The following is a 230,686-nucleotide window of genomic DNA, read 5'->3' on the forward strand; positions in this document are numbered from 1 at the left end:
CTACCCCCGGGTGACCAAGGCCGCCTTCAATGCAGACAGGACCCGCTACACCATTAGCGAGGTGGTTGAAGACGGGTCCGGCCTCCGGGATGTCTACATCCAAGTCGGCGACAAGACCTTACTGCCGGAAAAAGACGGCAATGCCTATGTCTTTGACCTGGCCGGGCTGGACCAAGACAAGGCGGAAGTGGTCGTGCGCGACCATGCCTATAACACCGTCAAGATGCCCCTGGATAAGGCCGGCCGGACCGGGAATGAACGGAGCCTGATCGTCAACGGGACCGCCGGCGACAAGGCCCTCCCCCAAGGTGCCTTCAAGTGGCAGGTCCAGACCCCGGACGGGCAGCCGGAAGACACCCAAAACCTCCCTGTGGGCCAGCATATCCTGGTCATCACAGACATTGACGCCCAGTACCGCTTGATTGGCAGCGCGCAGATTCCCTTTGAAATCACAGAGGCGGACCTGCAAAAGACCCTGACCGTTGCCTTTGAAGCGGTCAAAACCAACGATGTCATCATTGATGTGGATAACGCCACCCCGTCGGCAGTCAGCCTGGTCATTGAAGACCTTGACCACGACCGGACCTTCGAGCCCCGGGCCATCAACAGCACCCAGTACCGGATTGGCCTGCCCGAAGGACGCTACCGGATTAGCCTGAACGGCTTGGATGATAAGTACATGGCCCTGGTCCCGGATGGGGAAACATTCGAAGTCCGGGGTAGCCGCGGGGTGACCAAGACCCTGAAAATCAGCGAGAAAAAGGTCAAGACCCTGCCTGTAACCATTAAACGGAAGGGGTATGAAGGTTCCTTTACCTTGAAGATGGTTGGCCAGGACCTGATGAAGACCGAGCAGCGGATTGATTTTGCTGCCGGCGAAAGTGAAAAAGAGGTCCGCTTGAGCTTCGTGCCTTCAGACCTCTCCCTGACCCTGATGGAAGATGGTCACTACACGATCGGTCGACCGACCCAGTGGAAGGCCCTGCCGTCCGCTACCCAGCTGGAAGTGACCCTGAGTCCCATTGAGGGCCTTGCCCCCGGTTATATTGACCGGACCGCCCTCCGCCAGGCCGTTGAAAAGGCCCGGGAAGTGTCGGCCAACCGCCAGGCCTATGAGCCGGATCCCACCCCCTGGAAATACATTGATATGTACCTGCCCATGGCAGAACAAGTGTTGATTAAAGAAGACACAACCCAGGAAGAAGTGGATAAGGTTTGCAAGAACCTCTTAGAGGGGCTCAATAACCTGCGCAAGCTTGGCGCCTCCCACTATGACCTTTCTGGTCTCCAGGCCCTCGTTGACCGCTGTGACAGCCTGACCCCGGCAGACTATACCGCCGACAGCTGGCAAGCCCTGGAAGGGCCCCTGACAGAAGCCAAGGCCATGCTGGCCAAGGGCGACGGTGAAAGAAACCAAGGGGATATCGACTTGTGCAAGGATGCCCTTGAACAAGCCCTCGGTAACCTGGTCCGCCAGGATGGAAAAGCCCTGGCCGATACCTCTGCCTTGGAAGAGGTCGTAGCGGCTTGTGCGGACCTGGATGAATTTGCCTATACCGCCGAGAGCTGGGCCAACCTGCAGAAGGCCCTGGACCGGGCCCAAGACCTTCTGGACCAAGGCTTCCCAGATGCCCAAGCCATGGCAGAGGCTGTTGAAGCCATTACCCGGGCCCGGGAAGGGCTGGTGTCCACAGATGAGGCAGAAAAACCTGTTCAAAAAGAGGCCCTGAAAGCAGCCGTCGAGAGCGGGCAGGCTAGGGTAGAAGGGGATTACACCCCGGAAAGCTGGGAACCCTTTGCCCAGGCCCTGGCAAGAGCGAAAGCCGTCCTAGCCGATGACAAAGCCGACCAGGGGCAGGTGGATGTGGCCTGGGCCCAATTAAAGGCCGCTGCCGACCATCTCCAGGCCAAGTCTGTCGATTCGGACCGGAGCCAGGCCATCCGGGCCCTGACCGACCTTCTGGCCCGGGCAGACCAGTACCGGGAAGAGGGGTATAGCCCGGAGACCTGGCAGCCCTTTGCTGAAAAACGCCAGGCCGCCAAGGCCCTCCTGGCAGACTCTGAGGCCACTAGCGAGGCCCTCGAGGCCATGACTCAAGACCTGGATGGAGCCATCAAGACCCTGGTGCCCCTGGCCGATGAGCCGCCGGCACCGAGTCCGGCTGACCTTTGGGATGCCATGGTCCGTCAGCTGCCGGCTGCCGACCAGGTGACCCTGGCCGATGGGGACCGGGTCAAGGCTGTCCAGGAGGCCTATGACCAACTAGGAGAAGAAGACCGGGCAGCGGTCAAGGAAGAAGCGGCCTTTAAGGCCTGCCAGGCGGCCTACCAGGCCCTGGTCGACCGGCAGGCTGTTGACCGGGTCCTTAAGGCCGTCAGCCAGTTGCCGGCCAGCGATAAAATCACTAAGGCTGACCGTCAGCAGGTGGCCCAAGCCCGGGCAGCCTACCAGGCCCTGACTGCGGCCCAAAAGGCCTTGGTCAGCGATGAGCAGCTGGCCCCCCTGATCCAGGCAGAAAAGGCCCTGAAAGCTCCGGAAGCAGCACCGACGGTTGATAAAAAGGCCCTCAAGCGAGCCCTGGATGCCTACCAAACCATCGATCCTGACCGGTACACCCCGGCCAGCTTTGACCGTTACCTGGATGCCTACCTGGCCGCCAAGGCCGTCTTTAACCGGTCAGATGCCGACCAGGCCGCCGTAGACCGGGCCCTGGCCGACCTGGAGGCCGCCAAGGATAAGCTGGTCCGCCAACGCCTGATCCAATCCGGCGGGTCCGGTGGCGGCGGTGGCACCATCTATGCCCCGCCAAAACCGGCCACCAAACCCCTGGCGCAAGCCAAGACTGAACCGGAAAAGAAAAGGGACCAGACGCCTAGCCAGGCAAGTCGCCCGGCAAAAGTCCAGTCGGCCTTAAAAATGGCCGGCTATCCGGATGGCAGCTTCCGGCCGGATGCGACGATGAGCCGGGCTGAAGTGGCTGCCCTCCTGGCCCGCCTCCTACCGGCCGGCGGCCAGCCCAGCTTTAAGGATGTACCGGCTGACGCCTGGTATGCCCAGGCCGTTGCCAGCCTGCAAGGGGCCCAGCTCCTGGGTGGTTACTCTGACGGGACCTTCCGGGGTGACCGGCAGATGACCCGGGCGGAATTTGTGGCCCTGGTTGCCAAGTGGCAAAAACTGGCCCCGGTCACCGACCAGCAGTTCCAGGACGTACCTGCAACCCATTGGGCAAGCCCCGCCATTGGGGCCGCCGTCAAAGCCGGTTGGATTACCGGTGTAGCTGCCGACCAGTTCGCCCCGGAGGCCCCCCTGACCCGGGCCGAAGCGGTGACGATTCTCAACCGTGTCTTAAAGGTTTCCACCCAAGAGGCCCGGCTGGCTCAACCGGTCTTTACCGATGTCCAGCCCGGCCATTGGGCCTATGCCGAGATCATGTCTGCCCACGCTTAAGAGAAAGGAAAATGAGAAATGAAGCTTAGCAAACAAATCACTGCCCTTACCCTCAGTCTGGCCCTCCTGGCCGCCCCGGCAGCGGCCTTCGCCGACACCGCCTACCAAGTGCCGGTCCAGCTGCACAAGGCAGACGGGTCCGGTAAGACCTCCATGGCCGCTGCGGCCCTGGACCCGACGGCTGAAGCCACTGTTAAGGACAATGGGACCACGGACTACACCATTTTTCTCCGGCCCATTAACCTCCAGGGTCTGACCGGGAATCTGACCAAGCTCTTTGTTTACAAGGGCAGCGATAAGGTGGAAGCCGTTCGCGCCGCCCATACCGGCGAATACAACACCGCCATGTCCTTCTCCCGGGATACTGCCAAAGAAGGGGAGGTCAAGGCGGCTGTCTGGGTAGATGCCATGGACCAACTGGCCGGTGGCACCCCAGGCGCCGGTGAACAGGACGCCATCCTCCACTTTGACTGGGCCCAGGCCAAGGCTGTCCAAGAGACAGCCGCCCCCGGGGCCGGCAAGGTCCAACCCATCGGCCAGGACCCCATCCAGGTCTTTGTCAAGGGGCAAAAGCTCAACTTTGACAGCCAGCCGGTCATCCAAAACGGCCGGACCCTGGTCCCCCTCCGGGCCATCTTCGAGGCCCTGGGCGCTGATGTTCAATGGGACAATGCCACGCGGACAGTGACCGCCAGCAAAGACGGCCACACCATCCAGCTGACCATTGACCGGACCGAGGTTACCGTTGATGGGGCCAAGAAGACCCTGGACGTCCCGGCCTCCATCCAAAACAGCCGGACCCTGGTCCCCCTCCGCTTTATCGGGGAAGCCTTCGGCAACCAGGTCGACTACAGCAAGACCGGGGACATTGCCCTCATTGCCATCCAATAGCCTTGAGCCTTGTCCACCAAGCATAGAAGAAGTCACCCTGTCAAGGGGTGACTTTCTTTTATTTGAAAGATAACAAAAAACAAGGTGCAAAATGAGCGGCTGGGGTATATAGTTAATATGAGTCGCTAAGGCAGTCTGGTTGGCGGCTTATTTGTATGATACATATTGTGGGAGGGTTACTTTGAATATAACGAAACGAACGGGCCATGTAGAGCCTTATCGCCGGGAAAAGATTTCCCGGGTGATTGAGCTGGCCTTTGCCAGTGTGGATAGTCCTCTGAGTAATGAAGACCGGGACGCCATGACCCAGGCCATTGAGGAAGAACTCCTCAAGGAAAAAGGGGCCGGCCAGTCCTTACATGTGGAAGATATTCAAGATTTAGTCGAAAAGACTTTAATTGAACGCAATTATTATAAGGAAGTTAAGAGTTTTATCCTCTACCGGGAGGACCGGAAGCAGAAGCGCCGGGTCCGGAACCGGATTGCAGCAGATTTTGCAGAAATCGAGGGCTTTGAGCAGGCCCTGAAGGAAATCCAACGGGACTTCCCGGACCCGCCCTATGGTCTGGACTACCTGGATATGAAGTTCCGGTCCTTTTATAAAGAGGGGATGACCCTGGCAGACCGGCTCCACTTCCTCACCAAGGCCGCGGTAGAGCTGGCTACCAGTGAGGCCCCCCGCTGGGAGTTTATTGCTGCCCGGATTTACTTCATTGACTTTGACCGCCAGCTGGTCCAACGGATGAAGGGCTTCGGGGTGGACTCCTTTTATGAAAAGCTGGAGTACCTGACAGACCAGGGCCTCTATGGCAGCTACATCCTCCAGCAGTACAGCCGGGAGGAAATTGAAAAGGCCTACAGCTTTATCGATAATAGCCGGAACAAGTACATCAACTACTCCGGTCTGGACCTCCTCATTAAACGGTATGTCATCCGGACCCATAGCGGGGACCCGGTGGAAAGCGTCCAGGAAATGTTCTTAGGGATTGCCCTCCACCTGGCCATGAATGAAGCGCCGGCCGTCCGCCTGGACTGGGTTCGTCGCTTTTACGATATGCTGTCCCAGCTCCAGGTGACCATGGCCACGCCGACCATGGCCAATGCCCGTAAGCCCCACCACCAGCTGTCCAGCTGCTTTATTGATACGGTGCCGGACTCCCTGGACGGGATTTACCGGTCCATTGACAACTTCGCCAAGGTGTCCAAGTTTGGCGGCGGCATGGGCCTTTACTTCGGTAAGGTCCGGGCCCGGGGGTCTTCTATCCGGGGCTTTGAAGGGGCCGCCGGCGGGGTGATCCGCTGGATCCGCCTGGCCAATGACACCGCTGTGGCTGTCGACCAGCTGGGGGTCCGCCAGGGAGCGGTGGCCGTTTACCTGGACGTCTGGCATAAGGACCTGCCTGAGTTCCTCGGTCTCCGGACCAATAACGGGGACGACCGGCTCAAGGCCCACGATGTCTTCCCAGCGGTCTGCTATCCGGATTACTTCTGGCAACAGGCCCGGGACAACATCGAAGGGGACTGGTACCTCATGTGCCCCCATGAAATCCAATCGGTCAAGGGCTATGCCCTGGAAGACTCTTATGGGGACGAGTGGCGGGAAAAATACCTGGACTGCGTAGCAGACCACCGGATTTCCAAGCGGGTCCTGCCCATTAAGGAAATCATCCGCCTGATCATCAAGAGCAGCGTGGAAACCGGGACCCCCTTCGCCTTTAACCGGGATACGGTCAACGCCGCCAACCCCAACAAGCACAAGGGGATGATTTATTGCTCCAACCTTTGTACGGAAATCGCCCAGAATATGAGCGCCATCTCCCTCCAGGACCAACGAATTGAGACCATCGACGGGGAAGACGTGGTGGTGACCGTCACCCGGCCCGGGGAATTTGTCGTCTGTAACCTGGCCAGCCTATCCCTGGGTCATATCAATGTCGACGATGACGCCGCTCTGCGGACCGTCACCGAAAGCGCCGTCCGGGCCTTAGATAATATCATTGACCTCAACTTCTTCCCCCTGCCCTATGCCAAGCTCAATAACCGGAAGTACCGGCCGGTGGGCCTGGGGGTCAGCGGCTACCACCATATGCTGGCCAAGCACCAGATTGCCTGGGAAAGTGAGGCCCACCTGTCCTTCGTGGATGATGTCTTTGAGCGGATCAACTACGCAGCTGTGGCCGCCAGCGCCAAAATCGCCGAAGAAAAAGGGGCCTACAGCTACTTTGAAGGCAGTGACTGGCAGACCGGCGACTACTTTAGCCAGAGGGGCTACACCAGCGACCGCTGGCAGGCCCTGGCGGCCAAGGTCGCCCAAACCGGTATGCGGAATGGCTACCTCATGGCCATTGCGCCCACCTCCAGCACCTCCATTATTGCCGCTACCTCTCCGGGGGTAGACCCGATTATGAACCGGTTTTTCCTGGAAGAGAAAAAAGACGGGCTCATGCCCCGGGTGGCACCGGAATTATCGGAGGCGACTTTCTGGTTTTACAAGAGTGCCCACCTGCTGGACCAGACCTACAGTGTCAAGGCCTCGGGTATTCGCCAGCGGCACATCGACCAGGCCCAGAGCATGAACCTCTACATCACCAATGACTACACCTTCCGTAAGGTCCTGAACCTTTACATATTGGCTTGGGAATGCGGCGTTAAAACCATTTACTATATCCGGTCCAAGAGTCTGGAAGTGGAAGAGTGCGAGGCCTGTTCCTCGTAAGCGCGTGTGTATGATTTAAGGAGGCTCTTATGAGAATCGAAAAACGCCCCATCTTTAATCCGGCCGGGGATACCAATGTGGCCAACCGGCGGATCATCGGGGGCAGCACCACCAATATCAACGACTTCAACAATATGCGGTATGACTGGGTCAGCGGCTGGTACCGCCAGGCCATGAATAACTTCTGGGTGCCGGAGGAAATCAACCTGGCCCAGGACGTCAAGGACTACCCCCACCTGCCGGCGGCAGAACGGCGGGCCTATGACAAGATCCTGTCCTTCCTGATTTTCCTGGACTCGGTCCAGACCTCCAACCTGCCCAATATCACCGCCTACATCACCGCCAATGAGGTCAACCTCTGCCTGTCTATCCAGATTTTCCAGGAAGCCCTCCACAGCCAGAGCTATTCCTATATGCTGGATACCATCTGTGAACCCCAGGAAAGAAACGACATCCTCTACCAGTGGAAGGATGACGAACACCTCCTGCGGCGGAACCAGTTCATCGGGGACATTTACAATGACTTCCAGGAAAACCCCAATGACCTCAACTTCATGCGGGCTGTTATGGGCAACTATATCCTGGAAGGGATTTACTTCTACAGCGGCTTTATGTTCTTCTACAACCTGGGCCGGAATAACCGGATGCCCGGGTCTGTCCAGGAAATCCGCTACATCAACCGGGATGAGAACACCCACCTCTGGCTCTTCCGCAACATCATCAAGGCCCTGCGGGAAGAAGAGCCCCAGCTCTTCACCGAAGAGAAGGAGGCCCTCTACCATGACATGCTCAAGGAGGGCTGTGAACAGGAAATCGCCTGGGGCCAATACGTCATCGGGGATGAGGTGGAAGGCCTGACCGGGGAAATGGTCACCGACTACATCCGTTTCCTGGGCAACCAACGGGCCGACAACCTGGGCCTGCCCCGGCTCTATGAGGGCTATGACGTCGAGCCGCCCTCTATGAGCTGGGTCAGCCAGTACTCCAATGCCAACCTCATTAAAACGGACTTCTTTGAAGCCCGGTCCACGGCCTATGCCAAGTCCTCTGCCCTGGTGGATGACCTATAAGCCGGCAGTTGCCAAGCCCCCTGCGGGGCTTTTTTTATTTGAGCAATCTTATGGTATAATAAAGTGATGGCCACTTGGCTAGTCAGGAAATTTAATAAGTGAAGAGGGATCATTTGAGTAAGAAAACAAAAGTATTATTGGGGCTGGGGATCTTAATCACCGCCCTGTCCATGCGGATGCCGATTACCGCCTCCGGGGCCCTGACGGGGATTGTCCGGGCGGACCTGGGCCTGAGTGGGGCCCAGGCCGGTTTTTTGACCACCCTGGTGGTCCTGGTCTTTGCGGTGGCCTCGCCCTTTATCGGGGGCTTTAGCGACCGCTTTGGCATGAACCGGGTCCTCTTAGTGGGTCTGGCCTTTATCGTGACCGGCCAGCTGGTCCGGGTCAGTGGCGCCTGGCAGATGCTTTTTTTAGGCACCGGGATTTTAGCCCTGGGGATTACAGCGGCAAATGTCCTCATGCCGCCCTTGGTCCGCTATGCCTTCCCCCGGGCGGTAGGCCTCTGGACCAGTGCCTACCTGTCCCTGATGAACTTTGCCAATAGTATTGCAGCGGGCCTAACCCTGCCCTTAGCCAACCGGCCGGGCTGGTCCTGGCGGCCGGCCATGCTGGTCTGGGTCTCCTTTGGCCTAGTGGCCCTGGTTATCTGGCTGCTCTTGGCCAAAAAGCCCATGGCTGCCAGACGGCCTTCAACCGACCTGGCGGCAAGCAAGCAGGGTAAGGGGGGAGGCAGCCTGGCAAAAGAGCCCATTGTTTGGGCCATTATGGCCTTTATGGGCTTCCAGTCGATGATTTTTTATTCCTACATCACCTGGATGCCGACCCTGCTCTTGGACCGGGGGCTCAGCTCTGAACAGGTTGGTCTCCTGGTCTTCCTGTTCCAATTTTTCAGCATTCCTACCTCTTTTGTGACCCCGATGATTGCTGAACGTTTGTCTGACCAGCGTATTTTGGGCATGTTCTCCGGCCTTTTCTATGCCTTTGGCTTTGGGGTGATGTTCTTCTTTCCCCAGGCCTCTATGCCCCTCCTGGTTGCAGTGATGATTTCCATGGGCTTTGGCAGCGGGACTACGATTTCCATCGCGATGCTGCTCTTTAATGTCCGGACCCCGGATGTGTCGACGGCTGCCCGCCTGTCGGGCCTGGCCCAGTCGGCCGGCTACCTAATGGCCGGGGTTGGGCCGGTGGCCATTGGCCGGGCCTATGATAGCTTTGGCGATTGGCGCTGGCCCCTGGCCTTCCTGACCTTTGCCGCCCTGGTGGTGGCCCTCACCGGTTATCTGGGTGGCCGGGACCGGCTGGTGGCCTCTGTCCAGGGGCCGACTGATAAATGAAATGAGGATGATTCATGAAAAACTTTTCTTTGCCGATTAAAATTCTGCTTTTTATTGCCCTAATTGGGGTGAGCTGGTATGTTTGGCTGCCGCCCCTCCACCTCCAGTCCACCCAGTTTTGGATCTATGTCTTTGCTCTGGCTGCCATTGGGGCCCTGTTTTTTGTCGGGGGGACCAGGGTGGTGGAGAAAACCGTTCACTACATGGGCTTTGAACGGACCATCAAGTCCCGGGTGCCCTCTAAGCGGCTCTTCCAGGTTCTCCTGGTGATTGGCATGGGGGTGGCCCTGGTGGTGGTCGTGGGCTTTGTCAGCTCGACCCAGGTTTTCCACGCCGGCAAGTATGCCCATATCCTGGACAAGGAAAACGAAGAATTTACGGAAAAGGTCCAGCAGTTGCCGCCGGACCGGCTGCCGACCGTTGACCGGGATACGGCCATCCGCCTGGGCAACCGGAAGATGGGGGAAGTGGTCGACCTGGTCAGCCAGTTCACCGTCAGCGACCAGTACACCCAGATCAACTACCAGGATGACCCGGTCCGAGTTTCGCCCCTGCGGTATGCCAGCCTGGTCAAGTGGCTGATGAATACCGGGGAGGGGATTCCCTATTATATGCGGGTCAATATGATTGACGGGAAAACCGATCTGGTCAAAAGTGAAAAGCCCCTGCGCTATAGCAAGAGTGAGCACTTTAACCGGCACATTACCCGCCACCTCCGTCTCCAATACCCCTTGAAGCTCTTCTATAACTCCAACTTTGAAGTGGATGAGAAGGGGGTTCCCTACTGGATTACCCCGGTCTATCGGATGAGCGTGGGCCTCTTTGGCGGGCCGGACGTGAAGGAAGTCATCGTGACCAATGCCCAGGACGGGGCATCCAAGCTCTACAAGGTGGAAGATGCTCCCACCTGGATTGACTGTGTCTACGAGGCCCCCCTGATCCTGAACCAAATCAACTGGAACGGAAAGTACCAACGGGGCTTTATCAACTCGATTATCGGTCAAAAGGGGGTCCTGCGGGCCACCGACGGCTATAACTACCTGGCCTTGAAGGATGACGTCTTTTTATACACCGGGATTACCTCCGTCAGTGCCGATGACTCCAACATCGGCTTTGTCCTGGTCAATATGCGGACCAAGGAATGTGTCTTTTACAGCGTGGCCTCGGCAGAAGAATTTTCCGCCATGGGGTCGGCTGAAGGGGCCGTCCAGGAGAAACAGTACAAGGCCACCTTCCCCCTCCTGATCAACATGGGGGACCGGCCGACCTACTTCCTCTCCCTCAAGGACGAGGCCGGGCTCATCAAGATGTACGCCTTTATCGATGCGGAGAACTACCAGCATGTGGTCACCTCCAGCAATGTGGCGGAAGCCTACAAGACCTATGCCAGCCAGCAGAATGTCCAGGTTGATCCCGGGAGTGCCGGTAAGAGTAAGCCGGTGGCCGGCAAGCTGGTAGACATCCAGAGCGTGGTCATTGAAGGCAATAGCGTCTTCTACATGCTCCTGGAAGGGGATAGCACCGTCTACATGGCCCAGGCTACTATTTCAGAACAACTGCCCTTTATCCATCCCGGTGATGAGGTTACCTTGAAGGTAGCCGGCGATGGCCAGGCCCTCCGGGTCACCAGCCTGGAAAGGGGCCTTATCCCTGAAGATGAAACACTTGAAAAGACCGACAAAAAGGTCGATAAAAAGACCGAAGCAGCTGAGCAAAAGGCCGTCAAGGCGGCCTGAAGCTCTGGTATCCATCCAAGTCAACGCCCTGTCGCTTTTTTAGCGGCAGGGCGTTTAATATTGTGGTTGTGTTGGGTAAGTGATACAATAAAGCTAAGAAAATACCTGCTCAACGCCATTTTAAGGAGGAAGCACTATGCTTATCTTAACAACCCCCCTACCGGCCGGTCTTGGCCGGGACGTGACAGAAGTCCTCGGCCCCGTCATCGGTGAAGCCGTTGTCGGGATGCACATCGGTAAGGACATTACCGCCGGTATCCGGGATATTTTCGGTGGCCGGTCAGCCAGCTACGAGAAGGAACTCAAGGGTGCCTATGAGGATGTTTTAGCAGAAATCGAAAAACGGGCTGAAGCCCTGGGGGCCGATGCCGTCATCGGCCTGGACTTTTCCCTGACCACCCTGGGCACCGGGAGCATGCTGGCCGTGGCGGCCTGTGGGACGGCCGTTAAACTCAGCTAGGTGATTTAAGAAGGGAGGCTTACCTTATGGTTCAATTCGATCAAGTAACCAAGCGCTACGGGTCCACCGTGGCCCTGGATCGGCTGTCCCTGGATATCCGTGATGGGGAAATCTTCGGCCTGATCGGCCACAATGGGGCCGGGAAGTCGACGACCATTAAGTGCCTGACCAGTATTATTGCCCCGGACGAGGGCAAGATTACCGTTGGCGGCCTGGACCTGGCCAGCCACCGCAACGAAGTCAAGCAGATGATCGGCTATGTGCCCGATTCGCCGGATATGTTCTTAAAGTCGACCGCCATGGTCTACTGGGCCTTTATCGCCAAGGTCTTCGGCGTCCCGGATGACCTCCGGGACCGGCGGATTGAGGACCTTTGCCGGCTCTTTGAGCTGGGTGAGGCCCGTTACCAGACCATTGAAGGCTTTTCCCATGGGATGCGGCAGAAGGTCTTCGTCATCGGGGCCCTCCTGCCGGAGCCGGCCCTCTGGGTCCTGGACGAGCCCCTAACGGGCCTGGACCCCCAGAGCGCCTACAACTTAAAGGAGATGATGCGCCGGCATACAGCCGAAGGCCATACCGTCCTTTTTTCCACCCACGTCCTGTCGGTGGCTGAAGAGCTCTGCGACCGGATTGGAATCTTACGCCATGGCCGGCTAATCTTTGTCGGCACCATGGATGACCTGCGGGCGGCCCACCCCGGTGACAGCCTGGAGGATATCTACCTCCGCCTGGTGGCTTCTGCAGAAGAAGGGACCGATGCCCCATGACCTTCCGACCGGCCTTATTCAAAGAACTCCTCCGCTTTAACCTGATTTTTACCAATACCGCAGTGACCGATAAGCTCCGACAAAAACATGCCGCCAAGCTCAAAGAGCGGCCCGAGGCCCTGTCCGACCTGATCTTACGCAAGAACTACCTTTGGCCGGGGATTACGGTTTTCCTGATTTATTCCCTGCTCTTTGCAGCGGTGGACTTTGCCGCCCTGCCCATGTACCTGGACTTCCTGGTCCTTATGATGACCCTGGTTCCGATTATGCAGAGCTTTACGGCCTTTTACAACATTTTCTATGAAAGCGCCGATACCACCGCCTATATGCCCCTGCCGGTCTACCCCCAGGAGCTTTTCCTGGCCCGGTTGGCTGTGGTGGGCCTGGCCGGTTGTGCCTTCCTGGCCCCGGTGGTCAGTTTCTTTGCCCTCTTCTTTTGGCGGAATGGCTTTGGCTGGCCGACCCTTATCCTGGGGACAATCCTGTGGTCTCTGGTGGTCTTTTTCGTCTACACCTACCTGAATATCTTCATCCTCCAGCTCTTGGCCAAGACCGCTGCCTTCAGCCGGATGAATAGCCAGGTCCTGACGGTGGTCAATGTCCTGGGCCAGCTGCTGGCGGTAGTGGTCCTGGTCTTTGCCATTTGGACGGTCCAGGGGGTCATCGACATCGGGGCAAACGGTCTGGTATCCTCACCGGGCCCCCTGTCCGGCCTCATCCTGTCCCGTTGGCACTGGCCGGTCCTTATTGGCATTTTGCTGGTCTTTGCCGGCCTGGCGGTCCTGGTTTACCGGCGACTGGCGGTCCACTACTACGATACGGTTTTCACCGTTGAAACAGCCCGGCATGGGAAAAAGCAGGCTGTCCGGTCAGACAGGGCCCGACAGGCAGCCGACGGGAGCCTGCGGAAGATCCTCTGGCAGTACAACTGGCGCCGGCTGGATGACGTGACCCTCGTCAGCCAAACCCTCCTGTCACCAATCCTCCTACCAGCCTGTCTGATTCTCCCCCAGGTCTTCCTGGGTAACCAGCTGTCGGCCGCCTTTTATGAGGACCCCCTCATGGGGATTTTAGCCGGCCTCCTCTTCGGCCTTGGCATGGCCCTGGTCACCAATGCCATGGGAGTACCCCTGGCGGGGAACATCGTTTCCATGGACCGGGGAGACTTCAGCTATATCTGCACCCTGCCCCTGGATATGGGAACCTATATCCGGGAAAAATGGCTCTTCGCCACGGTTATTTCCGGCCTCTTGGCCTCCCTGGCCATTATCCTGGGTGGCCTGGCCTTAAAGCTATGGCTGGGCATCCTGCCGGCCCTCCTGGTCTACTGGCTCCTCCATGCCATCATATCGGCCAATTGGATCATCTTCGACCTGCGCAACCTCCACCTGACCTGGCAGAGTGCTACAGACCTCCTGAACCGGGTCCCCCGGGCCCTGATGGCCCTCGGTATCTTCCTGGGTATGGGCCTGGTGTCGGCGGTGGTCATTGGCCTGGGGGCCCTGGCCTTCTTTAAGGGGCCCCTCCTGGGCCTGGTCCTGACCCTGGCCTTTATCACCCTCCTGGTCCTGGGCCTGGCGCTGATGGCCCGGGTGCGGCGGCAGGCGGTTCGGTTTTAGAAAGGACGATTATGGGACTAACGACTTTGTGCTATCTCAAGTATGAGGATGATGTTCTCATGCTCTACCGGAATAAAAAAGACCATGATGTCAACCGGGGCAAGTGGATCGGGGTCGGGGGGAAGTTCCTCCCCGGCGAAAGCCCCGATGAGTGTGCCCGGCGGGAAATCCGGGAAGAAACCGGCCTGGTACCGGAGACCCTGGCCTACCGGGGCATCGTCACCTTCTGCTATGATGAGGCCCCGCCCGAGTATATGCACGTCTACCTGGGGACGGTCGACAGCCGGGACCTGACCCCCTGTGATGAGGGGACCCTCCGTTGGGTGCCCGAAGAGGAGGTCCCGGCCCTGGCCCTCTGGCCCGGCGACCGGCTCTTTCTGCCCCTGGCCCTGGATGAAGAGGGGCCGGCCTTTTCCATGAAACTGGTCTATAAGGATGATATCCTGGTCCAGGCGGCCTTAAATGGCGAGCCGATGAAGGTATCGGTGGTCCAGAGCCTCTTTCAGTAAAAAAGCCCGATGGCTGTTGAACTTTTCAACAGCCATCGGGCTTTTCTTATTGGTCCTTGTTTTTTAAGGCAGCGGCCCAGGCATCGGCGAAGGCATTGGCGCCAATGTCTTTTTCCTTGGCTTGTTTTTTCTGGTAGGCGGCCACGTCCCGGCGGGTGGACTTTTGCCCGCCCTTGTGCCTGTCGTTAAAGCGGTCAAACCGGTCCCGGAAGCCGCAGCTGTTGCAGGCGTAGAGTTTGTGGCCGTCTTTTTGAATGATGACCAGGGGCTTGCGGCACTGGGGACACCGGGCCCCGGTTTTTTGGCTGACGGTTTCCCGGTAGCCGCAGGCCGGGTCCGGGCAGACCCGGAGCTTGCCCCGTTTGCCCTCTACAGCTAAGAGGAGCTTGCCACAGTCCGGACAGGGGGTGGCGGTTTCATTGTCGTGCTTGAAGATGGCCTCGCTCTTTTTGACGGCCTGGACTAAGTCGCTGGCGAAGTGGCGCATATCGGCATCAAAGGCGGCCGGGTCTTCCTGGCCCTTGGCGATGGCGGCCAGGCGTTCTTCCCACTGGGCGGTCAGGAGGGGGGACCGGAGGTCGGCCGGGACTAGGTCAATGAGCTGGCGGCCCTTGGCGGTGGGCAGGATGCTCTTGCCTTCTTTCGTGATATAGAAGTTCTTGAAGAGCTTCTCAATGATGTCTGCCCGGGTGGCCGGGGTTCCGATGCCGCCGCTTTCCTTGAGGATCTTATTGGCATGGGCATCGTCCACGAAGGCCTGGGGGTTTTCCATGGCGGCCAGGAGGGTCCCCTCGCTAAAGCGGTGGGGGGGCCGGGTCCGACGTTCGTTCTTGCTGGAGGTCAGGCCCTTTAGGGCCTGGCCCTTGGCCAGCCGGGGAAGGGCTTGGACCGGGGCCTCGTCTTCGTCGCTTTCCACGGTGGCCGCTTCGGCCTGGGCCACCGCCCGCCAGCCGGCGTTGAGGGTGACTTCGCCCTTGGCGGTAAAGCGTTCGCCGGCGACCTCTGCTTCAAAGCTGGTGTCCTGGACTTCAGCCGGGCCCAGGAAGGCCCCTAAAAAGCGTTCGACGATGAGCTTGTAGATAAAGTGTTCATGCTGGTTGAGGTCTGCCGACCCGGGCCGGACTTCTGTAGGCAGGAGGGCGTGGTGGTTGCTGACCTTGGCATTGTTGTAAAAGCCGGCCGGGAGCTGGGCCTTTTGGCTGATAATTTCCTTGACGACAGCCCCGTAGGGGCCGCTCCGTAAGGCGGCCAGGCGGTCGGGCATGCTGGCGGCTAGGTCCTCGGTCAGGTGACGGCTGTCGGTCCGGGGGTAGGTGACCAGCTTGTGGACCTCGTAGAGCCGTTGGAGGTGGTGGAGGGTGTCCTTGGGGCTCATGCCCTGGCGGGCATTGGCGTCCCGTTGGAGGGTGGTCAGGTCATAGAGGAGGGGCGGGTTGACCTTCCGCTTTTTCTCCTTTATGCCGGTAATCCGGCCGGTCTGGTCCCGGAGTTTATTGATGAGGGCCTGGGCGGCGTCTTCACTGTAAATCCGATTGCCGTCCTTGCCCTGCCACTCCCAGCGGACGCCGGCGCCGTTGGCGGTAATGACGTAGTAGGGGGTAGCCTTAAAGCGGGCAATGGCCTCTTCCCGGGCCACAATCATGGCCAGGGTGGGGGTTTGGACCCGGCCGGCGGAGAGTTGGGCGTTAAAGCGGGTGGTCAGGGCCCGGGTGATGTTTAGGCCCACCAGCCAGTCGGCTTCGGCCCGGGCCAGGGCAGAGGCGGCCAGGTTATCATACTTGGCCGCCGGTTGGAGCTGGGCCATGCCGTCTCGGATGGCCTTGTCGGTTTGGGCGGAAATCCAGAGCCGGTACATGGGCTTTTTGGCCCCGGACTTGTCAATAATCCAGCGGGCGACCAACTCCCCTTCCCGGCCGGCATCGGTGGCGATGATGATCTTATCGACATCCTTGCGCAGGAGCTGCTTTTTAACGGTGGAAAACTGCTTGCGGGCGCCGGGCAGGATGACCGTTTTCATTTTTTCGGGCATCATGGGCAGGGTATTGAGCCGCCACTTGCTGTATTTTTCATCGTACTTTTCCGGGTCAGCCAGGCCGACCAGGTGGCCCAGGGCCCAGGTGATGATATACTTGTCGCCTTCGATATAGCCTTCCCGGCGGTTTTTAGCGCCCAGGTGGCGGGCCAGGTCCCGGCCGACAGAGGGCTTTTCAGCGAGTATCAGGGTTTTGGACAAGGGACTTCCTCCTCAATAAAAGATGCACCGCTCTAATCGGCTGGGCCGACCGGATGGTGCATGGATGGACAGGCTTATGCTATGATAGGGCTACCGGTCCCGGTTGGCCTTGCCGCTGACGGCTTCAATATCAAAGCGGACAATGGCCGTCCGGGGCAGGCTGCCGGCGATGACTTCGTCCCGCCGGGCTTCACCGGCGGCCAGCTGGTCGCAAAGGGCGGTAATGGCCATGAGCCGTTCGTCCTCGTCTTCAACGACCCGGACCGTCCCTTCCAGCATGAGGGCGTCATAGTTGGTCACAAAAAATTCCGGCATGACGGATTCATTTAAGACCACCGTAAAGTGGGCCCGGTTATGGGCCCGGATGGCGTCAATTTTCCGGCCGCTTTTGGCAGCATGGAAGTAGAGGGCCTGGCGGCCGGCGACATAGACATAGTTCAGGGGGACCCCGTAGGGCCGGCCCTGGGCATCGATTAGAGATAGGATGCCGTAACTGGCGGTCGGTAGCCGCTCAAAGACCCTTGCTTCCGTATATTTAATCCGATGGTACTTAGCCATAGGCACCTCCGTGTGGATGAGGAGAGATAGAATGATTACATTTATTTACGCATTAGCCCTTATTTTTTGGCTGGTCGCCCTGGTGATGATGGGGCGGGTGGCCTATCAGTTGATTCAAATTTTTCGCCGGCGCCGCCGGGGCTAGGGACAGCGGATGAGGTCCTTTAAGAGGGCCTGGACCTGGCTATAGGCCGCCTCCCGGGTGCTTTCCTGGAGGTCTTCATAGACCTTGAGGGCCCGGTCTAGGTCGTGGTCTTCCCGGTCCCCGCGGAGGTCTTCCATGACCTGCTGGTTGAAGAAGGTATCCGTATAGGTCCCGATGGCCTTCTGGAGCCGGGTTAAGAGCCGGTAGCGTTGGGCGGTGCCATAGTGGGCCATGCAGGCCATCCGTTCGTAGAGGTAGCGGTGGTGCTTGACCTCTACCCGGAAGCGGTGGATTTTTTGGGGATCCTGGACATCGGCCAGCTTTTTGGCCTTTTTCTGGACCTGTTTAAAGCGCTTGGGCATGGTCTTTTCGGCGACCACTGAAAAGATGCGGTTGTCTTCAATGGTGGCCAGGGCCTCCATGGCGCTGGCGTAGGCCTCGGCATAGTCCCGGTCGCTATCGGCCTGGGAAAAGTGCATGTCCAGGGCCAGGGCCTCGGCGTTTCGCTCTGCTTGAACGGAGGCGACGGCCGGGGCCAGTTCCCAGCGTTTGGCCTCATGGATGGAGGCCAGGACGACATCCAGTTCCCGGAGGTGGTTGAGCTCTTTTAAGAGCTTACTGTAGGCCTTTTGGGCCTTGCGGTAGCTGGTCTTGTCGGTAAAGGGCTTGGCAAAGGCCAGGTAGCTCTTTTGCCGGCGGAGGGCCACCCGGAGGTCGTGGACTGCCTCTTCACTTTCGATATCGGTGAGCACGCGATCCTTTTCTTTTAGGATTTCCTTTTGGTTGTCCAGTAAAATGGACTGGAGGGCCACCGGCAGGGGGAGGTCGACGGGGCTCAAGCGGCTTAATTCGTTGAGCCGCATGGTGGTCATCCGGACGGCGTTATAGGGGTCTTCAGCGTCCAGTAAGAGGACCGCTGACTCCCCTTTTTTGAAGTGGTCCCGCCGCCGGGCCAGGTCTTCCAGCCAGGTGGACAGGTGGGGCTCATGGCCGATGATGACCAGGGTCGTTTCCTGGTCCACTGTTTTCAGGGCCTGGACCAGGGCCGCTTCATCGCCGCTGGCGATGAAGTCATAGACCTCCAGAGCCTGGCCCGGCATATAGCGGATCAGGACCTCTGCCGTTTCCCGGCTCCGTACCAAGGGCGAATGCCAAATCCGGCACTTGTCTGTATGCCGTAAATATCGGGCCAAATAAGGTAGGTCTTCATTTAAAGCCAGGCGACCCTCTAAGCTCAAGGGCCGGTCCGCATCGGATGCGGCTTCCTGGACACTAACGGCCTTACCGTGGCGCATGAATATTAAACGCATTATGACTCCTTTCAAAAGGGGCGGTATGTTAGTTAAAATATACCCTTATTGACGGTTTTTTTCAAGTTAGGAAGGATGATATCCATGGACTATATATCTTGTTGCGAGGCCTTGTTTGACTTTATTGACCGGACGCCGACTGCCCGGCCGGTCCAGGCCGTTGCCGAGGACCTGGTGGCGGCCGGTTTTGACGAAGTGACCGCCGGGCCCCTGGACCAGACCGCCCGGGGCTTTACCCGGGCCGGTGGTTTTCTCTGCGCCTGGCGCCGGGGGCAGGCGGACGGTTTCCGCCTGGTCAGCTCCCATAGCGATGCCCCGGCCCTGCGGCTCAAAGACCGGGCTGACCTGGGTACAGACCCGGTCCACCGGCTCAATGTGGCCCCTTATGGGGGTGCCATCTGGTCTTCCTGGATGGATCGGCCCCTCCGGGTGGCCGGAGAGGTCTACCTGGCCGGCGAGGACCCCTTTAAGCCAGACCGCCGCCTGGTGGACTCCGGCCGGGCGGTCTGTACCACGGCTAACTTATGTATCCATATGAATGGTGAGCTCCGGACCGGTTATACCTTTAAGCTGCAAAAGGACCTCCAGCCTCTTGTCACCGGCAGTGGGGCGGAGGGCTTTGTGGCAGACTTCCTGACCGGCTGGGGTTTGGACCCGGCCCAGGTCCTGGGCTATGAGCTGGACCTCCTGCCGGCGGAACGGGGGACCTTTGTCAGTCCGGATAAGCGCCTGATGAGTGTTCCCCGACTGGATAACGGGGCCATGGTCTACGCCTCCCTCCAGGCCTTCCTGGCTGCCGGAGCAGGGGCCCAGACCCAGGTCCTGGTCATCTTTGACCATGAAGAAGTCGGAAGCGGGTCAGCGACCGGGGCGGCCGCCCTCCGCCTGCGGGATATCCTGGAGGACCTCCACCAGGCCTTTGATACCCCCTGGCGGGATGCCCTGGCCGCCTCCTTTATGGTATCGGCCGACCAGGCCCATGGCAACCACCCCAATTACCCGGAAAAAATGGATCCCGGCAATGCCCCGGCCCTCAATGGGGGCCCGGTCGTCAAGTGTGCGGCCAACCAAAGCTACGCCACCGATGGGGCCACGGCAGTGGTCTTTGAAAACCTCTGCCGGCAGGCCGGGGTCCCGGTCCAGCGCTTTTACCTCCATTCCGACCTCCGGGGCGGGGCGACCCTGGGCCCGATCTTAGCCCAGAGCCTGCCCATGCCGGTGGTGGATGTGGGCAATGCCCTCCTGGCCATGCATGCCCCCAGGGAAGTGGGCGGCTGCCAGGACCAGGTCTGGATGCAGGACGCTTTACAGGCTTTTTATGAAAGCTAGGCTGGCCGAAGGCCATCAGGCGTATAAAAGCTGGAGCCAGCTGGGTATAATATATAAAAAGCATGAATAAGGAGGGTGGATATGGTTGATTTAAAGCGCCAATTGAGCGCCATTTTACGGGATAAGTACTTGGCAACGGCCCTGGGCTGTTCGGCGGAGGACCTGGCCAACCTGGCCGACCGGGATGAGTGGTATGACCGGGTCAGGACCCTTTTAGAGCGGTCGCCTATTTCAGCTGAGGCAGTTGTGGCCTTGGCCGGCGATTATGTAACGGCCCTGGGCCTAAGCCTGCCGGAGAACTGGCCCCTGACCGTGTATAACCTGGGAAGCAAGAACCTCTTTCATAACCGGCCGGCAGTCGTCTATTCTGACCGAATCCGGGCAGCAGCCTTTTTCAGCCTGGACCTCTTGGCCTTTTGCCTGGATGCCCACCGGCAGGTCAATGGCCTGGACAAGCGGCTGGACTTCCTGCCCCTGCCGGAGGAAGAAAGAGATGCCAGTCCCTATGCAGAAGAATTTGCCCGCCTCCTGAATGTCTGGGAGGTTGACTATATTGATGAAATCTTACGCCTGGGGCGGGAGGTAACCCCCTATGACCTCCTGGCCCATATTGTCGGGGTCCAGCGGGTGGCCTTAACCGTTGGCCTCCAGCTCAAGGCCGGCGGGGTGCCTGTGGACCCGGTCCGCCTGTCCGGGGCGGCCATGGTCCATGATATTGGGAAGTTCGGCCCGAAAAATGCCGAAGAAACCAAGCGGATGGCCTACCTCCATTACTACTATACCGAGCAATGGTGCAACCGCCACGGCCTGCCCGGCATTGGCCATATTGCCGCCAACCATTCCACCTGGGACCTGGAATTGGAAAACCTGGCGGTGGAATCCATGCTCCTCATTTACGGGGACTTTCGGAGTAAGGCCAAGGAAGGGAAGCGGGGGCCCCATGAAGAAATCGTTATCTATAGCCTGTCCGATGCCTACCAGGTCATCCTGAACAAGCTGGATAATGTTGACGAGGCCAAAAAACACCGCTATGAACGGGTCTACCAGCGGCTGGCAGACTTTGAAGCCTTTATGACCGGCTACGGGGTAGATGTGACCCTGGGCGACCGGCAGCCGCCCAGCCGGCGGCCGGCCTGGATTGGCATGCTCGATGCCCAGGCCACCCCGCGGATCTTTAAAGACCTGGCTTTCCGTCATAATATTGATATTATGCACCGGCTCGGCCAACCGGCCTACCTCCGTAATATGCTGGAGGCCCTCCGGGCGGCAGACGATGCCGTCACCGTCCGTGCCTATCTGACGGTCTTTGAAGAATACATGACCTACATGACCCGGCCTCAAAAGGAACTGATTTTTAACTATCTCCTGGAAATGCTCATCTACCCCGAAGGGGATATCCGCCGCCAGGCCGCCCACCTGATTGGGACCCTCCTGGCCGGCTTTGATGAACGCTATAGCAAATGGCTGCCGGAAAATGCCGTCCGCGAGCGGGAGGGGCGGTCAGCCCTCTCCCTTTGGCACGATGTTCTGGACCAGGTCTTTTCGCCGGACCACAAGCTGGGCGACCGCTACCGGCGCTTCCAAGGATACGCTTTTCACCAAATTTTAAACAGCCTTCTGGCCAACTTGCCGGATGATGACCGGCCCCAGTTTTTAGCCCAGCTCTTTCACTACTACCGGAAACCGGATTGTGATGACCTGACGGCCTTCATCCTCCTGGATGCCCTGGCTGAGGTCCCCATGAAGCTCATTTCCGACCGGGACGGCCAGATGCTCCTGCGGACCGCCGAAACCCTGGCCAAGCGGGATAATGTGGAAGTTCGCCTGGCCATCCTGCAATTTTTCGAAAAATTCATAGCAGAAGGAAACCTGGCGGCAGAGGTCATTGCCCCCTACTGGGACCGGGTCCGGGCCCTGCCCATGATCTGGGCCGGAGAAGGGTACCAGCAGGCCCATATCGACGCCCTGCTGAGCGGGGGCCACTGCCAGCTGCCGGACCTGCGGAGCTCGGAGCTTTTCCTGGAAAATCTGAAGTCATCGACCCCCTGGCAGGTCAAGCGGGTCAATATCCGCCGCCTGGCCGAGGCCTTGGTCGATGACTCCCAGATGAACCGACTCCACGTGGCCCTGCACTTTTCCAACCTGCTCAAGGTCAGCGAGCAAATCAACGTCCGCCACGAGGCCGGCACCATGCTGGTTAACCTGGCCGCCCACTTAAGCGATGAAGAGGTCAATGAAGTGGCCGTTGAGCTCTGTCGGGGCCTGGAGATGGACTCTTTTGAGTTCACCAAGTATATTCCCACCTACCTGGCCCGGCTCTGCAACCACCTCCAGCCCCGGGAGTATGATGAAATCCTCGTCACCCTGGCCAGCCTGGTCGATGCCAAAAATGAAACGACGGCCCAGCTGGCGGTGGATACGGTGGCCCATATGGTGGCGGGCTTTGAAAATCGGGATATGGACGAATCGGCAGCAACCCGTCGCCAGCGCCTGTCCCGGCTGGTCGGCCTGCTCATGAAGGGCCTGGCCGGTTTCCATGACCCGGTAAAACTGGAAACCTTGGGGGCCCTGGGCCGTTTTGTCTTTGGCAATGCCCAGCTGCCCCTGGCCTACCGGCGGGATATTTTCGACATCGCCTACAAGCGGCTCCTTATGCTGGTGGTTTCCGAAGAGGAGGCTGACGCCCTGGACTTCTATGCCCGCTGCGCCCTGCTCAACCACCTCTACCGCTTCCTCAGTGACTACTTCCTCAGTGGGGAGAGCTGGCACCTGTTTGAAAACAAGCAGGTGGCTTTCTTTCCGGGCACCTTTGACCCCTTTACCCTGGGGCACAAGGCCATTGTCCAGAAAATCCGGGACCAGGGCTTTGAGGTTTACCTGGGCCTGGACGAATTCAGCTGGAGTAAGAATACCCAGCCGACCCTGATCCGGCGGGCCATCTTAAAGATGAGCGTGGCTGAGGAAGAAAACGTCTTCCTCTTTCCGCCCATCTTCCCGGTCAATATCGCCGCAGCGGAAGACCTGGCCCGACTCAAGGAGGTCTTCCACAACAAGGACCTCTTCCTGGTGGTCGGTAGCGATGTCCTGGCCAATGCTTCGGCCTACCGGCAGCCGCCGACCTCGGATTCGGTCCACCAGATCAACCACATTGTGGTCCACCGGCCCGGCGACGGGATGGACGCGGAAACCAGGGCAGAGGCCCTGGCCCGGCTGGAGGCCAAGGTGCTGGAAATGGACCTGCCCGACCTGCCGGAGGGCGTATCGTCCACGACCATCCGGAAGAACATCGAGAAGAACCGGGATATTTCCCACCTGATTGATACCATGGCCCAAAACTATATCTACACCCACAACCTTTACCTGGGTGAGCGGAAGACCAAGGCGGTCCAGACCCTGAAACCCTATACGGTCCGGCGGGTGCCGGCGGAAGATGGGCGGCTTTGGCATGACATAGAGGCCCTTTTTGAAAAGGAAAAACTGGAAACCCAGGCCCTGGGCTTTTTAGGCCATGCCTTGCCGCCGGATAGTATTTTGGTGAATATCCGCCGGGAGGGGGCGCTGGAGAGCTTTGTCCTGGCCCAGGTCGTATCCTCCCGCCACCTCTTTGATGTCGTTGGCCGGCGGGATATCTGCCGCTACCTGCGGGAGAAGGGGTCCGGCCACATCGCCTTCCTGTCCCGGCTGGCCTTTAGTGATGAGGCCCTGGACGGGGGCCAGCGGGCCCTGTCGGAAGCCCTCCTATGGGCCCTGGAAGCCTCGGCGACCCTGGCGGTATACGTCGGCCATGGTCGGGAAGAAAAGGACCGGCTGACAGGCCTCTTGACCCGGCATGGCTTTCAATTTTTACCGGCTGCCTTTGATTCAGAGGGAGAGGATTGGTATGCGGTCGTCCACATGCGGGCGCCTCTGCTCCTGTCCAACAATGTCTCCACCCTGCTCAAGGCCCCCTATGCCCAATTACCGGCGGTAGACCGGGTCCTGGCCCAGACCCACCAACGGCTCATGGCCGCCATGACGGCCTTCCACCCGGGTGAACTGGTCCTTTCCTATGAGAGTGCCGCCCTGGAAACGGAACTGGCCCACCTGGTCAGCGCTGAAAACGGGGTCCCGGCCCAGGAAGGGGAGGAGCGGGAGCTGGGCCCGGCCATGTGTGTGCCCTTCGGCCACCTCCTGCGCCGGTCCCTGGTGGCCAATACAGTCACCCGGCCCCTTTATGTCCAACGGCTATACCCCGGCGACATGCGCCAGTTATCGGTAGGGCCTCTGCCCTACCAGCCGGACCTCAAGACCCAGGCCCAGGTCCTGTCCTCCTTCCACAGGCCGGTCATCCTGGCCGATGAAGTCCTCAACCGGGGCCGGACCCTGGAAGGGCTCCTGCCCCTCCTGGAAGCGGAAGGGGTCCCCATTCAAAGCATTGTCTGCGGGATTATCACCGGGAGCGGCCGGGACATTCAGGAGGACCTGGGCCTGTCTTTCCGGGCCCTCCACTACCTGCCCAATATCCGCTACTGGATGGTGGACAGCAAGGCCTATCCCTTTATTGACGGCTATGCCCGGGCCGACCGGCCGGTCAGTATCTTTTCCGGCCTGGCCCGGGTGGTTAACCCGGTCTTGCCCTTTGCCGCCTCACCCCTCTTCCGGGATGCAGACAGTGGGGCCGTCTGGCGGTATTCACAAACGGCCCTGGAGAATGCCTTGGCCATTATGCAGGTCTTGGAAGAAAGTTACCAGGCTGAAAATGAGCGGAACCTGACCCTGAGACGGATGGCCGAGGTCTTTAACCGGCCCATGATTCCGGAATACGGGGCCGGTCCGATTTACGATATGACCCGGAGCCCGTCTTACTATATCAAGCAGAACCTATCGCAACTGGCCTACTTTGAAAACCTCATTCCAAAGGAGCGATAACCAATGAAAGCATACCTCTACAAGGGCTACACCGTACTGGCTGACCAGGCGCCGGAAGGGGCAGAGGAGATAGCCTTTGGCAAGACCGCCCAGGCGGATACCATCCTGCGTCTCTATGAAGGGGGCTATGATGACCCCAGCGCCTACATTGTCAACCGACCCCAGTTTATCGAAGAACCCCACTTTGGTATCCGGGGGCTGATGGATGACGGCCAGGGCCTGACGGAGCCCTATACCCCCTTTAGGGACGCCCTGACCGAGCACCGGATCATTGCAGTGAATACCTCCTGGGCGGGCTGGGAATACCGGCTCCACCACCCGGGCGTCCCCGCCCGCCTACCGGCCCGGGTCCAGATTATCGGCCTGGGGGATGTGGGCCATACCTGCCTCATGGCCTTGAAACTTTTGGGTGGGGACCTCATTGGGGATATCGGCATTTACGATGTCCAGGAGGCGGCGATGGAACGGTGGGCCTTTGAAATGGAACAATGCGTCTGGCCCTTTTCCGGCGAGCCCATGCCCAGGGTCCACCGGTTGGAAAAAGAAGACCTCTTCCGTCATACCGATATCGTTATCTTTGCGGCCACCCGGGGCATCGCCCAACCGGGGGAAGAAGTGGATGATGTCCGCCGAGAGCAGTACTTGAAGAACGCCCCCATGGTGGCCGAGTACGCTAGCCTGGCCCGGGACCGGGACTATGCCGGTATGTTTATCATGCTTTCTGATCCGGTGGAACGGTTGGCCCAGGTAGCCTGGCGCCAGTCCAACTTAAATGAAGCCGGTGTTTTTGATGGCCAGGGGCTCCGGCCGGAACAGGTCGAAGGCTATGGCCTGGGGGTCATGCATGCCCGGGCCGGGTCCGTCATGCCCGCCTATATCAAACATGGCCGGGCCTATGGCCGCCATGGCGAGGGCTTAATCCTGGCCAATGACATCACCGCCTATGATGACCGGGTCTCCCAGGACCTGAGCCGGCGGGTGGCCACTCTTAATATGGAACTCCGCCGGATTGGCTACAAGCCCTTTGTCGGCCCGGCTGTCTCCAGCGGGGCCCTGAGTCTTCTGAGCCGGCTCCGGGGCGAAAGACACTACAGTGCGGTCTTTATGGACGGGGTCTATTACGGGGCCCCCCTGCGGACCCGGAACGGCCTGCCGGCCTTAGAATACCTGCACCTGGACAAGCAGCTGTGCGACCGGCTCATTGACGGTGTAGCCCAGCTGCAAGCGGAAATTAAAGCAGATGAGGGCTTATGAACCCCCTAGCCATTGTGGCCCCACCGGCGGCCAAGCGGCAGGATAACAAGCGGCTGGATGCCCTCTTGAGAAAGCACCTGCCCCCGGATGCTCTTCTGATTGAACAGGCAGAGGACCTGGACAAGGCCCGTGGCAGGCATATCCTTTTTGCAGTCAGCCTGGATGAAAGTGGGATGAATGCCGAGCTGGACGCCATGAAACGGCGGTTGGCCAGAGACCCATCCCTCCTGCATGGGTCGACCGGGGCCCTCTTAGTCGATGGCCCCGGCGACCTTTTCACCAAGAGCGTGGCCCGGGAAATCGTCTTTTATACCAACCGGGCCGGCTGCGCCTTTATCCCCAAGGCCCTGGTTGAGGGGATTGGGGACCTGTATAACTTTGAACTCCGGGCCCAACTCCTGGATACGGACCTGGCCAGTGCCTACGGCTACCACTTGGCTGAACTGGTGGACCGGCTCCAGGAAGACCGGCCCCCCCTGCTGGTGCCCCCGGCCCGGCTCCTGGCCGTTGCCGCCACCAGCCGGATGAAGGTGGCCAATACGGTCTGCTTTTGGGAATTGGTCCGGGAGGCCCTGCCGGCGCCCCTGGAAACAGACTTTATGAACCTGGGTAAGGGACAAATTGCCGACTGCCGGGGCTGCTCCTATGCCGCCTGTACCGAAAGAGGGTGTCCGGACCGGGACCTCATGGTCGAAAGCGGCTTTGACCGGGTGGCCCAGGCAGATGCCCTCCTGGTCCTGGCCCCGAACTTAAATGACGGCTTAGGCCCGGACCTGGTGGCCTTTATCAACCGGCTGACCCACCTGGCCAACACCGACCGTATCACCGGCCAGTGGCTCTATGCCATTATTGTCAGCGGCTATTCCGGCAGTGACCTCCTGGCCCGGCAGCTGCTCAATGCCTTCTGCCTCAATAAGGGTTTCCGCCTGCCGCCTTACTTTGCAGCCATGGTCACAGCCAACCGGCCCAGGGCCATTCTGGAGCGGGACCACATCAAAGAAAGGGCCCGGCTTTTTGCCCGGCAAATTGCCGCCACCCTAGCCCCCGTTGATTGAACAAAAGCCTGGAGCCATGAGCGTACACTCATGGCTCCAGGCTTTTTGCACTAAAAAAGCCGCCCGTAGGCGGCTTTGGATTTGACTAGTCGTTTAAGATGATGTAGGTGAGGTTGATCGGGCCATGGACGCCGACCACCCGAACCAATTCAATATCAACGGTTGAAGAAGGGCCGGAGATATGAATGACAGAAGAGGGGAAGTTGGCCGGGTCTTCCCGGAATTGTTCGGTGAGCTTGGCCATAGACTGGGTCATCCGGGGTACAATGGTGGACCGGCGGACAACAGCGATATGGGTGATGGGCAGGAGGCCTACAGACCGGCCGGTGCCCCGGCTCATCGGTTGGACCAGGGTGCCTGTTTCAGCAATGGCCATGGTGGGGAAGGTTAAGCCCAGGTTGGCATCTTCCGCATTGGTGATGTTTTCTTCCCGGCTCTTTTCAGGGTCCCACTGAACGAAGGAAAGGTCATCCTTGCCATTGGCTTCGTCAAACTTAGCCTGGATGCCGAATTCTTCCATTTCCGGTGCCTGGGGGTAAACCAGTTTGCCACCGCCCCAGTCCTTGATGGATTCCATGACCACATCGGCCAGGTTGTCCGGGGTGGCTTCCCGATAACGGATGGACAGGGCGTCACATTCGGCTTTGAACATATCCAGGACTTCGTCTTGGCTCAGGTCTTGGTACATGGTGGCTTGGGGGCCCTTGGAAAGGTCGGGTGCATCTACATGGGCCGGAATGGCTTCACGGCCGAGCGCCCGAGATACGTTTTTTAAGAAAGCTTCTCTGTTTTGTTGGGTTAACATCTATTTGCGCCCGCCTTTCTGTTTTTGGTGGTCTTTAAACCAGTCACGGAATTTGTAGCTCTTCAAGAGGTCCATGTCGCGGCTGGAGGTCCAATCGCGGAGAATCGGAATTTGGACATTGTCTTTGAGACGGTCGCCGTCACCTAAGACCTTCATGACCGGAGCGGCCACCTTGGTCCCTAAGTCATAGATGGTACTGTTACCCAGACCGATACCGGCCCCGCGGAAGATACCGCCTTCGATGGGGCTCATGAGCTTCATCTCTTCAACGATGACCTGGCGTTGGCGCAGGAGCATTTCGTGGAGGGGGATCTTAACCGGGCAGTGGTCCGTACAAGCGCCGCACAGGGTGGAGGCGAAGGGCAGGTACTTGGCATTTTCAAAGCCAACCAAAAGCGGGGTTAAAACAGCGCCCATCGGTCCCGGGTAGATAGAACCGTAACCGTGACCGGTGATGTGGCGGTAAACCGGGCAGATGTTTAAGCAGGCACCACAGCGGATGCAGCGGAGCATTTCGCGGAATTCGCCTTTTAAGATATCGGTCCGGCCATTGTCGATAATGATGATGTGCTGTTCTTCAGGCCCGTCGACTTCGTCAGCCTTTTTGGGGCCGGTGGACAGGGAGAAGTAGGAGGTAATCTTAGACCCGACAGAAGCCCGGACAAAGAGTTCCATAATGGCATCCAGGCATTCGAAGTTGGGTAAAATCCGTTCCATGCCCATGAAGATGACCTGGGTTTTCGGCAGGGCGGTAACCATCCGGCCGTTCCCTTCATTGGTGACCAGGGTGGTGGTCCCGGTTTCGGCAATCCCGTAGTTACAGCCGGTGACACCGACGTCAGCAGCCAGGAACTTATCCCGCATGTAGCGACGGGCGAAGTGGGTCAGTTCCATGGGGTCTTCAGACCCTTCATAGCCGGAATCGGCGAAGAGGTCTTTAATGATGTAGCGGTCTCTGTGCAGGGCCGGTACAACGATGTGGGAAGGGGGGTTCCAGTCGTTTAACTGGAGGATCATTTCAGCCAGGTCCGTTTCATAAACGGTGACGCCGTCATCGATGAGGGCGTGGTTGAGGCCGATTTCTTCCGTCATCATGGACTTACTTTTTACGCAGGATTTGGCATTGACCTGGCGGAAAATCTCAATGGCCTGGTCAACGGCTTCCTTATCATCTTTGGCAAAGTAGACCTTGGCCCCGGCCTTTTCAGCATTGGTGGCGAATTGGTCCAGGTAGTAGTCTAAGTTTGATAAAACGTGGTCACGAATTTCAGCGGCCTGGGTCCGGAATTCTTCCCAAGCTGGTACACCGGCAACGATATTGACGCGTTTGCCTTGGAACATGTCCTGGGCAGCTTCAATGGCCTGGTGTTTAAAATCATCAGCCAAGGCGCCTTCAACCCGTTCCTTGAAGGGCTTGGAATCATAAATAATAGCCATAATATCCTCCTCTATCGTGGCGTTAAGGGGTTAGCTTAACGGCAGTTCAACACCTCTGCAATGTGCATTACCTTGACCGGGTGCGGCATTTGCCCCTGGTCTTTCATCCGGTCCAGACGGCCGGCGATGTTCAGCAGGCAGGCTTGGTCAGCGCCGCAAAGGACATCGGCCCCGCTGTCAACGATGTACTGGGCTTTTTCAGCAACGATTTGTTCGGAAATCTCCGGCTGTTTGACGGAGAAGGTCCCGCCGAAGCCGCAGCAGCGGTCTGCTTTTTCCAGTTCAATGTATTCTAAGCCTTCGACATTTTTCAGCAGGGTCAGGGGCGGTTCGGATACCCCTAACAGGCGGGTCGCATGGCAGCTCTTGTGGAATGTTACTTTTTTATTTAAACGTGCGCCAACATCGGTTACCCCTAAAACGTTTACGATAAAATCGGTGAATTCGTAGATCTTATCGGCCATCTGGGCGGCGCGGAGCTGCCAGGAGGGCTCGTCGGCAAAAAGGCGTTCGTATTCGTGCTTCATAGCAAAGGCGCAGGAACCAGACAGGCTGACGATGGTTTCTGCCCCTTCAAAGGCTTTAATGGTATTTTTCATAGCTGCCTTAGAGGCCTGAACATAGCCGGAGTTGATCATCGGCTGGCCACAGCAGGCTTGTTTTTCTGGAACAACAATTTCACAGCCGAGGCGTTCCAAGACCTCGACAGCGGCAACGCCTACTTGAGGGTAGAACATGTCTACCATGCATTGCGTAAACAAATGAATTTTCATATTTACACCTTCCTCAATGTTGTATGCTCACCTCAGGGGGAGACAGTCAAAAGTTTAACTATATTATAACAAGGGGCAGTATGAACTGCAAAAGAATTATCCCAGGAAGGGGGCTTTTAGCGGCTTAAGTTGATAAGTAATTCTTATGCCAAATAACGAATAAACTGATTTTTCCGTCGCAGGCCCGGCCAGGCCATAAAAAACAGCACGGGAAGGCTATCCCGTGCTGTTTTTTAAAGGTCGCTGAGTACTTGCTGGTTATCCTGGATGTCAGCCAGGGTAATGCTCTTTAACCGTTTATCCAGGTCAACCTGGATTTGGGCAAAGGCCTTGTGGACGGCACAATGGCCGGCAGCATTCCGGCCGCAGGCGACCGGGTCCATTAAACATTCGTTAATAATAAGGGTATCATCCATGGCTGCAATAATATCGTAGAGGGTAATGTCTTCAGGATTGCGTATGAGGGCAAAACCGCCATTTTTCCCTTGAAAAGACTCAATAAAACCGGCCTCTTTCAGGTGAGGGACAATTTTAAGGAAGTAATTGTAGGGAATGCGCATATTTTCGGCAATCACCTTACCGGTCACGCTAACGCCTACGGGTGCGTTTCCAGATAAGTAAAGCATAATGCGGATGGCGTAATCAGTTGTTACATTTAATGCCATTTCTAACCTCCTCTGGAAATTTTAAAACATGCCTGAAGAGTTGTAAAGAAAACTTTTTAAGCATAGGAAACGCTTAGGGTAAAATAATAACCCCACCGCACAAAGGTACAGTTGGGGTACAAGCGGATGAAGGGAATCGAACCCTCGTTTTCAGCTTGGGAAGCTGATGTTCTACCATTGAACCACATCCGCACAATCTGCTTTTCGAAAAGCCTTGAGACAGTATAAGGAAAATTGGCGGCTTTGTCAATCTATTTTTACCAAATTTTAGAGGGATCTTTTTAAGGCCCGGCGGTAAAGCGGATAAAGGCGGTCAGGTCGCCAGTTGGCGCCGGCGGATTTGGGGGGTGAAAACCGGTGAAGTCGTTGACCTCATTTCCCTTTTCAAGTAGAATAAAGAGGTAAGTGTAAAAGAAAGAGTGGGAGGTGGAGGCTCGGCATAGGCCGAGACGATCATTTGGAAAAAATTATCGTATCCGGTCAGCAGACCTTATCAGGAGAAGTGGCAATCAGTGGTGCCAAAAATGCTGTTCTGCCGATTATCGTGGCAACCCTTCTAACAGAGGACCGGTGTACCTTATATGATGTGCCCCGCTTAGCAGATGTTCAAACCATCTCCGAAGTGCTCCAGTCTTTAGGGGCCAAGGTAGACTACCAGGGCCACACCATGGTGATAGAGGGGGCCGAGGTATCCAAGACGGAAGCCCCTTATGAATATGTGCAAAAAATGCGAGCCTCAGTGCTGATTATGGGGCCGCTTTTGGCGCGCTTTGGCCGCGTAAACCTATCTATGCCGGGTGGGTGTGCCATTGGCACCCGGCCCATTGACCTCCACCTCAAGGGCTTGGAGCTTTTAGGGGCGACCATCCACATTGATGAGGACGGTGTCCATGCGGAAAGCAATGGTCGTTTGCATGGCAACGATATTTTCCTGCGGGTCCCTTCCGTCGGGGCGACGGAAAACCTCATGATGGCAGCGACCCTGGCTGATGGGGTCACCCGGATTGAAAACGCCGCTGAAGAGCCGGAAATTGTGGACCTGGCCAACATGCTCAATGCCATGGGGGCTGACGTCCGCGGGGCCGGCACCTCAATGATTCGGATTACCGGGGTCGACCGCCTGCACGGGGCCAGCCATACCATTATCCCGGACCGGATTGAGGCCGGCAGCTACCTCCTGGCCGGGGCCATTACCAAGAGCCGGATTAAGGTGACCAACTGCATTGCAGACCACCTGCGGCCGGTCCTGGACAAGTTGGAGGAAAGCGGGGCTAAGGTCATCGTTGATGCCGAAGCCATGACGGTTGAAGTCATTGGTGGCGACCGCATCCGCCCGGTCAACATCAAGACCCTACCCTATCCCGGGTTCCCGACCGACATGCAGTCCCAATTCATGGCCTATATGTGCCTGGCTGAAGGGACGGCCAACTTTACGGAAACGATTTTCGAGAACCGCTTTATGCACGTCGATGAATTACGGAAGATGGGGGCCAATATCCAAATTGACGGGAAGAACGCCTTTGTCACCGGTACGCCGGTCCTCTACGGGGCCGATGTCAAGGCCACCGACCTCCGGGCCGGGGCTGCCCTTATCATCGCCGCCCTCGCCGCTGAAGGAGAGACGACCATCGGCCAGCTCCACCACCTGGACCGGGGCTATGAAGACCTGATCGGTAAATTTAAGCAGCTCGGCGCTAAAATTGAGCGGGTTGACCAATAAACTTGTGTTTGTGACCTGTGAAAGCGGGTATAATACAAATAGAAACCATAACAATTAGCTTGTGGGAAAAACCTTAATTATGGAGAGGAGATTTTAATAATGGAAAAATATGTTTGCGATTTATGTGGTTATGTCTATGATCCGGCTCAAGGTGATGCAGACGGCGGCATCGAACCCGGCACTGCTTTCGCTGATCTTCCGGAAGATTGGGTTTGCCCGCTTTGCGGCGCTGACAAGAGCCAATTCAGCGTAGAAGAATAATCTTAAACCATAAAAAAGCGCCTGCTTAGGGCGCTTTTTTTCTTGCTTTTTTGCGCCTTGACCATGGGGGGCTTTTTTGATAAAATATTTACTTGTTGGAACGCTCTGGAGAGGTGGCCGAGCGGTTGAAGGCGGCGGTCTTGAAAACCGTTGAACTGAAAGGTTCCGTGGGTTCGAATCCCACCCTCTCCGTTGCCCGGCTGGCGTAGCGGGCATAAAAAATCAGGGAATTTGTTAGCGGAGTATGGACAAAGTGTAAATCGTTTGTTATAATAATTCTTGCGTTCGCTGGAGAGATGACCGAGAGGCCGAAGGTGCTCCCCTGCTAAGGGAGTATACGGGGAACCGTATCGAGGGTTCGAATCCCTCTCTCTCCGTGAGAGGGAAAACCATGCTTCCGTAGCGTATGGTTGCAGACCCCCTCTTTAAAAAATTTGATATGTGCGCCGCTAGCTCAGCTGGATAGAGTGTCTGGCTACGGACCAGAAGGTCAGGGGTTCGAATCCCTTGCGGCGCGGCCTTGCCCTTGCAAAAGCAGGGGCTTTTTTTATGCCCTTTAGCGGGCCGGCACCGGCAATATATAATGAAAGAAAGAGACCAGAAAGGACCGAGCAACCTGTTGCAGTACAGGTGCCGGCCCGGACAAGAGATTGCCGGTTTGAGGGGATTTTTCTAGCTAAACTGTTATATACAGCCGCTATGATTTTCTCCTCCGGCCCGGGATTACATTGACGGTTTTTACCGCAAACCGTATAATAAGGCCAATACTGATACGCAATATGCGGAAAGAGGAGGATATCCTATGAAAGACCAATATCTCGCAAGTGATATTGAACAAAAATGGCAAGCCCGCTGGGAAGAATCCGGCATTTATAAAACCGATGATGCAGCAGATAAGCCCTCTTACTACTGCCTGGAAATGTTCCCCTACCCCAGTGGTAAACTCCACATGGGCCACGTGCGGAACTATTCGATTGGGGATGTGGTGGCGCGTTTTAAGACCATGCGGGGCTACAATGTCCTCCATCCCATGGGTTGGGATGCCTTCGGCCTGCCGGCAGAAAATGCGGCCATTAAAAACGGCGTCCCCCCGGCCAAGTGGACCCGGGAAAATATCGCAACCATGAAGCGGCAGTTTAAGCAACTGGGCCTATCCTTTGACTGGGACCGGGAAGTGACCACCTGCCAGCCGGACTACTACCGCTGGACCCAGTGGCTCTTTTTGCAATTTTACAAGGCCGGCCTGGCCTATAAAAAAGAAGGGCGGGTCAACTGGTGCCCCTCCTGCCAAACAGTGCTGGCCAATGAACAGGTGGTTGACGGGGCCTGCGAACGGTGCGGGACCGAGGTCCATAAAAAGGCCCTGGAGCAGTGGTACTTCCGGATCACCGACTATGCCGACCGCCTTTTAAAAGACCTGGACGAACTGGATGGCTGGCCAAAAAAGGTTCGGACCATGCAGGAAAACTGGATTGGCCGGTCTGAAGGGGCGATGATCACCTTTGAACTGGAAACCGGGGACACCATTGATGTCTACACCACCCGGCCGGATACCCTTTTTGGGGCCTCCTACCTGGTCTTTGCCCCGGAACACCAGCTGGTTGAAAAACTAATTGAAGGCAAGGAGGAGGGAGAGACTGTCCGGGCCTTTGCCGACCGGATGAGCCACCTGACAGACCTGGAACGGACCGGGGATGCAGCGGAAAAAGAAGGGCTCCCCACCGGGGCCTATGCCATTAACCCCATCAATGGGGCCAAGATTCCCGTTTGGGTCGGGAACTATGTCATCGCTGACTACGGGACCGGTGCCGTCATGGGGGTTCCCGCCGGCGATGATCGGGACTTTGCCTTTGCTAAAAAATATGACCTGCCGATTATCCCGGTGGTCAGCCCGGAAGGGGAGGACCTCCAGGCAGCGAATATGACTGAGGCCTATACCGCACCGGGTAAGTTGATCAACTCCGGAGACTATACCGGCATGGATAATGTGGCAGCCATGGACGCCATTGTCGAGGCCCTGGCCAAAAAGGATGCCGGCAAGAAGACCGTCAACTACCGCCTGCGGGACTGGCTCATTTCCCGCCAACGCTTCTGGGGCGCCCCCATTCCCATTGTCTACTGTGACAAGTGCGGGGCTGTCCCGGTGCCGGAAGACCAACTGCCGGTCCGCCTGCCGGAAGACGTGGACTTTAAGCCGACCGGGGAATCACCCTTAAATGACGCCCCGGACTTCGTCCATACCACCTGTCCCTCTTGTGGCGGGCCGGCCCGGCGGGAAACGGATACCATGGATACCTTTGTCTGCTCCAGCTGGTACTTCCTCCGCTATACCGACGCTCAAAACACCGACCTCCCCTTTGCTAAAGACAAGGCCGACAAGTGGATGCCGGTTGACCAATACATCGGTGGGGTGGAACACGCCATTCTCCACCTGCTCTACGCCCGCTTTTTCACCAAGGTTCTCAAGGATGGGGGCCTGGTTTCCGCCAATGAACCCTTTAAGAACCTCCTCACCCAGGGGATGGTCCTAAAAGATGGGGCTAAAATGAGCAAGTCTAAGGGGAATATTGTCAGCCCTGAAGACATCATGAAGACCTACGGGGCCGATACCGCCCGGCTCTTTATCCTCTTTGCGGCCCCGCCGGAAAGAGACCTGGAATGGAATGACCGGGCTGTGGAAGGCTGCTACCGCTTCCTGGGCCGGGTCTACCGGTATATCCAGCGCTACCTGGCCCTGCCGGCCGGTGAAGGGACCCCGGCTGAAGAAAAAGACCTCCGCTACCTGGCCCACAGCTCCCTGGCCCGGATCACTGATGACATTGAAGACCGCTTTAACTTCAATACCGCTGTCAGCGCCATCATGGAACTGGTCAACGGCCTCTACAGCATCCTGGATAGCTACCAGGACCACCGGTCCCCGGCCATTGATGAAGCCACCGATATCCTCATCCACGTCCTGGCCCCCTTCGTGCCTCACCTGGCCGAAGAACTCTGGGAAGCCCTGGGCCATGAGGACAGCATCCACGCCCAGCCCTGGCCGGCCCACGACCCTTCGGCCCTGGAAAAAGACGAAGTGGAAATCGTCATCCAGGTCAATGGTAAGGTTCGGGCCCACCTCATGGTAGCGGCCGGCCTGACCAAGGAAGAAACTGAGGAAAAAGTCCTGGCTGACGACCATGTCCAAGAGCTGATCAGCGGGAAGACCATTCGGAAGACCATTGTGGTGCCACAAAAACTGGTTAACCTCGTGGTCGGTTAGGGGGGCATATGGCAACTGAATTTCCCCGGCTGATGATTGCCGCCATTCAGGGCATGAGTGGGAAAACAACGGTAACCATTGGCCTCTTAAAGGCCCTGCGGGACCGGGGCCTCCGGGTCCAGCCCTATAAAAAAGGCCCGGACTATATCGACCCCAGCTGGGCCACCATTGCCTCCGGCGTCCCTTGCCGGAACCTGGATGCCATTATGATGAAGGATGACCAGCTCATCCACAGCCTGTGCAGCCAAAGCGACCGGGCGGACCTGGCCATTGTCGAAGGGGCCATGGGGATCTTTGACGGCTTTGACATCGACGGGTCCAACTCAAGTGCCGAACTGGCCCACCTCCTGGATATCCCCATTATCCTGGTGGTCAGCGGCCAGCGGATTACCAGGAGCGTTGCCGCCCTCATCAATGGGGTGGTCCAGTTTGATGACCGGATTAATATTGCCGGGGTGGTCTTAAACCGGGTCGCCCGGCCCCGCCACCAGCGGATTATGACCGGGGCCATTGAAAAGTACTGCCAGGTCCCCATCCTGGGGACCCTCCCCAAGGGCGACGACATCAAGATTCCCGACCGCCACCTGGGCCTGGTTCCGGCCGGCGAAGAGGCCGAGCTCCTGTCCCGGGTGGACCGACTCGGTGAACTCGTTGAAGAACACCTGGATATTGACCGGCTCCTGGCCATCGCCAAAAGTGCCCCGCCTATTGAAGACCCCGGTGGCGGCACCATTCAGGTGGACCTGCCCCGGCGGCCCAGGATTGGCGTTTTTCAGGACCGGGCCTTCAGCTTTTACTACCCGGAAAACCTGGAAGCCCTGGAAGAGGCCGGCGCTGACCTGGTGACCGTCAATGCCTTTACAACAGCGGATGTTGACGACCTGGATGGCCTTTACATTGGAGGGGGTTTTCCGGAAGTCATGGCCGCTGACCTGGCTGCCAACGAAAGCCTCAAGGCCTCGGTTAAAAAAGCCGCCGATAAGGGCCTGCCCATCTACGCCGAGTGCGGGGGCCTTATGTATCTGAGCCAGGGCATCCGGACCGCTGAGGGCTACTTCCCCATGTGCGGCGTCTTTCCCTGCGAAATCGAAATGACCAGCAAGCCCCAGGGCCATGGCTACGCCTTCCAGCGCATCCGCACCAATAACCCCTACTTTACCCCGGGCGACCTCATTCCCGGCCATGAGTTCCACCATTCAAGGGCTGTCTGGCCTGAAGGTGTCGACCCGGCCGAGCAGGCCTTCGCCTTTGAAACCGAGCGGGGGAAGGGGTTAGCGGTTGTGAACGGCATCACATACGATGGCCTCATCTACCGGCAGACCCTGGCCACCTATCACCACTATCACGCCGCAGCCCAGGCTTTGTGGGCGGAAAACTTTGCAAAAATGGCCGCTAAGGGGTAACATAAGCCGGGATTATTGCTGGCATAAGAAAAACATTTCATCAACTTTGTGCAATTGGTTGCAAAATACTGATATTTGTGGGAAACTATAACCAGTAGATGGATACATTAGGTTTTTGTCACAAGCTATCAACATGGAGAGGTACTTCAGTATCCCCAAGCTTATTACTATTATTTATGACAGCTGACTAGACCTGACCCAAGGGAAAAGGTCGAACCCAATCACATGGAGGTGTATGGATTTGTCAACTAACAACAGACCAATGATGGATGAATTGAAAAATGGCCGTTGGCCTTCTTTCATCACCGAAATTGAGAAGAGCGAAAGCAATGAAATGTCTCACGAGCTTCTCGAGCTGCTTGAAGAATCCTATGAACGTAAAGTGCCCCTTTGGAAACACGGCGGTATCGTAGGCGTTCGTGGTTACGGCGGCGGTGTCGTCGGTCGTTATACGTTGGAACCGGAAAAATTCCCTGCAGTTAAGGAATTCCATACCATGCGTATCAACCAACCGTCCGGCTTCTTCTACACTTCAGATGACATTCGCACCCTTTGCGACATCTGGGAAAAACACGGCTCCGGCTTAACCAACATGCACGGGACCACCGGGGACGCCATCTTCTTAGGAACGACCACCGAACACTTACAACCCTGCTTCAACGACCTGTCTGACGCTGGTTGGGACTTAGGTGGTTCCGGTTCTAACTTAAGAACCCCCTGCTGCTGCGTAGGCCCTGGCCGTTGCGAATACGCCTGCATCGACACCTTGGACTTAACTTATAATATTACCATGGAATACCAAATGGAATTGCACCGCCCGATGTGGCCCTACAAGTCCAAAATTAAAATCTCCGGGTGCCCGAACGACTGCGTATCTTCTACTGCCCGTTCCGACATTGCTATTATCGGTACTTGGCGCGACGCTATCCAAGTGGATCAAGCTGAAGTGGCTAAGTATGTTGACAATGGCATGCCGATCGAAGCTGCTATCGTTAAACCCTGCCCGACCCAATGCATCAAATACGATGCTGATAAGAAAGAACTCAACATCGACAATGCTAACTGCAGCCGTTGCATGCACTGCATCAACTTAATGCCGAAAGCACTCAAAGTCGGTAAAGAAAAAGGCGCCAGCATCCTGCTCGGCGGTAAAGCAACCATCGTTCAGTCCGCTTTCATCGGCTGGGTTGTCGCTCCTTTCATGAAACTCGACAAAGAAGACGACTATGCCAACCTCAAAGAATTCCTCGAAGGCGTATGGGAATGGTGGGATGAAAACGCTAAAACCCGTGAACGTCTTGGTGAGTTAATTTATCGTTTAGGGATGAACAGCCTGCTCAAAGCCATCGACATGAAACCGGTTCCGCAAATGGTTCATCACCCGCGTGAAAACCCGTACATCTACTGGTATGGCGATGACTTTGAAAATGATACGGAGGTGGCAGAATAATGACGCAACAATTCGCAGCTACTGACATTGGACCTCCTCATTATTTTGAGAGAATGCCCCAAATCTGTCAGGATAACTATTTCAAATGGGAATATCACGAAAGACTGAAACCGGGCGTTTACATGCACCACGGCCCGGCTGGTGATGTTTACACCGTACGTGTAGGCTCCCCGCGTCTGCTTTCTATCGAATCTCTGCGCTGGTTTGCTGAACTGGCTGACAAGTATTGTGACGGCCACTTCCGCTTTACCACCCGTAGTTCCATCGAATTCCTGACCCCCAACAAAGATAATGTTGATAAAATTATCGAAGAAGTTGAAGAATACGGCTTCCCCGTTGGCGGTACCGGGAACTCCTTAAAAACCCTGTTGCACACCCAAGGTTGGGTACACTGCCACAGTGCTGCAACAGATGCTTCCGGGACCACTAAAGTCGTCATGGACGAACTCTATGACTACTTCAAACGTGATGACCTCCCGGCTCAGCTTAAAATTTCTATGGCTTGCTGCCTGAACATGTGCGGTGCGGTTCACTGCTCCGACATTTCCTTCGTTGGTATTCACAGAACCCTGCCCCGCGTCATTGACGAAGAAGTGGCTAACAGCTGTGAAATTCCGAACCTGGTAGCCAGCTGCCCGGTTGGCGCTATTCGTCCGAACCCGAGAAAGAAATCCGTTACCATTAACGAAGAAAAATGCATGTACTGCGGGAACTGCTTCTCCGTTTGCCCGGCACTGCCGATCGCAAACCCGGATGATGACGGTATCGCTATCTTCGTCGGCGGTAAAGTATCCAACACCCGTAAAGGGCCTTCTTTCTCCAAACTGGTTGTTCCTTACGTTCCGAACGAACCGCCCCGTTGGCCGACCCTGGTCAAAACCATCAAAATGCTTGTTGAAGTGTGGGTAGAAAACGCACGTCCGGGTGAACGTTATGGTGAATGGGTTGAACGTATTGGTTGGGAAAAATTCTTTGAAATCACCGGCCTTGAATTCACCGACAAACACATTGACGACTTCACCTTCTCCGTGAAGACTTTCCGTACCACCTCTAACTTTAAATTCACCGACGCTGTCGAAACGATGTAAAGCCTTCGCTTTCGTGCGCGTTGCCGAAAGGAGATGTCTTTATGGCTGAATTCACCCAAGAGGAATTGTCGGCAAAAATCCTTGAATTCCTGGGTACCGTGGAAAAAGCGAAAAACAAAGAAGTCGCTGCTGCTATCGGCGTGAAGAAACGTGACGTTGACAAGGCAGTAAACGATCTCGCCAAAGAAGGTAAAATCGAATTCTTGTACCTGGGTACCAGTTACATCTGCCTGCCCGGTTCCAAAGGAACTGCCGGCGCAGAATAAAACTGTGTGTAGTATAAGCAAGACTGATAGTTAGCACTTTGCTATTAGACAGACAATTTGCTATAATACTCTTGTTGGAAGGGATATACCATGGCGATTATGGAAGACTGTATGGAATGGCTGAATTACGTGGAGGATTTAATCCGTGAACTCGGTGATTCCAAACCGTCGGAGTTTAGACAGGGGCAGGTCGACGGCCTGAGAATGGCTGCCGATATGCTGAAAGATTACCTGGCGGACTATCCGGGCTATGAGGATCCACTTCGTAAATTCGATCAATTCAAAATGTGAGGAGAAGATACCATGCCAGAAATCGATGTAAATGGTCAAAAAATTGAAGTCGATGAAGACGGTTTCTTAGTAAACCTTGACGACTGGAACGAAGACGTTGCTAAATATTTAGCAGAACAAGAAGGCATCAGTGAGCTCAATGAAGATCATTGGAAACTCATTGAATACCTCAAAAACTACTTCAAAGAATACGGGATTGCTCCGATGGTCCGTAAAATGACCAAAGAATCCGGTTACAGCCTGAAACAGATTTATGATCTGTTCCCGTCCGGCCCGGCTAAAGGCGCTTGTAAAATCGCTGGTCTGCCGAAACCGACCGGTTGCGTATAATCTTATACGATCAAGAACTCAGCTTCGGCTGAGTTCTTTTTTTGTTCCGTAAAAGGCCTCGGAAAAGGGGGAGCGCATCGGCCCGCCACCAGCCCTTACAATTGACTTTACCGAGATTGCTTGCTATTATGAAGCATATGACACTTGACCGTCGAGGAGGGCAAAGGATGCGAAAATTTATTAATATAGGTGTTGCAGGCGTGGAAAGACGCTTACCTTTGTATCAAGTGGATGAAGACACTTTTGAAGCGGTATTTACCGTTTTTAATGATGTAGAACTCACCAAGGCTGCGGCCACAGAGCTCTTGGACCGGGTGCCAGCCTTTGACTGTATCCTGACAGAGGAAACCCAGGGGGTCCCCCTGGCCTATGAAATGACCCGCCAGGCCGGCTTACCCCGCTATATCGTGGCGCGGAAACAGGCCAAGGCCCATATGGATGATGTGGTCGCCATGCAGATGGAAGGGACAGAAGACGTCCCCCTGGATGTCCGTAAGCTCTACCTCAGCCAGGAAGATGCGGCCTTTATCAAGGGTAAACGGGTCCTCCTGGTTGATGACTGCGTCTTATATGGCAGTACCATGTATGCCTTGAATGAGTTGGTTGAGGCCCTGGGGGGGTATACCACCGGGAAGGCAACCATTATGGTCCAGGAAGATGCCAGCCTATTCCCGGATCTGGTTTCCCTGGTCTCCCTGCCGGTTTATACTGCTGACCAGGTGGCCGACCTGCCCATGGCGCCTATTGGCCAGGACCGGGTCGCCGACCTGGACGGGGAGGCGGACTATGAGTAAGTGGCCCTGGGCGGGTGCCGTCCTGGCCCTGGCCGGGATTAATTATGGCATTTGGCGGCTCTTTTCCTATGAACCGACCATCAGCCGCTACCGGCTGTCGGACCCGGCCTGGCAGGGGGACCGGCCTCTGCGCCTGGCCCTGGTCAGCGACTTTCACTCCGGCAGCGGCCAATGGAGTGGGGAGGCCCTGGGGCGGATTATTTTAAATGAAGAAGTGGATGCCCTCTGCATTGCCGGCGACCTCTTTGATGCCAAGGGGGATATCCAGGAGGGCCTTGACCTCTTAACAGCCCTGGTGCCCCATATGCCTGTCTTTTTTGTTACCGGTAACCATGAAGAGCGGCGTTTTGACCGGGCTGACATGGCCAATAACCTGAAGGAGATGGGGGTGGCTGTCCTGGATAATGCCGGGGTAGCCGTTGACCTGGCCGGCATGCGGGTAGAGGTCCTGGGCTTTGTGGACCAGACCGCCTACGCTGACCGGGACGAATGGGTCTGGGCTGCAGGCCTTCCCCTTAAGGAAAAGGCCCCTGCCAGCACCGCCTACCGGGTTGTCCTTTCCCACCGGCCGGAGCAGAAAAACTTTTACAGCCAACTGCAGGCCCATCTGGTCCTGGCCGGCCACGCCCATGGTGGCCAGTGGCGGCTGCCGGGCCTTGGAGGCCTTTATGCGCCGGGCCAGGGTCTATTCCCTCGGCTAACCCGGGGCGTCTACCAGTGTGGGAAAAAACACCCCTACCAGATGGTGGTCAGCGCAGGTTTTGCCCTCCACCCCCTGGTCCCCCGCATAAACAACCGGCCGGAGCTGGTCATTGTGGATATCGCTGCTTCGTAAACTGTGGTATAACAAAAAAGCAGTTAACAAGTCTAATGTTAGTTTCGTTTTTATATTTAGTCACTTTTTTAAGAAAAATATAGGAAAATAGTAAACAGATTAGCAGGAATATTTCGACAAATACCCGGGCGAACCCGGGTATTTTTACGCTTATTATTTTTTCCCGATAAATCCCTGTAAACTAATACAGAACAGGTTGAATTTACGGACTATTCCCCTTATAATAAAACTAAGCAATCATACAAAAATGTAAAGGAGGTATTTTATGATTAGCGCTATTTGGACGCAAAACTATACGCCGGTTGGCGATAGCGTTTGGCTGTCCGCCCTTGTTGCACTTATCCCTATTATTTTCTTCTTAGTCACCCTTGGGGTACTACGTTGGAAAGCGCACGTTGCCGGTTTCTGTACGGCGGTTTTATCAGCACTTATTGCTATTATTGTTTTTAAAATGCCGGTTGCATCCGCAGTGATGGCCGGGGTCAATGGGTTCCTATATGGTTTATGGCCCATTGCCTGGATCATCATTTGTGCGGTCTTCCTCTACAAACTATCCGTTAACAGCGGCCAGTTTGATATTATCCGGGACAGTATCCTGTCCATTACGGAAGACCAACGGATTCTGGTGATCCTGGTTGGTTTCTGCTTCGGGTCCTTCCTGGAAGGGGCCGCTGGCTTCGGGGCACCTGTTGCTATTGCTGCAGCCCTCTTGGCCGGGATCGGTCTGAAACCCCTGTATGCAGCTGGTCTCTGCTTAGTGGCCAACTCTGCGCCGGTTTGCTTCGGTGCCCTGGGGGTGCCGGTTATTACCGCCGGGTCCGTTACCGGGATTGATGCCAGCTTAATCGGTCAACAGGCTGCCAACCAATTGGCCATCCTGTCCCTGATTGTACCGCTCTTTATTGTTTTCCTGATGGACGGCATGCGGGGGATCCGCGAATGCTGGCCTGCAGCGATTGTAGCCGGTGTATCCTTTGCCGGTGCCCAGTTGGTTTCCGCCCATATCTTTGGGCCCCAGCTGCCTTCTATTATTTCCGCTGTTGTTTCCCTCCTGGCCATGGTTGTTCTTTTACGGGTCTGGAAGCCGAAACACGTCTATACCGTTGAAGAGGCAGCGAAAGAAGCCGGTGAAGAAGTACAGGCCGGTGCCCTGGCTGACCTGCAGCACCATTCTGCCGGTGCCATCGTTCGGGCTTGGAGCCCCTTCTTACTGCTCATCGTCTTCGTTATCATCTGGACCAATAAAGGCTTCAAAGCCCTCTTTGCGCCTGGTGTAGACGGGGCTGCCGCCGGTCCTTTAGCCGGTACGGTCCTCACCTTTGAAATGCCGGGCCTACACAATATGGTCCAACAGGCCATGCCGATTGGGGACAGTGTCCTGCCGGCGGTCTTTAAGTTGGACATCCTCAGTGGGACCGGGACGGCTATCTTCCTGGCAGCCATTGCCACTGTTTTCGTTTACGGCATGGGCGCCAGCAAGGCCATTGATACCTTTAAAGAAACCGTCAATGAAATGAAATGGGCGATTGTCAACATTGGTTGCGTATTAGCTTTCGCCTATGTCATGAACTTCTCCGGTATGGCTTCCACCATGGCCCTGGCCCTGGCTTCTACCGGTGCACTCTTCCCCTTCATTTCCCCGTTAATCGGTTGGGTTGGGGTATTCTTGACCGGGTCTGATACATCTGCCAACGCCCTCTTCTGTGGCCTGCAGGCAACGACGGCGAACCAAGTTGGCGTCTCTGACGTCCTCCTGGTTGCAGCCAACTCTGCCGGTGGGGTTACCGGGAAGATGATTTCTCCGCAATCCATGGCCATTGCCTGTGCAGCTGTTGGTATTGTCGGTAAAGAGAGTGAATTGCTCCGTTACACGATCCGCTTCAGTTTCCTTTTTGCCTTACTGATTTGTATCGTCAATGGTCTCTTTGCCTATGTACTGCCCTTTGCCGTTATCGGCTAAGTCCTCACATATTTTGCGAACGCCCCCGGGGGCGTTCGCATTTTTTGTGTGACAGGCAGGCCTCCTCATGATAGAATAGGAGTGTTATAGAGATGAAGGGAGGCGCCGATGTCAGTCAAACAAAAGATGGGTTATTGGCGGTTAGCCATGGCCCTACTGGTCTATGCTGTGATATGGATGGGCTACAAGGGGTGGGTGCCCTACTGGGGCGGTGCCTTTCTGCTGCCCATAGGGACGCTTTTTCGGCCTTATTCGGCTGAAGGGATGAAGAACTGGCCCCGGGTGGAAAAGGCCGGCCTTTTCTTTTATACCGTCAAGTGGTTTGCAGTCATCCTGTTGGTCCTGGCCGGTGGGCTGGTGCTGGGGGCGGCTTTTTTTGCCGTTCCCCTGTCGACATTGGTACCGGTCTTGCAAAAGGAATGGCTGGTGGTCATCCCTCTCTTATTTGTACCGGTGTGCAGTTACTTAAATTATGCCAAGCACTTTGTCAATGACAGCTTGCGTCGGGCCCAAGCAGCCCCTCAGAATGGCCGCCGTAAAAAGAAAAAATCAGCTAAAAGGAGATAACGATGACGGAATTCAGTGCAGAGACAACTTCTAAATTCGACCTTTTTGGAGCAGATGTATTTAGCGATGAAGTGATGCAGCAGCGTCTGCCTAAGCGTATTTATAAATCTCTTAAAGCGACCATTGAAACCGGGTCAGACTTAGATAAAGATATTGCGGAAGTCGTTGCGGCCGCCATGAAGGACTGGGCCATCGAGCGGGGGGCAACCCACTTTGCCCACTGGTTCCAGCCCATGACCGGGATGACCGCTGAAAAACATGAATCTTTTCTGGAACCGGTCGGTAATGGCCGGGCCATTACCGAGTTTTCCAGCAATAACCTGGTCAAGGGGGAACCGGATGCCTCCAGCTTCCCATCCGGGGGCCTGCGGGATACCTTTGAAGCCCGGGGCTACACCAGCTGGGACCCGTCCAGCCCGGCCTTTATCAAGGATAAAAGCCTCTACATACCCTCGGTATTTTTCTCATACACCGGGAACGTTTTAGATAAAAAAACCCCCCTCCTGCGGTCTATGAATGCCATCAACCAGCAGGGCCTGCGGATCATGCGCCTCTTTGGTGACTATGCGACCCGGCGGATTCATGCCTATATGGGGGCCGAGCAGGAGTACTTCCTGGTGCCCCTGAACCATTACCGGAAGCGGAAGGACCTCTTTATTTGCGGCCGGACCCTTTTCGGGGCCCCGGCACCCAAGGGCCAGGAGTTTGAAGACCACTATTTTTCCGCCATCAATGAACGGGTGGCCGGCTTCATGCGGGAGCTGGACGAAGCCCTCTGGCGGCTCGGGGTACCGGCCAAGATCAAGCACAGTGAAGTGGCCCCGGGTCAGTTTGAACTGGTGCCGGTCTTCAATACCTGTAACGTGGCCAATGACCAAAACCAGCTGGTTATGGCCTGCATGCACAACATTGCCCCCCATCATGGGCTGGCCTGCCTTTTGGCCGAAAAGCCCTTCCAGGGGGTCAATGGGAGCGGCAAGCACATCAACTGGTCCATCGGGACCGATGACGGGGTCAACCTCCTGGTGCCCGGCAATACGGCCAAGGAAAATGCCCGTTTTCTCCTCTTCTTCTGCGCCATGCTCCATGCCGTGGATACTTATCCGGAACTTTTGCGGGCAGTTATCTCCTCTTCCGGCAATGACCTGCGCCTGGGCGGCGATGAAGCGCCGCCGGCTATTCTCTCCATCTATATTGGGGAAGAAATGCTGGAAGTCCTGGAAGAAATTGAAAAGGGCCGGGATTACAATACTGTCGATAAGGGGATGATGGAACTCGGGGTCAATATCCTGCCCAAGCTCCCCAAGGACATCTCCGACCGGAACCGGACTTCACCCTTTGCCTATACCGGTAATAAGTTTGAATTCCGGATGCCGGGGGCCTCATCTTCGACCGCCGGCCCGAATATTGCCATCAATGCCGCCTATGCCGAAGTCCTGCGTCAATATGCAGACCGGTTGGAAGGGGCGGAAAATTTCTGGGATGAGCTGAGCCGGCTCATTGTCGATGAAATCCGGGAGCATAAGCGGGTGGTCTTTAACGGCAATAACTATGCCGATGAATGGGTTGACGAAGCCAAGCGTCGGGGCCTGCCGGTCATCAACCATGCCCTGGATGCCTTTATGGAATACAACAGCCCTAAAAACTGCAGCCTCTTTACCGAGCAGCAGATTTACACCCGGGAAGAAATTGACTCCCGGCGGGATATCCACCTCCTGGAATACATCCGCCGGATTAACATTGAGGCCCTGACCATGGTGGAAATGGGCAATAAAAACATCATCCCTGATGTCCTCCGCTATGAGCAGCTGCTCCTGTCCATCCTGCGGGACAAGAAGGACCTTCAGCTCAATGTCTCTGAAAGCGCAGAGTATGCCCTCTTAGCGGAACTGTCCGGCTACCTGAATGCCTTCCGCCAAGCGGTCATTAAACTGGACCATTCCATCGGGTCGGCCCAGGCCCTCCAGGATGACCTGGTGGCCTGCGCCTACAGTTATCAGGATGATGTCACAGAAAATATGAAGGTGGTCCGGGAGCTGGGCGACCGGCTGGAAGTCATTTGCGACGAAAGTGTCTGGAGCATGCCCAGCTATACGGCGCTACTCCTGGAAGGCTGATATGGGCCTTTTTAAAGGTGGCCTGAAGCGCCGGTCTTTGGGACAGATTGCAGGCTTTCTAATCCTGATGAGCGCCGCCTCCCGCGTGCTGGGATATGTGCGCGAAATTGTCCTCACCACGGTTTTCGGCCAGGGGCCGCTGACCGATGCTTATAAGGCCGCCTTCCTTATTCCGGATGTCCTGTACCTGATTTTAATTGGCGGTGCCTTCAGTACCGCTTTTATCCCCGTCTTGTCGGGTTACTTTACCAAGGGCGAAGACGAAGAGGCCTGGAAGGTGGCCTCGACCATCTTAAACTTTGTCCTGGTTGCCGTCACGGTGGGCATTGGCCTTTTATACCTGGCGGCCCCCTGGGTGGTCCTCCACTTTATCAGCCCCGGCTATGCGGTCGAAACCCAGGCACTGACCATTTACCTGACCCGGGTCATGCTCATCCAGAGCTTTTTCATGTGCCTGTCAGGGATTGCCCAGGGCATCTGCCATGTCCACCAGCAGTTTACGGCACCGGCCGTCGGGCCCCTCCTGTATAATATCGCCATCATCGTCATCGGCCTCCAGCTGATGGACCAATATGGGATCCGGGCCTTTGCCTACGGGGTGGTCATCGGGAGCTTTTTAAACTTCGCTGTCCATGTGCCCTACCTGGTCAAGCTGGGCTTCCGCTACTACCCGGTTCTGGACTTACGCCACCCGGGGGTGGTGGAATTCTTCCGCCTGGCCCTGCCGGTGATTTTGGGCCTGTCGGTCATTTATCTGAATACTTTCGTGACCCAGTACCTGGGCAGTTGGTTGGCGCCGGGGACGGTGACCCTGCTTAATAATGCCAACCGGCTCATGCAGCTGCCGGTCGGGGTCTTTGCCATTGCCATCGCTACGGCTTATTTTCCCCGCCTGGCCGAGTCTGTCTCTGCCGGGGAAATGGCAGCCTTTAAGAAACAATTAACCGCCGGGATTAACCAGATTTTTTTCCTTCTGGTACCGGCTTCTGTGGGCCTGTGGGCGGTCAGTGAACCCCTCATCCGGGCCCTCTACCTACAAGGGCGGTTTACCGACCACAATGTGGTGGTTACCGCCCAGGCCCTGGCCCTTTATGCCATTGGCATTGTGGGCTACAGCCAGCAGCAAATGTTAAACCGGGGCTTTTACGCCGTTCGGGATACCCGGTCGGCGGTCCTGATGAATGTAGTGGTTATCGGGACCAATATCGCCTTGTCCTTTCTCCTGGTTGGCCCTATGGATTTCCGCGGCCTGGCCCTGGCCTATTCCATTGCCGGGATGCTGGCCATGGTCCTACTCTTTGTGGTCCTGCGACAGAAAATCGGCGCCTTTGGCGGCCGGCACATTGCCCAGAGCCTGGTCAAGGTCCTGGTGGCCAGTGCCGTCATGCTCTTGGCCGTTCGTTTGACCCTCTTTGGCCTAGACGGCCTGACCTTGACCAGTAAGGCCGCCCAGCTGCTTGTTCTGGGCATGGCCATCACCATTGGCATGGCCAGCTATACCGGCATGGCCCTTATTTTACGGATTGATGAAATGGAAGAGGCGGTTGGCAGTTTGCGCCGCAAACTCCGCTTATAGCCGCTTCAGGAAGGAGTTTTATGCAAAAAAAGATACGTAACTTTTGCATAATCGCTCACATAGACCATGGCAAATCTACCCTTGCAGATCGCTTATTGGAAGCCACGGGAACGGTCAGTGAGCGAGACATGCAAGCCCAACTTTTAGATAATATGGATTTAGAGCGGGAGCGGGGGATCACCATCAAGCTTCAGACGGTCCGCCTTAATTACACCGCTAAGGATGGGGAAGAGTACATCTTAAACCTCATTGATACCCCGGGGCATGTGGACTTTACCTATGAAGTGTCCCGGTCCCTGGCCGCCTGTGAAGGGGCCCTCCTGGTTGTTGACGCGGCCCAGGGCATTGAAGCCCAGACCCTGGCCAATGTCTACCTGGCCTTGGAGCATGACCTGGAAATCATTCCGGTTATCAATAAGATTGACCTCCCCTCCGCAGACCCGGACCGGGTCAAGGAAGAAATAGAAGAGGTCATCGGCTTAGATGGGGACGATGCCATCCTTTGTTCCGCCAAAACCGGGGAAGGCATTGAAGATATCCTGGAGGCGGTGGTCAAGACGGTCCCGGCTCCGGCAGGGGACCGGAATGCCCCTGTCCGGGCCCTGATTTTCGATTCCTTTTATGACGCCTACCGGGGGGCGATTGCCTACGTCTGCGTCAAGGAAGGGACCCTCCATGACAAGGACCGGATCACCATGATGGCCGGCAAGAAAAGCTTTGACGTCACGGAACTGGGCGTCCACGTCCCCGGCGAGAAGAAGGTCAAGTCCCTGGCTGCCGGGGAAGTGGGTTATATTGCCGCCAGCATGAAGGAAGTGGCCGATACCCGGGTGGGGGATACCATCACCACCACCGACCGGCCGGCGGCAGAGCCCCTACCGGGCTACCAGAAAGCCACCCCCATGGTCTATTGCGGCCTCTACCCGGTGGACAATGAACAGTATCCGGAATTAAAGGAAGCTCTCATCAAGCTCTCCCTTAATGACGCGGCCCTGGAATACGAACCGGAAACCTCCCAGGCCCTGGGCTTTGGCTTCCGCTGCGGCTTCTTGGGCATGCTCCACATGGAAATCATCCAGGAGCGGCTGGAACGGGAGTATAACCTGGAGCTTATCACCACCGCCCCTTCGGTTATCTACCATGTCTTTTTAACCGACGGGAGCATGGTTGAGGTGGATAACCCGGCCTTCATGCCCTCGCCGCAGCGAATTGACCACATCGAAGAACCCTTTGCCCGGGTCCAGGTCATGGTCCCCTCAGACTTTGTCGGCCCCGTTATGGAGCTGGGCCAGGAACGCCGGGGCCGGTTTAAGGATATGCAGTTTACTGGCAAAACCCGGGCCACCGTCATTTATGATATGCCCCTTGGGGAAATTGTCTTTGACTTCTTTGACCAGTTGAAAAGCCGGACCCGGGGCTATGCCTCCCTGGAATATGAACTGGGCGATTACGAGGCCAGTAAACTGGTCAAGCTGGACGTCCTGGTCAATGGGGAAGTGGTCGATGCCCTGTCTTGTATCGTTCACAAGGACAAGGCCTACCACCGGGGCCGGGCCCTGGCTGCCCGCCTCAAGGAACTCCTGCCCCGGCAGCAGTTTGAAGTTCCCATCCAGGCTGCCATCGGCAACAAGGTCATTGCCCGGGAAACGGTCAAGGCCCTGCGGAAAAACGTCTTGGACAAGTGCTACGGCGGGGATATCAGCCGGAAGCGGAAACTTTTAGAGAAGCAAAAGGAAGGGAAGAAGCGGATGAAACAGGTGGGGAACGTGGAAATTCCCCAGGAAGCCTTCATGGCCGTCCTTTCCCTCAACGAAACAGACTAAAAAGCAAAAGCGCCAAATGGTCGGTATTTTATCCTGCCATTTGGCGCTTTTTTTGGGCCCCGCTATCCGCTATCCTAAATCCTATGGAGGTGTTCGTATGCAAATTATTGATGCTCATGCCCATGTTGGGCAGTTCGGTGGCTGGGCGAATGTCGCCAATGGCCCATCCGATCTCATTAAAACCATGGATGCATACCATATTCAACAAGCCATTATCTGTCCCACCGGCTTTGATACCAATGATGAAGCAGCTGCCGCTGCAGACAAGTACCCGGACCGGTTCATTCCCCTGGCCTGGGTCCATCCTATGAATGCCGGCCCGGAAGCCGCCCGCCATTATATCGAAAAGCGGGGCTTTAAGGGGATCAAGCTCCACCCCCTCTTCAATGCCTATGCCGCCGATGACCCCGGCGTAGACCCCCTCATGGAAGAGGCCGAGCGGCTGGATGTACCGGTCTTTATCCATTCCGGCCACGTCCCCTTCGCCACCCCCTGGCAGATTGCCCTCTTGGCAGAACGCCACCCCAAGGTCCGGGTGGTCATGATCCACATGGGCCATGGTCATGGCATTTACGTCCAGGCTGCCCTGGATATGGCCTGTCGGTATGACAACATCTGGCTGGAAATGAGCGGGATGCCCATGCCTAGCAAGATTAAAGAAGCCTATGACCGGGTCGGTCATGACCGGATCTTCTTTGGCACCGACCTGCCCTTCCATGCCCCCCAAGTGGAAATAGACAAGGTCCGCTACAGTGGCCTGTCAGAAGCCGCCCAGGAAGACGTTTTTTACAACAACATCAAAAAATTCATGGGCCTGTAAGATTGGCACAAAAAATAATTGCCTATCTATCAGCCTCTTGCAAGGATGACTAGAAGCGTATATAGCTTAGCTGGGCTTGCTCCTCTTGTTGTGGACCTGCTCTTTGTGTTACAATGTAATATGAAAGGAGTGAGGTAGATGGCTACAATAACCACACGAGTCAATGCAGAAGAAAAAGACCTCATTCAAAGTTATGCTCGCTTTTTCGGTTTGTCCGTTTCTGATTTTATCCGGCAGACCGTTATTGAGAAGATTGAAGATGAGTGGGACATTCAAGTTGCTGATGAGGCCTACCAAAATTACCTAGAAAACCCTAGCGATATTGTGCTTTTTTCCGATATTGAAAAAGAGTTACAAGTATGAGCTATGAGCTTGTCCTTACCCGTAATGCTGAAAAAAAGCTCAGTCAACTAGATAAAACCACTAGGAAACGTATTGCCCTGTGGTTGGCTAAGCACCTACAAAATACTGAAGAACCAAGGGTTCATGGTAAGGCTTTAAAAGGTCATTTAACTGACTACTGGCGGTATAGAATTGGTGACTATCGGATTATTGCCAGAATAGAAGATGAGAAGCTCATCATCTTAGTCGTGGAAATAGGGCATAGAAAAGATATCTATCGTTCATAAATCACCAATCTTGCAAGATTGCTTCCGAAGTATATACTAGGCTTAAGGAAATACGATACATTATAATCACTAAAAAGCCCACCAAGTGCCATTGGTGGGCTTTTGACATTTATTTAAAATCAACGATAGCTTAGTTAGAAAGCCGGAGCCGTACGCCTTTGTGTACCCTGGGGATAGGCAGCCGGTGCCGGTCTTATGGGCCGGCTGTTTTTCTGCACAAAAAAAGCTTAACCACCCAAGCCTGGGAATGGCTAAGCTTTATATGGACCATCAGGGGATCGAACCCTGGACAACACGATTAAGAGTCGCGTGCTCTACCAGCTGAGCTAATGGTCCGCTACAGTTGAGTATTATACGCCTTTTCAGGAGGGCTGTCAATATTTCTTCACAGACTTTTGACAAGAACCTGGACTTATGTTAAAATATAATTCCGATACAGGGTTGTTGAGAAAAATATTAAATTTCCTCTTGACGAAACTGTATAAGGTATGTATAATGTACTTCGCTGGTTGGATAACCGGCCTGTGGAGGGGTTCCCGAGTGGCCAAAGGGGACGGACTGTAAATCCGTTAGCTCAGCTTTCGAAGGTTCGAATCCTTCTCCCTCCATCATATTGCCGCGGGGTGGAGCAGTTGGTAGCTCGTCGGGCTCATAACCCGAAGGTCGCAGGTTCAAATCCTGTCCCCGCAATTTTTTATGCTGATATAGCTCAGTAGGTAGAGCGCCACCTTGGTAAGGTGGAGGTCTCCGGTTCAAATCCGGATATCAGCTTTTTTGGCGGCATAGCTCAGCTGGCTAGAGCATACGGTTCATACCCGTAGTGTCCGGGGTTCAAGTCCCTGTGCCGCTATCTAAGCGTACAGACAAGTGTCTGTGCGTTTTTTTGTTTATAGGGGCAGGTCAACATCCTGTAAAGAACAAGTTGTTTTAAAATATATCTTTTATGGGTATCTATCTTATAGTGCTCATTGAAAGGAGACAGCTAATATGAAAAAAAGATGGATCGCCCCTGTTTTAGCCCTGACCCTGCTGGTAACAGCTTGCGGGAACCAGGCCAGCCAACAACCGGCTACTGATGATGACCAAGGATCTGCCCCAGCCAAAACAGAGCAAACCGATAAAAATACCGCAGCCCAGGTCTCTGAAGAGGATATCGCCCAAGCCAAGGCCGATAAAGAGGCCGCCTTTGATAAGTTTAAAGAACTCCATGCCGACATGGACCTGACCCAGTTTGAACTGTCTTATGAAAATGGCCGCCTGGTCTATGACCTGGAAGGGGAAAAGGATGGTCAAGATGTTGACGTCGTCTTAGACGCCAATGACCTGTCCGTCGTAAAAGATGACCTGGACAACGATGACGATGCCACCGTCGATCCGGCCATCAGTAAGGATATGCTGGCCAAGATTGACGCCCTTGTCGACGAAGCCATTAAAGACAGAGACGGGTCTTATGCCACCAGCTACAGCCTGTCCCACGATGATGGCCGTTGGGTTTTAGATGTTGAAACCAAGGACCAAAACAAGCAAGAAGTGGAATACAGCTACAACCTGGAGACCGGCGAACTGATTGAAAAAGACGCCTAATCTCCCGGCCTTGTACCCCTTAAAAGGCTTAGAGCGCACTCCGGTGCGCTCTTTCTTATTCCTGGCTTGCTTAAGGCTTGCTTAAAAGTTAGGCCAGCCGGGTATATAGGGTACGCGTGTTCTGAATGAGCAAGAGCAGAAAGGAGAGAGGCCATGCCTGATTTTCAACTGGTAAGTGATTTTAAGCCCACCGGGGACCAACCCCAGGCCATTGATGCCCTCTTGGAGGGCTTAAACCTGGGCTATCCCAAGCAGACCCTCCTGGGAGTTACCGGGAGTGGGAAGACCTTTACCATGGCCAATATCATTGCCCGGGCCAACCGGCCGGCCCTGATCTTTGAGCCGAACAAGACCTTGGCCGCTCAACTCTATAGCGAGTTTAAAGCCTTTTTTCCCAATAACGCTGTCGAATACTTCGTCAGTTACTACGATTACTACCAGCCGGAAGCCTATGTGGCCCGGACGGATACCTTTATAGAAAAAGATGCCCAAATCAACGAGGAAATCGAAAAACTCCGCCACAGTGCCACCGCTGCCCTCCTGGAACGTCGGGATGTCATCATTGTGGCCTCGGTGTCCTGTATTTACGGCTTAGGGTCCCCGGACTTCTACAAGGACCAGGTCGTGAACCTCCGGGTAGGCCAGGAGGTGGACCGGGATGATATCCTCCGCCGCCTGGTGGAAATCCAGTTTGAACGGAACGATATTGACTTCAAGCGGGGGACCTTCCGGGTCCGGGGTGATGTGGTCGATATTTTCCCGGCCTCATCCAGTGAGAAGAGCATCCGGGTGGAATTTTTTGGCGATGAAGTGGACCGGATCACCGAGGTCGAAGCCCTCACCGGCAAGACCCTCGGCGTTCGCAAGCACGTGGCCATTTACCCCAATACCCACTATGTGACCTCGCCGGATTATTTAGAGACCGCCATTGCTAATATTGAAGCGGAAATGCGCGAGCAGATTGCCAAATTTGAAGGAGAGGGTAAGCTTATCGAGGCCCAGCGGATCGGGGAGCGGACCCGGTATGACCTGGAAATGCTCCGGGAGCTGGGCTATTGCTCCGGGGTGGAAAACTACTCCCGGCCCCTAGCCGGCCGGGCCCCGGGGTCAACCCCCTATACCCTCCTGGACTTCTTCCCGGAAGACTTTATTACCTTTATTGATGAAAGCCACGTGGCCGTGCCCCAGATTGGCGGCATGTACGCCGGTGACCGGTCCCGGAAGGAAAACCTGGTCAACCATGGTTTCCGCCTGCCCTCCGCCCTGGACAACCGGCCCCTGACCTTTGATGAATTTGAAGACCGGGTCCGGCAGACGGTTTACGTCAGTGCGACCCCGGGCCCCTATGAAGAAGAACACGCCCTGCAAACGGTAGAGCAGATTATCCGACCGACGGGCCTCTTGGACCCGCCCATTGAAGTCCGCCCCATTACCGGGCAAATCGATGATCTCATGGATGAGTGCCGCCTCCGCATGGACCGGAATGAACGGGTCCTGGTCACCACCCTGACCAAGCGGATGGCCGAGGACCTGACCGATTACCTGGCCAATGCCGGTATTCCGGTCCGTTACCTCCACAGTGAAGTCAAGACCCTGGAGCGGATGGAAATCCTCCGGGACCTCCGGCTCGGCGAATTTGACGTCCTAGTCGGCATTAACCTCCTCCGGGAAGGCCTGGACCTGCCGGAAGTTTCCCTGGTGGCCATCCTGGATGCTGATAAGGAGGGCTTCCTCCGGAGTGAGCGGTCCATGATCCAGACCGTTGGCCGGGCCGCCCGGAATGCTAACGGCCAAGTCATCATGTATGCTGACCACATCACCGGGTCCATGCAGCGGACCATTGACGAAACCAACCGCCGCCGGCAGATCCAGATGGCCTATAACGAAGCCCATGGCATTACCCCGGAAACCATCCGCAAGCGGGTAGCTGACGATATCCGGGCAACCGAAAAGGTCGCCGAAGAGGAGTCTGCCTATCTTTTGAAAGAGGTGCCCCTCGACCGAAAAGGTCGCAAACAGCACCTGCAAATCCTGGAAAAAACCATGAAAGAAGCGGCCAAGAACTTAGAATTTGAAATTGCGGCCGAATTGCGTGATGAAATTCGCCGTATTAAAGCCGGTGGCCAGTAAAGCCGGCAATAGAGAATGGAGGACCTATGGCCCAAGACTATATCAAAATCCGCGGCGCCCGCGTGAATAATTTAAAAAACATTGACCTGGATATTCCCAGGGAAAAATTGATCGTCGTCACCGGCTTGTCCGGGTCCGGCAAGTCATCCCTGGCCTTTGATACCATTTATGCCGAAGGGCAGCGGCGGTATGTGGAATCCCTATCATCCTATGCCCGGATGTTCCTGGGCCAGATGGATAAGCCGGATGTTGACGATATTTCCGGCCTGTCCCCGGCCATTTCCATTGACCAGAAAACCACCAGTCGGAATCCCCGGTCCACCGTCGGGACGGTAACGGAAATTTACGACTACTTCCGGCTCCTCTTTGCCCGGGTCGGCCATGCCCATTGCCCCTCCTGTGGCAAGCCCATTAGCCGGCAGACCGTCGACCAGATGGTGGACCAGATCATGGCCCTGCCCGAAGGGACCCGGCTCCAAATCCTGGCCCCGGCCGTCCAAAACCGGAAGGGCGAATTCAAGCGCCTCCTGGACCAATTTCGGGAAGCCGGCTATATCCGGGTTCGGATTGACGGCGACCAGTATGACCTGGCCGAGGATATCCAACTGGCGAAAAACAAGCGGCATGACCTCCAGGTGGTCATCGACCGGATCAAGGTCCGGCCGGATGTGGAAAGCCGGCTGGCCGGGTCCCTCCAGGCCGCCTTGGAGATTGCCGAAGGGGAGGTCTGGGTCGATGCCGACGGGGAAATTCTCCGCTTTAGCGAGCATTTTGCCTGTGCCGACTGCCATATTTCCATGCCGGAAATCAGCCCCCAACTCTTTTCCTTTAACAACCCCCTGGGGGCCTGCCCCCATTGTGACGGCCTGGGGGCCACCCGAGCCCTGGACCCGGACCTCATCGTCGATGACCCCGCCATGACCCTGGCCGAAGGGGTCTTAAAGCCCTGGCGGAAGGGGTCCGCCTCAGACTTCTATCCGAAAATGCTCGAAGCGGTCGCCAAGCTGGAAAATATTGATAGGGATACCCCCTGGAAAAAGTTGCCGAAAAAGGCACGGGACTTCATCCTCTATGGGGGCGACCATCCGGACCTCCGCTTCACCTATACCAACCTTTTTAAGGAGAAGAAGACCTACCGGAAGCCCTTTGAGGGCCTCATTCCCAACTTGGACCGGCGCTATAAAAATAGCACGAGCGACTATGTTCAGCAGGAAATCGAATCCTATATGATTTCTAAAACCTGCACCCACTGCCATGGTCACCGGCTCCGGCCTGAAGCCCTGGCGGTGACCGTTGGCGGCAAAAATATTGCGGAAGCCACCGCCTTTAATATTGCTGAGGGTCTGGCCTTTTTTGAAAACCTGGACCTGGATGAGCGGGAGGCCTACATTGCCCGGCTCATCGTCAAAGAAATCATTGACCGGCTTCGCTTCCTGGTCAACGTTGGCCTGAATTACCTGACCCTGGACCGGATGGCCGGGACCCTCTCCGGCGGGGAGGCCCAGCGGATCCGCCTGGCCACCCAGATTGGGTCCGGCCTGGTGGGCGTCCTCTATATCTTAGACGAACCCTCCATTGGCCTCCACCAGCGGGACAATGAGCGGCTCATTGAAACCCTCCGCCATCTGACTGACCTGGGCAATACCCTCATCGTTGTCGAACATGATGACGAAACCATGCGGGCTGCCGACTTCCTGGTGGATGTCGGTCCCGGTGCCGGCGAACACGGCGGGCAGATTGTCGCCAGCGGCAGCCCGGAAGAGGTTATGGCTAATGAGGCATCCATCACCGGCCGCTTTTTATCCGGTAAGGAGTGCATCCCTGTCCCTTCCAGCCGCCGGCCGGTAGACCCGGACCGGCATCTGAAGGTCCGGGGGGCCAAGGAAAACAACTTGCGCAATATTGACGTCAGCTTCCCCCTGGGCGTCCTGACCTGTGTGACTGGGGTCTCCGGCAGCGGCAAGTCCACCCTGGTCAATGAAATCCTGGACAAGGCCCTGGAAAAACACCTCTACACCCAGTCCAAGGCCCGCCCTGGTGCCTACAAGACCCTGGAAGGCCTGGACCAGGTCGATAAGGTTATCAATATTGACCAAAGCCCCATTGGCCGGACCCCCCGGTCCAACCCGGCCACCTATACCGGCGTCTTTGACGCCATCCGCCAGCTCTTTGCCGATACCAAAGAAGCCCAGATCCGCGGCTATAAGCCCGGTCGTTTCAGCTTCAACGTCAAGGGCGGCCGCTGTGAAGCCTGCCGGGGTGACGGGATCATCAAGATAGAGATGCACTTCCTCCCGGACGTCTACGTCCCCTGCGAAGTCTGTCATGGCAAACGCTACAACCGGGAAACCCTGGAAGTCCACTACCGGGGCAAGACCATTGCCGATGTCCTGGAGATGACCGCCGAAGAGGCCCTGGCCTTCTTCGAAAATATCCCCCGGATTGCCGGTAAGCTTCAGACCATTGTCGATGTCGGCCTGGGCTACGTCCGCCTGGGCCAGCCGGCCACCACCCTGTCCGGTGGCGAGGCCCAGCGGGTCAAACTCGCCACCGAGCTGTCCAAAAGGCCTACCGGTAAAACCGTCTACATCCTAGACGAGCCGACCACCGGCCTCCACGCCGCAGATATTAAAAAACTCCTGGACGTCCTAAACCGCCTGGTCGATGGCGGCGAAACCGTCATCGTCATCGAGCACAACCTGGACGTCATCAAGTGCGCCGATCACCTCATCGACCTGGGCCCGGAAGGCGGGTCTGGCGGTGGCCGCGTGGTCGCTACCGGGACGCCGGAAAAGGTAGCCCAAAGTAAAAAAAGCTATACCGGCCTCTTCCTCCGGCCAATCTTAGACCGGGGTTGGTAAAAATATATAAGCTGAAAGCCCCGGAAAACCGGGGCTTTTTTATAAACCACTAAGTCATACTTGCTTAATTAAATATATCGACTATAATTATATATAGGATAAAATAAACTAATACTCTAAGCTCATTGAGGTGAGACGAATGGCAGATCTGATGACAGCACTGGTTTATGGTGAGGAATGCGATAAAGCATTGGAGGATTTATTGCATTACCTGCGGACCACCCTCCAAGGGGGCTACCTGGATATTTTTGCCCACCGCTTTCAGAAAAGGTCTATCTTTGCCGGCGAACTCAGTGGGTTTGGCCCTCTGCATGACCAGGCCTGTCAAGCGATGGACCAATTAATCCAAGCGCTCAAAAATGCCCAGGACTTTACCCCGCTCTTTGCAAACACCGCCTTTTGCATCCAGTCCCTAGAAATTATGGCAAACCGCTTGGCCCGTCTTGACCCACGTAAAGATATGACCGGTGACATCACCCGGGTGGAAAACATCCAGAACAACCTTAAGTCCTATTTGCGGATTATCGAAGACCGGTACAACAGTCGGTCCCAAGCGGTGAAAGAGGGCTAGTTAGCCCTTTTCCATCGGCTAGAATAATTGACAAGACGGGCATAAGGCTATAGAATGAAACTAATCATTATTGTAAAAATTTGAATCTCTTTTAGGAGGCACATGCATGGCAAAAGAAAAATTTGAACGTACAAAACCGCACGTTAACATTGGTACCATCGGTCACGTTGACCATGGTAAAACCACCACCACTGCAGCCATCACCGCAGTCCTGGCTCAAGAAGGTAAAGCCAAAGCCAACAAATTCGACGAAATCGACAAAGCCCCGGAAGAACGTGAACGTGGTATTACCATCAACACCTCCCACGTAGAATACGAAACCGACGCTCGTCACTACGCCCACGTTGACTGCCCGGGCCACGCCGACTATGTTAAAAACATGATCACCGGCGCAGCCCAAATGGACGGCGCCATCCTGGTTGTATCCGCAGCCGACGGCCCCATGCCGCAGACCCGTGAACACATCCTCCTGGCCCGCCAGGTAGGCGTTCCCTACATCGTCGTATTCATGAACAAATGCGACCTCGTAGACGACGAAGAACTGCTCGAACTCGTCGAAATGGAAATCCGCGAACTCTTAAGCGAATACGACTTCCCCGGCGACGACATCCCCGTCATTCGCGGCAGCGGCTACCAAGCCCTCCAAGACCCGAGCGGTCCCTGGGCAGAAAACATCAAAGAACTCATGCAAGCCGTAGACGACTACATCCCGACCCCGGAACGTGACAAAGACAAACCCTTCCTCATGCCCGTCGAAGACGTTTTCTCCATCACCGGTCGTGGTACCGTAGCCACCGGTCGTGTAGAACGTGGTGAACTGAAAATCGGCGACGAATTAGAAATCGTCGGTATCACCGAAGAAACCAAGAAAACCGTCTGCACCGGCGTAGAAATGTTCCGTAAACAACTCGACTACGCAGAAGCCGGCGACAACATCGGCGCCCTTCTCCGTGGTATCGACAAAGACCAAATCGAACGTGGGCAAGTATTAGCCAAACCCGGCACCATCACCCCCCACACCAAATTCGAATGTGAAGTCTACGTCCTGACCAAAGAAGAAGGCGGCCGTCATAAGCCCTTCTTCGACGGCTACCGTCCCCAATTCTACTTCCGCACCACCGACGTCACCGGCGTCATCGAACTGCCCGAAGGCACCGAAATGGTCATGCCCGGCGACAACGTCAAAATGGCAGTGGAACTCATCAGCCCCATCGCCATGGAAGAAGGCCTCCGTTTCGCTATCCGCGAAGGTGGCCACACCGTAGGCGCCGGCGTTGTATCTAAAATCGACAAGTAAGTTCAACCCAAGAGAGCAAGGCCCCTGGCCCTGCTCTCTTTTCTTATCAGCCGGTCGCCCTCCGGGGGGCCGGCCCTTCTTTTTGCCTAAAGAAGGCCGGCTTAATATACCATGCCGCCCCGGTGCCGCCTCTCCACCAACCGCCTACCTGCCGGCGCCCTCAGCAAGATAAAGGCCCTTAACATTAGCATATGCTAATGCATTTATAAAATTTATTTCTGATGGTTTGCAAAAAAAATGACATCCCTTAACCGCTCGAGTACACTTAAACCAGTATAGCGTTTAAATAAAAAAGGAGATGAACCCATGAAGAAATCCAGTCAATCCCATGACGCTTTTCTCAATTGCAAACTCAAGCCCAAAAAGGCTACAGAACGCGCTTGTGCTGCAGTCCTGGCCCTGGCCCTGGTTTGCTCCACCGTGCCCGCCCCGGTCTTTGCAGATCAAGTCCCTCCCTCGGTCGATAACCCGGCAGATCCCCAGCAAAAGCTGGCTGAGAAATACGCAGCTATTGAGCTGAATACAAAAGTCGCTGTTAAAAATGCGGAACATATTGCTCGATATGAAATCCAGGGTCAATACGATATTCAGAAAAAGATTCAAGCAGCCCTCAATGCACAACTCAAGGATCAAGAAGGTTCTGATGTTGTCACTAGAGTCGTTTTAAATGGACAACACCAGCAATTTGAGCTTACTTTTAAGGATTCTAGCACGATAAAAATTGATCTTGCTAAATTGGTAACTTCTGATCCTGAAATGCCCATCATTAACTTTATCGGTAATGTTGTTGGCGGATACATTATCCCTAAAGGCGAAGCTTTAACGGTTGTCCCTGAAGAAAAACAAAAACAAGATTGGGTTTACACTATCTTCCGTGGTGATAAAAACATCGGTTTATCTGCTAATGTTGAAAAATCAGAAGTGCGTTTTTCACCAAAACAATCTGCGTTCACAGGTGAGGAAGATAAGATTGTTAGGATGGAAAGTTTCACCTTAACTGAAGATGATGACCAGGGGAATCCGTACTTATACGTAACCGGCTTGCCTGATCAATTAAAGCCTAATGCAGCAGGAATTGTAGAAGATCAGGGCTCCGGAAACTATAAATTAAAAATTTTAGGGCGCGAAAGCAATAATAAAAGCACAAGTAACCCTACAAGATGTGTCTATAAATTTACAGCTAACTTCCCGGAACAAGGTCCTCATGGCTACTTTAAAATCCCCTTGGAAGTCAAAACCGCAGCAGGTGTGGATCAGAGACACCAAAATGTAAAAGGGCAATTCTGGCTTCACGTTGTGCCTCAAAAAGAAAAATATTCGGTTGTTGATAATCAGATCATTGAAGTGGATAGCTTTGAAGACGTGAATGAAGAAGTTATTAAAAAGCTTCTTAAATTCAATGCCGCCAAATCTGATAAATGGAAACTGTCAGACAGAAAAGCCCCTGACCGTTTGGATAAAGGCAAGACCATTGCCGGCACAAAAGGTAATGAAAGGTGGGGTACTTTAAAGGATGCTCAACTGAAACTGGATACGAAGAACCTAACTGGTGTACCTGAATCAGGTAAAGAATATAAAGTCCCGGTGACCGTTATTTACTCTGATGACCAGTATGGTGCCAATGGTGAAAATGTTACAGGTGGCGAGCAATCCAGAGCAGTTGCAATTATTAAGGTAAAAGTTAAAGTACAATCCGAAAATAACGAACCCGAGTATGCAGAAGCAGCAGTAACATACGACAAAGATACGGTGAGTACGCCACAGAATTACCGTAAAAATAAAGAAAATAAGTATCTTAAAGCAGACGGCAAGGAAACTAATAATAAAGAAGAAGCCAAGGCAAATTTACCGCAATCCAAAGATGGTCAAAAGAAAACCAAATTTACTTTTGGTAAAGGTCAGCCCACGGCTTCTTATGGAACAGCCATTAAAGCAGATCAGATTACCGTGGATTCTGACACCGGTGCAGTGACCCTACCGCAAGCTATTGCAAAAACTCTCCAACCCGGTGAAGTCGTCACTATTCCGGTTGAAGTTACTTATCCGGATGGAAGTAGTGAGACGGTTAAGGCAACCTTTAAGGCACCGGACCTGCAAAAACCTGAAAAGACGGCAGTATCTGATAAAACAGCCCTAACTGGAGATGAACAAAAGCAAGTTAAAAAAGCGGTTAAAAAAGTTAATCCGGGCTTGAAGGATGATCAAATTACCGTGGATGAGACCGGTAAAGTCACTGTCATCATTGGCAACGAATCCAAAGAAATTCCGGCATCAGAAACCGTTGAACAAATAGATCATCTTACAGTTCCGGAAAAAACCCTCGTTCAGAATAAGGACAAATTAACTCCGGAGGAAATAAAAAAAGTTGAAGCAGCAGTGAGGAAGGCTAATAAGAAATTAACCGATCAAGATAAAATCGCTGTAGATGAAAAAGGTAATGTTACCATCAACATAGGCGGTAAAGAAGAAAAGCTAACACCGGATCAAACTATTCAAGAAGATCCTGTGCTAAAGCTTAACGCACCGAAGAAGACGCCGGTCAAAGATTTGACGAACTTAGACGAAAAAGAAAAAGAAGCCGTCGAGAAAGCAGTCAAAGAAGCTAACCCGAACCTGGGGGACAAGATCACTATTGATGTTGACAAGACTGGTAAAGTTACCGTCAAAAGAGGTAATCAAAAGGGTGAACTAGAACCGAATCAAACCGTTGAAAAAGTCGCCCTTGCTAATGTAAAGTATGTTGACAAAATATCTTACAGTACCAATAAACCAGTAGCCATCCCCGAAAAATTCCGGGCCGATGCGGATGCCAACAAATATCCTGTAATCATTACCGGTAAAAATGGCGAAACAATTAACTTAGACGCACTGGCTTACGGCAATAATGGCGAAAAAGCCCCCAAATTCATCGGCTACAAGTACTCAAACCCCGGCATGATTGGGCAACCCGGTAAATACGGCTATGATGCAAGTAAAGCCGGTACCATTTATGCCGTCTACGACAAACAAGACGAAATCTACACCGGCGACGAAAAGAACGCCCCTGAAGGCTATGTCAAATTAACCTTTAAAGACGCTGTGGGTGCCAAACTGGATAATACAGATGAAAATAAAGTCATCTACGTCAACCCCAAAGCCGGCGTTAAATTTAGCGATGACGGCAGTAAGCTTATCGGCAAAAATGCCGCTGGTGAAAAACAAGAAGTAGCCGTACCTGCTGTTGTAGCGGACACAGGTTACACCGTTAAATACGCTAAACCCAGTGACAATCAAACGACAACCTGGCCCTATGACAACTACGACAAGACGAGCAGTGAAATTACAGGAGCTGTAGACTTTACTGCTCAAGTAGAAGTTCAAAAAGAAAAACTACCTGCCCCGACCGTCACCCCGGATGATAAAGGTGCCGTCACCGTCACTCCGCCGGCCAAAGCTGACAAAGCAACCACGATTGAAATCACCTACACACCTGAAGGCGACAACGCTCAACCGAAGACCGTCACCGTAACCAAGGACGATCAAGGAAAATGGAAACTGCCTGAAAACGAAACCGATTTAACCATCGATCCGGAAACAGGCGTTGTCACCATTCCGGCAGACAAAGTCAAAGACAAGAGCGACGTCAAAGCCCAAACCAAAGGCGACGAAGCAACCACCGAACCGTCTGACGAAGCCACCGGCAAAGCTGGCGACAACCCGATTGTCAAAGAAAAACTAGATGCCCCGATCGTCACCCCGGATGATAAAGGTGCCGTCACCGTCACTCCGCCGGCCAAAGCCGACAAAGCGAAGACAATCGACATCACCTACACGCCTGAAGGTGAAAATGCCCAACCGAAGACCGTCACCGTAACCAAGGACGATCAAGGAAAATGGAAACTGCCTGAAAACGAAACCGATTTAACCATCGATCCGGAAACAGGCGTTGTCACCATTCCGGCAGACAAAGTCAAAGACAAGAGCGACGTCAAAGCCCAAACTAAAGGCGACGAAGCAACCACCGAACCGTCTGACGAAGCCACCGGCAAAGCTGGCGACAACCCGATTGTCAAAGAAAAACTAGATGCCCCGATCGTCACCCCGGATGATAAAGGTGCCGTCACCGTCACTCCGCCGGCCAAAGCCGACAAAGCGAAGACAATCGACATCACCTACACGCCTGAAGGTGAAAATGCCCAACCGAAGACCGTCACCCTGACCAAGGACGATCAAGGAAAATGGAAACTGCCTGAAAACGAAACCGATTTAACCATCGATCCGGAAACAGGCGTTGTCACCATTCCGGCCGACAAAGTTAAAGACAAGAGTGACGTCAAAGCCCAAACCAAAGGCGACGAAGCAACCACCGAACCGTCTGACGAATCCACCGGCAAAGCTGGCGACAACCCGGTCGTTGCAAAACCCGCAGCTCCTACCATCGACCCCATCAAAGCAGGCGATAAGGTTATTAAGGTGAAAACGCCGACCGATGGCGACACCGTGATTATCCTGATCCCGAATCCGCAAGATGCAGACCATCCGACTCAAATCGTTGCTAAGAAGGGCGACGATGGCGTCTGGAAAGTTGGCGACAGCCCGGTTGAAAAAGCCGGTGTCCTGGAACTTCCGCTTCCGGAAACCGTTGACCTGCAAAAAGACATGCAGATCAATGGCCAAGTCCAGGATTCCGCTAAGGGACCCAAGGCTGTTTCTGATACGATTGTCGTGACGGTTCAAGAGAAGGACCAAGAACCTGAACAAAATATTAATGTTCCGGACAAAACCATTGTTGCTGATCCTTCTCACTTAACCGATAAAGAAAAAGAAGAGATTGCCAATAAGGTTAAAGAAAAGAACCCCAACCTGCCTGCAGATAGCAAGATTATCGTAGGCGATGACGGTACAGTTACTATCAAAGACAAAGATGACCAGGTTATCGGCACCATCCCCGGGGATAAAGTCGTTGGCAAGAAGTCTTCCACGTCTAGCGGTGGCGGTGGCGGAGTTGTCATCACGCCGTCTAAGCCGGATGTGAAACCGGACGTTAAGCCGAACGATAAACCCGGGGTGAAGCCCGGTGAAGGTGACCTGAACAATACGGACCACTACCAATACCTGATTGGTTACCCGGATGGGACCTTCGGCCCCAACCGCGGCATGACCCGGGCAGAAGTGGCGACCATGTTCACCCGTCTCTTAAAAGACCGTCCCGTTAAGGGCCAAAGCTATGCCAGCAACTTTAGCGATGTCCATGCCGGTGACTGGTATGCCAATACCGTTGGCTATGCCGTCCAAAAGGGCATTGTATCCGGTTATCCGGATGGGACCTTCCAACCGAATAAACCCATCACCCGGGCAGAGTTTGCCGCTATTGCCGCCCGCTTTGCCCAACTGACCGCTGAAGACGAAGTTGACTTTACAGACCTTTCCCAAGGCCACTGGGCCTATAAGGCCATCCGTCTGGCAGCAAGTAAGGGTTGGGTATCCGGTTACCCGAACAATACCTTTGCCCCGGAAAAAGCCATCAGCCGGGCCGAAGTAACCTCCATCACCAACCGGATGCTGAACCGGTATGCAGACCTCTACTGGATTGATGCCCATATGAATAAGGTCATCCACTTCAGTGATGTGGCCCGCCAGGATTGGTTCTTCGAGCCGGTCATGGAAGCCACCATGGGTCATGACTTTACCCGTGATGCAGATGGTAAAACCGAACACTGGACCGACTTAAACGATAAAACCTTTATCTAAGCCTGTTCCGGCCTAATCAAGCCACACATGGAAAGAACCGCTCCTTTTTAGGGGCGGTTCTTTTTGTGTGGGCCGGAAGCAGATGATAGCCATTCATTTTGAGTCATTCTTCTTTCAAAAGGAGGTCTATAATAAAAAGGCATCTACCGGGTTGGTAGATGCCTTTTACTCCGAACTAGTGATGTTTAATCGTATAATACTGCTTGGGATCTCGCCCTGAGTTTCCATGCCAGCTTAACACCTGTTTATCTACCAGCCTTCTTAACAATTTACGAGCAGTGGCGTCACTCATATCAATGGTTTCTGCAGCTATTTTCACTGTAATGCGTCCATGACCATATAAATAAGCTAGAATTTTTCGCTCGTCGGGCTGCGGCTATTCTCTTGGCTGCCGCCGGGCTTGGGGTTACCGGCTTTCGCCGCGGACTTCTTTAATATAGTTGTAGATGCTGTAGCGGGAGACGCCGAGGGCCTCTGCGATGAGCCGGACGCTGTTTTGGATCTTTAGGATGCCTCGCTGGTCCAGGTTGCGGACGACATTCAGCCGGTCGACCTTTTTAAAGTCCTGGACGGGCTTATTGATGGCCTGGATACTGGCCTGGATAATCGGCACCAGGGCAGAGGGGGTGTTGATCCCCAGGATATCCATGTCTTCCTGGTCTGAAGAGGTTTGCAAAAAATTCATCAGGGTGTACTGGATGGATTCAATATGGCTGCAATCGTAATTAATACAGAAGGCGATGTTCCGGTCGCCTATTTTTTTTACGATTGTTGATGATTTCAGGGAGGGGCCATTTTTCTTGATTTGTTTTTTATAATTTAAATAGACATTTTCATCGGTGTTTTTCACCCGGGCTTCGGCCTCTTCAATCAGCGGAGACCCCACCTTTCGTCCGGTGACATGGCCGTTATATATGTATAGTACGGCCTTTTCCGGTGTATCCAAGTCTGATACACAGACTTCGCAGTCATTGTCGAAAGTTAGAGCAATCGCTTCGGCTATTTGGTTAATTAAGGCGAAGACGTCTTTTTCCGGCACAGTAGTCATCTTTCATCCTCCAATCCGCTTTCTTAATTCAACAATAGTTAAAATTATTATAGCATGTCGTTGAAATTTAGACAAGGGAGGGAGACGGAATAGTGCAATATTTCCGACAAAGGTATTTGGCTTGGGCAGCGGCCAGGCGCCTGGCTGGGGGACTTTTCCTTCAACAACCTATAATTCTGTTGAAAAATAAAAATAAAATAAAAAAGTGTTGAAAAAAAGTTAAAGTGTGGTAGTATAGAAGTAAGCAATGTGCCACTGTTATGGAAAAGTGATAGGAGAGGATGACATCCATTATGAAAGAATTGCTGACCGGTAACGAAGCATTGGCGCGTGGTGTTATAGATGCCGGCGTTCACTTTGCTTCCGCCTATCCGGGGACGCCATCTAGTGAGATCTTAAAGAACATCGCCTTAGATGACCGTCTTGTCGCCGAATGGGCGCCAAATGAAAAAGTAGCTATGGAAAGTGCCATTGGGGCTTCTATTGCCGGTGGCCGGGCTTTTGCCAGCATGAAACACGTTGGCTTAAACGTCGCTGCAGACCCCTTTATGACCTATGCTTACATGGGGGTTCATGGCGGTTTTGTCTTTGTATCAGCTGATGACCCGGGCCAACACTCATCCCAGAATGAGCAGGATAACCGGAACTTTGCCAAATTTGGTAAAGTGGCCATGCTGGAACCGTCTGACAGCCAAGAATGTTATGACATGATCCGTGAAGCCTATGAGCTTTCCGAAGAATTGAATACCATCGTCATGGTCCGGTCCACGACCCGGATTTCTCACGCCAAGAGCCTCGTCGAAACCCGCGACCGGAAGGAAGTCGAAATTAAGCCCATGTGGGACCGGGCAACCAATATGAAACACTTCGGCTCTGCGCCCTCATCTTCCAAGCCCAACCGTCGGCTTTTAGATGCCCGCCAGGGCGAGATGCTCGCTGCTGCCGAAAAATCCCCCTTCAACTTTGTTGAAGATCATGGGTCTGACATTGGGATTGTCACCAGTGGGGCCGCCTACAATTATGTAAAAGAAGTCTTTGGCGACAAGGCCAATATCTTAAAATTAGGCTTCACCTGCCCCCTGCCCATTGAAAAAATCCGCGAATTTGCCGGGACTGTTAAAAAACTCTATGTGGTGGAAGAACTGGACCCCTACATGGAAGAACAAATCAAGGCAGCCGGCATTGAATGCATCGGTAAGGAAGTCATTCCGGCCGTTGACGAATTAAACCCCGGGATCATCGCTAAAGCCCTCCTGGGCCAAGAGCATAAAGGGGTCCAAATTGACCCGAAAGACCTCATTCCCCGCCCACCGACCATGTGTGCCGGTTGTCCCCACCGGTCCTTCTTCTATGCCCTGGGCAAGCGGAAAGACTGCTATATTTCCAATGACATCGGCTGTTACACCCTCGGTGGTTACGAGCCCCTCTTCTGTTTAGATAGTGGAATCTGCATGGGGAGCGCTACCGCTGTCGGCCACGGGGTTGCCAAAGTCCTGGCCCAATCCGGCGAAAAGAAACGGGTTGTCGCCGTTATGGGCGATAGCACCTTCTTCGCCACCGGGATGAATGGGCTGGAAAACTCCCTCTATAACGGGTCCAACCTCATTACCGTCGTCCTGGATAACCGGATTACGGCCATGACCGGCCACCAGGAAAACCCCGGGTCCGGTTTCACCGCCCAGGGTGAAGTGAGCCACATGGTCAGCGTGGAAGACGTGGCCCGGGCCTTTGGTTGCGAACAAATCCGCACTATTAACCCCCATGACCAGGAAGCCACCAATGCGGCCTTAGACTGGGCCTTTGACCTGAATGAGCCCTGCGTCATCATCAGCCGCTATCCCTGCGCCCTGAAGAAGTACACTGAAGCAGACCTGGAAGAATTCGGGCCCTTAGACCGTCGCTTCACCGTCAACCAAGACGTTTGCATCGGTTGTAAGAAGTGCACCCGGACCGGCTGCCCGGCCATTATCTTCCAGACAGATATTAAGAAGAGCTCCATTGACCAAAATCAATGCCTCGGTTGCAGTTTGTGCTCGCAAGTATGCCCGGTTAAGGCCATCCACGCCGTTGGTGAACCTTGCCTCGGAAAGGAGACGCAGAAAAAATGAGTGTGACATCCGTTCTGTTGGTCGGTATCGGCGGTCAGGGGACAGTCTTTCTGTCCAACATTCTGGTCAAAGGCCTCGTGAATGCCGGCTATGATGTAAAAATGAGTGAAATCCATGGTATGGCCCAGCGGGGTGGGACTGTATCCACCCAGGTCCGGTACGGGGATAAGGTTTACTCCCCCATCATCGGCGAAGGGGAAGCTGATATCATGGTTGCCTTTGAAAAGCAGGAAGCCCTGCGTTACATGAGCCTCCTCAAGGAAGGCGGCGAACTCATCGTTAACGATGAAGGCCTGCCCTCCGCCCCGGTCCAATCCGGTAAAATCACTTATCCGGAAGACACCATTGAAGTCCTCCAGGGGCTGGTGAAGGATACCGTTGTCATTAAGGCGACAGATATTGCAGAAGAGCTGGGTAATCCTAAGGTGGCCAACGTGGTCCTCTTTGGCGCCCTGGCCAAGCTGATTAACCTGCCGGACATTGACTGGAAGAAAATTATTGCCGAAACCGTCAAGGAAAAATTCGTTGACGTGAATATGGAAGCCTATGACCGGGGGCAGGCCCTGATTCAATAGCCTGTTGCCCGGCCCGAGCCCCGGACCGTACCTGGTCCGGCAAAAAGCCCGCCTCTTTAGGGAGGCGGGCTTTTTAGTTTCTGTGGGCAGGTCTGGCCCATCGGGAAGGCATGGGCGTAAAAAAGCCGTCCTGGCGAGTGCCAGGACGGCTTTGCTTATCTGTGCATGTCCCGGTAACAACCGATGACCTTGCCAATCACCATGGGGTTTTCAGCATAAATCGGTTCCATGGTCTGGTTTTCCGGCTGGAGCCGGACCCGGTTCTTTTCCCGGTAGAAGGTCTTACAGGTGGCTTCGTCGCCGATGAGGGCAACGATGATATCGCCATTTTGGGCGGTGGGCTGGGGGGCCACAATAATATAGTCCCCGTCCATGATTCCCACCTCAATCATCGACTCCCCATGAATACGCAACATAAAGGCCCCTTCGTCCCGGACAAAGCGCATGGGCATGGAGATCCGGTCTTCCAGGTTTTCGTCAGCGAAGATGGGGGCGCCGGCAGCGACGGTCCCGTAGACCGGCAGGCCCACCATTTCTTCAAAGACCTCATTGTTGTCACTGGTATAGGGCTGGTAGTCGCTTTCATCGGTATTTTTTAGGATCATAATGGCCCGGGGCTTGGTTGGGTCCCGGTGGATATAGCCCTTCTTTTCCAACTGGTTCAAGTGGTTGTGGACCGTTGACGAACTCTTAAGCTCAACAGCCTCGCCTATTTCCCGTACCGAGGGCGGGTACCCCTTTTCTTCCACTTCAGCAATAATAAAATCTAAAATGCGCACCTGCCGGGCGCTTAAAGCCGTTTTCACCTGCATACGAGGCTCCTTTCCTACGGGGGAGACATCGATCATCTAATTGTCAACAGTATACTAGAAAAAAACGTAAAAATCAAACGTTCATTCGCCGAATAACCGTTCTGAACTCCTTGCGGCCAAGACGGTCGCCCCTGAGGGATGGAAGAGGAGGAGGGGACGGGCTTATGTACAGGCCCTGTCATCTTATGGTAAAGTAAGGGTAAATAATCTCCATCAAGACCCTCAGGCCAGCGGTCCTGACGGCAAAGGAAGGTCCTATGAAAACATCCACCGGCCCGATTGTTCTGGCCATGCTCAGCTTAAACAGCCTCTTATACCTGTCCAGCCTATCCACCACCGGCCCGGCGGCCCTGTCTCCGGGCCTTATTTTGGCCTGCATTGTCCTCACGACCCTGGGCGATAGCTGCCTTTTTGTCCTCTGGTGGGGCCGGGCCTACCACTTGGGCCTGGCCTTGGTCCTGGGTTTCTTAAAAATCGGCCTGGGGATTTACTACCGGGAATTTGGCCACTTTAATTTTACCGACCGCCTGGGCCTGGCCCGGGAACTGACCGGGGTTTGGCCGGTTATCCGAAAGGACTTCGGCCCGGTGCCCATCCTGATGGCCCTCATCACCCTCCTGCTGGCTTTCTATATCCTCCGGGCCCCGGCCCGGGAACCGACCGGCCCTCTTAGCCAGCGGCGGCGCCTGGCCCTAGCCCTCCTGCTGGGGGTTATCCTCCTGCCGGCCATCGGGCAGACCGGGATTTTCGGCCATGAGCTATACTCCACCCTGGTCCTGTCGCCCATCAATGCCCAGCTGGAAGGCCGCCGTCTCAAGCAAGACCCCAGCTACCAAACCATTGCCGATGACCTCAAGAACCGGCCCATCCAGGCCAATGCCTTTACCGGATTGGCCCGGGGGAAGAACGTCATCTTCATCCAGTGCGAATCTCTCCAGAATACCTTTCTGAACCGGACCTATAACGGCCAGGCCATCACCCCCTTCCTAAATAACCTGGCCCGGGCCCCGGGGAGTATCTACTTTACCGATTATTTTGAGCTTCTCGGCGGGGGCAATACCTCTGATGCAGAGTTCGTGTCCATGTCCGGTCTGTACCCCAGCTTGCAGGGCCAGGCCTACACCAGCTACAAAGGCCAGTCCTATGCCCTGCCGGCCATGGCCGAAGCCCAGGGGTATGACCGCCTGGCCATGCATGGCAATACAGGGACCTACTATAACCGGGAGGCCATCTACCCCGCCTTTCATTTCAACCACATCTTCCTCGGTGAAGACTATAGCCAGGATGAAACCATCAATATGGGCCTATCGGACGGGTCCTTCTTTGACCAGTCCGCTGACCGGCTCCTGGCCCAGCGGCAGACGGACCGCCCCTTTTTTGCCCTCCTGGTGACCCTGTCGACCCATGCCCCCTATGACCTGCCGGCCAAGTACCTGACCATCCCCAAGGAAGCAGACGATCCGACAGACTTCGTCTACCGCTACGCCAATTGCGCCAGGTACACCGACAATGCCCTCCGGGCCTTCTTTGCCCAGCTGGAAGAAGCGGGGCTCCTGGAGGATACCCTCATCGCCGTCTACGGCGACCACCATGCCATGACCCTGACCAACCCGTCCCAAATGGCCTCTATGACCAGGTGGCTGGGCTGGACCCCGGACTATGACACCATGATGAACATCCCCCTAATCCTCAAGGTGCCCGGTCTGGAAGAAAATATCATCCGGGATAATACCGGGTCGCAAGTGGACCTCTACCCGACCGTCTTAAACCTCCTCGGCTGGGACCGCCAGCAGGTCCCGACCTTCGGCATAGACCTCCTGGGCCCGCCGGAAGAAGTGGACCGAAACGTCGTCTTTCCCCAGACCTATCTGGTCAAAGGGTCCTTTATCACCAAGGACCGGCTTTTCAAGTACTCCCGGGATGGGCTCTTTAAAAATTCTCAACTGATCAACCGCAAGACCCGGCAGCAAGTCCCCACCAAGGCCGCCCGCCTCCTGTCCAACCGGGCAGCCATCACCCTGGATTATGCCGACAGCCTCATGGAAGAAGACCGGCTGGAAGACCTCCTGACCGCCCCACCGCCTGCAGCCGGCTAGCCCCTGTCCTGCTTGACAAACAGGGGCAGGACGTATATACTTATAAAATTGATGACTGGTCGTGACATGGTCACGGCCTTCTTTATGACTAAAACTGTTTGGCAGGAGGCATCGACACAGATGGCAGATAAGACCTTACTCACCCAAGAAGGATTAGATGAATTAAAGGCCGAGCTGGAACACTTGAAGACGGTTCGCCGGAAAGAAGTATCCGATCGTTTAAAGGTAGCAATCGATTTCGGAGACCTCAGCGAAAACTCCGAATATGACGATGCAAAAAATGAGCAAGCCTTTATTGAAGGTCGGATCAAAAAAGTAGAAAGCCTACTCCGCAATTACGAACTCATCAGTAAGAGCGAAGACGATAAAGATAAAATCAACGTCGGTTCTAAGGTCCGGGTAGAGGACGTAGAACTGGAAGAAGAGGAAGAGTACCGGATCGTAGGGACCATTGAAGCAGACCCCATGCAAAACCGGATCTCCAATGAATCCCCCCTGGGCCAGGCCCTCTTAGGCCATGTGGTCGGTGATGAGATCACCGTTGCTGCCCCGGTGGGCGATATCATCTATCGGGTTATTTCTATACAAAACGAATAGGAGGAGCCATGGCTACAGAAAATCTCGGCGGACTCAAACAAATCATGAACGTCCGGTTGGAAAAAATGGCCGCCTTACGCGACCGCGGCATTGATCCCTTCGGCCACCGCTTTGACGTCACCCACCATGTGAAGGATATCTTAGCAGCCCAGGAAAGCCTTTTAGCAAGCGAAGAACCGGTAAAAATCGCCGGCCGGATCATGGCCAAACGGGGCCAGGGCAAGGCCGGTTTCGCTAATGTGGCCGACCTGTCCGGCAATATCCAAATCTACTGCCGGCAGGACGTCCTCGGTGAAGACAACCACTGGATCTTCAAAAAGGCCGACGTCGGCGATATCATTGGCGTCGAAGGCCCCCTCTTTATTACCGACCGGGGAGAACTCTCCATCCGGGTTACCAAGCTGACCCACCTGTCCAAGGCCATGCGGCCCCTGCCGGAAAAATTCCACGGTCTGACCGATGTCGAATTACGCTACCGCCAGCGCTATGTCGACCTCATCATGAATCCGGACGTCCGGGATACCTTTGTCAAGCGGACCAAGATCATCCAATCCGTCCGGCATTACCTGGATAAATTGGGCTTTTTGGAAGTAGAGACCCCCATCCTCCACCAAATTGCCGGCGGCGCCAATGCCCGCCCCTTCATCACCCACCACAATGCCCTGGATATCGACCTCTACCTCCGGATCGCCCTGGAGCTACACCTGAAACGGCTCATTGTCGGCGGCCTGGAACGGGTCTACGAAATTGGCCGAGTCTTCCGGAACGAAGGCATCGATACCAGCCATAACCCGGAATTTACCCTGATGGAACTCTACCAGGCCTATGGCGACGTCAACACCATGATGGATATCACCGAAGGCCTCTTCATCCATGTCGCGGAAGAGGTCCTCGGCACCACAGACATTACCTGTGACGGCCATGAGGTCCACCTGGCCGGCCCCTGGCCCCGTCTGCCCATGGCTCAAGCCGTCAAAGACGCCTGCGGCCTGGACTACCATGCCGACATGGACGATGCCGCCTTCATTGCCGCCGCCATTGAAAAAGGCGCCGAAGCCGACAAGTGCACCGACCGGGGCCATGCCCTGGAAGAACTCTTTGACCTCTTCGTCGAAAAGACCCTGATCCAACCGACCTTCATCACCGAATACCCGGTTGAAATCAGCCCCCTGGCCCGGCGCAACCCGGACAACCCCCGGATGACCGACCGTTTTGAACTCTTCATTGTCGGCCGGGAACACGCCAACGCCTTCTCTGAAACCAACGACCCTGTTGACCAGCGGCACCGGTTTGAAGAGCAGGTCAAGGCCAAGTCCGCCGGCGATGACGAAGCCCACCCCATGGACGAAGACTTCATCAATGCCCTGGAATACGGCCTGCCCCCGACCGGCGGCCTGGGCGTCGGCATTGACCGGATGGTCATGCTCCTCACCGATAGCGACTCCATCCGGGACGTCCTCCTCTTCCCGACCATGAAGCCCCTGGACGGTGGCAAAAATAAAAACCACCAGGCTCCGGCCACCAAAGCCGAGGCTCCCATCGACTTCTCCAAGGTTGTCGTGGAACCCCTCTTTGAGGACATGGTCGACTTTGACACCTTCTCCAAGTCCGACTTCCGGGCCGTCAAAGTCAAAGACTGCGTCGCCGTTCCCAAGTCTAAAAAACTCCTCCAGTTCACCCTGGATGATGGGTCCGGCACCGACCGCACCATCTTAAGCGGCATCCACCCCTACTATGAACCGGAAGACCTGGTTGGCAAGACCTGCATCGCCATTACCAACCTCCCGCCCCGGGCCATGATGGGCATCGACTCCTGCGGCATGCTCCTGTCCGCCATCCACACCGAAGAGGGCCAAGAAAAACTCCAGCTCCTCATGGTGGACCCCCACATCCCTGCAGGCGCCAAGCTTTATTAAAATAACCAACCGAGACCGGTCTCCCGGCCTCGGTTTTTTTATTTTCGAGCAAGGCCGCTTACAAAAGCAATCCTATTCATACGCCAAAATAAAAACAATGGCGAGATTAATCTCGCCATTGTTGATTTTTCATCGCCAAATATGTATATTCTTCTAATTTTTAGTATCATCTTCTAGTTCCAAGAATTTATCAAAATCACTTTTGTAGAGTCTATCTTGTATTATTCTATATTTTTCAAACTCACTCTCTGCGTGTTTTTTAGCAAGAGCTGCAGATACTTTTCCTGCATCGTTTAAGATTTCTTTATCCCATAATTGTAAAAATCCATTCAATCTTTTTTCCCAATCTGCCATTGTCATCGGGATATGTCTTTCTGCTTGTAGTTCTGCCATGTCCAAATATGATGAAACAATTCTTTGCATTTGATTTAATTCTTCTTCGTTTAGATAATTCTTTGCAACAACTACATCATATTTATGAATTTTTGAATCTGGAGAGCCTTCCCAAGTAGTAAGTCCCATATTTTTAGTCTTGTGATTGGCTTTATCTACAATTAATTCAGCTGCAGTTTTTCCATGAATGGCATAGTGCAATTTATTTTGAATAGCTGCAAAAAACCTTTTTGTTGCTTTTGCAGATGGATCATAGTCTAAAGATGTGGCATAAATATCTGTGATTTTTTGATAGAATCGTCTCTCAGATAATCTAATTTCACGAATTTTTACAAGTAATTTTTCGAAATAATCCTTGGTAAGTTTTGTGCCAGAATTTTTGAGTCTTTCATCATCCATTGCCCAACCTTTAATTGTAAAATCTTTTACAATTTGGTTTGCCCACTTTCTAAATTGGATGGCACGTTCGTTATTTACTTTAAAACCTACTGCAATAATTGCTTGTAGGTTATAGTGTTTTGTCTCCCTTGAAACATTTCTAGAACCTTCTTTTTGAACTATTAGGAAATTCCTAATAGTTGCTTCTTCTTGTAATTCACTATCGGCATAGATTTTTTTAAGATGTTCATTTATTGTGGCGACACTAACATCATAAAGAGCTGCCATCATCTTTTGAGTTAGCCAAATATTTTCATCTTCATATCTAATTTCGATAGCTTCTTGATCATCACCGTTAGCTGCAATAAAAGTCAAGTATTCAGCAGCAGATGATCTAATTTGAAGTTCTTTTTTATCATGATTTACGTCTTTATTTTTATCCATATCTTTACTCATAAGTCTCTCCATGTATGAATGTCATTCTACCTTTAAACACTGGAATACTAATCAAGAATACAATCACATCATGTATAAAGGCGTTTATTATTATATTTTGTGTTATTGGTAATTGATGATAAGTTTGACCCCTTATCTTAAAAGCGGTTAGGGTGCTTGTAATAAAATCAAGTGCCAACCATAAGGCAACTGATGGTTTTATTATATCAATTTATACTTAAAAAATCTTCTAATCATATTTCTTATTTTATCTTTTACCTGTTTATAAACCCAGCTATTTTTGCAAATTGATGAAAGAGCCAAGGCGGGCAGAGGGCCTTCTGAGCTGAAGCGGCACATCAACTTAGGCAGTCGACAAACCGGGAGGACTCGACTTTTTTCGCCACAGCGGGCCCCCTTGTGGTATAATGCGGGAAAAAGAGTTAGCCATGAGCAATTTAACTGACATAGGAGGCCTGTATGTTCAAACGATTTTTTGCCAATGTCATCAAACCCACCGGCCTAGGGGGCCAGCTGATGGTCCGCCGGATGAACTGGCACCACGAAAGCCTGGCCCGGTGGGGGCGGTCCTTTTTAGACATCCGCCCGGACTATGCCCTCCTGGACCTGGGCTGTGGCGGCGGCCGGAATGTCCAATACTTCCTGACCCGGGCCCGCCGGGTCTATGGCCTGGACTACTCCCCGACCAGCGTCGCCGCCTCCAGGCAACTTAACCAAAAGGCCATCCGGGCAGGCCGATGCCAAATCATAGAAGGCAACGTCCGCCGGCTCCCCTTTGCCGATGCCTCTATCGATATTGTCACCGCCTTTGAAACCATCTACTTTTGGGAGGACATCGCCGCCTGCTTTGAAGAAGTCCACCGGGTCCTGGTCGATGGCGGCCAATTTTTAATCTGCAATGAAGCCGCCCACCGGGATAGCGAAACCATCAAAAAATGGGCCGACATGCTGGGCTTTGAAGTCTACGACCCTCAAACCCTCACCGCCCTCCTGACCCCCATCGGCTTCAGCTGCGACTACGAACTGGACTACAAGGACCAGCTGAGCTTCTTAGCCAAGAAAGTGCCGGCCGGCTGATAGGCCGCAGGCAGGTGGAGGTACCAATCCAATCCCAACCGCTTCCACCCCCTAGTGAACCGGTATTTTGGGTAAACCTTTTAATAGACGGATCACGCCGACTGCTGAGTCGGCGTTTTTTACTAGAGGTCATTCTTTGATAAAAGATTAATTAGAAGTAAGCTTGCTTTAATGCCTAGCTTAGAAAAAATAAAGAGGCTTCCCATTAAGGTAGCTATCTTAATAGGAAGCCTGTAAATAGGCAGGAAAAAAATTATATTTTAATAATCTTTCACTTCATAGGGGATGGTTTGATAATATACGACTTGGTTTTCACCATTGACTTGAATAATTTCAGCTAAATGATGGCCTATAGACTGCAGCTTTTTGGCTTGAGCATCCGAAAGGGTCATCACTTCAACGACATCACCGGTGTAGAAATCTCTTTCCATTTCAGGGAAGGCATCAAATGCAGATTCCCCTTTACGCTGTGTTTTCCCTATTTCTTCTCCATCGATATATAAAACGATGGGCTGTTCGATATTTTCTCCGGCGCCAATGACAGATAAACCGCAAGACATAAAGTAATTATTTTCTCGGCACATCAAAGGGTTCGCCATGATACCTTTTTTACTGGTTGTGTTCATTATCTCAATATCACACCAGCTCTTATCGGAAACACCGATATTTTCCCGGGTGTAGCTATTTAGAGATTGTTTTTTAATATTGGGCCAGTATATTTTATGAGTCGCAAGCTTGTATTCACCAAAGGGAACGGATAAAACTTTATTGGATTTAACTGCTGTCAGCGTATTCTTGCTGGCATCCCAGCCGGGAATGAAATTTTTGTCTCTCAGAGGATTATAATAAGGGACAAGGTTGCCATTTTCTAGTTTTGGATTGGCATTGACCAAAATTTGTTTGTTGCCATCCAGAAATTTAATATGATTTTCCGGGAAAGTAATCTCCTTATTCTTTGTTGTGACTTTTTCAATTTCGAAAAAGTCGTTGCTTGCCTTAATTAAGTTGCCAACTAAAGCATTCAGTAAATCAGCATTCTTCTCATTTGATAAGTCTACACACCACTTATCATCTTTTTTGATAAGGTAGACCTTTACCTTCTTTTCGAGGTCGTTTATATTCTTGAAGTCGTTTTTCAAGGGTTTGAATTCATTCTTATAGGCTATGATTCCTTTGAATGTATCATTGCGTAACTTTTCCGCTAGGTTCTTGTTCTTGATTTTCACATCAAGCGTAGCTGTTTTATCGTTCTCTTTTTCATTTACTGTCTCAAAGGAAACATCGGAGATGATTTTTTTGATTTTTTTGCTGGAGTCCTCATCATAGTTTAAACCGGCGATGAGTTGATCTCTTTCCTTGAAAAACTGGTCACCGTTCTTGGTTACTTCTAAAAATGTTTCTTCATCTTCACTTTGAGCACTTTTAATAAAGAGTTCAAGGGCACCACTGGGTGTATCCGAGGATGCGCAACCTCCAAATGTGAGGATGGCTACGAGTAGAATAAGTAATGGTACTAGACGATTTTTCATGATAATATTCTCCTAATGTTTAAATGTTTTACATAATTGTTACCCATTTATTAAAATGAGTCAAATTTGATTTTTCGCAAATAATACAAAATTTAAAATGAGTTTTTGCTTGGCGCCATTAGCCGGCGGACAGGTGCCGACGGCTAGGTCGGCGTTTTTTACTAGAGGAGGGGTTTAGGTGGAGACGGTGGCTTTTAGTGAGGACTACCTGGAGGGGACGGTCCTGCTCTTCTTTGCGGGGGAGGACTGTGGCCTCTGTAACGGGATGCGGATGAAGACGGAGCGGGTTTTGGCGGACCGGGACCTGCGGCTTATGGAGGTGGACTTGGCGGCGGTGCCCCAGCTGCGGGGGACTTTTGGGGTCTTTTCTTTTCCGACCCTCCTGCTTTTGCAGGACGGGCGGGAGCTGGTGCGGACGGCTGGCTTTTTTGACTTTGGTCCACTGGAGAAGACCTTGGACGCTTTAGGCCTCTGAGGGAAAATTGTCTGTCAATTTAAGGGCGGATTTTCTCGGATTGCTGTAATATTATGACTATCTTTCTGAGTCTATGAAAAATCTGAAAACATGATATTCTATAGGATAGACAAGACGATCAGGTTGTCATGTATATGGAGTGACGGAGGATTAATTATGCTAGAACTGCAAAATATTGGCTTTGGGGTGCCGGGTAAGGCGGACATCTTAAAAAATATTAACTTAACCATCAAAACCGGCGAAACGGTGGTGGTGACCGGGCCAAACGGAGGTGGGAAGACCTCTCTGGCCAAGGTGATTGCCGGGGTTGCCGAGGCAACTGCTGGCCGGATTATTTTAGATGGGGAAGACATTAGTGACTTAAATATTACTGACCGGGCACGGACGGGGATTGCCTATGCCTTCCAGCAGCCGGTCCGCTTTAAGGGCTTGCGGACCCGGGACCTCTTGAACTTGTCTGCGGGCCGCGAGTTGAGCGAGGAAGAGCTGGCAGACCTCTTACGTCGGGTGGGCCTCCAGGCCAAGGAATATGTAGACCGGAGTGTGGATACCAAGCTATCCGGCGGGGAAATCAAGCGGATTGAGATTGCCGGGGTCATGGCCCGGGATGCCAAGCTCTTTGTCTTTGACGAGCCGGAGGCGGGCATCGACTTATGGAGCTTTAACAGCTTGATTGATGTCTTTAACGATTTACGGGAAAACCGCCGCCAGTCAACGGTGATTATCTCCCACCAGGAGCGGATTCTGGAAATTGCAGACCGGATTGCGGTCATTGTCAAAGGGGAGCTGGCGGCTTTCGGGCCGACGGCAGAAATCCTCCCCCGCCTGGCTCATGGGCCGGAGTGCCAGTCCTGCAGTGAAACATGCCTGGTCAATCATGAAGGAGAAGAAGTACAATGAGTTTTCAACCGGTTAACCCGATTACCAAAGATTTATTAAATATCGTATCTGACTGGCAGGCCTTCCCGGAAGGGGCTGCCTACAATATCCGCCAGGACTCTCAATGTGCCGGCCGGCGGTCAACGGAAAATATTGAAATCCGGCCCAAGTCCGGGGGCAGCGGCCTGGACATTATTGTCAAGGCCGGGACCAAGGGCGAATCCTGCTATATTCCGGCCTGCATCACCAAAAATGATGTGGATGACCTGGTCTACAATGACTTTTACATTGGCGAAGGGGCTGATGTGACCATCGTGGCCGGCTGTGGGGTCCATACGGATGGTGACGGGGAAAGCCGGCACAATGGGATCCACCGGTTTTTTATGGAGAAGAACAGCAAGGCCCTCTACCTGGAAAAACACTATGGCAGCGGGGATGCCTCGGTAGAGGCGGCCCGGCGGATCATTGACCCGGAAACCCAGTGTGAGCTGGCGGAAGGGGCCTACCTGGAGATGGACACCTCCCAGTTGGAAGGGATTGCCCATACCCACCGGAAGACTTCTGCTAAGTTGGAAGCCGGGGCCCGGCTGGTGATTAAGGAAAATATCCTGACTGAGGCGGATAGCAAGGCCAGCACCGATTTTTATGTGGAATTAAACGGCGATGGCTGCGGGGTGGACCTGGTCAGCCGGTCGGTGGCCAAGGATGACAGCCACCAGGAATACCATTCGGTCATTGTGGGCAATGCGCCATCTACCGGCCATTCGGAATGCGATGCCATCATCGTGGGCAATGGCAAGGTAGACGCCCTGCCGGAGCTCCGGGCCAATAATGGGGATGCCATGCTGATCCACGAGGCGGCCATTGGGAAGATTGCCGGCGAGCAGATTATCAAGTTGCAGACCCTGGGCCTGACCGAAGAAGAAGCGGAAGCCCGGATTATCGAAGGCTTCTTAAGCTAGAAGCGGGTATAAAAAAACAGGTGCGCAATGAAGGCACCTGTTTTTTGCTATCCTTTTATATTCGGGTATACTTAGCTTAAGAGAGGTCGGCGATGACTTCGATTTCCAGGACGGCATCCTTGGGCAGGCGGGCCACTTGGACGCAGGCCCGGGCCGGCTTATGGTCGCCGAAGAAGGCGGCATAGGCGGTATTGATGGTGTCAAAGTCGTCCATGTTCCGGACAAAGATATTGACCTTGGCGAAGGATGTCTTTTGGCCGCCGGCGGCTTGGACAATGGCTAAGAGGTTGTCCAGGGCGGCGGTGGTTGCCTGGGCGGGGTCATCGATGAGCTGGCCGTCTTTGAGGGGCAATTGGCCGCTGACGAAGACCAGGTGACCGACTTGGACAGCCTGGGAGTAGGGGCCGAGGGCCGCCGGGGCGGCATCGCTGTGGATAAAGTTCATGGGAAGTCCTCCTTAATCATTGGTTTCGTTTATTGTAGCACAAAAGGGGCTGCTGACAAGCAGCCAGATGACAGATAAGAAAGAGGTGGCTTGATGGCTGAGACATGGTTGGCAATGGCCCTTTTGCCGACAGAAGATGTGCCCCGGAAGGACTTGCCGGCCCTGCCGCCGGCGGTGTTGCCGGCCGGCCGAATCTGCCGGCAGGAGCGGGGGCTGGTGGTGATGGTGGTCCCCGGGCCGGTTGAGGAAGACCGGGCGGCCCAACGGGCCCTGGCTGAAGCCAGCGGTGGGGCAGGGGTCCTCCGCTATGCCCAGGGGGCGGATAAGGCCAGCCTCCTGGCGGAGATGGCCAGGGCCTTTGCCCTTCCCCGGGGCCTGACCGGTGACGAAGCGGCTTGTCTTGACCAGCCGCCCCGTGGCGAGGCCGGGCCTGGTCCCCTCTATACCCTAACGGTGACAAGCCCGGCCCGGCAGGCGGACCTCTTGGCCGGGGCCGGCCCCTATGCCGGGGAGGGGTTGGTCTATAGCCGGGCAGAGCTGGCCCCTGAAGCGGCCCTGCCGGCCCTGGCCCGGGCAGTGGCCGCCGGGAACCGCTTTAGCCTGAATCGCTGGCCCGGGGCCTTTAGCGACCTGGCCGGGCATGATCTCTGTCTTTTTGGCCGGGGGCTTTCCTTTGGAGAAGGGGCAGGGGTCCTGGCAGATGCCCGGGCCCTGGCCAAGGAGGGGAAGGCTTTCCTCCAGCCCTTTGCCGGCTGGCTGGACCGCAACCAAGGCCGGCCCGGCCTAGCGGACCTGGCCCTTTTTATGGAAAAAACACCGGTGGGGGCGGCAACTGCCCGGCACCTGTACAGCCGGGCCCTGGATCAGGGCAACCTAACCCTGACCCAGTTGGCCCTGGCCCTAGTGGGAGGTAAAAGATAATGGCTGTATTTGACCAAATAGATGACCTACAAGAGGCGGCCCGGCAGGTGGTTTTTGACCTGGCCCAGGCCGGCGAATTGCCAACGGAGGCGGACATCCGCCCCTTCCGGGCGGCTTGGATGCAGTGGACCCAGGCGGTCCGCTTTGCTGATGAGGCGGGCCTGGTTCCTTATGAGGCCCGGCTGGCCCTGGCCCTGACCTATCCGGACCAGACCGGTGACCTGGGCCAGCTCATTGACCGGGCCGGCCTGGTCCGGGCCCTGGCTGAGGCGGCCGGGGATGGGGAAAAACGCCGCCAGCTGGCTGCTTATGGGGAACACTTACTGGCCTGGCACCATGCGGTAGCCGGGCAGATGACCGGAGGGAGGTAATCCTATGTATGGAAAATTAATTATTGAAGGGGAATTAGAGGCCCTCACCGGCTTACATATCGGGGCCGGGCCCTCTTTGGGGCCGACTGCCGCTGACCTGCCGGTGGTCCGGGACCACCAGGGCCGGCCCTATGTGCCCGGGTCCAGTCTTAAGGGCAAGTGGCGGACCCTCCTGGCCCGGGCCCTGGCCCAGCGCTGGGTTGTCAACGATCCCGGTCACGATGCGGAAGAGGTCATCCGCCTCTTTGGGGCCCCGGCCATTGAGGGGCAGGCAGCCCGACCGGGCCGGCTCATTGTTTGCGATGCCCCCCTCCTCGCCAGTCCCGGGGACTTTTTAGCAACGGAAATCAAGCAGGAGGTGGCCATTGACCGGGCCACAGCCGAGGCCCAGGTCCGGAGCCTGGAGCGGGTAGTGCCCGGCAGCCGCTTTGCCCTGCGGATTATTTATACCGCCGGCGAGGCGGCAGAAGCCGGGGCAGACCTGCAAAACCTGGCCGGGGCCATGGAGCTCCTGACCATGGATAGCCTAGGTGGCCATGGGAGCCGGGGCAGTGGCCGGGTGGCCTTCCGGGATATGAAGGTCCGCCTGGGCTATGGGGATGCCTTTGATGACCGTGACCTGGCCTTCTTGAATAACGAGGTGTTCCGCGATGACGCCCTTAATCTCTAAGTGGACCTTCTCCGGCCCCTGGCGGACCTGGGCCTGGGATCCGGGCCGGGCTGAGCCGGCCATTGGGGCAGATAGCCTCTTGCAGGCCCTGGCCTCGGTGGTGGGGACGGACCTGCCCCTTGAGGGGGTCCGGCTGTCCGATGCCCTCCCCTTTGACCAGACCGGCTTTTACCTGCCGGGTCTGCCGGACGGGCCGGGCCTGTATGAAAGGCCTGATGGCCAGCCGGCGGCCCTGACCGGTTGGCAGGGGGTCCGCTTTCTCCAGGGCCGGCCGGTGGCTTATTGTCAGGCGCCGGCTGAGGCTGGCCTCTATATCCTGATGGACCTGGCTGACGACCAGGTGCGGGCCTGGGATGACGCCTGGTTCCGGCTCAGCCTGGCCGGGATTGGCGCCCGGCGGAGTCTGGGCTGGGGCCAGTTTAACCCCAGCCCCCTCCGGCCCCTGGACCTGGCCGGGTCAGCGGCTGAAAGGGCCCTGGCCCTGGCCCTGACCCCGGTAGAGGGGGCAGGCCGCCTGCTCAGTACGGTCATCGGGGCCGACTTGCCTGCTGAGGCCGGCTTGTCGGTCCGTCCCCTCTGGCGGGGGACCCGGCACCATCCAGATGGTCCCCGCCTTTACTGGCAGGCCGGGTCCCGGGTGGCGACCGGACCGGCTTATACGATTGGCAATTGGCATGGCCGGCCCCTTGGCGCCATGCTGGGGAGGTGAGGCCATGGAAAGGATGAAACGGCTGGGCTTTTTAGAAGTCCATGAACTCTTTTTGGAAACCGGTGGCCCCCTTTATATTGCTGGTGACCGCCCCTTGGACCGGCGCCACTGGCTGCGCCGCCCCGACGGTCTGGCCCTGGTCGATGAAACCCTCTTAGGCCGGCGGCTCCTGGCCACCGGCCTCCTCGAGGCCTGGCAGGGGCACCTGGCCGCCGGTGGGTCCGCAGAGGCCTTCTTAGCCGACCACCCGGCCCTGGGGCCGGCAGCTGACCTGACCAAGCGGGTCCTGCCGGTTGATGGAGATGCGGCCGTCCGCCGGGTCCATCCCTTTTTACGCAACCCGGCCGGCCGGCCCTATGTGCCGGGCACAACCCTCAAGGGGGCCTTGCGCCAGGTCCTCCTGGTCTACTTCCTCAATGAAATGCCCGAAGTGGATAAGGAAGGCTGGCGCAACCGGCTCCGGCAGGCCCACACCGATGGGGACCGGTCGGCCTTTTCGGCCGGGATGCAGGCCCTCCAGGTGGACATTTTGCACAAGCTCCACCTCCATACCGCTGAGCGTGCCTCCAGCTTGAATGACCTGATGCGGGCCTTTTCCGTATCGGATAGTGACCCCCTGGGGGCCGGGGATACGGTGGCCGTTCGCCGGCGCCTGGTCCACCGGGAGGGGGTCCTGGATGACCCGGATACCTACGAAGTCCTGCCGCCGGGTACCCGGATCCGCTTTACCCTGCGGATTGACATTCCTCTGATGAACCGGGGCGGCCTGATGCTTACTGTCCTCAATGAGGCCCTCCAGCTGGCCCAGCTCATGCAGGAGCGGGTCTTCTGGGAGAAAATCCCGACCCCCGACCGGGCCCCGGTGGACCTCCGAGACCTTTACCTTTACCTGGGCGGCGGCGCCGGCTTTGTGAATAAAAGCCTGGTCTATGCCCTTTTTGATGATAAGGAAGCCCGGGACCTGACCAATGCCCTCTTGGCGGCTGAGCCGACCTACGACCCGGCCCTTGGTCGGGCGGTGGCCCCCTATATGCGGCCGACCATCCTGGCAGAAGGCCTGTCCTACGACTGGGGCAAGTGCCGGATCACCATTCACTATTAAAGGAGGCCCTATGCAACGGTTTACCTATGCCCTGGCAGCAAGAGACCTGCCCAAAGGCTTTGGCTACCAGCTCTACGGGGCCCTGAACGCCCTGGCCGGCGATCCTCTGGCCAGGAGCTGGCATGAAGCCCGCCATCCCCGGGTCAGCCAGCACCTCTATTGGGCCGATGGGACCTTTTACTGGCGGGTAGCCCTCTGGGGGGACCTGGCCGGGTCTGACCGACTGGCGGCCGCTGAGGCCGACCTGGCCGACCGCCTGGCCGGCCTGGACCGCCTGACCGTGGCCGGGCGGGTCTTTACCCTAGAAGGCCGGGCCCATGAGGCCCTGCCCTTGGAAAGTCTCCTCCGCCACCACCTGGCGGACCAGGACCCGCCGGACCGGCTGAACCTGGTCCTCCGGTCGCCCCTGGCCTTTAAGCGCCGGGGCCACTTCGACCCCCTGCCCCAGCCGGACCTGATGGTCCAGTCCCTGGTCAACCGCTGGGGGGCAGTCCTGGAAGCCGACAGCGACCGGATGGAGACCTACCGGGCCATAGCCGATGACAGGGTCTGGCCGGCCCGGCTCCGCCTGCGGACCACTGCGGTACCCATCAAGGGCAGCCATATTCCCGGTAGCCTGGGCGAGGTCCAGCTGATCCTCCGGGCCGGCGCCCCCCTACAGCGGTTTTTGGCCCTTCTCTTTGCCCTGGGCGAATGGAGTGGGATGGGGGTTAAGACAGCCCTGGGCATGGGCGGCTTGGACGTGACCTCTCCGGGCTGGACAAGTCTGCCGGCCAGTGCTATGATAAGATAACCTAAGGAGACGACCGAAAAAACATTCTTTTTCTGTCTCTCAGACCTTTATAAGACCCCAAAGGGGACCTGGCGTCATCAGAACCGGCCGGTTTGATGACGCTTTTATTATTGGTGAGTGGATGAGGACACGCATTCAGGGACAAGGGGGAGCGAGGATGTCTTACTTAAAGGATAAAATCATCAAGGAAGGTCAGATACTGCCGAATAACGTTTTGAAAATCGATAGTTTTCTCAACCAGCAAATTGACCCGACGGTCATGAAGGCCATTGAAGAAGAGCTTTACACTTATTTTAAGGACCATGGGGTGACTAAGGTCCTGACCATTGAGGCCTCGGGGATTGCTCCGGCCATTATGGTGGCGGCCCACTTTGATGTGCCCATGCTCTTTGCCAAAAAGGCTCTGCCTTCTACCCTGACCGGGGATGGGGTCTACCAGGTAGAGGTCCATTCCTATACCAAAAACACCAACTACCGGGTGACCGTATCCAAGCAGTACCTGAGCCCGGATGACCGGGTTCTGATTATTGATGACTTCCTGGCCAATGGCGATGCGGCCATGGGCCTCATTGACCTGGTCGGCCAGGCCGGGGCGGCCGTTGCCGGGGTGGGCATCTGTGTGGAAAAAAGCTTCCAGGCCGGTCGGGGCCGGCTGGAGGTGGCCGGGGTGGATGTCTATTCGGTGGTGCGGATTGCAGCCATTGATAGCGAGACCAAGACCATTTCCTTTGCCCCGGGCCACTGATAATGCCCTTGCCAGGCCTGCTGATAAAAGCTATACTGGGCTTAGTTCGGGAGCTATAGGCTGAGAGGCGGTAGGACCGCGACCGATTAACCCAAGCCGGATAATGCCGGTTGGGGAGATAGATGGTTACCAGCATTCGACCGACGGTTGGGTGCTTTTTTTATTGTGTGGCGTCATGCCGGAAAGAAGGTTCTTTATGGATAAAACAGGCTTATGGGCGGCCATTGACGACCGTCAGGATGAACTTTTACAGCTTTTAGACCGGCTCATCCGCTTTGAGACGGTGAGCCCGCCGGCCCGGAATACTGAGGCCATCCAGACCTTTATCAGGGACTACCTGGAGGCCATCGGTTTTACGGTAGATATGTGGCCCTTTTACCAAAAAGACCGGCTCCTGGTGGCCCGGAAAAAGGGCCGGGCCTCGGCCAGCCACCATGACCTGATCCTGAACGGCCATGTGGACGTGGCCCCGGTCGGCGACCCGGCCAACTGGACCTACCCGCCCTTTGTCCTTACAGAGGCCGACGGCCGCCTCTATGGTCGGGGGACTTCGGACATGAAGGGGGGCATTGCCGCCGACCTCTTTTTACTGAAAGTCCTCCATGATGAAGGGATCGACCTCAAGGGTGATTTGATTTTCCAGGCCGCTGTCGGTGAGGAATCCGGTGAGGCCGGGACCCGGGAAATGCTGGAAAAGGGCTATACCGCTGACTACGCCATCGTCAACGACACCTCGGCCCTGGAAATGCAGGGCCAGGGCGGGGTCATCACCGGCTGGATTACCGTCCGGGGCAATAAGACCTTCCATGACGGCAACCGCTGCAGCCTGATCCATGCCGGTGGGGGCCTGGAGGGCTTTAGCGCCATTGAGAAGATGGTCCCTATTATCCAGGGCCTGCAAGAGTTGGAACGCTACTGGGCTGTCACCCGGCAGTATCCGGGCTTTACCCCGGGGACCAATACCATTAACCCGGCCTATATCGAAGGGGGGACCAACCCGGCCTTTATCGCTGACGAGTGCAAGCTCTGGATCACCGTCCACTTCTACCCGGATGAGGATGTCCGGGCCATTACCGCTGAAATCGATGCCCATATCGCCGCCATTGCCGCAGCTGACCCCTGGCTCCGGGCCCATCCGCCGACCATCAGCTGGGGCGGCCGGTCCATGGTAGAGGATAAGGGAGAGATTTTCCCCTCCCTGGACCTGGACCGGGACCACCCGGCCTTCAAGCAACTGGTTGGGGCCTATGAGGCCGTCTGCCAGGCAGCTCCCAAGGTGACCATGTCCCAGACCGTCACCGATGCCGGCTGGTTCACCCCCTTTAAGATTCCGGCGGTCTGCTTTGGCCCCGGTGACCTGGAAGAGGCCCATTCTCAAAATGAATCGGCCGATAAGGCGGAGCTGGTCCGCTTTACCAAGATTATGGCCGCCTTTATCCTGGACTGGTGCAATACCCCCCGCTAGATACAAATGACCAAGACTCGGTGCCCTGGCGCCGGGTCTTTTTGTCCGGGTGGTCTTATGAGACAATTGAAACAAAGACCGGCCCTGCCGTTTGCCGGCCTATACATCGGGGTATCTAGTAAGGGACGAGATTACTCAAGGACCACGCTGAATTATCGGCGGAAAGGAGCATATAATGGACAACCCTATGGATAAAAACGGTTTAGGTGAAGATTTACCAAGTCGTAATAATTGCGTTGGTGATGACCCCTCTCTAAAGACGGCTGCCGGTGCGCCGGTTGCCACCAATAAAGACGTCATGACTGTAGGCCCCCGGGGCCCCATGGTCTTACAGGATGTTTGGCTCATGGAAAAACTGGCCCACTTTGACCGGGAGGTCATCCCCGAACGACGGATGCACGCCAAGGGATCAGGTGCCTTTGGGACCTTTACCGTAACCCACGATATCACCCAGTACACCTGCGCCTCTATTTTTTCCGAAATCGGTAAAAAGACCGAGATGTTTGCCCGGTTTTCAACCGTTGCCGGCGAGCGCGGGGCAGCTGATGCTGAACGGGATATCCGTGGCTTTGCCCTGAAGTTTTACACAGACGAAGGCAACTGGGACATGGTCGGGAACAATACCCCGGTCTTCTTCTTCCGGGACCCCCTCAAATTCCCGGAACTGAACCACGCCGTTAAGCGGGACCCCCGGACCAACTTACGGTCTCCCAATACCAACTGGGACTTCTGGAGCTCCCTGCCGGAATCCCTCCACCAGGTCACCATCATTATGGGCGACCGGGGCATCCCCCTTTCCTTCCGCTTTATGCACGGCTTTTCCAGCCACACCTACAGCCTGATCAATAAGGAAGGCACCCGGGTATGGGTGAAATTCCACTTCCGGTCCCAGCAGGGGATTAAAAACCTCACCGACCAGGAAGCCGAAAAGGTTGTCGGTCAGGACCGGGAAAGCAGCCAGCGGGACCTCTACACCGCTATTGAAAAGGGGATGTACCCCAAGTGGAAGATGTACATCCAGGTCATGACCGAGGACCAGGCCAAGAAAATGCCCTACAACCCCTTTGACCTGACCAAGGTGTGGTATAAGAAGGACTTCCCACTGATCCCGGTCGGCGAGTTCGAACTCAACCGGAACCCGGAAAACTACTTTGCCGACGTTGAGCAGGCCGCCTTTACCCCGGCCAACGTGGTCCCGGGCATCAGTTTCTCTCCGGATAAGATGCTCCAGGCCCGGCTCTTCTCCTATGGCGATGCCCAGCGCTACCGCCTGGGGGTCAACCACCACCAGATTCCGGTCAACCAGCCCAAGGGTGTTAAAAACCCCCACAGCTACCACCGGGATGGGCAGATGCGGGTAGATGGGAACCTGGGCAGCGAGCTCCACGTCGAGCCCAATAGTTACGGCCAGTTCACCGACCATCCGGACCTCATTCCCCCCTTGCAGGAAGCCGACGGGGCCATTGGCCATTATGACTTCCGGGAGGATGACAGCGACTACTTCACCCAACCGGGTATGCTCTTCCGGGCCATGACCCCGGACCAGCAGCAGGTTCTCTTTGAAAACACCGCCCGGAACATGGGCGACTCTACCCTGCAAATCAAGCACCGCTGGATCAACTACTGCTACCAGGCTGACCCGGCCTATGGCCAAGGGGTTGCCGATGCCCTGGGCATTGACCTGGCCGATGTGGACCTCAACCTGCCGGCCCGCGACTCTCGGGAAGGCAACGATGCGGCCAACCACGCCCATCCGGAGCTGGACCAACCAACCAAGGGTAAACCGACAGAAGACCACGAAATTGATACCAATGGCCCGGATTATATTGATCCGGAAGATGACCCCTGGTTGTTATAAAAACAGTGTAAAGCGTTCGGCCCTGGCCGAGCGCTTTACTTTTGGGCAAGTTCTGCCCGGGGGCTAACCAAGCCCCGGCCAATATGCTATAATGGCAACAAAGCCAATGATGCAAAAGACCTATTTTAAGGAGGACGATTATGACCCATACAACCGGAACCCGGGTGGTTTTTGCTGACAGCCAGGAAGAGGCTAAGAAAGAATACGAGGCCCTGGGCGTTCAGCCTGAACACGATGCCCAGGCCAAGATGGATATTTGCAAGTGCAGCGAGGAAGAGGACTTTGACTTCGATTCCCCCTTTAACCTCATCGGGGAAGTCTCCCTGTCTCCGGAATACATGGAGCTTGTCAATAAGGACCCCCAACGGGCCTATGTCATCTACTACCTGGAAGAGGCCTAATGGATCCCTATGATAAGCGGGCACCGGAGTCCTTTCGGAGCCTGGTCCGGCCCGGCGATATTGACCTGGAAATCGACCGGTCCCGCTTTATCGGCCTGGCCCGGCAGGTGACCTCGGAAGAAGAGGCCCAGGCCTTTTTGGCCGAGGTCCGCAGTGACCACCCCACAGCCACCCATGTGGTTTGGGCCTGGATCATTGGCCCCGGGGGCCTGCAAATGCGGGCCTCTGATGATGGCGAGCCCCAGGGCACAGCCGGGGTCCCGACTCTGGAAGTCCTGAAAAAGGAAGGCCTATCCGATGTGGTCGTGGCCACGGTCCGCTACTTTGGCGGGGTCAAGCTGGGGGCCGGCGGCCTCATCCGGGCTTATACCCGGGCCGCTGCCGAAGCCGTCCAGGCCGGCGGGCCGACCAGCATGGTCCGGCAAAAGGCTGTCATCCTGACGGTCCCCTACCCCCATGAGGGCCGGCTGACTTACCAATTCAATGACCACCATTGGCCGGTGGAAAAGACCTTTGATGCAGCGGTCCATTATCATTTTTATGTACCGGAAAAGCTGGAAGAAGCAGCGACGGCCTGGCTTTTAGGCCTTACCGGCGGCGATGCCCGCCTAGCCTGGGGCGACCTGACCTATGCCCCCCTGCCGGATGACCTGGACCTGTCTTTTTTGACGGATGCATAGTGATGACCGTCTGGCGGCCCCAGGGCTGGCAGGCGGTTTTTAGTCAACGAAACTGTCTGAACATTGTGCCAACCGCCGCCTCTTGTTATAATAAATAAAGATAAAAGGGCGAATGGACAGATAAAACGTGCCAATATTCACAAAATCTCTTTTCATTTGCCCGGCTAGGACTTATACTAGAGATAATGAATGTTAATCGTTACTACCTTTACCCAAGGAGGATCCTATGACCTATCAAGAACTTTATCAGCAAAAACTGACCAGTCCGGAAGAAGCGGTCAAAGTCGTAAAAAGTGGTGATTGGGTTGAGTATGGGGCCTTTGCCGGCCAGGCCTATGCCCTGGACGCCGCCCTGGCAGCCCGGGCTGATGAGCTGGAAGATGTGAAAATTCGCGGTTGCTGCACCACCATGCCCCCGAAAATCATCGAAGCGGACCCGGAAGGCAAGCACTTTAACTACTCCAGCTTCCACTTCAGCGGCATTGAACGGAAGCTCGGGCAAAAGGCCCAGGCCTTCTTTATTCCCATGCTCTTCCACGAGTACCCCCGCTACTACCGCCAGGAGTTAGACCATGGCGATGTCAAGAGCAATGTGGTCTTTATCCCGGTTGCCCCCATGGATGCCGCCGGCAACTTTAACTTTGGCCCGGAAGCCTCTCACTTCCATGCCATGGTTGAAGCCGCTGATACCGTTGTCGTTGAAGTCAACGCCTCCATGCCTGTCTGCTATGGCGGCTATGAGGAGAGTGTCCACATCTCTGATGTCGATATTATCGTTGAAAACGACCGCCCCTTAGATGAAGTGCCCCCGGCCGGCTTTGGGGATATTGATAAAAAAGTTGCCGAATACGTCATGGGCGAGCTCTTTGACGGGGCCTGCATCCAGCTGGGGATAGGCGGTATGCCCAATGCCATCGGGAAGATGATTTCCGAATCCGACCTCAAGGACCTGGGCATCCACAGTGAAATGTTCACCGACTCCATGGTCGACATGGTCCTGTCCGGCCGGGTCACTGGAAAAAGGAAAAATCTCAACCCGGGCAAGCACGTCTATACCTTTGCCATGGGGACCAAGCGCTGTTACGACTTCTTAGATAAGAACACCGCCTGCGCCATCTACCCGGTCGATTATACCAATGACCCCTTCGTGGTCGGCTCTATTGATAACTTCATCGCCATTAACAACTGCCTGGAAATGGACCTCTACGGCCAGGCCTCTTCTGAAGCCGCCGGCATCAAGCAAATTTCCGGCACCGGTGGCCAGGCCGACTTCATGCTCGGCGCCTACCGGTCCAAGGGCGGCAAGGCCATCATGGCCCTATCCTCTACAGTGACCATGAAGGATGGTACCGTCAAAAGCCGGATTCGCCCGACCTTTGACCCCTACACCATCGTCACCACCCCCCGGTCCATGATGAACTATGTGGCCACCGAGTACGGGATTGTGAACCTAAAGGCCCGGAGCACCTGGCAGCGGGCTGAAGCCCTCATCTCCATTGCCCACCCGGACTTCCGCGAAGACCTCATTAAGGAAGCGGAAAAAATGAACATCTGGCGGAAGAGCAATAAACGCTAACCGCCTATTGATAGGATAAGATGAAAAGACACCCGCTAGCGGGCCTTTAGCCGGCCCGGTAGGCAGGGTGTCTTTTTTGCCGGCGGTCTGCCCGGTCAAAGGGGGAAAAAATATCGCCAACCAGTGAAAAATCATTGACAAGTGCAGGGCCATTCGGTAAACTATATAAGTGCCTTTTGACGGCACGTCTTTTTATATTGTCAAAAATCCGAAATTCCTCTACAGGAGGTGGAAACATGCGCGTCGGAATTACCCTGGAATGCACCGAGTGCAAACGTCGGAATTACCAAACGAATAAAAATAAGAAGAACACTACCGGGCGCCTGGAAGTTAAAAAATACTGCCCGTTCTGCAAATCCCATCAATTGCACAAAGAAACCAAATAACGCTCTTAGGTAAGGATGATTTAAATGAGCAGACAAAAAGGCACCGAGAAGAAAGAGGGATTTTTCACCCGGGTGAAAAAGAACTTCCGCCTTTCTTTCAGTGAGCTGAAAAAAGTTCACTGGCCCAACCGTCAGGAAACCATTACCTATACCGGTGTTGTTTTGGTCACTGTGGCCATTATCACCACATTAATTTGGGTAGTGGACTCCGGCATTACGGCTGCTTTAGGCTTGTTATTGTAAGAGAGGAGGCCAATCCTCACCATGGCTGACAATCAAAACAAGGCATGGTACGCGATTCATACCTATAGCGGCTACGAGAAGAAGGTCCAAACCACCCTTCTCACTCGTGCCAAAACCATGAACATGGAAGACTACATCCTACGTTGTATTGTACCGGAAGAAGAAGTCACCGAGATGAAAAACGGGGCCAACCGCACCGTCGTCCGGAAACTTTTTCCCGGCTATGTCTTCGTGGAAATGGTCTTAACCGATGAATCATGGTATGTGGTGCGCAACACCACCGGCGTAACCGGCTTTGTAGGCGCGGGTAACAGCCCCGTTCCCCTGCAGGAATACGAGGTGGAGCCGCTCTTGCGTGCTATGGAAGCCGCAGAAGACGGCGAAACAGCCCCGCCGGCAGAGCTCGACGCCGAAGTGGGCGATACCGTAGGCTTTACCGATGCGGCCTTTGCCGACTTTATCGGGACGGTTACGGCCATTGACCAGGACCGCCGCAAAGTTCAAGTGAGCGCCGCCTTGTTTGGTGGACGTGAAACCCAGATGGAAATGGACTTTGATAAAGTGTACGTGAAAAAGTAACCTTAATAAGGAGGTGTTTGTATGGCAAAGAAAGTTATCGGCTTTATTAAATTGCAAGTAGAAGCAGGGAAGGCAAATCCTGCACCGCCGGTAGGGCCTGCTCTGGGTCAGCACGGCGTTAACATGATGCAATTCTGCAACGATTTTAACGAACGCACCAAGTCTCAAATGGGGATGCTGATTCCGGTTGAAATCACCGTATATCAGGACCATTCCTTCACTTTCATCACCAAAACCCCGCCGGCAGCTGTCCTGCTTAAGAAAGCAGCTGGCTTAGAACGGGCTTCCGGTGAACCGAATAAAAACAAAGTCGGGAAAGTCACTGAGGCACAAGTACGCGAAATCGCAGAAACCAAAATGCAAGACTTAAACGCCGCTACCATCGAAACCGCCATGTCCATGATCAAGGGCTCTGCCCGCAGCATGGGGATCGAAGTAGAAGGCTAACTGCGAGACATGTGGGAGGCGAGAGCCGGTTGGACCACAAAGGAGGATAACAACTATGGCAAAACACGGTAAAAGATATAACGAGAATGCCAAACTCGTTGACCGGAACAAACTCTATGAAGTTGACGAAGCCTTCGCGATCGTCAAACAATATGCCAAGGCAAAATTCGACGAATCTGTCGAAGTTGCTTTCAAATTAGGCATTGATACCCGTCATGCTGACCAACAAATTCGTAACGCAATGGTGCTCCCGCACGGGACCGGTGTTAGCCGGACCGTTTTGGTCTTCGCTAAAGGCGATAAGGCCAAAGCCGCAGAAGCCGCCGGCGCAGAATATGTCGGTGCAGAAGACCTGGTAGACAAAATCAAAGACGGCTGGACCGACTTTGATGTGGCTATTGCTACCCCGGACATGATGGGTACTGTTGGTAAAATCGGGCGGATTTTAGGGCCTAAAGGCTTAATGCCGAACCCGAAAACCGGCACCGTTACCATGGACGTTGAAAATGCCGTTAAAGAAGTTAAGGCCGGTAAGATTGAATACCGGGCTGAAAAAGCCGGCATTATCCACGCGCCGATTGGTAAACTCAGCTTTGAAGAAAATGCACTGAAAGAAAACTTCAATGCCCTGGCTGCTGCCATCATCAAAGCAAAACCGGAATCTCAAAAAGGGACCTATGTTAAGAGCGTAACGCTTTCTACCAGCATGGGGCCCGGGATAAAAATTAACCCGAACCACATTGCTTAATTTGAATTAAATATGTTATCTGCCGGAGACAGCGGGGGCGAAAGCTTAATCATCCTGCCGAGGCGCCAGTTCATCCACTTGGATGTTAGGCCTCTGTCTCGCGAGACGAGGCTTTTTCTTTTTGGCAGATACATAAACGCTAAATTATGAAAGGGAGGTGAATCTGTTGTCAACCTTTGAAAGCAAAAAACAGATTGTCACCGATTTACAAGAAAAATTCGCGGCAGCACAAGGTGTTGTTGTCGTTGACTATACCGGTGTAAACGCAAAACAAACGACCGAACTCCGTAAAGCCATGCGGGAAAACAATGTAGACTACATCGTTGCTAAAAATACCTTATTCCTCCGTGCGGCTAAAGAGGCCGGTTATACCGGGATGGAAGAAATGTTCACCGGGGTTTCTGCGGTCGCCTTCTCAGCAGAAGACGCTGTAAAACCGGCAAACATCATTTCTAAATTCATCAAAGACAATAAAATCATGGTTGCCAAAGGCGGTATCCTGGAAGGCGAAATCATCGACGCAGCTAAAGTTGAAGTTCTGGGTAGCCTGCCGTCCAAGGAAGAACTTTTGTCCAAAGTCGCTTCCTGCTTCAAGGGGCCCCTGCAAAACGTTTGCTATGCCCTCGATGCTGTTCGTAAAAAAGCCGAAGAAGAAAACGCAAGCGCGTAAGGCTATATCATAAAAGAAAAGGAGACACATCATGTCTGAAAAAATCACCCAGATCATTGATCTCGTTAAAGAATTATCCGTTGTTCAATTATCCGAACTCGTTTCCACCTTCGAAGAAGAATTTGGCGTAACTGCAGCTGCTCCGGTTGCTGTTGCCGGTGGGGCTGCTGCCGGCGGCGCTGCTGAAGAAGAAAAAACCGAATTCGACCTCGAACTGACTGATGTTGGTGCTACCAAGATCAAAGTCATCAAAGTCGTTCGCGAAATCACCGGCCTTGGCCTCAAAGAAGCCAAGGAAATGGTTGACGGCGCTCCAAAAATGGTTAAAGAAGGTCTTTCCAAAGAAGACGCTGAAGCCGCTAAAGCTAAACTTGAAGAAGTTGGCGCTACCGCTACCCTTAAATAGTTTGCATCCTAACCGTCCTGCCTTGCAGGGCGGTTTTTTGATGCCATTTGACGGTTCCGGCCCTCTTTTCTTATAATACGGGTAGTAGAAAAGGAGGGGCTTATGGGAAATAAGTGGCGGCCGGTTAGCCGGCTTCATGATGGCCTGGTCATCATCACCCTGCTGGATATCTTGTTCGTCTTTTTTGTTCAAACCACGCTCAGTGAGGCCTTTTTACGCTTTGGATTAAGGGGGGTCTACGGCTTTTACCTCCAGCTGGCCCTGCCCTGGGCCTATATGGGGACGGGGCTCCTTTTGGGGTTGACGGTAGCTGACCGGCTGGGCTGTCGGCTGGCCAAGGGCCGGCGGCGGGTCTGGCGGCTTTTGGGCCTGGCCATCCTGGTTGGCTATGCCGGGGTCATCGGCTGGCACATCTACAGCCGGGGCGATTGGCCCATGAATACTCTGATTTTGACCGGTTGGGTCAACTGGATTTGCACCGCCCTCGGCCTGGCCTTTAGCCCGGCCCTGCTTCCGGTGAAGGAAGAACCGGAGGTAGAGGAGGATCCGCCGGAAGATTTTTATTTTTAAGGCTTGACTTTTATGAGGGGCCTTGTTAAGATACTTTCAACATACAGAAACCTTTGATTGCGAAGAGTAGCTATGGCGAAAAACCCCCAGCGAGTTCCGGATGGTGAGAGCGGAATGGTGGCCGGCATGGTGAATGGACGCATGAGGGCGGAGGGAAAGGCCTGGCCGAGTACTATCCGACGGGACCTTCACCCGTTATCCTAGAAGCGTATATGTTGGTATACGACTGAGTGGGCGTGTTTTTATGCGCCAAACCGGGTGGCACCGCAGAGTCCGTCTCTGTCCCGTATTGGGACAGGGGCGTTTTTTTATACCTTGTCCCACAGTCGACCAAGCTGTATGTCAAATTTGGCGAAAGACTGAAAGGATGAGAGAAGAATGACGAAAATCCCTAACCGTATTTACCTGACTGAAGATGAGATGCCGACCCGCTACTACAACCTCCGGGCGGATATGACCGACAAGCCGGCCCCGCTTTTAAACCCGGCCACCGGCCAGCCCGTCAGCCTGGATGACCTGAAGCCCATCTTCTGTGAGGCTCTGGCCCGGCAGGAGCTGGATGATGACACCCCTTATGTGGACATCCCGGAGCCCATCCGGGATTTTTACAAGAAGTACCGGCCCAGCCCCCTCTGCCGGGCCTATAGCCTGGAAAAGTACCTGGATACTCCGGCCAAGATCTACTACAAGTTCGAGGGGAATAACACCAGCGGCAGCCATAAGCTAAACTCGGCTGTGGCCCAGGTTTATTACGCCAAGGAAGAGGGCATCAGCCACCTGACCACCGAAACCGGTGCCGGCCAATGGGGGACTGCCCTGGCTGAAGCCTGTGCCCACTTTGGCATTGACCTGAGCGTCTACATGGTCAAGTGCTCTTACGAGCAAAAGCCCTTCCGCAAGGCCATCATGGAAACCTTTAATAGCCGGGTCATTCCCAGCCCCAGTGAGACCACCGCTGTCGGCCGGCAGATCCTGGCCGACCACCCGGGGACGACCGGCAGCCTTGGCTGCGCCATTGCCGAGGCCGTCGAAGAGGCCACCTCAAGCAACAACAGCCGCTATGTTCTGGGCTCCGTCTTGAACCAGGTGGTCCTCCACCAGTCCATCATCGGCCTGGAATGTGAAAAGGCCTTTGCCAAGATTGACGACTACCCGGATACCGTCATCGGCTGTGCCGGCGGCGGGTCGAACCTGGGCGGCCTTATTGCTCCGTTTATGCGGGACAAGCTCCAGGGTAAATATAATCCAGACATCCTGGCTGTTGAACCGGCCAGCTGCCCGTCCATGACCCGGGGCAAGTACGCTTATGACTTCTGTGATACCGGGGAAATCACCCCCCTGGCTAAAATGTACACCCTGGGCGCCGGCTATATCCCGGCCGCCAGCCACGCCGGCGGCCTCCGCTTTCATGGGATGAGCCCCATTGTTTCCAAGCTCTACGATGACGGCTTTTTACGGGCCAAGAGCTACAAGCAGACGGATATCTTCGAAGCAGCCGTCCTCTTTGCCCGGCTGGAAACCATCCTGCCGGCGCCTGAATCGGCCCATGCCATCAAGGGGGCCATTGATGAGGCCCTGGCCTGTAAGGAAAGCGGCGAAGCCAAGACCATCCTCTTTGGCCTGACCGGCACCGGCTACTTTGACATGACCGCCTATGCCGCCTATACTAATCAGACAATGACCGATTACCTACCGACCGACGCTGAACTAGCGGAGGCCCTGGATCGATTACCTGTGGTGCCTGGCCAGGACTGAGCCCCGGCCGCCGCAGGTGGAAATGGAGTGAATGAGATGACAGAAAGCACCATCCGCGGCGAATGCCCCCTCTGCCGGGCGGAGATGACCCTTGAACGGCCGGAACTGGTCGAGGCAGAAGAGGATAAAGCTCTAAAAGAGGCGATTTTATCCGGCCGCTTTTTCAAGGCCCACTGTCCCAGCTGTGACAAGGACTTTATCGCCGCCACCCCCCTGCTCTACTATGACCGGCGGCGGACGGCCATTATCCAGCTGGTACCGGGCTATACCGGGACCGGTCCCCTCTTCGGGGAGGAAATCTTTGCGGCCCTCCAGGTGGCAGACAGTGGCCAGCCGGTCCGGGTTATCCGCCGGGTGGTGACCACTCCCAATGAGCTCACCGAAAAGATCCACCTCCTGGATGCCGGCTACGATGACCGGCTGGTGGAAATTGGCAAGGTCCTTGCCCTTCAAGAGGTCAAGGACCAGCTGCCCAACTTAACCGGCCTGCGCCAGGTCCGCTATGCCCCGAAAACAGATCGGCACGAGGCCCAACTCCTCTTCTTCTATGACGATGAAGTCCCCTCAATGGACTTCCCCCAGTCCTTCTATGATAGCATTGGCCTATCCTTTGCTGAAGCCCTGGCGGCGACAGACCCGGAAGAGGACCTGGTGGTCGACACCAACTGGGCTGTCCGCTTCTTGAAAAAGGCCGGCAGCAACGGCGACAAGCCTTCAGCTCAAGCACAAGAAAGTGAATAGGAAAGCCTTAATCCAGGGCCTGCCCGAGAAAGCCTCGCCAAAGAGCCAGCACCTGCTCTTGGCCCGCCTTCCCGGGCAGGCCCTTTTATTTGGACGGGGAGGCAAAAAACCTCTGTTGTAAAATAACCCTTGACAATTCAGCCCTCATGGCCTATCATTGTTAGGCTAATGATAAAATGGAATTCTTTTACACTATTGATCTATTGCGCAAGGTATATCATGTCAGTAAGGGGTGACCGCATTGCCAGACCAACAGGGCCATGCACTTAGGACCCGCAAATCATTTGCGGAAATCGACGAGATTATGGATATGCCCAATCTCATTGCCATTCAGAGGAATTCTTACGAATGGTTTTTGAATGAGGGCTTGGGGGAAACCTTTGCCGAGGTATCACCCATCCAGGATTTTACCGACACATTGGAACTCAATTTTGACACCTTCGAATTCGGAGAGCCAAAATACGATGTTAAGGAATGCAAAGACCGCGATGCCACTTACGCGGCGCCGTTGCGCATGAAGGTCCAGCTTCTCAATAAAGAAACTGGTGAAATTAAGGAGCAGGAAGTCTTTATGGGTGACTTCCCCCTCATGACCGAAAACGGGACCTTTGTCATTAATGGGGCTGAACGGGTTATCGTCAGCCAATTGGTGCGGAGCCCGGGGGTCTATTTCCACCGGGATATTGACCAATCCGGTCGCAAACTTTACAGTTGCACCGTTATTCCCAACCGTGGGGCCTGGCTCGAACTTGAGTCCGATGCCTCAGGGGTTATTCATGTGCGCTTAGACCGGACCCGGAAACTGCCGGCGTCCATCTTCCTGCGGGCCTTGGGCTTTGGGGATTCCAAGGAAATCCAGGCCCTTTTCGCAGACCTCGGCTTTGCCAGTGAAGGGGCCCTAGATGAGCTCCTGGCGCCGACCTTTAATAAGGATAACTTTAAAGAAAAAGACCGGGAAACCAATGAGGCGGAAGCCTTGATTGAAATCTATAAACGCTTACGCCCCGGTGATCCGCCGACCGTCGAGAGTGCCCGGAACTTACTCCAGTCCCTCTTCTTTGACCACAAGCGGTATGACCTGGCTAAGGTTGGCCGGTATAAAATCAATAAAAAACTGAACTTGGACATTGATCCAAGTGTCAAAAACTTAACCAAGGAAGACGTCATTGCGACCTATAGCTACATGATCGGCCTGATGGCTGAGATGCCCGGCTATGAAGTGGATGACATCGACCACCTGGGCAACCGGCGGATTCGGTCTGTCGGGGAACTCCTCCAGAACCAGTTCCGGATTGGTTTAACCCGGATGGAACGGAATGTCCGGGAACGGATGACCACCCAGGACCCCACCAATGTGACCCCCCAGGCCCTCTTGAATATCCGGCCGGTGGTGGCTTCCATTAAAGAGTTCTTCGGGTCTTCCCAGCTCTCCCAGTTTATGGACCAAATCAACCCCCTGGCTGAATTGACCCATAAAAGACGGTTATCTGCCCTAGGCCCTGGCGGGCTCTCTCGTGAACGGGCCGGCTTCGAAGTCCGGGACGTTCACCACTCCCACTATGGCCGGATGTGCCCCATTGAAACCCCTGAAGGGCCGAATATCGGGCTGATCAACTCCCTGGCCACCTATGGCCGGGTCAATGAATACGGCTTTATTGAAACGCCCTACCGGAAGGTTATTGCCGGCACCGGCCAGGTCACCGATGAAATCGAGTACCTGACCGCCGATGTGGAAGACAAGTACACCATCGCCCAGGCCAACACCCGGTTAGATGAAAACGCTCATATTATAGAAGAAAAGGTTGACGCCCGCCGCGGAGACGAAAACATCGTCGTCGGTATGGAAGAAATCGAGTACATGGACGTATCACCGAAGCAGGTGGTCTCCATTGCAACAGCCTTGATCCCCTTCCTGGAACACGACGACGCCAACCGGGCCCTCATGGGGACCAACATGCAGCGGCAGGCGGTGCCCCTCCTGGTCACCGAAGCCCCCTATGTCGGCACCGGGATGGAACACAAGGCCGCCTACGACTCCGGCGTCCTGGCCATTGCCAAGCATGCCGGGACCGTTACCTTCGTCAGTGCGGATAAGATCAGCATCCTGGGCGACGGTGGCGAACGCACCGACTACCCCCTGACCAAGTTCAAGGGGTCCAACCAGGGAACCTGTATCAACCAGCGGGTTCTGGTTTCCAAGGGGCAACATGTCCAAGCCGGGGATATCCTGGCCGATGGCCCCTCCACCGATGATGGGGAATTGGCCCTGGGTCGGAATGCTCTCATCGCCTTTATGAACTGGGAAGGCTACAACTACGAGGACGCGGTCCTAATTAGCGAACGGCTGGTTAAGGAAGACGTTTATACCTCTATCCATATCGATGAATTCGAAAGCGACTCCCGGGATACCAAGCTGGGGCCGGAAGAAATCACCCGGGACATCCCCAACGTAGGTGAAGATGTCCTGAAAAACCTGGATGATCATGGGATCGTCCGCATTGGGGCGGAAATCCATGCCGGGGATATCCTGGTCGGCAAGGTCACCCCTAAAGGGGAAACCGAGCTCTCTGCAGAAGAGCGCCTGCTCCGGGCTATCTTTGGTGAAAAGGCCCGGGAAGTCCGGGATACTTCTCTCCGGGTCCCCCACGGGGAAAGCGGGATTGTCGTTGACGTCAAGGTCTTTACCCGGGAAAACGGTGACGAACTGGCCCCCGGCATCAATGAAGAAGTCCGGGTTTATGTGGCCCAAAAACGTAAAATTTCCCAAGGGGACAAGATGGCCGGTCGTCACGGGAACAAGGGGGTCGTCTCCCGGATTCTGCCGGAATGCGACATGCCCTTCTTACCGGATGGGACCCCGGTCGACATCGTCCTGAACCCCCTCGGGGTGCCGAGCCGGATGAACATCGGCCAGGTTCTGGAAGTCCACCTGGGCATGGCTGCCCGGGCCCTGGGTGTTCACTTTGCGACCTCTGTTTTCGACGGGGCCACAGAGGAAGACATTGCCGACCAGCTGGAAGCTGCCGGCTACGATAAGAGCGGGAAGTTCCGCCTCCGGGATGGCCGGAGCGGGGAGTACTTCGACAACCCGGTGACCGTCGGCTGCATGTACTACCTCAAGCTGGCCCACCTGGTTGACGATAAGATCCACGCCCGGTCCACCGGCCCCTACTCCCTGGTCACCCAGCAGCCCCTGGGCGGCAAAGCCCAATTCGGGGGTCAGCGGTTCGGGGAAATGGAAGTGTGGGCTCTGGAAGCTTACGGAGCCTCCCATACCCTCCAGGAAATCCTGACCGTCAAGTCTGACGATGTCGTCGGCCGGGTAGAAACCTACGAAGCCATCGTCAAAGGGGAAAACCTCCCTGAAGCCGGCGTGCCGGAGGCCTTCAAGGTCTTAATCAAGGAATTACAGTCCCTGGCCTTGGATGTCCGGATCTTAGACGAAAACGACCAGGAAATTGACATGTCTGAAGAGGCGGTTGACTTCAATGAAACCGCCAAAGACCTGGGCGTTGTCGTCCCGGAAAGCGATGAAAATAAAAATGAAGACGGTGACAATCAGGATGATGAAGATCCTTCCGACACCGGCGACGTGAACCAATATTTTATTATAGAAGAAACAGATGATACAGATCGTGCGTAAGGGGAACAGAAAGGAAAGGAGCACTTCGCTTGGGTAATATTAACCACGTTGATCACATTACCATCGGCTTGGCCAGCGCCGAAACCATTCGGGGCTGGTCCAGCGGCGAGGTCAAAAAACCGGAAACCATCAACTACCGGACCTTGAAGCCGGAGCGGGACGGTCTCTTTTGCGAGCGGATTTTTGGCCCTAAGAAGGACTGGGAGTGTAACTGCGGTAAATATAAGCGGATCAGATATAAAGGCGTTATCTGTGACCGCTGCGGGGTAGAAGTGACCAAGTCATCTGTGCGGCGAGAACGCATGGGTCATATTGAACTGGCTGCCCCCTGTACTCATATCTGGTATTTCAAAGGGATCCCCAGCCGGATGGGCCTGGTCTTGAACATGAGCCCCCGCCAGCTGGAACGGGTCATCTACTTTGTCAGTTATATCGTCATTGACCCCGGTGATGAAGCCATCACCGGCTTACAAAAGTATCAAATTCTTTCCGAAGCGGAATACCGCAAGGCCCGCCAAGAGCACGGGATGAACTTCACCGCTGGCATTGGCGCCGAAGCGGTCAAGACCCTTTTGGAAGAAATCGACCTGGACCAGGTTTCTCAAGAGCTTCAGGAAGAAGTCCAGAACACCAGCGGCCAGCGCCAGGTTAAGGCCACCCGCCGGCTGGAAGTGGTTGAAGGGATGCGGGTATCCAAAAACAATCCGGCCTGGATGGTCCTGGATGTCCTACCCGTTATCCCGCCGGACCTCCGTCCCATGGTTCAATTGGATGGCGGCCGCTTTGCCACCAGTGACTTAAACGACCTCTACCGCCGGGTTATCAACCGGAATAACCGGCTGAAACGCCTCCTGGACCTGGGCGCCCCGGATATCATTGTCCGCAATGAAAAACGGATGCTCCAGGAAGCCGTCGACGCCTTGATCGATAACGGCCGTCGCGGCCGGGCTGTCACCGGCCCGGGCAACCGCCCCTTAAAGAGCCTGTCCGATATGCTCAAGGGGAAACAGGGCCGCTTCCGGCAGAACCTCCTTGGGAAACGGGTCGACTACTCCGGCCGGTCTGTTATTGTCGTTGGGCCGGAACTGAAGATGCACCAGTGTGGCCTGCCCAAGGAAATGGCTGTCGAGCTCTTCAAGCCCTTCGTTATGCGGGAACTGGTAGAAGACGGGACCGCCCATAACGTTAAGTCCGCCAAGCGGATGGTGGAACGGTTGGACCCGGTCATCTGGGACGTCCTGGAAAAGGTCATCAGAGACCACCCGGTCCTTTTAAACCGGGCCCCGACTCTCCACCGCCTGGGGATCCAGGCCTTTGAACCGGTCCTAGTCGAAGGCCGGGCCTTAAAGCTCCACCCCCTGGCCTGTACCGCCTATAACGCTGACTTTGACGGGGACCAGATGGCTGTTCACGTGCCCCTGTCCACCGAAGCCCAGGCCGAAGCCCGTATCCTCATGCTGGCGGCCAACAACATCTTAAACCCGAAAGACGGCCGCCCGGTCACCGTACCGACCCAGGACATGGTCTTGGGGAGCTACTACCTGACCATCCTCCGGCCGGATGCCCCGGGGACCGGCAAGCGCTTTGCCAATGCCACCGAGGCTAAGCTGGCCTATGATGCCGGCGCCGTCCATATCCAGGCCCTCATCAAGGTGCGGATGCCTGACGGCCGCATGGTCGAAACCAGCGTCGGCCGGCTCATCTTCAACCAGCCGATTCCGGATGAAGTGGGCTATATCAACGAAGTGGTTGGTAAAAAGCAACTCGGCAATATCGTCGACCGGTGTTTCCGCCGCCTAGGGGCCAGCAAAACCGCTGAAATGCTCGATGGAATCAAGAGCCAGGGCTATAAGTACTCCACCCAGGCCGGGATTTCCATCGGTTACACAGATATCGTTATTCCGGATGAAAAACCCCTTTTATTGGCCGATGCCGATAAGGAAATCAGCCGGATTGAAACCAAGTTCCGCCGGGGGCTCATCACCGATGACGAACGCTACCAGCTGGTCATCGGCGTGTGGACCCGGGCAACCGATGCCATTGGGGAAGCCCTCCTGGCCAACTTGGACACCTTTAACCCCATCAACATGATGGCCACCTCCGGGGCCCGGGGGAACAACCAGCAGATCCGTCAGTTGGCCGGCATGCGGGGCCTCATGGCCGACCCTTCCGGGAAGACCATCGAAATGCCCATCAAGGCCAACTTCCGCGAAGGGCTCACCGTCCTGGAATACTTTATTTCCAGCCACGGGGCCCGGAAGGGGCTGGCCGATACCGCCCTGCGGACCGCTGACTCCGGTTACCTGACCCGCCGCCTGGTTGACGTGGCCCAGGACGTTATCGTCCGGGAAATCGACTGCGGCACCGACCAGGGGCTGACCGTGCGGGCCATTATGAATGGGTCTGAAACCATTGAGCCCCTCTGGGAACGGATTGCCGGTCGGATCTTAGTGGACCCAGTCTGCCATCCGGAAACCGGCGAAGTCCTCGCTGAAGCCGGCGCCTACCTGAACGATGACGAAGCCAAGGCCATTGAAGCCGCCGGCGTCAAAGAAGTCGTCATCCGCAGCGCCCTGACCTGCCACAGCCGCCATGGGGTTTGCGCCCACTGCTACGGGCGGAACCTGGCCACCGGCCAAATGGTCGATGTCGGGGAAGCCGTCGGTACCGTCGCTGCCCAATCCATCGGGGAACCGGGGACCCAGCTCACCATGCGGACCTTCCATACCGGGGGGATCGCCGGTGGGGACATCACCCAGGGGTTACCCCGGGTTGAAGAACTCTTTGAAGCCCGGAAACCAAAAGGGGAAGCGGTTATCAGCCATGTGGACGGGACCGTTGAAATGGGCGAAAAAGATGGCCTGACCCTGGTCATGGTCCGGTCTGATGACGCCAAGGTCGATGAGTACAAGATTCCTTTCGGCGCCCACGTCCTAGTTGGCGAAGGGGACCAGGTCGTTGCCGGCCAAGTCCTGACGGAAGGGTCCATCAACCCCAAAGAACTCCTGAGCGTGACCGGCGAAATCAGCGTCCAGGAATACCTCTTGCAGGAAGTGCAAAAGGTCTACCGCCTGCAAGGGGTTGACATCAATGACAAGCACATTGAAGTCATGGTCCGCCAGATGATGCGGAAGGTCAAAATCGACGATCCGGGCGACAGCCAATTCATTGCCGGTGCCCAGGTAGACATCATCGACTACTATGTGGCCAACCGCCAACTGCGGGAAGCAGGCAAGCAGGAAGCCCGTGGTGAAGTCCAGCTCTTAGGGATCACCAAGGCCGCCCTGGCCACAGAAAGCTTCTTGTCTGCCGCCTCCTTCCAGGAGACCACCAAGGTCCTGACCGATGCGGCCATCAAGGGCAAGAGCGACTCCCTGGTCGGTCTGAAAGAAAACGTCATCCTAGGGAAACTCATCCCGGCCGGGACCGGCATGCGCCACTACCGGAAAATCAGCCTCGTCGAGGATGAACCGGAAAATGTCTATGACCTGGAAGACGCAGAAGAAGGACCGGCTGTCGATGAAGACGCCCCGCAAGAGGCCGATGGCGGCAGCGAAGAAGCAGACCAAGAAGAGAAACCCAAGCAACCGCGTGTCTATATTTAATAAGAATAGAAACTGATCTATGGTTGACAAGGAAGCAGGGCCGTGCTATATTAATTTAGTGTCTGTGCATACACAAAGGTATGTGCAGGTGTGTATGTACGGGTGCAAAGCGCTCGCACGAATCAACTGAGCGCTGCACGGCGCTGCCGTTTCCTTGGCCATTTGGCCATTGAGTCGGCCATATTCGAATAAGGAGGTGGCAGTATGCCAACAATTAACCAGCTGGTGACCAAAGGACGTTCTTCCTCCAAGAAGAAATCCGGCGCTCCGGCATTACAAAACAACCCGCAAAAACGCGGTTTATGCACAAGAGTGTACACCACGACCCCGAAAAAACCGAACTCTGCCCTACGTAAAGTAGCCCGTGTTCGTTTAACCAATGGGACTGAAGTAACCGTTTACATCCCCGGTATTGGCCACAACTTACAAGAGCACTCCGTCGTTCTCGTACGTGGCGGTCGTGTGCGTGACCTTCCTGGTGTGCGTTACCACTTAGTCCGTGGGACTCTGGACGCTGCAGGGGTTAACGACCGTATGCAAGCCCGTTCCAAATACGGCACCAAACGCCCTAAAAAGTAAGTCAGTAAATATTTGAAAGGAGGCCCCTATGTCCAGAAGAGATCGTGCACCTAAACGTGACGTGTTACCTGATCCGATTTACGGCAGCAAACAAGTCACCAAATTAATCAACCAAGTCATGCTTGACGGTAAAAAAGGCACTGCTGAACGTATTGTTTACGATGCTTTCAAAACTGTAGCTGAAAAGACCGGCGAAGAAGCCATCGATGTTTTTGAAGAAGCCTTGAAAAATGTCATGCCTGTTCTTGAAGTTAAAGCCCGCCGTGTCGGTGGTGCCAACTACCAGGTACCGGTAGAAGTTCGTGCAGAACGTCGCCAAACCTTAGGTTTGCGGTGGCTGGTCACCTTTGCCCGTAAACGTGGCGAAAAAACCATGGACGAACGGTTAGCTAACGAATTAATGGATGCTGCAAACAGCACCGGCAATGCCGTTAAGAAAAAAGAAGAAGTCCACCGGATGGCTGAAGCCAATAAAGCTTTCGCTCACTATCGGTGGTAATAATATAAAAGGAGGCAGCTAAGTGGGAAGAGATTTTTCGCTTCAAAACACCCGTAATATTGGTATCATGGCTCACATTGATGCCGGTAAAACAACAACTTCCGAGCGTATCCTGTATTATACCGGTAAATCCCACAAAATCGGCGAAGTACATGACGGCGCAGCTACCATGGACTGGATGGAGCAAGAGCAGGAACGTGGTATTACCATAACCTCCGCTGCAACCACCACCACATGGCACGGAACCAGAATAAATATTATAGACACGCCAGGGCACGTTGATTTCACTGTTGAAGTTGAACGGTCCCTCCGTGTATTGGACAGCGCTGTAGCCGTATTCTGTGCTGTGGCCGGTGTACAGCCTCAGTCTGAAACCGTATGGCGTCAAGCTGTGCGCTACGGCGTACCGCGGATTGCCTTCGTCAATAAGATGGACCGGACCGGCGCCAACTTCTTAAATGTTGTTGGTCAGCTGAAAGACCGGTTAGGCGCTAACGCTATTGCTGTCCAGCTGCCGATCGGTGCTGAAGACCACTTTGACGGCTTAGTCGACCTGGTCGAAATGAAAGCCTATAAGTTCCTCGATAGCAAAGAGTTAGTCAACTATGAAGAAATCGACATCCCGGCTGATATGGCTGACCAAGTTGAAGAATACCGTGCAGCTATGTTGGATAGTATCGCTGAAACGGATGAAGACTTCATGGAAAAATACCTTGAAGGGGAAGATATCTCCGTCAAGGATATTAAAAAAGCCCTGCGGAAAGCCACCATCGCCAACGAAGCCGTTCCTGTATTCTGCGGGTCCGCCTTCAAGAACAAGGGGATCCAGTTCCTCTTAAACGGCGTTGTGGATTACGCTCCGGCCCCGACCGACATCCCCTCCATTGACGGGGTTCTGCCGGACGGCACCGAAGCTTCCCGTCATGCCAGTGACGAGGAACCCTTCTCCGCCCTGGCCTTTAAAGTCATGACCGACCCCTATGTCGGTAAACTTTCCTTCTTCCGGGTTTACTCCGGGACCTTAAAGAGCGGGAGCTACGTTTACAACTCCACCAAGGGTAAACGTGAACGTATCGGCCGTATCCTCTTAATGCACTCCAACAGCCGGACTGAAATCGATGAAGTCTTCGCTGGCGACATCGCCGCTGCTGTTGGTTTAAAAGATACCGGCACAGGGGACACCCTCTGCGATGAAAAGGATGAAATCATCCTCGAAAGCATGGAATTCCCGGATCCGGTTATCTCCATCGCCATTGAACCTGCTTCCAAAGGGGATCAGGATAAAATGGGTCTGGCCTTAGCCAAACTGGCTGAAGAAGACCCGACCTTCAAAACCTACACCGATGAAGAAACCGGCCAAACCATTATCAGTGGGATGGGCGAGTTACACTTAGACATCATCGTTGACCGTCTGAAACGTGAATTCCATGTTGAAGCCAATGTAGGTAAACCCATGGTTTCCTATAAAGAAACCATCCGTAAGAAAGTCGAAGCAGAAGGTAAGTTCGTTCGTCAGTCCGGTGGTCGTGGTCAATACGGTCACGCTGTCATCGAACTCGAACCCCTTGAACCCGGTTCCGGCTTCCAGTTTGAAAGTAAGATCGTCGGTGGGGCAGTCCCCAAAGAATACGTCGGTCCGATTGAAAACGGGATCAAAGAAGCTATGGAAAACGGGGTCTTGGCTGGCTACGATATGGTTGACATCAAGGCAACCTTAATCGACGGCTCTTACCACGACGTTGACTCTTCTGAAATGGCCTTTAAAGTGGCTGGCTCCATGGCCTTCAAAAACGCAGCTGAAAAAGCAAACCCGGTCATCTTAGAGCCGGTGATGAAAATTGAAATCACTGTTCCGGATGAATACATGGGCGACGTTATGGGTGACCTCAACGGTCGCCGCGGCCGGATTGAAGGGATGGAAGCCCAAGGGAACACCCAGGTCATCCATGGTTTCGTTCCCCTGTCTGAAATGTTCGGTTATGCAACCGACTTACGTTCCAGAACCCAGGGCCGTGGTCTTTACAGCATGCAAAGTGACCACTTTGAAGAAGTCCCCAAATCCATTGCTGAAGAAATCATTGCCAAGCGCAAAGGTTAATTTTTAAAATAGGAGGCTAACATCATGGCAAAAGAAAAATTTGAACGTACAAAACCGCACGTTAACATTGGTACCATCGGTCACGTTGACCATGGTAAAACCACCACCACTGCAGCCATTACCGCTGTACTGGCCCAAGAAGGTAAAGCCAAAGCCAACAAATTCGACGAAATTGACAAAGCACCGGAAGAACGTGAACGTGGTATTACCATCAACACCTCCCACGTAGAATACGAAACCGACGCTCGTCACTACGCCCACGTTGACTGCCCGGGCCACGCCGACTATGTTAAAAACATGATCACCGGTGCAGCCCAAATGGACGGCGCCATCCTGGTTGTATCCGCAGCCGACGGCCCCATGCCGCAGACCCGTGAACACATCCTCCTGGCCCGCCAGGTAGGCGTTCCCTACATCGTCGTATTCATGAACAAATGCGACCTCGTAGACGACGAAGAACTGCTCGAACTCGTCGAAATGGAAATTCGCGAACTCTTAAGCGAATACGACTTCCCCGGCGACGACATCCCCGTCATTCGCGGCAGCGGCTACCAAGCCCTCCAAGACCCGAGCGGTCCCTGGGCAGAAAACATCAAAGAACTCATGCAAGCCGTAGACGACTACATCCCCACCCCGGAACGGGACAAAGACAAACCCTTCCTCATGCCCGTCGAAGACGTTTTCTCCATCACCGGTCGTGGTACCGTCGCCACCGGTCGTGTAGAACGTGGTGAACTGAAAATCGGCGACGAATTAGAAATCGTCGGCATCACCGAAGAAACCAAGAAAACCGTCTGCACCGGCGTAGAAATGTTCCGTAAACAACTCGACTACGCAGAAGCCGGCGACAACATCGGCGCCCTTCTCCGTGGTATCGACAAAGACCAAATCGAACGTGGGCAAGTATTAGCCAAACCCGGCACCATCACCCCCCACACCAAATTCGAATGTGAAGTCTACGTCCTGACCAAAGAAGAAGGCGGCCGTCATAAGCCCTTCTTCGACGGCTACCGTCCCCAATTCTACTTCCGCACCACCGACGTCACCGGCGTCATCGAACTGCCGGAAGGCACCGAAATGGTTATGCCCGGCGACAACGTCAAAATGGCAGTAGAACTCATCAGCCCCATCGCCATGGAAGAAGGCCTCCGTTTCGCTATCCGCGAAGGTGGCCACACCGTAGGCGCCGGCGTTGTATCTAAAATCGACAAGTAAGTTCAATCCAAGAGAGCAAGGCCTCGGGCCTTGCTCTTTTTTGTTTTAGGGCGGTACAGAAAAAGCCCCTGTATCCAGGTAGCTAGGCCTGGGTACAGGGGCTTTTTTAGTATTGAGTTTTTCACTTAGAAGGGCTTCCTTCATTAATATAAAGATAGGATGGGTCAGCCCTGAGCCTCTTCCCGGTAGCCGACCTCAAAGGCCCGGTTCCAGGGGAAATAGAGCCGGCTATCGGTCGGGACAGCCAGGTCGGCCTTGTAGGCGGTAAAGGCCTGGTTCAGGTCTTCTTCACAGGCCTTCCGGGCCTGGATGCTGGTGAATTCATCATAGGCATCGATGAGATCCTTGGCCCGCCAGCTTTTTTTGAGGCTGGGGGCTAGCTGGGCCAGGTAGACCTGGTCGATGCTTAGGCGGAGCCGGTGGTAGGCAGCCAGGTCTTCCTGGGCCCCGCCGGTTTCTTCGATTCGCAGGGCGGCCAGGGCGGTGCCGATGGCATTGGCAGAGGTATTCCAGCCACTGTAGCCGATGCTATTGGCTGCCGGCTTGGCCACCAGGGACCAGATGCTGGCATCGCCGGCGTTGGCCTTGGCCACATCAGCAATGACATAGGGGTCATCCCCCAGGCTGGCGATGACCGCCTCCAGGGCACCGGGATTATTGGCGGCATTATGGATGACCAAGTGGCAGTCGGCTTGGGGGTCCAGGGTGAAGTTTAAAAAGGCGCATTTTTCTCGGACTGTCCGGTCCAGGGCCTGGCCCTCGTACTGGGGAACCCGGTCGCTGGTGGCCGGGTCGGTATAGTGGATGGCCAGGGGGACCCGCTTCCGCCCTTCGGCCATGAGCATGGCGGCGGTTTCATCGGCCCCGTTGATGTGCTGGTCCAGGTGGCTATGGCGGAGGACCTGGCGGGGGAGACAGTAGGGGGCATTGTCGTCCAGGGCTACGAGGTAGCGGTCAATCTGTCCGGCCTGCTGGCGGGCCTGGAGGGCTTCGATGAGGGCCTCGGTTTGCTTAAAGAGGCTTTCATACCGGCTGGCCACATGGCGGGGGAGGTCCGCCGGCGGCGCCGGCGCGGGCTCGCCTTTTCGGTCGGCCCGGTCACAATTGGCTCCCCAGCTCAGCAGGGCCTGGCTGTAGGGGCCCAGGACCGGGTCCTGGCGGGATGGCAGGGACCTGGGAATAACAGTGATGAGGGTCAGCTTGACCTCTTCATGGTCAGCGATGAACCGGTCCAGCCGGTCTAAAAAGGCGGCCAGGGCATAGGTGTCCGGGTCTCGGGAGGCCATGAGGCCTCCGTTTAAAAGCATGTTGGTATATATAATGATATTTTCCCGGTCGCTGGCCCGGTCTTCCAGCCACTGCCAGAGGTAGGACGTATCCGCCGGGCTGGTCAGGTCATCCAGGCCCAGGTCCGGGTAAGAGAGGTCCTTTTCTGCAGCCTGGGCGAGCAGGGCGACTTCATCGGTATTACAGGGCCGGCTGTCTAAGGGAATGAGCAGGGTGGGGACGCTTTGCCAGGCACAACCTGTCGCCAGGAGCGACAGGAGGAGGCAGAGGCAGGCGGCTTTTTTTAACATAGTAGGGCGTCTCCTTCATGGGCTATCTTGACAAATAAAATTCAGTCAGGCTATAGTAATTATAGCATGCTGGGTCATGAAGACCTAGACCATAGCTGGCTAAGGAGGAGGCAAAAAAATGATTATTCAAGATAAGGATATGCAGCGGGAAGTCCGCACCGAATGTTTTGGTGGCCAAGGGAACGTGGAATTCAAATTCCTCATTCCGCCGGAAAAATTAAAGGGAGAGGCCAAGATGTTTAACGTCCTCACCTTCGAACCGGGTGCTTCTCTGGGGCTCCATGACCACACCGATAATTTTGAACTCTACTATATCTTGGAAGGCACCGCCCATGTCGATGACAATGGGACCCCGGTCGATGTCGGCCCGGGAGACCTCATCTACACCGCTGATGGGGCCAAGCACTCCATTACAGCCACCGGCGACAAGCCTATGAAGATGATTGCTACGGTTATTTTTGAAAATAAAGGCGAATAAAAGGCCTTAGCAGGCTTTGCCACCAGCGTCTGCCCTTAATGTATCAAGGCAGGCGCTGTTTTTTTGTAAAAAAATAGCTAAAAACCATAAAAATCCTTGCATCGTATTTACGGCTGTGTTAAACTATTGGGGTGTCTCACTGTGAAGAAGCGGAAGGTTGCTGGATTTATGGACACGCCAGAGTCCGTGGCCCAGGTTTTTCCGTGGAGCATGTCCGCTAATCGGGCGCTTAAGGAGGAAATATAAGAATGGCAAGAAACAAAATCAGAATTCGGTTAAAAGCCTTTGACCACAAGCTGCTGGATCAAAGCGCAAGCAAAATCGTCGAAACAGCTAAGAAAACCGGTGCCAATGTGGCCGGTCCGATTCCGCTGCCGACGGAAAAGAGTGTTTTCACCGTACTGCGGTCACCCCACGTCAATAAAGACAGCCGGGAACAATTTGAACGCCGTACCCACAAACGCTTGGTTGATATAACCGAACACACCAACAAGACTGTTGAAGCGCTGATGCGCCTTGACCTGCCGAGTGGTGTAGAAATCGAAATCAAACTGTAAGTTAAATTAAGGAGGTGCAGTACACATGAAAGCGATTTTAGGTAAGAAGATTGGGATGACCCAAGTCTTTACGCCCGAAGGGGCGCTCATTCCGGTGACCGCTATTGAAGCCGGTCCCTGCTATGTAACCCAAGTAAAAACCAACGACAATGACGGCTACGAAGCTGTGCAAGTGGGCTTTGGCGCTGTAAAACCGGTCCGTGTTAATAAACCCATGCAGGGGCATTTTGATAAAGCCGGTGTGGCCGCAGCTCGCTACTTGCGAGAATTTCGTGTGGATGATGCAGCCGAATTTACTACCGGTCAAACCATCGCTGCCGATGTGTTTGAAGCGGGAGATAAAGTGGATGTAACCGGAACCAGCAAGGGTAAAGGCTTTGCAGGTACCATTAAGCGCTATGGCGCACACAGAGGCCCCATGTCCCACGGTTCCAAGCATAAACGGAAAACGGGTTCCCTTGGTGCAGCAGGCCCAAGCCGCGTATTCAAAGGGCATCATTCCCCGGGTCGTAAAGGTAATGCAAAAACCACTGTTCAAAACTTGGAAGTGGTTAAGGTTGACGTAGAAAACAACTTGATCTTAGTCAAAGGTGCCGTACCGGGGGCTAAGAAGAGCCTGGTCGTATTACAAACCAGCGTCAAGTCGAAGTAGGGAAGGGAGGATAACCAATGCCAAAAGTTAACTTGTACAATATGGAAGGCGCAAGCTTAGGTGAGCTTGACCTTTCCGAAAAGGTCTTCGGTGCTGAAGCCAACGAGGCTGTCGTGCACGAAGTGGTTGTTGCTTACCTCGCCGGCTTGCGCCGTGGGACCAGCAGCACCAAGAGCCGCGGCGAAGTACGTGGCGGTGGCCGTAAGCCCTGGCGTCAAAAAGGGACCGGTCGTGCCCGCGTAGGGACCATCCGGTCTCCGCTATGGCGTGGTGGGTCCATCATCTTTGGGCCGAAACCGAGAAGCTACAAGAAAGGCATCAATAAGAAGAAAGTCCTCGTGGCTTTACGGAGTGCCCTGTCTGCCAAGGTAGCAGAAGACGCTCTGATTGTTTTAGATGAACTCACTTTCGATGCACCGAAAACCAAGGACATGCTGAAAGTACTGGATGCAGTTAAATCCACCGGCAAGTTCCTCCTGGTCCTCGGTGAAGAAAATGAAACGGTTATCAAAAGCGCCCGCAATATTCCCGGGTCTGCCATCACTACCGTTAACCGTCTGACCACTTATGATGTCCTTCATGCAGATAAACTGATCATCACTAAAGACGCCCTTGCAAAAGTCGAGGAGGTGCTGGCGTAATGAAACTGGCACGCGATATTATCATTAAACCGATTGTTACGGAAAAATCCGTAGACTTAATGGCAGAAAACAAATACTGCTTTAAGGTTGCAGCAGATGCCAATAAAATCGAAATTCAAAAAGCAATCGAAGAAATTTTCAAAGTGGCTGTTGTTCAGGTCAACACCCTGAATGTCAAAGGTAAAAAGAAACGGGTCGGCCGTTCTGTAGGGATGACCTCCGGCTATCAGAAAGCCATTGTTACCTTGGCTGAAGGCGACAGCATTGAAATCTTTGAAGGCATGTAATTGAACGGAGGGTACTAAATGGCACTGAAATCATTTAAACCGACTTCTGCCGGTGTTCGTCATATGACGGTCTCTCCGTTTACGGAAGTGACCACCGACAAACCGGAGAAATCGCTTCTCGAACCGCTTCACAGAAAAGCAGGTCGTAACAGCCGTGGTGTCATCACGGTTCGCCACCATGGCGGCGGCCATAAAAGAAAATATCGTATCATTGACTTCAAACGGAACAAAGACGGCATCCCCGCTCGGGTAGCAACGATCGAATACGATCCGAACCGGAGTGCCCGGATTGCCCTTTTACACTATGTAGATGGTGAAAAACGCTACATTCTCGCCCCGGACGGCCTCAAAGTAGGGGATAAAGTTTACTCCGGTAGCGATGCCGACATCAAAATCGGTAACGCCCTCCCTCTGGCCAATATCCCGAACGGTTCCTTCATCCACAACATTGAACTGCAACCGGGTAAGGGTGGCCAACTTTGCCGCAGCGCCGGCGTCGGCGCCCAGCTCATGGCTAAAGAAGGCAAGTACGGCACCGTCCGTCTGCCGAGCGGCGAAATGCGTCGTATTTTACTCACCTGCCGGGCTACCATTGGCGAAGTCGGCAACAGTGAACACGCCAACATCTCCATCGGTAAAGCCGGCCGTTCTCGCTGGATGAACAAACGCCCCCATGTTCGCGGTTCTGTTATGAACCCGAATGATCACCCGCACGGTGGTGGTGAAGGTCGCGCACCTGTTGGTCGTAAGTCCCCTGTATCTCCTTGGGGTAAAGTGGCTCACGGTGGTAAGACCCGTAATCCTAAGAAACTGAGCAACCAGTTCATCGTCAGATCCAGAAAAGGCAAGTAAGCCGGCGAGGAAGGAGTGAATGTAATGAGCAGATCGTTAAAAAAGGGACCTTTTGTAGACGAAAAGCTTTACAATCGTGTCGTTCAAATGAACGAAGCGAACGAAAAATCAGTCATTAAGACCTGGAGTCGTGCATCGACGATTTTCCCTGAATTCGTCGGTCATACCTTTGCCGTCCATGATGGCAGAAAACACATCCCGGTATACGTTACTGAGGATATGGTTGGACATAAACTAGGTGAATTCGCCCCGACCCGTACCTTCCGTGGTCACGGTGGCGGCGAAAAATCCACCGGGTTAAGATAGGAAGGAGGCGTCCAAGTGGAAGCAAAAGCATGTGCAAAATTCGTACGCATCTCCCCGCTGAAAGCCCGTCAAATTGTTGACTTGATCCGTGGCAAAAGCGTTGAAGAAGCCATGATCACTTTAAAATTTACCGCTCACAAGGCCTCTCCTATTGTCGAAAAGGTGCTTAAGAGCGCCGTCGCCAATGCTGAACATAATTATGACATGAGCACTGATTCTTTATACATCTCATGTGCTACCGTTGACCAGGGCCCGTCCATTAAGCGCTTCAAACCGCGTGCCATGGGCCGTGCTGACGGTATTACCAAAAAGACCAGTCATATCACCATTACGGTCGCTGAAAGATAGGAGGAAAAAAGTGGGTCAAAAAGTCAATCCGATTGGCATGCGCGTCGGCATCATCCGTGACTGGGATGCCAGATGGTATGCTGATGATAAAAACTATGTGGATCTTTTACATGAAGACTTTCAAATTCGCGAATTCGTCAAGAAAAAACTTTTCGAAAGTGGCGTATCCTCCATTATCATTGAACGGACCGGCACGACGAAAGTAAAAGTGACGATTCATACCGCTAAGCCGGGCATTGTCATCGGCAAAAACGGGTCTGCAATCGAAGTCCTTCGTGCAGAATTGGAAAAAATGACCGGTAAGAGCGTTTCCATCTCTGTTATGGAAGTTAAACGCCCTGAGGCAGATGCTCAGCTCATCGCTGAAAGCATTGCAGAAGCTTTGGTCCGTCGGATCGCTTTCCGTCGTGCCATCAAACAAGCCCTGCAACGTGCCAACAAGGCCGGTGTTAAAGGGATTAAAGTTGCCGTAAGCGGCCGCCTCGGCGGGGCTGACATTGCCCGGACCGAATGGGCCACTGAAGGTAAGGTACCCCTGCACACCCTGCGTGCAGACATCGACTACGGCTTTTATGAAGCCGATACCACCTATGGTAAAATCGGTGTTAAGGTTTGGACCTATAAAGGGGAAGTCCTACCGGAAGCTGCCGGCATTCAAAATAAAAAAGGAGGTCGGTAAGCATGTTAATGCCTAAAAGAACAAAATGGCGCCGCCCTCATCGTAGAAGCTTAAAGGGTAAGGCCCATCGGGGCACCAAGGTCACCTATGGTGAATACGGTTTACAGGCTACCAGCGGCCACTGGGTAACCAGTCGCCAAATCGAAGCCGCCCGTATCGCCATGACCCGTTACATTAAACGTGGTGGCCAAGTATGGATTAAAATCTTCCCGGACCAACCGGTTACCGCTAAGCCCGCCGAAGTCCGCATGGGTTCCGGTAAAGGGGCACCTGACTACTGGGTAGCTATCGTCAAACCGGGCCGGGTTATGTTTGAAATCGGCGGCGTGCCCGAACCTGTTGCACGTGAAGCACTGCGTTTGGCCGCACACAAGTTGCCCTTGACTTGCAAATTCGTCAAACGTGAGGAAATGGAGGGCGATCAGAGTGAAAGCTGAAGCTTTAAGAGATCTTTCTATGGATGAATTAAATAAAAAAGTTCTGGACCTCAAAGAAGAGCTTTTCAACCTGCGTTTCCAAATGGCGACCGGTCAGCTCGAAAATCCGATGCAATTAAAACAGGTCCGTAAAGATATCGCCCGCGCAAAAACCGTGATTCGCGAACGCGAAATCGCCGGCGATCTTGACTGATTAGGAGGTAAAAAATGGCAGAACGTAATTTAAGAAAAGTCCGCTACGGTACTGTTGCCAGCGACAAGATGGACAAGACCATCGTTGTTGCCGTGGACAGCCATTCGCCACATCCTCTGTACGGCAAAATCGCTAAACACACCAAAAAATACAAAGTGCACGATGAAAACAACGACGCCAAAGTAGGCGATTGGGTTAGAATTATGGAAACCCGTCCCCTTTCCAAGACCAAAAGATGGCGTCTGGATTCCATCATCGAACGCGCTGACATTGTGTAGGCGGTAGTTTAGGAGGAAGACAGAATGATACAACAGGAAACAAGACTCAAGGTTGGCGATAATACCGGCGCTAAAGAACTCCTGTGCATTCGCGTGCTCGGTGGGACCAAGCGTCGCTACGCATCCGTTGGGGATATCATAGTTTGCTCCGTCAAAGAAGCAACACCCGGTGGCGTGGTCAAGAAAGGCGATGTCGTTAAAGCGGTCGTTGTTCGTACAAAACGCGCAGTTAAACGCGCTGACGGTTCTTATATTCGCTTCAGCGAAAATGCTGCTGTGATCATCAAGGACGATAAGGGTCCCCGCGGCACCCGTATTTTCGGGCCCGTAGCCAGAGAGCTGCGTCAAGACTTCATGAAAATCGTCTCTTTGGCACCCGAAGTGCTTTAAGCGGAGGTGAATACAGTGGGAAAAATCAGATTGAGAAAGGGCGATGAAGTCATCGTCATTTCCGGTAAAGATAAAGGTAAGATCGGTAAGATCATTAAAGTGCTCCCGGCAAAAGATCGCGTGATCGTTGAAGGTGTGGCTGTCGCTAAGCGGCATACCAAACCCAGCCAGGCGAATCCGCAGGGCGGCATTGTTGATAAAGAAATGCCCATTCATGTATCTAACGTGATGGCCTATGATGCGAAGAATAAAAAAGGCTCCCGCCTTGGTTACCGTGTTGATGAAGACGGTAAAAAAGTTCGCATCCTGGTCAGCACCGGAGCAGAATTTTAAGAAAGGAGGACATCATGGCAAGACTTAAGGACAAATATACGAATGATATTGCACCGGCTTTAGTCAAAGAATTCGGCTATGAAAACGTCATGGCCATTCCTAAGCTGGACAAGGTAGTGGTAAACATCGGCCTCGGCGAAGCAATCGCCAACCCGAAAGCCCTTGATGCAGCCTTAGAAGACATCGCTGCGATTACCGGTCAGAAACCGGTTGTCACCCGGGCTAAAAAGTCCATCGCAGGCTTCAAACTGCGTGAAGACATGCCGATTGGGGTCAAAGTAACCCTGCGTGGTGATCGGATGTATGAATTCATCGACCGCCTCTTTAACGTAGCCCTTCCGCGTGTTCGGGACTTCCGTGGCGTATCTCCTAAGAGTTTCGATGGTCGTGGCAACTATTCCCTCGGCCTTCGTGAACAGCTGATCTTCCCGGAAATCGATTTCGATAAGGTGGACAAGGTGCGCGGTATGCAAATCGCCTTTACCACCACAGCTAAAACGGACGAAGAAGGCAAGGCGCTCTTAACGGCGCTTGGCATGCCGTTTGCAGGTTAATTGGGAGGTATAAAATGGCAAAGACGTCTCAAAAAGTACGCAAAGCGCCCAAATATAAAGTTCGTGAACACAATCGTTGTAAAGTTTGTGGCCGCCCTCACGGCTATATGCGCAAATTTGGCTTATGCCGCGTTTGCTTCCGTGAACTGGCCAGCAAAGGCGAACTGCCGGGTGTTACGAAATCCAGCTGGTAAGCCCTACCCTGGAAGGAGGTCATAAATAAATGGTAATGACAGATCCCATCGCGGATTTTTTAACCCGTATCCGCAATGCAAATATGCAGCGGCATGAAAAAGTTGAAATCCCCGCTTCTAAAGTAAAAGTATCCATTGCGGAAATCCTTTTAGAAGAAGGGTTTATTAAAAATTATGACGTGACCGAAGATGGCAAGCAAGGCATTGTGACGGTGACCTTGAAATACGGCCCGGAACGTGAACACGTTATCTCCGGTCTCAAGCGCATCTCCAAACCCGGCCTGAAGGTCTACTGCAAAAAAGACAACGTTCCCAGAGTGCTCGGGGGCCTTGGTGTGGCGGTTATTTCCACCAGCCACGGCATCATGACCGATCGCCAGGCACGCAAAGACGGGCTCGGCGGCGAAGTGCTCTGCTACATCTGGTAGGAGGTGCCAAATGAGTCGAATTGGTAAAAAACCGATCGTAATCCCTGAAGGGGTTACTGTGGATATCGCTGAAGGCAACGTGGTTCATGCCAAGGGGCCTAAAGGCGAATTAACGAAGACCATGCATTCAGATATGGTCCTGACAATGGAAAACGGTGAAATTATCGTAAAAACACCTGAAAACCAGGAAAAGGCTTACGGTCCCCTTTGGGGCTTGACCCGCAGCTTAGTTAATAATATGGTTGAAGGGGTTCATACCGGGTATTCCAAGACTCTGATTTTAAAAGGGGTCGGCTATCGTGCCCTGGTGAGCGGTAATAAATTAACCTTAAACGTCGGCTACAGCCATCCCGTTGAGATGGAAGCCCCGGAAGGGATCACCATTGAAGCCCCGGAAGCGACCAAGGTTGTTGTATCCGGTGCAGATAAAGAACTCGTCGGCGACGTTGCAGCAGATATTCGTGCCGTTCGCTTACCTGAACCTTACAAGGGCAAGGGTATCCGTTACGAAAACGAACATATCAAACTGAAAGCCGGTAAGACCGGCACCAAGTAGGGCCGGAAAGGAGTGACCTGTTTTGAAGAAAAATTATGATCGCAAAGCGATTCGTGCGAAAAAACATAAAAGAATGCGTTTTTATCTCCAAGGCACTGCAGACCGCCCACGTTTGTCTGTATTTCGCAGCGCACGTCATATCTATGCACAGATTATTGACGATAGCATTGGTAAGACCTTGGTGAGCGCCTCTACCTTAAAGGCTAGTGCTGAGGGCGACAAAACTGAACAGGCTCATGAGGTGGGCTTAGCAATCGGTAAAAAAGCACTTGAGCAGGGCATCACTAAAGTCGTCTTCGACCGTGGCGGTAATGTTTATCATGGCCGCATTAAAGCACTGGCTGAAGGCGCTCGTGAAGCCGGACTGGACTTTTAGGCCAAAGGAGGGAAAAGCGTGAATAAAGAACTCATCAATGCAAATGAGCTCGAGCTCGAAGAACGTGTCGTCACCATTAACCGCGTGGCGAAAGTTGTCAAAGGTGGTCGACGCTTCAGCTTCAGCGCCCTCGTCGTGGTCGGCAACGGTGCCGGCATTGTCGGTGTCGGGCTGGGTAAAGCGAACGAAGTGCCGGAAGCCATCCGCAAAGGCGTAGAAGACGCTAAGAAGAACCTGGTTCGTGTACCGCTGGTTAAAGGGGACACGATTCCGCACAGTGCTGTAGGCCGTTACGGGGCAGCACGTGTCATGCTTAAACCGGCCTCTGAAGGGACCGGGGTTATTTCCGGCGGGGCCGTTCGTGCCGTCGCTGAACTGGCCGGGATCAAGAACATCTTTGCTAAATCTCTGGGCAGCGATAACCAAATCAACATCGTTCGTGCAGCCATCACCGGCTTGTCCGAAATGAAAAATATTAAAGACGTAGCTCGCCTGCGTGGTAAACGCATCGAAGAAATCTGGAGCTAGGAGGGTGGACATGGCCAATTTAAAAATAACCCTGAGTAAAAGCGTAATTGGCGCTTCTGCTTCTCAGAAAAAGGTTGTTAAAGCGCTGGGCCTGACCAAGACCAACCACAGTGTTGTACGTCCTGACGTCGACACTGTTCGTGGTATGATTGGTAAGGTTAGCCACCTCGTAACTGTAGAAGAAATCGACGCGTAGTTAGGAGGTGCTGTCAAGTGAAATTACATGAATTACATCCTGCCGAAGGCAGCCGTCATAGATTAAAACGTAAGGGTCGCGGGATTGGGTCCGGCCTTGGTAAAACGTCCGGTAGAGGGCACAAGGGTCAATTGGCTCGGTCCGGTGGTGGTAAAGGCCCCTCCTTCGAAGGTGGTCAAACCCCCCTGCAACGTCGCCTGCCTAAACGTGGCTTCTCAAACTACCCCTTCCGTGTCCGTTATTCCGTTATCTCACTGGCCGACTTAAATCGCTTTGAAGCCGGGTCTGTTGTAACACCGGATGAGCTGATTGATTGCGGATTAGTGAAACAAATGGAAAACGGAGGTGTCAAAGTCTTAGCTAATGGCGAAATCGACCGCGCATTAACTGTTCAGGCTCAAGCCTTCAGCGCTAAAGCAAAAGAAGCGATCGAAGCTGCCGGCGGTAAAGCCGAGGTGATTAAGTAATGCTTGCTACCTTAAATCAAGCAATACGCACCCCTGAGATGCGTAAAAAAATCATCTTCACCTTGATTATGTTTTTAATCTTCCGGATTGGGACCCATATCCCCGTTCCGGGCTTTAATAAAGAAGCCATCGACCAATTGGTCGACCAGGCCAAGCTCTTAGGCTTTTTTGATATCATTTCCGGGGGCGGCTTCCGTAATATCTCCATCTTTGCGATGAGCATCACCCCCTACATTAACGCATCCATTATCATGCAGCTGATGACCGTTATTAGCCCCCGTATTGAAGCGATGGCTAAGGACGACCGGAAGAAGATGGTCGAATGGACCCGGTACTTAACCGTAATCCTGGGCTTTATCCAAGCCCTGGGGATGACCATCGGTCTCTTACGTCAAGCTGTTATTGCCCAAGGTGCTTTTTCCATCATCGTTATCGCCGTGACCTTCACTGCAGGGACCGCCTGCCTGATGTGGATTGGTGAGCTGATTACGGAAAAAGGGATTGGTAACGGCATTTCACTCATCATTTTTGCCGGGATCGTATCCAAGATTCCCCACGGGATCAACACCTTATACGAATATGTCCAGGGTGGCCCAATCCGCTTCCTGTATGTATTCTTCTTCTTAATCATCGCCTTACTCATCATCATGGGGATCATTGTGGTGAACCAAGGTGAACGTCGCGTACCGGTTCAGTATGCGAAACGGGTTGTTGGCCGGAAGGTTTATGGCGGTCAATCTACCCATATCCCCATTAAAGTGAACTCTGCAGGGGTTATCCCTGTCATTTTCGCCATGAGCATTATGATGCTGCCGAGCACTGTTGCTACCTTCTTCCCGAACAACAGCGTGGCTAACTTCATTAGCCAAAACATGAGCCCGAACAGCATCACCTATAACATTTTCTATGCGCTCCTTATCCTGTTCTTCACCTACTTCTACAGCTCCATCACCTTTAACCCGATTGATGTGAGTGATAACATTCGCCGGAACGGCGGCTTCATTCCGGGCCTGCGTCCGGGTCGCCCGACCTCTGAATACATCACCCGCGTTATGAGCCGGATCACCCTCTTTGGCGCCTTCTTCTTAGCGGCCATCGCTGTGCTGCCGGCCATCATCCTTGGGGCAACCGGTATGAACCTGTATTTCGGTGGGACGTCGCTTCTCATTGTGGTCGGTGTGGCTCTGGATACCATGAAGCAGATTGAATCTAATATGCTCATGCGCAACTACCAGGGCTTTATGAAGTAATCGGAGGGAAAGAAAAATGCAAATTTTACTCATGGGACCTCCCGGTGCCGGGAAAGGCACCCAGGCTGAATTTTTAGTAGAGACTTATGCCATTCCGCATATCTCTACCGGTGATATGTTCCGGAAGGCGCAAGCTGATGGGACCGAACTGGGCCTTGAAGCCAAACGCTACATGGAAGCCGGCGACTTGGTGCCGGATGAAGTGACCATCGGCATCGTACGTGAACGCTTGGCAGAAGATGACTGCAAAAAAGGCTTCCTGCTGGATGGCTTTCCGCGGACGGTTGGCCAGGCAGAAGCCTTAAAGGACATTCTAAATGACCTGGATATGCAGTTGGACGCTGCCTTAAATATCGAAGTTGCTGAGGAAGAACTCATCAAAAGACTAACCGGGCGTCGGATCTGCAAGACCTGCGGCGCCACCTACCACACCGTCTTTAACCCGCCCCAAACGGCTGACGTGTGTGATAAGGACGGAGGTCCCTTATACCAACGCAAAGACGATAACGAAGAAACAGCTAAAAACCGTCTGTCTGTTTACGCCGGTCAAACCCAGCCGCTCATAGACTACTATGAGAAGGAAGGGGTTTTGGTCCGGATTAACGGTCAACAAGATGTAGGCCAAGTCACTGAAGATATTAAACAAGCCCTTGAGGCCCGCCAATGATTACCATAAAAACAGAGCGGGAAATAGCCCTCATGCGTGAAGCCGGCCGCATTGTAGCCGAAACCCATGCCTTACTGGCCGAGGCCTTAAAGCCCGGCATCAGTACCCTGGAGTTGGATGCCATTGCCGAAGATTACATCCGCGGCAAAGGGGCCATCCCCTCCTTCAAAAACTACAATGGCTTTTCCGGCAGCATTTGCGCATCCATTAATGATGTAGTCGTTCACGGCATCCCGAATGCGGATACCATCCTCAAAGAGGGTGATATCATCAGCTTTGATGTTGGCGCCATCTTAAACGGCTACCATGGCGATGCTGCACGAACCCTCCCTTGCGGGCAGGTAGACCAGGCCGCCCTGGACCTGATAGAAGTGACCCGGGCATCCTTTGAAGAATCCCTGAAATACGCCCGTGAAGGCTACCGTCTATCGGATATCGGCCACGCTGTCCAGGAATACTGTGAGAGCCGTGGTTACGGGGTGGTCCGTGACTTTTGTGGTCACGGCATTGGCACCAGTATGCACGAAGACCCGCAGATTCCCAACTATGGGCGTCCCGGTCGGGGTGTCCGCCTCAAAACAGGCATGTGCCTGGCCATTGAGCCGATGATTACCGAAGGGACCTGGGAAGTGACCGTTCAGTCTGATGGCTGGACCGTCCTGACCAATGATGGCAAACGTGCTGCCCACCATGAAAATACCATCGCCCTGACAGCTGATGGTCCCGTTATTTTAACGGCGCTATAATTGCCAAAGCAAAAGGAGGCCATCCATGAGTAAAGACGTCATCGAAGTTCAAGGCACCGTCCTTGAAGCTTTACCCAATGCCATGTTTCAGGTGGAACTTGAAAACGGGCATACGGTATTGGCACATATTAGCGGTAAAATCCGCATGAACTTTATAAAAATCCTTCCGGGGGACCGGGTAACGGTGGAGCTTTCTCCTTACGACCTATCTCGCGGTCGGATCACCTACCGTTTCAAATAGACCGACTCTAAGGAGGTTCCTATATGAAAGTGAGAGCATCTGTAAAACCGATGTGTGAAAAATGCAAGATCATCAAACGCAAGGGTCGTGTGATGGTTATTTGCAACAATAAAAAACACAAACAAGTCCAAGGCTAAGTGCTGGAGGTGCAAATATGGCAAGAATTTCAGGTGTCGACCTGCCCAGAGACAAGCGTATTGTTGTAGGGCTCACCTATATTTACGGCATTGGTCGTTCCACTGCCGATCAACTGGTCGCGCAAACCGGCATCGATCCCGATGTCCGTGTTCGTGACTTAACTGATGAAGATGAAGCAAAGTTGCGCGAAGCCGTCTCCGAACTCACCGTTGAAGGGGACTTGCGTCGTGAAACCAACTTAAATATCAAACGTCTGACTGAAATCGGCTGCTACCGTGGCATTCGTCACCGTAAAGGGCTGCCGGTTCGCGGTCAAAAAACCAAAACCAATGCCCGGACCCGCAAGGGTAAAGTGCGGTCTGCAGCAGGCAAACGTAAAAAGTAAAGGGGTGAAGTCAGTTGGCTAAACAACAAAGAAAAAGCACGCGTGGCCGCCGTAAAGACCGTAGAACGGTTGAACGCGGTGTAGCCCATATCAAAAGCTCTTTCAACAATACCATCGTAACCATTAGCGACACCCAAGGGAATGCCTTAAGCTGGGCGTCTGCCGGCGGTATGGGTTTCCGTGGGTCCAGAAAAAGCACGCCTTTCGCAGCTCAAGTTGCTGCTGAAACCGCTGCTAAGGCCGCTATGGAATATGGCTTAAAAGAAATCGAATGCATGGTTAAAGGCCCCGGCTCCGGCCGTGAAGCCGCTATCCGTGCCCTGCAGGCTGCAGGTCTTGAAGTCAGCATGATTAAGGACGTCACCCCGATTCCACATAACGGTTGCCGTCCGCCGAAACGCAGAAGAGTATAAGGAGGGTTAAGATGGCCAGAAACAGAGAACCTATCGTTAAACGCTGTCGTGCTCTGGGGATTTCCCCGGCCTACCTGGGCTATAGCAAATCCTCCAAACGCGTCCCCCAACGTGGCCGCAAGAAACTGAGCGAATACGGCATGCAGCTGCAAGAAAAGCAGAAAGCTAAATTCATCTATGGCGTTATGGAAAAACCTTTCCGTAACTACTATAACAAAGCCAATCGTATGAGCGGCATGACCGGTGAAAACCTGATCATCCTCTTGGAAAAACGCTTCGATAACATTGTCTGGCGTGCAGGTTTTGCTAAAACCCGTCGTGAAGCCCGTCAAATGGTTGTGCACAATCATTTCACCGTCAACGGCAAAAAAGCCAACATTCCTTCCATGGAAATTTCCGTCGGTGATGTTATTGAACTCAAAGAGAAGAGTGCCCAATCTCCCCACTTTAAAGCGCACGTAGATGCTTTAGGCGTGGTAACACCGCCGGCTTGGATGCAATTGGATACCAATAATAGAAGCGTATCCATCGTTGCAGAACCGACCCGTGAAGAAATCGACATCCCTGTCGATGAACAGATGATCGTAGAGCTCTACAGTAAGTAATAGAGTGGGCATCTTGCACTGGAGGTCAGTACATGATTGAATTTGACAAGTTTGGAATCGAAGAACGCAAAACACCTGAGTCCGGCGATTGCTATGGCGAATTTGTCATTGAGCCGTTAGAACATGGCTTTGGCGTTACCCTGGGCAACGCCCTCAGACGTATTTTGCTCTCCTCTATTCCGGGAGCTGCCGTCACTTCTGTCAAGATTGACGGTGTCCTACACGAATTTTCGACGGTGCCCGGTGTCAAGGAAGACGTTGCCGAAATGATTTTGAATATCAAGCAACTGGCTTTAAAATGCGATAATGATGAGGCCCAAACCATTATCATTAACGCCACCGAAGAAGGCGAAGTGACCGGTGCGGATATCCTTACCACAGAAGCTGTGGAAGTGATCAACAAGGACCTACACATCGCCACCATGGATAAAGACAGTCGCCTGTATATTGAAATGGTCGTGGAAACCGGTAACGGTTATGTGTCCGCTGAAAAGAATAAGAGCAAAAAAGATGACTTGCCCATCGGGACCATTCCCATCGATTCCATCTATACGCCGGTGCACAAAGTGAATTTTTCCGTCGAAGATACCCGTGTTGGCCAGGATACTGAAAAAGATCGCCTGACCCTGACCATTGGCACTAACGGTAACTTAACACCGACTGAGGCCCTGTCATGGGCAGCGCGTATCTTAACCGACCACCTTGAGCCGTTCATTAAGCTCAAAGAGGGCATGGAAGATACGGCCATCATGATTGAAAAAGAAGAAGAAGAGAAAGACAAAGTGCTGGATATGACCATTGAAGAGCTGGATCTGTCTGTGCGCAGCTACAACTGCCTCAAACGAGCCGGCATCAATACAGTGCTTGAACTAACCCAAAAGACCAAGGATGACATGATGAAAGTCAGAAACCTGGGTAAAAAGTCGTTAGAAGAAGTCACTGAAAAAATGGGTGCACTTGGCCTCTCTCTCAAATCAAATGATGAGTAAAAGGAGGTTCGGGAATGAATCATAGAAAAATCGGATCCGATATATCCCACCGCCGCGCCATTTTGCGCAATATGACCACCAGCGTTTTAGAACACGGCCGGGTTGAAACCACCCTGCCTAAGGCTAAAGAAGTGCGTCGTCAGGTGGAAAAAATGATTACCCTCGGTAAAAAAGGCGACTTGGCTGCTTACCGCCAAGCCATGGCTTATTTAACCGATGAAGACGTGGTCCAGAAACTCTTTAAAGAAATTGCCCCGGGCTATGAAGACCGTAACGGTGGCTATACCCGCGTGTTAAAAGCCGGTTTCCGTCGCGGCGATGCTGCACCCCTGGCAATTATCGAACTGGTTTAATCCTATACGCATGGCACCCTGTGTGTCAGGCGTTTACATAGAAAGCCGCTCAGTTAAGAGCGGCTTTTTGTTTATGCTTGTTCGGCCGGGTTACGATACCCTTGCCAGCGCCGGATGCTTTAATGCCGGGCCTTTCTATGGTAAAATACCAACGGAACAAGCTTATTACTGCAAGAACAGATGACTGAATGGAGAATGATTATGATAGAGGTGCGCCAGTTGGTCCACCGGTATGCCAATGCAGACCCGGCCCAGCCGGATGCCCTGGCCGGCGTCAGCCTCCAGGTCTCACCCGGGGAATACCTGGCGGTCCTGGGGCGGAACGGCTGTGGGAAATCTACCCTAGCCAAACACTTAAATGCCCTCCTCCTTCCGACAGAAGGGGAGGTTCTTGTCGATGGATTAAATACAAAAGACCCGGACCTGACCCTGGCCATCCGCCAGAAGGTGGGTATGGTCTTTCAAAATCCGGATAACCAACTGGTGGCCACCACCGTCATGGAGGATGTGGCCTTTGGCCCGGAAAACCTGGGCCTGCCTAGAGAAGAAATCCTCAAGCGGATTGATGAGGCCCTGGCCAGGGTCCGGATGACAGACTTTAAAGAGGCCGAGCCTCACCACCTGTCCGGTGGCCAAAAGCAGCGGGTGGCCATTGCCGGTGTCCTGGCCATGGAGCCGGACTACATCGTCTTTGATGAACCGACGGCCATGCTGGACCCCCGGGGCCGGGAGGAAATTTTGGCCACCATGCTGGAGCTGAAAGCAGCCGGCATTGGCGTGGTCAACATCACCCACTACATGGAAGAGGCCGTACCGGCCGACCGGGTCCTGGTTATGACCGGGGGCGAAATTGTCCTAGAAGGCCGGCCCCGGGAGATTTTTAGCCAGGTTGAGACCTTAAAGGACCTCCACCTGGATGTCCCTGTTGTGACCGAGCTGGCCCAGCTGCTCCATGATGACTGTCCCTGGCTGGCCCGGGACATTTTGACCCCGGAAGAAATGGTGGAAGCCCTATGCCCTTAGAATTTAAAGAGTTGAGCCACCGGTATGGCGAGAATGCCAGTGACCGGTGGGCCTTAAAAGATATTAACTTAACCATAGAAGAGGGGACCTTTACCGGCCTGGTTGGCCATACCGGCAGTGGGAAGTCGACCCTGGTCCAGTTGGTCGGGTCCCTTCTGGCGCCCAGCATGGGGCAGGTCCTTATTGATGGGGTCAGTTCCCAGGAAAAAGGGGACCAGGCCCGGGCGGTCAAACGCCGGGTGGGTCTGGTCTTCCAGTACCCGGAGCACCAGCTTTTTGAAGAAACCGTGGCCAAGGATATAGCCTTTGGTCCTAAAAACCAGGGCCTTAGCGAAGCCGAAGTCCGGGACCGGGTCCGGGAGGCTATGGCCCTGGTGGACCTGGATTATGATTACTTTGCCGACAAGGCCCCCTTTGACCTGTCCGGGGGGCAAAAACGCCGGGTGGCCCTAGCCGGGGTCCTGGCCATGCGGCCCAAGTACCTGGTCTTAGATGAACCGACTGCCGGGCTGGACCCCCTGGGCCGGGACCGGGTCCTGGAAAATGTGGCCCGGCTCCACCGGGAGGCCGGCATGGGTATCCTTTTAGTCAGCCACTCCATGGACGATGTCGCCGACTATGCCGACCGGATCATTGTTATGAATGGGGGCCAGGTGGCCTTTGACGGGCCGCCGAAGGAAGTCTTCCGCCATGTCGAGGCCCTGCGGGAGATTGGCCTGGGGGTTCCCCAGGTGACGGCCCTCCTCCACCGGCTGGAAGCGGCCGGCCTGCCGGTGGCAACCGATGCCATTACGATTGAGGGGGCCCGGCAGGCGATTTTAGAGGCCTTAGCTAAGAGAAAGGGGGAGCAGGATGGCATTTGATGTAACCATTGGTCAGTATGTCGAGGGGGATTCTATTCTCCACCGCTTAGATCCCCGGACCAAGATCGTCTGCATTCTCTTTTTCATGATTGCCCTCTTTGTGGTCAAGACGCCGCCGGGCTTTATCTTGGTCTTTGTCGGCGCCCTGACGGTCCTAGGCCTGTCGGGCGTGCCTATCCGCTACTACCTCAAGGCCCTGAAACCCCTTCTCTTTATCATCGTCTTTACCGGGCTCATGCAGATTTTCCTGACCCCGGGGGACTATATCTGGTCCTGGCGCTTTTTGCATATTTCTAAAGAGGGGCTCTTCATGGCCTTCCTTATGTGCACCCGCCTGGTCCTCCTGGTTCTCATCACCAGCGTCCTGACCCTGACCACCACCCCTATGGCTCTGACCGAGGCCATTGAAACTCTACTCAAGCCCTTCCGGCGGATAGGGGTCCCGGCCCATGAGCTGGCCATGATGATGACCATTGCCCTGCGCTTCATCCCCACCCTTATGGAGGAAACCGATAAAATCATGAAGGCCCAGACCGCCCGGGGGGCGGACTTTGAATCCGGCGGCATCCTCCGGCGGGCCAAGGCCCTCCTGCCCATCCTGGTGCCCCTCTTCCTGTCGGCCCTCCAGCGGGCCTATGACCTGGCCCTGGCCATGGAGGCCCGGTGTTACCATGGGGGGGAGGGGCGAACCCGGCTAAGGGAATTGGCCTATACCCGGCTGGACTACCTGGCCCTGGCCATCGGGGCCATCTTTTTACTGGCGGCCATTGTGACCCGTCTGGGGGCTTATTATGGCGCGTTTTAAGGTCACCATCGCCTATGATGGGTCAGGTTTTCACGGTTTCCAGCGCCAGGCTGGCAAAGACCTGCGGACGGTCCAGGGCGTCCTGGAAGACCGGCTCACCAAGCTCCTGGATGAACCCATCATCGTCCACGCCGCCGGCCGGACCGATGCCGGCGTCCATGCCAAGGGCCAGGTCTTTCATTTTGATACGGTCCGTAATATAAGTGCCGAGGGCCTAATCTACGCCTTTAACCGCTATTTGCCGGCAGATATCACCGCCAACCAGGTGGCCCAGGTAGCCCCGGGCTTTCATGCTCGAAAAATGGCCTGTGGTAAGTGCTACGGCTACCAGCTTTACACCGGCCGCCGGCTCCCGGCCATTGGCCATATGTACCTGGCCCATGAAATCCGCCCGGTGGACGGCGCTGTCTTTTCCAAGGTGCTGGCCCAGGCCCAGGGGACCCATTACTTTGCCGGCTTTTGCGGCCGGGGGGCCACCACCCTGACTTATGACCGGACCCTCTACCGGGTCCGGGTCCTCCGGGCCGGTGACTACTGGGCCATTTATCTGATAGGCGATGGCTTTTTACGGAAGATGGTCCGGAACCTGGTCGGCACCGCCCTGGATGAGGCTACCGGTCGCAAACCGGCCGGCACCTTTGCCCGCGCCCTGGCAAGTGGCAAGCGGGAGGAGGGGGGGAACACCGCCCCGGCTGAGGGCCTCTTCCTGGAACGGGTCTATTACGATAAAGAAGACCTGGCCCAGGGCATAGACCGGCTGGATGCCGGCCGGCCCGAAGACCTGGTAGGCCCCCGGGCCATCTTTATCAACCTTTTTTAAGCAGAAAGAAGGAAAACCCTATGAAAAATTGGCGGAACCCCCTGGGTCTTTTAGGGGTAGGCCCCTTTTATGTCATTCCTTGTCTCCTGGCCACCCTCCTGGGCCTGCGCCGGTATGGCCGCAGCCCCCTGGGCAGGCGGGGTGGGGCACTGGTTCTTATTCCCCTTGGCCTGGTTGCTATCCTGGCCGGCCTGGCGCTATGGGTCAAGACCGTTATCTTCCAGCGGGTCATGGCTGACATTAAGGCCGACCGGCTGGTGACCGAGGGAACCTATGCCTACTGCCGCCACCCCATTTATGCCGCCTTTTTATTTTTACTGACCGGGCTCCTGGTCCTGGCCGGTAATCCGATTCTGGCTCCTTTACCGGTCCTCTTTTGGCTCTATGGGACCCTCCTCTTAAAATACACCGAGGAGCGCTGGCTGGCCGACCGGTATGGCCCGGCTTATACCGGCTACTGTCGGGCAGTGAACCGGTTTATTCCCCGGCCCCGGCAGCTTTCTAGGGGGATGAAAAATAAATTGAAAAAAAGTGATAAAAAAGTGAAGTTAGCTATTGACAACTAAAACCAAAGACGATATACTGTATTCAGAAGTTAGGGATACCTAATTTCAACACCTCTATACTCCTCTTTGTTGAAGGTTGTGACCTTCTCACCTCCAAACGTGTTGGCTGATCCAACATTGCTGTAAAAGCCCTTGCCTCCACAGGGGCTTTTATTTTTTTGCCTTTTTTAGCTTGAGGGCCGGCCGCGTCCAGGAGGGGCTAAAATTTCTCCTTATCTATAGCAGGGCCGGGGAATCCGTGATATGATTACGGTAAGGAGGGATAAAATGGAACCGTTTCTTGATGCCCTAACCACCGGTTTATTGAAGTATGACCCCCAACCCCTGGGCAAACGTCACGCCTTTGCCGTCCTTTTGCCCCTGGTCCGGATGGAAGATGAATGGTACGTCCTTTACGAAGTCCGGTCGGCCAGGATTTCCCAGCCCGGTGAAACATCCTTTCCCGGCGGCGCCATCGAACCCGGTGAATGCCCGTCTGATGCAGCGGTCCGCGAGGCCATGGAAGAATTGTGCCTAGAGCGAACGGATATCCGCCTCCTGGGTGAAATGGACTTCATAGTCACTGAAACCGCCATTATTTACTGCTTTGTGGGCTTTATTGACGGAAAGACCCCGGCCGATATCCAGCCCAATGAAGATGAAGTGGAGGAGGTCTACGCCCTGCCCTTGGCCTGGCTCTGCGAGAACCCCCCTAAATACTATGAGACCAAGATTCAGGCCAGCTACAGCGATGATTTCCCTACTTCCAGGCTCCCAGGTGGGTCTAATTATCAATGGAAGCGGCGGAACCAGATCGTGGCTTTTTATGACATTCCTGACAGCGGCTATAACCTCTGGGGCCTAACAGCCCGGTTAACCGACCGCTTTATTGACTTCTTAAGCGAAGAAGACCTATATCATTGCATTAGCTGCATCCAATAAAGCAAGCGCAGAGCCAGTAAGGAGGGCCTCTATGTCGATTGGCAACACGAACAAGCAAAGAAAAAGACGGAAAATCTTCCAGCCTTGGATGGTTTACTCTGCAATCCAAGCCCTGCTGAGGGCCCTGGTTTTTACCGGCATCCTTTGGCTGGGTCTGGCCCTGGTGGTTGGCTGGCAAAATACAGAGGCCCTGCCCGGCCAGGCCGGAATTGCCAGTCTTGACGGGCCTTGGCAGCTGATCCTCTTGGTCGTGAGCCTGGCCGGCGCCTGCTTGACCCTGCTGGCTATCGCCGTGGCCATCAAGTGGCACGCCAAGAGCACCGGCCTCTTACTCGCAGCGGCCCTGGTCTTTTTCCTGGCCCAGGCTGCCAACCTAGGCCTGGGCAGCCAGGCCATCCTCTCCTTGGAAGACAAGCCGGTCTTAACCGGGAGCCTAGCCGATTGGGAGCTGACTTTTAGTGACCATGAGGCCGTCCTATCCAGCCCGGAAGGGATTAGCTGGCATGGGCCCACTGCAGCCGGGGCCCGGTGGACAGCCGGCCCTATTAAGGTCCAGGTTCTAGCTGACCGCCCCCTTATGGTCCTCAGCCGAGACCCGGGCCGGATTGGCTACCCCATTGTCTTTATCCTGGCTTTTTTAGCCCAGGTGGCCTATCTTTTTTCTCATCCGGGCCACCCCTCAGTGGTAGATGTGAATAAATGGTATGAAGAAGACTTATAGGGAATAAATATAACTTTAACGTAAACCTGAATAACCCATTCATCATTGACAGGCTAGGACTCAAATGGGTATCCTTTATGTATAAGGATATTGCTTAAGTATGGAGGTGACGGCAGTGAAAAGATCCTTGCGTCTCAAAGTTCTGGGAGGGATAACCGCCGGGCTGGCAGCTGTATTTTTATTGATGCTATGCCTTAAGATTCCAGCCTTAGGCCTTGATGGCACTGAATTCTGCGGTTCCTGCCATGTTATGGATCCGCAAGTTGAGACCTATGTTCACTCGGCCCACCGGCTCAATGCCACCTGTGGTGATTGTCACGTTCCTCACCATTTAGTCCGGGGTGCCTTTGACAAGGCCTGGACCGGTACTGTGGACCTAGTCGGGGTTATCCGCAATAAGGATCCCTATGAAATTCATGCCTCCGGTCATGCCAAACGGGTCATCCAGGAAAACTGTGTCCGCTGCCACAAGGGTATCTTAGAAGAAATCGGTGATACCATGACTGATGGCGGAAAGGCTTGTTTTGATTGTCACCGGAATACACCGCATGCCATTAAGCCCAATATGACCAACTTAGACTTAAACTATGTGGACCTTGGTCAAGGGGCACCGACAGCGGAAGAGGTAGATAAGAAAGCAGTGGCGGGGGCAGGTCAAGCAGATCTGGCTGACCTGGCAGCATTTCAAGCGGCCCATGCAATGGCAAAAGGAGGTAGGGAATAATGAAAGGGAGAAATAAGGGGGCACTTGTTGCCCTATCAGCAGTGGTTGTGGCAGTTGTTGTAGGTGTTTGCGCCGGCTTGTTCTTCGGCCACAACACCGAACTCAAACAATCTGTCATTAAACCGATTTCTGCGCAAGAGCAGGAAAATAATGAGGCTTGGAAGGCGAACTATCCAGCCCAGTATGCGTCATTTGAAAAAACCATTGAAAATACGGAGAATCCGTCTCACTTTGACTCCCGTCCGTATATGAAATTAATGTATAAGGGCACCGGCTATGCTGCAGAGTTTAATGAGCCCCGCGGACACGCCTTTATGTTAGATGATATCCGGGAAATTGACGAAAAACGCTGGGCTCCTAAACAGGCTGCCTGTAACACCTGTAAATCCAGCCAAATCCCCGGCTTGATTGAAAAATACGGGGACAAGTATTATTCCATGGACTTCCATAAGATCAATGACCAACTGGAAAATACCGTTGGCTGCTATAATTGCCATGAAACGGATAACCCCTCTGAACTGGCCCTCCGTCAACCGCCCTTTCTGGAAGCTATGAAGGCACGGGAGATTGATGTGCAGGATGCCGGCCGGCAAGAAAAACGGACCCTGGTCTGTGCCCAATGTCACGTTACCTACTACTTCCAGCCGGAAACCAATAAGGTTACCTTCCCCTGGAAAGAAGGGCTGACGCCGGAAGAACAGATTAAATATTACGATTCTATTAACTTCACCGAATGGGTCCACCCGGATAGCGGGTCTCCCCTCATTAAACCGCGTCATATGGAATATGAGTACTTTAAAAACTCCACCCATGAAAGTGCCGGGGTTTCCTGCGCTGACTGCCATATGCCATATATGAAGGTTGGGAACCAAAAGATTTCCTCCCATAATGTAGGCAGCCCCTTGGATACCATGGACCAAAGCTGCCTGACCTGCCATAGAGAAAGCAAGGATTGGCTCCTGGGCCGGGTCAAGAGCATCCAAAAGCAAACCAAGAATATGGAAGACCGGGCCGGGGCTGCTGTAACCGAAACCATTAAAACCCTGGCTGTTGCCAAGGACCTCCCCGGCGTTGACAAGGATAAGGTCACCCGGGCTCAACGGCTTCACCGAGAAGGCCAGTACTATATGGACTGCGTCATGGTCACCAATGGCTTTGGTTTTCATAACCCGCAACAATCCTATGCCGACCTGGCCAAGGGGATTGACCTCTGCCAAGAAGCCACTAAATTGGCCCAGCAGGCCATTCTGGAAGCGGGTGGCACACTGCCGGATCTCTCCGCAGATGCGGAAGAAGCCGGCAAGAATAAAGAAGATAAGTAGGCTAAATGATGAAAAAGACCTTTTTAAGTCGCCTTCTAAATATGAAGGTCGCCATTGGCTTTTTATTGGTTCTCAGTGCTATAGCGGCACTGGGAACCTTTATTTCTCAGGAACAAAGTGAAGAGTTCTATACCTTCCATTATGGCCAGGGTTTAGGCAGCCTCCTTATCCGGACAGGGCTCGCAGACATCTACCATAGCAAATGGTTCATTGCCTTGGGCATCCTGCTCTGCCTCTACCTGGTGGTTTGCACCGGCATCCGGCTCCGGGCTAGGAAAAGCCGGCAGCTTATTGGGTCGGTTATCCTCCACCTGTCAATTGTCCTCCTGGTAGCGGGGGCCTTGCTCAGCTTGGCTACAGGGGCTGACCAGGATGTTTCCCTCCTGGCTGGCGAAAAGACCAAGCTGACCGAGGGGGCCTTGGCCGGCTATACAGTTGCAGTGGACCGGTTTGACATTGACTGGTATGATAACGGGTCTGCTTCCCAATATATATCCGACTTGACTGTTACCAATAAAAAGGGAGAGAAGACCAAGAAGACAATTTCCGTTAACCACCCCTACCGGCAAGGCTTTATTAAAATCTATCAAGAACGGTATGGCTGGGAGGTCCGGGGCAAGGTAACCACTCTGGAGGGGACCCAGACCTATGCCCTCCGGGAAGGGGAAGAGTTCCCCTTGGCCGAAGGCCAGTCTCTGGCCCAGATCTTTGTGCCTAACTATGATGTTGAGAGCAGGAGCCTGCAATCGGTCACAGCGGCCCCTAAAAATCCCTACCTGGCCCTGGCCCTCCAGGCCGGCGGCCAGCCCATGGATATGCGGCTCCTCCAAAAGAACGGCCGGAGCATGCTGGGCAATATGCAGGTGACCTTTGATGAATTTGTTCCCTATACGGGCCTCAGGGTTAAGTATGATTGTGGGGTCCCGGTGGTATTCGTCAGCTTTATCCTGGCCTTGGTCGGCCTGGTCTTGCGCTATCTGGACGATATCCGCCTGAAGAAAGGAGGCCGTCATGGCTGATACATTGTTGTATATTGCTACGGCATTCGGGGCCATTGCTGTCCTCAGTGCCATGGTGGGCTTTTGGACCCAGCCGGACCGGTTTGAAAAAATTGCTTCCCTGGCCCTCTTGGCTTTTACTATCTTAACCTTTTGTGGTCTGGTGACCCGGGGGATTACCCTGAGCCGGATCCCCTTAACCGGCCTCTATGAATTCTGTGTGGCCCTGGCCGTTGCTATGGGTCTGGCCTACCTGCCCCTGCGCCGGATTTTTTCCAGTGTGGCAGTGACCCTGGTCCTTTCCCTGGCGGCCTTCTCCAGCCTGGCCCTGGCTCACACCATTCCCCATTCGGATGACCCGGTCATGCCGGCTCTGAAGAGCGTCTGGTTAACGGCCCATGTCTTTACCTCTATTGTGGCCTATGCCGCCTTCGGGGTGGCCTTTGTCATGGCCATCCTCTACCTAGTAAAAGGGAGGGAAAATCCGGACTTGGGTCGTCGCTATGATGGGGTCGGCTATAAGTCTGTCGTCATGGGCTTTATCTTCCAAACCCTCCTCCTGATTACCGGTTCTATCTGGGCAGAAGAAGTCTGGGGGAGCTGGTGGAGCTGGGACCCGAAAGAAACCTGGGCCCTCATCACTTGGCTGATTTATGCGGTTTACCTCCATGGCTACCGGTCAAGGGGCTGGAAGGGGACGAAAGCAGCCATATTTGCCATTATTGGCTTTGTTGTGGTTCTCTTTACCCTGTTGGGGGTCACCTTCCTCCTCCCAGGCATGCATAGTTATATGTAATTAAAGAATGGCTCCTCAAGGGGCCGTTTTTTTATGGAGCCGGGCTTCGGATTGGTTTATCAAGGTTTAATGAAGGGGCCAAAAGGGTAAAATTATAATTAATAGATACTATTAAATGAGGAGGAGATTGACTTGGGAACACCCTATGATGATTTACTGACCCGCCGGTCCATTCGGGCCTACCTGGACCGCCAGGTGCCGGAGGACCTCCTGGAAAAGGTCCTGGAGGCAGGCCTCTATGCCCCGACCGCTCGGGACAACCAAAAGGCCCAGATGGTCGTCATCCAAGACCCGGACACCCTGGCTGACTTGGAGGCGCTCAATGCCCAGGAAATGACGTCTGCCGGCGGCAACCCCTTTTATGGCGCCCCAACCTGTATTATCGTCTTTGCAGACGCAGAAGATAAGAACTGGATTCAGGACGGGTCCCTGGTTATGGGCAACCTGATGAATGCCGCCCATAGCCTGGGCCTAGGTTCCTGCTGGATCAACCGGGCCATGGAGGTTTTTGATGGGCCGGAAGGGAAGGCCTATATGGAAAAGTGGGGGATTCCCGCCCACTACCGGGCCGTCGCCAACTGCATATTGGGTTATGTAAAGGGCGATGCCCCAACCGCCCATCCCCGTAAGGAAGGGCGGATCAAGCGCTTTTAATTCTTTAGGCGAATTTTACCTGAGCCAGGTTTGTTTTTTACCTGGGTCAGGCCCTTTGCTTGCAGGCTTCTGCTAAATTGATTATAATATGACTAGCTGAAAATCCGGTCGGCAAAATAAAAAATAAAGAGGAGGTTTCATTATTTCAAAATCTAAAAAACAAGATGGCGTACAGATTATTCCCTTGGGCGGACTAGAAGAAATTGGGAAAAATATGACTGTCATCGAATATAAAGACGAGATTATCCTAATTGACTCCGGCATGGCCTTCCCAGATGAAGATCTTCTGGGGGTAGACGTGGTTATCCCGGACATCACCTACCTGGTGAACAACCGGGACAAGGTCAAGGGGATTGTCCTCACCCATGGTCACGAGGACCACATCGGGGCCCTGCCCTATGTGTTACGCGACCTGCCGGTGCCCGTTTACGGCACTCGGCTGACCATTGGGATGGTTGAGCGTAAGTTAAAAGAGGCCCGGGGCCTGGGTAAGCAACGGTTAGTGGTTGTCAAGCCCGGCGAGGCCTTTAAAGTTGGCAGCTTTAAGGTGGACATGATCCACACCTGCCACTCTATTCCCGATGCGGTGGCCCTGGCCATCCATACCCCCCTGGGGATTGTCTTCCATACAGGGGACTTTAAATTTGACCAAACCCCGGTGGACGGCCGGGCAACAGACTTCCAGCGGATTGCTGAAGTTTGTTCCCAAGGGGTCCTGGTCATGATGAGTGACTCGACCAATGTCATGCGGCCGGGCTATTCCACCTCGGAATCGGCCATTGGGGAGACCTTTGAAAAGCTCTTCCCCCATGTCAAAGGGCGGATTATCCTGGCAACCTTTGCCTCGAATGTCCACCGGGTCCAACAGGTCCTGAATGTGGCTGCAGCCAACAAAAGAAAGGTGGCCATTACCGGGCGGTCCATGCTCAATAACGTCACGGTTTCCAGTGAGCTGGGCTACCTCAAGGTGCCTCCCAATACCCTCATCGAAATGGATGAAATGAGCCGGTATCCTGATGACCAGCTGGTGATCTTAACCACCGGTAGCCAAGGGGAGCCCATGGCAGCCCTGTCCCGGATGGCCAATAGCGAGCACCGGCAAGTCCGGATTAAACCCGGGGATACGGTTCTTTTTTCCGCCAATCCTATTCCCGGGAATGAAAAACTCGTCAGTAATGTCATTGATATGCTCTGTAAACTGGGGGCAGATGTCATCTCTGGCAAGGATGCCAATGTCCACACCTCCGGCCACGCCTGCCGGGAGGAATTAAAAATGATGCTGAACTTGGTCAAGCCCAAGTACTTCATGCCGGTCCACGGTGAATTCCGGATGCTGGAACACCATGCCAAACTGGCTGAAGAAGTCGGCATTCCGTCTAAAAATATTATCGTGACCGAAATTGGTGCAGTGGTGACGGCCAATAAAAACCGGATTGCCCAAACAGGGAAGGTCCCTGCCGGGCGCGTCCTCATTGATGGGCTGGGCGTCGGTGATGTAGGCAATATTGTCCTCCGTGACCGTAAACAGCTCTCCCAAGATGGGATCCTTATTGTGGTGGCCACCATTAACCGCAAAAACCGCAAAATTATCGCCGGACCGGATATCGTTTCGCGTGGCTTTGTCTATGTACGCGAGGCAGATGAGCTGATGAATGAGGCTCGTCAACGGGTCAATAAGGCCCTAAACCAGTGTATGGCCGAAGGTACCACTGATTGGTCATCCATTAAGGGCAGCCTCCGGGATGCCCTGGGGAAATTCCTTTTTGAGAAAACCCGACGCCGGCCTATGATCCTGCCGGTCATCATGGAAGAAAATAACTAGCAAGCAAAAAAGCGTCCCTTTGGGGACGCTTTTCTTATTTTATAGGATTGCTTAGCCGGAAAAGGCCTCACCTTCGGCCGGGGCCGGTGCGGCGGCTGTCTGGTCAGGCGCCGGGCTGGACCAGGCCGATGCCTGGCCTTGGGCATGGGTAGCAGCCGGGGCGGCGTAGCCGGTTCCGGCGTAGGCCTGGGGCACTGTGGCGGGCTCTGTATAGGCGCCTTCATCTGCCGGGGCACTACTGGGGACATTGAGTTCCGGTGGGCCCTGGGTCTGGTCGCTACCATAGCCATAGCTGACCGGGGTTTGGTAGGCATAGTCTACCAGGCTCAACTCGTCCCCGGTCCAGGGGGTCCCCTTGGGATACTCCTTGTTCAGCATATTGATGATCCCTTCCCGGGAGGGGATGTAGTAGGAAATCTCATCAATATAATCCGGAGACCCGGGGAGCATAAACATCTTCAACTGGTCGCCGGTCAGGTCAATGTGCCGGAGCTGCTTGCCGAACCAGAGCATTTCAGACAGGGACATATCTGTATCCATGTCCTTGGAAACGACATTGGCCAGGGCCGGGAGCTTGGGCAGGGTGGATGGGTTAATGAGGGTCTTAGCCAGGGCCTTGAAGAAGATTTGCTGGGCCTGGATTCGGGATAAGTCCCCACCGGCATAGCCGGCCCGGTAACGGACAAAGCCCAGGGCCTTTTTCCCGTTTAAGACCTGGTCACCGGCCTTGATATTGATTTCCAGGTCCTGGTAGGGGTCTAAATAGTATAAGTCATTGGGGACCTTCATGGGCACGCCGCCTAAGGCGTCAATGGCCGCTTCAAAGCCCTCAAAGGTGGTGACCACATAGCGGTCAATGGCCAGGCCGGTGAGCATGGTGATTTCCTTTTTGGTCTGCTCGATGTCCGCCAAGTGGTGGTGGCTGTAGGCCGCATTGAGCTTAGGGATACCTCGGTCGGTCCGGCTCATGGTATCCCGGGGCAGGGAAAGGAGCTTAACCTGGCCCTTGGCGGCGTCAAAGGTTACCAGGACCATGACATCGGCATTTTCCAGGGTACCGTCTGTGCCGCAGAGTAAGATATTGTAGCTTTCATCACTTGAGAGGGGGTCTTCCTCGACCGGGGCTTCACTGGGGGCCTTGGGCAGGAAGGTATAGGCCGCGATGGCCAGGCCGGCAAAGACGGCCAGCACACATAAGAGCGCGACTAAAATAGACTTTAAGGTCTTCATGATGCCTCCTAAAAAGCAGTATCTTTATTAACTTGAGCCAGCCAGGGTGCAAAGGCACTGGGCAGGCTGAGCTCCTGGTTCAAGACCTCTCGGCTGACCCATTGGCCGCCTGCCAGGCATGGCGCCTGCTGGCAGGTGACCAGAAAGGCCTCCATCTGCCATTCCAAATGGGTAAAGAGGTGGGTGCTGGCCCCCAGATAAGCGGGCGCCTCCGGCGCAAAGCCCAGGTCATCTAAATGGGCCTGGACTGCCTGGGCGGATAGGTGCCCATCCAGCCGGGGAAATTCCCATAGGCCGGCCAGGAGTCCCTTGGCCGGGCGGCGCCGGACATACACCTTCTTATTATAGCGTAAAAGAAGTACTGTGTAGGTATGAATTTTGCGTTTGGCTTTTTTTCCCCGCCGGGGCAGGTCCTGGGTCCGGCCCCGGGCATGGGCCAGGCAGCCCGCCTGCCAGGGGCAGGAGGGGCAGCGGGGGCTCTTGGGAATACAGATGGTGGCGCCCAGGTCCATCAGGGCCTGGTTAAAGTCCCCGGGCCGGTGGGCCGGTACCAACCGGTCGGCCAGGGGGGTGTAGTGGGCCCGGCTCTTACTGGTATTAACCGGGGTCTCATCGGCGGTGAGCCGGCTTAAAATCCGCATGACATTTCCATCCACAGCCGGGGTCCGTTCCCCAAAGGCGATAGAGGCCACAGCCCCGGCGGTATAGGGGCCAATCCCCGGCAACTTAATCAGGTCCGCTGCCCGGTCCGGTAGTTCACCGGCTGTCTCCCGGACCATTTTTTCGGCAGCGGCCTTGAGGTGGCGGGCCCGGCTATAGTAGCCCAGCCCCTGCCAGAGTTTATTCAGCCGGTCCTGGTCCACAGCAGCCAGGGCCTGGACCGTCGGCAGCTCAGCCATAAAGCGTTCATAATATGGAATGACCGTCGCCACCTGGGTTTGCTGGAGCATAATCTCCGAGACCCAAATGCGGTAGGGGTCCGGACTTTCCCGCCAGGGGAGCTGGCGGCCATGCTGGTCATACCAGGTCAGGAGCCGGTCAACTAAATCTGGAATAGCTAAAGTCATAGGTCACTCCTCAAAATACGTGTCCTCCATATGGTAGACAGTTTTTGACCCTGTGTCAACTGGGTATGACAAGAAGGCAGGGACAGGTAAAAGCATAAAAAATTATAATGACAGAATTATATGCCCCTAAAGGCCTTTGATGAAAAATGATTTAGTGCTATAATGTACCTGTTGAGAAGAGAGCGCTTTGGCACCTTGAAGGAGGTTTGCGGTTGTTTTACTCAATGCATATTTTAAATACCCTAGCCTATCGTTTTGCCAGATTAAAAGCTGTAATGTTTTAATTAACCTGACATACTTACAACGCCCTACCGGAATGGAGGGCGTTTTTTTTTGCTTTATCCGCTCTAAATAGACAAATGATTATTATATATGGATGCAATTAAAAATACCAATGACGCCGTAAAAAGTCAATCCAGTGATCCTGTTTTATAGCTATAAAGTCTATATTGATGCAAAGAAAGGGTATTGTAAGTGATTAAACAAACGAATGAGTACAAGAAAATCATCCTGACTTGGAGAAAGTGAAAAAGGACACAATATAGGGACAAAAGACCACTTGACAAGGACATTCCCATCTGTCAAAATACGCCTAACAAAGAATTGTTCGAACATTCTTTATATATTTCATTGGGGAAAGACAACTGTGCTAGGGGGAAGGGAAGATGGAATTATTAGTATTGATTAATAGTAAGATTGGTGCCTTTGTATGGGGCCCAATTATGTTGACGCTTTTATTAGGGACAGGCCTTTACCTGTCAATCCGGGGTGGCTTTATCCAGTTCCGCCACTTTGGCTTTGCCTTAAAAAAGACCCTGGGATCCCTCTTTGGGTCCAAAAAGGGACGGGAACGGGAGGCCCATAGCATTAGCCCCTTCCAGGCAGTCTCTACGGCCCTGGCCTCTACCGTCGGCACTGGGAATATTGTCGGCGTGGCAACGGCCATTACCCTTGGGGGGCCGGGGGCCGTCTTTTGGATGTGGGTATCCGCCCTCTTAGGGATGATGACCAAGTACTCGGAAATCGTCCTAGCGGTGAAGTTCCGTGAAAAGAACAAGCGGGGCGAGTATGTCGGTGGGCCCATGTACTATATCGCCAATGGCTTAAAACTCCCTTGGCTGGGCGCCTTATTTGCCCTTTTTGCGGCCTTTGCTTCTTTTGGGATCGGGAACATGACCCAGGCCAATTCCATTGCCGGGGCAGTGGAATCCTCCTTTGGTCTTAGCCCGACCATTACCGGGATTGTTTTAGCGGTCATTGTTGCTGTCGTTATCATCGGGGGAATCAACTCTATTGCCCGGGTCACAGAAATTATTGTACCAGGTATGGCCTTATTTTATATCAGCTTTTCGCTTATTGTTCTGGTCCTCCATGCCGCTTATATTCCGGAAGCCATTAAATTAATCTTCACCTGCGCCTTTGCCCCCCAATCCGTTTTAGGGGGCGGAGTAGGCTACACTCTACTCCTGGCCATCCGCTACGGGGTTGCCCGGGGGGTCTTCTCTAACGAGGCCGGCTTGGGGTCTGCACCGATTGCCCATGCGGCTTCTTCTACCAAGGAACCGGTCGAGCAGGGCCTGTGGGGAATTTTTGAAGTCTTCATTGACACCATTGTGGTCTGTTCCATGACAGCCCTGGTCATCTTAACGACCGTCGATAGCGCCGGCCGCTTTGTTTGGCAAGACCCTAACCTGGAAGGGGCTGCTCTGACCCTGACAGCCTTCAAACATGGCCTGCCCGGCAACTTTGGAGCCATTGGCCTGACCCTGGGCCTGACCCTCTTCGCTGTTTCAACCATTTTCGGTTGGTCCTACTATGGGGATAAGGCAGTCGAGTATCTCTTCCGGAAAACCCGGTTTACGGCCCAGGCCTCCTTGGTCTACCGACTCATCTTTGTCTGTGCCGTCTTCTTAGGGTCCATCGGTGGTCTCCACCTGGTATGGGATATTGCCGATACCTTAAACGGCCTCATGGCTATCCCCAACTTAATTGGGGTCCTGCTCCTGTCCGGCGTGGTTATTAAAGAGACCAAGTCCTACTTCCGCCGGGTGAAAAATGGGAGCCTGGATTAATTTTGAAAGGTGCCTTGTCTTAAGGCACCTTTTTTCTATCCGGGGCGGGGATAGATAGCTTTTTACCTGCTCTTTCGGTATAATTAGGACTGACAATGTATGAGATGAATAAGGAGGACAAGAAGATGGATAAACGTGTATGCGTATTACTGGCTCCCGGCTATGAGGAAGTGGAAGCCCTGACCCCGGTTGATTACCTGCGTCGGGCCGGCCTGGTGGTCGATGTGGTTTCTACGACCGAGGATATTGCTGTCGAAAGTTCCCACAAGGTCATTGTCCAGGCCGATACTTTTTTAGATGATATCCAGGCCAAGGACTACGCCCTGGTGGTCATTCCCGGCGGCCTGCCCGGGGCCCCTAACCTGGCGGCTAACCCCAAGGTGATTGATCTCCTTCAGGCTGTTTATGAGCAAGGGGACTATGTAGCAGCTCTCTGTGCCGGGCCGATTGTCTTAGAAAAGGCCGGTCTTTTAAAGGGTCGGGCCTGCACCTGCTTCCCGGGCGTCGAAGACAAACTTGAAAGCAAGGGGACCTTTAAGACCGATACTGTGGTCCGGGATGACCGGGTCATTACTTCTCGAGGCGCCGGGGCAGCCGGCTACTTCAGCCTGGCCCTCATTGAGGCCCTGGTCGGCCCGGAAAAGGTGGCAGAAGTGAAAAAAGCCGTTGTGATGGATATCGTTGAAGACAATCTCAGAGGCTAATATTAATGAAGCAAGTGTTAAAAAAAGTCACCCGTTCGCTTCTACCGGCCCTGGCCACCGGCCTGGTCCTGGCCGGGCTGACCCTGGGCCTGACCGCTTGTGGTGATGACCCGGCCGATGCGGCCATTGATGGCCTCATTGCCACCCTGCAAGAGGGGGACCCGGCCGCCATCCACGCCATCATGACCCCTAAGAGCCAGGCCAAGTACCCGGTGGAAACCATGGCCGACAGGCAAAACCATGTCCACCAGGCCCTGGCTGTGGATAAGGTTCTTTATAAGAATTTTAAGGAAGACCGCCGGGCCTCAACCGATGACCGCCGGGTCTATACCGGTAAGCTCGTCCTGGAAGGAGACTATGGCAGCCTGGAAAGAGACCTGGCCCTGACCTTTTTGCCCACCGGGTCTGAAGAAGCCCCCTGGCAACTGGAATGGAAGCCGGAAGTCCTTTTCCCGGGCCTCAAAGATGGCAATGACCTGGTCGTCAAAAGTAAGCCCGCCCACCGGGGCACCATCTATGACCGCAATGGGGTGGTCCTGGCTGAAGACGCAGAAGTGAGCCGAAGCTACCCCTATGGGGTCATTACCGCCCCGGCGCTGGGCTTTGTTCGGGCGGTGACCGAAAGCGAACAGGCTGCCGGCCACTTTAAAAAGTATCCCCTGGGTACGGAAGTGGGTCGGGCCGGCCTGGAAAAGGCCTATAACGACATCTTAAGCGGCCGGAACGGCATCCAGGTCACCCTATCCGATGACCCCAAGACCATCCTGGTGAAAACCGAACCGGAAGCGGGCCAGGACATCACCACCACCCTGGACATCCGGGCCCAGGAGGCCGCCTATAACCAGATCAACGGGGAGTTCGGCGCTGTTGTCGCCGCCAACCCGCAAAATGGCGATATGCTGGCCCTGGTTGACTCTCCCTCCTATGACCCCCACACCTGGCTGGATACCAACATGACCGATGACGACTACCAGAACGCTGTCAGCAACGGCCTGGCCCCCCTAAAGGGAGTCTACGCCATGGCCTTTACCCCCGGGTCCACCCAGAAGCTCTTTACGGCCGTCATTGGCCTCCATGACGGGGTCCTTACCCATGACAATGGCTATGAAATCTACGGAGAAACCTGGCAGCCCCCAGTGGGCTGGGGCGGTTATAAGGTCCGCCGGGTAACCCCCATTAACGGCTTTATCAACCTCCACCAGGCCCTCATCTCCTCCGACAATATTTTCTTTGCCAGAACCGGCCTGGACCTGGGTCCCCAGCGGTTGGTGGAAGGCTTGGAACACATGGGCTACGCCCAAAAGGTGCCCGGCAAACTGGCTGTAGAAACCAGCCAGGTCACCGAGCAGGGCTATATTGACCAGGACCATGAAACCGCCGTCGCCGATACCTCTTACGGCCAGTACCAGCTCCAGATGACCCCCTACCAGATGACCATGACCTACGGTCTCCTGGCCAACGGGGGCAAAATCATGGTCCCACGGCTCCTTTTAAATGAAGAAAGTCAGGTCTGGATCGACAACCTGGCCAGCGCTGAAGACCTAGCCTACCTCAACAAGGCCTTGCGCCAGGCCGTCACCATCACCCACCCGGTGGCAAACCGGTCCTATGCGGCCATGACCGGGAAGACAGGGACCGCTGAAGTTGGTCCGAAAGGCAGCATTAACCTGGGTTGGTTCTCCGGCTATGATCAAAATAACCCGGATTTAATGATGACCGTTATGATCAATAATGTCCAAAACCGGGGCGGGAGTGACGTGAACTGTGCCTACTTTGGCCGGATCATGGATACCCTATACGCCGATGGCCCTTATAGCCCGGATATCCCCAAAGCAAGCGATAAAAAAGAAAAAGAATAGCCCTCAAGCATCTGCCACCACCGGCCCTAAACCAGGTCGGTGGCTTTTTATGTCAAGGTCAGAACCAGGCCAGGTCAGGGGTCTGTAAAATAATTTTATTAAATGTCGCTAACTCTGGTTGACATTAAATGTTATTAATGTTAAATTAGGTATGTTATCAGCAGGCAACTAACTGATATCAAAAAATGTTTACCGGGTAATGATTTATCCGTTGGAGTTGTCACTTAGGTGGCGGCATAATAGTCAGGAGGACAATTATGAGTTTTGTACAAGGTGCAGCAGAAGGCAGCCTTCCCGCATCGACATCTGCCAGCCTGAAGGGTATGCGGATGCCCTTGCTGCAAGTTCAACGCGGTGAAACCGTTCGCGTGGTTAAAATCGGGGGTAAAGACGCCACCCGACGCCACCTAACAGAACTGGGTTTTACCCCGGATGCAGAAGTGACCGTTGTTTCACAGGCCAATGGCCATTTTATTTGCGAAGTCAAAGGTGTGCGTGTCGGTATTGATACGGAATTGGCCGGCCGCATCACTGTCATTGCTTAAGAAAAGGAGTGAGGGCTGTGGGAGAAACCCGCACCTTAAAAGATCTGCAAGTCGGTGACCAAGTGATGATTTCTAAAATCACCGGCGAAGGGGCCGTCCGTCGTCGCCTCATGGATATGGGCCTGACACGGGGCACCCAAGTGTACGTGCGTAAGGTAGCCCCCCTGGGTGACCCTATTGAAGTCACCATTCGTGGCTACGAGCTATCTTTACGTAAGGATGAGGCTGAGCATGTAGAGGTCGACGGTTAGACCGGTCGGCCTTTTCTAAACGGATCGAATTAGCCAATGCTTATTAAAAATGGGTATAAAAGAAAAAGGAGGGTATATTTTGTTAACCATTGCATTAGCCGGTAACCCTAACAGTGGGAAAACCAGCTTATTTAATGCCTTGACCGGCGCTAAGCAACACGTCGGCAACTGGCCCGGGGTTACTGTTGAACAGAAAACCGGCCAGCTCAAGCGCCATAATGACGTTGAAATTGTCGACTTACCGGGGATTTATTCCCTGTCACCGTATTCTCCGGAAGAAGTCGTCTCTCGGAATTATATTATTAATGAACACCCGGATGTTCTGGTGAATATTATTGATGCCACCAACCTGGAACGGAACCTCTACCTGACCACCCAGCTCTTGGAAACCGGGGCCCCCTGTGTCCTGGCCTTGAACATGATGGACCTGGTGAGAAAGCGGGGTATTAACATTGACCCCAAGAAGCTCTCCCAGGCCTTCGGCGGCGTACCGGTTGTAGAAATATCCGCCCTGGAAAACACCGGGATTGACCAACTGGTTGAAACCGTCCTGGCAACCGCTAAAAAAGAAGAGTACAAGGACCGGTCCTTTAAGTACAGCCCTGCCATTGAAGAAGTCCTCAATAAAATTGAAGACCTGGCCGGCCTGACCGGCCCCTCAGCCCGCTACTATGCCATCAAGTTTTTCGAAAACGACGAAAAAATTGACCAAGACTACCCCCTGGCCCCGGCCATCCGCCAGGAAATCCGCGGCCTGGTAGACCGGCTAGAAGAGGCAGAGGACAATGACGCCGAGACCCTGATTTCCAACGGCCGGTATGACTATATCAGCCACTTTATCCATGGTGTTATGGAGCGGCCCCACCAAAAGGATAAGCTTAGCACCTCCGATAAAATTGACGCCATCGTGACCAACCGAATCCTGGCCCTGCCTATTTTCGCCCTGGTCATCTATGCCGTCTACTTCGTTTCCATTCAAACCATTGGTGGCTGGTCCCAGGACTGGGTCGGCGACGGCTTCGGTGCCTTGGCCGAATGGGTCAATGGTCAGCTCTCCGGCTTGGGTGTCAATGACCAGCTTATCGCTCTCATCTGCGATGGTATCATTGGCGGTGTTGGCGCCGTCCTTACCTTCGTCCCCCAGTTAATGATTCTTTACTTCTTCCTGTCCTTCCTGGAAGGCTGCGGGTACATGAGCCGGATTGCCTTCATCATGGACCGGATTTTCCGTCGCTTCGGTTTATCCGGGAAATCCTTTATTCCCTTCCTAATGGCCACCGGTTGTGGGGTACCGGCGATTATGAGTACCCGGACCATTGAAAATGAACGGGACCGCCGGATGACCATCATGGTTACCACCTTTATGCCCTGCGGTGCCAAGCTCCCGGTTATTGCCCTGTTTGCCGGCGCCTTCTTCCCGGACAACTCCTTTATTGCTCCGGCTTGTTACTTCCTCGGTATTGCTGCCATTATCATCAGCTGCATGATCTTGAAGGCCACCTCCCTCTTCAAGGGTGACCCGGCCCCCTTCATCATCGAGCTGCCGGAATACCGGATGCCGAAATTCATCAACCTCATCTTTATGATGTGGGAAAAGGCTAAAGTATTTATCTATAAAGCCGGGACCATCATCTTCATCTGTGTGGTCGTTATCTGGTTCTTATCCAGCTACAACTTCCACCTCCAAGCTGTTGATACAGACCAATCCATCTTAGCTACCCTGGGTGGCTTTGTAGCTCCGATTTTTGCCCCCCTCGGCTGGGGGACCTGGCAGGCCACTGCCGGCGCTGTATCCGGCTTGGTTGCTAAAGAAAACCTGGTTTCCACCCTCGGCGTTCTCTTCAGTCATATTGAAGAAGCCGACGAAACGAGCGCACCTCTTCTGCAACAGGTTGCTCAACACTTCACCCCCGCTGCCGGTTTAAGTTATTTGGTCTTTAACCTCTTATGCGCCCCCTGCTTTGCAGCAATCGGTGCTATTAAGCGGGAAATGATGAGCAGCAAATGGACCTTAATTGCCATTGCTTATCAGACCATCTTTGCTTACGTTATTGCGCTCTTGGTCTATCAAATCGGTCGGTTCTTCCTATAAGCCGTGCCGGTTAGACCGGAAAAGGAGATGAACCTATGTTTGCTGTGACAGCACCTACCCTAGTTACCCTGGTGGTTTTGCTGGCCGTCATTGGCGGCGTCCTCTACAAAATCAAGAAGGATAAAAAGGGCGGCTGTGGCTGCTCAGGGTGCTCTAGTTGTGGCGGTAGTTGTCCGTCCACACCCGCAGACCGACAAGATTCGCACAAATAACCTGACCATCCTTTCTCATAAGAGACCGGCGATATGCCGGTCTTTTTTTATGCTGCAAGGGCCCTTTTTTATTCCCTTGGCGCCGGTCATATGGTATGCTAAGGGCATAGAAAGGCGGTCAACCAATGAAAAAAGTCATGGCTACTACACTCATCATCCTCTTTGCCGTCGTCGCCGGCGGCTGCCAAGAATTGGATAACCTCCAGGCCCAGTATGAGCGGAACCGGGCCCAAAGCCACCGGGAAGACGTCCTGCGTGAGCAACAAAATGATCGGGAAGACCTTCAGACAGAGGGAGAGGCCCAGGAAGGGGTCAAACAACCCTGGCAGGTGGCCCCGGAAGAGACCTCCCAGGCTGAACCCCCCGCTGCTGAAGGCTAAGGTCTGCCCTATTAGGCCATAAAAAAGGCTGTGTCAGAATGATTTTACTCATTCTGACACAGCCTTTTTTCTTTTTAACTTATACCTGCATCCGTTTGCGCTGGCCATGGTAAAAACGATTGATCATTAGCCGACGGTAGAGGCCCAGGTCCTGGTCGTATAGGAGGGTATTGGATACCCGTCCCTGGTTGATGAGCCGGCGGGCCTGGGGCAGGTGGCTTTCAGCGGCCTCGCCCAGGAAGAAGTCCACCGGGACGTGGAGCCAGAGGTGGGGATTGTCGTGGTAGTGGGGGGTTTCCAGCTGGATGTTATCCACCCGGTCCCGGACCAACCAGCTGGCCAGGTTGCAGCCGCTGGCGGTGGCGAAATAGCTGGACCGGCCCTGGCGAATATTGATTTCAAAGACCTTGTACTGACCGTCCCGGGCGTCGTACTTGAGGTCAAAGTTGGAAAAGCCGATAAAGCCGATGGCCTCTAGGAAGGCCTGGTAGGTCTGGTAGAGGTCCTGGTTGGCCTCCTGGATAATGGCATTGTAATTGCCCACACCGGCCGGGGTATGGTCCTCCAGGAGGCAATGGCCCAGGCACATCATTTGCACCTTGCCTTGGGCGTTTGAGTAGCTGTTGAGGACATACATGGCGTCGTCGCCGCCGGGGATAAAGTCCTGGATGATCAGTTTATCCCGGTAGCCGGCGGCATAGGCCTTGTGGACCAGGTCTTCCAGCTCTGCCCGGCTTTCCACTTTAAAGGCCTTTTTCTTGCCGGGAAAGTCGATTTCCAGCCAGGCAATGGAGTTACTGGCTTTGAGGGCCACCGGAAAGTCAAAGGGGAGGTCGATTTGGTCCTGGGTTTCTTCGCTCACAATGACCGTGGCCGGATAGGGGAGGCCGTGGGCTTCACACATTTGGTAGAAGTCGGCCTTGTTTTCCAGCTGGAGCTTCAGGGCCTGGTCAATATAAGGGATGACAAAGCGGCCCTCCAGACGGGCCTTGTTCTCACAAATGAGTTCGGTATACCGGTCCCCGCAGGCAATGAGGAGGAGCTGGTCATAAAAGCCCTTGTAGAGGGAGGCCACCTCATCCAGGCTGGCTAAAAAGGCCTCGGTTTGGTCAAAATCCGGCCGGGTATGGACTTCTACAATCCGGCTCTTACGGGTTTCCAGGAGGGGGAACTTGCCCAAGGCCAGAGAGGTAATCCCATAGGCCTCATGAAAGGCCCGGGCCATGCCGTAGCAATTGGCGTCTGTACCGAGGAGGACAGGCAAAAAACGGTAGTCTGTATTTTTAATGGTACGATTCATAGAGGATCCTTTCTTGACGCATAATATAAGTTTAGTATACACGTTTTCAAGCAGACCGTCCATGAGCCTGGGCGATTATCTTGGCCGGGGCCTTAAGCCTTCCGGGCCTTATCGACCAGTAGGGGCAATAAAATAGCCGATAAAATAAGGATTAAGCCCAGATAACCCTGGAAGGTCAGGCGTTCTCCCAGGAAAATAGCCGCTAAAATAGCCGTAAAGAGGGGGTTAAGTCCACAGAAGAGCCCGGCCCGGTCTGCACTGGTATAGCGCTGGGCAAGGGGTTGGAGGGTAAAGCCAAAGCCGGTGCAGACAACAATTAAAAAGGCCAGAGCGAGCCAGGTGCCGGTCTGGCCGCGGGTTTCAAAACCACCGGTTACAGGCGTCGCCAAAAGGGCCAGGAGGCCCAGGCTCCCCACCTGGATGATCCCCATGGCCAGGACCCCGGCCGGGTCCTGCTTGGCAAAGTGGTCTGTAGCAATAATGGCCGCTGTATAGAGAAAAGCGGCCCAGAGGGCATAGAGGTCGCCGGGGGCGAGTTGAAAGCGGTGACTGCCTAAGAGCAGACAGGCCACGCCGGCAAAGGCGACCAGGGCGCAGAGGATATGGGTCGGTCTAGGCAGGCGCCGGGCCAGAAGGGAAGCAGCCATGGGGGTCCAGATGATGGCTGTATTTTCCAAGAGGGCCACATTGGTGGCGGCTGTCCTTTCCAGGGCCCACATTTCGCAGGCCATGGTTAGAAAGAAAATCAGGCCTAGGATAGCGCCATAGCGCCAGGTTCTAGCTGAGGCCTCTCGTAAATAACGGTGGGAGATAAGAAAAAGTAGGCCAAAGGCCAGTAAAAACCGCCAGGCCAGCAAGTTCATGGCCGATAGGTCCTCTAAGGCGACCTTACTAAAAAGCATGGCGCTGGCCCGGCTGATGATGACAAGGGCTAGGAGTATTTCAGCTTGTTTTTGTGACACCCTGGTATTCCTCCTTCCTGGTGCGACCTTACTTTTGACTTTAGTGTAGCAGGTTCATATAATTGAATAAAGCGACATTAAATCAAAATTAAGTTGATGGTTAATCAAGGAGGAAAGGTATGGATCCGATGAAGATTAGGGCCCTCCTAACGGCCCTCGACTGCGGCCGTCTGGCCAAGGCGGCGGACCGGCTGGGCTATACCCCATCAGGCATGAGCCGGCTCATTGCTGGCCTGGAAAAGGACCTGGCTACCAGCCTTTATTACGGGACCGGCGTGGCCTGCAGGCGACAGCGGCCTGCAGGTCTCTTCTGCCGGCCTTCCGAGACCTGGTTGCCGCAGAAGACCGGCTTTTAGAACAAGTGCAAGCCCTTCATCGGCTGGCCGGCGGGACCTTGACAGTGGGGACTGCCTATTCCCGCTTTTATCCCTCTCTAACGGAAACCATGGTCCGGTTTAGTCGCCAGTTTCCGGGTGTTCAGGTCAAGCTACTGGAGGGCACCTCCAGCCAGCTGGCGGAAGCGGTAACGGCGCAAGAGGCGGACTTTTGTATCATCAGCCAACGGGAGGGGGACTTTGACTGGTGCTTACTCCAGGAAGATGAGCTCATCGCCCTCCTGCCCGCAGACCACCCCTTGGCCCGGATCCCACGGGTAGATATAGAAACCCTCTTACAAGACCCCTTTATCACGATCTACCCTTCTCAAGAAACGGACAATTCCCGTTTCTTTGCTAAGTATGGCCTGACCCCGGCAGAGGGTTATAGCACCGCCGATGCCCTAGCTGCCGTTCACATGGTGGAAGCCGGCCTGGGCTTTACCCTGATCAATGCCATGACCCTCGAGCAAATCCAGGATCTCCGGGTCATCAAAAAACCTCTTTCGCCGGCGGCCAAGGTCCCCATAGGGGTCGCGCTGACAAAAGAGGTGGTACGGTCACCGGCGGCAGATGCCTTTTACCGGTTGTTTTTTGCAGATTAAATTATTCAGGGTTTTCTGTGGTATTGTAGAGATAGTTGCAGTTCTCGACCAGGGCCCCATCCTTAAAATAGGTCCGGGGAATCCGCCGGGACAGCATGCAGAAAATTTCATAGGAAATGGTTCCTAAAATATTGGCCAGTTCTTCCGGGCTGATAACCTCATCCCCCTGCCGGCCGATGAGGACCACTTCATCGCCAATGGCTAGATCTTCCGGGATGTCCGTCACATCAATCATGCACTGGTCCATGCAGATATTCCCGACCACCGGGGCCCGGTGGCCATGGACTAAGACCTCTGCCTTATTGGACAGGAGTCGGGTATAACCATCGGCATAGCCCATGGGGCAGGTGGCAATCCGTCGAGACCCCTTGGTCTGATATTTCCGGCCATAGCCGATGTATTCCCCGTCTTGGAGCGTTTTCAGGTTGGTAATCCGGCACTTCAGGGCCAGGGTCGGCTGCAGGTCCAGCTTGGTCTCATCCACTTCATGGCTGGGGTAGAGGCCATAGAGGATAATCCCGGCCCGGACCATATCCATGTGGATCTCCGGCAGGTCACTAATGGCTGCGCTGTTGGCCATATGGGCCACATGGGGGACCAGGCCCCGGGCGGCCAGCCCTTCCTGGAAGAACTTATACCGGCGGATTTGTTCCCGGCTATAGGTCTTATCGGCCTCGTCTGCTGTTGAGAAGTGGGAGAAGAGCCCTTCAAACTCGAGGCCGGGAAGCTGTAGAATTTCTTCTATTTCATCTAGGGATTCTTCCGTTGGCAAAAAGCCAATCCGCCCCATGCCGGTATCCACTGCAATATGAATCCGGGCAGGGCTGCCCAAGTCTTGGGCGGCTTCGGAAAGGGCCTCGGCAGAAGCCCGGGTAAAAATGGTCTGATCCAACTGCCATTTGACCAGGGCCCGCGCCCGGGGCCTTTCTGTGGCCCCTAAGATTAAAATCGGGGCAGTAATCCCGGCCTTACGTATTTCAATGGCCTCCTCAATGGTAGCTACGGCCAGGCGGTCGGCCCCGTTGGCTAAAAAGACCGGCGCTGCCTGGACGGACCCATGACCATAGGCATTGGCCTTGACAACGGCCGTGATCAAAACGTCGTCGCCGACTACCCGGCGGACTTCAGCAATATTATGGGCCAGGGCATCTAAGTTGACCTCAATCCATAAGGGGCGGGTGTTTGATAAGGGCTGCATATAGGTATCCTCCTCTGCATAGTGGTTCAATCATTAGCTAATAAAAAATACGGCTGCAAAGGTGCTTGCAGCCGTATATAAACTTAAAATCAGTCGTGCGAAATTTCGTGCAACCGTTTCTCAGCCGGCTGTTTGTTCAAACCAAAGATGTAGTAAGCGGCTGTAAAGACAATCATAAATGCCAACCCGACCGGAATCGCAATCCGGGTAGACTCATGAGCGGCCATAGCAGCTAAGATAACCACTAAGACGATCAAGGTCAGAATATTGGAGAAGGGGTAAAAGGGCATTTTGAAGGCCAGGTTTTTCTTCTGCCCTTCGCTCAGGCCCTTACGGAATTTCATTTGGGTAAGGGTGATCATACCCCAAGCATAGATGGCACAGAAGGAGCTCACAGAGGTGAGGTAGGTAAAGGCCTTGTCCGGCATGACATAGTTGATAATAACACCGATGAGGACTAAGGCAGAGGTGAAGACAATCGCATTAGCCGGGACGTGGTGTTTGCTGATTTTGCCGAACATTTTCGGTGCTTGATTGTGAACAGATAAGTTATAGAGCATCCGCCCGCAGGAGTACAGACCGCTGTTGCAGCTGGATAAGGCAGCTGTTAAAACAACGAAGTTGATGATACCGGCGGCAGCAGCAATCCCTAATTTAGAGAAGGTTAATACGAAGGGGCTACCGGTGGTACCGATCTCATCCCAGGGATAGAGACACATAATAACAAACAGGGCACCAATGTAGAAGATTAAAATACGATAAATAACGGTGTTGATTGCCTTAGGAATAACCTTGCGCGGGTTTTCAGCTTCACCGGCGGTGATCCCGATGAGTTCAACCCCGATGAAGGCGAAGGCAACCATGACCAGGGCGTCAAATACCCCACGGGCACCATTCGGGAAGAAACCACCATGAGAGGTTAAGTTGCTAAAGCCGATGGCTTCGCCGCCGTTGCCGAGGCCGAAGAGGATCATGCAAGCACCGATAAGAATCATTGCAAGAATGGTAACAACTTTAATAATTGCGAACCAGAATTCCATTTCCCCAAAGAGGCTGGCAGCCGTTAGGTTAGCCAGGGTCAGAAGCCCCAAGAATATGAGGGTCGATGCCCACTGTGGGAAGTCCGGGAACCAGAAGTTCACGTAGATAGCCATCGCCGTTAATTCTGCCATGGCGATAACCGTCCACTCTACCCAGTACATACACCCGACCAGGAACCCGTGGAAGGGTCCGACAAAGTCATTCGCGTAGGCACTGAATGCGCCTGCAACAGGAAACTCAACAGCCACTTCCCCTAAGGCACGCATGATGAAGAAGATAATAATACCTGCTATACCGTAGGTGACCAAGATACCGGGGCCTGCCATGTTAATGGTTTGCGCTGACCCTAAGAAGAGCCCAACGCCGATAGCGCCCCCGATGGCTATCATCTGCACGTGGCGTTCTTTCAGCCCACGCTGCAACTGATTGTTTTCAGCCATACTTTCTCATCCTTTCTCGTTCATCCTTTTTGTTGGTTGCAGCTATGTGTCAGGTGGTCTGATTGAACCCCGACACAAAGATGCCATCTGGCATGAATTTACAACCGAGGATTTACAATTATTAAAATACCACGAATTAAAAGATAATTCAATATATGGAAATGTCTTAAAGTTAATAAAAAAGGTCATTGTCTTTTAAGAGAAAACAAAAGTCTTCTGAGTAGGACTCATTAGAAAAATTAATGATTTTAATGCATATTAGTGAATTTTAAAGCATATAAGTGTATTTTCTGTAAAGAAAAAAGTACGGATAGAGTGTATCCGTACTTGATTTGCTGTATTTAATTGAGACTGGGCCGCTTGGCCAGACACCGGTAGGCTACCAGGTAGGCCAGGAAAAGTTCTAAAAAGAGGCAGAGTAGGTGGGTCCAGGCCAGGAGAAAGACGGCCGTTGGGTGGTCGCCCAGGTAGTCGGCGCCGCCGGTGATGACATTGTAGGGGGCGGTCATCCAGGGGTCAATGGAGAGGATGTCCCCGGGCAGGATATGGATAACCATGGCCGGCGGAAAGAGGCTATTTAAGCCGAAAAACAGGGGAATAGCGGCCAATTGGACCACTACGGCAATCACCAAAAGCCCCGTGAAGATCCGTCGGGTCGAGAAGAGGCGTTGGGCCAGGGTAATCCAGGCCAGCTGAAGAAGGCCCCCGGCAATCAGGTAGAAGAAGATATAGATGAGGATGCCGACCAGGAGGATTGTCACCGGCCCGGGGTTCTTTTGCCAGAGGACCAGGCCCTGGCTGACCAGGTCCCCCAGTTGGCTTGCGTCAGCCCCGTCGACCTCTAAAAAGGAGGTCATCGGCTTCAGGGTCAGGCTCACGGCCCCGAAAATAAGCATTAAAGGGAGGGTGATGGCATTCCAGACAAAGGACAGGCCCACAAAGCTCCGAATCAGGTCACCGGTGGATAAGGGCAGAATCTGGGTCAGGTAGGCATAGGGCCCATAGAGGCACTGGTAGATCCGGACCATGACCACCAGCTGGGGCAGGAGGGTCAGGCAGGCGAAGACCAGGAAAATCACTGAAAAATACAGGACTTCCTGGATATCCGTCAGCTTTTGTCCGCTAAACCAGCAGAGGAGGCCCATGGCCAGGACCAGGACTAGGTAAATCGGGACCAATTGCCGGGCGGTTGCTTTCAGATGGACAGTTAAGAGGGAATCGTTCATTGGCTCACCTCCATAAAGAGGTCCTTGAGGCCGGTCCCGTGGGCCTGGCGTAAGTCCTCGGCGTCCCCATAGAGGGCGACCCGACCTTCTTTTAAGTAGAGGGCCGAATCCACCAGGGTTTCCAGATCGGAAATCATATGGGTAGTAATGATGGTCAGGGCCTCCGGGGTATAGACCCGGATGAGCTGGTCTAGGATATCCTGCCGGGCCCGGGGGTCCAGGCCGTTCATGGGCTCATCCAAGAGGTAAACCTGGGCCTGGCGGGCCAGGGTTAGGCTCAGGAAGTACTTTTCCTGGGACCCCCGGGACAGGCGCTTAATCCGGTCTTTTTCAGCCAGGCCAAAGTCCCTTAAAAAGCCCTCGGCCCGGTCTCGGTGAAAGTCCGGGTAAAAGTTGTCGTAAAGGTCCAGCCCCTCCTTGAGGCTGTAGTAGTCTGGGAGCCGGACCAGGTCACTCTGGTAGGCCACCAGGTCCTTGGTTGCCTTGCCCGGTGCCTGACCGGCAATAAGGATTTCTCCCTTATAGTCGTTGATAATCCCGGCCAAAAGGGCCATTAGGGTAGACTTGCCGCTGGCATTGGGGCCAAAAAGCCCCACCACCTGGCCGGCATCAGCGCTAAAGTTGACATCGGCCAGGGCCGTTTTTTTGCCATAGGCCTTGGTCAGGTTTCGGCATTCAACTAGTGGCATCATCATCCCCCCAATGGTCTTTTAAGACCTCAATTACCTCGTCTAAGCTCAGGTGAAAGGGTCGTATATCCTTGATAAAGTTCTCCACCGCATCCTTGGCCAGGAGCCGGCGGACTTCAGCAATCCGGTCCCGGTCCTCGGTGATAAAGCGGCCAATGGTCCGCTGGCTATAGGCCAGGCCATCCCGCTCCAATTCAGCCAGGGCCCGTTGGACCGTATTCGGGTTAATCCCATAGTTGACTGCGATTTCCCGCACCGGGGGCATACGTTCGCCGGGGGCCAAGTCGCCGGCAGCGATCCGCATGCGAAAGTGCTGTTGCAGTTGAATATATATGGGGATATTATTGTCGAACTCATAGCCCATATGATGGCCCCCTCCTGTCTCATTAATCTAATACAAGGTCAGAGTACCATGGAATCTTTAACCTGTCAATCGCCCTTAGCGGTGGAGCTCATCGGCATACTGGTCAAACTCCTTGAGGACAGCCGGGTTGGGCTTATCCAGGAGGCTGACGATGACAATGGCCACAATGGCCACAATAAAGGCCGGCAGGAGCTCATAAATGGCAAAGACCCCACCCAGCTTGGCAATAGCTCCTCGCCAAATAATGACCGTCAGGCCGCCGCTGATCATCCCGGCCAGGGCCCCCCGGCCGGTGGTCCGCCGCCAGAAGAGGCTCATTAAAATAACCGGGCCGATAGAAGCCCCAAAGCCGGCCCAGGCAAAGGAAACGATGTTAAAGATCACGCTGTTTTTATCGCTGGCTAAGATCATGGCCACCAGGGCCACCCCCAAGAGGACCAGCCGGGACAGGCGGAGGACCTGTCGTTCACTAGCATCCTTGTTCAGGACCCCATGGTAGATGTTCTTGGCCAAGGCTGAGGCACTGATCAAGAGGTAAGAGTCTGCCGAACTGGCCGTTGCCGCCAGGATTCCCGCCATGACAAAGCCGGCCAGGAGGGGCGGCAGCATGGAACTGGAGATGAGCACGAAGACACTTTCCGCTTCACTGGCTGTCCCGAGGGCAGTGGGGAAGATGAGCCGGCCCAGGAGCCCAATGACCACAGCCGATAAGAGGGAGACCACCACCCAGCCGGTGGCAATCCGCCGGGACATCTTGATTTCGTTTTTATCCCGGATGGCCATAAAGCGGAGGAGAACCTGGGGCACCCCAAAGTAGCCCAGCCCCCAGGCCAGGGTAGAGGCCACCGCCACTGCGCTGAATTTTTCCGCCTGGCCAAACTGAGGCAGGCCGCCGGCAATGGTCTGGACCCCGTCCGCGCCTGTTGTCGGGGAGGCGGTCATGAAGAATTCTAAAAAGCCCGGAATCCGGCGGGCATTTTCAATGGCCTGGTCTAAGCCGCCCACATGGGCAAAGCCGACGCCCAGCACTGCCACCAGGGCAATGAGCATGATGAAGCCCTGGAGGGTATCAGCCACACTTTCGGCCAAAAAGCCGCCAACTGTCGTGTAAAAGATAACGAAGAAGGAGCCTAAAATCATCATCGGAATATAGGGCATGTCAAATACGGTGTGGAAGAGTTTCCCCATGGTGACAAAACAAGAGGCCGCATAGACCGTAAAGAAAAATAAGATGATAATGGCGGCAACCACCTTTAAAATCGGCTTTTCTTCCTTAAAGCGGTTGCTCATATAGTCCGGCACCGTAATGGCATCCCCGGCAATGTGGGAGTAGACCCGGAGCCGCTTGGCTACAATGAGCCAGTTGATATAGGTGCCCACGGCCAGACCGATGGCTGTCCAAAAGGCACTGGACAGGCCCATCCAGTAGGCCACCCCGGGCAGGCCCATGAGGAGCCAGCCGCTCATGTCTGAGGCTTCGGCACTCATGGCCGTTACCAGGGGGCCCAGGCTCCGTCCCCCCAAGAAAAAGTTTTCTGTACTCTTACTGGCCTGCCGGGCAAAATAGACCCCAATCCCAATGAGGGCGGTCAAGTAAATGGCCATGGCAATGCCAATCTGTAAATGTCCTTGCACAATCCCAACTCCTTTTTTTTATCATTAACTTCATTATTATAACGTGACGCTGGTATATAGGCAAGGAAAAGCCCTTGCCAGATTTTTGTAAAGGGTGTATAATAGTAGCCGTCCTTTAGGGGTATCGCCAAGCGGTAAGGCACGAGACTCTGAATCTCGCATGCATAGGTTCGAATCCTATTACCCCTGTTGACCAAGCCTTTGCGATGGCCCGCCATCTGTAAAGGCTTTTTCTATACCAGGCGGCCCAGCCGGGCATGTTTGACCCGGTCAGGGAGAAGGTATAAAAAACATAAGTCCGTCTTTTTCTTGACCCCAGCAAGGAGGGTACTGTGAGCCAATTTCTACCGAATATCATCGATTTACTCTATTTAATCCCGGCCATCCTACTGGCCCTCACCGTCCATGAATATGCCCATGCCTATGTATCCTACCGCTTAGGAGACCCGACCCCGGCCACAGACGGCCGCCTGTCCTTGAACCCCTTCCATCACCTGGACCCCATGGGGACCATCATGTTGATCCTTTTCCGTTTTGGCTGGGCCAAGCCGGTCATGGTCAACCCGGGCTACTATAAAAAGCCCAAGCAGGGTATGGCCCTGGTGGCAGCTGCCGGCCCGGTGGCCAACTTTATCCTGGCCCTTATCAGTATGGTTATCCTCACTGTCATGCACAAGTTGGCCCTGGCCCCGTCGCCGGTGACCACTGCAGTCATGCAGTTTTTCCTGATTTTTCTCTTCATTAATGTGGGCCTGGGCATCTTTAACCTCATTCCGGTGCCGCCCCTGGACGGGTCCAAGGTCATTGGGGCCTTTATGCCCGACCAAAGCTACATGAAGTTTATGCAGCTGGCCAATTACGGCTTTATCATCGTCATCGGTCTGATCTTCCTGGGCGTCTTAAACGGTCCCCTCATCTGGGCCCGGACCGCCATCATTAACGGGCTCCAGTGGATCGCCAATGGCCTTACATTTTTCTTATAAGGAGGCGGGTCCATGTCAGAAACAGAACACAGCAGTGACCACCGGCCTGTCGCGCCGACTGTGGCCTTCCATACCCTGGGCTGCAAGGTCAACCAGCACGATAGCGACATGATGGCCGCCCTCTTCGCCGAGGCCGGCTATGACCTGGTCCCCTTCCAGGATATTGCCGACGTCTACGTCATCAATACCTGCACCGTCACCCACCTGTCCGACCGGAAGTCCCGGCAGATGATCCGCCGGGCCGTCAAGCAGAACCCGGCCGCCATTGTGGCCGTCTGTGGCTGCTATGTCCAGCAGGCCGCCGAGGAAGTGGCCCGGATAGAGGGGGTGGACGTCCTCATCGGTACCAATGAACGGGGCCGGATTGTCGAAGCCGTCGAGGCCTTCCGCCGGGAGGGCGAGCGACAAGTCCGCCTCCCTTCAGATGAAGACCTCTACACCTTCGAGCCCGTCACCCATGCCCAGCACTCCGACCGGAGCCGGGCCTATGTGAAAATCCAGGAAGGCTGCAACCAATTCTGCAGCTACTGCATTATCCCCTATGCCCGTGGGCCCCTCCGGTCCCGGTCCATAGAGGACACCGTCAGCCAGGTCCGGGACCTGGTCGCCGCCGGTTTTCAGGAAGTGGTCCTCACCGGGATCCACATCGGCGTCTTCGGCAAGGGTCTCCAGGATGCCCCCGGAGACCTGACCGACCTCTGCCGGGCCATCCTGGAAGGGACCGATCTGACCCGGCTCCGCCTGGGCTCAATTGAATGTACGGAAATCACTCCGGCCCTCATAGACCTCATGGCCGGGGATGACCGGATGGCTCCCCACCTCCACATCCCCCTCCAGGCCGGGAGCGACCGGACCCTGGCCGCCATGCACCGGCCCTACACCACAGAGGCCTTCCGCCAGGTCATGCGGGAAGTCCGGGCAAAAATCCCCGGCCTGGCCATTACCACCGACCTCATGGTCGGTTTTCCCGGCGAGTCCGATGACGACTTCCGCGACAGCCTCATCTTCGCCAATGACATGGCCTTTAGCGACATGCATATTTTTAAATACTCCATCCGGGAGGGGACCCCGGCCGCAGCCATGGTCGACCAGGTCCCGGCTCAAGTCAAGGACCGGCGGGCCAAGCAGATGGCCGTCGTGGCCCATAAAAATAAGGAAGCCTACGCCGCCGGCCAAATCGGCAAGACCCTGTCCGTCATCATTGAAGAAAGCGACCCGACAGGGGCTGTCACCGGCCACACCGGCAACTACCTCAAAGTCCGCCTGTCGGAGGACCGGTCCCCGGCCAAAAGCCTGGTCCCGGTCCATATCACCGGCTATGAAAACGGCCTCCTCATCGGCCGCCTGGCGGCTGATGAAGACTAGCCCGCTCCGGCCTGTCCAGATATTAGCACTAGCTATAGCTATTCACCCATACCTGTAAGAAAAAAAGGAGGAAAGCCCATGTCTGACTGCATCTTCTGCAAACTGGCCAACCACGAAATTGAGCCCGACGTTGTCTATGAAAATGACCTCGTCTGTGCCTTTCGGGATGCGGCCCCGGTGGCCCCGGTCCACGTCCTGTGCGTACCCAAGGCCCACGTTTCCGGCGTCAATGACCTGGACCCGGCCAATGCTGATCTACTGACCGCCCTCTTCGAAGCGGCCCAAACCGTCGTTAAGAAGTTGGACATCGCCGAAGAAGGCTACCGCCTGGTCATCAATAGCGGCGACCGCGGTGGCCAATCCGTTGGCCACCTGCACTTGCACGTTCTCGGTGGCCGGGATATGACCTGGCCGCCGGGTTGATCCCGCTGGCAGCCGGCGTTCTTGCCCCGCTAAAAGGGCGCAAATTCCCCCCTCCAATCCCCCGCTTAGGTCTTGCACAGCAGGGTAAATTGTAGTATGATTATTGTTGTGTTTAACAAGTCCTGAAGCCAACAGTGTTGGTGCGGAGGGAGGGAAAAGATCATGTCATCTGAAATTAAGGTTCGTAAAGATGAATCTTTAGATAGCGCCCTGCGCCGTTTTAAACGTTCCTGTCAGAAATCAGGCGTTTTATCCGAATGTCGCAAACGCGAACATTATGAAAAACCCAGCGTGAAGCGCAAAAAGAAATCTGAAGCGGCACGCAAGCATAATCGCAGAAAATCCTATTAATATGGCAAGCGAAAAGCCCGGTCTAAGACCGGGCTTTCTGTCTTTACAACCGGTGGCTTAATCCGTCCGGCCGGGCATCTCCGGCCAAAAGACCGGGAGCACATGCTCACAGAGGATCCGGAGCTCCAGGGGAGACCGGTTCAACCCAATCATGCTGGGAAAACCGACATCCATCTCCGCCGTTAAAATATCCCCGCTTGCCTCATCGGCAATGATCCATAAGTAGCCGCTGTCCTGCTTGGCCTGGACTTTGAAGTCAAAGCGCAGGCCCGTCTTGACCTGCTCCTTTTTTTCCAGGGTCAGGTGGTCAGCTAAGGTCGCCGGGTCCGCCTCCTGGAGAAAACGTAAAAATAAGGTTTCTTCATCTCGCGTCATGGGCACCATCCCTCAGTGAAATTTGTCCCTATTATATCATAAGTCTGCGAATTGTTTACCCCCTGCTAGTATGCTATACTTAGCTATATGAATCCAAGTCATCTGCCCTTCGGGGCAAATCTTTTTTATATGGAGGTTATCTATGCTGAACGGTCACAGAGAAGTCTTGGTATCCAGAGAAAAAATTGCCGAGACAGTTGCCGAGATCGGCGCTGCCATTAACCGTGATTACGCCAACCAAACCGACCGCCCCCTAGTGGTGGTCAGCCTCTTAAAAGGGGCTATGGTTTTCACCGCCGATTTAATCCGCCACCTGGAAATGCCCATCCGCCTGGAAGTTATGGTGGCATCCAGCTATGGTGACGGTACCGTCTCCACCCGCCAGGTCAACGTTAAATACCAGAGCTTTGACGACCTGGAAGGCTGTGACGTCCTCCTGGTGGATGACATCACCGATAGCGGCAACACCTTAAAAGCCGTCGGAGAATACATTAAGCAATACAAGCCGGCCAGCGTCCGTTACTGCAGCTTCCTAGATAAACCTTCCCGCCGGGAAGTCGATATCCATATCGACTACATTGGCCTGGACGTCCCCGATGAATTCGTCATCGGCTACGGCCTGGACTATGCCGGTAACTATCGTGAACTAGCGGATATTTGTGTGGTCAGAGGAGGAGAGGCCTAATGCAAAACGAACACCAAGTCGTACTTGTCGTTGACTTCGGCGGCCAGTACAACCAGCTCATCGCCCGCCGGGTCCGGGAAATCGGCTTTTATTCCGAATTAATCCCCTATACCAAGGCAGCCGATGAAATCGCCAAAAGAAAGCCCGCGGCCGTCATCCTGACCGGTGGCCCCTCATCCACCATGAGCCCCGATGCCCCCCGCCTGCCGGAAGAGGTCTTCCGGACCGGCGTGCCCATCCTGGGCATCTGCTATGGGGCCCAGCTCATGTGCCAGTCCTTCGGCGGCCAGCTGGAAAAACCCGCCAAGCGAGAATACGGTAAAACCGAAATTACCTACGGTGACAGCGCCCTCTTTGCCGGCCTGCCCCGGGAAGCCAGCTGCTGGATGAGCCATACCGACCAAATCGCCGCCCTGCCGGAAGGTTTTACCGCCACCGCCAAAACCGCCGATTGCCCGGTTGCCGCCTTTGAAGACTCGGCCCGCAGCCTCTACGGCCTTCAGTTCCACCCGGAAGTCGTCCACACCCAGGGCGGCACGGAAATCATTGCCAATTTTCTCCTGAAGTGCGTAGGTCTCAGCCCGGACTGGACCCCGGCCGCCTTTATCGATGACCAGGTCGCCGCCATCCGCCAAACCGTCGGCGACCAAAAAGTCATCTGTGCCCTGTCCGGCGGCGTTGACTCCTCAGTTGCCGCCGTCCTCATCCACCGGGCCATTGGTGACCAGCTCACCTGCATCTTCTGTGACCATGGCCTCATGCGGAAAAATGAAGGCGACATGGTCGAAAGCGTCTTCAAAGAACACTTCCATATGAACTTCATCCGGGTCAACGCCGAAGACCGCTTCCTAGGCAAGCTCAAAGGCGTTACAGACCCCGAACGCAAGCGGAAAATCATCGGTGAAGAATTCATCCGGGTCTTTGAAGAAGAAGCCGCCAAAATCGGCACCATCGACTACCTGGGCCAGGGCACCATTTACCCGGATATCATTGAAAGCGGCGGCGGCACCAATACCGCTGTCATCAAGAGCCACCACAACGTCGGTGGCCTCCCTGAAGACATGACCCTCAAAGTCCTCGAGCCCCTCAGAGAGCTCTTCAAGGATGAAGTCCGCCAGGTGGGCCTGGAACTGGGCATTGACCCCGCCCTTATTTGGCGCCACCCCTTCCCGGGCCCCGGCCTGGGCATCCGCGTCCTGGGTGAAGTCACCAAGGAAAGATGCGATATCCTCCGGGAAGCCGACGCCATCTACCGAGAAGAACTGGACAAAGCCGACCTCACCCGGGAAATCTGGCAAGCCTTTGCCACCCTGCCGGACGTCCGCACCGTCGGCGTCATGGGCGATGAACGGACCTACTCCTACATGGTCGGCCTCCGGGCCATCAGCTCCACCGACGCCATGACCGCCGAATACTACCCCATCCCCCATGAGATTCTGGATAAAATCGCTCGCCGGATCGTCAACGAAGTCCCCAGCGTCAACCGGGTCGTCTTCGACATCACCGGCAAGCCCCCGGCAACGATTGAGTGGGAATAAGCCACAAGCCTTTTGTCAGTCTAGAAAAGCCCCGATGACCGGGGCTTTTTTGTTTCCCACTAGGCGGGCGAGGGTATCCTATAAATGTAAACATAAAAAGTTAAAAATAAATAACAAATAATGGAAAAAAATGAAAAACCGGACCAAGTATGTTATGCTACCTCTTAGTGTGCATAACCACCTATCCCCACTTTTAGGACTGGGGCTTTTTATCTTGTTAATGTCTAGAGGATTACTAGATGTTGATGGAGGCATAAAGGAGTACAGATAAAAAAGGAGACGTTACATTTGGAAAGCATACAGAAAAAGATAGAGGAAAAGAACCGGTTACTGGTCGAGCAAATGCCCAAGTACGGGATGCGGAAGTTTTCCGTTGGCCTGGTGTCCTGCATCCTTGGCTACGCCTTATGGGCGGCCCCGGCTCCGGTCTTGGCCCAGGAGGCCCAGGCCTTGCCGGAAACCGTGGTTGTAGAAAGTCCTAGTGCCGATGAGCTAGCCAGCCCTGCCCCGTCTACTCCTGGAAATATTCCGGGTGAAGCAAGTGACCAGGGCGCAGCAGTCACCGGCCTTGATACAGGAGAGACCTCTAAAAAAGTTGATGCCACCAGCCCTACAGAAGTAGCCGAAGAACCGGCTGCTTCTAGTCCTGTTGCAGAAAATCAGGGGGTAGCTCAACCTCTGGTTGAGGAAGAGCCAGCTGACGGAGGGACGCTGGAAGCCCAACCGGCGACACCTGTGACCAAGGTAGGAAGGTCTACCCCGCTTTCCGATAACCAGGTAGAACCATCTCCTGCTGGGGCAGGTGCTCCGACTGGAGAAGTAGAAAGTCCTGCAAGTGCTGACAATCAGGCAGAACCGGCTACCCCTGCTACGCCTATTGAAACGAGCCCCGAAGAAGTGCCCACCCCCCTTGGAGCAGGAGCTGCGGGCACAGGCCCAGCCTCTGTAGGCGTAGCCAAGGACGACCAAGGCAGTACGATCACTAAAACTGATGGATCTATGGCAGCCGATGAGGCTAAGGTTGGAGAATATAAGAATTCAGACCTTACCAATAAGGGCACTCAAAAATCCTTAGGAAATGCAGAAGATAGGACCCAAGTTGAAGGGGTTACTGCCACAATTATAGAGCCTTCTCCTGGTTCACCTGACAAGACCAAGGTAGGTCTTACTATAGAAGTAGATAAAGAGAAAGGCCAGAGGACCTACACAGAAGTAGGGGCCACCTCCACAATGAGAGGCGCCCCTCTTAAACCAGGTGAGGGAGAGAATGCAGGTGACCTTGAAGTAATCATAGGTGGAAAAACAGAGGCCAACCCAAATGGAAGTATCCATGTAAGGATAACAAGTAGTAGGCAAACTGGATTTTACCTAGAAGTCGACAAGGACTTCTTGGAAAAGCTAAATAAGATTGAAAATAAAAATGCGAAAATAGAATTTATTACAAAATACACCCAGGAAAATCCAAATGCTAAGATTTTTGAAGGTAATGATAACTATGCAACTTATTTCACAGTCAATCCCTACCCCAATGAAAATAGGAACTTATCGATTATTTCTGTTACAGGGGATACCTCTATAAACACTGTCCCAGTCAAGGGCCAGTATATAAAGACAGGGGCCAGGATAGATAACCTTTTACGCGAGACCGTTACAATTAAGGACGAGCACGATAATCCAAAAGAAATTACAATCGATGACTACTCCCGTATTACCAGCGAGGTTTACCACCCTGATGGCTATGTAGTTGACTCCAAATACGCCCAGGCCATCCTTATTACACCAGATAATAAGGCGGAGATTTTAGCTGAACTTCAAAAACAAGACCCTAACGCTACCCTAACAGAGGGAGATGTAGTCTTTAAGATGCCGGAAGGGGCCATTATGAATGACCCAGAGGCAGCAGCCAAGGGCGAATACAAGCCAATCCTAAACCCCAACTCTATCTTTAATGATCCTATCTTTAAGGGGATCCAAAGCCTAGAGGCCAGGTTTTTTGCAAGGCCAAGGACTGAAGAAGAATTTAAGACCCTAGTAGACAAGGACAATTCCGACCAAGGGTTTGTCAGCAAGTATTACACAGACCCAGGGGCTGGCACCACAGCCATCACCCACAATGGCGAGACTGTAATCATAGCCAACCAAGGCATAGCCAGGTACGACCACTACAACAAGGTGGGATCGATCACTGTAAACCTTGACGATACCCGCTACTACGACCAAAACTGGGACATTAAAAAAGTCAAAGATACAGACCAAATGACGGGCATCAAGCCTGGTGAGTCCAAGGTTATGGAAATCAAGGCAGAAAATGAAGGGGTATTCCCCTATGAAAAGACTGCCGATGAAATGAACAAGGCCCGTAACGAAGGCCGCGTAACAGGCAAGGTTGACCCAGACTTTATAGCAAAGGCTGAGGCAGATGGCTGGAAGATAGAAATCACCCCAGGCGACCTTTCAAGCTTTAAGGTAACAGCGCCAAAGACTGCAAAGGCTGGGGACTTTATAGCCATTCCTATGCACTACACCTACACCAATGGATCAGAAGATGGGGAATGGTTCCACTTTGTCGTGCAAGATTCTGACAACAATAAGCCAGAATACCACGCAGAGACTGGTTACCAAGGGGATAGGCTTGTAAACACACCAGAGATTCCACAAAATGCCAACAAAAATGACCCCGTATCCTATGAACTAAAACCAGGAACATACACAGATGACAGGGGCAATACTTGGACAAATGTAACTATCAATGAAACAACTGGCCAAGTAACAGCTGTGGTACCAGATAATGTGAAGATAATCGGTGGGGAGAATATCTACATCCCAGTTATCGTCAACTACACCGACAAGACAACTGGCGAGGCCAAGACGGAGGAAGTAAGGGCTCAGTTTATAGCCAGACCTAGGTACCAAACAGAGGTAGTCCACGAATATGAAAAGGACATACCTTTTGAGTCTAAGGAAGTCTATGACGAAAACTTAGACATGGGCGTCATCCAAGTTGTCCATGAAGGGACAGTTGGCAAGAAAAAGGTTAAATTTATCCAGGCCGTTCAAAATGGGGTCAAGGGGATTATCGTCGATGGCGTCTTTGAACCTGGTGATGCTAAATACACTGTTGTTGAAGATACCCTGACGGAGAAGCAAGACAGACTGGTCAAAGTGGGGGTAAAACCTCTTACTCAAGAAGTCAATATCAAACACGACACCGAAATCATCTACGATCCAACCCTTGCAGCAGGGGAAGAAGTGGTAGATGTAGAAGGTGCTGATGGGCTAGCCACTGTAAAGACAGTGAGAGACCCACAAACTGGTACAATCTCTACAACAACAGAAACGACGACTGCACCTGTGAACAGGGTAGTCCGTGTGGGCACCAAGTACGACTACACCCACGAAAATAAAATTCCATTTGATACCACCATCCAGTTTGACGATTCTTTAGCAGCTGGTCAAAAACAAACGGTCACCGAAGGTGTAGTAGGCGTTGAAAAAACTGTAGTTAAGGCACCACAAATAGTAAGCCTTGATGAAATGATGACTACTATTGGCGAAGAAAAATTCTTGCTCCATGACGAAACAAATGGTGTGTACAATCTTCCTAATTACAATGCCATTGCTGATTATATGGTAAATAAGGGATATTGGGATGCGTCTAAGATTACAAAGACTACAGACCAGTACGGAAATGTAACGGAAGCAAGTTACGATGGAAAGACTTTCGAAGAGCTGATGGATCATTTTGACCCTAAGAACCCGCCAACAGGTAAGATTACAGTTCCAGAAAGAAAGATTACGACAACTACAACTGAAAAAGTAGACAAGGTAATCAAGGTAGGTACAAAGACAGAAGGCACTCTTGTAGACACCGACCCCATCAAACATGGGTTTACTGTGGGATATGATCCGTCTATTCCAAAGGGAACATGGCAATATAAGAAAGATGCTAGCGGCCAGGATATTTCTGGTACAGACGGTTCCATTACGAAGACATGGACCATCGTCAACTCACAAAAAGTTGGCGACCCTGTAGAAACAAGAGTAGAGCCTGTCAACGCAGTAATCCTCGTTGGATCTAAGGACTTTACTGGAGAAGTAAGCCATGATGTAACGGAAGAGCTTCCATTTAAGGTAGAAGTCATTGAAGATACTGAACTTGCACCAGGAAAGGTTGTTGTTCAACAACAAGGACAAAAGGGAACGAAGACGACAACCTACACGCAAAACATCAAAAATGGAGCGCCTGAAGGTGACATTCAAACAAGTGTGACAAATAATGTGGCTCCAGTTGACCACATTATAAGAGTGGGCAAGAAACCGGTGACCAACAACAAGGAAGCCAGCAGTGAAGTTGGCGTAGAAATCAGATACGAATACGATGCAACTCTAGGCGTAGGCAAGGCAGAACTTGGCGACTATACCCCGGGTAAGGTAGTGACAACTGTTACAAACACCTACAATCCGGAAACTGGACAGATTGAGACCAGTGAAACAGCAGTTGTGACAAAACCTATCCAAGTAGTCAAGGTAGGTACGCACAAATTTACTGGGGAACTTACGAACACTGTCAAAGAAACTATTCCATTTGATGTCATCATTCAGCCTGACGATACTCTAGCAGCTGGAGAGACTAGAGTTAAAACTGAAGGGAAAGCTGGCGAAAAGACCAAGACCATTACGCAAAGGTTTGAAAATGGTGAGCAAAAATCCTTCACAGTGACAGATGAAACTGTTACAACACAGAAGATCGACAAGGTCATAAAGGTCGGCACCATGACCGACGGCACTCACTCCCATACAGAGGAAATTCCATTTGAATACACTGTGGAATATGACCCCACCATGCAAGCGGGAACCTATAAGGAAGTAACAAAGGGCGAAAAGGGATCGAAGACGACTACTTGGACTATTAAGAACTCCAAGGTTGTGGAAGGTTCTGCTCAAACTTCTACTACAAGGCAACCGGTCAATGCTGTTATAAAAGTAGGTAATAAGCACTTTACTGGAACATTTACTACTACTGACAAGGACGTAGTACCCTTTGAAGTGGAATACAAGATTGATCCAAATCTTGCACCAGGTGTGGAAGAAATAGATCAAGAAGGCGTTCTTGGAGAAAAATCCACGACAACAACCCACACTATTACCAATGGTCAAGTCACTGATTCCGTAAAGGGCACTACCACTCAAACAAAGGCACCGGTTAAGAAGATTGTAAGAATTGGTGCTAAGACAGATGGAACGCACGAAGTGGTCCAAGAAATTCCATTTGATGTTGAAGTGAAGACAGACCCAAGCCTAAAGAAGGGTCAGTGGAAGTATGAAACAGACGCCGCTGGCAATGAAAAGAGAGGTGTAAAGGGTAGCAAGAAGACTACGCTTACCATCGAAAACTCCAAGATAACCAATGCTGACAGCTTAACTTGGGAGACCACTAAACAAGCTGAAAATGCAGTTATCATTATCGGCGAAGGCGACTTAACCGGAACTTATGAAATAGTCGACAAAGGCATTATTCCATTTGACGTGGAATATAAACTTGACGAGACTTTATCGCCGGGAGATGAGGTTGTAGAACAAGCTGGTAAAAATGGAGAAACGCAAGTTACCACGACTTTAACCATTGTAAATGGCAAGGTCACCGATAAATCTGTCGGCGAAACAGTTACAAATTCTCAACCGACCAAGAAGATTGTAAGAATTGGTGCGCAAAAAGAAGGCACTTACACCCATACTGAAAAGATCCCCTTTGATGTAAAAGTTGAGTACGATCCCACTATGCAAAGTGGCAAGTACGAAATCGTCACGCCCGGTCAAGAGGGAGAAAAGGTAACGAAGTTTACCATCAAAAACGCTCAGGTAACAGAAACTTCCGTAACATCAGAAACTAAACCCGTCACTCAAGTGGTGAAAGTGGGAAGTAAGGACTTCACTGGACAAGTAAGTCATACTGAAACTGAAGAAATTCCATTTGAAGTTGAAGTGAGATATGTGTCAGAAAGACCTGCCGGCATCATCGATGTCATCCAAGAGGGTGAGGTTGGTACAAAAGAAGTAACCTACACCCAAAAGATTAAAAATGGTGCAAAAGATGGCGAAATGACGACCACTTCTAGGGAAACAAAGGCAGCAAAAAAACGCATAGTAGAAATTGGTACCCAAACAGTTACCAAAGAAGTGAACAAGCCCATTGAAACGGTATTCGAATACAATGACCAACTCGACTCCGGTATTATGGTCGAAAAACAAGCTGGAAAAGCCGGCAAGACGACGGTTCAAGTCTACTATGACCAAGCAACCAGCAATCTGAAGACCATCGAAAGAACGGAAGAAGGCCAAAAGAGAATCGTCGAAATCGGCACTAAGGCCGTTGAAAAAACTGTCGATATTCCATTTAATACCGAGTATGAACTTGATGACACGATGGAATATGGAAAGACTGAAGAAAAAACTGCCGGAGCTAAGGGGACTAAGACCATTACAAGTACCTTTAACCCCAAAACCGGCAAGATTGAAGTCACTGAAACAGATGTAGCGCCTACAAATCGAGTGGTTAAGGTCGGTTCTAAGACAAGTGGGCAAGTAAAATACGTTGATAAAATTGCCTACGAAGTTGAGGTTATAAGAGACGACACAATGGCAGCCGGAGAAATAGTAACCGTCCAAGAAGGCGAGGAGGGCCTAAGAGAAATTTCTATTAATGTAGTAAACTCTCAAAGAGACGGAAATATTGAAGGAAAGACCATCAAGGAACCGGTTAAGAAAATCGTCAGGGTGGGTACTTTATGTAAGATGCCACCCAGACCCAATCCGGGCGGCGGTGGCAGCACCAAGCCCAGCACCCCCTCTACCCCCGGAACGACAGACCCGAGTACCCCCGTCAATCCCGACCCAAGCGAACCCGGCGGCAATACCCCGGACAAACCGGTCAAGCCCAACCCGAGCGAACCCGGCGGCAATACACCGGATAACCCGGTACCGCCCAACCCAAGCGAACCCGGCGGCAATACCCCGGACAAACCGGTCAAGCCCAACCCGAGCGAACCCGGCGGCAAAACCCCGGATAAGCCGGTACCCCCGACCCCGGACAAACCGGTTACGCCCGATCCGGTCAAGCCGACCCCCGTCCAACCCGGCGGCAATGACCCCGTCAGCCCCGCCCAGCCCGCACCGGCAGGCCCCCAAGCCCCCGGTCAACCGGCAGCTGTCAGCCAGGCCAATGACGACAGCCTGGCCCCCAAGACCTTTGACCCCGGCGTCCTCCCCTATGCCGGTTTAGCCGGTGCGGCTTCCGCTCTTTTAGCCTTGCTGGGGGTTAGAAGAAAAGAGGACGAATAAAGATTTAGGTAACTAAGGAGGCATCAAGGTGCATAAAAAAGTCTTGTTGGCCATTAAAGTCGGCCTCCTCCTGGTTATCTTATTCTCCGGCTATAAAATCGTCAGTTATTATCTGGCTGACCATGATTTTACCAGTCAACATGAAGTTCTTAAGGCCAAGCTGCCCGTCTCTTCAGAGGCGGAGACCCTGGCGGGAGAAAAGGCCGGCTTAGAGGCTGAAAGCGTGGCCCGAACTTTAGCTGACCTTAGGGACAGGTACCCCGATATCATCGGTTGGATCCAAATCCCCGGCACCAAGATAGACCTCCCCATCGTCCAAGGCCAAGACAACGCCTACTACCTGGACCACAGCTACACCGGCGCCTATCACCCCTTTGGCGAAGTCTTCATGGACAAAGCCAACCAGCCGGACCTAACCGATCAAAACACCATCCTGTACGGGCATAACGTCCAAAGCGGTCAAGTCTTCCACGACCTGGAAGGCTACCAGGACCAAGCCTTCCGCGATGCCCACCCCACAGTGCACATCTACACCCCGGAAGGCCGGCAAGACTACCAAGTCGTCGCCGTCTACATCGCCTCCCCCGCCAGTCCCTACCGGGCCCCCAACTACAGCCTCACAGACTGGCAGACCTTTAGAAACTGGGTTGCCGAGCGTAACCTCATCCAAGAAGACCTGCCCGCCGACCCCAGCCACCCCATCCTGACCCTGTCCACCTGCTCTGATACCGAGCGGCTAGTGGTCCAGGCCCAGAGAGTGACCTAAAGGGCGATCAATAAAAAGCTCCTGAGCGAGAAACTGGCTCAGGAGCTTTTTTCTTTGGCCGGAAAGGTTGGCCGGCCGGTATGGATTTGGGACAGGACTCTTGAATATGCTTTAAAATATGTTATAGTGGACCTAGCTTAATAAAGCATCGGCCAACTAAAGGAGAGAGGGATAGCCATGACCACTAAAAACCCGCCTGCCCGGCTAAAGCGCTACCTGGCCCTGACCTTTGCCATCAGCTGGCTGGCCTGGTGGGGCGAGGCCCTGCTTATAAAAATAAGCCCGCTAACCGCCCAGGATCCGCCGGCCCTGCTGGCCTTTTGCCTAGGGGGCTTTGGCCCGACCATCGCCGCCTGCCTCTGCCTGCCGGGTGGCTTTTCCCTACAAGGGCTGGGCCACTTCCTGGCCAGCCACCGGCCCGGGACCCTCCCCATCCTAGCCGGCTTTGCCGGCCTCTTGTCCCTCTTTTTCCTGGTCGTTTCCTCCGGCCCGGCCCAGGGCATCCCTAGAGATGGGCGGGCCCTGGTTGTCTTTGGTCTGGTCTTTATCCAGGCCGGCCTCCTCTTTGGCGGCAATGAAGAGCTAGGCTGGCGGGGTACCCTCCAGCCCCTCCTGGCGCCCCGCCTGCCTGTCTGGCTGGCCCCTTTGGTCATTGGCCTCATCTGGGTGGGCTGGCATATCCCCCTCTGGTTTATCGAAGGCAATAGCCACCAGACCATGTCCTTCGCTAGCTTCGCCCTCCTGGGCCTGGCCCTCAGCTACTGGCTCTCGGCCCTCATGACCCTGACCCGGTCCGTCCCGGCCTGCATGGCCCTCCATGGCCTGACCAATACCCTCTTAGGCCTATTGGTTCTCAACCAGGGCCCCATCTATTACCTGGCCCTCGTCGCCCTGACCGGCTTAAGCATAGTTGTCAGCCGGAAAGCTCAAGACCGATAGGCTGGCTAAAGTGTCCGGCCTGGGCCCACAAGTAAACATCCGGGCCCTCTTTTAGGATAGGACACAAGCCTTACAGGCGATTTGGGATATAAAAAAGAGCCCTCTCTTTCTGAAGCTACGGCGATATAGGAAAAGCTAAGACCGTTAGGCTGAGTGCACGCGCCCCCCTATCATCTGAAAGAGAGACCTCTTTTATGGGGACCATGATACCGGCTTCAGACGGGGCTATCTATGATTAAGGCTGGATTTTACCGGGTTTTGGTCTTTATTTTGCAGCTTAGTGGGCGATTATGTGGTATACTAGAAGTGTTCCTGCAGGCGCAGGGGTGATCCTATATTGATTAATTAGGATAACATTTTTCCCGCAAACGCGGGGGTGGGGCTCTGGCCCTTGTATTTCCTTTTGCGCCTGGTATACTTAAGTTAACACAAGGGGAGCGTTATGCTGAGATGGCTTTTGCCGAACTCATGACCTGATCCGGGTAATGCCGGCGGAGGGACGTGTTGCTGTAAAAAGGGATAGATAAGCGGATAAAATCTCCTTGTGAAATGACAAGGAGGTTTTTTTATGCAGTTTACAGATCGTATTTGGCCGAAGGTGAAGCCTTTATGGGAGAGCTACCTGGCCCATCCTTTTGTGAAGGGGATGGGGGATGGGTCCCTGCCTATAGAGAAGTTTAAGCACTGGTTGACCCAGGATTATGTCTACCTGGTGGAGTATGCCCGGCTCTTTGCCATTGGCACAGAAAAGGCGACGTCCTTGGAGATGATGCAGGCCTATGCCAAGGGGTTGGACGGGGTGCTCTTTGTAGAGATGAACTTGCACCGGGAATACTGTGCAAGCTTTGGCCTGTCTGAGGCAGACCTTTTAGCGACACAGCCGTCGGCGGTGAACCTGGCCTACACCAGCTATATGCTGAGCCAGGCCCAGGCCGGTGGGGTGGAAAATGTATCGGCGGCGCTCTTGGCCTGCTCCTGGAGCTATAGCTATATCGGCCGGGCCTTGGCGGCAATCCCGGGGGCCCTGGAGGGGGATAAGTATGGCAGCTGGATTCAGATGTATGCCGGGGATGACTTTACCCAGTTGAATGATGATGCCATGGCCCTGATGAACCGGATTGCTGAGGGCAAGGCTGACTATGAGCTCGATCAATTAGAGGATATTGTTTTGAAAACCGGTTACTTTGAGTATTTATTCTGGGATATGTGCTGGAACCAATCCACCTGGCCGGTAGGGATCCCCGGGTTGAACTAGGTCCGACCAGGGAGAGGCGGTTTTATACCCATTATTTACCTTTTATTGACCACACATAGATAGATGACTGTAGCGGTAGAGGGTATGATAGACTTATCTATTCGCGTGGCATAAAGGAGTGGGCTATGAAGAAAAGAACAATCGGTGAAGGGCTGGGGGACCGGCGCCAGGCCAGGGGCCTGACCCTGGCGGACCTGGCCGGAAAGACCGGGATTACTGAAGAAACCCTGGCGAGCTGGGAGGCCGGCCGGGCTTATCCGGATGCAGAGGGCTTGCAGAAAATAGCAGAGGCCTTGGACCTGGGCCCCGGTGACCTGCTGGCGGATGACCGGGAGGTAGCGAATCAAGACCCATCTATGGGTGAGACCATCACCTTGGCCAGCCAGGCTGTTGGCCTGGCAATGGGGGTAGCCGTCGCTGTTTTAGCGGTGCTGGGGCGCTTGGATAGTAACCAAGGCTTTATCCTCCTGGGCCTGGGTCTGGCAGCAACCGGGGTAGGCCTTTTAAGGTCCCGGGGCTAGCCGGATGAGATGCAAAGAAGAGGCAGGACCTGTTAGAGGACCTGTCTTTTTCTATGTCCGGGTCTGGATAAGCAGGGGTCATGATGGGTATATATTTGACTAAATGATATGTAAAAGGAGTGGATCGTTGGCAATGTCGAGTGGACTGATTATTGCTTTAGGTTGTATTTTGCCGGGTTTGGCGACGGGTCTTGGGGCCCTGCCGATATTTTTTACCCGGAGCGTTTCCCAGCGGACCCTGGATACCTTATTGGGCGGGGCGGCCGGGGTGATGCTGGCAGCGACCTGTTTTTCCCTCATTATGCCGAGTATCGACTACGGCGGTGGGGATGTGAAGGCGGTGCTGGTGACTTCGGCCGGTATTTTGGGCGGAGCCATCCTTTTGGATATGATTGATAAGCTGGCTCCTCATGAGCACTTGCTGGATAAACGGATTGAGGGCCGGGATGCCAAGAGCCTGAAGAAGATTTGGCTCTTCGTCATTGCCATTACCATTCATAATTTCCCGGAAGGGTTGGCGACCGGGGTTGGCTTTGGGACAGATAACCTGGCCAATGGGATGGCCATGGCCCTGGGCATTGGCTTACAGAATATGCCCGAGGGGATGGCGGTGGCCCTGGCTCTGGTCCGGGAGAAGTATACGCCCGCCTATGCCTTCCTGATTGCTTTGGCGACGGGCCTGGTTGAACCGGTGGGGGCCTTTATGGGCTTTGGCCTGGTTCAGGTCTTTCAGCCCCTGGTGGGCTTTATCCTAGCCCTGGCCGGTGGGGCCATGCTCTTTGTCATTAGCGACGAGATTATTCCGGAAACCCATGCCAATGGCTATGAACGCCAGGCAACCTATGGGATTGTGGTGGGTTTCATTATCATGATGATTTTAGATATTTTACTGGGTTAAGTGGGCCGGACAGGGCCAAAGGAGCAGGTCATGGAAAAAGATAAAATAGGGCTTACAGAGGGACAGCGCCGGGGGGCAGTTGTGCAATTTCAGGGCATTCGCTATGCCCGGGCAGACCGGTTTGTGCCGCCTAGGCCCTTGACCTTGGCCGAGGGCCTGGCCGACCGGCAGGTCCCGGCGCCCTATGCCCTGCAAAATAAGGCGGCCCTGGAGCAGTTGATTTTTGGTGTGGACTATGGCCAAGTGGACCAGGCTGAAGACTGCCTCTACCTGACGGTGACGGTGCCCCTGGTCCAGGAGGACCTGCCGGAAAAATTGCCGGTCATGGTCTGGTTTCACGGGGGCGGCTTTAGCAATGGCGGCATTGCCAACCGGGCCTATGACCCCAGCCTCCTGGCTGAAGAGGGCCAGGTCATTGTGGTCGCTGCAAACTACCGGCTTGGGGCCTTTGGCTTTCTCTTTGATGAAGCAGGCGGTCCCGGTCATCCGGGATTTTTAGACCAGCTGGCAGCCCTGGAATGGGTCAACCGGTATATTGACCGCTTTGGCGGCGACCCTGAGGCGGTCTGTATTTTCGGCCAATCGGCCGGAGGGACCTCGGTCCACCGGCTCCTGGCTGTGGCCGGGACCTCGGGCTTATTTCAGCGGGCTATCATTCAGAGTGCCCCCTTCGGGACCCTGGAGAAACGGGAAAAGATGGAGGGGCAGCTGGCAGCGATGCTCCGGCCTTTTGCCCGCCGGCCCCGGGGAGAGGACCTCCGGGAGGCCCAGGGCCAGGCCCAGCGGTCTGTTAAGGAATGGGGGTATGCCAAGTACATGCACTTCGCGCCCCGGCCGGGGGTCGATCCCCTGCCGGCAGGCGGGGACCTGGATAGGGCCTATGCTGCAGCGGCCAAAGAGGTGGACCTCCTGATTGGGGCCAATAGCCGGGAACCTTCGATTTACCTGGCCAAGTACCCCTGGTTTCCCAAGCTCGTTCAGGCCCCGGTTCTGGGGCCGGCTTTCGAAGTGCTCCTGCGCTATATGTCCCGGGCCATCTTCCAAAAGGGGACCTGGGCCTTTGCCCGGCAATACGCCGGGGCCGGCGGCCGGGTCTACCACTATACCTGCAGCTGGGGGGAAGACAGCTCGGTTTTCGGCGGCTGCCATTGCGCGGAAATGCCCCTGGTCTTTGGGGCGGCCGGCTACCGGGGAAGCCCCCTCCTGATGAATAAGCCCGCCCGGGAAATCGACCAGGTGGGCCGGCGGATTCGCCGTCTTTGGACAGACTTTGCCAAGAGCGGCCGGATTCAGAACTTAACCATTCCCCGCTGTATACGGGTGAAGCGGGTGTAAGCAGCACAGAGGAGTATAGAGAGGAGCGGAATAGCTATGCGCATGCCTGTACTTTTTATTGGCCATGGCAGTCCGATGATTGCTTTAGAAGATTCCCCCCTGACCGACAAGCTCAAGCAGGTGGGGCAAAAAATACAAGACATTGATGGCCCGGTTCGGGGGATTCTATCCATATCGGCCCATTGGTATAAAAATGCCAACTATGTGCAAAGTGCGGCCCAACCGGAACAGATTTATGATATGTATGGCTTTCCGGAGGCCCTATACCAGGTGGAATACCCGGCCAAGGGGGACCTGGCCATTACCGAGGCGGTCCAAGCTGTCTTGGGTGATGAGGTGACCCTTAATGACCGCTGGGGGGTTGACCACGGCAGTTGGACGGTCCTGGTCCATATGTTCCCGGCGGCGGATATCCCGGTGGTTCAGTTGAGTGTGAATAGCCAGCTCGGTCCCCGGGCAGCCTATGACTTAGGCCGTAAATTAGCCCCCTTACGGGACCGGGGCCTGCTCATCATGGGCAGCGGGAATATCGTCCATAACCTGCGCCAGGTGCGCGGGGATATAGACGGGGGCACCCCCCAGACGGAGCGCTTTGCCGGCTTTATCACTGAAGCGGTGGAAGCGGGGGATATCGAGGCCCTACTCAACTACGAAAGCCACCCGGACGCGGCCTATGCCGTCCCGACGCCGGACCACTTCCGGCCCTTTATCATGGCCCTGGGGGCGGCAGATGGGGACCCGGCCCGGGCCTTTAACCGTGAGAACCGGATGGGCGCCCTGGCCATGGATTCCTACCTCTTTACCGAGTCAGCAGACCAGGCAGGCCGGTATGACCTATAAGCCCATTACCGACTACCGGGACCGGCTCTTCCAGAGTCCGGCCGGCCACTGGGTCATCGATGACCAGAACGAGGGCACCGAGGCTGCCCCGACGGAAACAGCTCATGTGGTCTACAGTGATGAGGTCAAGGCCTTTGTCCAGGCCGTCGGTCGATTCCAGAAGAAGAACCCCCTGCTGGGCCTGCGTGACTTTAGCGATATTTTAAAGGCCTATGGCCTCCAGTGGGGCCTGGCTGACATGCAAGAGGCGCCTTTGGACCGGATGGACGCCCGAGGGGTCATGGCTTTAATCGTGGCGGCTATCGAAGCGGAGAAGTTCCACGATGGGGCCCTGCTGACCTTTTTTGAAACAGGTTGCCTGCGCCGGTGGTTGGATCGGCTCCAGGTCCTGGACCGGGCCTAGGCCCTTATGCTAAAAAAGGAGGACGACCATGCGAAAAAAAGACCGAGAACTGACAGCCCCGGCGGATTTACTGGCTATTATGCAGGCCGCTGACCGGGCGGTGCTGGCCTTTAATGGGGACCCGGCCCCCTACCTGCTCCCGGTCAATCCGGGAGTGGAATGGACCGGCGACCGTTTTATCCTATACCTTCACGGAGCGACCGAGGGGACCAAGTACCGGTACCTGGTCGATGGCGCCCCGGTAAGCTTTGAAATGGATGCCCACCATGCCCTGGTGGCTGACCGGGACCGGGGTTACTGCACCATGTATTATGCCTCGGTCATTGGTCAGGGCATCGCTTATGAACTGCTGGACGCTGAGGCCAAGGCCCGGGCCCTGCAGGTCATTATCGACAGCTACCATATCGATGAAGGCTTTGCCTACAACCCGGCGGCCCTTCCCCGGACCCGGGTCTTTAAGATTGAAGTCCGGGCCATTACCGGCAAGGCCAAGGGGCCAAAGGTCTAGCCGACTTAAAAAGCAAAGAAGCACCGGCCCTGTCTCTCGGTAGACAGGGCCGGTGCTTTTATTATTTTCCGGTAAGGTCGGCGGCTTAGAGCCGGCCTTTAAAGTTTTCGTAGCCAAATGCCCGCAGGACCCGCCAATCATCCTCTGAGGGCTTACCCGATAAAATCGTCGGCAGGGGCATTCCGTTAAAGGTATTGGTCTTAACCATGGTGTAGAGGGCCATATCCCCAAAAATCAGGCGGTCGCCCGGTTGGAGGGGGGCATCAAAGGAATAGTCCCCGATGACATCTCCGGCCAGGCAGGTCGGGCCGGCCAACCGGTAGGTGTGCTTTTTCTCATGGGGGTTACCGCTATTGGCCAGGGGGGGTCGGTAGGGCATTTCGATGACATCCGGCATATGGCAGGCAGCGGAGGTATCCAGGATAGCGATATCGATTTCGTTGTGAACGATATCCACCACGCTGGCCGTCAGGGTGCCGGCATTTAAGACCACCGCTTCCCCGGGTTCCAGGTAGATTTGTAGCCCATAGGTCCGGCTTAGGACCTGGACACAGTTGATGAGGGCGTCGACATCATAGTCAGCCCGGGTAATGTGGTGGCCACCGCCCAGGTTCAGCCAGCGCATGAGAGGGAGGTACTCGCCGAATTGGTCTAGAAAGGCGTCCAGGGTTTCCTGGAGGGCATCGAAGCCCTGCTCACAAAGGGTGTGGAAGTGGAGCCCTTCAATCCCCCGCAAGTTTTTGCCGAGGACCTCCTTCTTGAGGATGCCCAGGCGAGACCCCGGGGCACAGGGATCGTAAATACCCCCGTCCTGGGTGGAATGGTCCGGGTTGATCCGTAAACCGCAGCTCTTGCCGGCAGCCAGGGCCCGGGGGCCAAACTGCTCCCACTGGGCAAAAGAGTTGAAGGACAGGTGGTCGACGTATTTTAAAATCTCATCAAAGTCCCGCTCTTGGTAAGCCGGGGAAAAGATGTGGGTCTCCTTGCCCATTTCCTCATGGCCCAGGCGGGCTTCATAGAGGCCGCTGGCCGTTGTGCCGGCCAGGACCTGGCCAATCATGGGGTAGAGGGCAAAGTTGGAGAAGGCCTTTTGGGCCAGGAGAATCTTGGCCCCGCTTTCATCCTGGACCCGGCCCAGGATGGCCAGGTTTTTGGCCAAGGCTTCCTCGTCAATGGCAAAGAAGGGGGTTGGCACATCTTTTAGATGTAAACCCATTAGTCCACCAGCTCCGGTGAGAAGTCTTCCCGCCAGGGGAGGCCCCACTTATTCAGGGCATCCATGAAGGGATCCGGATCGAATTCATCGACGGTGTAGACCCCGGGCCGTTCCCACTTGCCCTGGAGAACGAGCATGGCGCCAATCATGGCCGGCACCCCGGTGGTGTAGCTGACGGCCTGGCTGCCCACTTCCTTGTAGGCTTCCTGGTGGTCGCATACATTGTAGAGGTAGTAGGTCTTGTCCTTACCGTTTTGCTTGCCCTGGAAGATACAACCGATATTGGTTTTGCCAACGGTCCGGGGGCCCAGGGATGACGGGTCCGGTAAGACGGCCTGTAGAAATTGCAGGGGGATGATTTCCTGGCCCTGGAATTCAATCGGTTCAATGGAAGTCATGCCGACATTTTCCAGGCATTTTAAGTGGGTCAGGTAGCTTTCGCCGAAGGTCATAAAGAAGCGAATCCGTTTGAGGCCGGGGATATTTTTAGCCAGGCTTTCCAATTCTTCATGGTAAAGGAGGTACATGTCCTTCTTGCCCACTTGGTCAAAGTCGTATTCCCGTTTGATTTCCATCGGCTCGGTTTCGACCCATTCGCCATTTTCCCAGTAGCGGCCGTTGGCACTCACTTCCCGGATGTTGATTTCCGGGTTGAAGTTGGTCGCAAAGGGATAGCCATGGTCGCCGCCGTTGCAGTCCAGGATATCGATGTAGTTGATTTCGTCAAATTCGTGCTTTAAGGCATAGGCCGCAAAGACCGAGGTGACCCCGGGATCAAAGCCGGACCCGAGGATTCCGGTAATGCCGGCTTCCTTGAACTTGTCCATGTAGGCCCACTGCCATTTGTATTCAAATTTAGCGGTGTCAGGATGTTCGTAGTTGGCCGTATCCAGATAATGGGTTTTCGTTGCCAGGCAGGCATCCATAATCGACAGGTCTTGGTAGGGAAGGGCCAGGTTGACGACAATGTCCGGTTGGTAGTCATTGATGAGGGCGATGAGCTCGTCCACATTGTCGGCATCGACCTGGGCGGTGGTTAACTTGGCTTTCGTATCCTTGCATCTGCTCACAATATCTTTACATTTGGATTCAGTGCGGCTGGCGACCATGACATCCGTAAATACATCATCATTCTGTGCCATCTTTTGCACAGCTACAGAAGCGACGCCACCGGCGCCAATCACTAGTGCTTTTCCCATAAAAACCCTCCTAAATTTGTCAAGTTCGGTGCTTTCTCCTAGTACTTACCCGATAAGGGCAGGCCACTACACCAGTGGTGCGGCCTGTATCTAGTTGCATTATAGCTAAACTGGCTTTCCGGCACAAGGGAGGAATGAGGGGGCCGGTGGCGCCCCCCGGCCTTGAGATTGATGGCGGCTATAGGCTCATAGATAAAGACAATTGCAGAAACCGGGCCTTTTCCGTGACATGTGTGACAATTTAGATTATAATGAGTTTAGTAGTAAATGATAAACTTGCTTAGACTTATAAAAGGAGTGGACTTTAGTGGGACAACCGTTTATTCACCCCACCGGGGTAACTATGTATGATCCTGAAAAATGCTGGAACGGGTACAACTTAGTTGCAGCAAAAGACGTAGGCGCTGTGCTCTTTGACATGCGCGGTGAAGTCGTTCGGGTATGGAAAGACTTAATGGGCTTCCCGAACAAGCTTTTACCCGGTGGTTATGTCATGGGGAGCCGGGGTCTTCGTGATGGCAAGTTCGGCTATCAGGACCAAATTGACCTAGTTCAAGTGGACTGGGACGGCAAGATCGTCTGGAAGTTCGACAAAAAAGAATACATCGAAGACGAAGGCAACGAACCCATGTGGATGGCTCGCCAACACCACGACTACCAACGGGAAGGGAACCCCGTGGGCTACTACGTCCCCGGCATGGAACCCAAGACCGATAGCGGGAACACCCTGATTCTGACCCACGAAACTGTTGAAAACAAACGGATTTCCGACCAGCGGCTCCTGGATGACGTCATCATCGAAGTCGACTGGGAAGGCAACATCGTTTGGGAATGGCGGGCCAGCGACCATTGGCGTGAATTCGACTTTAGTGACGCCGCTAAACTCGCCCTCTACCGCTACCCCAACATGCACTCCGTAGACGGTGGCGTCGGCGACTGGGTCCACCTCAACTGCGCCAGCTACCTGGGCCCCAACAAGTGGTATGACAAGGGCGATGACCGTTTCCATCCGGACAACATCATCTTCGACAGCCGGGAAGCCAACTTCATGTGCATCATCTCCAAAGAAACCGGCAAAGTCGTCTGGAAACTCGGCCCTGACTTCCAATCCAAAGAAGAACGTCGGATCGGCCAAATCATTGGGCCCCACCACACCCACATGATCCCCAAAGGCCTGCCCGGTGAAGGCAACATCTTAATCTTCGACAACGGCGGTTGGTCCGGCTACGGCGTGCCCTCCAACATCGCCCCCAACGGGACCAAAGTCAACGTTATGGACCGGTCCCGCGTCCTGGAAATCAACCCCGTCACCAAGAAACTCGTCTGGGAACTGCGTGGCAGTGACATGATGGGCTACGGCGGCCCCGGCGTCAACGACTACCGCTTCTACAGCCCCCTGACCTCAGACGCCTGCCGTCTGCCCAACGGGAACACCTTCGTCACCGAAGGCGTTGGCGGTCGACTCTTCGAAGTGACCCCGGAAAAAGAAGTGGTCTGGGAATGGATCTCCCCCTTCGGTCCGGACGCCACCTACATCTACTACCGTGGCTACCGCTACCCCTATGAATACGTGCCCCAGTTACCGAAACCGGACGAAACCCCGATTCCGAAACTGGACATCAAGAAATTCCGGGTACCCGGCGCCGCAGACTGCGAAGTGAAGAACGTTGTAGAAGTCGAAGGGACCTGGGGTTATCCTGACCACGTCCAATCCTGCGTATCTGCAGAAGACGACGATGACGCCCCGTCCTCCCTCTTCTAAAAACCGGTATATTAAGACCGTAAACCCAACCTCCGGCCCAGCCGGAGGTTTTTTATTTACCGGGCTGTTGCCGGACCGGCCCCTTTGGGTATGTTATATATGTCCATTAGATGAACTTGGGAGGCGATGATCATGGATTTACAAAGCTTACTGGAAAAAAGACGGACCTACCGGAAATTTGATGAATCTAAGCCCATCAGTGCTGAAGACCGGGAGGCTATCCTCCAGGCGGTGCAAACGGCTTCATCGGGGATGAACCGGCAGAGCCTGCGCTTTATTTCTGTTGAAAGCCAAGAAAAAGTCAGCCGGGTTTTTGACCTGACCCATTGGGCAGCCAGCCTGCCGGCAGACCAGGGCCAGCCCAAGCCCGGCGAGCGGCCGGTTTATTTTGTAGCGGTGTGTGCCCATGAAAAATCCAGCCCCTTTGTAGATGTCGATAAGGGCCTGGCCATTTCCAATATGACCCTGGCCGCCATGGACCGGGGGATTGGCTCTTGTATCATTGGCAACTTTAACCATAAGAAGATGCAGGAGCTCTTAGATATTGGCGAAGGCTACACCTGTAACCTAGTGGTGGCTTTCGGTTACCCGACCATTACTTCTACCATTAAAGAAGTGGCTGCAGGGGAAGACCTGTCCTACTATTTAGATGATGATGGCCAATACATTGTTCCTAAGTTAAAAATAGAGGACCTTGTCCGTCGGGTATAATGGTTGCTTGATCAGGAGGTATTCATGAAAGTTGGTGTTTTATCAGACACACACGGGTCCCTTTACCACACCAAGCGGGCCCTGTCTTACATGGAGGACTGTGACTATATCCTCCACCTCGGCGATGTCCTTTACCACGGTCCCCGAAACCCGGTTCACGATACCTATGCACCGGCAGACCTAGCTGCCTACCTGTCTGACCGGCGGATTACCTTTGTGCGGGGCAATTGCGATGCAGATGTGGACCAGATGGTCATTGGCCAGGACTTGACCCAAAAGGCCCGGGTCTGCCACTTTGGCCCCCTGGTCATTTACGCTGTCCATGGCTATGAAGAAAGCCTGGAAACCCGGATCCAGAGGGCTCTGGAAGCCGGGGCCAATGTCCTGGCCTGGGGCCATACCCATGTCAAAGTTCTGGAAGAAGTCGAGGGCCTGACCCTCTTGAACCCGGGCAGCACAACCCTGCCAAAAGACGGCAGCCATTCCTGTGCGGTCTATGACCAGGGCCGCTGGGGTTTTTACACCTGGTAGACCTTGGACCAAGGCCGGCTGATGGGGCCGGCCTTTTTTATTTATGAGCGCCCGCAGGGGCAAAGCAGGGCCCTTATGGCGAAAGTGGCCAAAGGGGTATATAATAGATGGAAAGATAGTGCAAGTTTATTATAAAGGAGGTCACTATGGCTGGCGGTTATGAAAAAATACTCGTCCCTTATGATGGATCTGAGGCCTCAGTAAAGGCCCTTGCCCAGGCTAAAATCCTACAGGACATGTGTGGGGCCCGGATTACCCTCCTGGAGGTCTTGTCCAACGGCCTGTCGGGCCGGGACCAGGTCAACTACCATATGCTGGACCAGGTCCAGCCCCCTGACCCGGCCAGCTATCGGGCGGCTGAGGCTGACTTAAACCGGCTCAAGGCCGACTTCCCCCTGCCGGATAGGGTCCAGGTCCTTTTGGCTGAGGGGCCGGTTGCCTCGACCATTATCGAGACCATTGACCGGGAAGGCTATGACCTGGTCGTCATGGGGTCGGAAGGCCTGGGCCACGCCCTGAAACGGTTTCTCTTGGGATCGGTGACCAAGTATGTTCTAGAACACGTGGATATTCCGGTTATGGTTCTCTCCTGACCGGTTGTAAGCCGGCTGGCCCTTTATTATAATAGAAGCTATAGAGCTTTATATGAGCTAAAAGGCATGGCCGGGGCAAGCGGATTTTTCTGATAAATGGAAAAAAGGCGGCCCTTGCCGCAGGCTTTGAGCAATGTCCGGAGACCGGCTGGCCGGCGCCTTGATCGAATCCATACCGGCAATGAAAGGTGGTAACTATGATGAAGCATATTCTCCTACCGATAGACGGGTCTGAATGCGCCCTGCGGGCAGTCGCAGCGGCCAATGAAATGGCCCTGGCCTTTGGTGCCAAGGTGACCCTCCTCTACGTCATCCCCGACCCGCGTAAGGAAGGGGTCATCCAGGGGCAGGAGGCCATGATTTTAAGCGAAAGCAAGGCAGCCCCTCTGGCCCGGCAACATCTGGAAAAGGCCCAGAAAAGCCTTGACCCAGGTATTCAGACCGCTATCTCCCTGCAAAAAGGGGTGGTCAGCCGGACCATTGAGAAAGAAGCGGCCTCGAATGACTATGACTTCATTGTCATGGGGACTGAAGGGATGGGGTCTGCTCTTAAAAGGCTGCTTTTGGGGAGCGTCACCCGGCACGTTTTAGAGCACGTTACCATACCTGTTTTAGTTATTCGTTAGTCACAAGGGAGAAGAGGGGACACTATGGCCAATAGCTATGACCTACAAGAACCGCAAGTACTGCTGGACGACCTCCTGGCCCTCCGCAAGGATGTATATGAAGAAGGTCAGGAAATTTATAATGTTTGGGACAATACCATCGACCGGGATGAATTTAGGCCCAGTGCCTTAAATATGGCCTACTACATGGCCCTCCGCCGCCGCAATATCGTGGACATCCAGGAGGCCTTATCGGCCTATGGCCTGTCATCCCTGGGCCGGGCCGAGTCCCGGGTTATGCAAAACCTGGACGCCGTCACCCAGACCCTATCCATGGTGGCCGATGGCTGTGGCCGCGAATTGGACTATGCCGAGTTTACCGACCAATACCGGGGCCGGGAGTACCTGGAGGCCCAGAGCCTGGAACTCTTTGGCCAAAAGCCGGCTGAGCGGGACACCCATATCATGGTGACCCTGCCGCCGGAGGCCGCTACAGACGGCAAGTTTATCCGCCGTTTAATTGAGGCCGGGACCACCTGTCTGCGGATCAACTGTGCCCACGATAATCCGGAGGCCTGGATGGCCATGATTCGTCATGCCCGGAAGGCCGAGAAGGATACCGGCCGGTCTTTGAAAATTTGCATGGACATTGCCGGCCCGAAAACCCGGATCCGCCAGCTGCTCAGTGCCCGTCAAAATCCAGTGGTCATCCCCGGTGACCGACTCTTTTTAACCGGCCGGACCATCCTGGAAAACTTTGCCGGCTGTGACCTGGTCATTTCCTGTACCCTGCCGGAAATGATCCCCTACCTGATGGAGGGGGACCATGTCTATATCGATGACGGCCGGGTCATTGGCCGGGTGGTCGAACGGCAGCGGGCCGGGGTCCTGGTGGAAATCGAAAAGGTCCTCAAGGAGAAGGGGGTCCGGCTGAAGGCCGAAAAGGGCCTCAACTTCCCGGATGCGGATATCCCCATTGATATCATCACCGACCAGGACCGGCAGGCCCTAGACTTCATCTGCCAATATGCTGATATGGTGGCCGTCTCCTTTGTGAAAGACGCCCGTGACATGATCCTCCTGCAAAAGGAATTGGAAGACCGGCTGGGGGACCGGGCCGGGCAAATGGGGGTTATCGCTAAAATTGAAACCCTGGCCGGGGTTAACAACCTGCCGGAAATCATCGTCCAGGGGGCCGGGAAAAACCCCTTTGGGGTCATGATCGCCCGGGGGGACCTGGCCGTAGAAGTGGGCTATATTCGCTTGAGTGAACTCCAGGAAGAAATCCTGTGGATCTGCGAGAGTGGCTCCATTCCCGTGATCTGGGCCACCCAGGTCCTGGAAACCATGGTCAAGAGCGGGATCCCGACCCGGGCTGAAATGACCGATGCCGCGTCCAGCCGCCGGGCCGAATGCGTCATGATGAACAAGGGGCCCCATATCTTTGACGCCGTTGAAACCCTGGCGGCCGTCCATGAGAGGATGATGTACAATGTCAGTAAAAAGGCGGCCAAGCTCCGGGCCTTAAATATTGCCATTAAGCTTTGGCCGGAAGCAGATGATTTGGAGGATAACCGTGACAGCCATTAAAGAACTGGAGGACTTGCTTTTGGCCGTCCGGAATGAATCGCCGGATGATTTTGCGGACTTTTTCTATGCCACAGCCTCAGATATCGGCACCAATTTTGATGATGCCGAGAGCTACTTTGACTTTATGGAACCGGCCCGGTTGACCGCCCGGTTAACCGACCTGGTCGCCGCCGGCATAGACGAAACCTTTTTAGTCCAGGCTATGCTGGACCATATGGGCCGGTGGCTGGCCGATGAGCCTCGCCGGGCCAGACGGCAGTGGCGGCACAACCGGGCCCAATTGGCCGATCCCGCCCTGCCCAAGCAAGTGAGAGAGATGACACAGGAGACCTTAGGCCGGTTAACGGCCGAAAAAGAGGAAGAGAACTGGCTGCGTTTAACGGCCAGATTTGAGAAGGAAAGGGCTGACCGCTTTTCCCTTCTCTTCTGGCAAAGCCGGGAAAGGGGAAATAATGGCTAACGAAGAAAAGAAAATTATTGTTACAGAAGCAGGCCCCTATGAAATCCAAGGGAATATCCCCCTGTACAAGGAGGCCCTGCGGAAGAATGAGGATGGCAGCCACCGCTGGGATGAGCGAGAGGCCCTTGAGTGCGCCGGTGACAGCTACCGGCTCTGCCGCTGTGGCCGGACCGATAAGCAGCCCTTTTGCGACGGCAGTCATGCCAAGGGCGACCGGCCCTTCAAGGGGACCATCCGGGCCCCCTTTGATACGGTAGAAGAGCGGGCTGTGGTCCTGGAAGGGGCCGGGGTCAACCTGCAGGATGACATTGACCTCTGCAGCTGGAGCCGCTTTTGCCATACGCCCCATGGCAAGGTCTGGGACCTCCTAGATAAAAGTGATGATCCGGAAGTCAAAGACTGGCTCATCCAGGGCTGCGTCGACTGCCCCAGTGGCCGGCTGACGGCCATTGACAAGGAAAGCGGAGAGCCCATTGAGCCGGACCTGCCCATGGAAATCGTCGTGACCCAGGACCCGGAAGAGGGCATTTCCGGCCCCCTTGTGGTCCGTGGCGGCATTCCCATTGAAAATGCCGACGGCCAGACCTGGGAAGTTCGTAACCGGGTCACCCTATGCCGGTGTGGCGGGTCCCACAACACGCCCTTCTGCGATGCCCGGCATAAGACGATTTCCTTTGACGATGGTGACTTGCAGGCAGAATAAGGAGGCCGGACCAGGTGGCCAAGATACTTGTAGTAGAAGACGATGGGGTCATCCGGTCTCAGGTGGCAGCGGCCTTACAGGCCCATGGCCATGTTGTGATTGAGCATGATGGCAGTCAGGACCCGGCAGCCCTTTGCCGGGCTGAAGGACCGGACCTCCTGGTGATGGATATTGGCTTATCCCGCAAAAACGGTCTCTACTGGTGTGAACTGATTCGGCGGCGGTCCAAGCTGCCGATTTTAATCGTTTCGGCCCGGCGGGAAGATGTAGACCTCATTACCGGCATGGCTGTTGGGGCAGATGACTACCTGGCCAAGCCCTTTGCCCTATCGGTTTTTGTGGCCAAGGTGCAAGCCCTCCTGCGCCGGACCTATGACTATAATACCGAACCTGTCCACTTAACCCTTGGCGACCTGGTTTTTTACCCGGAAGAGATGCGGGCTCTTGGGCCCCTGGGCCAGGTCGACCTTTCAGCGACGGAAGGGGCCATCCTGGCCCAACTGTTGCGGGCTGCCGGCGGTTTTGTAAGCCGGGAGGGGCTGGCCTTGAACCTTTGGGAGGGGGCCCACTTTATTGATGACAATACCCTGTCGGTCAATGTCAGCCGTCTGCGTAAAAAGTTAGAGGGGACCGGGGCCTCGGTAATGATTCAAACGAAAAAGGGATATGGCTATGGGATCATGGAAAAGGATTAAGGGCAGTCTGGGCCCGGCGGCCCGGACGGTCATCGCTGTCTGGCTGGTGACGGTAGGTCTTTTGGCCAGCCTGGGTCTATTGGCTCAGGTGCCGGCGGTGGTGGTCCTTTATGGGGTCAGCCTGGCCACCCTGCCCCTAGGGGCGGGCTTAGTCAGCCTCTACTTTAAGGGACGGCGCCGGCAGGCGGCCCTGACAACCGGTAAAAAAGCCGTCCTTGATGGCCTTTACTCGCCAGGGGAGCTAGAAGCCCTGAAGGCCATTTTTGCCCACCAAGCCGACTTGCGCCGCCAGCAGCAAATGACGCAGCGGACCTTAACCGATAATTTTTCCCTGTGGGCCCACCAAATCAAAACGCCCCTGGCGGCAGCCAAGCTCCTGGCCGCCGCGCAGGACCCCCCCTCCCTACCCCTGCGGAATGCCTTAGAAGCCATCCGCGCCTATGTCGATATGGCCCTGGCCCAAGTGGCCCTCAGTGAAAAGGGTCCCCAGCTGGACCTAGCGCCATGCAGGATCGATGCGGTCCTCGAGGAGGTCCTGCAAAGGACGGCCGGCCTCTTTTTAGCCGGGCAGGTTCAATTGGACTATAGGCCGACCCGGCTCCAGGTGACGTCAGACAGCCGGTTACTGGCTGTCCTCTTCGAGCAGGTCCTGACCAATGCGGCCAAGTATAGCCCGGCGGGCCAGGTGACCATTTTTGCTGAAGGCAGCCGGGTTATCATCCGGGATACCGGCTGCGGTATTGCTGCCGATGAACTGCCCCGGGTTTTTCAACGGGGCTATGCCGGTAGCCGGGGGCGGCTGGATGAGCGGGCCTCAGGGATGGGCCTGTATGTGGCCCGGCAAATTGCCGACTACCTGGATATAGGTCTGGAGCTGACCTCCAAGCCCCAAGAGGGAACAACCGTGACCCTGACCTTCCCGGCCTATGCCCTCCGGCAAGAATAAAGCAAGCACAGCCAAGCTAGGGCTGTGCTTTTTTGATGCTTACAAAAGTGTAAGAAAGGCGGAGGCATTGTAAGCTTAAATAAAGGCAGGGGAGGGAGGTTTCTGCTATCCTAGTCATGAAAGGAGGGTGACGCATGACTTTATTGAGCGTTAACCATTTAAGTAAAAGCTACCGGACCGGGGCTGCGGCCCCTCCCCATCGGGTTTTGAGAGATGTTCATTTTTCAGTGGATGCCGGCGAATTTGTCGCTGTCATGGGGGAGAGCGGGTCCGGAAAGACAACCCTGCTGAATTTAATCGCCAGCCTCCTAGACCTGGAAGAGGGGGACATCCTCCTCCAGGGCCAGTCCTACCGGGATATTCCTGCGGCCAAAAAGGCCCGGTTCCGCCGGGAACAGATGGGCTTTGTCTTTCAGCAGTTTAACCTCTTGGATACCTTTACCCTTAGGGATAATATCCTCCTGCCCCTCGTTTTATCCGGGGTCAAGCCGGAGGATATGCCCGATCGCTTGACGGCAGTAGCCGGTCCCTTAGGTCTGGAAGACTTGCTGGACCGGTACCCGGATGAGGTTTCCGGTGGCCAGGGTCAACGGGCCGCTATCGCCCGGGCCCTCATCATCCGGCCCAAGCTCATCCTGGCCGATGAACCGACCGGGGCCCTGGATTCCAAGGCTGCCACGGCCCTACTGGAGACCTTTGGTCAATTGAATGCGGCTGGCGAAACCATCCTCATGGTGACCCATTCGGCCCTTGCAGCGGCCTATGCCAGCCGGGTCCTCTTTTTGCGGGACGGGATGATCTACCATGAGCTCTACCGGGGGGACCTCTCCCGGCAGGTCTTCGGCGACCGGATTATGGAGAGCCTCCAGCTGGTCTTAAAGGGTGGTGAGGGCCATTTTTAACCGGATCTACTGGCCAATGGCCCGGGCCAGCTTTTCAGCCAATCGCCGCTTTTGGTGGCCCTATGGCCTTGCTGTGGCGGTTATGCTGGCCTTGTTTACGGTGGTCTGCAATATCGCCCAAACCCCCTACGCCAGAGACCTTTCAAGCGTTGCCCTTGTCATGCAGTACGGCCGGTGGGTGACAGCTATCTTTACCCTGGTCTTTGTCTTATATGGGGGCAGCTTTATCCAGGGGATGCTCCGCCAGGAAATGCAGCTGTATAATATTCTGGGCCTGGAAAAGGGGCATATCCGCCGCCTGATGGCTGTCATCCAAGGAACCTTTTCTCTTTTGGCGGCTACGGTGGGCCTGGCCCTGGGCTACGCCCTCAGCTTTTTCTTCCTCCTCTTCCTTACCCGGTTAACCGGCCAGGACCAATTGAGCCTGGACCTAACCCTGGCCGGCTTTTTAGAAACCCTGGCCATCATTGCCGGCATTTTACTGGTCAACAGCCTGCTGGCCATCCTTAGGGTGGGCCGACCGGTCAAGAGCCGGACCTTCCTCAAACGGCACCGCCGGCTAGGGAAAGCCTTAGCTATTGGGCAGAGCCTCCTGGCCCTGGCCTGTCTTGGTGGGGGCTACTGGCTATCCATGACGGTGACCAGTGGGATAGAGGCCTTGCGTCTATTTTTCCTGGCGGTCCTCCTGGTCATGGCCGGGACCTGGCTGCTCTTTAGCGGCGCCCTGGTCCTTTTGCTGGAAGGCCTACAGAAAAGGCCGGGCTTTTATTACCGGCAGGGTCCCTTTATGACCATTGGGGGTATCCTGCCGCGGGTCCGCCAACATGGAATCGCCCTGGCCGGGGTGGCCATCTTACTGACCATGGCCATTGTCAGCATTAGCTTTACGGCCACCATGTACAAGGAGTCGGACAATGCCGTTCAGGAGCGGCTTCCCTTGGACTACTGGGCCGGCTATAGCAGCAATACGGGTCAAGGTCTATCTATCCTTGATGGCTACAAGCAGTTGCACCAGGTCAGCCGGCAGGCTGAAGCTGAGATCCGCCGCTTTTCAGACCAGCTGGGCCATCCTTTGGCTAAAAGCCATACCCGGTACAGCTATACCTTCTTTGCCAAAAAAACCGGTTATGCCTACCGCTTGGCAGATACCGATGGCGGTAAAGAGGGGTGTTTTATCCAGCTGGCTTCGGTTGAAAGCTATCCGGGCCCTCGGCCGGGTCTCGGTGAGGTCATCTGCCTAACCAAAGAGGCCCCGGCTAAGACCCTGACCCTTGGCGGCCAGACCTACCGCTGCAAGACCTTAAGCCAGGAAGACCGCAAAAGGCTGGTCAAAGCCCTTTATGGCACAGATGATGCGACCTTTGATATGGTCGGGGCCCTTCTCTTTTCCAATGAAGAGGCCGTTTTCACTGCCCTGCAGGGCCTGCAAGCAGAAAGGGCTGATGGCCGGGTCATCATGAATGCCGACCTCCACTGGTCCCTTGCAGGGAAGGCCTCGGATGAGACCTACCTGGCCCCCTTGAAGGAGACCCTGCAGGCCCAGTCGCCGGAAGGAATGGACCCGCCTCAGGTTAATTCCCGGGCTAACCTTTTGTCAGAGTTTTTATACCTGAATGGGGCTGTTCTCTTTATTGGCATCCTCCTGGGCCTGGTCTTTATGACCGGGGTGGTCCTGGTCACCTACTTTAAGCAAATATCGGAAGCCCTGGCTGACCGGCGGCGCTACCATACCATGCAGGAAGTCGGTATGGATGAGGGGATGGTCCGGCGAGTCCTGGGTTGGCAAACCCTAATCCTCTTTGCCCTGCCCATCCTGGTGGCCTGCATCCATGCCCTGGCTGCCTACCCCATGATTAACCTTATACTAAGAACCATTGGCTTTAACAGTGCCAATAGCTACTTTTTTGTCATCATTCCGGTGGTCTTAGCAGTCGTGCTGGCCTATATTGCCGCCTACCAGCTGATTGCCCGGACCTATAGAGATATCCTTATCCGCCATAGCCATTAAAAAAACAGCTTCGAGGGAGAACCCTTGATAGCGTGATCCCCAAAAAGTTGGACAGAGAGACAAGTAGGCCTTTTGTACTTGTCTCTCTTTTTGTTTGCCTAAGGGCTAGTCCTTAGGCTGCCTGATCTTTAGGATATGCAAGGGGCCTAAAAAACCACCAACCCCGGCCCGCCCTCTAGAGCCTAGCGGTTTCTTATGGTAAACTAAGGATTAGTAAGCAAAAATCACCGGGCATTAGCCGGTGAGCTTAATTTATATATTTTGCGAGGTAAACCATGTCCAATAATCAAAGACCATACAGCGGAACCAGCCAACGGGCAGAACTCCACAAGCGGATTTGGGCCATAGCCGATGACGTACGGGGGGCTGTTGATGGTTGGGACTTTAAGCAGTACATTTTAGGCATCTTATTTTACCGGTTCATTTCCGAAAATATGACCGAATTTTTCAACCGGGCCGAGCATGAGGCCGGCGATCCGGACTTTGACTATGCCCAGCTTTCTGATGAAGAGGCCGAGGTCGACTTCCGGCCCAATACCGTTGAGGACAAGGGCTTTTTTATCCTGCCCAGCCAGCTTTTTGAAAACGTTGTCCGCCAGGCCCGGACCAATGAAAACCTCAACACTGACCTGGCCAATATCTTTAAGTCCATCGAAGGGAGTGCCATCGGCTACCCTTCTGAAGATGACATCAAGGGCCTCTTTGATGATATCGATACCACCAGCAACCGCCTGGGTGGTACCGTTGCCGAAAAGAACAAGCGCCTGACCGATATCCTCACCGGCATTGCTGATATTAACTTCGGCGCCTTTGAAGACGGCGAAATAGACGCCTTTGGCGATGCCTACGAATACCTCATCTCCAACTATGCCCGGAATGCCGGCAAGTCCGGCGGGGAATTCTTCACCCCCCAAACCGTCTCCAGGCTCCTGGCCCGGCTGGTTATGGATGGTGTTGACACCGTCAATAAAGTCTACGACCCCACCTGCGGGTTTCGTGTCATAATAGTGATAGAGGCAAATAGTTATGTAAATATAAGGAGTTCAAGACTTCTACCAAAGTTTAAAACTCAAAAAATAAATAGTTGGTGTGCTGCTTAGAGTATCCATTTTAACAATGGGTATTGTAAATAGCATACCAATAAAACTAAGGATTCTTTAAAGAGTCTTATTTTGTGATGAAAATTTAATATGTAAATCTCAGACGATAGAAAATCAAAAATTCTGTCGTCTTTTTTATTTTACAGAAAGGAGGTAAGGATGAATTTTGATTATTTTTATAATAGGCAATCTGAGATGTATAACTTCATTAGGTTGCCTATGGTATTAATGGAAGATGAGATTTTTGAGAGTATTTCTATTGAAGCAAAAGTTTTGTATTCATATATGCTTAATCGAATGGGTCTTTCATATAAAAATGGCTGGATAGATGAAGATGGAAAAGTCTTTATTTACTACACAATGGATGCTATTAAAGATCAATTTAACTGTGCTAATGATAAAGCCTTAAAGATTATAAATGAGCTTGATACAAAATCAGGAATTGGATTGATAGAAAAGAAAAGACAAGGACTTGGAAAACCAAATAGGATATATGTTAAAGATTTTATGAGTGTTTTCTCCGATTCAAATAATAGAAATCCAGATTTCCGAAAAGCAGAAGTCCAGACTTCCGATAATCGGAATTCAAGAACTCCGAATAACAGACTTCAAGATTTCCGAAAATCGGAAGGTAACTATAACAATATTAATAATAATGAGTTAAGAAAGAATGATTTTAATAAAGGGCAAAAGCCTTATGGAATATATAAAAATATATTTTTGACTGATGAAGAATATAAGGACTTAACAAATGAGTTAGGAAGCAGGATTAGTGAGTATATTGATAGGTTGTCGTCATATATGAAAGCAAATAATAGAGCGTATAAAGATCATAAGGCAACGATAATCAATTGGTATCTTAATGATCAGGCGAAAAGCATTAATGACAAATCAACAAGAAAAATGAATTACGATATAGGAGAGAGTTTATGAAGACCTTAAAAGATTTTGTATTAAGAGAAAATGATATTGAAAGAAATGGACATATCTATTGTAAATCATGTGGTAAAAGAGTCGATGGAGAATTACTTGACCTTGGATTTACAAAGTTTATTCCAAGAATTAAATGTGAATGTGAAATAAAAAGAGATAAGGAAAATGCAGAAAGAGAAATATTAGCGAGAATATCATCGCTAAAAAGAGATTGTTTTTCATCGCCAAACCAACACCAATATACTTTTGAGAGATTCTTAAATGAAAAAGGTCAAGCTTACAAGGTTGCTTATAATTATGCTAAAAATTTTGAACAAATGAAGGAAGACAATGTTGGACTTTTATTTTATGGAGATGTTGGCAGTGGAAAGACTTATCTTGCTTGTTCTATTGCAAATGAATTAATCGAAAGAGAACAAGTTAAAGCTAAGATTATGAATTTATCTCAGGTTATAAACCAAATACAAAAATCTGCATTCAAGATAGATTCAAATGAAATTATAAATAACCTATCAAATATTCCCTTGTTAATCTTAGATGACCTTGGAATTGAAAGGGATACATCTTATGCAAGAGAACAAGTATATAACATTATAAACTCAAGATACTTAAAGGGTAAGCCGACAATTTTTACTACAAACTTATCATTAGAAATTATTCAAAATCCTAATATTGACCTTGAGTATCAGAGGATATATTCAAGAATACTTGAAATGACAATACCAGTTAAAGTTACAGGAGAAGATTTTAGAAGAAAAATCCATCAAGAGAAGTTAAGAAAATACAAAGAGTTACTTTTATATGGAGGTGGAATAGATGATTAATGAAGAAGTATCTAGGTCAAGTCTTAATCTTGAAGTAAGACTTGCAAAAGCAACAAGTAAAGCAATTCTTGATGCCTTAAAGAAAGTACACAAGCAAATAGAAGAACAAGGAGGCTTGAAAAATGTAATAAAAAATAACGGAGAAGAAGTAAAACTAAAAGATATGGTTAAAAAGGGACAGTTAGAAGAAATTAATCTAAAAGATCCTGAGTTAAAAGAACTAAAGAAAATTTTAAATAAACACGGAGTGAAGTTTTCTGTTATGAAAGATAAGGAAACTGGTAACCACTCTGTGTTTTTTCAATCTAAGGATATAAAGGTAATGGAACACGCCTTTAAAAAAGCAGTTAAGGCTTCTGAAAGAAAGGCCGATAGAAAAGATTCAATAACGAATACTATAAATAAGTTTAAAGATATGGCTAAGGACACCATTAGTAAAGATAAAGTTAAAAATAAACATAAGGAGCAAAGCTTATGATAAGTAATTTAAAAACATTTGAAAATAAGAATTTTGGGAAACTCACTGTTATTGAAAAAGATGGTGAGTTTTTCTTTATAGCAAATGAAGTAGCAACTATGCTAGGATATGTCAATCCCAGAAAAGCTGTTTATGACCATGTAGATGAAGAAGATAAGGGTGTAACGAAATGGAACACCCCTGGAGGAATACAGAATATTTCAATTATTAACGAATCAGGATTATATTCACTTATCCTTTCATCAAAACTGCCACAAGCAAAAATATTCAAAGCTTGGGTAACTAGAGAAGTCTTACCAAGTATTAGAAAAAATGGAGGATATATAGCTGGTCAAGAAAAGAAAACTAACGAAGAACTACTTGCAGATGCAATTCTTGTAGCCAATAGAATTATTGCCGAGAGAGAAGAAGAAATTGACGAATTAAGACCAAAGGCAGACTATTATGACAAATTAGTAGACTATAACCTACTTACAAACTTTAGAAATACTGCCAAAGAGTTAGGAATACCACAAAATCAATTTATAAGTTTTTTAATGGATAAGGGATTAATTTATAGAGATAAGAAAAAGAAACTCTTACCTTATGCAGATAAGAACAAGGGATATTTTGAAGTTAAAGAATGGGTTGATCCACTAGGTACACTTGTAGGCATACAAACATTTATAACACCAAAAGGAAGGCACTACCTACTAATTTTATTAGATAGCGAAGGTTTCTACGATGAATAAGGTATTAGAAGCCATTCTTTCTGATATTAAAAACTTAATTAAAATAGACAACCCAAAGAAATTTATATTATCAAACATTCCCTATCTATCATTCTTCTACATTGGAAATATCCTTTCTAAGCACATCAATTCTTATGTAGGAGGAGATATTATTGATAAAATAATGGTGGGAATTTCTGATATAGGAACTTTATCTTATATACCAAGCCTTAATCCAAGGGACTTGTTAGTAGGTGTTTTAGTTGCTGCTCTTGTTAAGTTAATTATTTATAGCAAAGGAAAAAATAAAAAGAAATATAGGCAAGGCAAGGAATATGGATCTGCAAGATGGGGAGAAAGCAAGGATATTGCTCCATATATTGACCCAAAGTTTGAAAATAATGTACTAATAACTAATACCGAAAGACTAACAATGAACTCAAGACCTAAAAACCCTAAATATGCTAGAAATAAAAATGTATTAGTAATAGGTGGTTCTGGATCAGGTAAAACAAGATTTTATGTAAAGCCAAATCTAATGCAAATGCACTCTTCCTATGTAGTAACAGATCCAAAAGGGACACTTGTGTTAGAGTGTGGAAAAATGCTTTATGAAAATGGATATGACATAAAGATTTTAAACACAATAAACTTTAAAAAATCTATGAAATACAATCCATTTGCCTATTTGAGAAGTGAAAAAGATATTTTAAAGCTTGTTCAAACTATAATTGCTAATACAAAGGGAGATGGAGAAAAGGCAGGAGAAGATTTTTGGGTAAAGGCTGAAAAGTTATATTACACTGCTCTTATCGGTTATATCTATTATGAAGCACCAGAAGAAGAAAAGAACTTTAAGACACTTTTAGATATGATTGACGCAAGTGAAGTTAGAGAAGATGACGAAACCTATATGAACCCAATTGATAGGCTCTTTGAAGCTCTTGAAAAGAAAGACCCAAGTCATTTTGCAGTTAAGCAATATAAGAAATATAAGCTTGCAGCTGGAAAAACTGCCAAGTCAATTCTCATATCTTGTGGAGCAAGACTAGCACCTTTCGATATAAGAGAGCTTAGAGAACTAATGAGCGAAGATGAATTAGAACTCGATAAAATTGGAGATAGGAAAACTGCCTTGTTCGTAATAATATCAGATACAGATGATACCTTTAACTTTGTAGTATCAATAATGTATTCCCAACTATTTAATCTACTATGTGACAAGGCAGATGATGTGTATGGTGGAAGACTTCCTGTTCATGTTAGGTGTCTACTTGATGAGTTTGCAAATATCGGCTTGATTCCTAAATTTGAAAAACTAATAGCGACAATTCGTTCAAGAGAAATATCAGCAAGTATAATTCTGCAAGCACAATCTCAATTAAAAGCAATTTACAAAGACCATGCAGATACAATAGTTGGTAACTGTGATTCAACACTTTTTCTAGGAGGAAAAGAAAAAACAACAGTAAAAGAATTATCAGAAACCTTAGGAAAAGAAACCATAGACTTATATAACACATCAGAAACAAGATCCAACCAAAAATCTTTTGGACTAAATTATCAAAAGACTGGCAAGGAACTTATGAGCCAAGATGAAATAACTGTAATGGATGGTGGTAAGTGTATATACCAGCTAAGAGGAGTAAGACCTTTCTTGTCTGATAAATTTGATATTACAAAGCATAAGAATTATAAGTTGTTGGAAGATTATGATAAGAAAAACTTGTTTGATGTTGAAGAGTATTTAACAAATAGAGATAAGGTAAAGCTAAAATCTAGTTATAAAATAAATAGGTTAAATATTTGATTTTATGGAGAAGGTAAAATGTGTGAAAATAGAAAATCATCTTTAATTATATTAAATATAAATGGTGAGCAGTTTATTTTGGAAAGTGATACAGAACTCACAAGGGATAAGAAAAATTATATTGAAGCAATATGTGAGACAATGTACGATGAAAGTAATGAATGGTATGAAGATATATATGATATGTCCCCATATGATATAGCTGAGCTATTTGAAAAAACAGTAAAAGAAGAAGTAGGAATAACTGTTATATTTAAAGCGATAGACCTTGAAGTATCGATTTTAGAAGACTAGAAATAAGGTATTAATGAGCGATAGAAATTAAAAACTCTATCGTCTTTTTTTATACTCAAAATTAGACCAGCTATCAAATGTCAAGTAAAAAATATAAAATAATCAAACTTGTAATTGATGGCATGGCAAACAAGCCTATCATGATAGGCTTAAAGAAATGACAATTAAATATTAGGAATGTAAGCTTTGTTATCCCTCAAAACAGCAAAGATAATATTAGTAAGCTTTCTAGCAACAGCACCAATAGCTGTACCATGAGCCTTCCCTCTTTCTCTAAGTTTTTGATAATACAAAGATAAAGCAGGGTCCTTAAAAGCAGCAACAATTGAAGCAAGCCAAATAGCACGTCTTAAATAAGGTGAGCCATGTTTAGAAATCTTAGTGTTAGTAGCTACAAAATTACCTGATTGCTTAACAGCAACATCTAAGCCTGCATATGCAACTAATTGATTAGCCTTATCAAATCTTTTGATATCACCAATTTCTGAAAAGATAGCAGCACCTAAAATAGGACCAATACCAGTAATACTAGTAATTACAGGGCAAAGTTGATCAAGCATAATCTTAATTTCATTTTCAATTTCAAGAATTTGTTCTTCAAGAAAAGAAATTTGATTAATAATCTGCTTAATCTGGAAAGAAAAAGATCTAAGAGCAAACTTAATACCAAAAGTATTAGAAGCAGCATCTTGAATTTCCTTAGCCTTATCGATACCAAAACGACCCTTACTAGACTTACTCAAAAGTTCAGCAAGAGATGAAGCGGGAATAGAAATCATATCTTCAGGTAAAGGGTATTTACTCAAAAGCTCTTTAGAAGCAACACCATAGATATTAGAAAAAAGCTTATCATATTCAGGAAAAACCTGATCCAAAATAGCAACAAGCTTCCTTTTCCAATCAGAAGCTTCATCAACGAGAGCAAACCTGTATCTGGAAAGATTTCTGAGAGCAAAGGTATCCTCATCAGAAAAATTAGAAATGGAATATTCGCCAAACCTAAGAATTTGAGCGATAACAAAAGAATCAACAGCGTCATTCTTAGTCTGTCTAATGTACATTTTTCTAAAAGCATCAGACTGAATTGGGTTAATAACAACACAAGAAAAGCCTAAATCAGTTAGAAAAGAATAAAGACTAAGCCAATAATGACCAGTAGCTTCCATACCAATAACACAATTGTCATTAGATAAAGAAAAAGAGGAAATGAACTTCTGAAATTTTTCTAAACCCTTAACAGAATTAGAAAAAGATAAAGACTCAGAAAGAGCTTTTCCTGAAGAATCAATAATTGAAGCTTCGTGGTTACACTTTGCAATATCAACACCAATGTAAAACATAAAATCACCTAGCTTTAATATAAATTTAGATAGAGCAAGAGCCCTCTGAACTTTACGACAATGCAACCTCGTTAGACATACAGCAACGAAAAGTGCTATCCAGCTCATACGCATAAAGACGTAAAGAAGAGGCGTAACCCTAATTTAGGAAGACGAACTTCAAGGAGGTTAGCTACGACCTCTATCTATACAATTATTATCTCACAAGAAAGTGAGATAGAGAACAATATGTAGTAATTTTTACTACAACTATAATATACGAGGAGGTTAAAATGGTAAGGATAAGAAGTCCCACTTAAAATAATTTAATATATAAGACATTTAGCGATTGAAATATAAGTTCAGTCGCTTTTTTAATTGAAATTTATAGATTAAGGAGAAGAAATTAATGGATAGAGAAATGATAAATATTAATGCAAATTTAGTTAAGGAAGCTGAATTTTCAGAATTTGAAAAAGATGGAGAAAGTGTTCAAGTAGCAAATTTTGCTCTTGTAAAAAAATATGGAAAAGGCAAAGAGTATACAAATTGCTCAGTATACGGAGAAAAGGTAGAAATTGTAAAAGAATTTGAAAAAGGAGATCTTATCCATGTCTTTGGATATTTCAAAGAAAACAAAAAAGGAGATAAGGTCTACAAGAATTTTATAGTTAAATCACTAAACAAAATAGAAAATAAGAAAGAAAACGAGGAGGAATAATATGGAATTTTTTACAGCTGGAGTTGGAGTTTTAAAGACACTTGTAACTGCAATTGGTGCAGGTTTAGGAGCATGGGGAGTTATTAACTTAATGGAAGGTTATGGTAATGATAACCCTGGTGCTAAATCTCAAGGTATTAAGCAGCTTATGGCTGGTGGTGGAATTGTACTAATCGGTATCAAATTAATTCCACTACTTGCAAATGCTTTAAAATAGGAGAAAGTCTATGTTTGGTATCTTTGACAAGCTAACTGAATTTTTTAAGGATATGCTACTCGGAGGTATCAAAGCAAATCTTGAGTCCATGTTCTTAGATATAAATGACAAGGTAGGAGTTATTGCAACTGATGTTGGGAAGACACCAATGGGTTGGAATGGAGAAGTGTATAACTTCATAAAAAACATTAATGATAATGTGATCGTTCCAATAGCAGGTCTTATCATAACAGCAGTTTTATGTATTGAACTCATAAATATGGTTATGCAAAAGAATAATATGCACGATACGGATACTTTTGAGTTTTTCAAATACATTATAAAGATGTTTATAGCAGTCTACCTTGCAAGCCATGCCTTTGAATTTTCAATGGCAGTCTTTGATGTGGCACAAAATCTTGTAAACAAAGCGGCAGGGGTAATCACTACTTCTGCCACTGTTTCAGGAGATCAGATAGTTGCAATGGTTGATACATTAAAAGAAAAAGATGTTGGTGCATTAATTATGATATTAGTTGAAACAAGCCTTGTAAGGATTGCAATTCAATGTATATCTTTAACTATTACCTTAATAGTATATGGGCGTATGTTTGAAATATATGTCTACTCATCAGTATCATCCATACCATTTGCGACTATGGGAAATAAAGAATGGGGTCAGATTGGAACAAATTATATCAAGGGACTTTTTGCCTTGGGACTACAAGGTTTGTTTTTGATGGTATGTTTAGGCATCTACACCGTTTTAATAAGGACGGTACAGGTTACAGATATTCACGCAAGCTTGTTTAGTATATTAGGATATGCTCTACTACTTGGACTTATGATGTTTAAGAGTGGAACAGTTGCAAAAAGTATTATGAATACGCACTAGGAGGAATAAATGTTAAAAAAGAAAAATTGTGTTTTATTGGGACTTGGAATTTTATTGGGAGGAACTTATGAATTCTTAAAAGAGAAGAAAAGAAATGAAGAAATTAGAAACTTAAAGAAAAGAATAAATAGACTCGGAAGATGTCACAATGAATTTGTTATTTATCAAGGAGAATACAATGACAGAAATGAAGAAAAACAAGAAGAATTAGAAGAAAGAATTAGCTACCTAGAAGAGGAAACAACATCTAATTATGACCATATACTTGAACTTTCCAAAGAAGAAGTAGAGGGAGATTAAAATGGCGTATGTACCAATACCAAAAGATTTGGACAAGATTAAAACAAAGGTTGCCTTTAACTTAACCAAAAGACAACTTATAGGTTTTTCGGTGGCAGGACTAATTGGCATACCAACCTATTTATTTATGAAGAAATATCTACCTAATGATGTTTCTATTATTGCAATGTTAATAGTAACCCTGCCAATCTTTTTTATAACCTTATATGAAAAAGACACCTTAACTTTTGAAAAGTATTTTAAATTTTTCTATCTTCATAAGTTTTATCAACCAACTAAGAGAATAAGAAAGGAGGCATACCTTGAAGCAAAGAAAAAAGCAAATCAGCGACTTAAATCTAAGGGAAAAACAATTAAGAAAAGACCGCAAGGAAGTAAGAAGGCTAAAAGCAAAGAAAGATCCAACAAATAGTCTTCTAAGTGTACTTTTAAAGAAAGAGAAAAAGAGATTTACAGTTGAGGATACTATTCCCTATATAAGAATGTTACCAGAGGGCATTTGCCAGTTAGATGAAAAAAATTATTCAAAGACAATTTCATTTCAAGATATAAATTACCAGTTGGCATTGGAAGAAGATAGAGATTTAATCTTTAACCAATTTGCCAACTTTTTAAATTCTTTTGATCCAAGTGTCCACATTGAACTTTCATATGTAAATCAATTAGGAAGAAATAAAGACCTACAAGATGCAATTAAAATTGCTGATAAGGGAGACTTCTATGACGATGTAAGAAAAGAGTTTAGGGAGATGTTAAAGCTTCAACTTGCAAAGGGAAATAACGGACTTAAAAAGATGAAGTATATAACCTTTACAACAGAAGCCGATAATCTAGAGCAAGCAAGAGCAAAGTTAAATAGACTTGAAGTAGATATTTTATCCAACTTTAAATCTATGGGAGTAAGAGCAGAGAGTCTTGATGGCGAAGAAAGGTTAAGACTTATTCACGATATGTTAAATCCAGACAAGAACTTTGATTTTTCATATAAAGATTTGAAGAAGAAAGAGTCTACAAAATCACATATAACTCCCAATACCTTTAATTTTGCACCAGCAAATAATTTTAAATTTGGGAAATTCATTGGAGCTGTAAGCCATTTTCAAATACTTGCAAGCGAGTTATCAGACAGAATGTTATCTGAGTTTTTAGATATTGATGACAATATTTATGTAGCTTTTCATATAGATGTAGTTGAACAAGCAGAAGCTATTAAACTCATTAAGAGAAAGAACACAGACCTGGACAGAATGAAAATTGAAGAACAAAAGAAAGCAATTCGTGCAGGATATGATATGGATATTATTCCTTCAGATATAAATACTTTTGGAGCTGATGTTAAGTCCATGTTATCTGACTTACAAAATAGAGATGAAAGGCTCTTTGTAGTTAGCATAGTAATGATGAATTTTGCTAGGACTAATCAAAAATTAGAAAACACTGTTGCTCAAATCTCATCAATTGCAAACAAACATAATTGTCAGGTAAAAAGATTATCTCATCAACAAGAGCAAGGACTTGTTTCTGTCTTACCTCTAGGACTTAATCAAGTTGAAATAAAAAGATTTTTAACTTCATCATCAACGGCAGTTTTTATGCCTTTTACAACAGAAGAGCTATTTATTGATTCGGCAAATTCTTTGTACTATGGCTTAAATGCCCTTAGCCAAAACTTGATTATGGCAGATAGGAAGAAACTAAAGAACCCTAACGGATTAATATTAGGAACACCAGGTTCTGGTAAATCTTTCTCAGCAAAAAGAGAAATGGCAAATGCAATTCTTGTCACAGATGATGATGTAATTATTTGTGATCCAGAAGGCGAGTATTCAAACCTTGTAAAACAATTTAATGGAGAAGTTATTAAAGTTTCAGCAAAATCAAAGGATTATCTAAATCCTTTAGATATTAATATGAACTATGGAGATGGGGACGCACCTTTAAAGGATAAGGCAAACTTCATAATGTCTATGCTTGAACTTGTAGTAGGAGGATCTGGTCTTACTGCTGCAGAAAAATCTGTTATAGATAGGTGCTTACCAAAGATATACCAAAAATATTTTGAAGACCCAAAACCAGAAAATATGCCTATATTAGGAGATTTATACGATATGCTCCTATCTCAAGAAGAGGGAGTTGGTAGAAAACTCGCAACAGAAATGGAAATTTACGTTAAAGGAAGTCTTAATGTCTTTAATAATAGGTCAAATGTTGACCTAAATAGGCAACTGCTCTGTTTTGATATAAAAGAGCTAGGAACACAACTTAAAAAAATAGGTATGCTTGTAATTCAAGACCAAGTTTGGAACAAGGTTTCATTAAATAGAGGAAGCAAGTCTACAAGATACTATATAGATGAGTTCCACCTTTTATTAAAAGACCCCCAAACTGCTTCATATTCAGTAGAAATCTGGAAAAGATTTAGAAAATGGGGCGGTATTCCAACAGGTATAACTCAAAACGTAAAAGACCTTTTAACAAGTCAGGAAATTGAAAATATCTTTGATAATACAGATTTTGTTCTAATGTTAAATCAAGCATCTGGAGATAGGGATATTCTTGCTAAAAAATTAAAAATATCGCCTTATCAGTTAAACTATATTACTAATTCAAATGCAGGTGAGGGACTCTTATTCTTCGGAAATACTATTGTTCCCTTTATAGATAAATTCCCTAAAGACACCATGCTATATAAGCTAATGACAACAAAACCAGAAGAAGCTAAGTAGGTGTGATATGGATAAAAAAATAAAAAAAGATTTTCAAAAGAAAATTATCCGAAATAGGGATGCTCCTGAAAAGAATGTAGATAGTAAACTTGTTCATTCAGATGATTATACCAATAAGATTATTAAAACTAAGGATAGGTTCGGAGATAAAATTTCAGAAAAAGAATCTAAACTTATTCATGAGAATGTATTATCTAAAGATCAAAAACAAGATAGACTAAAAGACTTTCAGAAGGCTAAAAACAAGGAAAGAATTAGAAAAGAAGTTTTAGATAATAAGAATAAGGCTGAAAAAACAAAACAAACTAATCTTGAAATAAGGACAGATGAAAGCTTTAAACTTGATGAAGAGTTAGATGTAGACTTCAAAAAGGTGAATTTTGGTAGTGAAAACAGTAGAAATATTAATTCTAATAAATTAACAACAGATGATATTCCAGCTAACTCTGAAGTAATAAGCAATAAGAAGCCATCAAGTAAAAGACAAGTTCTTAAAAATTATGAGGATAAACTTATCCATAGTAAGGATAAATTCCAAGACAAAATCAACGAGAAAGAGTCTAAGCGAATCTACACAAGCGAAGATAAACCTATCGAAGCAAAGAAAAGCAAGAGAGTATATAGAAAAGATAAGCTTGTTAAAGATGAAGTAAGCAATAACGAGAGTAATACTAGTATCGATAAAAAGCAAAAGCAGAAGCTTTATCAAGAAAAGAAGTTTAGGGATAAGGAAAAAATTTCTAATGAAATAGATAAAGAAAATAAGCTAAGCGGAGTTGATACAGATAAGACTTTTGATAATACCGAGATTAAAGACGATAATCTTGAATTTGTAAAGGATGAAAAGGAAACAAATCTTAAACCTTCAGAACAAAAGAAAGTTAATAAAAAGAAGACTTACTACAAGAGAAAAAATTATAAAAGTGATAAATTCACTCGAAAGAAAATTGATAACTTAAAAAATGAATCTAAGAAAGCTACACCGAAAGATTCTAAGAAATCACAAGATGTTAAAGATTTTATCTCAGATAAAAAGATTGGAGAGCTTGAAAAGTCTAAAAGTAAGCTAAAGGATAATATCTTAAAGAATAAAACTAAAGGAAGCCTATCTTCTGGGGTTTTATTATCTGGAGCTAAGTCATCAGAGTTAGTGAGAGATTATCTAAGTTCAGGATCTGATAATACTGGTGTAGAATCTGGAGAAAAAGTCGCTAATGTAAGCTCTAAGCTCCAGCATGGAATAAGGAAGTATAAGCTAGATAAAAAGAAAAAGTCCTTAAAAAAGCTATCTAAACTTGATAAGAAAATAAGAAAGAGAAAAAGCAAGTTGGAGTTTAAAAGCGGCTTGGAAGATTTAAAAAAGTCAGATGCCTATATAAAGAAAAATAGATTTAAGAAGTTTTACCAGAGAAAACAAATGAAAAGCATGATAGCTAAAAAGCACGAAACAAGACTTGTAGATAGAGTAAAAAAAGCTATTTTAAGTTTAGGGAAGGCTTCTAAAGAGCTAATAGTAAGAAAAAGTAAGATGGTTCTATTTCTAGTAATAGGACTAGGTCTTATGCTATCAATCATGATTGGTGGCGGAAGTGTTGGTATGAGTGGACTAAGCAATTCAGTAAACTCAGTAATGACAACAACATACCTATCACAAGATACAGTTCTAAGTGAAGTTAATCAAGAATTTTCATCAATGGAATATGACCTACAATCACAAATAGAAGGTGTAAAGACAAGTCATCCTGGATATGACGAATATATCATAAACAAAGAAGGAGAAATTGGTCATAATACCCATGAACTTTTATCCTATATAACTTCAAGATGTGGAGAAGTAAAATCAGCATCTGAAGTAAAAGGAATTTTAAAAGATCTTTTCGATAAGATGTATAAGCTTGATTTTAAGGAAGAAATTGAAATTAGAACAAAAACAGTAGCAAGAACAAGATATGATAGTCGTGGCAATCCCTATACTAGCTATGAAAAAGAAGAGTATGAATATAAAAAGTTAATTGTAACTTTAAAGAAAAAAGAAATGGATGAAGTTGTTAGGGAAATATTTAAAGATTATCCAGACAATGTAGTTCATTATGAAGCTCTTCTTGAAGCTAAGGGGAATATGGGTGATGTTTTTGGATCAGGTAATGGGGACTTAGGAGAAATAATAGACAATCCAAACTTTGGAAATCCTGGTCTTGCTTTTGATTCAGCCACTGCTAAAGCCTTATTTAATGAAGCAGAAAAACATATAGGCAAAAGATATGTGTTTGGAGCAAGTGGACCATCTAACTTTGACTGTTCAGGTTTTGTATGTTGGTCATTTACTAAGTCTGGAGTAAAGAGAATGCCAAGAACAACTGCATGGAGAATATACAAAGACTATTGCAATCCAGTAAGTCCAAGTGAAGCTCAGCCTGGAGATATTATATTTTTCCACTCAACATATAACAGTGGAACTCCAATATCTCATGTAGGCATATATGCAGGTAACGGAATGATGATTCACGCAGGAGATCCAATTCAATACACATCAATAAATTCAAAATATTGGAAATCACACTTTTATGGTTTTGGAAGACCAAGATAGAAGGGAGATATTATGTGAACAGGAAGCTTATAAGTATTAGAAACAAAAAGAAAAAAATAGAAGAGAAATTGAAAGATTTAAATGCAAAATACAAGGAAATTTGCGATGAAGAAATACAAGTTGAAAATGAAGAAATAATTGTAACTCTTAGGAGGAACAATATTAGCTTGGAAGAATTAGTGGAGAAAATCAATGATAGAAAAAAAGAAGAAAAATTAAAAGAAAAGGAGAACATTCATAATGAAGAAATTTAATACGAACAGACTAAGAGCCTTTTTTATGGCTCTTTTATTAATTTTGACATCAACTGTGCATACAAGTGCATTTGCAAAGTCTGATGTTACTTGGACGGAAGATGATTTTATGTATTCCTCTGAGGGAAATATAATTGCCTTTAGTGATAAAGGCTTAGAAAAGAAAGAAAAGACAAATATTCTAGTATTTCCTGAAGGAACGAAGTCTGTAAATGGAAATTATTCTTTAAGTCATTCAAACGATGAACTTAGATATAAAAGAGAATTTGGACGTGGCAAACATTGGGATAAAGTAATTATTCCTGATTCTGTTAAGCATTTAGGTTATGCTGCCTTTTTCGATGCAAGTATAGACGAGGTAAAACTATCAAATAGTCTAACTTACCTTGGTGGTTTAGCATTTTTCAATTGTGGACTTAGAGAAGTGACTTTACCTGATAATTTGGTAAATATTGAACATAATGCTTTTGAAAGAAATAACCTCCAAGAAATAACTATACCGAAGTCTGTGAAGACAATTGAACAATATGCTTTTTCAAAAAATAAATTGCACACTGTAAAAGTTTTAGGCAATCCAACTATTAATAGTAAAGGAGTATTCCACAATCAAGAAGTTGAATATAGACCAAAACAAAATCCATTTTACGAAAATCATTTTGGTTTCAACGGAAATCAAGGATTCAAATCTATTCCTAATGGATTAAGGTTTAAAAATGGAGAGTTTGTCTTTGATAAGAATGTAGATAGTGTAGAACTTGAATTTGATTATAACAATGATATGTATCAAGGAAAGATGACTATATACAATCCAAATAAATATTCCATTGATACTCAAACTGATTTAACAGGTCATGATATTGATGAAAAGGACAATAAGATTGATGATTTAACTAAAAACATTAAGGATCTAGAAAATCAGATCAAAGATTTAAATGATAAGAAAAAAGAAGACCAATCAAAGATAGATGAATTAAAGAAAAAGTTAGAATCTTGCAAAGATAATGGAGAAAAACTAAAACAAGAAAAGTCTAAGCTAGAAGAAGAGATTAGAGATAAAGATAATAAGATTGCTCAATTAAATAAAGAAATTGAGGATCTTAAAAATTCTAATAATAATGATGAACTAATAGCAGAAATTACTCAGCTTAAAGATGAACTAAAAAGACTACAATATGAAAATGCAAAACTAAAAGAAGATTATTCATCTACAAAATGGGAGTTAGAAGCTGAGAAAGAAAAGACCGACAAAAACGAAAATAAAATCAAAAAAATGCAAGAAAAGCTTGAGTCTTTAGAAGGAGAACTTGCAAAGAAAAATAAAGAAATTGAGGATAAAGACAATAGGATTAAGGACTTAGAAAAAGCGCTTGATGAAAAAGATACTAAGATAAAAGAACTAGAGTCTAAGAAGAAAGAAATAGAAAATTCTAAGTCAGAATGTTGTAAGAAAATTGAAGAGCTTCAAAAGGCTATTGATAGTTTAAAAGAATCTTCTGAAAATACAAAAAAAGAATTAGAAGAGAAGATTAAAGAACTAGAAGAAAAACAAAAAGCTTCTGTAGAAGAAATTAAAAAGCTAAAAGAAGAATTAGATAAGAAAATTGAAGAAGCAAAGAAGTTAATCGAGGAAGCAAATAAAAAATCGAAAGAAGAACTTGAAAAACAAGCTAAAGATGAAAAAGATAAAAATCTAAACCAAGACTTATCTAAGAAATTAGATGAACTTCTAAAACTCCAAAAAGAAAACAAAGAAAAGAAAGAAGATAAGAAATCTCAAGATAAGAAGTGGGATGAACTTCTGAAAGCTGATGATAAGAACATCCTAAATCAATTTGATCTTAACAAGATGAAAGAGCAAGATAAACAATTGGACAAAAAACAATTTAAAGATGAAAAAGAATTTGCAGTTTTTCAAGTAGACAAAAACTTTTATAACATTATCAACAAAGATGGTAAGACAACAGTCTATATGGATGTAAAAACTTATGTAGATCAAGGAAGAACTATGATTCCAGTAAGATATATCGCTTATACTCTAGGTTTTAATGTTGAGTATGACAACTATACTCGTGAAGCTATTTTCTCAAATAAAGAGAATAATATCCTAGCTAAAAAGACATTAAGACTAAATATTGATACTGGTGTTATGAAAGATTCAGATGGAAAGGTCTATAATTCAGATGTTAAGCCAGTGATTATAAATGGCAGAATTCATGCTTCAATTTCAAATATTGCTAAAGCTTTTGGAGCAAGTCATGGAGATATTAAAGATGGTAAAAATCAAACAATAGAATGGGACAATGCTAGAAAAGCAGTCTATGTATTTAAAAATGTAAAATAAGAAAGGATAGAAAAATGAATAAGAGTATTAAACGAGGAGTAGCCATAGCGTTACTCCTTTTTACATTTACAGTACCAGCAACTACATTTGCAATGACAAATGAAGGGCAAATAGAAAGTCAAAACGAATCAATCTATGAACCACAAAAAGAAGAATTTGAAAAAATGTTGAAAGATGATGTTTTTACACCGTCAAAAGAAGAAATTCCTTATCAAGATGTTCCAATAATACCAGGAAATACAAGTGAAGCAACCAAACCTTCAAATAATCCTCCAAAGAAAACCCCACTTGTAAAAGGCGGTAATACTAAGGCAGTAAATAATCTTGCGACACAAGAAAATAAGGCAAGAGGTTCAGTAATTGAAAATGTAGATAGGAATGGAAAAGATATTACACCAAGTGGAGATACAGAAAAAGATAAAGAAAATCCAGTTGATGTAAGACAATTTTTAACATTTCAAACCAAAAGTGGAAAAACTATGCACCTAATAGTGGATCACTCATCAAATCAAGATAATGTAAGATTATTGACAGAAGTAGGAGAGCAAGACCTACTTAATATGATTGAATCAGAAGATAAAAATACTATAAAAGTTGAAGAACCTAAGAAAGAAGAAGTAAAAAAAGAAGAACCTACTGTTGTTCCAGTAAAAGAAGAAAAGAAAAGCGGGATAGGTTCATTTCTAATTATTGCACTTGTAATTGGAGGAGTTATAGGAGCAGGATACTATTTTAAGGTAGTTAAAGCAAGAGAAGATAAAATGTTGGAAGACTTTGAAGAAGATGATGAGGATTATATTAGTGAGTCAGAAGATGAATCTGACAATGATGAAACTCACGAAGAATCTTTAGATGAAGACGATGAACTATTATAAGAATATTAAATTTAAGTACAATTGAACTTTTGTCCCAGATATGATACGATATTTGGGACAAAGGAGGATTGTAATGAGTTCATATACAGAAAAAATATCAGATAAAATAAATGATTTTGACTCACATAAAGTATTTTTTGCAAATGACTTTTTAGATATTACATCTTATGAAACTGCTAGAAAGACATTGAATAGAATGGTTAATGAAAGAAAAATTCAGCGTGTCATTGATGGCTTTTATTACAATCCAAGATACAGTGAATTAATTGGAGAGTACGAAGCAGTATCAATTCACGAGTTAGCACTTGCCATAGCAAGAAAATACAATTGGAATATTGCACCATATAGTAGCACAGCCTTAAACTTATTAGGACTATCCACACAAGTTCCAACTCACTATAAATATATATCTAGTGGAAGATACAAGGAATATAAAATTGGAGATACCATTTTAGAATTTAAAAAAGTAAATCCAGGAGAAATTGCAAATATGTCCTTAAAGACTGCAACAGTTATTCAAGCAATTAAGTCTTTAGGTAAAGAAAATATAACTAATGAAGTTATACAAAAGATAAGAGAAAATTTAACTGAAAAAGAAAGAATAGATCTAACGAACGAATCAAAATCAGTTCCATCATGGATATATGAAGTGATAAGAGAAATTTCTGAGGGTGAAAATGAATAAGTTTTATATAGGTAACAAGGACGATTTAAGAGTTTTAATAGTAAATACAGCCAGAAAGAAAAATATATCTGAAGCAGTCATTGAAAAAGACTATTGGGTTACTTTTATCTTAGACTATCTATTTAATGAAAATAAATGGAAAGAATATTTAACCTTTAAAGGTGGTACATCACTTTCAAAGTGTTTTGGACTTATAGAAAGATTTTCAGAAGATATAGATCTAATCTTAGATTGGCGAGTATTAGGATATGAAGAAAAAGAACCATGGATAGAAAGATCAAATACCAAACAGGATAAATTCAATAAAGAAGTTAATGAAAAGACAGAAGAATTTTTAAGAGATGAATTTTTAAAAGTTTTAGAAGAAGATTTAAAGGATTTTGAGTTTGAATTTTGGGTTGATACAATAGACCCACAAACAATTCTGTGTAAATATCCTAAAATCTTTGAATCCAATTATTTAACACAAAATATAAGACTTGAAATAGGAAGCCTTGCAGCATGGACACCTGCAATTGAAGTGGAAATCCTGCCAATAATTGGAGAAGCCTATCCAAATGTTTTTAAAGAAAAAACTAATATAAGAACAGTCTCAGCAGAGAGAACTTTTTGGGAAAAGGCAACTATACTTCATCATGAAGCAAATAGACCAGAAGCTTCTCCTATGCCCCACAGATATGCAAGACACTTTTATGACCTATATAAAATAGCAAAATCAGATTATAAAAACAAAGCCTTAGAGGATAAAGATTTATTAAAGAAAGTGATTGAGTTCAAAATGAAATTCTATCCTAGGAAGTGGGCAAAGTATGAAGATGCATTAGTTGGAAAATTGAAGTTAGTTCCAAGAGAGTACCGATTCTCTGAAATAGAAAAAGATTATAAGGCTATGGCAGAAATGATTTATGGAGACTATCCAAACTTTGAAGAGATTATAAAAGTTCTTAAAGAACTAGAAAAAGAAATTAATAAGTAATAGAATTCTCCCAAAAATAATACAATATTTGGGAGAAATACTTTGAGCGAGAGAGAAATCTTTCGCTCTTTTTTTATTTATGGAGGTATTAATGAAATTAGTAATAGCAGAAAAGCCAAGTGTAGCAGTTATGATTGCAAAAGTAATTGGAGCAAGAACAAGAAAAAATGGATATTATGAGGGAGGTGGTTACATTGTTTCTTGGTGCGTAGGTCATTTAATTCAAATGGTAAGACCAGAAAGACACAATGAAAAATGGAAGAAATGGACGATAGACACTCTTCCTATAATCCCAGAAGAATATATTTATGAAGTATCTAAAAGCACTAAAAAACAATATGGAGTTTTAAAGAAACTTTTAAACGATAAGAATATCGACACAGTTATAAATGCTTGTGATGCTGGAAGAGAGGGAGAACTTATTTTTAGGCTTGTATATAATCAAGCTAAATGTAAGAAGAAGATTCAGAGACTTTGGATATCTTCAATGGAAAACCAAGCTATTGAAGAAGGTTTTAGAAATCTTAAAGACGGAGAAAACTTTGAAGACTTATATAGATCGGCAAATGCAAGAGCAATTGCGGATTGGTTAGTGGGAATGAATTTAAGTAGGCTTTATTCTTGCATTTACAAGGAAACATATTCTGTTGGTAGAGTACAAACACCAACCCTATATTTAATAGCTAAAAGGGATAGTGAAATAAACCTATTTAAGAAGCAAAAATATTATACAGTTGACCTATTTTATGGAGGATTAAAACTTGTATCAGATAGGATTGATAGAATTGAAGTTGCAGAACAACTATTAAACTTGCTAGAAGATGAAATAGTTATTACAGAGGTAGAAGATAAAGAAATAAGCACAAAACCAGATAAGCCTTATGATCTCACTACCTTACAGAGAGAAGCGAATAAATATTTTGGATATTCAGCAAATGACACTTTAAACCTGGCACAAAGCTTGTACGAGAAGAAACTAATCACATATCCAAGAACAGATAGTAGATATTTAACCGATGATATGGTTAATACTATGAAAGAATTATTAGAAGGACTTGAAGAAGATTTTAAAATCAATGAATCAAACTTTAAGTCTATTTTTAATTCATCTAAAGTTACAGACCACTATGCGATTATTCCTACTATATCAGGTATTGGAAAAGCTAAAGATTTATCTGATAAAGAAAGCAAAATTTATAATCTAATTAAGGATAAATTACTTGCTTCATGTTCGGATAACTTAAAGGAATCTAGTAGAAAAATCAGATATGAATATGATAAATTTAATTTCAATGCAAGTGGCAAGACTATAATCGATGAAGGTTATGCCAAGTATCTAAAGCCTTATGGAAAACAAAAACAAGAAAATGAATTACCAGATGTAAAGACTGGAGATAAAATTAAGCTAACTTCTAAAAATATATCGGAGAAATTTACAAAAGCTCCAAGTCATTATAATGAAGATACACTTTTAAAGGCTATGGAGAATGCAGGAGTAGAGTCTTTGGATAAAGACATAGAAGTAGAAAGAAAAGGCTTAGGAACACCAGCTACAAGAGCAGGAATTATAGAAAATCTTATCCATAAGGATCTCATAAGAAGAGATAAGAAAAATTTACTTGTAACAGAAAAAGGCAATAGGCTTGTATCAATTGTAGAGGATAAGTTTAAATCAGCAGAAACAACATCTGAATGGGAAATGAAACTTGCAAAGATTAGCTCTGGTGATGTAGATAAAGAAGACTTTTTAAGAGAAATTGAAGATAGTATAAGGGAGCTTGTAGATAGGCACAAGAATAATCTAAATGAATAAGGTAAAAATATTAGAGCTTTTCGGTGGCATAGGTGCTATTAGAAAGGCTTTTATTAATTTGAAGATACCTTATGAAGTAGTTGATTATGTAGAAATAGATAAGGCATGTGTTAAATCATACAACGCACTTTATGGAGAAGACTATAAGCCAAAATCAGTAGTAGGATATAAAGCTCCTAATGAGAAGATAGACTTAATAATGCATGGAAGTCCATGCCAAGACTTTTCAAGAATAGGGAAAAAGCAGGGAGGAGCAAAGAATTCAGGAACTAGATCAAGCTTACTATTTGAAACAATTAGAATAATTAAAGAAATGAAAGATAAACCTAAATGGATAATTTGGGAAAATGTAAAGGGAGTCCTTGATAGAAATATGAGGGACTCCTTTTTTATTTATCTAAAAGAGCTAGAGAGCCTAGGATATGAAAGCAAGTATAAAATCTTAAATGCAATGGATTTTGGGATACCTCAAAAAAGAGAAAGGATATTTGTTGTTTCATGTCTTGGAGCAAATAACTTTTCTTTTAATAAATTGGAGAGGAAAGAAACAAGACCACTAAGTGAATTTTTAGAAAAGGATGTAAGTGAACTTTATACAATGACCCAACCTTATATGCTGAAATTTTTAAATAAAGGCATAGATAATAGTTTTAGAGGGCGATTAAAAGTGATTAAAGATTTTTCTTATACTATTTCTACAAAACAAATGAGAGTACCAAATTCTGGAATAATAGATATTGGAAATGGTCAGTATAGGTATTTAACAGAAAGAGAATGTTTAAGACTCATGGGTTTTGATGACAGTGATATTAACAAACTAGAAGAAGCACATCCAAGAAGAAAAAATTGTACTTCAAGCAAGCTATATAAACAGGCCGGTAATTCTATTGTGGTTGATATTTTAATGGCTATTATAAAAGAAATTCATAGAATGGAGGTAGGAAATGCAAGTAAATGATTTTAAGAATATACAAGAAGCAATAAAGTATGAAGTTTTGCAAGATGAAAATGAATATTTAAAACTCTTAAAGGTTATAGGTAACAATCAGAAATATGATTTTTCTAGCCAACTAAGTATATATAACAAAGAACCTGAAGCTAGAGCTTGTGCGACTTTTGATATGTGGAAAAAATATTTTGGTCGAGTTGTTATGAGAGGAGAGAAGGGAATTCCAATTTTAGTTGGAAGTGATGTAAGTCAAAGAGTTTCATACATCTTTGATATTAGTCAGACAACATCAATGGATAGGAATATTAATGAGGTTAGCTTATGGCAGTTTGACCACGAAAACCATAACGAGGCTTTAAAAGAAATAATAAGAGATTCTTCATTTGAAGCTAGTGATTCACTAAACGAAAACATATTTTCTTTAAGTCGAATTTATGGAGATGAATACATTAACTTGGCTCTTGCTGATTTGAGAATAGATATAGAGGATAGACTGAGTTTTGAAAAGTTTATGAGAGACTCAATATCCTATGCAGTAGCTAATAGGTTTAATACAGTCTATCCTATGGATTTGGAAAATTTAAAAAATAATTTTTCTAGGATAAATACAATTTCTTTAGAGCAGATAGGTCTTGTAATATCAAGGATTAGTGAAGATATTATAGATAGAACAATAGAAAAATCTAAGGAAATGGATCGAGCTAGGCTGCTGACAGAAAGGGTCGCTGCCGACTATAATAGAGATATAGAAAATATAAATGAAGATAGAGGAGGTCAAGATGATTTATATAGACGAGATGATAGGTCAAGAAGTAGAGATGGACGAGTTTTCACAGATGGAAGCTACAGAAGAAATAGCAATGAAGATCGAAGAGAAAACCTTGGACATGATGGAGAAGGATCTGGAATTTATGGAGAGATTTCCGAATCCAACATACGCAGTTCTAAGACTGTCTTACCTGGTAGGGAGCGAGGACATGGAGAACTGGAAGAAGCTGCAGGAAATGTACGAGGAGAAAACACTTTTGAACCATCTGAAGGAAATCCAGAATCAGGCAGTGGACTTTATCAAGAGAGAGAAAGTCAAAATGATGAAAGCACAAGGATTGACAGAGAAGATGATGAGAGAGAATCCAGAACAATACCAAGGACAGATGAACAACTTGATGGCAACAGTGAAGAGAATGGCAATCAAGGAATACGTGGAAGCTTAGAAAATGAAATAAGCCAAGAAAAGGAAGCTGACGAAGCTTCTTTTTTTGATGGCAACAACATTGAAAAAAGAAAAGACTACTGGATTGTAGAATTTAATGAAAATCACGAATTAGTTCCCGATTATAGTGGGCAGATAGTAACTAAAGACTTAATCAATATCCTAAGACAAAAGGATATTGATATTAAAGACCATAATCAAACTCATGGAGAAAATGAATTTGGAGAAATGACTGATGATTATATCGGATATTTCAAATTCTATTTTGATCACTATGTAGACGGCGAAGTTGTCGAACATTATAGGATTGACCTTGGAGATGGTGAAGAAGTTAATGAGCGTGAATTTTCATATTTAGAAGAGCAAGTTGCACTAAGTGAGGAAAAAGCTTCACAAGAAGAAGTTAAGGAAAAGATAGAGCCTAAGTTTAAGATAGGTGATCAGGTTAGATATAAAGATAAGGACTTTACCATTACAGATTTTGATGAACTAAGTGGAGGACTTAAAACTGTAACCATTAGAGATAATATGGAGTATATGGGAGGTATGATTAGGGGTTCGGAAGTAATTCCATATAGAAACGATTCATACCTTGAAGAAATCTTTGAAAATCTAACTCAAACATCAGAAAAATTAGCAGTAAAGGTTGGAAAAGAATTTATTTTAGAAGATAAGAATACCTTTGATGGAATTAACTTAATTGAAGCTGGAACTAAGGTAGAAGTTAATGGAGAAGAAATTCCCTTATATAAAGGTGAAACATTTGAAGAAAGTAGAAAGATTGATGACCTTTTAGATAGTGGAAATTATGAGATATACAAATTATCTGAGCATGAAAAACAAATTGAAAGACAAGTAGAGCAAGAAAGCTTTATTGATAACTACAATCCCGAAATTGACCAAATGATGGATAGGTATGATGTCCCAAGGGAAGCAGCCGAAAACTTATTGAGAGGTAAAGAGGATTTAAAAAATCTAGGCTATGAACCTAATAAGGAAAGGCTAAGTTTCGCTAGAAATTATGACTTGAAAAATCATATCTACTCGGAATACCTTACACCATCAGAAAAGTTAGATAAAAATATCAAAGCTATTAAAATGCTCAAAAGACTTGAAAATGAAAATAGGAGTCCAAGAGAGTATGAACAAGCATATCTGGCTGATTATCTGGGTTGGGGAGGTCTTTCCGATGTCTTCGATGAAGAAAAAGGAGGGCAATGGCTTGAAGCAAGAAATATTTTAAAAGAAAATCTAACAAATGAAGAGTATTTGAATGCTAAAGAGTCTACTTTAACATCATTTTATACACCTAGAGAGGTAATGGACGGAATATATAAGATTCTAAAAGATATGGGATTTAAGACTGGAAATATCCTTGAACCGTCTGCAGGAGTTGGTAACTTCATTGGTAATATGCCAAGTGAAATAAAAGGCTCTAAAGTATATGGAGTAGAAAAAGATAGTCTAAGCGGAAGAATAGCAAGAGAGCTTTATCCTGAAGCCAATATTCAAATTAAAGGCTTTGAAGAAACAAACTTCTCAAATAATTTCTTTGACTTAGTTATAGGAAATGTTCCCTTTGGAGATTTTAAAGTAAACGATCGTGAATATAACAGAAATAACTTTCTGATTCACGATTATTTTTTTGCCAAGTCAATAGATAAGGTTAGGAATGGAGGAATTATTGCCTTCATAACTTCATCTGGAACTATGGATAAAAAAGATGAATCTGTTAGAAAATATATTAATGCTAGATGTGAGTTTTTAGGAGCTATGAGGCTTCCTAATACAACATTTAAAGGTCTTGCTGGTACAGAAGTTACTTCAGATATTATTTTCTTAAAAAAGAGAGATTCGGTTATAGAAAGAGATGACGATTGGATACACCTAACAACTGATAAAAAGGGTTTGACTTATAATAAATACTTTGTAGATAATCCTCAGATGGTATTAGGGGATATGAAAGAAGTATCTGGAAGATTTGGAAATACTATTACTTGTGATGAAAAAGAAGATGAAAAGTTAAAAGATTTAATGGATCTTGCAAGTAAGGAAATATCTTCAAACTCAAAATATGAAGAAGTCGAGCTATTGGAAGATGAAGAATTAAGTCTTCCAGCAACAGATGATGTTAAGAATTTTTCCTATACCATCATTGATGAAGAAGTCTACCTAAGAGAAAACTCAGTCTTAATTAAGAAAAATATATCAGATAAAAACAAAGAGAAAATAAAAGATTATCTTGATGTAATGAATGCTTTAAAAGATGTAATAGAAAAACAAAAAGATGATTTTTCTGATGAAGAAATAAAAGAGTCACAAGCAAAGTTAAATGAAGTCTATGATAACTTTTCAAAGAAACATGGATTTATTAACTCCTTATCAAACACTAGAGCCTTAAAGGAAGACTCAAACTTTCCTTTAGTATCATCAATAGAAATACTTGATGATGAGGATAATTTCAAAGCTAAGAGTGACATATTTTCAAAAAGAACAATCACAAAGGCAAAGGTAGTAGACCATGTAGATACTTCCCTTGAAGCTTTAGTTTTATCAGTTTCACAAAAGGGATATGTAGATTTTGAATATATGGGATCTATCACTAATAAAGATAGGGACACCTTAATTGGTGAACTTGAAGGCGAGATATTTTTAGATATTAAGGATACAGACCTGATAAATAACAGAATGCCCTTTGAAAACTTTAACAATGACGATCCATTTCATTTTTCATATGTATCAGCTGATGAATATTTAAGTGGAAATATTAGAGAAAAAATTGGATACCTCAATTCATATATCGGAGAAATTGAAAATGTAATAGATTTAGCACCTTCTGAAAAGAAAGACACATTATTAAATGAGTTAAGCAAACTCAAATATCAGAGAGAAAAATTACAAGAAGTTATGCCTGAAGAACTCACTGCTTCTGATATAAATGTAAGGTTAGGAGCAACTTGGATACCTCAAAAAGATATAGAAGACTTTACTTTTAATCTTTTAAAAACACCAGGTTATGATAGGTGGAATATAAATGTTAGGTTCTCACCACACACAAGTGAATGGAATATTGAAGGTAAAAGTGTTGACTCGACTAATGACCTTGCTAACATGACTTATGGTACAAGTAGAGTTAATGCCTATAAGCTAATTGAAAATGCTCTTAATCTAAAAGATACGAAGGTATTTGACCAAGTAATAAACGATGATGGTTCTAAGACTTCTGTATTAAATAAAAAAGAAACTATGCTTGCAAGTCAAAAGCAGGAATTGATTAAAGAGGAATTTAAGAACTGGATATTTGAAGATCCTGATAGAAGATATAGGCTAGAAAAGATTTATAATGAAAAATTTAATTCAATTAGAAATAGAGAATTTGATGGCTCTAACTTAACTTTTGATGGAATGAATACTGAAATCAGACTACGAGAACATCAAAAAAACGCCATAGCAAGGACTCTATATGGAGGAAATACACTACTTGCCCATGTAGTAGGAGCAGGAAAGACTTTTGAAATGGTAGCTTCTGCTATGGAATCTAAAAAGTTAGGGCTTGCAAGTAAATCATTATTTGTAGTTCCTAACCACCTAACCACTCAAATTGGTAGAGAGTTTATGCAGTTATATCCGTCAGCAAATATTATGGTGGCCGATAAAAAAGACTTTCAACCAAAAAATAGGAAAAGATTTATTGGTAGGATTGCAACAGGAGAATATGATGCAGTCATCATAGGACACTCTCAATTTGAAAAAATACCAATGTCCAAAGAATACCAGGTAAGACATATACAAGACCAAATAGATGATATAGTTTCCTTTATTGATGAGAATAAAAGAAATAGAGGAGAAAATTTCACAGTTAAACAACTGGAAAAGACAAAGAAAAAACTCTTGGTAAGACTAGAAAAACTAAATGATGACTTTAAAAAAGATGATGTAATAACCTTTGAAGAGCTAGGAGTAGATAAGTTATTTATAGACGAAGCTCATAATTACAAAAACCTATTCTTGCATACTAAGATGAGAAATGTTGCTGGTATCGGGCAGAGTGAAGCCTTTAAGTCTTCAGATATGTTTATGAAATGTAGGTATATGGACGAAATGACTGGAGGTAAGGGTCTTGTATTTGCTACTGGTACACCAATATCAAATTCAATGACTGAGCTTTATACCATGCAAAGATACCTTCAGTATGATGATTTAAAGGCAAGGGGATTAGAACATTTTGATGCCTGGGCTTCTACTTTTGGAGAAACAGAAAACACCTTTGAGTTATCTCCAGAAGGTACTGGATATAGGCAAAAGACAAGATTTTCAAAGTTCTATAACTTGCCAGAGCTGATGTCTATGTTTAAAGAAGTAGCAGATATAAAGACTTCAGATATGTTAAATTTGCCAGTTCCTGAAGCAAATTTTGAAGTTATTAAAACAAAACCGACTGAGGAACAAAAAGAAATATTAACTAGCTTATCAGAAAGAGCAGACGCAGTTAGAAATAACCAAGTAGAACCAACAGAAGATAATATGCTAAAGATTACAAATGATGGTAAAAAACTTGCCCTTGATCAAAGATTAATAAATCCACTACTTCCAGATGATCCTAATTCAAAGGTAAATGTATGTGTTAAAAACATCTTTTCAATCTGGGATAAGACAAAAGAAAAATCATCGACCCAATTAGTATTTTCAGATATGTCTACACCAAAAGGAGATGGAGAATTTAATATCTATGATGATATTAGAAATAAGCTAGTGAATATGGGAATACCAAAAGAAGAAATAGCCTTTATACACGAAGCAGATACGGATAAACAAAAAGATGAATTGTTCTCTAAGGTAAGAAGAGGAGAAGTAAGAGTATTATTAGGCTCTACTCAAAAAATGGGAGCAGGTACAAATGTACAGAACAAACTAATAGCCTTACACGATTTAGACGTCCCATGGAGACCGTCTGACCTAGAGCAAAGAAGTGGTAGAATTGTTCGTCAAGGTAATGAAAATGATAAGGTAAATATCTTTAGATATGTAACAGAAAATACATTTGACGCTTATTTATGGGTGCGACATGAAGTCGCTTAATTTAACTGTTTAGCAAAATGACCAAACCAACTATTCCGTTAGTTGAGCCGAGTATCGACTGCACTTAGGTGTGGTAAGCCGATACTAAAGTAGCCCTACTTGAGGTAAAACCGTGAGGAAATACCGAAACTGCCAGCAACAAGGTGGTTAGGGAGCGAGGCTTGATAATATGGCTAACATATGTGAACTACTGATAAATGTCGTTAAGGTGAACAGGCTAAAGTTGCTGATAAGCCTGAACCAAAATGGTGTGTAGTCGGATAATCCTTTCCATAGTGGGATTACACGGACAAAAAGACTACCGGCAGAGAGGTAGAGCCTAAGTTATCAACGTTAATTAAGTGAAACATGGTAAGCCTGCACTATTGCCATAAGGCAAGGCAAATCGTAAGAAATGCTGATAATGGTGCAGGTAAAGGAGAATGGAAAAAGCGAATGCCATCTTGTAATGAGATGGGTAGGGGTTCAAAATTTGCCCTAACTTGAAAGAGTGCAGACTTCCATTTGGTTTTTAATCACAAGAGAACTTGTAGAATTTTTGAAAGGAGAAAGCAAATGAACAGTAAAATGTGTGCTACTACTAACAGAGCTAAAAACTGGGAAAGTATAGATTTTTCTCTAGCAGAAAGCTATGTTAAAAAACTACAAATGCGTATTGTGAAAGCGTGGAAAATGAGTAAATATGGAAAGGTAAAATCTTTACAACATTTACTCACAACTTCATTTTATGCAAAAGCCTTGGCTATTAAGAGGGTAACTGAAAATCAAGGCAAGAAAACAAGTGGTGTTGATGGTGAATTATGGCTAACATCACAGGCAAAATATAAGGCGATAGAAAAGCTAAATTTAAGAGGATATAAACCTAAGCCTCTTAGAAGAGTGTATATACCAAAGAAAAATGGGAAGAAAAGACCTCTCAGCATTCCTACAATGACAGATAGAGCAATGCAAACTCTATATAAATTTGCACTTGAACCCATAGCAGAAACTACTGCTGATCCTAATTCTTATGGATTTAGGGCAAAAAGATGTACACAAGATGCTATCGAGCAGTGTTTTACATCACTCAATAAAAAGAAATCTGCAAAATGGGTACTGGAGGGAGATATAAAAGGTTGTTTTGATAATATAAGTCATGAATGGATATTAAATAATATCCCAATGAACAAGAAATTATTAAAACTTTGGCTTGAATGTGGATATATAGAAAAACAAAAACTATTTCCAACAGAAACAGGAAGTCCCCAAGGCTCGCCAATATCACCCATTATTTCCAATATGGTATTAGATGGTTTAGAAAAAGCAATCAAAGAGAAATACCATAGAAGAACAGTAAATAAGAAAACATATTTCCCAAAGGTTAACTTTGTTAGATATGCAGATGATTTCATCGTTACAGGGGAAAGTGCAGAATTGCTTGAAAATGGTGTAAAGCCAATCATTGTAAAATTCTTGGCTGAAAGAGGTTTAGAATTATCAGAAGAAAAGACACTTATAACAAACATAAATGACGGTTTTGATTTTCTTGGAGTTAATATTAGGATGTATAAAGATAAGTTGCTGACAAAACCATCTGATAAGAACTTCAAGGCTATTGTCGATAAAATCAGACGAGTCATAAAAGATAATCCGTCAATGAAACAAGAAATTTTGATTAGAAAATTAAATCCAATCATTATAGGTTGGGTAAACTATCAGAAATATAATGTTTCATCTAAAGCCTTTGAAAAACTTGATTATGAAATATATAAAAGCTTGTGGATCTGGTGCGTTCGTAGACATCCAAAGAAAAGTAGAAAATGGATAGCTAAAAAATACTTCCATACCATTGGAAATAGAACTTGGACTTTCAGTGTAGCAACTGGCGAGAAAATGGAAAATGGCGAGAAATACTATCTTCGTCTTAAATATGCTACAGATACTGATATTAAAAGATTTACTAAGATACAAGCTGAAGCAAATCCATTTGATGAAAATTGGCAAATATACTTTGAAGAAAGAGAAGAGTTAAAAATACGAAACGAACTTAAAGGACGTACAGTTATAAATAGACTGTATAAAACGCAAAATGGAATATGCCCTGTTTGTGGGGAGAAAATAACTATTGATACAGACTTTAGAGTACATCAAACAATTCAAAATAATATTACCCTTAAAACATTAGTACACCCTTGGTGTCATAGAAAATTGCATATAAATGATGAAGAAAACACGCTGGCTCTTTAATCAGGGCTTATAAAAACTTGAGCCGTGTGAGGGGAAACTCTCATGCACGGTTCTTAGAGGGGAAGGGGATAGTAATATCCTCGACCTACTCGACCAGACAATAGAGAATAAGCAAAAATTTATATCTCAAATTATGACTTCAAAAACTCCCGTAAGAGTTGCAGAAGATGTTGATGAAGCAAGTCTGTCTTATTCAGAAATTAAGGCTTTGGCTACTGGTAATCCCCTAATTAAAGAAAAAATGGATTTAGATAATGAAGTTACAAAATTAAAAATGTTAGAAGCAAACTATAAGTCTAATAAATATAAGCTTGAAGATAAGGTAAATAAAATTTATCCTCAAAGTATTTTAAAAACTGAAATGGAAATACAAGCAGTTAAAGAAGATATTGCAAGTGTTGAGAAATTAGGAGAAGGAGATAGCAAATTCACTTCAATCAGTCTTGGTGGAAATAAAATTTTAGATAAGAAAGAGGCTGGAGAAAAGCTATTAGAAGAAATAAAAAAAGTAAAGATAAATGATAGCAAGGTTATTGGGAAGTATAGAAATTTAGGCTTACAAGTTTCATATAACTTTATGACTAATACTCACACCTTTAAACTACTAGGAAAAGCAGAATACTTTGGAGAGCTTTCAAACTCTACTGATGGTAATATAACAAGGCTTGATAATGCAATTGAAAAAATGCCTTCAAGACTTGAAAGGTTAAATCAAAACCTTGAAAACTATAAAGAATCTTTAGAAAATGCCAAGGTAGAATTAACTAAACCATTTGAAAAAGCAGATGAGTTAAGGGATAAGACACTAAGACTAGCTGAGATTAATAAACTTTTAGATATGGGAGAAGTAGAAGAATTAGAAAACCAATCACCATTATTAGAAGATTTAAAGAGGGCGATAGTTGATTATTCTAACTATGAGTTTTCAGAATCTAATAGCTATGAAGACTTTGATAAACTATATCCTGATTTAAGCCATATAGGACTTGCCTATACAGAAACACCAGATGGTAAGCACTCTATTCAATATGAGGTAAATTTGGAAGAAAAAACATGGACTCAGTATGTAGATAATGTTGCTATTAGAACAGAATCTTTTGTAGAAGAAGATATATCTAATTCACAAGCTCTTAAAGACATGACTGAAGCCATAAAGATGTCAAGTTTTGATGATCTGGTATCAGTAGATGAAGAAGATTTAAAACAAGCCCTGGGACTAGAAATAGATGATGATGGAAACTTCTATGATCCGCTTGCAAAAGATCTTGATAATGACGGAATACCAGATAGGTATGACAATGATTTTAAAGATAGTGATTACTTTGAATCAACTTATGATGTTGAGGATAATCTTCACGCAAGGGAAGAGAAACCATCAATATTGGGACAAATATCAAAATTCAAATCAGAAGAAGAAAAAGATAAAAATCAAGAGAAAAACGAAAAAGGACAAGAAAGATAGAGGAGAGCGAAAGGCTCTCCTTATTTAGTACAAGGAGGAAATTATGGAATACAAAGATATTAGAGAAAACATAGAAGAAATGATGAATGATAACTACAAGGACTTTATAAAAGCACTTGTGAGTATAGAAAAAGGTGTTAATGATGAAAAGGCACTTGAAGAAGTCTATGTTTTATATATGAACAATGACACAACAGGTCTACTAAGTGATGACTTTGACTATATGATTGATGACATGAAAGAACAAGGTAAGCTCATTGAAAATACCAATGAACTTGAAGAAAAAGATGACCTCATAAATCTCGTGGGTAATATAGCTGGCAAAGTAGAAAATCTTGAAAGAGAAAATGCAAATGGAGAAAAGTTTAAAGTAAGTAATTTTTCAATTGTTTCAAAAGATGATGATGGAAATAAAGTATATACCAATTGTTCAGCCTATGGAGATAAGACAAAAGATTTAGAGAATCTTAAACAAGGAGATTTTGTTAAAATCTTCGGGCAAGTTAAAACAAGTATTGATAATAACGGGAAAGAACATAAAAATGCTCGTATTTTGTCTTCTAAGCTCTTAAAAGCAAAAGAACAAGTAAAGAGTCAATATAAGGATAAAAAGTCCATATTAGGGCAAATAAAAAGCTTTAAGACAGATGACAAAGCTAAGCAAAATAAGAAAGAACATAGCAAAGGAACAGAGAGATAAATATCGGCGGTCTTCGGACTGCCTTTATTTTTTTGTTTATAAATAACTTGAGTACAAAGTATATTTTAGGTAAAAAAAGAACAAATAAAACAAGATAGAGCAGTAAATGATAGAAAATTGTAACCAGAATGATACCGGAAATAGTTTTAAAATAATTTCGAAAGTAGTATAATTTCTATATAGAAATTACTTTGAGGTGAAATTATGGATTTAAAAAGAGCAATTATGGAATTGCAATGCGAGATGGTTGCAGAAAGGAATTTAGTCAATCCTAAAAATATATCATGGTTACAATATGACATACTAAGTCAGGTAAAAAAACTAGAAAAAGTATTGCCCTCAGATTTAAGTATTATTTTAGGAATAACAAGAACAAAGTTATCAAAAGCTTTAAAAGGTCTAAAATCTATGGGATATATTGAACAATTTCCTAATAAATTAGATGGTAGGGAGTTATATACTTCACTTTCAAATGAGGGAAGTAAGCTTTTAGAAGAAATATCAAAAAAGCACAATTCAATTTTTGAAATTGCATCTAAGTCTTTTACTGAAGAAGAACAAGAAATTTTTATAAGACTATCGAATATACTATCCAATGAATTGAGAAAGAATAGGTTAGAAAAAGATGAATGATTTCATTTATGTAGAAAAGGCTAGAACAAATAATTTAAAAAATATTACAGTAAAAATACCTAAGCATCAAATTGTTGGCGTCACAGGAGTTTCTGGCTCAGGAAAATCTTCATTCGTATTTGATGCCATTGCAGCAGAGTCTCAACGACTATTGAATGAAACATATTCTTCCTATGTTCAAAACTTACTTTCTAAATATAAAAAGCCAGATGTTGACTCAATATCTAATCTTCCAGTTTCTTTAGTGATTGATCAAAAGAGGATTCGTGGAAATTCAAGGTCAACAGTTGGGACAGTTACCGATATATATTCAGACTTGAGATTACTTTATTCAAGACTAGCAAAACCTTTCATCGGATATTCTATGAAGTATTCCTTTAACAATCCTGAAGGAATGTGTAAAAACTGCCAAGGATTAGGTATAGTTCGAGAGATAGATATCAATAAATTAATTGACTTTAATAAATCCTTAAATGACAACGCTGTAAAATTTCCTACATTTCAAAATGGAGGATGGAGATTAACCAGGTATACGGAATCAGGGTATTTTGACAATGATAAAAAATTATCTGATTACACTAAAAAAGAATTAGACATGCTTTTAAATTCGCCAAAGATAAAGCCTGAAAATCCTAGCAAGAACTGGCATAAGACAGCTAAGTATTATGGAATTATTCCTCGTATTATGGAGACCTTTGTAAATGTTCAGCATCCTCAATATCAAGAAGATTTACAAAGGATTTTAATAACAAAGACTTGTCCAGTATGTCATGGAGCAAGACTTAACAAAGAGGTTTTAAGTGCCAAGATAAAGGGCAAGTCCATAGCTGACTCTTCTAATATGGATATTATTAATTTGTATAACTTTATAGCTGGTATTAAAGAAGATAAGGTTAAAGAGATCATAAAAGCCTTAAAAGAAAAATTAACTAGCATTTCCCTTGTTGGCTTAGATTACTTAAAAGTAAATCAAGGAACAAAAAGCCTATCTGGTGGTGAATCTCAAAGAATAAAAATGGTTAAATATCTTAACAGCTCACTATCAGATGTTCTCTATATTTTTGATGAACCAAGCGTAGGTCTTCATCCAGAAGATATTAAGGGGATAACAAATATTTTTAAAGCTTTAAAAGATAAAGGAAATTCTGTTTTATTTGTCGACC

Annotated in this window: 213 protein-coding genes, 10 tRNA genes, 1 pseudogene, 1 riboswitch and 2 other annotated features (2 of these 227 only partly in view); of the genes and pseudogenes, 194 read left to right on the top strand and 30 right to left on the bottom strand. The window is 51.0% G+C overall.

All coding sequences use genetic code 11. The features are described 5' to 3' along the window. The 10 genes from ACKQTC_RS00280 to ACKQTC_RS00325 form a co-directional block, all read left to right on the top strand. Positions 1–3,448, top strand: the 3' portion of a protein-coding gene (locus ACKQTC_RS00280; protein WP_408976453.1) for a S8 family serine peptidase. Its footprint begins 2,906 nt before the window's first position; only the last 3,448 of its 6,354 coding nucleotides appear in the window; its start codon lies beyond the left edge, outside the window; it ends in the stop codon at positions 3,446–3,448. Between the two features lie 18 nt (positions 3,449–3,466). Beyond that, positions 3,467–4,339 carry a copper amine oxidase N-terminal domain-containing protein gene (locus ACKQTC_RS00285; RefSeq protein WP_408976454.1) on the top strand — a complete coding sequence of 291 codons (873 nt, stop codon included), beginning with the start codon at positions 3,467–3,469 and terminating at the stop codon, positions 4,337–4,339. Between the two features lie 181 nt (positions 4,340–4,520). Further along, entirely contained in the window at positions 4,521–7,055 is a 2,535-nt protein-coding gene (locus ACKQTC_RS00290) for a ribonucleoside-diphosphate reductase subunit alpha (protein WP_408976455.1), read from the top strand. Positions 7,056–7,084: 29 nt separating this feature from the next. Beyond that, positions 7,085–8,125 carry a ribonucleotide-diphosphate reductase subunit beta gene (locus ACKQTC_RS00295; RefSeq protein WP_408976456.1) on the top strand — a complete coding sequence of 347 codons (1,041 nt, stop codon included), beginning with the start codon at positions 7,085–7,087 and terminating at the stop codon, positions 8,123–8,125. A gap of 113 nt (positions 8,126–8,238) precedes the next feature. Next, positions 8,239–9,459 carry a CynX/NimT family MFS transporter gene (locus tag ACKQTC_RS00300; RefSeq protein WP_408976457.1) on the top strand — a complete coding sequence of 407 codons (1,221 nt, stop codon included), beginning with the start codon at positions 8,239–8,241 and terminating at the stop codon, positions 9,457–9,459. Positions 9,460–9,473: 14 nt separating this feature from the next. Further along, positions 9,474–11,195 (top strand): hypothetical protein, encoded by a 1,722-nt coding sequence (locus tag ACKQTC_RS00305; RefSeq protein WP_408976458.1) that lies wholly within the window; start codon positions 9,474–9,476, stop codon positions 11,193–11,195. 136 nt (positions 11,196–11,331) lie between these two features. Then, positions 11,332–11,655 (top strand): YbjQ family protein, encoded by a 324-nt coding sequence (locus ACKQTC_RS00310; protein WP_408976459.1) that lies wholly within the window; start codon positions 11,332–11,334, stop codon positions 11,653–11,655. A 26-nt stretch (positions 11,656–11,681) separates the two neighbouring features. Beyond that, complete coding sequence (locus ACKQTC_RS00315; RefSeq protein WP_408976460.1) at positions 11,682–12,422, top strand: ABC transporter ATP-binding protein; 741 nt, start codon at positions 11,682–11,684, stop codon at positions 12,420–12,422. After that, positions 12,419–14,041, top strand: coding sequence for an ABC transporter ATP-binding protein (locus ACKQTC_RS00320; protein ID WP_408976461.1), 1,623 nt, complete (start codon positions 12,419–12,421; stop codon positions 14,039–14,041). The genes ACKQTC_RS00315 and ACKQTC_RS00320 overlap by 4 nt, the downstream gene beginning before the upstream one ends. An 11-nt stretch (positions 14,042–14,052) precedes the next feature. Then, complete coding sequence (locus tag ACKQTC_RS00325; RefSeq protein ID WP_408976462.1) at positions 14,053–14,550, top strand: NUDIX hydrolase; 498 nt, start codon at positions 14,053–14,055, stop codon at positions 14,548–14,550. Between the two features lie 46 nt (positions 14,551–14,596). Here ACKQTC_RS00325 and ACKQTC_RS00330 read toward each other — a convergent pair whose 3' ends face one another. The 3 genes from ACKQTC_RS00330 to ACKQTC_RS00340 all read right to left on the bottom strand — a co-directional run bounded on the left by ACKQTC_RS00330 (position 14,597) and on the right by ACKQTC_RS00340 (position 18,796). Next, on the bottom strand, positions 14,597–16,783 hold the full coding sequence (locus ACKQTC_RS00330) for a DNA topoisomerase III (protein WP_408976463.1): 2,187 nt from the start codon (positions 16,781–16,783) through the stop codon (positions 14,597–14,599). Between the two features lie 90 nt (positions 16,784–16,873). Beyond that, a complete protein-coding gene (locus tag ACKQTC_RS00335) occupies positions 16,874–17,341 on the bottom strand; it encodes a pyridoxamine 5'-phosphate oxidase family protein (RefSeq protein ID WP_408976464.1) in 468 nt (155 codons plus the stop codon). Between the two features lie 141 nt (positions 17,342–17,482). Next, complete coding sequence (locus tag ACKQTC_RS00340; protein ID WP_408976465.1) at positions 17,483–18,796, bottom strand: CHAD domain-containing protein; 1,314 nt, start codon at positions 18,794–18,796, stop codon at positions 17,483–17,485. Between the two features lie 84 nt (positions 18,797–18,880). On the opposite strand from ACKQTC_RS00340, the gene ACKQTC_RS00345 reads away from it, so the two are divergent. The 4 genes from ACKQTC_RS00345 (at position 18,881) to ACKQTC_RS00360 (ending at position 27,342) form a co-directional block, all read left to right on the top strand. Further along, a complete protein-coding gene (locus ACKQTC_RS00345; RefSeq protein ID WP_408976466.1) occupies positions 18,881–20,125 on the top strand; it encodes a M18 family aminopeptidase in 1,245 nt (414 codons plus the stop codon). An 81-nt stretch (positions 20,126–20,206) separates the two neighbouring features. Beyond that, positions 20,207–25,033: an HD domain-containing protein gene (locus tag ACKQTC_RS00350; protein WP_408976467.1), complete on the top strand. Its 4,827-nt coding sequence runs from the start codon at positions 20,207–20,209 to the stop codon at positions 25,031–25,033. 3 nt (positions 25,034–25,036) lie between these two features. Continuing rightward, entirely contained in the window at positions 25,037–26,287 is a 1,251-nt protein-coding gene (locus tag ACKQTC_RS00355) for a lactate/malate family dehydrogenase (protein WP_408976468.1), read from the top strand. After that, positions 26,284–27,342 carry an NAD(P)H-dependent oxidoreductase gene (locus tag ACKQTC_RS00360; protein WP_408976469.1) on the top strand — a complete coding sequence of 353 codons (1,059 nt, stop codon included), beginning with the start codon at positions 26,284–26,286 and terminating at the stop codon, positions 27,340–27,342. Before ACKQTC_RS00355 ends, ACKQTC_RS00360 begins: the two co-directional genes overlap by 4 nt. A gap of 85 nt (positions 27,343–27,427) precedes the next feature. Here the strand turns inward: ACKQTC_RS00360 and ACKQTC_RS00365 are convergent, their stop codons facing one another. From ACKQTC_RS00365 to ACKQTC_RS00385, 5 genes are all read right to left on the bottom strand, one after another. Then, positions 27,428–28,147 (bottom strand): LutC/YkgG family protein, encoded by a 720-nt coding sequence (locus ACKQTC_RS00365; RefSeq protein ID WP_408976470.1) that lies wholly within the window; start codon positions 28,145–28,147, stop codon positions 27,428–27,430. Beyond that, on the bottom strand, positions 28,148–29,584 hold the full coding sequence (locus tag ACKQTC_RS00370; RefSeq protein ID WP_408976471.1) for a LutB/LldF family L-lactate oxidation iron-sulfur protein: 1,437 nt from the start codon (positions 29,582–29,584) through the stop codon (positions 28,148–28,150). Between the two features lie 35 nt (positions 29,585–29,619). Then, complete coding sequence (locus tag ACKQTC_RS00375) at positions 29,620–30,357, bottom strand: (Fe-S)-binding protein (protein WP_408976472.1); 738 nt, start codon at positions 30,355–30,357, stop codon at positions 29,620–29,622. A 233-nt stretch (positions 30,358–30,590) separates the two neighbouring features. After that, positions 30,591–31,022, bottom strand: coding sequence for an RrF2 family transcriptional regulator (locus ACKQTC_RS00380; RefSeq protein ID WP_408976473.1), 432 nt, complete (start codon positions 31,020–31,022; stop codon positions 30,591–30,593). 121 nt (positions 31,023–31,143) lie between these two features. Further along, positions 31,144–31,214 (bottom strand) — tRNA-Gly (locus tag ACKQTC_RS00385). A gap of 265 nt (positions 31,215–31,479) precedes the next feature. Between ACKQTC_RS00385 and murA the strand changes: the two genes are divergently transcribed. The 22 genes from murA (at position 31,480) to ACKQTC_RS00495 (ending at position 52,211) form a co-directional block, all read left to right on the top strand. Then, on the top strand, positions 31,480–32,742 hold the full coding sequence (murA, locus tag ACKQTC_RS00390; RefSeq protein WP_408976474.1) for a UDP-N-acetylglucosamine 1-carboxyvinyltransferase: 1,263 nt from the start codon (positions 31,480–31,482) through the stop codon (positions 32,740–32,742). Positions 32,743–32,841: 99 nt separating this feature from the next. Next, positions 32,842–33,003: a rubredoxin gene (rd, locus tag ACKQTC_RS00395; RefSeq protein ID WP_408976475.1), complete on the top strand. Its 162-nt coding sequence runs from the start codon at positions 32,842–32,844 to the stop codon at positions 33,001–33,003. 107 nt (positions 33,004–33,110) lie between these two features. Then, positions 33,111–33,195 (top strand) — tRNA-Ser (locus ACKQTC_RS00400). A 98-nt stretch (positions 33,196–33,293) separates the two neighbouring features. Then, positions 33,294–33,380, top strand: a tRNA-Ser gene (locus ACKQTC_RS00405). A gap of 66 nt (positions 33,381–33,446) precedes the next feature. After that, positions 33,447–33,520, top strand: a tRNA-Arg gene (locus tag ACKQTC_RS00410). 285 nt (positions 33,521–33,805) lie between these two features. Next, positions 33,806–36,262 carry a leucine--tRNA ligase gene (gene leuS, locus ACKQTC_RS00415; RefSeq protein ID WP_408976476.1) on the top strand — a complete coding sequence of 819 codons (2,457 nt, stop codon included), beginning with the start codon at positions 33,806–33,808 and terminating at the stop codon, positions 36,260–36,262. An 8-nt stretch (positions 36,263–36,270) separates the two neighbouring features. Further along, positions 36,271–37,665, top strand: coding sequence for a cobyrinate a,c-diamide synthase (locus ACKQTC_RS00420; RefSeq protein WP_408976477.1), 1,395 nt, complete (start codon positions 36,271–36,273; stop codon positions 37,663–37,665). 241 nt (positions 37,666–37,906) lie between these two features. Continuing rightward, a complete protein-coding gene (dsrA, locus tag ACKQTC_RS00425) occupies positions 37,907–39,115 on the top strand; it encodes a dissimilatory-type sulfite reductase subunit alpha (protein ID WP_408976478.1) in 1,209 nt (402 codons plus the stop codon). A gap of 53 nt (positions 39,116–39,168) precedes the next feature. After that, positions 39,169–40,203, top strand: a complete 1,035-nt coding sequence (dsrB, locus tag ACKQTC_RS00430; RefSeq protein ID WP_408976479.1) for a dissimilatory-type sulfite reductase subunit beta — start codon at positions 39,169–39,171, stop codon at positions 40,201–40,203. 41 nt (positions 40,204–40,244) lie between these two features. Further along, a complete protein-coding gene (locus ACKQTC_RS00435; protein ID WP_408976480.1) occupies positions 40,245–40,469 on the top strand; it encodes a hypothetical protein in 225 nt (74 codons plus the stop codon). Positions 40,470–40,559: 90 nt separating this feature from the next. Further along, positions 40,560–40,760, top strand: coding sequence for a hypothetical protein (locus tag ACKQTC_RS00440; protein WP_408976481.1), 201 nt, complete (start codon positions 40,560–40,562; stop codon positions 40,758–40,760). 12 nt (positions 40,761–40,772) lie between these two features. Next, positions 40,773–41,090 (top strand): TusE/DsrC/DsvC family sulfur relay protein, encoded by a 318-nt coding sequence (locus ACKQTC_RS00445; protein ID WP_408976482.1) that lies wholly within the window; start codon positions 40,773–40,775, stop codon positions 41,088–41,090. A 167-nt stretch (positions 41,091–41,257) separates the two neighbouring features. Further along, entirely contained in the window at positions 41,258–41,884 is a 627-nt protein-coding gene (locus ACKQTC_RS00450; RefSeq protein WP_408976483.1) for a phosphoribosyltransferase family protein, read from the top strand. After that, positions 41,877–42,719, top strand: a complete 843-nt coding sequence (locus tag ACKQTC_RS00455; protein WP_408976484.1) for a metallophosphoesterase — start codon at positions 41,877–41,879, stop codon at positions 42,717–42,719. Before ACKQTC_RS00450 ends, ACKQTC_RS00455 begins: the two co-directional genes overlap by 8 nt. 265 nt (positions 42,720–42,984) lie before the next feature. Then, a complete protein-coding gene (locus ACKQTC_RS00460; RefSeq protein ID WP_408976485.1) occupies positions 42,985–44,679 on the top strand; it encodes a lactate permease LctP family transporter in 1,695 nt (564 codons plus the stop codon). A gap of 108 nt (positions 44,680–44,787) precedes the next feature. After that, a complete protein-coding gene (locus ACKQTC_RS00465) occupies positions 44,788–45,246 on the top strand; it encodes a hypothetical protein (RefSeq protein WP_408976486.1) in 459 nt (152 codons plus the stop codon). A gap of 2 nt (positions 45,247–45,248) precedes the next feature. Next, on the top strand, positions 45,249–47,363 hold the full coding sequence (locus ACKQTC_RS00470) for a glutamine synthetase III family protein (RefSeq protein ID WP_408976487.1): 2,115 nt from the start codon (positions 45,249–45,251) through the stop codon (positions 47,361–47,363). Position 47,364: 1 nt separating this feature from the next. Further along, on the top strand, positions 47,365–48,939 hold the full coding sequence (murJ, locus tag ACKQTC_RS00475) for a murein biosynthesis integral membrane protein MurJ (protein ID WP_408976488.1): 1,575 nt from the start codon (positions 47,365–47,367) through the stop codon (positions 48,937–48,939). A 20-nt stretch (positions 48,940–48,959) separates the two neighbouring features. Then, complete coding sequence (gene lepA / locus ACKQTC_RS00480) at positions 48,960–50,762, top strand: translation elongation factor 4 (protein WP_408976489.1); 1,803 nt, start codon at positions 48,960–48,962, stop codon at positions 50,760–50,762. A 97-nt stretch (positions 50,763–50,859) separates the two neighbouring features. Then, positions 50,860–51,582, top strand: a complete 723-nt coding sequence (locus ACKQTC_RS00485; protein ID WP_408976490.1) for an amidohydrolase family protein — start codon at positions 50,860–50,862, stop codon at positions 51,580–51,582. Positions 51,583–51,720: 138 nt separating this feature from the next. Continuing rightward, the gene (gene relB, locus ACKQTC_RS00490) at positions 51,721–51,945 is read left to right on the top strand and encodes a type II toxin-antitoxin system RelB family antitoxin (protein ID WP_408976491.1); all 225 of its coding nucleotides are present in this window, start codon (positions 51,721–51,723) and stop codon (positions 51,943–51,945) included. After that, complete coding sequence (locus ACKQTC_RS00495) at positions 51,942–52,211, top strand: type II toxin-antitoxin system RelE family toxin (protein WP_408976492.1); 270 nt, start codon at positions 51,942–51,944, stop codon at positions 52,209–52,211. Before relB ends, ACKQTC_RS00495 begins: the two co-directional genes overlap by 4 nt. A gap of 263 nt (positions 52,212–52,474) precedes the next feature. On the opposite strand, the gene ACKQTC_RS00500 is transcribed toward ACKQTC_RS00495, so the two are convergent. Beyond that, positions 52,475–52,547: transfer RNA gene (locus tag ACKQTC_RS00500), tRNA-Lys, on the bottom strand. 190 nt (positions 52,548–52,737) lie between these two features. On the opposite strand from ACKQTC_RS00500, the gene ACKQTC_RS00505 reads away from it, so the two are divergent. The 10 genes from ACKQTC_RS00505 to ACKQTC_RS00550 all read left to right on the top strand — a co-directional run bounded on the left by ACKQTC_RS00505 (position 52,738) and on the right by ACKQTC_RS00550 (position 66,384). Further along, positions 52,738–52,819: transfer RNA gene (locus ACKQTC_RS00505), tRNA-Tyr, on the top strand. A gap of 9 nt (positions 52,820–52,828) precedes the next feature. Beyond that, positions 52,829–52,901: transfer RNA gene (locus ACKQTC_RS00510), tRNA-Met, on the top strand. A gap of 8 nt (positions 52,902–52,909) precedes the next feature. Next, positions 52,910–52,982 (top strand) — tRNA-Thr (locus tag ACKQTC_RS00515). 5 nt (positions 52,983–52,987) lie between these two features. After that, a tRNA-Met gene (locus ACKQTC_RS00520) sits at positions 52,988–53,061 on the top strand. A gap of 137 nt (positions 53,062–53,198) precedes the next feature. Continuing rightward, positions 53,199–53,795: a PepSY domain-containing protein gene (locus tag ACKQTC_RS00525; RefSeq protein ID WP_408976493.1), complete on the top strand. Its 597-nt coding sequence runs from the start codon at positions 53,199–53,201 to the stop codon at positions 53,793–53,795. A 153-nt stretch (positions 53,796–53,948) separates the two neighbouring features. Continuing rightward, positions 53,949–55,925: an excinuclease ABC subunit UvrB gene (gene uvrB / locus ACKQTC_RS00530; RefSeq protein WP_408976494.1), complete on the top strand. Its 1,977-nt coding sequence runs from the start codon at positions 53,949–53,951 to the stop codon at positions 55,923–55,925. Positions 55,926–55,951: 26 nt separating this feature from the next. Further along, the gene (gene uvrA / locus ACKQTC_RS00535; RefSeq protein ID WP_408976495.1) at positions 55,952–58,786 is read left to right on the top strand and encodes an excinuclease ABC subunit UvrA; all 2,835 of its coding nucleotides are present in this window, start codon (positions 55,952–55,954) and stop codon (positions 58,784–58,786) included. Between the two features lie 139 nt (positions 58,787–58,925). Beyond that, positions 58,926–59,357: a hypothetical protein gene (locus ACKQTC_RS00540; RefSeq protein WP_408976496.1), complete on the top strand. Its 432-nt coding sequence runs from the start codon at positions 58,926–58,928 to the stop codon at positions 59,355–59,357. Between the two features lie 106 nt (positions 59,358–59,463). Next, on the top strand, positions 59,464–60,654 hold the full coding sequence (gene tuf / locus ACKQTC_RS00545; protein WP_408976497.1) for an elongation factor Tu: 1,191 nt from the start codon (positions 59,464–59,466) through the stop codon (positions 60,652–60,654). A 306-nt stretch (positions 60,655–60,960) separates the two neighbouring features. Then, complete coding sequence (locus ACKQTC_RS00550) at positions 60,961–66,384, top strand: S-layer homology domain-containing protein (protein ID WP_408976498.1); 5,424 nt, start codon at positions 60,961–60,963, stop codon at positions 66,382–66,384. 175 nt (positions 66,385–66,559) lie between these two features. Here ACKQTC_RS00550 and ACKQTC_RS00555 read toward each other — a convergent pair whose 3' ends face one another. Both ACKQTC_RS00555 and ACKQTC_RS00560 read right to left on the bottom strand, forming a co-directional pair. Further along, a complete protein-coding gene (locus ACKQTC_RS00555; RefSeq protein WP_408976648.1) occupies positions 66,560–66,739 on the bottom strand; it encodes a DeoR family transcriptional regulator in 180 nt (59 codons plus the stop codon). 51 nt (positions 66,740–66,790) lie between these two features. Next, positions 66,791–67,432, bottom strand: coding sequence for a helix-turn-helix transcriptional regulator (locus tag ACKQTC_RS00560; protein WP_408976499.1), 642 nt, complete (start codon positions 67,430–67,432; stop codon positions 66,791–66,793). A 293-nt stretch (positions 67,433–67,725) separates the two neighbouring features. Between ACKQTC_RS00560 and iorA the strand changes: the two genes are divergently transcribed. After that, entirely contained in the window at positions 67,726–69,540 is a 1,815-nt protein-coding gene (gene iorA, locus ACKQTC_RS00565; RefSeq protein ID WP_408976500.1) for an indolepyruvate ferredoxin oxidoreductase subunit alpha, read from the top strand. Next, the gene (locus ACKQTC_RS00570) at positions 69,537–70,115 is read left to right on the top strand and encodes an indolepyruvate oxidoreductase subunit beta (RefSeq protein ID WP_408976501.1); all 579 of its coding nucleotides are present in this window, start codon (positions 69,537–69,539) and stop codon (positions 70,113–70,115) included. Before iorA ends, ACKQTC_RS00570 begins: the two co-directional genes overlap by 4 nt. A gap of 155 nt (positions 70,116–70,270) precedes the next feature. Here ACKQTC_RS00570 and lexA read toward each other — a convergent pair whose 3' ends face one another. Beyond that, the gene (lexA, locus tag ACKQTC_RS00575) at positions 70,271–70,927 is read right to left on the bottom strand and encodes a transcriptional repressor LexA (protein ID WP_408976502.1); all 657 of its coding nucleotides are present in this window, start codon (positions 70,925–70,927) and stop codon (positions 70,271–70,273) included. Positions 70,928–71,184: 257 nt separating this feature from the next. Here lexA and ACKQTC_RS00580 point away from each other — a divergent pair, with 257 nt between their 5' ends. From ACKQTC_RS00580 to lysS, 3 genes are all read left to right on the top strand, one after another. Further along, positions 71,185–73,023 (top strand): LTA synthase family protein, encoded by a 1,839-nt coding sequence (locus tag ACKQTC_RS00580; protein WP_408976503.1) that lies wholly within the window; start codon positions 71,185–71,187, stop codon positions 73,021–73,023. Positions 73,024–73,143: 120 nt separating this feature from the next. Continuing rightward, positions 73,144–73,620, top strand: a complete 477-nt coding sequence (greA, locus tag ACKQTC_RS00585) for a transcription elongation factor GreA (protein WP_408976649.1) — start codon at positions 73,144–73,146, stop codon at positions 73,618–73,620. A gap of 8 nt (positions 73,621–73,628) precedes the next feature. Continuing rightward, a complete protein-coding gene (lysS, locus tag ACKQTC_RS00590) occupies positions 73,629–75,536 on the top strand; it encodes a lysine--tRNA ligase (protein WP_408976504.1) in 1,908 nt (635 codons plus the stop codon). Positions 75,537–75,689: 153 nt separating this feature from the next. On the opposite strand, the gene ACKQTC_RS00595 is transcribed toward lysS, so the two are convergent. Beyond that, positions 75,690–76,763, bottom strand: a complete 1,074-nt coding sequence (locus ACKQTC_RS00595) for a virulence RhuM family protein (RefSeq protein WP_408976505.1) — start codon at positions 76,761–76,763, stop codon at positions 75,690–75,692. Positions 76,764–77,222: 459 nt separating this feature from the next. On the opposite strand from ACKQTC_RS00595, the gene ACKQTC_RS00605 reads away from it, so the two are divergent. Further along, positions 77,223–77,840, top strand: coding sequence for a class I SAM-dependent methyltransferase (locus tag ACKQTC_RS00605; RefSeq protein WP_408976506.1), 618 nt, complete (start codon positions 77,223–77,225; stop codon positions 77,838–77,840). A 260-nt stretch (positions 77,841–78,100) separates the two neighbouring features. Here ACKQTC_RS00605 and ACKQTC_RS00610 read toward each other — a convergent pair whose 3' ends face one another. Next, on the bottom strand, positions 78,101–79,369 hold the full coding sequence (locus ACKQTC_RS00610) for a hypothetical protein (protein ID WP_408976507.1): 1,269 nt from the start codon (positions 79,367–79,369) through the stop codon (positions 78,101–78,103). Positions 79,370–79,547: 178 nt separating this feature from the next. On the opposite strand from ACKQTC_RS00610, the gene ACKQTC_RS00615 reads away from it, so the two are divergent. The 3 genes from ACKQTC_RS00615 to ACKQTC_RS00625 all read left to right on the top strand — a co-directional run bounded on the left by ACKQTC_RS00615 (position 79,548) and on the right by ACKQTC_RS00625 (position 81,685). After that, complete coding sequence (locus ACKQTC_RS00615; RefSeq protein WP_408976508.1) at positions 79,548–79,844, top strand: thioredoxin family protein; 297 nt, start codon at positions 79,548–79,550, stop codon at positions 79,842–79,844. Between the two features lie 156 nt (positions 79,845–80,000). Beyond that, entirely contained in the window at positions 80,001–80,744 is a 744-nt protein-coding gene (locus ACKQTC_RS00620) for an ABC transporter ATP-binding protein (protein ID WP_408976509.1), read from the top strand. Further along, the gene (locus tag ACKQTC_RS00625; protein WP_408976510.1) at positions 80,741–81,685 is read left to right on the top strand and encodes a SufB/SufD family protein; all 945 of its coding nucleotides are present in this window, start codon (positions 80,741–80,743) and stop codon (positions 81,683–81,685) included. The genes ACKQTC_RS00620 and ACKQTC_RS00625 overlap by 4 nt, the downstream gene beginning before the upstream one ends. A gap of 76 nt (positions 81,686–81,761) precedes the next feature. Here ACKQTC_RS00625 and ACKQTC_RS00630 read toward each other — a convergent pair whose 3' ends face one another. Next, entirely contained in the window at positions 81,762–82,130 is a 369-nt protein-coding gene (locus tag ACKQTC_RS00630) for a RidA family protein (RefSeq protein WP_408976511.1), read from the bottom strand. A 93-nt stretch (positions 82,131–82,223) separates the two neighbouring features. Between ACKQTC_RS00630 and ACKQTC_RS00635 the strand changes: the two genes are divergently transcribed. The 28 genes from ACKQTC_RS00635 to tuf (ACKQTC_RS00770) all read left to right on the top strand — a co-directional run bounded on the left by ACKQTC_RS00635 (position 82,224) and on the right by tuf (ACKQTC_RS00770) (position 111,605). Further along, positions 82,224–83,051, top strand: a complete 828-nt coding sequence (locus ACKQTC_RS00635) for a hypothetical protein (RefSeq protein WP_408976512.1) — start codon at positions 82,224–82,226, stop codon at positions 83,049–83,051. Continuing rightward, positions 83,051–83,422 (top strand): hypothetical protein, encoded by a 372-nt coding sequence (locus tag ACKQTC_RS00640; RefSeq protein ID WP_408976513.1) that lies wholly within the window; start codon positions 83,051–83,053, stop codon positions 83,420–83,422. The genes ACKQTC_RS00635 and ACKQTC_RS00640 overlap by 1 nt, the downstream gene beginning before the upstream one ends. Before the next feature lie 4 nt (positions 83,423–83,426). Continuing rightward, on the top strand, positions 83,427–84,092 hold the full coding sequence (gene csm3, locus ACKQTC_RS00645; protein ID WP_408976514.1) for a type III-A CRISPR-associated RAMP protein Csm3: 666 nt from the start codon (positions 83,427–83,429) through the stop codon (positions 84,090–84,092). Further along, positions 84,073–84,801 carry a hypothetical protein gene (locus tag ACKQTC_RS00650; protein ID WP_408976515.1) on the top strand — a complete coding sequence of 243 codons (729 nt, stop codon included), beginning with the start codon at positions 84,073–84,075 and terminating at the stop codon, positions 84,799–84,801. Before csm3 ends, ACKQTC_RS00650 begins: the two co-directional genes overlap by 20 nt. 4 nt (positions 84,802–84,805) lie before the next feature. Then, the gene (gene csm5, locus ACKQTC_RS00655; RefSeq protein ID WP_408976516.1) at positions 84,806–85,903 is read left to right on the top strand and encodes a type III-A CRISPR-associated RAMP protein Csm5; all 1,098 of its coding nucleotides are present in this window, start codon (positions 84,806–84,808) and stop codon (positions 85,901–85,903) included. A 10-nt stretch (positions 85,904–85,913) separates the two neighbouring features. Continuing rightward, positions 85,914–86,696, top strand: a complete 783-nt coding sequence (gene cas6, locus ACKQTC_RS00660; RefSeq protein ID WP_408976517.1) for a CRISPR system precrRNA processing endoribonuclease RAMP protein Cas6 — start codon at positions 85,914–85,916, stop codon at positions 86,694–86,696. A gap of 157 nt (positions 86,697–86,853) precedes the next feature. Further along, entirely contained in the window at positions 86,854–87,441 is a 588-nt protein-coding gene (locus ACKQTC_RS00665) for a xanthine phosphoribosyltransferase (RefSeq protein WP_408976518.1), read from the top strand. Positions 87,442–87,637: 196 nt separating this feature from the next. Continuing rightward, on the top strand, positions 87,638–88,906 hold the full coding sequence (locus ACKQTC_RS00670) for an acetylornithine deacetylase (RefSeq protein WP_408976519.1): 1,269 nt from the start codon (positions 87,638–87,640) through the stop codon (positions 88,904–88,906). Positions 88,907–89,081: 175 nt separating this feature from the next. Then, on the top strand, positions 89,082–90,764 hold the full coding sequence (locus ACKQTC_RS00675) for a catalase (protein ID WP_458295177.1): 1,683 nt from the start codon (positions 89,082–89,084) through the stop codon (positions 90,762–90,764). Positions 90,765–90,904: 140 nt separating this feature from the next. Continuing rightward, positions 90,905–91,165, top strand: coding sequence for a hypothetical protein (locus tag ACKQTC_RS00680; RefSeq protein ID WP_408976520.1), 261 nt, complete (start codon positions 90,905–90,907; stop codon positions 91,163–91,165). Then, positions 91,165–91,845 carry an IMPACT family protein gene (locus ACKQTC_RS00685; protein ID WP_408976521.1) on the top strand — a complete coding sequence of 227 codons (681 nt, stop codon included), beginning with the start codon at positions 91,165–91,167 and terminating at the stop codon, positions 91,843–91,845. Before ACKQTC_RS00680 ends, ACKQTC_RS00685 begins: the two co-directional genes overlap by 1 nt. A gap of 226 nt (positions 91,846–92,071) precedes the next feature. After that, positions 92,072–93,421 carry an acetyl-CoA hydrolase/transferase family protein gene (locus ACKQTC_RS00690; RefSeq protein ID WP_408976522.1) on the top strand — a complete coding sequence of 450 codons (1,350 nt, stop codon included), beginning with the start codon at positions 92,072–92,074 and terminating at the stop codon, positions 93,419–93,421. A gap of 236 nt (positions 93,422–93,657) precedes the next feature. Next, positions 93,658–93,807 (top strand): 50S ribosomal protein L33, encoded by a 150-nt coding sequence (gene rpmG / locus ACKQTC_RS00695; RefSeq protein WP_408976523.1) that lies wholly within the window; start codon positions 93,658–93,660, stop codon positions 93,805–93,807. Between the two features lie 24 nt (positions 93,808–93,831). Next, positions 93,832–94,050 carry a preprotein translocase subunit SecE gene (secE, locus tag ACKQTC_RS00700; protein ID WP_408976524.1) on the top strand — a complete coding sequence of 73 codons (219 nt, stop codon included), beginning with the start codon at positions 93,832–93,834 and terminating at the stop codon, positions 94,048–94,050. Positions 94,051–94,071: 21 nt separating this feature from the next. Continuing rightward, positions 94,072–94,629, top strand: coding sequence for a transcription termination/antitermination protein NusG (nusG, locus tag ACKQTC_RS00705; RefSeq protein WP_408976525.1), 558 nt, complete (start codon positions 94,072–94,074; stop codon positions 94,627–94,629). A 21-nt stretch (positions 94,630–94,650) separates the two neighbouring features. Further along, a complete protein-coding gene (rplK, locus tag ACKQTC_RS00710; protein ID WP_091791118.1) occupies positions 94,651–95,076 on the top strand; it encodes a 50S ribosomal protein L11 in 426 nt (141 codons plus the stop codon). A gap of 55 nt (positions 95,077–95,131) precedes the next feature. Then, positions 95,132–95,824 (top strand): 50S ribosomal protein L1, encoded by a 693-nt coding sequence (gene rplA / locus ACKQTC_RS00715; RefSeq protein WP_408976526.1) that lies wholly within the window; start codon positions 95,132–95,134, stop codon positions 95,822–95,824. Positions 95,825–95,828: 4 nt separating this feature from the next. Continuing rightward, positions 95,829–95,951: a sequence feature (ribosomal protein L10 leader region), on the top strand. Positions 95,952–95,990: 39 nt separating this feature from the next. After that, on the top strand, positions 95,991–96,494 hold the full coding sequence (rplJ, locus tag ACKQTC_RS00720; RefSeq protein WP_408976527.1) for a 50S ribosomal protein L10: 504 nt from the start codon (positions 95,991–95,993) through the stop codon (positions 96,492–96,494). 31 nt (positions 96,495–96,525) lie between these two features. After that, entirely contained in the window at positions 96,526–96,900 is a 375-nt protein-coding gene (gene rplL / locus ACKQTC_RS00725; RefSeq protein WP_408976528.1) for a 50S ribosomal protein L7/L12, read from the top strand. A 102-nt stretch (positions 96,901–97,002) separates the two neighbouring features. Next, positions 97,003–97,470, top strand: a complete 468-nt coding sequence (locus tag ACKQTC_RS00730; protein WP_408976529.1) for a hypothetical protein — start codon at positions 97,003–97,005, stop codon at positions 97,468–97,470. 44 nt (positions 97,471–97,514) lie between these two features. Beyond that, positions 97,515–97,760, top strand: a binding site (T-box leader). 88 nt (positions 97,761–97,848) lie between these two features. After that, positions 97,849–99,225, top strand: a complete 1,377-nt coding sequence (locus tag ACKQTC_RS00735; protein WP_408976530.1) for a TrpB-like pyridoxal phosphate-dependent enzyme — start codon at positions 97,849–97,851, stop codon at positions 99,223–99,225. A gap of 36 nt (positions 99,226–99,261) precedes the next feature. Beyond that, positions 99,262–99,966 carry a CpXC domain-containing protein gene (locus ACKQTC_RS00740; RefSeq protein WP_408976650.1) on the top strand — a complete coding sequence of 235 codons (705 nt, stop codon included), beginning with the start codon at positions 99,262–99,264 and terminating at the stop codon, positions 99,964–99,966. 241 nt (positions 99,967–100,207) lie between these two features. Further along, complete coding sequence (rpoB, locus tag ACKQTC_RS00745; RefSeq protein ID WP_408976531.1) at positions 100,208–103,609, top strand: DNA-directed RNA polymerase subunit beta; 3,402 nt, start codon at positions 100,208–100,210, stop codon at positions 103,607–103,609. Between the two features lie 29 nt (positions 103,610–103,638). Next, entirely contained in the window at positions 103,639–107,214 is a 3,576-nt protein-coding gene (rpoC, locus tag ACKQTC_RS00750) for a DNA-directed RNA polymerase subunit beta' (protein ID WP_408976532.1), read from the top strand. Positions 107,215–107,418: 204 nt separating this feature from the next. After that, on the top strand, positions 107,419–107,793 hold the full coding sequence (gene rpsL, locus ACKQTC_RS00755; RefSeq protein ID WP_408976533.1) for a 30S ribosomal protein S12: 375 nt from the start codon (positions 107,419–107,421) through the stop codon (positions 107,791–107,793). Positions 107,794–107,821: 28 nt separating this feature from the next. Then, the gene (gene rpsG / locus ACKQTC_RS00760) at positions 107,822–108,292 is read left to right on the top strand and encodes a 30S ribosomal protein S7 (RefSeq protein ID WP_408976534.1); all 471 of its coding nucleotides are present in this window, start codon (positions 107,822–107,824) and stop codon (positions 108,290–108,292) included. A 22-nt stretch (positions 108,293–108,314) separates the two neighbouring features. Beyond that, complete coding sequence (gene fusA / locus ACKQTC_RS00765) at positions 108,315–110,390, top strand: elongation factor G (protein ID WP_408976535.1); 2,076 nt, start codon at positions 108,315–108,317, stop codon at positions 110,388–110,390. A 24-nt stretch (positions 110,391–110,414) separates the two neighbouring features. Next, on the top strand, positions 110,415–111,605 hold the full coding sequence (tuf, locus tag ACKQTC_RS00770; protein WP_408976497.1) for an elongation factor Tu: 1,191 nt from the start codon (positions 110,415–110,417) through the stop codon (positions 111,603–111,605). Between the two features lie 164 nt (positions 111,606–111,769). On the opposite strand, the gene ACKQTC_RS00775 is transcribed toward tuf (ACKQTC_RS00770), so the two are convergent. Beyond that, complete coding sequence (locus tag ACKQTC_RS00775) at positions 111,770–113,182, bottom strand: DUF4127 family protein (RefSeq protein ID WP_408976536.1); 1,413 nt, start codon at positions 113,180–113,182, stop codon at positions 111,770–111,772. Between the two features lie 118 nt (positions 113,183–113,300). Between ACKQTC_RS00775 and ACKQTC_RS00780 the strand changes: the two genes are divergently transcribed. The 45 genes from ACKQTC_RS00780 (at position 113,301) to ACKQTC_RS01000 (ending at position 140,734) form a co-directional block, all read left to right on the top strand. After that, the gene (locus tag ACKQTC_RS00780; protein WP_408976537.1) at positions 113,301–113,660 is read left to right on the top strand and encodes a cupin domain-containing protein; all 360 of its coding nucleotides are present in this window, start codon (positions 113,301–113,303) and stop codon (positions 113,658–113,660) included. A 248-nt stretch (positions 113,661–113,908) separates the two neighbouring features. Beyond that, positions 113,909–114,217 (top strand): 30S ribosomal protein S10, encoded by a 309-nt coding sequence (gene rpsJ / locus ACKQTC_RS00785; RefSeq protein WP_408976538.1) that lies wholly within the window; start codon positions 113,909–113,911, stop codon positions 114,215–114,217. Positions 114,218–114,242: 25 nt separating this feature from the next. Then, positions 114,243–114,869, top strand: coding sequence for a 50S ribosomal protein L3 (rplC, locus tag ACKQTC_RS00790; protein WP_408976539.1), 627 nt, complete (start codon positions 114,243–114,245; stop codon positions 114,867–114,869). A gap of 17 nt (positions 114,870–114,886) precedes the next feature. Next, positions 114,887–115,510, top strand: coding sequence for a 50S ribosomal protein L4 (rplD, locus tag ACKQTC_RS00795; protein ID WP_408976540.1), 624 nt, complete (start codon positions 114,887–114,889; stop codon positions 115,508–115,510). After that, positions 115,510–115,797: a 50S ribosomal protein L23 gene (gene rplW / locus ACKQTC_RS00800; protein ID WP_408976541.1), complete on the top strand. Its 288-nt coding sequence runs from the start codon at positions 115,510–115,512 to the stop codon at positions 115,795–115,797. Before rplD ends, rplW begins: the two co-directional genes overlap by 1 nt. A gap of 18 nt (positions 115,798–115,815) precedes the next feature. Beyond that, positions 115,816–116,649 (top strand): 50S ribosomal protein L2, encoded by an 834-nt coding sequence (gene rplB, locus ACKQTC_RS00805; protein WP_408976542.1) that lies wholly within the window; start codon positions 115,816–115,818, stop codon positions 116,647–116,649. A 24-nt stretch (positions 116,650–116,673) separates the two neighbouring features. Then, the gene (rpsS, locus tag ACKQTC_RS00810; RefSeq protein WP_408976543.1) at positions 116,674–116,955 is read left to right on the top strand and encodes a 30S ribosomal protein S19; all 282 of its coding nucleotides are present in this window, start codon (positions 116,674–116,676) and stop codon (positions 116,953–116,955) included. Positions 116,956–116,970: 15 nt separating this feature from the next. Continuing rightward, positions 116,971–117,303, top strand: a complete 333-nt coding sequence (rplV, locus tag ACKQTC_RS00815; protein WP_408976544.1) for a 50S ribosomal protein L22 — start codon at positions 116,971–116,973, stop codon at positions 117,301–117,303. A gap of 10 nt (positions 117,304–117,313) precedes the next feature. After that, positions 117,314–117,982, top strand: coding sequence for a 30S ribosomal protein S3 (rpsC, locus tag ACKQTC_RS00820; RefSeq protein ID WP_408976545.1), 669 nt, complete (start codon positions 117,314–117,316; stop codon positions 117,980–117,982). A 2-nt stretch (positions 117,983–117,984) separates the two neighbouring features. Further along, positions 117,985–118,419: a 50S ribosomal protein L16 gene (rplP, locus tag ACKQTC_RS00825; RefSeq protein WP_408976546.1), complete on the top strand. Its 435-nt coding sequence runs from the start codon at positions 117,985–117,987 to the stop codon at positions 118,417–118,419. Then, positions 118,409–118,612 (top strand): 50S ribosomal protein L29, encoded by a 204-nt coding sequence (gene rpmC, locus ACKQTC_RS00830; RefSeq protein WP_091791141.1) that lies wholly within the window; start codon positions 118,409–118,411, stop codon positions 118,610–118,612. The genes rplP and rpmC overlap by 11 nt, the downstream gene beginning before the upstream one ends. 14 nt (positions 118,613–118,626) lie before the next feature. Next, complete coding sequence (rpsQ, locus tag ACKQTC_RS00835) at positions 118,627–118,890, top strand: 30S ribosomal protein S17 (protein WP_408976547.1); 264 nt, start codon at positions 118,627–118,629, stop codon at positions 118,888–118,890. A 24-nt stretch (positions 118,891–118,914) separates the two neighbouring features. Further along, the gene (rplN, locus tag ACKQTC_RS00840; RefSeq protein ID WP_408976548.1) at positions 118,915–119,280 is read left to right on the top strand and encodes a 50S ribosomal protein L14; all 366 of its coding nucleotides are present in this window, start codon (positions 118,915–118,917) and stop codon (positions 119,278–119,280) included. 24 nt (positions 119,281–119,304) lie between these two features. Then, a complete protein-coding gene (rplX, locus tag ACKQTC_RS00845) occupies positions 119,305–119,613 on the top strand; it encodes a 50S ribosomal protein L24 (protein WP_408976651.1) in 309 nt (102 codons plus the stop codon). A 14-nt stretch (positions 119,614–119,627) separates the two neighbouring features. After that, entirely contained in the window at positions 119,628–120,167 is a 540-nt protein-coding gene (rplE, locus tag ACKQTC_RS00850; protein WP_408976549.1) for a 50S ribosomal protein L5, read from the top strand. A gap of 14 nt (positions 120,168–120,181) precedes the next feature. Continuing rightward, positions 120,182–120,361 carry a type Z 30S ribosomal protein S14 gene (locus ACKQTC_RS00855; protein ID WP_091791145.1) on the top strand — a complete coding sequence of 60 codons (180 nt, stop codon included), beginning with the start codon at positions 120,182–120,184 and terminating at the stop codon, positions 120,359–120,361. Between the two features lie 29 nt (positions 120,362–120,390). Beyond that, a complete protein-coding gene (rpsH, locus tag ACKQTC_RS00860) occupies positions 120,391–120,789 on the top strand; it encodes a 30S ribosomal protein S8 (RefSeq protein ID WP_091791146.1) in 399 nt (132 codons plus the stop codon). 10 nt (positions 120,790–120,799) lie between these two features. Continuing rightward, a complete protein-coding gene (rplF, locus tag ACKQTC_RS00865; protein ID WP_408976550.1) occupies positions 120,800–121,345 on the top strand; it encodes a 50S ribosomal protein L6 in 546 nt (181 codons plus the stop codon). A 22-nt stretch (positions 121,346–121,367) separates the two neighbouring features. After that, complete coding sequence (rplR, locus tag ACKQTC_RS00870) at positions 121,368–121,721, top strand: 50S ribosomal protein L18 (protein WP_408976551.1); 354 nt, start codon at positions 121,368–121,370, stop codon at positions 121,719–121,721. A 33-nt stretch (positions 121,722–121,754) separates the two neighbouring features. Further along, positions 121,755–122,249: a 30S ribosomal protein S5 gene (rpsE, locus tag ACKQTC_RS00875; protein WP_408976652.1), complete on the top strand. Its 495-nt coding sequence runs from the start codon at positions 121,755–121,757 to the stop codon at positions 122,247–122,249. Between the two features lie 10 nt (positions 122,250–122,259). Further along, complete coding sequence (gene rpmD, locus ACKQTC_RS00880) at positions 122,260–122,445, top strand: 50S ribosomal protein L30 (RefSeq protein WP_408976552.1); 186 nt, start codon at positions 122,260–122,262, stop codon at positions 122,443–122,445. Between the two features lie 17 nt (positions 122,446–122,462). Beyond that, positions 122,463–122,912, top strand: a complete 450-nt coding sequence (gene rplO / locus ACKQTC_RS00885) for a 50S ribosomal protein L15 (RefSeq protein WP_408976553.1) — start codon at positions 122,463–122,465, stop codon at positions 122,910–122,912. Beyond that, complete coding sequence (gene secY / locus ACKQTC_RS00890) at positions 122,912–124,162, top strand: preprotein translocase subunit SecY (RefSeq protein ID WP_408976554.1); 1,251 nt, start codon at positions 122,912–122,914, stop codon at positions 124,160–124,162. Before rplO ends, secY begins: the two co-directional genes overlap by 1 nt. Before the next feature lie 16 nt (positions 124,163–124,178). Then, positions 124,179–124,829, top strand: a complete 651-nt coding sequence (locus ACKQTC_RS00895) for an adenylate kinase (RefSeq protein ID WP_408976555.1) — start codon at positions 124,179–124,181, stop codon at positions 124,827–124,829. Next, the gene (map, locus tag ACKQTC_RS00900) at positions 124,826–125,575 is read left to right on the top strand and encodes a type I methionyl aminopeptidase (protein WP_408976556.1); all 750 of its coding nucleotides are present in this window, start codon (positions 124,826–124,828) and stop codon (positions 125,573–125,575) included. The genes ACKQTC_RS00895 and map overlap by 4 nt, the downstream gene beginning before the upstream one ends. Positions 125,576–125,600: 25 nt before the next feature. Then, a complete protein-coding gene (gene infA / locus ACKQTC_RS00905; RefSeq protein ID WP_091791155.1) occupies positions 125,601–125,816 on the top strand; it encodes a translation initiation factor IF-1 in 216 nt (71 codons plus the stop codon). A 23-nt stretch (positions 125,817–125,839) separates the two neighbouring features. Next, positions 125,840–125,953 carry a 50S ribosomal protein L36 gene (rpmJ, locus tag ACKQTC_RS00910; RefSeq protein WP_091791156.1) on the top strand — a complete coding sequence of 38 codons (114 nt, stop codon included), beginning with the start codon at positions 125,840–125,842 and terminating at the stop codon, positions 125,951–125,953. 17 nt (positions 125,954–125,970) lie between these two features. Continuing rightward, positions 125,971–126,339, top strand: a complete 369-nt coding sequence (gene rpsM / locus ACKQTC_RS00915; RefSeq protein WP_408976557.1) for a 30S ribosomal protein S13 — start codon at positions 125,971–125,973, stop codon at positions 126,337–126,339. A gap of 14 nt (positions 126,340–126,353) precedes the next feature. Beyond that, complete coding sequence (gene rpsK / locus ACKQTC_RS00920; protein WP_408976558.1) at positions 126,354–126,752, top strand: 30S ribosomal protein S11; 399 nt, start codon at positions 126,354–126,356, stop codon at positions 126,750–126,752. 11 nt (positions 126,753–126,763) lie between these two features. Then, positions 126,764–127,357 carry a 30S ribosomal protein S4 gene (gene rpsD, locus ACKQTC_RS00925; protein WP_408976559.1) on the top strand — a complete coding sequence of 198 codons (594 nt, stop codon included), beginning with the start codon at positions 126,764–126,766 and terminating at the stop codon, positions 127,355–127,357. A gap of 32 nt (positions 127,358–127,389) precedes the next feature. After that, a complete protein-coding gene (locus ACKQTC_RS00930) occupies positions 127,390–128,346 on the top strand; it encodes a DNA-directed RNA polymerase subunit alpha (protein WP_408976560.1) in 957 nt (318 codons plus the stop codon). 14 nt (positions 128,347–128,360) lie between these two features. Continuing rightward, positions 128,361–128,699: a 50S ribosomal protein L17 gene (gene rplQ / locus ACKQTC_RS00935; RefSeq protein ID WP_408976561.1), complete on the top strand. Its 339-nt coding sequence runs from the start codon at positions 128,361–128,363 to the stop codon at positions 128,697–128,699. Between the two features lie 180 nt (positions 128,700–128,879). Continuing rightward, on the top strand, positions 128,880–129,722 hold the full coding sequence (locus ACKQTC_RS00940; protein ID WP_408976562.1) for an energy-coupling factor transporter ATPase: 843 nt from the start codon (positions 128,880–128,882) through the stop codon (positions 129,720–129,722). After that, positions 129,713–130,585: an energy-coupling factor transporter ATPase gene (locus ACKQTC_RS00945; RefSeq protein ID WP_408976563.1), complete on the top strand. Its 873-nt coding sequence runs from the start codon at positions 129,713–129,715 to the stop codon at positions 130,583–130,585. The genes ACKQTC_RS00940 and ACKQTC_RS00945 overlap by 10 nt, the downstream gene beginning before the upstream one ends. Then, on the top strand, positions 130,575–131,390 hold the full coding sequence (locus ACKQTC_RS00950) for an energy-coupling factor transporter transmembrane component T family protein (RefSeq protein ID WP_408976564.1): 816 nt from the start codon (positions 130,575–130,577) through the stop codon (positions 131,388–131,390). Before ACKQTC_RS00945 ends, ACKQTC_RS00950 begins: the two co-directional genes overlap by 11 nt. Then, on the top strand, positions 131,377–132,210 hold the full coding sequence (gene truA, locus ACKQTC_RS00955; RefSeq protein ID WP_408976565.1) for a tRNA pseudouridine(38-40) synthase TruA: 834 nt from the start codon (positions 131,377–131,379) through the stop codon (positions 132,208–132,210). Before ACKQTC_RS00950 ends, truA begins: the two co-directional genes overlap by 14 nt. Before the next feature lie 20 nt (positions 132,211–132,230). Beyond that, complete coding sequence (locus ACKQTC_RS00960; RefSeq protein ID WP_408976566.1) at positions 132,231–132,776, top strand: methyltransferase family protein; 546 nt, start codon at positions 132,231–132,233, stop codon at positions 132,774–132,776. Positions 132,777–133,043: 267 nt separating this feature from the next. Then, positions 133,044–133,697 (top strand): NUDIX hydrolase, encoded by a 654-nt coding sequence (locus tag ACKQTC_RS00965; protein ID WP_408976567.1) that lies wholly within the window; start codon positions 133,044–133,046, stop codon positions 133,695–133,697. Between the two features lie 31 nt (positions 133,698–133,728). Next, complete coding sequence (locus ACKQTC_RS00970; RefSeq protein WP_408976568.1) at positions 133,729–134,418, top strand: hypothetical protein; 690 nt, start codon at positions 133,729–133,731, stop codon at positions 134,416–134,418. Positions 134,419–134,518: 100 nt separating this feature from the next. Then, positions 134,519–135,142, top strand: coding sequence for a NapC/NirT family cytochrome c (locus ACKQTC_RS00975; protein ID WP_408976569.1), 624 nt, complete (start codon positions 134,519–134,521; stop codon positions 135,140–135,142). After that, positions 135,142–136,464: an ammonia-forming cytochrome c nitrite reductase subunit c552 gene (locus tag ACKQTC_RS00980; protein ID WP_408976570.1), complete on the top strand. Its 1,323-nt coding sequence runs from the start codon at positions 135,142–135,144 to the stop codon at positions 136,462–136,464. The genes ACKQTC_RS00975 and ACKQTC_RS00980 overlap by 1 nt, the downstream gene beginning before the upstream one ends. 41 nt (positions 136,465–136,505) lie before the next feature. After that, positions 136,506–137,483, top strand: a complete 978-nt coding sequence (locus tag ACKQTC_RS00985; protein WP_408976571.1) for a cytochrome c biogenesis protein ResB — start codon at positions 136,506–136,508, stop codon at positions 137,481–137,483. Next, entirely contained in the window at positions 137,476–138,258 is a 783-nt protein-coding gene (gene ccsA, locus ACKQTC_RS00990; protein ID WP_408976572.1) for a cytochrome c biogenesis protein CcsA, read from the top strand. The genes ACKQTC_RS00985 and ccsA overlap by 8 nt, the downstream gene beginning before the upstream one ends. Before the next feature lie 132 nt (positions 138,259–138,390). Continuing rightward, positions 138,391–138,912, top strand: a complete 522-nt coding sequence (locus ACKQTC_RS00995) for a nitroreductase family protein (protein WP_408976573.1) — start codon at positions 138,391–138,393, stop codon at positions 138,910–138,912. A 142-nt stretch (positions 138,913–139,054) separates the two neighbouring features. Continuing rightward, positions 139,055–140,734 (top strand): ribonuclease J, encoded by a 1,680-nt coding sequence (locus ACKQTC_RS01000; RefSeq protein WP_408976653.1) that lies wholly within the window; start codon positions 139,055–139,057, stop codon positions 140,732–140,734. 51 nt (positions 140,735–140,785) lie between these two features. Here ACKQTC_RS01000 and ACKQTC_RS01005 read toward each other — a convergent pair whose 3' ends face one another. Next, positions 140,786–141,964: an LCP family protein gene (locus ACKQTC_RS01005; protein ID WP_408976574.1), complete on the bottom strand. Its 1,179-nt coding sequence runs from the start codon at positions 141,962–141,964 to the stop codon at positions 140,786–140,788. Between the two features lie 8 nt (positions 141,965–141,972). Then, complete coding sequence (gene mutY / locus ACKQTC_RS01010; protein ID WP_408976575.1) at positions 141,973–143,031, bottom strand: A/G-specific adenine glycosylase; 1,059 nt, start codon at positions 143,029–143,031, stop codon at positions 141,973–141,975. Between the two features lie 665 nt (positions 143,032–143,696). On the opposite strand from mutY, the gene ACKQTC_RS01015 reads away from it, so the two are divergent. The 8 genes from ACKQTC_RS01015 (at position 143,697) to ACKQTC_RS01050 (ending at position 151,146) form a co-directional block, all read left to right on the top strand. After that, complete coding sequence (locus tag ACKQTC_RS01015) at positions 143,697–145,103, top strand: alanine/glycine:cation symporter family protein (protein WP_408976576.1); 1,407 nt, start codon at positions 143,697–143,699, stop codon at positions 145,101–145,103. Positions 145,104–145,228: 125 nt separating this feature from the next. Then, positions 145,229–145,807 carry a DJ-1 family glyoxalase III gene (locus ACKQTC_RS01020; RefSeq protein WP_408976577.1) on the top strand — a complete coding sequence of 193 codons (579 nt, stop codon included), beginning with the start codon at positions 145,229–145,231 and terminating at the stop codon, positions 145,805–145,807. A 5-nt stretch (positions 145,808–145,812) separates the two neighbouring features. Continuing rightward, positions 145,813–147,666 (top strand): penicillin-binding transpeptidase domain-containing protein, encoded by a 1,854-nt coding sequence (locus ACKQTC_RS01025; protein WP_408976578.1) that lies wholly within the window; start codon positions 145,813–145,815, stop codon positions 147,664–147,666. Between the two features lie 257 nt (positions 147,667–147,923). Beyond that, positions 147,924–148,211: a FeoA family protein gene (locus tag ACKQTC_RS01030; RefSeq protein WP_408976579.1), complete on the top strand. Its 288-nt coding sequence runs from the start codon at positions 147,924–147,926 to the stop codon at positions 148,209–148,211. Positions 148,212–148,228: 17 nt separating this feature from the next. After that, positions 148,229–148,462 carry a FeoA family protein gene (locus ACKQTC_RS01035; RefSeq protein ID WP_408976580.1) on the top strand — a complete coding sequence of 78 codons (234 nt, stop codon included), beginning with the start codon at positions 148,229–148,231 and terminating at the stop codon, positions 148,460–148,462. A 79-nt stretch (positions 148,463–148,541) separates the two neighbouring features. Further along, the gene (feoB, locus tag ACKQTC_RS01040) at positions 148,542–150,554 is read left to right on the top strand and encodes a ferrous iron transport protein B (protein ID WP_408976581.1); all 2,013 of its coding nucleotides are present in this window, start codon (positions 148,542–148,544) and stop codon (positions 150,552–150,554) included. Positions 150,555–150,589: 35 nt separating this feature from the next. Further along, on the top strand, positions 150,590–150,766 hold the full coding sequence (locus ACKQTC_RS01045) for a FeoB-associated Cys-rich membrane protein (RefSeq protein ID WP_408976582.1): 177 nt from the start codon (positions 150,590–150,592) through the stop codon (positions 150,764–150,766). A gap of 125 nt (positions 150,767–150,891) precedes the next feature. Further along, positions 150,892–151,146, top strand: a complete 255-nt coding sequence (locus ACKQTC_RS01050) for a hypothetical protein (RefSeq protein WP_408976583.1) — start codon at positions 150,892–150,894, stop codon at positions 151,144–151,146. 79 nt (positions 151,147–151,225) lie between these two features. Here ACKQTC_RS01050 and ACKQTC_RS01055 read toward each other — a convergent pair whose 3' ends face one another. Further along, entirely contained in the window at positions 151,226–152,446 is a 1,221-nt protein-coding gene (locus ACKQTC_RS01055) for a carboxylate--amine ligase (RefSeq protein ID WP_408976584.1), read from the bottom strand. Between the two features lie 92 nt (positions 152,447–152,538). After that, the gene (locus ACKQTC_RS01060; RefSeq protein WP_408976585.1) at positions 152,539–153,408 is read right to left on the bottom strand and encodes a DMT family transporter; all 870 of its coding nucleotides are present in this window, start codon (positions 153,406–153,408) and stop codon (positions 152,539–152,541) included. A 119-nt stretch (positions 153,409–153,527) separates the two neighbouring features. On the opposite strand from ACKQTC_RS01060, the gene ACKQTC_RS01065 reads away from it, so the two are divergent. Together ACKQTC_RS01065 and ACKQTC_RS01070 are read left to right on the top strand one after the other, a co-directional pair. After that, entirely contained in the window at positions 153,528–153,764 is a 237-nt protein-coding gene (locus ACKQTC_RS01065) for a helix-turn-helix domain-containing protein (RefSeq protein WP_408976586.1), read from the top strand. A gap of 5 nt (positions 153,765–153,769) precedes the next feature. Then, positions 153,770–154,387, top strand: a complete 618-nt coding sequence (locus ACKQTC_RS01070) for a LysR family transcriptional regulator substrate-binding protein (RefSeq protein ID WP_408976587.1) — start codon at positions 153,770–153,772, stop codon at positions 154,385–154,387. Position 154,388: 1 nt separating this feature from the next. On the opposite strand, the gene alr is transcribed toward ACKQTC_RS01070, so the two are convergent. The 6 genes from alr to ACKQTC_RS01100 form a co-directional block, all read right to left on the bottom strand. After that, positions 154,389–155,585, bottom strand: a complete 1,197-nt coding sequence (gene alr, locus ACKQTC_RS01075; RefSeq protein WP_408976588.1) for an alanine racemase — start codon at positions 155,583–155,585, stop codon at positions 154,389–154,391. Between the two features lie 89 nt (positions 155,586–155,674). After that, positions 155,675–157,066 (bottom strand): amino acid permease, encoded by a 1,392-nt coding sequence (locus ACKQTC_RS01080; RefSeq protein ID WP_408976589.1) that lies wholly within the window; start codon positions 157,064–157,066, stop codon positions 155,675–155,677. Between the two features lie 341 nt (positions 157,067–157,407). Then, entirely contained in the window at positions 157,408–158,292 is an 885-nt protein-coding gene (locus ACKQTC_RS01085) for a hypothetical protein (RefSeq protein WP_408976590.1), read from the bottom strand. Continuing rightward, positions 158,289–158,981, bottom strand: a complete 693-nt coding sequence (locus tag ACKQTC_RS01090) for an ABC transporter ATP-binding protein (protein ID WP_408976591.1) — start codon at positions 158,979–158,981, stop codon at positions 158,289–158,291. The genes ACKQTC_RS01085 and ACKQTC_RS01090 overlap by 4 nt, the downstream gene beginning before the upstream one ends. Next, complete coding sequence (locus tag ACKQTC_RS01095) at positions 158,968–159,345, bottom strand: GntR family transcriptional regulator (RefSeq protein WP_408976592.1); 378 nt, start codon at positions 159,343–159,345, stop codon at positions 158,968–158,970. Before ACKQTC_RS01095 ends, ACKQTC_RS01090 begins: the two co-directional genes overlap by 14 nt. Before the next feature lie 75 nt (positions 159,346–159,420). Next, complete coding sequence (locus ACKQTC_RS01100; RefSeq protein ID WP_408976593.1) at positions 159,421–160,980, bottom strand: sodium/proline symporter; 1,560 nt, start codon at positions 160,978–160,980, stop codon at positions 159,421–159,423. 117 nt (positions 160,981–161,097) lie between these two features. On the opposite strand from ACKQTC_RS01100, the gene ACKQTC_RS01105 reads away from it, so the two are divergent. The 5 genes from ACKQTC_RS01105 (at position 161,098) to rpsU (ending at position 164,102) form a co-directional block, all read left to right on the top strand. Continuing rightward, positions 161,098–161,169, top strand: a tRNA-Gln gene (locus ACKQTC_RS01105). A gap of 143 nt (positions 161,170–161,312) precedes the next feature. Then, positions 161,313–161,963 (top strand): site-2 protease family protein, encoded by a 651-nt coding sequence (locus tag ACKQTC_RS01110; protein ID WP_408976594.1) that lies wholly within the window; start codon positions 161,313–161,315, stop codon positions 161,961–161,963. Between the two features lie 12 nt (positions 161,964–161,975). After that, on the top strand, positions 161,976–163,328 hold the full coding sequence (gene mtaB / locus ACKQTC_RS01115) for a tRNA (N(6)-L-threonylcarbamoyladenosine(37)-C(2))-methylthiotransferase MtaB (RefSeq protein ID WP_408976595.1): 1,353 nt from the start codon (positions 161,976–161,978) through the stop codon (positions 163,326–163,328). Between the two features lie 78 nt (positions 163,329–163,406). Then, positions 163,407–163,751: a histidine triad nucleotide-binding protein gene (locus ACKQTC_RS01120; protein ID WP_408976596.1), complete on the top strand. Its 345-nt coding sequence runs from the start codon at positions 163,407–163,409 to the stop codon at positions 163,749–163,751. 162 nt (positions 163,752–163,913) lie between these two features. Beyond that, entirely contained in the window at positions 163,914–164,102 is a 189-nt protein-coding gene (gene rpsU, locus ACKQTC_RS01125; RefSeq protein WP_091792421.1) for a 30S ribosomal protein S21, read from the top strand. A gap of 57 nt (positions 164,103–164,159) precedes the next feature. Here the strand turns inward: rpsU and ACKQTC_RS01130 are convergent, their stop codons facing one another. Continuing rightward, positions 164,160–164,477 carry a hypothetical protein gene (locus tag ACKQTC_RS01130; RefSeq protein WP_408976597.1) on the bottom strand — a complete coding sequence of 106 codons (318 nt, stop codon included), beginning with the start codon at positions 164,475–164,477 and terminating at the stop codon, positions 164,160–164,162. A 142-nt stretch (positions 164,478–164,619) separates the two neighbouring features. Between ACKQTC_RS01130 and hpt the strand changes: the two genes are divergently transcribed. The 12 genes from hpt to ACKQTC_RS01190 all read left to right on the top strand — a co-directional run bounded on the left by hpt (position 164,620) and on the right by ACKQTC_RS01190 (position 181,503). Continuing rightward, a complete protein-coding gene (gene hpt, locus ACKQTC_RS01135) occupies positions 164,620–165,162 on the top strand; it encodes a hypoxanthine phosphoribosyltransferase (protein WP_408976598.1) in 543 nt (180 codons plus the stop codon). Continuing rightward, on the top strand, positions 165,162–166,700 hold the full coding sequence (gene guaA, locus ACKQTC_RS01140; protein ID WP_408976599.1) for a glutamine-hydrolyzing GMP synthase: 1,539 nt from the start codon (positions 165,162–165,164) through the stop codon (positions 166,698–166,700). Before hpt ends, guaA begins: the two co-directional genes overlap by 1 nt. A gap of 462 nt (positions 166,701–167,162) precedes the next feature. Next, entirely contained in the window at positions 167,163–174,038 is a 6,876-nt protein-coding gene (locus ACKQTC_RS01145) for a G5 domain-containing protein (protein ID WP_408976600.1), read from the top strand. Positions 174,039–174,066: 28 nt separating this feature from the next. Beyond that, positions 174,067–174,804, top strand: coding sequence for a class B sortase (srtB, locus tag ACKQTC_RS01150; RefSeq protein WP_408976601.1), 738 nt, complete (start codon positions 174,067–174,069; stop codon positions 174,802–174,804). A 177-nt stretch (positions 174,805–174,981) separates the two neighbouring features. Continuing rightward, positions 174,982–175,743 carry a CPBP family intramembrane glutamic endopeptidase gene (locus ACKQTC_RS01155; RefSeq protein ID WP_408976602.1) on the top strand — a complete coding sequence of 254 codons (762 nt, stop codon included), beginning with the start codon at positions 174,982–174,984 and terminating at the stop codon, positions 175,741–175,743. Between the two features lie 421 nt (positions 175,744–176,164). After that, a riboswitch (TPP riboswitch) is annotated at positions 176,165–176,260 on the top strand. Positions 176,261–176,311: 51 nt separating this feature from the next. Then, positions 176,312–176,998 (top strand): thiaminase II, encoded by a 687-nt coding sequence (gene tenA / locus ACKQTC_RS01160; RefSeq protein ID WP_408976603.1) that lies wholly within the window; start codon positions 176,312–176,314, stop codon positions 176,996–176,998. Positions 176,999–177,123: 125 nt separating this feature from the next. After that, the gene (locus ACKQTC_RS01165; RefSeq protein WP_408976604.1) at positions 177,124–177,519 is read left to right on the top strand and encodes a helix-turn-helix domain-containing protein; all 396 of its coding nucleotides are present in this window, start codon (positions 177,124–177,126) and stop codon (positions 177,517–177,519) included. A gap of 133 nt (positions 177,520–177,652) precedes the next feature. Further along, the gene (locus ACKQTC_RS01170) at positions 177,653–178,417 is read left to right on the top strand and encodes a ZIP family metal transporter (RefSeq protein ID WP_408976605.1); all 765 of its coding nucleotides are present in this window, start codon (positions 177,653–177,655) and stop codon (positions 178,415–178,417) included. A 30-nt stretch (positions 178,418–178,447) separates the two neighbouring features. Beyond that, the gene (locus ACKQTC_RS01175; RefSeq protein WP_408976606.1) at positions 178,448–179,752 is read left to right on the top strand and encodes a carboxylesterase family protein; all 1,305 of its coding nucleotides are present in this window, start codon (positions 178,448–178,450) and stop codon (positions 179,750–179,752) included. Positions 179,753–179,788: 36 nt separating this feature from the next. Continuing rightward, positions 179,789–180,592 carry a DODA-type extradiol aromatic ring-opening family dioxygenase gene (locus ACKQTC_RS01180; protein WP_408976607.1) on the top strand — a complete coding sequence of 268 codons (804 nt, stop codon included), beginning with the start codon at positions 179,789–179,791 and terminating at the stop codon, positions 180,590–180,592. Further along, on the top strand, positions 180,582–180,995 hold the full coding sequence (locus ACKQTC_RS01185; protein WP_408976608.1) for a DUF6508 domain-containing protein: 414 nt from the start codon (positions 180,582–180,584) through the stop codon (positions 180,993–180,995). Before ACKQTC_RS01180 ends, ACKQTC_RS01185 begins: the two co-directional genes overlap by 11 nt. 28 nt (positions 180,996–181,023) lie before the next feature. Next, entirely contained in the window at positions 181,024–181,503 is a 480-nt protein-coding gene (locus ACKQTC_RS01190) for a pyridoxamine 5'-phosphate oxidase family protein (protein ID WP_408976609.1), read from the top strand. 85 nt (positions 181,504–181,588) lie between these two features. Here ACKQTC_RS01190 and nspC read toward each other — a convergent pair whose 3' ends face one another. Together nspC and ACKQTC_RS01200 are read right to left on the bottom strand one after the other, a co-directional pair. Then, positions 181,589–182,719, bottom strand: a complete 1,131-nt coding sequence (nspC, locus tag ACKQTC_RS01195) for a carboxynorspermidine decarboxylase (RefSeq protein ID WP_408976610.1) — start codon at positions 182,717–182,719, stop codon at positions 181,589–181,591. Next, positions 182,719–183,921, bottom strand: a pseudogene (locus ACKQTC_RS01200) (saccharopine dehydrogenase family protein); the annotation flags it as partial. The gene nspC and the pseudogene ACKQTC_RS01200, both read right to left, overlap by 1 nt. Before the next feature lie 304 nt (positions 183,922–184,225). Here ACKQTC_RS01200 and ACKQTC_RS01205 point away from each other — a divergent pair. From ACKQTC_RS01205 to ACKQTC_RS01295, 19 genes are all read left to right on the top strand, one after another. Then, on the top strand, positions 184,226–185,680 hold the full coding sequence (locus ACKQTC_RS01205) for an aryl-sulfate sulfotransferase (RefSeq protein ID WP_408976611.1): 1,455 nt from the start codon (positions 184,226–184,228) through the stop codon (positions 185,678–185,680). Between the two features lie 132 nt (positions 185,681–185,812). Continuing rightward, positions 185,813–186,391, top strand: coding sequence for a nitroreductase family protein (locus tag ACKQTC_RS01210; protein WP_408976612.1), 579 nt, complete (start codon positions 185,813–185,815; stop codon positions 186,389–186,391). A gap of 24 nt (positions 186,392–186,415) precedes the next feature. Further along, a complete protein-coding gene (gene yfcE, locus ACKQTC_RS01215; protein WP_408976613.1) occupies positions 186,416–186,922 on the top strand; it encodes a phosphodiesterase in 507 nt (168 codons plus the stop codon). A 146-nt stretch (positions 186,923–187,068) separates the two neighbouring features. Then, a complete protein-coding gene (locus ACKQTC_RS01220; RefSeq protein WP_408976614.1) occupies positions 187,069–187,515 on the top strand; it encodes a universal stress protein in 447 nt (148 codons plus the stop codon). Between the two features lie 197 nt (positions 187,516–187,712). Beyond that, the gene (locus tag ACKQTC_RS01225) at positions 187,713–188,141 is read left to right on the top strand and encodes a universal stress protein (RefSeq protein ID WP_408976615.1); all 429 of its coding nucleotides are present in this window, start codon (positions 187,713–187,715) and stop codon (positions 188,139–188,141) included. A 24-nt stretch (positions 188,142–188,165) separates the two neighbouring features. Continuing rightward, entirely contained in the window at positions 188,166–189,710 is a 1,545-nt protein-coding gene (locus tag ACKQTC_RS01230) for a pyruvate kinase (protein WP_408976616.1), read from the top strand. Beyond that, the gene (locus tag ACKQTC_RS01235) at positions 189,697–190,170 is read left to right on the top strand and encodes a hypothetical protein (RefSeq protein ID WP_408976617.1); all 474 of its coding nucleotides are present in this window, start codon (positions 189,697–189,699) and stop codon (positions 190,168–190,170) included. Before ACKQTC_RS01230 ends, ACKQTC_RS01235 begins: the two co-directional genes overlap by 14 nt. After that, positions 190,163–190,873, top strand: a complete 711-nt coding sequence (locus tag ACKQTC_RS01240) for a CDGSH iron-sulfur domain-containing protein (protein WP_408976618.1) — start codon at positions 190,163–190,165, stop codon at positions 190,871–190,873. Before ACKQTC_RS01235 ends, ACKQTC_RS01240 begins: the two co-directional genes overlap by 8 nt. Positions 190,874–190,887: 14 nt before the next feature. Continuing rightward, positions 190,888–191,568: a response regulator transcription factor gene (locus ACKQTC_RS01245; RefSeq protein WP_408976619.1), complete on the top strand. Its 681-nt coding sequence runs from the start codon at positions 190,888–190,890 to the stop codon at positions 191,566–191,568. Next, on the top strand, positions 191,540–192,514 hold the full coding sequence (locus ACKQTC_RS01250; protein WP_408976620.1) for a sensor histidine kinase: 975 nt from the start codon (positions 191,540–191,542) through the stop codon (positions 192,512–192,514). Before ACKQTC_RS01245 ends, ACKQTC_RS01250 begins: the two co-directional genes overlap by 29 nt. A gap of 134 nt (positions 192,515–192,648) precedes the next feature. Then, entirely contained in the window at positions 192,649–193,416 is a 768-nt protein-coding gene (locus ACKQTC_RS01255; protein ID WP_408976621.1) for an ABC transporter ATP-binding protein, read from the top strand. After that, positions 193,397–195,424 (top strand): ABC transporter permease family protein, encoded by a 2,028-nt coding sequence (locus tag ACKQTC_RS01260; protein ID WP_408976622.1) that lies wholly within the window; start codon positions 193,397–193,399, stop codon positions 195,422–195,424. The genes ACKQTC_RS01255 and ACKQTC_RS01260 overlap by 20 nt, the downstream gene beginning before the upstream one ends. Positions 195,425–195,699: 275 nt before the next feature. Next, the gene (locus tag ACKQTC_RS01265) at positions 195,700–196,524 is read left to right on the top strand and encodes a type I restriction-modification system subunit M (RefSeq protein ID WP_408976623.1); all 825 of its coding nucleotides are present in this window, start codon (positions 195,700–195,702) and stop codon (positions 196,522–196,524) included. A gap of 159 nt (positions 196,525–196,683) precedes the next feature. Beyond that, a complete protein-coding gene (locus tag ACKQTC_RS01270) occupies positions 196,684–197,457 on the top strand; it encodes a replication initiator protein A (RefSeq protein ID WP_408976624.1) in 774 nt (257 codons plus the stop codon). Then, positions 197,454–198,281, top strand: a complete 828-nt coding sequence (locus tag ACKQTC_RS01275; protein ID WP_408976625.1) for an ATP-binding protein — start codon at positions 197,454–197,456, stop codon at positions 198,279–198,281. The genes ACKQTC_RS01270 and ACKQTC_RS01275 overlap by 4 nt, the downstream gene beginning before the upstream one ends. Further along, positions 198,274–198,759 carry a PcfB family protein gene (locus ACKQTC_RS01280; protein WP_004812300.1) on the top strand — a complete coding sequence of 162 codons (486 nt, stop codon included), beginning with the start codon at positions 198,274–198,276 and terminating at the stop codon, positions 198,757–198,759. Before ACKQTC_RS01275 ends, ACKQTC_RS01280 begins: the two co-directional genes overlap by 8 nt. Next, positions 198,756–199,490, top strand: coding sequence for a BRO family protein (locus ACKQTC_RS01285; RefSeq protein WP_070641234.1), 735 nt, complete (start codon positions 198,756–198,758; stop codon positions 199,488–199,490). Before ACKQTC_RS01280 ends, ACKQTC_RS01285 begins: the two co-directional genes overlap by 4 nt. After that, complete coding sequence (locus ACKQTC_RS01290) at positions 199,483–201,279, top strand: VirD4-like conjugal transfer protein, CD1115 family (RefSeq protein WP_408976626.1); 1,797 nt, start codon at positions 199,483–199,485, stop codon at positions 201,277–201,279. The genes ACKQTC_RS01285 and ACKQTC_RS01290 overlap by 8 nt, the downstream gene beginning before the upstream one ends. Positions 201,280–201,297: 18 nt before the next feature. Continuing rightward, entirely contained in the window at positions 201,298–201,573 is a 276-nt protein-coding gene (locus ACKQTC_RS01295) for a hypothetical protein (RefSeq protein ID WP_408976627.1), read from the top strand. Positions 201,574–201,737: 164 nt separating this feature from the next. Here ACKQTC_RS01295 and ACKQTC_RS01300 read toward each other — a convergent pair whose 3' ends face one another. Then, positions 201,738–203,021 (bottom strand): IS110 family RNA-guided transposase, encoded by a 1,284-nt coding sequence (locus ACKQTC_RS01300; RefSeq protein WP_408976628.1) that lies wholly within the window; start codon positions 203,019–203,021, stop codon positions 201,738–201,740. Between the two features lie 280 nt (positions 203,022–203,301). Here ACKQTC_RS01300 and ACKQTC_RS01305 point away from each other — a divergent pair, with 280 nt between their 5' ends. From ACKQTC_RS01305 to ACKQTC_RS01400, 20 genes are all read left to right on the top strand, one after another. Continuing rightward, positions 203,302–203,613, top strand: coding sequence for a single-stranded DNA-binding protein (locus ACKQTC_RS01305; RefSeq protein ID WP_000373441.1), 312 nt, complete (start codon positions 203,302–203,304; stop codon positions 203,611–203,613). A gap of 1 nt (position 203,614) precedes the next feature. Further along, complete coding sequence (locus tag ACKQTC_RS01310; RefSeq protein WP_000394203.1) at positions 203,615–203,830, top strand: Maff2 family mobile element protein; 216 nt, start codon at positions 203,615–203,617, stop codon at positions 203,828–203,830. Between the two features lie 10 nt (positions 203,831–203,840). After that, positions 203,841–204,704 carry a VirB6/TrbL-like conjugal transfer protein, CD1112 family gene (locus ACKQTC_RS01315; RefSeq protein ID WP_000466915.1) on the top strand — a complete coding sequence of 288 codons (864 nt, stop codon included), beginning with the start codon at positions 203,841–203,843 and terminating at the stop codon, positions 204,702–204,704. 9 nt (positions 204,705–204,713) lie between these two features. Next, complete coding sequence (locus tag ACKQTC_RS01320; protein WP_408976629.1) at positions 204,714–205,004, top strand: hypothetical protein; 291 nt, start codon at positions 204,714–204,716, stop codon at positions 205,002–205,004. 1 nt (position 205,005) lies between these two features. Further along, entirely contained in the window at positions 205,006–205,416 is a 411-nt protein-coding gene (locus ACKQTC_RS01325) for a PrgI family protein (protein WP_408976630.1), read from the top strand. Beyond that, entirely contained in the window at positions 205,328–207,730 is a 2,403-nt protein-coding gene (locus tag ACKQTC_RS01330; protein WP_458295179.1) for a VirB4-like conjugal transfer ATPase, CD1110 family, read from the top strand. Before ACKQTC_RS01325 ends, ACKQTC_RS01330 begins: the two co-directional genes overlap by 89 nt. 7 nt (positions 207,731–207,737) lie before the next feature. After that, on the top strand, positions 207,738–210,317 hold the full coding sequence (locus ACKQTC_RS01335) for a C40 family peptidase (RefSeq protein WP_408976632.1): 2,580 nt from the start codon (positions 207,738–207,740) through the stop codon (positions 210,315–210,317). Positions 210,318–210,331: 14 nt separating this feature from the next. Continuing rightward, a complete protein-coding gene (locus tag ACKQTC_RS01340) occupies positions 210,332–210,571 on the top strand; it encodes a hypothetical protein (protein ID WP_408976633.1) in 240 nt (79 codons plus the stop codon). Then, positions 210,558–212,912, top strand: a complete 2,355-nt coding sequence (locus ACKQTC_RS01345; protein WP_408976634.1) for a leucine-rich repeat protein — start codon at positions 210,558–210,560, stop codon at positions 212,910–212,912. Before ACKQTC_RS01340 ends, ACKQTC_RS01345 begins: the two co-directional genes overlap by 14 nt. Positions 212,913–212,926: 14 nt before the next feature. After that, a complete protein-coding gene (locus tag ACKQTC_RS01350) occupies positions 212,927–213,787 on the top strand; it encodes a CD1107 family mobile element protein (protein ID WP_408976635.1) in 861 nt (286 codons plus the stop codon). A gap of 73 nt (positions 213,788–213,860) precedes the next feature. Beyond that, positions 213,861–214,472 carry a DUF6088 family protein gene (locus ACKQTC_RS01355; RefSeq protein ID WP_408976636.1) on the top strand — a complete coding sequence of 204 codons (612 nt, stop codon included), beginning with the start codon at positions 213,861–213,863 and terminating at the stop codon, positions 214,470–214,472. Further along, positions 214,465–215,448: a nucleotidyl transferase AbiEii/AbiGii toxin family protein gene (locus ACKQTC_RS01360; RefSeq protein ID WP_408976637.1), complete on the top strand. Its 984-nt coding sequence runs from the start codon at positions 214,465–214,467 to the stop codon at positions 215,446–215,448. The genes ACKQTC_RS01355 and ACKQTC_RS01360 overlap by 8 nt, the downstream gene beginning before the upstream one ends. Positions 215,449–215,539: 91 nt before the next feature. Beyond that, positions 215,540–217,261 (top strand): DNA topoisomerase 3, encoded by a 1,722-nt coding sequence (locus tag ACKQTC_RS01365; RefSeq protein ID WP_408976638.1) that lies wholly within the window; start codon positions 215,540–215,542, stop codon positions 217,259–217,261. Further along, a complete protein-coding gene (locus tag ACKQTC_RS01370) occupies positions 217,254–218,219 on the top strand; it encodes a DNA cytosine methyltransferase (RefSeq protein ID WP_408976639.1) in 966 nt (321 codons plus the stop codon). Before ACKQTC_RS01365 ends, ACKQTC_RS01370 begins: the two co-directional genes overlap by 8 nt. Then, entirely contained in the window at positions 218,206–224,502 is a 6,297-nt protein-coding gene (locus ACKQTC_RS01375; protein WP_458295178.1) for a helicase-related protein, read from the top strand. The genes ACKQTC_RS01370 and ACKQTC_RS01375 overlap by 14 nt, the downstream gene beginning before the upstream one ends. 555 nt (positions 224,503–225,057) lie before the next feature. After that, positions 225,058–226,728: a group II intron reverse transcriptase/maturase gene (gene ltrA, locus ACKQTC_RS01380; RefSeq protein ID WP_408976640.1), complete on the top strand. Its 1,671-nt coding sequence runs from the start codon at positions 225,058–225,060 to the stop codon at positions 226,726–226,728. 133 nt (positions 226,729–226,861) lie between these two features. Continuing rightward, positions 226,862–228,190, top strand: a complete 1,329-nt coding sequence (locus ACKQTC_RS01385) for a helicase (protein ID WP_408976641.1) — start codon at positions 226,862–226,864, stop codon at positions 228,188–228,190. Positions 228,191–228,233: 43 nt separating this feature from the next. Next, positions 228,234–228,890, top strand: a complete 657-nt coding sequence (locus tag ACKQTC_RS01390; RefSeq protein WP_408976642.1) for a DNA-binding protein — start codon at positions 228,234–228,236, stop codon at positions 228,888–228,890. Between the two features lie 204 nt (positions 228,891–229,094). Further along, on the top strand, positions 229,095–229,523 hold the full coding sequence (locus ACKQTC_RS01395; RefSeq protein WP_408976643.1) for a MarR family winged helix-turn-helix transcriptional regulator: 429 nt from the start codon (positions 229,095–229,097) through the stop codon (positions 229,521–229,523). Continuing rightward, on the top strand, positions 229,516–230,686 hold the 5' portion of the coding sequence (locus tag ACKQTC_RS01400) for an ATP-binding cassette domain-containing protein (RefSeq protein ID WP_408976644.1). 1,085 nt of this gene lie beyond the right edge of the window; only the first 1,171 of its 2,256 coding nucleotides appear in the window; it begins with the start codon at positions 229,516–229,518; its stop codon lies off the right edge, out of view. Before ACKQTC_RS01395 ends, ACKQTC_RS01400 begins: the two co-directional genes overlap by 8 nt.

Origin of the sequence: Peptococcus simiae (assembly GCF_046097595.1) — a bacterium.
Lineage (GTDB): Bacteria > Bacillota > Peptococcia > Peptococcales > Peptococcaceae > Peptococcus > Peptococcus simiae.

Excerpts from the sequence above, each read along its gene's own strand:
- ACKQTC_RS00285 (WP_408976454.1), top strand. The coding sequence starts at position 3,467 with ATGAAGCTTAGCAAACAAATCACTGCCCTTACCCTCAGTCTGGCCCTC.
- ACKQTC_RS00295 (WP_408976456.1), top strand. The coding sequence starts at position 7,085 with ATGAGAATCGAAAAACGCCCCATCTTTAATCCGGCCGGGGATACCAAT.
- ACKQTC_RS00305 (WP_408976458.1), top strand. The coding sequence starts at position 9,474 with ATGAAAAACTTTTCTTTGCCGATTAAAATTCTGCTTTTTATTGCCCTA.
- ACKQTC_RS00310 (WP_408976459.1), top strand. The coding sequence starts at position 11,332 with ATGCTTATCTTAACAACCCCCCTACCGGCCGGTCTTGGCCGGGACGTG.
- ACKQTC_RS00315 (WP_408976460.1), top strand. The coding sequence starts at position 11,682 with ATGGTTCAATTCGATCAAGTAACCAAGCGCTACGGGTCCACCGTGGCC.
- ACKQTC_RS00320 (WP_408976461.1), top strand. The coding sequence starts at position 12,419 with ATGACCTTCCGACCGGCCTTATTCAAAGAACTCCTCCGCTTTAACCTG.
- ACKQTC_RS00325 (WP_408976462.1), top strand. The coding sequence starts at position 14,053 with ATGGGACTAACGACTTTGTGCTATCTCAAGTATGAGGATGATGTTCTC.
- ACKQTC_RS00335 (WP_408976464.1), bottom strand. The coding sequence starts at position 17,341 with ATGGCTAAGTACCATCGGATTAAATATACGGAAGCAAGGGTCTTTGAG.
- ACKQTC_RS00340 (WP_408976465.1), bottom strand. The coding sequence starts at position 18,796 with ATGCGTTTAATATTCATGCGCCACGGTAAGGCCGTTAGTGTCCAGGAA.
- ACKQTC_RS00345 (WP_408976466.1), top strand. The coding sequence starts at position 18,881 with ATGGACTATATATCTTGTTGCGAGGCCTTGTTTGACTTTATTGACCGG.
- ACKQTC_RS00350 (WP_408976467.1), top strand. The coding sequence starts at position 20,207 with ATGGTTGATTTAAAGCGCCAATTGAGCGCCATTTTACGGGATAAGTAC.
- ACKQTC_RS00355 (WP_408976468.1), top strand. The coding sequence starts at position 25,037 with ATGAAAGCATACCTCTACAAGGGCTACACCGTACTGGCTGACCAGGCG.
- ACKQTC_RS00360 (WP_408976469.1), top strand. The coding sequence starts at position 26,284 with ATGAACCCCCTAGCCATTGTGGCCCCACCGGCGGCCAAGCGGCAGGAT.
- ACKQTC_RS00365 (WP_408976470.1), bottom strand. The coding sequence starts at position 28,147 with ATGTTAACCCAACAAAACAGAGAAGCTTTCTTAAAAAACGTATCTCGG.
- ACKQTC_RS00370 (WP_408976471.1), bottom strand. The coding sequence starts at position 29,584 with ATGGCTATTATTTATGATTCCAAGCCCTTCAAGGAACGGGTTGAAGGC.
- ACKQTC_RS00375 (WP_408976472.1), bottom strand. The coding sequence starts at position 30,357 with ATGAAAATTCATTTGTTTACGCAATGCATGGTAGACATGTTCTACCCT.
- ACKQTC_RS00380 (WP_408976473.1), bottom strand. The coding sequence starts at position 31,022 with ATGGCATTAAATGTAACAACTGATTACGCCATCCGCATTATGCTTTAC.
- rd (WP_408976475.1), top strand. The coding sequence starts at position 32,842 with ATGGAAAAATATGTTTGCGATTTATGTGGTTATGTCTATGATCCGGCT.
- leuS (WP_408976476.1), top strand. The coding sequence starts at position 33,806 with ATGAAAGACCAATATCTCGCAAGTGATATTGAACAAAAATGGCAAGCC.
- ACKQTC_RS00420 (WP_408976477.1), top strand. The coding sequence starts at position 36,271 with ATGGCAACTGAATTTCCCCGGCTGATGATTGCCGCCATTCAGGGCATG.
- dsrB (WP_408976479.1), top strand. The coding sequence starts at position 39,169 with ATGCCCCAAATCTGTCAGGATAACTATTTCAAATGGGAATATCACGAA.
- ACKQTC_RS00435 (WP_408976480.1), top strand. The coding sequence starts at position 40,245 with ATGGCTGAATTCACCCAAGAGGAATTGTCGGCAAAAATCCTTGAATTC.
- ACKQTC_RS00440 (WP_408976481.1), top strand. The coding sequence starts at position 40,560 with ATGGCGATTATGGAAGACTGTATGGAATGGCTGAATTACGTGGAGGAT.
- ACKQTC_RS00445 (WP_408976482.1), top strand. The coding sequence starts at position 40,773 with ATGCCAGAAATCGATGTAAATGGTCAAAAAATTGAAGTCGATGAAGAC.
- ACKQTC_RS00450 (WP_408976483.1), top strand. The coding sequence starts at position 41,258 with ATGCGAAAATTTATTAATATAGGTGTTGCAGGCGTGGAAAGACGCTTA.
- ACKQTC_RS00455 (WP_408976484.1), top strand. The coding sequence starts at position 41,877 with ATGAGTAAGTGGCCCTGGGCGGGTGCCGTCCTGGCCCTGGCCGGGATT.
- ACKQTC_RS00460 (WP_408976485.1), top strand. The coding sequence starts at position 42,985 with ATGATTAGCGCTATTTGGACGCAAAACTATACGCCGGTTGGCGATAGC.
- ACKQTC_RS00465 (WP_408976486.1), top strand. The coding sequence starts at position 44,788 with ATGTCAGTCAAACAAAAGATGGGTTATTGGCGGTTAGCCATGGCCCTA.
- ACKQTC_RS00470 (WP_408976487.1), top strand. The coding sequence starts at position 45,249 with ATGACGGAATTCAGTGCAGAGACAACTTCTAAATTCGACCTTTTTGGA.
- murJ (WP_408976488.1), top strand. The coding sequence starts at position 47,365 with ATGGGCCTTTTTAAAGGTGGCCTGAAGCGCCGGTCTTTGGGACAGATT.
- lepA (WP_408976489.1), top strand. The coding sequence starts at position 48,960 with ATGCAAAAAAAGATACGTAACTTTTGCATAATCGCTCACATAGACCAT.
- ACKQTC_RS00485 (WP_408976490.1), top strand. The coding sequence starts at position 50,860 with ATGCAAATTATTGATGCTCATGCCCATGTTGGGCAGTTCGGTGGCTGG.
- relB (WP_408976491.1), top strand. The coding sequence starts at position 51,721 with ATGGCTACAATAACCACACGAGTCAATGCAGAAGAAAAAGACCTCATT.
- ACKQTC_RS00495 (WP_408976492.1), top strand. The coding sequence starts at position 51,942 with ATGAGCTATGAGCTTGTCCTTACCCGTAATGCTGAAAAAAAGCTCAGT.
- ACKQTC_RS00525 (WP_408976493.1), top strand. The coding sequence starts at position 53,199 with ATGAAAAAAAGATGGATCGCCCCTGTTTTAGCCCTGACCCTGCTGGTA.
- uvrB (WP_408976494.1), top strand. The coding sequence starts at position 53,949 with ATGCCTGATTTTCAACTGGTAAGTGATTTTAAGCCCACCGGGGACCAA.
- uvrA (WP_408976495.1), top strand. The coding sequence starts at position 55,952 with ATGGCCCAAGACTATATCAAAATCCGCGGCGCCCGCGTGAATAATTTA.
- ACKQTC_RS00540 (WP_408976496.1), top strand. The coding sequence starts at position 58,926 with ATGGCAGATCTGATGACAGCACTGGTTTATGGTGAGGAATGCGATAAA.
- tuf (WP_408976497.1), top strand. The coding sequence starts at position 59,464 with ATGGCAAAAGAAAAATTTGAACGTACAAAACCGCACGTTAACATTGGT.
- ACKQTC_RS00550 (WP_408976498.1), top strand. The coding sequence starts at position 60,961 with ATGAAGAAATCCAGTCAATCCCATGACGCTTTTCTCAATTGCAAACTC.
- ACKQTC_RS00560 (WP_408976499.1), bottom strand. The coding sequence starts at position 67,432 with ATGACTACTGTGCCGGAAAAAGACGTCTTCGCCTTAATTAACCAAATA.
- iorA (WP_408976500.1), top strand. The coding sequence starts at position 67,726 with ATGAAAGAATTGCTGACCGGTAACGAAGCATTGGCGCGTGGTGTTATA.
- ACKQTC_RS00570 (WP_408976501.1), top strand. The coding sequence starts at position 69,537 with ATGAGTGTGACATCCGTTCTGTTGGTCGGTATCGGCGGTCAGGGGACA.
- lexA (WP_408976502.1), bottom strand. The coding sequence starts at position 70,927 with ATGCAGGTGAAAACGGCTTTAAGCGCCCGGCAGGTGCGCATTTTAGAT.
- ACKQTC_RS00580 (WP_408976503.1), top strand. The coding sequence starts at position 71,185 with ATGAAAACATCCACCGGCCCGATTGTTCTGGCCATGCTCAGCTTAAAC.
- greA (WP_408976649.1), top strand. The coding sequence starts at position 73,144 with ATGGCAGATAAGACCTTACTCACCCAAGAAGGATTAGATGAATTAAAG.
- lysS (WP_408976504.1), top strand. The coding sequence starts at position 73,629 with ATGGCTACAGAAAATCTCGGCGGACTCAAACAAATCATGAACGTCCGG.
- ACKQTC_RS00595 (WP_408976505.1), bottom strand. The coding sequence starts at position 76,763 with ATGAGTAAAGATATGGATAAAAATAAAGACGTAAATCATGATAAAAAA.
- ACKQTC_RS00605 (WP_408976506.1), top strand. The coding sequence starts at position 77,223 with ATGTTCAAACGATTTTTTGCCAATGTCATCAAACCCACCGGCCTAGGG.
- ACKQTC_RS00610 (WP_408976507.1), bottom strand. The coding sequence starts at position 79,369 with ATGAAAAATCGTCTAGTACCATTACTTATTCTACTCGTAGCCATCCTC.
- ACKQTC_RS00620 (WP_408976509.1), top strand. The coding sequence starts at position 80,001 with ATGCTAGAACTGCAAAATATTGGCTTTGGGGTGCCGGGTAAGGCGGAC.
- ACKQTC_RS00625 (WP_408976510.1), top strand. The coding sequence starts at position 80,741 with ATGAGTTTTCAACCGGTTAACCCGATTACCAAAGATTTATTAAATATC.
- ACKQTC_RS00630 (WP_408976511.1), bottom strand. The coding sequence starts at position 82,130 with ATGAACTTTATCCACAGCGATGCCGCCCCGGCGGCCCTCGGCCCCTAC.
- ACKQTC_RS00635 (WP_408976512.1), top strand. The coding sequence starts at position 82,224 with ATGGCTGAGACATGGTTGGCAATGGCCCTTTTGCCGACAGAAGATGTG.
- ACKQTC_RS00640 (WP_408976513.1), top strand. The coding sequence starts at position 83,051 with ATGGCTGTATTTGACCAAATAGATGACCTACAAGAGGCGGCCCGGCAG.
- csm3 (WP_408976514.1), top strand. The coding sequence starts at position 83,427 with ATGTATGGAAAATTAATTATTGAAGGGGAATTAGAGGCCCTCACCGGC.
- ACKQTC_RS00650 (WP_408976515.1), top strand. The coding sequence starts at position 84,073 with ATGACGCCCTTAATCTCTAAGTGGACCTTCTCCGGCCCCTGGCGGACC.
- csm5 (WP_408976516.1), top strand. The coding sequence starts at position 84,806 with ATGGAAAGGATGAAACGGCTGGGCTTTTTAGAAGTCCATGAACTCTTT.
- cas6 (WP_408976517.1), top strand. The coding sequence starts at position 85,914 with ATGCAACGGTTTACCTATGCCCTGGCAGCAAGAGACCTGCCCAAAGGC.
- ACKQTC_RS00665 (WP_408976518.1), top strand. The coding sequence starts at position 86,854 with ATGTCTTACTTAAAGGATAAAATCATCAAGGAAGGTCAGATACTGCCG.
- ACKQTC_RS00670 (WP_408976519.1), top strand. The coding sequence starts at position 87,638 with ATGGATAAAACAGGCTTATGGGCGGCCATTGACGACCGTCAGGATGAA.
- ACKQTC_RS00675 (WP_458295177.1), top strand. The coding sequence starts at position 89,082 with ATGGACAACCCTATGGATAAAAACGGTTTAGGTGAAGATTTACCAAGT.
- ACKQTC_RS00680 (WP_408976520.1), top strand. The coding sequence starts at position 90,905 with ATGACCCATACAACCGGAACCCGGGTGGTTTTTGCTGACAGCCAGGAA.
- ACKQTC_RS00685 (WP_408976521.1), top strand. The coding sequence starts at position 91,165 with ATGGATCCCTATGATAAGCGGGCACCGGAGTCCTTTCGGAGCCTGGTC.
- ACKQTC_RS00690 (WP_408976522.1), top strand. The coding sequence starts at position 92,072 with ATGACCTATCAAGAACTTTATCAGCAAAAACTGACCAGTCCGGAAGAA.
- rpmG (WP_408976523.1), top strand. The coding sequence starts at position 93,658 with ATGCGCGTCGGAATTACCCTGGAATGCACCGAGTGCAAACGTCGGAAT.
- secE (WP_408976524.1), top strand. The coding sequence starts at position 93,832 with ATGAGCAGACAAAAAGGCACCGAGAAGAAAGAGGGATTTTTCACCCGG.
- nusG (WP_408976525.1), top strand. The coding sequence starts at position 94,072 with ATGGCTGACAATCAAAACAAGGCATGGTACGCGATTCATACCTATAGC.
- rplK (WP_091791118.1), top strand. The coding sequence starts at position 94,651 with ATGGCAAAGAAAGTTATCGGCTTTATTAAATTGCAAGTAGAAGCAGGG.
- rplA (WP_408976526.1), top strand. The coding sequence starts at position 95,132 with ATGGCAAAACACGGTAAAAGATATAACGAGAATGCCAAACTCGTTGAC.
- rplL (WP_408976528.1), top strand. The coding sequence starts at position 96,526 with ATGTCTGAAAAAATCACCCAGATCATTGATCTCGTTAAAGAATTATCC.
- ACKQTC_RS00730 (WP_408976529.1), top strand. The coding sequence starts at position 97,003 with ATGGGAAATAAGTGGCGGCCGGTTAGCCGGCTTCATGATGGCCTGGTC.
- ACKQTC_RS00735 (WP_408976530.1), top strand. The coding sequence starts at position 97,849 with ATGACGAAAATCCCTAACCGTATTTACCTGACTGAAGATGAGATGCCG.
- ACKQTC_RS00740 (WP_408976650.1), top strand. The coding sequence starts at position 99,262 with ATGACAGAAAGCACCATCCGCGGCGAATGCCCCCTCTGCCGGGCGGAG.
- rpsL (WP_408976533.1), top strand. The coding sequence starts at position 107,419 with ATGCCAACAATTAACCAGCTGGTGACCAAAGGACGTTCTTCCTCCAAG.
- rpsG (WP_408976534.1), top strand. The coding sequence starts at position 107,822 with ATGTCCAGAAGAGATCGTGCACCTAAACGTGACGTGTTACCTGATCCG.
- tuf (WP_408976497.1), top strand. The coding sequence starts at position 110,415 with ATGGCAAAAGAAAAATTTGAACGTACAAAACCGCACGTTAACATTGGT.
- ACKQTC_RS00775 (WP_408976536.1), bottom strand. The coding sequence starts at position 113,182 with ATGTTAAAAAAAGCCGCCTGCCTCTGCCTCCTCCTGTCGCTCCTGGCG.
- ACKQTC_RS00780 (WP_408976537.1), top strand. The coding sequence starts at position 113,301 with ATGATTATTCAAGATAAGGATATGCAGCGGGAAGTCCGCACCGAATGT.
- rpsJ (WP_408976538.1), top strand. The coding sequence starts at position 113,909 with ATGGCAAGAAACAAAATCAGAATTCGGTTAAAAGCCTTTGACCACAAG.
- rplC (WP_408976539.1), top strand. The coding sequence starts at position 114,243 with ATGAAAGCGATTTTAGGTAAGAAGATTGGGATGACCCAAGTCTTTACG.
- rplD (WP_408976540.1), top strand. The coding sequence starts at position 114,887 with ATGCCAAAAGTTAACTTGTACAATATGGAAGGCGCAAGCTTAGGTGAG.
- rplW (WP_408976541.1), top strand. The coding sequence starts at position 115,510 with ATGAAACTGGCACGCGATATTATCATTAAACCGATTGTTACGGAAAAA.
- rplB (WP_408976542.1), top strand. The coding sequence starts at position 115,816 with ATGGCACTGAAATCATTTAAACCGACTTCTGCCGGTGTTCGTCATATG.
- rpsS (WP_408976543.1), top strand. The coding sequence starts at position 116,674 with ATGAGCAGATCGTTAAAAAAGGGACCTTTTGTAGACGAAAAGCTTTAC.
- rplP (WP_408976546.1), top strand. The coding sequence starts at position 117,985 with ATGTTAATGCCTAAAAGAACAAAATGGCGCCGCCCTCATCGTAGAAGC.
- rpsQ (WP_408976547.1), top strand. The coding sequence starts at position 118,627 with ATGGCAGAACGTAATTTAAGAAAAGTCCGCTACGGTACTGTTGCCAGC.
- rplN (WP_408976548.1), top strand. The coding sequence starts at position 118,915 with ATGATACAACAGGAAACAAGACTCAAGGTTGGCGATAATACCGGCGCT.
- rplE (WP_408976549.1), top strand. The coding sequence starts at position 119,628 with ATGGCAAGACTTAAGGACAAATATACGAATGATATTGCACCGGCTTTA.
- ACKQTC_RS00855 (WP_091791145.1), top strand. The coding sequence starts at position 120,182 with ATGGCAAAGACGTCTCAAAAAGTACGCAAAGCGCCCAAATATAAAGTT.
- rpsH (WP_091791146.1), top strand. The coding sequence starts at position 120,391 with ATGGTAATGACAGATCCCATCGCGGATTTTTTAACCCGTATCCGCAAT.
- rplF (WP_408976550.1), top strand. The coding sequence starts at position 120,800 with ATGAGTCGAATTGGTAAAAAACCGATCGTAATCCCTGAAGGGGTTACT.
- rpmD (WP_408976552.1), top strand. The coding sequence starts at position 122,260 with ATGGCCAATTTAAAAATAACCCTGAGTAAAAGCGTAATTGGCGCTTCT.
- secY (WP_408976554.1), top strand. The coding sequence starts at position 122,912 with ATGCTTGCTACCTTAAATCAAGCAATACGCACCCCTGAGATGCGTAAA.
- ACKQTC_RS00895 (WP_408976555.1), top strand. The coding sequence starts at position 124,179 with ATGCAAATTTTACTCATGGGACCTCCCGGTGCCGGGAAAGGCACCCAG.
- map (WP_408976556.1), top strand. The coding sequence starts at position 124,826 with ATGATTACCATAAAAACAGAGCGGGAAATAGCCCTCATGCGTGAAGCC.
- infA (WP_091791155.1), top strand. The coding sequence starts at position 125,601 with ATGAGTAAAGACGTCATCGAAGTTCAAGGCACCGTCCTTGAAGCTTTA.
- rpmJ (WP_091791156.1), top strand. The coding sequence starts at position 125,840 with ATGAAAGTGAGAGCATCTGTAAAACCGATGTGTGAAAAATGCAAGATC.
- rpsM (WP_408976557.1), top strand. The coding sequence starts at position 125,971 with ATGGCAAGAATTTCAGGTGTCGACCTGCCCAGAGACAAGCGTATTGTT.
- rpsD (WP_408976559.1), top strand. The coding sequence starts at position 126,764 with ATGGCCAGAAACAGAGAACCTATCGTTAAACGCTGTCGTGCTCTGGGG.
- ACKQTC_RS00930 (WP_408976560.1), top strand. The coding sequence starts at position 127,390 with ATGATTGAATTTGACAAGTTTGGAATCGAAGAACGCAAAACACCTGAG.
- rplQ (WP_408976561.1), top strand. The coding sequence starts at position 128,361 with ATGAATCATAGAAAAATCGGATCCGATATATCCCACCGCCGCGCCATT.
- ACKQTC_RS00940 (WP_408976562.1), top strand. The coding sequence starts at position 128,880 with ATGACTGAATGGAGAATGATTATGATAGAGGTGCGCCAGTTGGTCCAC.
- ACKQTC_RS00945 (WP_408976563.1), top strand. The coding sequence starts at position 129,713 with ATGCCCTTAGAATTTAAAGAGTTGAGCCACCGGTATGGCGAGAATGCC.
- ACKQTC_RS00950 (WP_408976564.1), top strand. The coding sequence starts at position 130,575 with ATGGCATTTGATGTAACCATTGGTCAGTATGTCGAGGGGGATTCTATT.
- truA (WP_408976565.1), top strand. The coding sequence starts at position 131,377 with ATGGCGCGTTTTAAGGTCACCATCGCCTATGATGGGTCAGGTTTTCAC.
- ACKQTC_RS00960 (WP_408976566.1), top strand. The coding sequence starts at position 132,231 with ATGAAAAATTGGCGGAACCCCCTGGGTCTTTTAGGGGTAGGCCCCTTT.
- ACKQTC_RS00965 (WP_408976567.1), top strand. The coding sequence starts at position 133,044 with ATGGAACCGTTTCTTGATGCCCTAACCACCGGTTTATTGAAGTATGAC.
- ACKQTC_RS00970 (WP_408976568.1), top strand. The coding sequence starts at position 133,729 with ATGTCGATTGGCAACACGAACAAGCAAAGAAAAAGACGGAAAATCTTC.
- ACKQTC_RS00975 (WP_408976569.1), top strand. The coding sequence starts at position 134,519 with ATGGAGGTGACGGCAGTGAAAAGATCCTTGCGTCTCAAAGTTCTGGGA.
- ACKQTC_RS00980 (WP_408976570.1), top strand. The coding sequence starts at position 135,142 with ATGAAAGGGAGAAATAAGGGGGCACTTGTTGCCCTATCAGCAGTGGTT.
- ACKQTC_RS00985 (WP_408976571.1), top strand. The coding sequence starts at position 136,506 with ATGAAGGTCGCCATTGGCTTTTTATTGGTTCTCAGTGCTATAGCGGCA.
- ccsA (WP_408976572.1), top strand. The coding sequence starts at position 137,476 with ATGGCTGATACATTGTTGTATATTGCTACGGCATTCGGGGCCATTGCT.
- ACKQTC_RS01005 (WP_408976574.1), bottom strand. The coding sequence starts at position 141,964 with ATGAAGACCTTAAAGTCTATTTTAGTCGCGCTCTTATGTGTGCTGGCC.
- mutY (WP_408976575.1), bottom strand. The coding sequence starts at position 143,031 with ATGACTTTAGCTATTCCAGATTTAGTTGACCGGCTCCTGACCTGGTAT.
- ACKQTC_RS01015 (WP_408976576.1), top strand. The coding sequence starts at position 143,697 with ATGGAATTATTAGTATTGATTAATAGTAAGATTGGTGCCTTTGTATGG.
- ACKQTC_RS01020 (WP_408976577.1), top strand. The coding sequence starts at position 145,229 with ATGGATAAACGTGTATGCGTATTACTGGCTCCCGGCTATGAGGAAGTG.
- ACKQTC_RS01025 (WP_408976578.1), top strand. The coding sequence starts at position 145,813 with ATGAAGCAAGTGTTAAAAAAAGTCACCCGTTCGCTTCTACCGGCCCTG.
- ACKQTC_RS01030 (WP_408976579.1), top strand. The coding sequence starts at position 147,924 with ATGAGTTTTGTACAAGGTGCAGCAGAAGGCAGCCTTCCCGCATCGACA.
- ACKQTC_RS01045 (WP_408976582.1), top strand. The coding sequence starts at position 150,590 with ATGTTTGCTGTGACAGCACCTACCCTAGTTACCCTGGTGGTTTTGCTG.
- ACKQTC_RS01050 (WP_408976583.1), top strand. The coding sequence starts at position 150,892 with ATGAAAAAAGTCATGGCTACTACACTCATCATCCTCTTTGCCGTCGTC.
- ACKQTC_RS01055 (WP_408976584.1), bottom strand. The coding sequence starts at position 152,446 with ATGAATCGTACCATTAAAAATACAGACTACCGTTTTTTGCCTGTCCTC.
- ACKQTC_RS01065 (WP_408976586.1), top strand. The coding sequence starts at position 153,528 with ATGGATCCGATGAAGATTAGGGCCCTCCTAACGGCCCTCGACTGCGGC.
- alr (WP_408976588.1), bottom strand. The coding sequence starts at position 155,585 with ATGCAGCCCTTATCAAACACCCGCCCCTTATGGATTGAGGTCAACTTA.
- ACKQTC_RS01080 (WP_408976589.1), bottom strand. The coding sequence starts at position 157,066 with ATGGCTGAAAACAATCAGTTGCAGCGTGGGCTGAAAGAACGCCACGTG.
- ACKQTC_RS01085 (WP_408976590.1), bottom strand. The coding sequence starts at position 158,292 with ATGAACGATTCCCTCTTAACTGTCCATCTGAAAGCAACCGCCCGGCAA.
- ACKQTC_RS01090 (WP_408976591.1), bottom strand. The coding sequence starts at position 158,981 with ATGCCACTAGTTGAATGCCGAAACCTGACCAAGGCCTATGGCAAAAAA.
- ACKQTC_RS01095 (WP_408976592.1), bottom strand. The coding sequence starts at position 159,345 with ATGGGCTATGAGTTCGACAATAATATCCCCATATATATTCAACTGCAA.
- mtaB (WP_408976595.1), top strand. The coding sequence starts at position 161,976 with ATGTCAGAAACAGAACACAGCAGTGACCACCGGCCTGTCGCGCCGACT.
- ACKQTC_RS01120 (WP_408976596.1), top strand. The coding sequence starts at position 163,407 with ATGTCTGACTGCATCTTCTGCAAACTGGCCAACCACGAAATTGAGCCC.
- rpsU (WP_091792421.1), top strand. The coding sequence starts at position 163,914 with ATGTCATCTGAAATTAAGGTTCGTAAAGATGAATCTTTAGATAGCGCC.
- ACKQTC_RS01130 (WP_408976597.1), bottom strand. The coding sequence starts at position 164,477 with ATGACGCGAGATGAAGAAACCTTATTTTTACGTTTTCTCCAGGAGGCG.
- hpt (WP_408976598.1), top strand. The coding sequence starts at position 164,620 with ATGCTGAACGGTCACAGAGAAGTCTTGGTATCCAGAGAAAAAATTGCC.
- guaA (WP_408976599.1), top strand. The coding sequence starts at position 165,162 with ATGCAAAACGAACACCAAGTCGTACTTGTCGTTGACTTCGGCGGCCAG.
- ACKQTC_RS01155 (WP_408976602.1), top strand. The coding sequence starts at position 174,982 with ATGACCACTAAAAACCCGCCTGCCCGGCTAAAGCGCTACCTGGCCCTG.
- tenA (WP_408976603.1), top strand. The coding sequence starts at position 176,312 with ATGCAGTTTACAGATCGTATTTGGCCGAAGGTGAAGCCTTTATGGGAG.
- ACKQTC_RS01165 (WP_408976604.1), top strand. The coding sequence starts at position 177,124 with ATGAAGAAAAGAACAATCGGTGAAGGGCTGGGGGACCGGCGCCAGGCC.
- ACKQTC_RS01170 (WP_408976605.1), top strand. The coding sequence starts at position 177,653 with ATGTCGAGTGGACTGATTATTGCTTTAGGTTGTATTTTGCCGGGTTTG.
- ACKQTC_RS01175 (WP_408976606.1), top strand. The coding sequence starts at position 178,448 with ATGGAAAAAGATAAAATAGGGCTTACAGAGGGACAGCGCCGGGGGGCA.
- ACKQTC_RS01180 (WP_408976607.1), top strand. The coding sequence starts at position 179,789 with ATGCGCATGCCTGTACTTTTTATTGGCCATGGCAGTCCGATGATTGCT.
- ACKQTC_RS01185 (WP_408976608.1), top strand. The coding sequence starts at position 180,582 with ATGACCTATAAGCCCATTACCGACTACCGGGACCGGCTCTTCCAGAGT.
- ACKQTC_RS01190 (WP_408976609.1), top strand. The coding sequence starts at position 181,024 with ATGCGAAAAAAAGACCGAGAACTGACAGCCCCGGCGGATTTACTGGCT.
- nspC (WP_408976610.1), bottom strand. The coding sequence starts at position 182,719 with ATGGGTTTACATCTAAAAGATGTGCCAACCCCCTTCTTTGCCATTGAC.
- ACKQTC_RS01210 (WP_408976612.1), top strand. The coding sequence starts at position 185,813 with ATGGATTTACAAAGCTTACTGGAAAAAAGACGGACCTACCGGAAATTT.
- yfcE (WP_408976613.1), top strand. The coding sequence starts at position 186,416 with ATGAAAGTTGGTGTTTTATCAGACACACACGGGTCCCTTTACCACACC.
- ACKQTC_RS01220 (WP_408976614.1), top strand. The coding sequence starts at position 187,069 with ATGGCTGGCGGTTATGAAAAAATACTCGTCCCTTATGATGGATCTGAG.
- ACKQTC_RS01225 (WP_408976615.1), top strand. The coding sequence starts at position 187,713 with ATGATGAAGCATATTCTCCTACCGATAGACGGGTCTGAATGCGCCCTG.
- ACKQTC_RS01230 (WP_408976616.1), top strand. The coding sequence starts at position 188,166 with ATGGCCAATAGCTATGACCTACAAGAACCGCAAGTACTGCTGGACGAC.
- ACKQTC_RS01240 (WP_408976618.1), top strand. The coding sequence starts at position 190,163 with ATGGCTAACGAAGAAAAGAAAATTATTGTTACAGAAGCAGGCCCCTAT.
- ACKQTC_RS01250 (WP_408976620.1), top strand. The coding sequence starts at position 191,540 with ATGGCTATGGGATCATGGAAAAGGATTAAGGGCAGTCTGGGCCCGGCG.
- ACKQTC_RS01255 (WP_408976621.1), top strand. The coding sequence starts at position 192,649 with ATGACTTTATTGAGCGTTAACCATTTAAGTAAAAGCTACCGGACCGGG.
- ACKQTC_RS01265 (WP_408976623.1), top strand. The coding sequence starts at position 195,700 with ATGTCCAATAATCAAAGACCATACAGCGGAACCAGCCAACGGGCAGAA.
- ACKQTC_RS01270 (WP_408976624.1), top strand. The coding sequence starts at position 196,684 with ATGAATTTTGATTATTTTTATAATAGGCAATCTGAGATGTATAACTTC.
- ACKQTC_RS01275 (WP_408976625.1), top strand. The coding sequence starts at position 197,454 with ATGAAGACCTTAAAAGATTTTGTATTAAGAGAAAATGATATTGAAAGA.
- ACKQTC_RS01280 (WP_004812300.1), top strand. The coding sequence starts at position 198,274 with ATGATTAATGAAGAAGTATCTAGGTCAAGTCTTAATCTTGAAGTAAGA.
- ACKQTC_RS01285 (WP_070641234.1), top strand. The coding sequence starts at position 198,756 with ATGATAAGTAATTTAAAAACATTTGAAAATAAGAATTTTGGGAAACTC.
- ACKQTC_RS01290 (WP_408976626.1), top strand. The coding sequence starts at position 199,483 with ATGAATAAGGTATTAGAAGCCATTCTTTCTGATATTAAAAACTTAATT.
- ACKQTC_RS01295 (WP_408976627.1), top strand. The coding sequence starts at position 201,298 with ATGTGTGAAAATAGAAAATCATCTTTAATTATATTAAATATAAATGGT.
- ACKQTC_RS01300 (WP_408976628.1), bottom strand. The coding sequence starts at position 203,021 with ATGAGCTGGATAGCACTTTTCGTTGCTGTATGTCTAACGAGGTTGCAT.
- ACKQTC_RS01305 (WP_000373441.1), top strand. The coding sequence starts at position 203,302 with ATGGATAGAGAAATGATAAATATTAATGCAAATTTAGTTAAGGAAGCT.
- ACKQTC_RS01310 (WP_000394203.1), top strand. The coding sequence starts at position 203,615 with ATGGAATTTTTTACAGCTGGAGTTGGAGTTTTAAAGACACTTGTAACT.
- ACKQTC_RS01315 (WP_000466915.1), top strand. The coding sequence starts at position 203,841 with ATGTTTGGTATCTTTGACAAGCTAACTGAATTTTTTAAGGATATGCTA.
- ACKQTC_RS01320 (WP_408976629.1), top strand. The coding sequence starts at position 204,714 with ATGTTAAAAAAGAAAAATTGTGTTTTATTGGGACTTGGAATTTTATTG.
- ACKQTC_RS01325 (WP_408976630.1), top strand. The coding sequence starts at position 205,006 with ATGGCGTATGTACCAATACCAAAAGATTTGGACAAGATTAAAACAAAG.
- ACKQTC_RS01335 (WP_408976632.1), top strand. The coding sequence starts at position 207,738 with ATGGATAAAAAAATAAAAAAAGATTTTCAAAAGAAAATTATCCGAAAT.
- ACKQTC_RS01345 (WP_408976634.1), top strand. The coding sequence starts at position 210,558 with ATGAAGAAATTTAATACGAACAGACTAAGAGCCTTTTTTATGGCTCTT.
- ACKQTC_RS01350 (WP_408976635.1), top strand. The coding sequence starts at position 212,927 with ATGAATAAGAGTATTAAACGAGGAGTAGCCATAGCGTTACTCCTTTTT.
- ACKQTC_RS01355 (WP_408976636.1), top strand. The coding sequence starts at position 213,861 with ATGAGTTCATATACAGAAAAAATATCAGATAAAATAAATGATTTTGAC.
- ACKQTC_RS01360 (WP_408976637.1), top strand. The coding sequence starts at position 214,465 with ATGAATAAGTTTTATATAGGTAACAAGGACGATTTAAGAGTTTTAATA.
- ACKQTC_RS01365 (WP_408976638.1), top strand. The coding sequence starts at position 215,540 with ATGAAATTAGTAATAGCAGAAAAGCCAAGTGTAGCAGTTATGATTGCA.
- ACKQTC_RS01370 (WP_408976639.1), top strand. The coding sequence starts at position 217,254 with ATGAATAAGGTAAAAATATTAGAGCTTTTCGGTGGCATAGGTGCTATT.
- ACKQTC_RS01375 (WP_458295178.1), top strand. The coding sequence starts at position 218,206 with ATGCAAGTAAATGATTTTAAGAATATACAAGAAGCAATAAAGTATGAA.
- ltrA (WP_408976640.1), top strand. The coding sequence starts at position 225,058 with ATGAACAGTAAAATGTGTGCTACTACTAACAGAGCTAAAAACTGGGAA.
- ACKQTC_RS01385 (WP_408976641.1), top strand. The coding sequence starts at position 226,862 with ATGACTTCAAAAACTCCCGTAAGAGTTGCAGAAGATGTTGATGAAGCA.
- ACKQTC_RS01390 (WP_408976642.1), top strand. The coding sequence starts at position 228,234 with ATGGAATACAAAGATATTAGAGAAAACATAGAAGAAATGATGAATGAT.
- ACKQTC_RS01395 (WP_408976643.1), top strand. The coding sequence starts at position 229,095 with ATGGATTTAAAAAGAGCAATTATGGAATTGCAATGCGAGATGGTTGCA.